The sequence below is a fragment of the Arenibacter algicola genome, assembly GCF_018860365.1.
GTDB classification, from domain to species: Bacteria; Bacteroidota; Bacteroidia; order Flavobacteriales; family Flavobacteriaceae; genus Arenibacter; species Arenibacter algicola_B.
The window spans coordinates 1-230,686 of record NZ_JAHKPO010000014.1 but is presented as its reverse complement, the minus strand read 5'-3'; the positions used below and the strand labels follow the sequence as shown (position 1 = coordinate 230,686).

The 230,686-nt window shown below is 39.3% G+C and carries 199 protein-coding genes and 1 pseudogene (1 of these 200 cut by a window edge); 78 read left to right on the top strand and 122 right to left on the bottom strand.

Annotated elements, in window-relative coordinates; all coding sequences use genetic code 11:
* The 6 genes from KO529_RS12280 to KO529_RS12255 all read right to left on the bottom strand — a co-directional run.
* On the bottom strand, positions 1–330 hold the 5' portion of the coding sequence (locus tag KO529_RS12280) for a nicotinate phosphoribosyltransferase (RefSeq protein ID WP_215948174.1). The gene continues 1,125 nt to the left of window position 1, outside the view; only the first 330 of its 1,455 coding nucleotides appear in the window; it begins with the start codon at positions 328–330; its stop codon lies beyond the left edge, outside the window.
* 88 nt (positions 331–418) lie between these two features.
* Entirely contained in the window at positions 419–1,096 is a 678-nt protein-coding gene (locus tag KO529_RS12275) for an NUDIX hydrolase (protein ID WP_215948173.1), read from the bottom strand.
* A 464-nt stretch (positions 1,097–1,560) separates the two neighbouring features.
* Positions 1,561–7,122 carry a hypothetical protein gene (locus tag KO529_RS12270; RefSeq protein WP_215948172.1) on the bottom strand — a complete coding sequence of 1,854 codons (5,562 nt, stop codon included), beginning with the start codon at positions 7,120–7,122 and terminating at the stop codon, positions 1,561–1,563.
* A 496-nt stretch (positions 7,123–7,618) separates the two neighbouring features.
* The gene (locus KO529_RS12265; RefSeq protein WP_215948171.1) at positions 7,619–8,890 is read right to left on the bottom strand and encodes an aryl-sulfate sulfotransferase; all 1,272 of its coding nucleotides are present in this window, start codon (positions 8,888–8,890) and stop codon (positions 7,619–7,621) included.
* Between the two features lie 358 nt (positions 8,891–9,248).
* Positions 9,249–11,453 (bottom strand): hypothetical protein, encoded by a 2,205-nt coding sequence (locus tag KO529_RS12260; RefSeq protein WP_215948170.1) that lies wholly within the window; start codon positions 11,451–11,453, stop codon positions 9,249–9,251.
* A 419-nt stretch (positions 11,454–11,872) separates the two neighbouring features.
* Positions 11,873–12,460 (bottom strand): DUF6515 family protein, encoded by a 588-nt coding sequence (locus tag KO529_RS12255; RefSeq protein WP_215948169.1) that lies wholly within the window; start codon positions 12,458–12,460, stop codon positions 11,873–11,875.
* 238 nt (positions 12,461–12,698) lie between these two features.
* Here KO529_RS12255 and KO529_RS12250 point away from each other — a divergent pair, with 238 nt between their 5' ends.
* Positions 12,699–14,726: an NADPH-dependent 2,4-dienoyl-CoA reductase gene (locus KO529_RS12250; RefSeq protein ID WP_215948168.1), complete on the top strand. Its 2,028-nt coding sequence runs from the start codon at positions 12,699–12,701 to the stop codon at positions 14,724–14,726.
* 98 nt (positions 14,727–14,824) lie between these two features.
* Here KO529_RS12250 and KO529_RS12245 read toward each other — a convergent pair whose 3' ends face one another.
* The 7 genes from KO529_RS12245 to KO529_RS12215 all read right to left on the bottom strand — a co-directional run bounded on the left by KO529_RS12245 (position 14,825) and on the right by KO529_RS12215 (position 20,680).
* Positions 14,825–16,099 (bottom strand): phospholipase D-like domain-containing protein, encoded by a 1,275-nt coding sequence (locus KO529_RS12245; protein WP_215948167.1) that lies wholly within the window; start codon positions 16,097–16,099, stop codon positions 14,825–14,827.
* A gap of 11 nt (positions 16,100–16,110) precedes the next feature.
* Positions 16,111–16,620, bottom strand: a complete 510-nt coding sequence (locus KO529_RS12240; protein WP_215948166.1) for a phospholipase D family protein — start codon at positions 16,618–16,620, stop codon at positions 16,111–16,113.
* Complete coding sequence (locus KO529_RS12235) at positions 16,617–16,898, bottom strand: hypothetical protein (RefSeq protein ID WP_215948165.1); 282 nt, start codon at positions 16,896–16,898, stop codon at positions 16,617–16,619. The genes KO529_RS12240 and KO529_RS12235 overlap by 4 nt, the downstream gene beginning before the upstream one ends.
* 10 nt (positions 16,899–16,908) lie before the next feature.
* Complete coding sequence (locus tag KO529_RS12230) at positions 16,909–17,199, bottom strand: hypothetical protein (protein WP_215948164.1); 291 nt, start codon at positions 17,197–17,199, stop codon at positions 16,909–16,911.
* An 11-nt stretch (positions 17,200–17,210) separates the two neighbouring features.
* Positions 17,211–17,492 (bottom strand): hypothetical protein, encoded by a 282-nt coding sequence (locus KO529_RS12225; protein ID WP_215948163.1) that lies wholly within the window; start codon positions 17,490–17,492, stop codon positions 17,211–17,213.
* A 62-nt stretch (positions 17,493–17,554) separates the two neighbouring features.
* Positions 17,555–18,688, bottom strand: a complete 1,134-nt coding sequence (locus tag KO529_RS12220; protein ID WP_215948162.1) for a hypothetical protein — start codon at positions 18,686–18,688, stop codon at positions 17,555–17,557.
* 27 nt (positions 18,689–18,715) lie between these two features.
* On the bottom strand, positions 18,716–20,680 hold the full coding sequence (locus KO529_RS12215) for a zinc dependent phospholipase C family protein (protein WP_215948161.1): 1,965 nt from the start codon (positions 20,678–20,680) through the stop codon (positions 18,716–18,718).
* Between the two features lie 530 nt (positions 20,681–21,210).
* Between KO529_RS12215 and KO529_RS12210 the strand changes: the two genes are divergently transcribed.
* Positions 21,211–22,071 (top strand): sigma-70 family RNA polymerase sigma factor, encoded by an 861-nt coding sequence (locus KO529_RS12210; protein WP_215948160.1) that lies wholly within the window; start codon positions 21,211–21,213, stop codon positions 22,069–22,071.
* Positions 22,072–22,252: 181 nt separating this feature from the next.
* On the opposite strand, the gene KO529_RS12205 is transcribed toward KO529_RS12210, so the two are convergent.
* The 14 genes from KO529_RS12205 to KO529_RS12140 all read right to left on the bottom strand — a co-directional run bounded on the left by KO529_RS12205 (position 22,253) and on the right by KO529_RS12140 (position 38,388).
* A complete protein-coding gene (locus tag KO529_RS12205; RefSeq protein ID WP_215948159.1) occupies positions 22,253–23,308 on the bottom strand; it encodes an NAD(P)-dependent alcohol dehydrogenase in 1,056 nt (351 codons plus the stop codon).
* A gap of 126 nt (positions 23,309–23,434) precedes the next feature.
* Positions 23,435–25,462, bottom strand: coding sequence for a M13 family metallopeptidase (locus tag KO529_RS12200; protein ID WP_215948158.1), 2,028 nt, complete (start codon positions 25,460–25,462; stop codon positions 23,435–23,437).
* A 348-nt stretch (positions 25,463–25,810) separates the two neighbouring features.
* Entirely contained in the window at positions 25,811–26,407 is a 597-nt protein-coding gene (locus tag KO529_RS12195; RefSeq protein ID WP_215948157.1) for a DUF6515 family protein, read from the bottom strand.
* A gap of 415 nt (positions 26,408–26,822) precedes the next feature.
* Complete coding sequence (locus tag KO529_RS12190) at positions 26,823–27,521, bottom strand: hypothetical protein (protein ID WP_215948156.1); 699 nt, start codon at positions 27,519–27,521, stop codon at positions 26,823–26,825.
* Between the two features lie 2 nt (positions 27,522–27,523).
* Complete coding sequence (locus KO529_RS12185; protein ID WP_215948155.1) at positions 27,524–32,323, bottom strand: BspA family leucine-rich repeat surface protein; 4,800 nt, start codon at positions 32,321–32,323, stop codon at positions 27,524–27,526.
* 153 nt (positions 32,324–32,476) lie between these two features.
* Positions 32,477–32,929 (bottom strand): GNAT family N-acetyltransferase, encoded by a 453-nt coding sequence (locus tag KO529_RS12180; RefSeq protein ID WP_215948154.1) that lies wholly within the window; start codon positions 32,927–32,929, stop codon positions 32,477–32,479.
* Entirely contained in the window at positions 32,919–33,338 is a 420-nt protein-coding gene (locus tag KO529_RS12175) for a hypothetical protein (RefSeq protein WP_215948153.1), read from the bottom strand. The genes KO529_RS12180 and KO529_RS12175 overlap by 11 nt, the downstream gene beginning before the upstream one ends.
* 4 nt (positions 33,339–33,342) lie before the next feature.
* Complete coding sequence (locus KO529_RS12170; protein WP_215948152.1) at positions 33,343–33,636, bottom strand: hypothetical protein; 294 nt, start codon at positions 33,634–33,636, stop codon at positions 33,343–33,345.
* Entirely contained in the window at positions 33,629–33,985 is a 357-nt protein-coding gene (locus tag KO529_RS12165) for a 5-carboxymethyl-2-hydroxymuconate Delta-isomerase (RefSeq protein WP_215948151.1), read from the bottom strand. Before KO529_RS12165 ends, KO529_RS12170 begins: the two co-directional genes overlap by 8 nt.
* A gap of 4 nt (positions 33,986–33,989) precedes the next feature.
* Positions 33,990–34,871 carry an NmrA family NAD(P)-binding protein gene (locus KO529_RS12160; RefSeq protein WP_215948150.1) on the bottom strand — a complete coding sequence of 294 codons (882 nt, stop codon included), beginning with the start codon at positions 34,869–34,871 and terminating at the stop codon, positions 33,990–33,992.
* Positions 34,872–34,915: 44 nt separating this feature from the next.
* On the bottom strand, positions 34,916–35,422 hold the full coding sequence (locus KO529_RS12155; RefSeq protein ID WP_215948149.1) for an anthrone oxygenase family protein: 507 nt from the start codon (positions 35,420–35,422) through the stop codon (positions 34,916–34,918).
* Between the two features lie 4 nt (positions 35,423–35,426).
* Positions 35,427–35,828, bottom strand: a complete 402-nt coding sequence (locus KO529_RS12150) for a DUF5367 family protein (protein ID WP_215948148.1) — start codon at positions 35,826–35,828, stop codon at positions 35,427–35,429.
* A 92-nt stretch (positions 35,829–35,920) separates the two neighbouring features.
* The gene (locus tag KO529_RS12145) at positions 35,921–36,775 is read right to left on the bottom strand and encodes a helix-turn-helix transcriptional regulator (RefSeq protein ID WP_215948147.1); all 855 of its coding nucleotides are present in this window, start codon (positions 36,773–36,775) and stop codon (positions 35,921–35,923) included.
* A 167-nt stretch (positions 36,776–36,942) separates the two neighbouring features.
* A complete protein-coding gene (locus KO529_RS12140; protein ID WP_252734387.1) occupies positions 36,943–38,388 on the bottom strand; it encodes a CotH kinase family protein in 1,446 nt (481 codons plus the stop codon).
* Positions 38,389–38,723: 335 nt separating this feature from the next.
* Here KO529_RS12140 and KO529_RS12135 point away from each other — a divergent pair, with 335 nt between their 5' ends.
* Together KO529_RS12135 and KO529_RS12130 are read left to right on the top strand one after the other, a co-directional pair.
* Positions 38,724–38,927 (top strand): hypothetical protein, encoded by a 204-nt coding sequence (locus KO529_RS12135; RefSeq protein WP_215948146.1) that lies wholly within the window; start codon positions 38,724–38,726, stop codon positions 38,925–38,927.
* 158 nt (positions 38,928–39,085) lie between these two features.
* The gene (locus KO529_RS12130) at positions 39,086–39,652 is read left to right on the top strand and encodes a hypothetical protein (protein ID WP_181422831.1); all 567 of its coding nucleotides are present in this window, start codon (positions 39,086–39,088) and stop codon (positions 39,650–39,652) included.
* A 609-nt stretch (positions 39,653–40,261) separates the two neighbouring features.
* On the opposite strand, the gene KO529_RS12125 is transcribed toward KO529_RS12130, so the two are convergent.
* Positions 40,262–41,236, bottom strand: coding sequence for an LLM class oxidoreductase (locus KO529_RS12125; protein WP_215948145.1), 975 nt, complete (start codon positions 41,234–41,236; stop codon positions 40,262–40,264).
* A gap of 585 nt (positions 41,237–41,821) precedes the next feature.
* Between KO529_RS12125 and KO529_RS12120 the strand changes: the two genes are divergently transcribed.
* Positions 41,822–42,211 (top strand): DoxX family membrane protein, encoded by a 390-nt coding sequence (locus tag KO529_RS12120; RefSeq protein WP_215948144.1) that lies wholly within the window; start codon positions 41,822–41,824, stop codon positions 42,209–42,211.
* A gap of 12 nt (positions 42,212–42,223) precedes the next feature.
* Here KO529_RS12120 and KO529_RS12115 read toward each other — a convergent pair whose 3' ends face one another.
* Genes KO529_RS12115 through KO529_RS12095 form a run of 5 tightly spaced genes read right to left on the bottom strand, consistent with a single transcriptional unit; the run spans position 42,224 to position 46,318 of the window.
* A complete protein-coding gene (locus tag KO529_RS12115) occupies positions 42,224–43,045 on the bottom strand; it encodes an SDR family NAD(P)-dependent oxidoreductase (RefSeq protein WP_215948143.1) in 822 nt (273 codons plus the stop codon).
* Positions 43,042–44,019 (bottom strand): LLM class oxidoreductase, encoded by a 978-nt coding sequence (locus tag KO529_RS12110; protein ID WP_215948142.1) that lies wholly within the window; start codon positions 44,017–44,019, stop codon positions 43,042–43,044. The genes KO529_RS12115 and KO529_RS12110 overlap by 4 nt, the downstream gene beginning before the upstream one ends.
* 56 nt (positions 44,020–44,075) lie before the next feature.
* The gene (locus tag KO529_RS12105; RefSeq protein WP_215948141.1) at positions 44,076–44,549 is read right to left on the bottom strand and encodes a cupin domain-containing protein; all 474 of its coding nucleotides are present in this window, start codon (positions 44,547–44,549) and stop codon (positions 44,076–44,078) included.
* Positions 44,550–44,609: 60 nt separating this feature from the next.
* A complete protein-coding gene (locus tag KO529_RS12100; protein ID WP_215948140.1) occupies positions 44,610–45,617 on the bottom strand; it encodes a zinc-binding alcohol dehydrogenase family protein in 1,008 nt (335 codons plus the stop codon).
* 26 nt (positions 45,618–45,643) lie between these two features.
* Complete coding sequence (locus tag KO529_RS12095) at positions 45,644–46,318, bottom strand: NAD(P)H-dependent oxidoreductase (protein ID WP_215948139.1); 675 nt, start codon at positions 46,316–46,318, stop codon at positions 45,644–45,646.
* Between the two features lie 166 nt (positions 46,319–46,484).
* Here KO529_RS12095 and KO529_RS12090 point away from each other — a divergent pair, with 166 nt between their 5' ends.
* Positions 46,485–47,369 carry an AraC family transcriptional regulator gene (locus KO529_RS12090; RefSeq protein WP_215948138.1) on the top strand — a complete coding sequence of 295 codons (885 nt, stop codon included), beginning with the start codon at positions 46,485–46,487 and terminating at the stop codon, positions 47,367–47,369.
* A 45-nt stretch (positions 47,370–47,414) separates the two neighbouring features.
* Here KO529_RS12090 and KO529_RS12085 read toward each other — a convergent pair whose 3' ends face one another.
* Complete coding sequence (locus KO529_RS12085; RefSeq protein WP_215948137.1) at positions 47,415–48,716, bottom strand: MFS transporter; 1,302 nt, start codon at positions 48,714–48,716, stop codon at positions 47,415–47,417.
* A gap of 280 nt (positions 48,717–48,996) precedes the next feature.
* Between KO529_RS12085 and KO529_RS12080 the strand changes: the two genes are divergently transcribed.
* A complete protein-coding gene (locus KO529_RS12080; protein WP_215948136.1) occupies positions 48,997–50,103 on the top strand; it encodes a Gfo/Idh/MocA family protein in 1,107 nt (368 codons plus the stop codon).
* Positions 50,104–50,169: 66 nt separating this feature from the next.
* Here KO529_RS12080 and KO529_RS12075 read toward each other — a convergent pair whose 3' ends face one another.
* Together KO529_RS12075 and KO529_RS12070 are read right to left on the bottom strand one after the other, a co-directional pair.
* A complete protein-coding gene (locus tag KO529_RS12075; protein WP_215948135.1) occupies positions 50,170–50,640 on the bottom strand; it encodes a RidA family protein in 471 nt (156 codons plus the stop codon).
* Positions 50,641–50,706: 66 nt separating this feature from the next.
* Positions 50,707–51,720 (bottom strand): zinc-binding alcohol dehydrogenase family protein, encoded by a 1,014-nt coding sequence (locus tag KO529_RS12070; protein WP_215948134.1) that lies wholly within the window; start codon positions 51,718–51,720, stop codon positions 50,707–50,709.
* Positions 51,721–52,118: 398 nt separating this feature from the next.
* Here KO529_RS12070 and KO529_RS12065 point away from each other — a divergent pair, with 398 nt between their 5' ends.
* Together KO529_RS12065 and KO529_RS12060 are read left to right on the top strand one after the other, a co-directional pair.
* Positions 52,119–52,334: a hypothetical protein gene (locus tag KO529_RS12065; protein ID WP_215948133.1), complete on the top strand. Its 216-nt coding sequence runs from the start codon at positions 52,119–52,121 to the stop codon at positions 52,332–52,334.
* Between the two features lie 20 nt (positions 52,335–52,354).
* The gene (locus KO529_RS12060) at positions 52,355–52,720 is read left to right on the top strand and encodes an arsenate reductase family protein (protein WP_215948132.1); all 366 of its coding nucleotides are present in this window, start codon (positions 52,355–52,357) and stop codon (positions 52,718–52,720) included.
* A gap of 305 nt (positions 52,721–53,025) precedes the next feature.
* On the opposite strand, the gene KO529_RS12055 is transcribed toward KO529_RS12060, so the two are convergent.
* The 9 genes from KO529_RS12055 to KO529_RS12015 all read right to left on the bottom strand — a co-directional run bounded on the left by KO529_RS12055 (position 53,026) and on the right by KO529_RS12015 (position 60,590).
* The gene (locus KO529_RS12055; RefSeq protein WP_215948131.1) at positions 53,026–54,129 is read right to left on the bottom strand and encodes an acyltransferase family protein; all 1,104 of its coding nucleotides are present in this window, start codon (positions 54,127–54,129) and stop codon (positions 53,026–53,028) included.
* A 195-nt stretch (positions 54,130–54,324) separates the two neighbouring features.
* Positions 54,325–54,747 (bottom strand): OsmC family protein, encoded by a 423-nt coding sequence (locus tag KO529_RS12050; protein WP_215948130.1) that lies wholly within the window; start codon positions 54,745–54,747, stop codon positions 54,325–54,327.
* Positions 54,748–54,813: 66 nt separating this feature from the next.
* Positions 54,814–55,362: a carboxymuconolactone decarboxylase family protein gene (locus KO529_RS12045; RefSeq protein ID WP_215948129.1), complete on the bottom strand. Its 549-nt coding sequence runs from the start codon at positions 55,360–55,362 to the stop codon at positions 54,814–54,816.
* 68 nt (positions 55,363–55,430) lie between these two features.
* A complete protein-coding gene (locus tag KO529_RS12040; protein ID WP_215948128.1) occupies positions 55,431–56,291 on the bottom strand; it encodes a helix-turn-helix domain-containing protein in 861 nt (286 codons plus the stop codon).
* 288 nt (positions 56,292–56,579) lie between these two features.
* The gene (locus KO529_RS12035; protein WP_215948127.1) at positions 56,580–57,608 is read right to left on the bottom strand and encodes an agmatine deiminase family protein; all 1,029 of its coding nucleotides are present in this window, start codon (positions 57,606–57,608) and stop codon (positions 56,580–56,582) included.
* Entirely contained in the window at positions 57,609–58,490 is an 882-nt protein-coding gene (locus KO529_RS12030) for a carbon-nitrogen hydrolase (RefSeq protein WP_215948126.1), read from the bottom strand.
* Between the two features lie 103 nt (positions 58,491–58,593).
* Positions 58,594–58,800: a hypothetical protein gene (locus KO529_RS12025; RefSeq protein ID WP_215948125.1), complete on the bottom strand. Its 207-nt coding sequence runs from the start codon at positions 58,798–58,800 to the stop codon at positions 58,594–58,596.
* Between the two features lie 14 nt (positions 58,801–58,814).
* Complete coding sequence (locus tag KO529_RS12020; RefSeq protein ID WP_215948124.1) at positions 58,815–59,915, bottom strand: MBL fold metallo-hydrolase; 1,101 nt, start codon at positions 59,913–59,915, stop codon at positions 58,815–58,817.
* 102 nt (positions 59,916–60,017) lie between these two features.
* Positions 60,018–60,590, bottom strand: a complete 573-nt coding sequence (locus KO529_RS12015; protein WP_215948123.1) for a TetR/AcrR family transcriptional regulator — start codon at positions 60,588–60,590, stop codon at positions 60,018–60,020.
* Positions 60,591–60,786: 196 nt separating this feature from the next.
* Between KO529_RS12015 and KO529_RS12010 the strand changes: the two genes are divergently transcribed.
* Complete coding sequence (locus KO529_RS12010; RefSeq protein WP_252734386.1) at positions 60,787–61,176, top strand: DoxX family protein; 390 nt, start codon at positions 60,787–60,789, stop codon at positions 61,174–61,176.
* A gap of 230 nt (positions 61,177–61,406) precedes the next feature.
* Here the strand turns inward: KO529_RS12010 and KO529_RS12005 are convergent, their stop codons facing one another.
* From KO529_RS12005 to KO529_RS11965, 9 genes are all read right to left on the bottom strand, one after another.
* Positions 61,407–61,856: a KTSC domain-containing protein gene (locus KO529_RS12005; RefSeq protein ID WP_215948122.1), complete on the bottom strand. Its 450-nt coding sequence runs from the start codon at positions 61,854–61,856 to the stop codon at positions 61,407–61,409.
* 118 nt (positions 61,857–61,974) lie between these two features.
* On the bottom strand, positions 61,975–62,169 hold the full coding sequence (locus KO529_RS12000; RefSeq protein WP_031444295.1) for a cold-shock protein: 195 nt from the start codon (positions 62,167–62,169) through the stop codon (positions 61,975–61,977).
* Positions 62,170–62,496: 327 nt separating this feature from the next.
* Positions 62,497–62,880 (bottom strand): DUF3037 domain-containing protein, encoded by a 384-nt coding sequence (locus KO529_RS11995; protein ID WP_215948121.1) that lies wholly within the window; start codon positions 62,878–62,880, stop codon positions 62,497–62,499.
* Complete coding sequence (locus KO529_RS11990; RefSeq protein WP_215948120.1) at positions 62,870–63,649, bottom strand: HipA family kinase; 780 nt, start codon at positions 63,647–63,649, stop codon at positions 62,870–62,872. Before KO529_RS11990 ends, KO529_RS11995 begins: the two co-directional genes overlap by 11 nt.
* Before the next feature lie 111 nt (positions 63,650–63,760).
* Entirely contained in the window at positions 63,761–65,311 is a 1,551-nt protein-coding gene (locus KO529_RS11985; RefSeq protein ID WP_215948119.1) for an SDR family oxidoreductase, read from the bottom strand.
* Positions 65,312–65,358: 47 nt separating this feature from the next.
* Entirely contained in the window at positions 65,359–66,672 is a 1,314-nt protein-coding gene (locus KO529_RS11980) for a DEAD/DEAH box helicase (RefSeq protein WP_215948118.1), read from the bottom strand.
* A gap of 5 nt (positions 66,673–66,677) precedes the next feature.
* Positions 66,678–68,018 carry a DEAD/DEAH box helicase gene (locus KO529_RS11975; RefSeq protein WP_215948117.1) on the bottom strand — a complete coding sequence of 447 codons (1,341 nt, stop codon included), beginning with the start codon at positions 68,016–68,018 and terminating at the stop codon, positions 66,678–66,680.
* Between the two features lie 270 nt (positions 68,019–68,288).
* Complete coding sequence (locus tag KO529_RS11970; protein WP_215948116.1) at positions 68,289–70,799, bottom strand: outer membrane beta-barrel family protein; 2,511 nt, start codon at positions 70,797–70,799, stop codon at positions 68,289–68,291.
* Between the two features lie 89 nt (positions 70,800–70,888).
* Positions 70,889–71,698 (bottom strand): AraC family transcriptional regulator, encoded by an 810-nt coding sequence (locus tag KO529_RS11965; RefSeq protein WP_215948115.1) that lies wholly within the window; start codon positions 71,696–71,698, stop codon positions 70,889–70,891.
* Positions 71,699–72,119: 421 nt separating this feature from the next.
* On the opposite strand from KO529_RS11965, the gene KO529_RS11960 reads away from it, so the two are divergent.
* The 3 genes from KO529_RS11960 to KO529_RS11950 are packed head-to-tail and all read left to right on the top strand — an operon-like array spanning position 72,120 to position 74,445.
* Positions 72,120–72,698 (top strand): TetR/AcrR family transcriptional regulator, encoded by a 579-nt coding sequence (locus tag KO529_RS11960; protein WP_215948114.1) that lies wholly within the window; start codon positions 72,120–72,122, stop codon positions 72,696–72,698.
* A 25-nt stretch (positions 72,699–72,723) separates the two neighbouring features.
* The gene (locus KO529_RS11955; RefSeq protein WP_215948113.1) at positions 72,724–73,722 is read left to right on the top strand and encodes an NADP-dependent oxidoreductase; all 999 of its coding nucleotides are present in this window, start codon (positions 72,724–72,726) and stop codon (positions 73,720–73,722) included.
* A gap of 45 nt (positions 73,723–73,767) precedes the next feature.
* Complete coding sequence (locus KO529_RS11950) at positions 73,768–74,445, top strand: type 1 glutamine amidotransferase domain-containing protein (protein WP_215948112.1); 678 nt, start codon at positions 73,768–73,770, stop codon at positions 74,443–74,445.
* Positions 74,446–74,667: 222 nt separating this feature from the next.
* Here KO529_RS11950 and KO529_RS11945 read toward each other — a convergent pair whose 3' ends face one another.
* The 6 genes from KO529_RS11945 to KO529_RS11920 form a co-directional block, all read right to left on the bottom strand.
* Positions 74,668–75,561 (bottom strand): DUF4382 domain-containing protein, encoded by an 894-nt coding sequence (locus KO529_RS11945; RefSeq protein WP_215948111.1) that lies wholly within the window; start codon positions 75,559–75,561, stop codon positions 74,668–74,670.
* A 280-nt stretch (positions 75,562–75,841) separates the two neighbouring features.
* Entirely contained in the window at positions 75,842–77,965 is a 2,124-nt protein-coding gene (locus tag KO529_RS11940) for a M3 family metallopeptidase (protein ID WP_215948110.1), read from the bottom strand.
* Positions 77,966–78,331: 366 nt separating this feature from the next.
* A complete protein-coding gene (locus KO529_RS11935; protein WP_215948109.1) occupies positions 78,332–78,985 on the bottom strand; it encodes an SCO family protein in 654 nt (217 codons plus the stop codon).
* Entirely contained in the window at positions 78,972–80,642 is a 1,671-nt protein-coding gene (locus tag KO529_RS11930) for a tetratricopeptide repeat protein (RefSeq protein WP_354667777.1), read from the bottom strand. The genes KO529_RS11935 and KO529_RS11930 overlap by 14 nt, the downstream gene beginning before the upstream one ends.
* Before the next feature lie 386 nt (positions 80,643–81,028).
* Positions 81,029–81,541, bottom strand: coding sequence for a hypothetical protein (locus KO529_RS11925; RefSeq protein WP_215948108.1), 513 nt, complete (start codon positions 81,539–81,541; stop codon positions 81,029–81,031).
* A gap of 181 nt (positions 81,542–81,722) precedes the next feature.
* Positions 81,723–83,666: a helix-turn-helix domain-containing protein gene (locus KO529_RS11920; RefSeq protein ID WP_215948107.1), complete on the bottom strand. Its 1,944-nt coding sequence runs from the start codon at positions 83,664–83,666 to the stop codon at positions 81,723–81,725.
* Between the two features lie 185 nt (positions 83,667–83,851).
* Here KO529_RS11920 and KO529_RS11915 point away from each other — a divergent pair, with 185 nt between their 5' ends.
* Together KO529_RS11915 and KO529_RS11910 are read left to right on the top strand one after the other, a co-directional pair.
* Positions 83,852–84,244 carry a DUF2784 family protein gene (locus KO529_RS11915; protein WP_215948106.1) on the top strand — a complete coding sequence of 131 codons (393 nt, stop codon included), beginning with the start codon at positions 83,852–83,854 and terminating at the stop codon, positions 84,242–84,244.
* Positions 84,245–84,320: 76 nt separating this feature from the next.
* Positions 84,321–85,058, top strand: a complete 738-nt coding sequence (locus KO529_RS11910; protein ID WP_215948105.1) for a phytanoyl-CoA dioxygenase family protein — start codon at positions 84,321–84,323, stop codon at positions 85,056–85,058.
* A gap of 77 nt (positions 85,059–85,135) precedes the next feature.
* Here KO529_RS11910 and KO529_RS11905 read toward each other — a convergent pair whose 3' ends face one another.
* The 5 genes and pseudogenes from KO529_RS11905 to KO529_RS11885 all read right to left on the bottom strand — a co-directional run bounded on the left by KO529_RS11905 (position 85,136) and on the right by KO529_RS11885 (position 91,924).
* Complete coding sequence (locus KO529_RS11905) at positions 85,136–86,524, bottom strand: FAD-binding oxidoreductase (protein WP_252734385.1); 1,389 nt, start codon at positions 86,522–86,524, stop codon at positions 85,136–85,138.
* 55 nt (positions 86,525–86,579) lie between these two features.
* Positions 86,580–87,062, bottom strand: coding sequence for a cupin domain-containing protein (locus KO529_RS11900; RefSeq protein ID WP_215948104.1), 483 nt, complete (start codon positions 87,060–87,062; stop codon positions 86,580–86,582).
* A 371-nt stretch (positions 87,063–87,433) separates the two neighbouring features.
* Entirely contained in the window at positions 87,434–88,540 is a 1,107-nt protein-coding gene (locus KO529_RS11895; RefSeq protein WP_215948103.1) for a nickel-binding protein, read from the bottom strand.
* Positions 88,541–88,704: 164 nt separating this feature from the next.
* Positions 88,705–90,898: pseudogene (gene feoB / locus KO529_RS23700) on the bottom strand (ferrous iron transport protein B).
* A gap of 3 nt (positions 90,899–90,901) precedes the next feature.
* Positions 90,902–91,924: a metal-dependent transcriptional regulator gene (locus KO529_RS11885; RefSeq protein WP_215948102.1), complete on the bottom strand. Its 1,023-nt coding sequence runs from the start codon at positions 91,922–91,924 to the stop codon at positions 90,902–90,904.
* 296 nt (positions 91,925–92,220) lie between these two features.
* Between KO529_RS11885 and KO529_RS11880 the strand changes: the two genes are divergently transcribed.
* Positions 92,221–93,060, top strand: coding sequence for a sugar phosphate isomerase/epimerase family protein (locus KO529_RS11880; protein ID WP_215948101.1), 840 nt, complete (start codon positions 92,221–92,223; stop codon positions 93,058–93,060).
* Positions 93,061–93,195: 135 nt separating this feature from the next.
* Here the strand turns inward: KO529_RS11880 and KO529_RS11875 are convergent, their stop codons facing one another.
* Both KO529_RS11875 and KO529_RS11870 read right to left on the bottom strand, forming a co-directional pair.
* Positions 93,196–95,184, bottom strand: coding sequence for a heavy metal translocating P-type ATPase (locus KO529_RS11875; RefSeq protein ID WP_215948100.1), 1,989 nt, complete (start codon positions 95,182–95,184; stop codon positions 93,196–93,198).
* Between the two features lie 55 nt (positions 95,185–95,239).
* Entirely contained in the window at positions 95,240–95,653 is a 414-nt protein-coding gene (locus KO529_RS11870; protein ID WP_215948099.1) for a Fur family transcriptional regulator, read from the bottom strand.
* Between the two features lie 259 nt (positions 95,654–95,912).
* Between KO529_RS11870 and KO529_RS11865 the strand changes: the two genes are divergently transcribed.
* The 3 genes from KO529_RS11865 to KO529_RS11855 all read left to right on the top strand — a co-directional run bounded on the left by KO529_RS11865 (position 95,913) and on the right by KO529_RS11855 (position 98,333).
* Positions 95,913–97,220 (top strand): alpha/beta hydrolase family protein, encoded by a 1,308-nt coding sequence (locus tag KO529_RS11865; protein WP_215948098.1) that lies wholly within the window; start codon positions 95,913–95,915, stop codon positions 97,218–97,220.
* Positions 97,221–97,284: 64 nt separating this feature from the next.
* On the top strand, positions 97,285–97,662 hold the full coding sequence (locus KO529_RS11860; RefSeq protein ID WP_215948097.1) for a DoxX family protein: 378 nt from the start codon (positions 97,285–97,287) through the stop codon (positions 97,660–97,662).
* A gap of 83 nt (positions 97,663–97,745) precedes the next feature.
* Positions 97,746–98,333, top strand: coding sequence for a pseudouridine synthase (locus tag KO529_RS11855; protein ID WP_215948096.1), 588 nt, complete (start codon positions 97,746–97,748; stop codon positions 98,331–98,333).
* A 49-nt stretch (positions 98,334–98,382) separates the two neighbouring features.
* On the opposite strand, the gene KO529_RS11850 is transcribed toward KO529_RS11855, so the two are convergent.
* Both KO529_RS11850 and KO529_RS11845 read right to left on the bottom strand, forming a co-directional pair.
* Positions 98,383–99,081 carry a protein-L-isoaspartate(D-aspartate) O-methyltransferase gene (locus tag KO529_RS11850; RefSeq protein ID WP_215948095.1) on the bottom strand — a complete coding sequence of 233 codons (699 nt, stop codon included), beginning with the start codon at positions 99,079–99,081 and terminating at the stop codon, positions 98,383–98,385.
* Positions 99,082–99,250: 169 nt separating this feature from the next.
* Positions 99,251–99,946, bottom strand: coding sequence for a 3-keto-disaccharide hydrolase (locus KO529_RS11845; protein ID WP_215948094.1), 696 nt, complete (start codon positions 99,944–99,946; stop codon positions 99,251–99,253).
* A 244-nt stretch (positions 99,947–100,190) separates the two neighbouring features.
* Between KO529_RS11845 and KO529_RS11840 the strand changes: the two genes are divergently transcribed.
* Positions 100,191–102,479 carry a DNA topoisomerase 3 gene (locus KO529_RS11840; protein WP_215948562.1) on the top strand — a complete coding sequence of 763 codons (2,289 nt, stop codon included), beginning with the start codon at positions 100,191–100,193 and terminating at the stop codon, positions 102,477–102,479.
* A gap of 157 nt (positions 102,480–102,636) precedes the next feature.
* Here KO529_RS11840 and KO529_RS11835 read toward each other — a convergent pair whose 3' ends face one another.
* The 3 genes from KO529_RS11835 to KO529_RS11825 form a co-directional block, all read right to left on the bottom strand.
* Positions 102,637–103,065 (bottom strand): FKBP-type peptidyl-prolyl cis-trans isomerase, encoded by a 429-nt coding sequence (locus KO529_RS11835; RefSeq protein WP_072861489.1) that lies wholly within the window; start codon positions 103,063–103,065, stop codon positions 102,637–102,639.
* 160 nt (positions 103,066–103,225) lie between these two features.
* On the bottom strand, positions 103,226–104,509 hold the full coding sequence (locus tag KO529_RS11830) for a serine hydrolase domain-containing protein (RefSeq protein WP_215948093.1): 1,284 nt from the start codon (positions 104,507–104,509) through the stop codon (positions 103,226–103,228).
* A gap of 413 nt (positions 104,510–104,922) precedes the next feature.
* A complete protein-coding gene (locus tag KO529_RS11825; RefSeq protein ID WP_215948092.1) occupies positions 104,923–105,378 on the bottom strand; it encodes a cold-shock protein in 456 nt (151 codons plus the stop codon).
* Between the two features lie 490 nt (positions 105,379–105,868).
* Between KO529_RS11825 and KO529_RS11820 the strand changes: the two genes are divergently transcribed.
* Positions 105,869–108,823, top strand: coding sequence for a TonB-dependent receptor (locus KO529_RS11820; protein WP_215948091.1), 2,955 nt, complete (start codon positions 105,869–105,871; stop codon positions 108,821–108,823).
* A 92-nt stretch (positions 108,824–108,915) separates the two neighbouring features.
* Here KO529_RS11820 and KO529_RS11815 read toward each other — a convergent pair whose 3' ends face one another.
* Positions 108,916–109,335, bottom strand: coding sequence for an OsmC family protein (locus KO529_RS11815; RefSeq protein WP_215948090.1), 420 nt, complete (start codon positions 109,333–109,335; stop codon positions 108,916–108,918).
* 689 nt (positions 109,336–110,024) lie between these two features.
* On the opposite strand from KO529_RS11815, the gene KO529_RS23615 reads away from it, so the two are divergent.
* Positions 110,025–110,156: a hypothetical protein gene (locus KO529_RS23615; RefSeq protein ID WP_281502429.1), complete on the top strand. Its 132-nt coding sequence runs from the start codon at positions 110,025–110,027 to the stop codon at positions 110,154–110,156.
* Between the two features lie 133 nt (positions 110,157–110,289).
* Here the strand turns inward: KO529_RS23615 and KO529_RS11810 are convergent, their stop codons facing one another.
* The 3 genes from KO529_RS11810 to KO529_RS11800 form a co-directional block, all read right to left on the bottom strand.
* A complete protein-coding gene (locus KO529_RS11810; RefSeq protein ID WP_215948089.1) occupies positions 110,290–111,228 on the bottom strand; it encodes an EamA family transporter in 939 nt (312 codons plus the stop codon).
* A 206-nt stretch (positions 111,229–111,434) separates the two neighbouring features.
* Positions 111,435–113,129, bottom strand: coding sequence for a DUF2207 domain-containing protein (locus KO529_RS11805; protein ID WP_215948088.1), 1,695 nt, complete (start codon positions 113,127–113,129; stop codon positions 111,435–111,437).
* Positions 113,129–113,689, bottom strand: coding sequence for a LemA family protein (locus KO529_RS11800; protein ID WP_215948087.1), 561 nt, complete (start codon positions 113,687–113,689; stop codon positions 113,129–113,131). The genes KO529_RS11805 and KO529_RS11800 overlap by 1 nt, the downstream gene beginning before the upstream one ends.
* 236 nt (positions 113,690–113,925) lie before the next feature.
* Between KO529_RS11800 and KO529_RS11795 the strand changes: the two genes are divergently transcribed.
* Both KO529_RS11795 and KO529_RS11790 read left to right on the top strand, forming a co-directional pair.
* Positions 113,926–114,636, top strand: a complete 711-nt coding sequence (locus KO529_RS11795; RefSeq protein WP_215948086.1) for a pirin family protein — start codon at positions 113,926–113,928, stop codon at positions 114,634–114,636.
* A gap of 146 nt (positions 114,637–114,782) precedes the next feature.
* Positions 114,783–116,255, top strand: a complete 1,473-nt coding sequence (locus KO529_RS11790) for a c-type cytochrome (protein WP_215948085.1) — start codon at positions 114,783–114,785, stop codon at positions 116,253–116,255.
* 117 nt (positions 116,256–116,372) lie between these two features.
* On the opposite strand, the gene KO529_RS11785 is transcribed toward KO529_RS11790, so the two are convergent.
* The 4 genes from KO529_RS11785 to KO529_RS11770 form a co-directional block, all read right to left on the bottom strand.
* Positions 116,373–117,932, bottom strand: a complete 1,560-nt coding sequence (locus KO529_RS11785) for a DEAD/DEAH box helicase (RefSeq protein WP_215948084.1) — start codon at positions 117,930–117,932, stop codon at positions 116,373–116,375.
* A 186-nt stretch (positions 117,933–118,118) separates the two neighbouring features.
* A complete protein-coding gene (lpxD, locus tag KO529_RS11780) occupies positions 118,119–119,111 on the bottom strand; it encodes a UDP-3-O-(3-hydroxymyristoyl)glucosamine N-acyltransferase (RefSeq protein WP_215948083.1) in 993 nt (330 codons plus the stop codon).
* A gap of 197 nt (positions 119,112–119,308) precedes the next feature.
* Positions 119,309–119,524 (bottom strand): VF530 family DNA-binding protein, encoded by a 216-nt coding sequence (locus KO529_RS11775; protein WP_215948082.1) that lies wholly within the window; start codon positions 119,522–119,524, stop codon positions 119,309–119,311.
* Between the two features lie 53 nt (positions 119,525–119,577).
* Positions 119,578–120,936 (bottom strand): DEAD/DEAH box helicase, encoded by a 1,359-nt coding sequence (locus KO529_RS11770; protein WP_215948081.1) that lies wholly within the window; start codon positions 120,934–120,936, stop codon positions 119,578–119,580.
* A gap of 170 nt (positions 120,937–121,106) precedes the next feature.
* Here KO529_RS11770 and KO529_RS11765 point away from each other — a divergent pair, with 170 nt between their 5' ends.
* Together KO529_RS11765 and KO529_RS11760 are read left to right on the top strand one after the other, a co-directional pair.
* The gene (locus tag KO529_RS11765) at positions 121,107–122,657 is read left to right on the top strand and encodes a M20/M25/M40 family metallo-hydrolase (protein WP_215948080.1); all 1,551 of its coding nucleotides are present in this window, start codon (positions 121,107–121,109) and stop codon (positions 122,655–122,657) included.
* Positions 122,658–122,764: 107 nt separating this feature from the next.
* Entirely contained in the window at positions 122,765–123,067 is a 303-nt protein-coding gene (locus KO529_RS11760; protein ID WP_215948079.1) for an HPF/RaiA family ribosome-associated protein, read from the top strand.
* Between the two features lie 102 nt (positions 123,068–123,169).
* Here the strand turns inward: KO529_RS11760 and KO529_RS11755 are convergent, their stop codons facing one another.
* Entirely contained in the window at positions 123,170–123,517 is a 348-nt protein-coding gene (locus tag KO529_RS11755; RefSeq protein WP_215948078.1) for a hypothetical protein, read from the bottom strand.
* Positions 123,518–123,763: 246 nt separating this feature from the next.
* Here KO529_RS11755 and KO529_RS11750 point away from each other — a divergent pair, with 246 nt between their 5' ends.
* Positions 123,764–124,717: a TerC family protein gene (locus KO529_RS11750; RefSeq protein WP_215948077.1), complete on the top strand. Its 954-nt coding sequence runs from the start codon at positions 123,764–123,766 to the stop codon at positions 124,715–124,717.
* On the opposite strand, the gene KO529_RS11745 is transcribed toward KO529_RS11750, so the two are convergent.
* From KO529_RS11745 to KO529_RS11680, 14 genes are all read right to left on the bottom strand, one after another.
* Positions 124,714–124,971, bottom strand: a complete 258-nt coding sequence (locus KO529_RS11745) for a phosphopantetheine-binding protein (RefSeq protein ID WP_215948076.1) — start codon at positions 124,969–124,971, stop codon at positions 124,714–124,716. The genes KO529_RS11750 and KO529_RS11745 overlap by 4 nt on opposite strands.
* 2 nt (positions 124,972–124,973) lie before the next feature.
* Positions 124,974–126,251 (bottom strand): beta-ketoacyl-[acyl-carrier-protein] synthase family protein, encoded by a 1,278-nt coding sequence (locus tag KO529_RS11740; RefSeq protein WP_215948075.1) that lies wholly within the window; start codon positions 126,249–126,251, stop codon positions 124,974–124,976.
* Positions 126,248–126,697: a 3-hydroxyacyl-ACP dehydratase FabZ family protein gene (locus KO529_RS11735; RefSeq protein WP_215948074.1), complete on the bottom strand. Its 450-nt coding sequence runs from the start codon at positions 126,695–126,697 to the stop codon at positions 126,248–126,250. Before KO529_RS11735 ends, KO529_RS11740 begins: the two co-directional genes overlap by 4 nt.
* Positions 126,698–126,776: 79 nt before the next feature.
* Positions 126,777–127,832, bottom strand: coding sequence for a type III polyketide synthase (locus tag KO529_RS11730; RefSeq protein ID WP_215948073.1), 1,056 nt, complete (start codon positions 127,830–127,832; stop codon positions 126,777–126,779).
* Positions 127,833–127,836: 4 nt separating this feature from the next.
* Positions 127,837–128,550 carry a methyltransferase domain-containing protein gene (locus KO529_RS11725; protein WP_215948072.1) on the bottom strand — a complete coding sequence of 238 codons (714 nt, stop codon included), beginning with the start codon at positions 128,548–128,550 and terminating at the stop codon, positions 127,837–127,839.
* Positions 128,550–129,671 (bottom strand): NAD(P)/FAD-dependent oxidoreductase, encoded by a 1,122-nt coding sequence (locus tag KO529_RS11720; RefSeq protein WP_215948071.1) that lies wholly within the window; start codon positions 129,669–129,671, stop codon positions 128,550–128,552. Before KO529_RS11720 ends, KO529_RS11725 begins: the two co-directional genes overlap by 1 nt.
* Before the next feature lie 71 nt (positions 129,672–129,742).
* The gene (locus tag KO529_RS11715) at positions 129,743–130,438 is read right to left on the bottom strand and encodes an OmpA family protein (protein WP_215948070.1); all 696 of its coding nucleotides are present in this window, start codon (positions 130,436–130,438) and stop codon (positions 129,743–129,745) included.
* A 124-nt stretch (positions 130,439–130,562) separates the two neighbouring features.
* Positions 130,563–131,057, bottom strand: coding sequence for a lipocalin family protein (locus KO529_RS11710; RefSeq protein WP_215948069.1), 495 nt, complete (start codon positions 131,055–131,057; stop codon positions 130,563–130,565).
* A gap of 342 nt (positions 131,058–131,399) precedes the next feature.
* Positions 131,400–131,780, bottom strand: coding sequence for a hypothetical protein (locus KO529_RS11705; RefSeq protein WP_215948068.1), 381 nt, complete (start codon positions 131,778–131,780; stop codon positions 131,400–131,402).
* A complete protein-coding gene (locus KO529_RS11700; RefSeq protein ID WP_215948067.1) occupies positions 131,780–132,199 on the bottom strand; it encodes a GreA/GreB family elongation factor in 420 nt (139 codons plus the stop codon). The genes KO529_RS11705 and KO529_RS11700 overlap by 1 nt, the downstream gene beginning before the upstream one ends.
* A gap of 23 nt (positions 132,200–132,222) precedes the next feature.
* Positions 132,223–133,506, bottom strand: a complete 1,284-nt coding sequence (locus KO529_RS11695) for a Glu/Leu/Phe/Val family dehydrogenase (RefSeq protein WP_215948066.1) — start codon at positions 133,504–133,506, stop codon at positions 132,223–132,225.
* Positions 133,507–133,866: 360 nt separating this feature from the next.
* Positions 133,867–135,201 (bottom strand): sigma-54-dependent transcriptional regulator, encoded by a 1,335-nt coding sequence (locus tag KO529_RS11690; protein ID WP_215948065.1) that lies wholly within the window; start codon positions 135,199–135,201, stop codon positions 133,867–133,869.
* Between the two features lie 4 nt (positions 135,202–135,205).
* Positions 135,206–136,303, bottom strand: a complete 1,098-nt coding sequence (locus tag KO529_RS11685) for a sensor histidine kinase (RefSeq protein ID WP_354667776.1) — start codon at positions 136,301–136,303, stop codon at positions 135,206–135,208.
* A 29-nt stretch (positions 136,304–136,332) separates the two neighbouring features.
* On the bottom strand, positions 136,333–138,309 hold the full coding sequence (locus KO529_RS11680) for an alpha-ketoacid dehydrogenase subunit alpha/beta (protein ID WP_215948064.1): 1,977 nt from the start codon (positions 138,307–138,309) through the stop codon (positions 136,333–136,335).
* Positions 138,310–138,435: 126 nt separating this feature from the next.
* Here KO529_RS11680 and KO529_RS11675 point away from each other — a divergent pair, with 126 nt between their 5' ends.
* The 6 genes from KO529_RS11675 to KO529_RS11650 all read left to right on the top strand — a co-directional run bounded on the left by KO529_RS11675 (position 138,436) and on the right by KO529_RS11650 (position 143,357).
* Entirely contained in the window at positions 138,436–139,386 is a 951-nt protein-coding gene (locus KO529_RS11675; RefSeq protein ID WP_215948560.1) for an isopenicillin N synthase family dioxygenase, read from the top strand.
* Positions 139,387–139,463: 77 nt separating this feature from the next.
* Complete coding sequence (locus KO529_RS11670; RefSeq protein ID WP_215948063.1) at positions 139,464–140,069, top strand: DinB family protein; 606 nt, start codon at positions 139,464–139,466, stop codon at positions 140,067–140,069.
* Between the two features lie 108 nt (positions 140,070–140,177).
* Positions 140,178–140,507, top strand: a complete 330-nt coding sequence (locus KO529_RS11665) for a translation initiation factor (RefSeq protein WP_215948062.1) — start codon at positions 140,178–140,180, stop codon at positions 140,505–140,507.
* A 73-nt stretch (positions 140,508–140,580) separates the two neighbouring features.
* Positions 140,581–141,513, top strand: a complete 933-nt coding sequence (locus KO529_RS11660) for a DUF1835 domain-containing protein (RefSeq protein ID WP_215948061.1) — start codon at positions 140,581–140,583, stop codon at positions 141,511–141,513.
* Position 141,514: 1 nt separating this feature from the next.
* Complete coding sequence (locus KO529_RS11655) at positions 141,515–142,381, top strand: nucleoside phosphorylase (RefSeq protein WP_215948060.1); 867 nt, start codon at positions 141,515–141,517, stop codon at positions 142,379–142,381.
* Between the two features lie 130 nt (positions 142,382–142,511).
* Positions 142,512–143,357: a substrate-binding domain-containing protein gene (locus KO529_RS11650; RefSeq protein WP_215948059.1), complete on the top strand. Its 846-nt coding sequence runs from the start codon at positions 142,512–142,514 to the stop codon at positions 143,355–143,357.
* 49 nt (positions 143,358–143,406) lie between these two features.
* Here KO529_RS11650 and KO529_RS11645 read toward each other — a convergent pair whose 3' ends face one another.
* Together KO529_RS11645 and KO529_RS11640 are read right to left on the bottom strand one after the other, a co-directional pair.
* Positions 143,407–143,823, bottom strand: coding sequence for a response regulator (locus KO529_RS11645; RefSeq protein WP_215948058.1), 417 nt, complete (start codon positions 143,821–143,823; stop codon positions 143,407–143,409).
* A 223-nt stretch (positions 143,824–144,046) separates the two neighbouring features.
* Positions 144,047–144,712 (bottom strand): uracil-DNA glycosylase, encoded by a 666-nt coding sequence (locus tag KO529_RS11640; RefSeq protein WP_215948057.1) that lies wholly within the window; start codon positions 144,710–144,712, stop codon positions 144,047–144,049.
* 231 nt (positions 144,713–144,943) lie between these two features.
* Between KO529_RS11640 and KO529_RS11635 the strand changes: the two genes are divergently transcribed.
* From KO529_RS11635 to KO529_RS11625, 3 genes are read left to right on the top strand one after another with little or no spacing between them, the layout of a single operon-like run.
* Positions 144,944–145,486, top strand: coding sequence for an RNA polymerase sigma factor (locus KO529_RS11635; RefSeq protein WP_436835203.1), 543 nt, complete (start codon positions 144,944–144,946; stop codon positions 145,484–145,486).
* A 33-nt stretch (positions 145,487–145,519) separates the two neighbouring features.
* Positions 145,520–146,038 (top strand): hypothetical protein, encoded by a 519-nt coding sequence (locus tag KO529_RS11630; RefSeq protein WP_215948055.1) that lies wholly within the window; start codon positions 145,520–145,522, stop codon positions 146,036–146,038.
* Positions 146,028–146,480 (top strand): hypothetical protein, encoded by a 453-nt coding sequence (locus KO529_RS11625; protein WP_215948054.1) that lies wholly within the window; start codon positions 146,028–146,030, stop codon positions 146,478–146,480. The genes KO529_RS11630 and KO529_RS11625 overlap by 11 nt, the downstream gene beginning before the upstream one ends.
* A 65-nt stretch (positions 146,481–146,545) precedes the next feature.
* Here KO529_RS11625 and KO529_RS11620 read toward each other — a convergent pair whose 3' ends face one another.
* Complete coding sequence (locus KO529_RS11620) at positions 146,546–147,577, bottom strand: WD40/YVTN/BNR-like repeat-containing protein (protein WP_215948053.1); 1,032 nt, start codon at positions 147,575–147,577, stop codon at positions 146,546–146,548.
* A 71-nt stretch (positions 147,578–147,648) separates the two neighbouring features.
* On the opposite strand from KO529_RS11620, the gene KO529_RS11615 reads away from it, so the two are divergent.
* Complete coding sequence (locus KO529_RS11615; protein WP_215948052.1) at positions 147,649–148,884, top strand: RsmB/NOP family class I SAM-dependent RNA methyltransferase; 1,236 nt, start codon at positions 147,649–147,651, stop codon at positions 148,882–148,884.
* Positions 148,885–148,937: 53 nt separating this feature from the next.
* Here the strand turns inward: KO529_RS11615 and KO529_RS11610 are convergent, their stop codons facing one another.
* Complete coding sequence (locus KO529_RS11610; protein WP_215948051.1) at positions 148,938–149,378, bottom strand: hypothetical protein; 441 nt, start codon at positions 149,376–149,378, stop codon at positions 148,938–148,940.
* A 99-nt stretch (positions 149,379–149,477) separates the two neighbouring features.
* On the bottom strand, positions 149,478–151,289 hold the full coding sequence (locus tag KO529_RS11605) for an acyl-CoA dehydrogenase (protein ID WP_215948050.1): 1,812 nt from the start codon (positions 151,287–151,289) through the stop codon (positions 149,478–149,480).
* A 199-nt stretch (positions 151,290–151,488) separates the two neighbouring features.
* On the opposite strand from KO529_RS11605, the gene KO529_RS11600 reads away from it, so the two are divergent.
* The 3 genes from KO529_RS11600 to KO529_RS11590 all read left to right on the top strand — a co-directional run bounded on the left by KO529_RS11600 (position 151,489) and on the right by KO529_RS11590 (position 156,639).
* Entirely contained in the window at positions 151,489–152,355 is an 867-nt protein-coding gene (locus tag KO529_RS11600) for a cation diffusion facilitator family transporter (protein WP_215948049.1), read from the top strand.
* A gap of 142 nt (positions 152,356–152,497) precedes the next feature.
* Positions 152,498–156,190 (top strand): phosphoribosylformylglycinamidine synthase, encoded by a 3,693-nt coding sequence (gene purL, locus KO529_RS11595; RefSeq protein WP_215948048.1) that lies wholly within the window; start codon positions 152,498–152,500, stop codon positions 156,188–156,190.
* Positions 156,187–156,639 (top strand): GNAT family N-acetyltransferase, encoded by a 453-nt coding sequence (locus tag KO529_RS11590; protein WP_215948047.1) that lies wholly within the window; start codon positions 156,187–156,189, stop codon positions 156,637–156,639. Before purL ends, KO529_RS11590 begins: the two co-directional genes overlap by 4 nt.
* A gap of 135 nt (positions 156,640–156,774) precedes the next feature.
* Here KO529_RS11590 and KO529_RS11585 read toward each other — a convergent pair whose 3' ends face one another.
* On the bottom strand, positions 156,775–157,884 hold the full coding sequence (locus tag KO529_RS11585; protein WP_215948046.1) for a hypothetical protein: 1,110 nt from the start codon (positions 157,882–157,884) through the stop codon (positions 156,775–156,777).
* 486 nt (positions 157,885–158,370) lie between these two features.
* Between KO529_RS11585 and KO529_RS11580 the strand changes: the two genes are divergently transcribed.
* From KO529_RS11580 to KO529_RS11550, 7 genes are all read left to right on the top strand, one after another.
* Positions 158,371–160,143, top strand: a complete 1,773-nt coding sequence (locus KO529_RS11580) for an AMP-dependent synthetase/ligase (RefSeq protein ID WP_215948045.1) — start codon at positions 158,371–158,373, stop codon at positions 160,141–160,143.
* 136 nt (positions 160,144–160,279) lie between these two features.
* Positions 160,280–160,711 carry a MarR family winged helix-turn-helix transcriptional regulator gene (locus KO529_RS11575; RefSeq protein ID WP_215948559.1) on the top strand — a complete coding sequence of 144 codons (432 nt, stop codon included), beginning with the start codon at positions 160,280–160,282 and terminating at the stop codon, positions 160,709–160,711.
* Positions 160,712–160,745: 34 nt separating this feature from the next.
* On the top strand, positions 160,746–163,136 hold the full coding sequence (locus KO529_RS11570) for a 3-hydroxyacyl-CoA dehydrogenase/enoyl-CoA hydratase family protein (RefSeq protein WP_215948044.1): 2,391 nt from the start codon (positions 160,746–160,748) through the stop codon (positions 163,134–163,136).
* Positions 163,137–163,171: 35 nt separating this feature from the next.
* Complete coding sequence (locus tag KO529_RS11565) at positions 163,172–163,552, top strand: four helix bundle protein (protein ID WP_215948043.1); 381 nt, start codon at positions 163,172–163,174, stop codon at positions 163,550–163,552.
* Between the two features lie 37 nt (positions 163,553–163,589).
* Positions 163,590–164,783: an acetyl-CoA C-acyltransferase gene (locus KO529_RS11560; protein ID WP_215948042.1), complete on the top strand. Its 1,194-nt coding sequence runs from the start codon at positions 163,590–163,592 to the stop codon at positions 164,781–164,783.
* An 80-nt stretch (positions 164,784–164,863) separates the two neighbouring features.
* A complete protein-coding gene (locus KO529_RS11555; RefSeq protein WP_215948041.1) occupies positions 164,864–166,672 on the top strand; it encodes an acyl-CoA dehydrogenase family protein in 1,809 nt (602 codons plus the stop codon).
* Positions 166,673–167,177: 505 nt separating this feature from the next.
* Positions 167,178–167,615, top strand: a complete 438-nt coding sequence (locus KO529_RS11550) for a response regulator (RefSeq protein ID WP_215948040.1) — start codon at positions 167,178–167,180, stop codon at positions 167,613–167,615.
* A 154-nt stretch (positions 167,616–167,769) separates the two neighbouring features.
* On the opposite strand, the gene KO529_RS11545 is transcribed toward KO529_RS11550, so the two are convergent.
* Positions 167,770–170,256: a PAS domain S-box protein gene (locus KO529_RS11545; RefSeq protein WP_215948039.1), complete on the bottom strand. Its 2,487-nt coding sequence runs from the start codon at positions 170,254–170,256 to the stop codon at positions 167,770–167,772.
* Between the two features lie 5 nt (positions 170,257–170,261).
* On the bottom strand, positions 170,262–170,708 hold the full coding sequence (locus KO529_RS11540) for a response regulator (RefSeq protein WP_215948038.1): 447 nt from the start codon (positions 170,706–170,708) through the stop codon (positions 170,262–170,264).
* 290 nt (positions 170,709–170,998) lie between these two features.
* Between KO529_RS11540 and KO529_RS11535 the strand changes: the two genes are divergently transcribed.
* The 9 genes from KO529_RS11535 to KO529_RS11495 all read left to right on the top strand — a co-directional run bounded on the left by KO529_RS11535 (position 170,999) and on the right by KO529_RS11495 (position 179,873).
* On the top strand, positions 170,999–171,487 hold the full coding sequence (locus KO529_RS11535) for a hypothetical protein (RefSeq protein ID WP_215948037.1): 489 nt from the start codon (positions 170,999–171,001) through the stop codon (positions 171,485–171,487).
* Between the two features lie 48 nt (positions 171,488–171,535).
* Complete coding sequence (locus KO529_RS11530; RefSeq protein ID WP_215948036.1) at positions 171,536–173,239, top strand: phytoene desaturase family protein; 1,704 nt, start codon at positions 171,536–171,538, stop codon at positions 173,237–173,239.
* Positions 173,240–173,284: 45 nt separating this feature from the next.
* Positions 173,285–173,968, top strand: coding sequence for an SGNH/GDSL hydrolase family protein (locus tag KO529_RS11525; RefSeq protein WP_252734381.1), 684 nt, complete (start codon positions 173,285–173,287; stop codon positions 173,966–173,968).
* Positions 173,969–174,149: 181 nt separating this feature from the next.
* Entirely contained in the window at positions 174,150–175,157 is a 1,008-nt protein-coding gene (locus KO529_RS11520; protein WP_215948034.1) for a glycosyltransferase family 2 protein, read from the top strand.
* A 130-nt stretch (positions 175,158–175,287) separates the two neighbouring features.
* On the top strand, positions 175,288–177,210 hold the full coding sequence (locus KO529_RS11515) for a BatA domain-containing protein (RefSeq protein WP_215948033.1): 1,923 nt from the start codon (positions 175,288–175,290) through the stop codon (positions 177,208–177,210).
* Positions 177,207–178,460 (top strand): dihydroorotase, encoded by a 1,254-nt coding sequence (locus KO529_RS11510; RefSeq protein ID WP_215948032.1) that lies wholly within the window; start codon positions 177,207–177,209, stop codon positions 178,458–178,460. The genes KO529_RS11515 and KO529_RS11510 overlap by 4 nt, the downstream gene beginning before the upstream one ends.
* Before the next feature lie 25 nt (positions 178,461–178,485).
* Complete coding sequence (locus KO529_RS11505; protein WP_215948031.1) at positions 178,486–178,803, top strand: DUF4870 domain-containing protein; 318 nt, start codon at positions 178,486–178,488, stop codon at positions 178,801–178,803.
* 82 nt (positions 178,804–178,885) lie between these two features.
* Positions 178,886–179,212, top strand: a complete 327-nt coding sequence (locus tag KO529_RS11500) for a hypothetical protein (protein ID WP_085498161.1) — start codon at positions 178,886–178,888, stop codon at positions 179,210–179,212.
* A gap of 1 nt (position 179,213) precedes the next feature.
* Complete coding sequence (locus tag KO529_RS11495) at positions 179,214–179,873, top strand: alpha/beta hydrolase (RefSeq protein WP_215948030.1); 660 nt, start codon at positions 179,214–179,216, stop codon at positions 179,871–179,873.
* Here the strand turns inward: KO529_RS11495 and KO529_RS11490 are convergent.
* Together KO529_RS11490 and KO529_RS11485 are read right to left on the bottom strand one after the other, a co-directional pair.
* Positions 179,870–180,364: a hydrolase gene (locus KO529_RS11490; RefSeq protein WP_215948029.1), complete on the bottom strand. Its 495-nt coding sequence runs from the start codon at positions 180,362–180,364 to the stop codon at positions 179,870–179,872. The genes KO529_RS11495 and KO529_RS11490 overlap by 4 nt on opposite strands.
* 80 nt (positions 180,365–180,444) lie before the next feature.
* On the bottom strand, positions 180,445–181,209 hold the full coding sequence (locus tag KO529_RS11485) for an MBL fold metallo-hydrolase (RefSeq protein ID WP_215948028.1): 765 nt from the start codon (positions 181,207–181,209) through the stop codon (positions 180,445–180,447).
* 88 nt (positions 181,210–181,297) lie between these two features.
* Here KO529_RS11485 and KO529_RS11480 point away from each other — a divergent pair, with 88 nt between their 5' ends.
* Positions 181,298–182,758: a TonB-dependent receptor gene (locus tag KO529_RS11480; RefSeq protein WP_215948027.1), complete on the top strand. Its 1,461-nt coding sequence runs from the start codon at positions 181,298–181,300 to the stop codon at positions 182,756–182,758.
* 74 nt (positions 182,759–182,832) lie between these two features.
* Here the strand turns inward: KO529_RS11480 and bcp are convergent, their stop codons facing one another.
* Positions 182,833–183,282 carry a thioredoxin-dependent thiol peroxidase gene (gene bcp / locus KO529_RS11475; protein ID WP_215948026.1) on the bottom strand — a complete coding sequence of 150 codons (450 nt, stop codon included), beginning with the start codon at positions 183,280–183,282 and terminating at the stop codon, positions 182,833–182,835.
* 88 nt (positions 183,283–183,370) lie between these two features.
* Between bcp and KO529_RS11470 the strand changes: the two genes are divergently transcribed.
* Entirely contained in the window at positions 183,371–184,033 is a 663-nt protein-coding gene (locus KO529_RS11470) for an endonuclease III domain-containing protein (protein WP_215948025.1), read from the top strand.
* 234 nt (positions 184,034–184,267) lie between these two features.
* On the opposite strand, the gene KO529_RS11465 is transcribed toward KO529_RS11470, so the two are convergent.
* Positions 184,268–184,849, bottom strand: a complete 582-nt coding sequence (locus KO529_RS11465; RefSeq protein ID WP_031444405.1) for an RNA polymerase sigma factor — start codon at positions 184,847–184,849, stop codon at positions 184,268–184,270.
* A 745-nt stretch (positions 184,850–185,594) separates the two neighbouring features.
* Entirely contained in the window at positions 185,595–186,176 is a 582-nt protein-coding gene (locus KO529_RS11460) for an RNA polymerase sigma factor (protein WP_215948024.1), read from the bottom strand.
* Positions 186,177–186,418: 242 nt separating this feature from the next.
* On the opposite strand from KO529_RS11460, the gene uvrA reads away from it, so the two are divergent.
* Together uvrA and KO529_RS11450 are read left to right on the top strand one after the other, a co-directional pair.
* Positions 186,419–189,202, top strand: a complete 2,784-nt coding sequence (gene uvrA / locus KO529_RS11455) for an excinuclease ABC subunit UvrA (protein ID WP_215948023.1) — start codon at positions 186,419–186,421, stop codon at positions 189,200–189,202.
* 237 nt (positions 189,203–189,439) lie between these two features.
* Positions 189,440–190,756: a hypothetical protein gene (locus KO529_RS11450; RefSeq protein WP_215948022.1), complete on the top strand. Its 1,317-nt coding sequence runs from the start codon at positions 189,440–189,442 to the stop codon at positions 190,754–190,756.
* A 165-nt stretch (positions 190,757–190,921) separates the two neighbouring features.
* Here KO529_RS11450 and KO529_RS11445 read toward each other — a convergent pair whose 3' ends face one another.
* The 4 genes from KO529_RS11445 to KO529_RS11430 are packed head-to-tail and all read right to left on the bottom strand — an operon-like array spanning position 190,922 to position 196,380.
* Positions 190,922–192,391 carry an oligosaccharide flippase family protein gene (locus KO529_RS11445; RefSeq protein WP_215948021.1) on the bottom strand — a complete coding sequence of 490 codons (1,470 nt, stop codon included), beginning with the start codon at positions 192,389–192,391 and terminating at the stop codon, positions 190,922–190,924.
* Entirely contained in the window at positions 192,382–193,662 is a 1,281-nt protein-coding gene (locus KO529_RS11440; RefSeq protein WP_215948020.1) for a glycosyltransferase family 4 protein, read from the bottom strand. Before KO529_RS11440 ends, KO529_RS11445 begins: the two co-directional genes overlap by 10 nt.
* Entirely contained in the window at positions 193,662–196,097 is a 2,436-nt protein-coding gene (locus KO529_RS11435) for a YfhO family protein (protein ID WP_215948019.1), read from the bottom strand. Before KO529_RS11435 ends, KO529_RS11440 begins: the two co-directional genes overlap by 1 nt.
* A 19-nt stretch (positions 196,098–196,116) precedes the next feature.
* Positions 196,117–196,380, bottom strand: a complete 264-nt coding sequence (locus tag KO529_RS11430; protein WP_215948018.1) for a DUF4834 family protein — start codon at positions 196,378–196,380, stop codon at positions 196,117–196,119.
* Between the two features lie 118 nt (positions 196,381–196,498).
* Between KO529_RS11430 and KO529_RS11425 the strand changes: the two genes are divergently transcribed.
* Positions 196,499–197,545, top strand: coding sequence for a transporter (locus KO529_RS11425; protein WP_215948017.1), 1,047 nt, complete (start codon positions 196,499–196,501; stop codon positions 197,543–197,545).
* 68 nt (positions 197,546–197,613) lie between these two features.
* Complete coding sequence (locus KO529_RS11420; protein ID WP_215948016.1) at positions 197,614–198,732, top strand: GTP cyclohydrolase; 1,119 nt, start codon at positions 197,614–197,616, stop codon at positions 198,730–198,732.
* A gap of 92 nt (positions 198,733–198,824) precedes the next feature.
* On the opposite strand, the gene KO529_RS11415 is transcribed toward KO529_RS11420, so the two are convergent.
* The 3 genes from KO529_RS11415 to KO529_RS11405 form a co-directional block, all read right to left on the bottom strand.
* Positions 198,825–200,084: an aminotransferase class I/II-fold pyridoxal phosphate-dependent enzyme gene (locus KO529_RS11415; RefSeq protein WP_215948015.1), complete on the bottom strand. Its 1,260-nt coding sequence runs from the start codon at positions 200,082–200,084 to the stop codon at positions 198,825–198,827.
* A 124-nt stretch (positions 200,085–200,208) separates the two neighbouring features.
* Positions 200,209–201,249, bottom strand: coding sequence for a PLP-dependent cysteine synthase family protein (locus KO529_RS11410; protein ID WP_215948014.1), 1,041 nt, complete (start codon positions 201,247–201,249; stop codon positions 200,209–200,211).
* Between the two features lie 82 nt (positions 201,250–201,331).
* Positions 201,332–203,392 (bottom strand): S9 family peptidase, encoded by a 2,061-nt coding sequence (locus KO529_RS11405; RefSeq protein ID WP_215948013.1) that lies wholly within the window; start codon positions 203,390–203,392, stop codon positions 201,332–201,334.
* A 190-nt stretch (positions 203,393–203,582) separates the two neighbouring features.
* Between KO529_RS11405 and KO529_RS11400 the strand changes: the two genes are divergently transcribed.
* The 4 genes from KO529_RS11400 (at position 203,583) to KO529_RS11385 (ending at position 206,499) form a co-directional block, all read left to right on the top strand.
* Positions 203,583–203,909, top strand: a complete 327-nt coding sequence (locus KO529_RS11400) for a YbaB/EbfC family nucleoid-associated protein (RefSeq protein ID WP_215948012.1) — start codon at positions 203,583–203,585, stop codon at positions 203,907–203,909.
* 45 nt (positions 203,910–203,954) lie between these two features.
* The gene (locus KO529_RS11395) at positions 203,955–204,413 is read left to right on the top strand and encodes a thioredoxin family protein (protein ID WP_215948011.1); all 459 of its coding nucleotides are present in this window, start codon (positions 203,955–203,957) and stop codon (positions 204,411–204,413) included.
* A 243-nt stretch (positions 204,414–204,656) separates the two neighbouring features.
* The gene (gene trpB / locus KO529_RS11390) at positions 204,657–205,871 is read left to right on the top strand and encodes a tryptophan synthase subunit beta (RefSeq protein ID WP_252734380.1); all 1,215 of its coding nucleotides are present in this window, start codon (positions 204,657–204,659) and stop codon (positions 205,869–205,871) included.
* A 304-nt stretch (positions 205,872–206,175) separates the two neighbouring features.
* Positions 206,176–206,499, top strand: a complete 324-nt coding sequence (locus KO529_RS11385; RefSeq protein WP_215948010.1) for a YegP family protein — start codon at positions 206,176–206,178, stop codon at positions 206,497–206,499.
* Here the strand turns inward: KO529_RS11385 and KO529_RS11380 are convergent.
* Entirely contained in the window at positions 206,494–207,516 is a 1,023-nt protein-coding gene (locus tag KO529_RS11380) for a threonine aldolase family protein (RefSeq protein ID WP_215948009.1), read from the bottom strand. The genes KO529_RS11385 and KO529_RS11380 overlap by 6 nt on opposite strands.
* Before the next feature lie 236 nt (positions 207,517–207,752).
* Here KO529_RS11380 and KO529_RS11375 point away from each other — a divergent pair, with 236 nt between their 5' ends.
* The 7 genes from KO529_RS11375 (at position 207,753) to KO529_RS11345 (ending at position 215,911) form a co-directional block, all read left to right on the top strand.
* Positions 207,753–209,219 (top strand): circularly permuted type 2 ATP-grasp protein, encoded by a 1,467-nt coding sequence (locus tag KO529_RS11375; protein WP_215948557.1) that lies wholly within the window; start codon positions 207,753–207,755, stop codon positions 209,217–209,219.
* Positions 209,220–209,228: 9 nt separating this feature from the next.
* Positions 209,229–210,176 carry an alpha-E domain-containing protein gene (locus tag KO529_RS11370; protein WP_215948008.1) on the top strand — a complete coding sequence of 316 codons (948 nt, stop codon included), beginning with the start codon at positions 209,229–209,231 and terminating at the stop codon, positions 210,174–210,176.
* A 43-nt stretch (positions 210,177–210,219) separates the two neighbouring features.
* On the top strand, positions 210,220–211,071 hold the full coding sequence (locus KO529_RS11365) for a transglutaminase-like domain-containing protein (protein ID WP_215948007.1): 852 nt from the start codon (positions 210,220–210,222) through the stop codon (positions 211,069–211,071).
* A gap of 67 nt (positions 211,072–211,138) precedes the next feature.
* Positions 211,139–212,237, top strand: a protein-coding gene (gene prfB / locus KO529_RS11360) for a peptide chain release factor 2 (RefSeq protein WP_215948006.1) whose coding sequence is annotated in 2 segments (ribosomal slippage) — positions 211,139–211,201 and positions 211,203–212,237 — 1,098 coding nt in all. Because the reading frame shifts where the segments join, the coding sequence is not laid out codon by codon here.
* 144 nt (positions 212,238–212,381) lie between these two features.
* Positions 212,382–212,726, top strand: coding sequence for an arsenate reductase (glutaredoxin) (arsC, locus tag KO529_RS11355; RefSeq protein WP_215948005.1), 345 nt, complete (start codon positions 212,382–212,384; stop codon positions 212,724–212,726).
* A gap of 182 nt (positions 212,727–212,908) precedes the next feature.
* Complete coding sequence (locus tag KO529_RS11350) at positions 212,909–213,397, top strand: hypothetical protein (protein ID WP_215948004.1); 489 nt, start codon at positions 212,909–212,911, stop codon at positions 213,395–213,397.
* 3 nt (positions 213,398–213,400) lie between these two features.
* Positions 213,401–215,911: an outer membrane beta-barrel family protein gene (locus tag KO529_RS11345; protein ID WP_215948003.1), complete on the top strand. Its 2,511-nt coding sequence runs from the start codon at positions 213,401–213,403 to the stop codon at positions 215,909–215,911.
* 71 nt (positions 215,912–215,982) lie between these two features.
* On the opposite strand, the gene KO529_RS11340 is transcribed toward KO529_RS11345, so the two are convergent.
* The 4 genes from KO529_RS11340 to aroC form a co-directional block, all read right to left on the bottom strand.
* Positions 215,983–216,156 carry a hypothetical protein gene (locus tag KO529_RS11340; RefSeq protein ID WP_215948002.1) on the bottom strand — a complete coding sequence of 58 codons (174 nt, stop codon included), beginning with the start codon at positions 216,154–216,156 and terminating at the stop codon, positions 215,983–215,985.
* Positions 216,157–216,323: 167 nt separating this feature from the next.
* Positions 216,324–217,496, bottom strand: a complete 1,173-nt coding sequence (locus KO529_RS11335; protein ID WP_215948001.1) for a flavohemoglobin expression-modulating QEGLA motif protein — start codon at positions 217,494–217,496, stop codon at positions 216,324–216,326.
* 110 nt (positions 217,497–217,606) lie between these two features.
* Positions 217,607–218,914 carry a dicarboxylate/amino acid:cation symporter gene (locus KO529_RS11330; RefSeq protein ID WP_215948000.1) on the bottom strand — a complete coding sequence of 436 codons (1,308 nt, stop codon included), beginning with the start codon at positions 218,912–218,914 and terminating at the stop codon, positions 217,607–217,609.
* Between the two features lie 63 nt (positions 218,915–218,977).
* Positions 218,978–220,042, bottom strand: a complete 1,065-nt coding sequence (gene aroC / locus KO529_RS11325) for a chorismate synthase (RefSeq protein ID WP_215947999.1) — start codon at positions 220,040–220,042, stop codon at positions 218,978–218,980.
* Between the two features lie 229 nt (positions 220,043–220,271).
* Between aroC and KO529_RS11320 the strand changes: the two genes are divergently transcribed.
* Positions 220,272–221,120: a UDP-2,3-diacylglucosamine diphosphatase gene (locus tag KO529_RS11320; protein WP_215947998.1), complete on the top strand. Its 849-nt coding sequence runs from the start codon at positions 220,272–220,274 to the stop codon at positions 221,118–221,120.
* A gap of 169 nt (positions 221,121–221,289) precedes the next feature.
* On the opposite strand, the gene KO529_RS11315 is transcribed toward KO529_RS11320, so the two are convergent.
* Entirely contained in the window at positions 221,290–224,190 is a 2,901-nt protein-coding gene (locus KO529_RS11315) for an FAD-binding and (Fe-S)-binding domain-containing protein (RefSeq protein WP_252734379.1), read from the bottom strand.
* 103 nt (positions 224,191–224,293) lie between these two features.
* Here KO529_RS11315 and KO529_RS11310 point away from each other — a divergent pair, with 103 nt between their 5' ends.
* The gene (locus tag KO529_RS11310; RefSeq protein WP_215947996.1) at positions 224,294–224,803 is read left to right on the top strand and encodes a hypothetical protein; all 510 of its coding nucleotides are present in this window, start codon (positions 224,294–224,296) and stop codon (positions 224,801–224,803) included.
* Between the two features lie 110 nt (positions 224,804–224,913).
* Positions 224,914–226,044, top strand: coding sequence for a TlpA disulfide reductase family protein (locus KO529_RS11305; protein WP_215947995.1), 1,131 nt, complete (start codon positions 224,914–224,916; stop codon positions 226,042–226,044).
* A gap of 160 nt (positions 226,045–226,204) precedes the next feature.
* On the opposite strand, the gene KO529_RS11300 is transcribed toward KO529_RS11305, so the two are convergent.
* Positions 226,205–226,855, bottom strand: coding sequence for a rhomboid family intramembrane serine protease (locus KO529_RS11300; RefSeq protein ID WP_215947994.1), 651 nt, complete (start codon positions 226,853–226,855; stop codon positions 226,205–226,207).
* A 58-nt stretch (positions 226,856–226,913) separates the two neighbouring features.
* Here KO529_RS11300 and KO529_RS11295 point away from each other — a divergent pair, with 58 nt between their 5' ends.
* Together KO529_RS11295 and KO529_RS11290 are read left to right on the top strand one after the other, a co-directional pair.
* Entirely contained in the window at positions 226,914–227,801 is an 888-nt protein-coding gene (locus KO529_RS11295; protein WP_215947993.1) for a lysophospholipid acyltransferase family protein, read from the top strand.
* Positions 227,802–228,039: 238 nt separating this feature from the next.
* The coding region (locus KO529_RS11290) for an Ig-like domain-containing protein (RefSeq protein ID WP_215947992.1) at positions 228,040–230,686 on the top strand (2,647 nt) is incomplete at its 3' end.

Genomic DNA, 230,686 nt, shown 5'->3' with positions numbered 1-230,686 from the left:
CGGTAATGATTTTACTTTTATAGGCAAATACTGTAAATCGTGCAATTTCTCATAGTGTGTAACATCATAATCGGTACCCAGATACATGGATAGTTCCTCTTTGATTTCCTTACAAACCTGCTCCTTGGGTCTGGAGAAAAAATTATCATTAAAATAATCGTGCAACCATTGAAAAACATACTGTTGACCAAAAGAAACAATTTTATCACAACCTTTTGAGGCATATTTATTACTTCTAGGTGTCCAATTGGAATATACTTCTTCGGTTCCTTTTGGATATTGTTGGTGATGTCCAGTTTTATATCCGTCTGTTAATAGTAGTCCGTTCATAATATATTTTTTTGCGTAATTATAACGCAAATATAGAGTAGTTTTTCAATACACAAAACTAATTTGCGTTTTTTTTACGCAAATTGGCTTATATTTCGAAAACAATACCCTTTTTCTTAAGGTGATTATAGCGTTTTTGATTGAATTTAAACAGGTTGGCAGGTCTTCCAGATCCTTTGGATATTTTTTCATCCAATTCATCAAGAATATCAAGACTAAGTATTTTCTTTCTAAAATTACGTCTATCTACAGGCCTTCCTAAAAGTGTAGTATATAAATTTTCTAAATCGGAAAAGGGAAATTTTTCATCCAATAATTCAAAACCAATGGGCTCATAAGTTATTTTGGCCCTTAAGCGTGTTATGGCAAATTGAAGTATTTTGTCATGGTCAAATGAAAGTTGGGGAAGGTCATCTATTTTGAACCATTGTACTTCCTCAGCATCTGTCGCTGCAAAAATATCAAAGGTACTGGGGTGAACCAAACCAAAATATGCAATAGACACTACCCTACTCCTTGGGTCCCTCTTGGGATTTCCAAAAGTATAAAGTTGCTCCAAATAGTCTATTTCTATTCCTGTCTCTTCTTTTAGCTCCCTTTCAACAGCTTCTTCCAAAGACTCGTCCTGTAATACAAATCCTCCTGGAATAGCCCACTTGCCTTTAAAAGGTTCGTATTTTCTTTTTATAAGCAATACCGATATTGTTCCTGCGTCGTAACCAAAAACAACGGCATCTACAGATAATCTTATATTTTGTCCACTCATATGTGTAATATACACACAAATATAAAATTATAAAACTAAGAATGTAAAAAACTTAGGAAGCCATGTGGATTAAATTAGGGAAATTAAGAAAACAAAGGTGTAACTCCCCTCCCTACCATAGGGTCTTAAATAAGCCCCCCGAACCTGCCCTTCTTGCCAGAATGATCTATAGGACCGGTGCGATACGGGAAGATGTTTATTCATTGCTGTTTATTTGTTTAGATAGGTATTCATTAACTCAAATGAAGTTTGGTTATTTCCTAACCCCATTCTTTGGTTTCATTAACTTATGCGAATAAATTTTTTCAAGAAATTGTAGTAACAACTTTGCCTGCGTACATCTAACTCAAAAATAAGAAGGTCTGAGAGACCTTCTTATTTCATGACGTGACCAAAGCTCAAGTTACATAACCATGCTAATTATTTTATTTTAAATATCCCTGGTCCTTACGAGTGTGAAATAATTACTTGAACGCGCTTACCCGGGCTCCCGGTACCGGGAAATTGGCATCTATCCTCGTAAGGTTCAAGGCTTGTAACCTGTTAATCGCCCCTATGCCATTATCCGAGAAATTCACTGGGTCCACCGGACTTTGATGCGCGTTGTCCACGAACCCTGTACGCTGGGTAAAAGTACGTTGGCTTCCACTATTCATAATATCATTATTAATTTTAGGGTCATTATGTCCATCTTTAACTACAATATCCCATAATAGCGCATGTACTATTTCGTGAGCCAAGGTCTCTCCTATCAAGCGTCCATATACGTCTACTGCAAACGATTCCAATGCTGGGTCTCCTCCCACTCCTTGTGTTTTCAGCTGGATCATAAGTGCTTGGGTCTCCGTATCAAGTTCCGTATCACTAAATCCGCCACCGCCCATAGGTTCGTCATAAGCCCCTGGAAAAACGTCAATCGTTCTGTTCGGTACTATATTCCCAACTTCCCCCGGTGCCGGATTGGTTTGTCCAAAAGTTCTATTGCCAGCTGCTATTCTATTTTTAATCGTCGCTAACGTAATCATATTCGCAGGTAAATGTGCCGGAGTAACTTCAGCAAAACTTCCTAATTGCCAAATGGTTCTTACGTTTGCATCGACCAATAGAGCGTCACATACCTCTTTGGCTTTACTAATGAGATCGTTTTTTAAAGCGGTCAGCGACAAATCGGCCAAGACCTGGTCAAAAGCGGCAGCGTCTTCATTGATAGTTACAAATTGAGGTATGCTCAGTGGTAATTTCATACTTTGAACAACCGTATCGTTTACATCCCTTACTTCGACATCAATATTGCTCAATCCAGGTTTTATGCCTTGAATAGTTACATTATCCCCCGTCGTTGCTGCAGGACCATTTTTTATATTAAAATCACTCGAATTGCTCGGTGGCACACTCCAACGTATAGATCCACCAGCAGGCATATTACTCACACGTACCGAAAATTTGGTCTCCCCGGTTTTACTGCCCGAGCCTGGAGCAGCTGCGGTTGCAGGATTAAAACTCCTGGAGGCGGCATTTAGATCTGGATTTTCAATAATTCTGGGGGTTCCTTCATTATCACCCTTGGAAACTGAAACCGATTCGTTACCCAAAGGTGTACTTCGGGATACGTTAATTTTTCCATTTTCAGACTGACTGGCATCGGATATGGCCTTTTTGATTTCTGGTGAACTGGTCAACGGCTGTGAATTACTCGAATCTTTTTTACCGACAACACTATCTGCAGCATCCGTATAGGAATCCAAAACTTTCTTGATTTGATTACTCGCTTCGGTATCGTTTAAAAAGCCTTCTTTGTTCAGCTTCTTGATTTGCTCAATCTGTTTGGCCCCATCCTCCTTTTGATTGGCCATTACTGCCAAACTTGCAAAATCTTTCGAAATACTAGCCAAATCCGTCACACTTTTAGAGGTTGTTTGCAACGCGCCCAATGCATTGGCTTGGGTACCTGCCAGACCTGTAAAGTCTTTAAAGGCATCGCCCTTGCCAAGTAGTCCATAAGCCGCAGCCAAACCAGTAGGATCTGGAGCTGTAGGGGCATTCTGCATATTGATAATGCTACCTGGAAAGTCCTTGGCCTGCAAGTCGCCCGGATCACTACGTCTACTGGCCGTGGACACCGGTTCAATGGCCGTTGGCGAAGAACCACATGGCTCATCGGAAAAGCGCCAGTGCCTAGTTTCATCAATCTCTTCACAGCTGTTGCACTGACCCATCACAGATTCTGCATACACACCCTTGGTGGGTACACTAATGCGATATGGATCGGGTTTGGTGGTCGGCTGGTAATATTCCATTAAATTCTCAACGTTTTTGAACACCGGATCCAATCGTTCACCAGGAATTACCTTTAGGACCAAATTATTGCCTACGATACCCATTACCCTGTTTTCAACAACACTGGCCACACTCCTACCCCCACTGTGTGGTGCGATATAGCCATCAAGGAGTCCGAAAAGCCGACTTGAATCTATGCTTGACCAAATGATTTTATGTGACATTTCCAGATACTCGTTTAAAAATGAAACTAGGGCTCTGGCTGCATCCCTATCTTCCTTTCTTGGATTCCGTTCTTCCCTACTGTTCATGGGGGTGAATATAAGCGCGGCGTCTGTAACCACCCCAAGTCCGCCCAAATTTATGGTCAAAGTGTTGATGATGTCGTTACTTATTCTATTGTTCTGAACAATATATTCGCTCAAATGATTGGTGCGATATTGTAAATAGGCAGAGCGCAAAATAATCTTAGAGGTGGGTTTCACCAAGGTATTGGCCCTGAAGCGCAAATACTTAATTTGCCTTCTAGTGATGCTCGGCACACTGGCTGTATTAATGCTAACGCGTAAGGGTACCCCTTTTCTATAGTTCGATAGCAGGGTAACATCAAGTTGGAGCTCCAGCTCCGTTCCATTGTCCGCTATGGCATAAAAAAGCATAGTATCTATAAAACCCCTTACGATATCTGGGGCGTATTGTTGTTCAAAAATGGCATCCTTTTCTACCTCGGTCAAAGGCACTTCCCTTTCCAGATGAAATTTCATTCTACCAAAAAACCATGGGAAGGGAATATTTAAATCGTATTCCTCTGTCTTGGTGGCCTCGTCGATTTCTTTAATAAAAGGTCGCTCCAATTCAAACGAGATGGTGAAATGCCCTGTAAATTCTTGAATCATTTCATCTGCATAGCTTCCAATGGGCAAATCCGAGTCGGCATAATTTGATTCTATACGTTCAATAGCTTCAAACCCGAGTCGCAATTTTCTGCCATATACTGCCCTACTCAGGGTATTTTTCCACCGAAGGACTTTTTTGAAATCGAAATGACCTAAGGGCATAGGTACAAAAAGACATTCTTGCACATCTACCAATTCCTGCTCTATCGCATAGTGCTTTAATACTTCAAAATACTCAACAGTGACGGCATGGCAGTGATTATTATTTTTGATTACCTCTGTCTGAACATTTACGGATTCATTTTGGCCCACCGTCTGTATCACAGTGCTACGCTGGCTTCTAAGACTTGATGCTGACTGGGAAGTGTTGTCCTGAAGGCTATTTAGGGTATTGGCCGAAAGGTTTCGTGACGAATTTTGGTTTGCGGTCGATTTTGAGGAGGCTCCTGAGTGTGAAATGCCACCGGCAACCCCGAAGACCACACCGCTGACAAAACCGCCCACTCCGCCGCCAATCCCTGCACTTGTTGATTTAGTTTTATTTGTTGAAGATGCGGTAATGGATTCTCCAAACGATGAGCTCATTATCTCTGTAATATCCCTATCCCTTGATATTTGCGCCTCTAGCTCTTCTGAGACAATTTGTGCCTCAGTTCTAGATCCCACTTCCGTTCTATCCCAATCAACAATCGCTATCTGCTTTTCTTGACAGGGGGCCAAAGGAAGACTGTACAATAAATCTCCTAGGGAGTAACCCGCTGCTTTCCATTTTTGTTTAAAATGTAGGATATGGCCATGGGCAATGGTTGTATTTTCATATATGGTTGGGGTCTCATCCCAATCTATACTATTCTCCACGGTCAAATCTACCCTACCGGGATGATTCTGTATATAGGCCCTTTCAAGCTCTTCAACCCTCCTAATGGCACTATAGATTTGTCGTCGTAAAGTGGTAAGGGTGCTTTTTATTTCATCATAATTTTCAAAGAAATAGTCATCGTCAAGTTCGGTGGCAAAACTTAAATTAGAGGTATAAAAAGTATGAAACTCATCCAATAAATCAAGGAAGGTAGAAATACTGTGCAAAAATATGGTATAGTACGCACGTATTTCCAATATCTCTGCCAAGGTAAAAATGGACTTGTTTTTTAAGGTCTCCTTAAGGTCATTGAACTTTTGAATAAGGCATAAAATACCCATAGTATCGGGTTTGCTGGCAGGTGTACAAGGTTCAAATCCAAGATTTGATCCGTCTTCGGCCCTAGCAAGTTCAACGATTATCCGACGCAAATAGCCCAACATATTTTCCTTAAGTTGCCCGTTCAAATCAGCACTATCAATGCCCTGAATAAGGGCTTCGACCTTTTTCATGGCTGAGGTCAGTAATTTTTTATCCACGGAATTACCCTCAATAAGTTTGTCGAGCTCAAGAATAGCACTGATATACAGCTTGTTCACATTGGCCGCCAAATTCAATTGCGATTTTATTTGCTCTACATGTCCGAGTGTAGTTCTAAGTTCCTCCCTATCAAGACTGCCTTTTGCGGCTAGTTCCTCACAATAGCTTTTAGCTGCTTGTACCCCTGTTTTACCACAGTATGCCGCAGCCAATTTTTGATGTAAGTCAGATAATTTTTTCTTTTTCTTTAGCTGTTCAGAAGCCAGTTTAACAATATCAAATGGTCTTAACTTATTAGTAGCGGCAATTAGATCATTGGTCTTTATTGAAAATTTTGATTTAATCCCAGTGTCAATTTTTAATAGATAATTGGGAAATGCTGTGACGGTTTCCTTGGTGTTACCGTCCTCAAAACTGATGTCGGACCCCTGGCGTTTTTCCACCGCAGTATCCTCTTCAATGGTATATGGTACCATTGAGAGTGAGATAAAAGAGTTATTGAGTCGACCAATAAGCTTAAAGGCATGGTCGGAGATGTCTAGTAACTCATTTTTGATGTTTCTCGATTGTTTCGAATTTATGGTAAGTCCTCGAATTTCAGGTTCGGTGGTACGCACTGTATGATAGAAGCTGAACTCTTCAAGGGTTCTATTTGGAATGGTAAAGTCTACACATTTGCCTCCAATATCCTGTGAGAACGCATTCGAGTTTACCAAATCATCTCCATCGGGAAGCACTGGAACTTTCTCGCCACAACCGCAGCCATCTTCATCCGATAAACTGGACAGATCTGCAACTAGTATAATATTCTTGGGTAACTTATTGTTATCTAATGGAATACTAATAGGATGACCCTCGTTACCAGCGATTACACCAAATGCCTGTTGAACACTTTTGTTAATTACTTGTCCATAAAAATAGCCTTTGGTATCCGTAGTTGCCGTAAAGATGGCCTCAAACTTGGCCACATCGAACGTGGCGGCAGCTTCATTGCTGACCATAACCAATACTTGTAGCCCAGAAGTTTTAGAATCTCCTGAAATATCAATGACACGACCACTCAATTTTTTCGAAGCCTGTTCCGCAGGGGATGACTGATTAAAAGTGATTTCTTTGGGGTTTACCTTGATATCCAATGTCTGACTATCGTCATCTGCACCAATGGGTATTTCTGCAGTTTTTAGGGCACCATGGGTATACCCCTGCCTTCCTAAAAGTTCCCCATCTGGGGCGTACACCTCTATGGTTATCAGATCGTTTGCCAGCAATTCTTTCTTTGGCACATATAATCTGAAACGTCCATCGGGTTCTACATCTGCACGGTCCTTGCTAAAAATAGCATGACCGGAAATCTGTTGGGTATAGCTCACTTTTAAGAAGTGGCCTGTGTACTGATCGGTTACGGCGGAGCCATCTAATGGCACAAGTTTTCCATTGGCACTTACTCTTTCCATGTTGTAGTAGATTAACTTTATTTTATGATATCTTGACTTGGAGGGAGCTGCCAAAGGGTTTTTGATGAAATAAGGTGCATTACATCTCAATTACCCTTATTATAAATCGCTCTTAATATACCTAACAAATTACATTCTTGTAAGATAATTTGTACAAATGGTAGGGAATTTTGTATTATTTACAAAAATGAAGAGTTGAATCATTTATAAATTTTGCTAAAAAATAATGCAAGCAACAATAAGGTTTAGACATTGGCTGTCATTAGCTTTTAGCTGCTAATGCCACTCTGCACCCCTACCCTTAACCAATTACTTTACAAAAAACAGGTTCAGCAGGTTCCAATGCCATTTATAAATAGCCTTTTAATTTATTTTTTAATGGGAATTAAACTTCTCCTTGGGAGATATTTTTTGTTAACTTTAAAAAATAAAAGCTCCAACCTTGCAGCCAGAGCATTTACAAACATCAACCAAATCAAAAACTATTTGTTCATATTTAAAGGCCCAATGCCTTTATTGCCGGGTCATCCACAGAGAAAGCATAAGCTCTCCACGGCCTGTTATAATCGTTGTTTTGCCAAAGCACCTCACCGCTATCACTCACCTCCCAGAGAGTTCCTGTTCCTTCAGAAATCAGGGTATTACCGTTGCTCATACGGACACCACTGCCTAAACCATTGCTGTACAAAGCGGAATCTGTAAATTCCCAGCTTACCGTTGGCTCATTATTTTGACCCGCAACCAATTGGTAAGGTGGATTTAATTCATACTCGACTACCGCAGATTGCCCATCGTACTTATTATTGGCAAATACCAACATCTTATTTCCATCAAAAAGATTGGGGTAATGTACCCTGTTCAATGTTACTTCCCCCACGTTATCATAGGCCAATGGGTTTCCAAAGCGATAGACCAAATCGCCGCCCAGGCCGTAATTGCCACCCGAGCTTGTCGCCGCTTCCTGGATAGTGGTGCTGTGATCTATAACCCATACTTCACTATAGAAATTTACCGTAATATAAATTAGATCATTAGTTTCATCCAAGGTAATACCATTTACATGGGTGATATCCCCATCGGTCTGGTCGTTGTTGTAATTGATATCTATTTTATTGGGATTATCGGCCACTACGCCATAGTTTGCTTTGCTGCTATCGTAATCCTGTACGATATGATCCGTGGTATGCCATTCCCATACAACCTCTTGGGTAAGGGGATTCATTTCTATTATAGCATCGGGATAGATATCAAAATTGCCGGAAAATCCCATTTCAATAGCTTCATTTGAACTTATTTCTTCCCAGACCGGAAAAATTATGTTTCCATTAGATAGGTAGTTAACGTCATGGTGCGCAATATAGCTGGCACCGGAATAGCTTACCTCCCACTCTGTAGTCTGGTCTGCATTGATCTTTCTAAATTGACCGCCATAGCCACCAAAATTAATAGAGGGATTATTGACCTTTATGGTAGTCACCAAACTACCGTCGCTATATAATTTTGCATCGTTGCCCAAATTATCTCCATCCATATCCCATTCGAACAGGGTATCCCCATCGTGGTCTATTAAAAATACACCTTCATCCGGAGCCACAGCCAAAATGTATGAATCCAAATCAATACCACTGCTGTCGTCTTCTGTGGTCTCGGTACCACTAGTTTCCTCTGTCAGATTTATAGCTTCCGTATCATCACTGCTGCAAGCGGTTAGGGTAAATGCTACAATACAAAGTGGGACAAACCCCATTTTAAATCTTGATGTTCTCATTTCTTACTGATTTTTAGGTATTATCATTGTTTTTGAAAGCACAACTAGTTCTTAGTTGTTGTTGAACATTAGATACCACACTATACTTAAAGTTTAAATGAGAATTGGGATTTTCTGTGAATGCTACCGAATCTTCATTAAGTGGATTGTTTTTATCAGCGAAATATTACCACCTTTATGGTGGAATAGATCAGAGGTATTTGTTTTAAAAGGTATAACCAAGCTCGCAAAGACCCTCGATTGCGTTGACCAAAGAGTATTTGGAACCAATTAAACACCCGTAGGTCTTTATAACCATCATCTTATACAAAAAAAGGGAAGCCCAACGGACTTCCCTTTTTTATATCGCAATATAACCTTATTCCGCCTGCGGGGCACTAATGGCATCCACATATCTACCGGCCCAATAGGGCAACAAATAGATATAGGGGGCATATTCCCGTTTACCATCACTTCCGCCATTGTTCCTATACGCTCCATTGTGCAAATGGAGGGTCCTCTCGTCACCGGGCAACACCTCGGTATAGGTCTGGCTTCGGAAATTAGGGGCTATTTTCGTCAGGTCCTTTCTGTGGTCATTGTCTATTTTCCAATCGATCAAGTCCATTGGAAACTCGCGTAACCACCAGGCAGATTCTTCACTATCTATATTTTTTCCACCAGAAAGTGCAAAAAGATAATTCCATAGGGGATTTTTTTCGGAGCGCTCTACTTCCCAATGGCTTTTTACCGTATTAAAATGGGCTTCTTTTTGTTCTTCGGAAAAGGAATAATTAACAAATCCGGGAATGGTCAAGAAATACATCTCATCATCGGAATGGTTCCATTTATCACTTAAATCCTCTCCTTCGACAAAACCGATGACCGTAGCCGGTCTGTTGGCATTCACATCATAACCATATTTTTTTATCAACTTCTCGGCCCCTTTTTTATATTTTTTGTCTTGTGTAAAATGATAGGCCGTTTGCAGGAAAGATAGAATAAGTGTGGAATTCAGCCTGCGATCACCTACATTGGTGGGGAAGCTATTTACATATTTTGGATTCCATTTTCCCCAAGCGGTCGGCTTTCCGTTCCAATCCATTAAGTACCAATCGTTATCCATAATATGGTCCATCTCAATTTTTATTTGATGTATGGCCCTATCCCGCCATTCCTTATCCGGTGCCAGTTCAGCAAAAAGTGCGTACACGAAAAAATGTCCGCAAGATTCATCGCTACTTGTGGTGGACTTCCACCTCCAAAGTTCATCGTCTGACAATTGCCAGATCCTTCCATTTTCTTTCTCCCATTGCTTTCTCCACTCTTCGGAAAATCCATTGGCGTGTAGCCCAACTTCATAGCCGTCCCTTTCAAAAGACCTTGCCGGAAAGCCTTTTAGATTGGGAAGTGCCGTTAACCGCTCCATGGCCTCAAAGGCTTCGTAGGCGTTTTGCTTGGCATCTTCTGACTTGGTTACTGCATATCTAAACAACTCCCCTGCCAAGTACATAGAGGTCCAAAGTCCATCATTATCGGTATCGTGAAAGTAGCCAGTAGAAAGGTCTCCAGGTGTTCTCATGGCCAAATCGGAAGTAAAACCGTAACGTATATGCCGTAACCGCTGAATTTCTTGAAAATACTCCGCTTTTTGCGCCAGTGTCATGGGTACGAAGTTAATTTTACTCATCCCTTTTTGAGTGAGGACCAACACACTTCCGTCAGGACCTTCTGACAAGTCTACTACCTCATCGTCTACCAACCATCGCTTTGAAGCGTAATAATCGTATTTACCATCTTCACGTAGTTTAAAAGCCCCTTTGGTTGAACCGAACCATAGACTTCCGCGAATATTTTTTACAGTTGTAATTTCTGTCCAAGGCAGTTTTTGGTCCAGTTTATTTGGGGCAAATGTTTTGCGATCCAAAATTTGTACCCCATTGGTAGTCCCCAAAACAATGCTGTCTTCATGGAAAGTGAAGGCCGTTAAATTAGTGGCGTCAAACACTTTTTTTGCTGTTTTTGAACTACTATCCACTTGGTACAGTCCTTCTGCCGTTAAAAGAAAAAATTGATCGGAATTAGAGTCGTAGTGCGCGGATATCGGCTTTAGGTTATCGATGGAAGACCTCCAAATTTCTTGGTTGTCCTTAAAAATAACAAAATCGTTTTCCCCCGCTATAAGGGTCAAAAAATCAGGGCCCATGCCCATAGCCTTAGGAGCCTTTATGTTATGGTTGATGTATAACTTTCCGGCCCAAGCATTGCTTAAAACTGCCTTGTCCGTTAAATAAACAAATTGACCTTGGTACTCGCTCATTGCTACAATGTTCATATCTAGCAATGGTCTATATTGTAAATCTTGCCGGATTTGTTTTTCATGTGGGAGCATCAGGCCTTGGCTGCTATGAACTTTAATGGCCTTATTGCGGTCACTGGCAATTAGAAGCAAGTCTATATTCCCTTCCCCCTCTTCCAAAGTGAACTTTTCAGCACTATCCTGAAGAAACGACTGATCTGTGACCGTTTGTGCCTTGGTGGCGAATCCTACTAGTAAACAAAAACCTAAGAATAATTTTTTCATATTTTATATATATTGTAGAATCGATAAAAATAAACGTATGTGAACTAAGTCGTACCACTATTCTTGATGAATACCTATGGTATTTTAACCTATTCGGTTTTTAACATTTAAAGAATTAAAATAAAATTTTATAGGCATTTCCGTTACATCCCAAAAAGGCCAACAAAGTTGCTACATCAAAATGTATAGGTATACGGTTGATTACATATGTTTATTCGGTCAATCCGTCTTTAGGAATTATACTTTTTAAGACCTGGGAATTTTGTCTTCAGGATCAAAGACCTATCGAAAAGCAGGCTAATATTCTATGCATTTAATTGGATTAGTAAGTATGTCTTCTCCCCTTTTACAAACCAAAAAAAGCGCTTACCCTTGGAGGGTAAACGCTTTTTAAATATAAAGGGACCGTTACTTAATACCTAGTCCAAATCTATAATACCAACAACTTCATAGGCTCTGGTGCCATTTACCTGTACTTTCTCATATAGAATATTGCCGTACTCGTAATAGCTCTGCCCGTCTATGGTTACTTTTTCATAATCGTCCGGGAGTTCATATACAATTGTCCCTATTTCCGGTTCTACAACTTCATATTCATTTCCGATCTGGGTATAGAAAGTACCGCTTACCGTAAAGTAGATATGGTTATTAAAACGAACTCTTCGATAATTGGCAGGTAAGGTATTTATTCTAAAACCTATTTTGGGAGCAATTACAATATAGCGGCCTCTGGAATAGGTATAAAATCTGTTGTTGGAATAGTAGTAATTTTGCCCTTGGTACTTCACTACTTTTCTGTTGGGTACTGTTCTAACAGAAACAACCTTCTTTGTAGGGGTCCTATAAACCACTCTTTTACTGGACACCCTATTTGGTGTCTTTTTGGTTACCGTTCTAGTTGTTTTGGTTGTGGTAGTTGTACGTGTCCGCGATTGGGCAGTACCCATGTACATAAACCCTATAAGTAATATGGACAGGACGAAATATGTTTTGCTATTTGTTTTCATAGGTCATAAATTTTAAAATGTTAAACTTTAAAGTATACTTATACTCCTTTGACCTAAGTTTTCAATTTTGGTTTAATCCCAATAATTATATTTTATGGGATTTTGGACAAAATGTTGTTTTCTCTCGATAAGGGCAAGAATGGCCCCCTACCTCTGCCCTACCGTTAAATTTGAGTTCAATCCAAAAAAACCGTACCTTGTTAGTTATTATGCGTGCATAGTAAAAATAACGATAAAAATGACCAAATACACACATATTTTTGAACCCTTGGATTTAGGATTTACAACCTTAAAAAACCGTATTCTAATGGGTTCCATGCATACAGGACTGGAAGAGCAAAAAAATGGCCTTGAAAAAATAGCAGCCTATTATGCCGAGCGGGCAAAAGGTGGTGTTGGCTTGATTGTTTCAGGTGGAATTGCCCCGAACGTACAAGGTTGGACGGCTCCCTTTTCTGCACGTATGAGCAACAAAAAGCACGCAACGCACCACAAAATAATTACAGAGGCAGTACATAGGGAAGGCGGTAAAATATGTATGCAAATTTTACACTCCGGACGTTACGGCTATCATCCTTTAGCGGTGGCCCCTTCGGCCATAAAGTCGCCCATTACTCCCTTTAAGCCATTTAAACTAAAACCATCTGGCATAAAACGTACGATCCGCGATTTTGTGAATTCGGCCAAACTAGCAAAATTGGCGGGCTATGATGGTGTGGAAATTATGGGGTCTGAAGGTTATTTGATCAACCAATTTATTGCAGAAAAAACAAACAAGCGTACGGACGATTATGGGGGAACCTATAAAAATAGAATTCGCTTACCCATAGAGATAGTAAAACAGACACGTGAAGCTGTGGGAAAGGAATTTATCATAATCTATCGTTTATCCATGTTGGATTTGGTGGAAAAAGGTAGCAACTGGGAAGAAATAGTAGCCTTGGGAAAAGAGATTGAAAAAGCCGGTGCCACTATTATAAACACAGGAATTGGCTGGCATGAAGCACGAATACCCACCATTGCAACATCGGTACCGAGAGCTGCCTTTACTTGGGTGACCAAAAAAATGAAGGAAGAACTTTCCATTCCGTTGATTACTTCCAATAGAATAAATATGCCGGAAACCGCCGAAAAAGTATTGGCGGAAGGTCATGCGGATATGATTTCGATGGCTCGGCCATTTTTAGCGGATCCCGAATGGGTAAACAAAGCACAAGCAAATAAATCAGACGAAATAAACACCTGTATTGGTTGTAATCAAGCCTGTTTGGACCATGTTTTTGCCCAGAAAGTAGCCAGTTGTTTGGTAAATCCGAGAGCATGCCATGAAACCGAACTAAATTATCTACCAGCTGAAAAAAAGAAAAAAATTGCCGTTATAGGTGCCGGCCCTGCCGGTTTGGCCGCAGCAACCATTACAGCACAAAGGGGACATGAGGTGACCCTATTTGATGCCGACAAGGAAACTGGTGGACAATTCAACATGGCAAAACAAATTCCAGGGAAGGAAGAATTCTATGAAACCATTCGATATTTTAATACCCAATTGGCATTACATAATGTAACCGTTAAATTAAATACCCGGGTAAACGCCGAAGATTTAAAAAATGAATATTTTGATGAGGTTATATTAGCTACTGGAATTGTACCAAGAACTCCAAAAATTGAAGGGATAGATCATCCCAAAGTATTGAGTTATATTGATGTTTTAAAATTAAAAAAGCCAGTTGGTAGCCGGGTTGCGGTTATAGGTGCAGGAGGAATTGGTTTTGATGTGTCCGAATATTTGGCACATGAAGGTGAGAGCACCGCTTTGAATATTGACGCTTGGTTAAAGGAATGGGGCATAGACAAGACCATGAAGGCCCGCAGCGGAATTGAAGGTGTACAGGCCGAAGTCCACCCCTCGCCAAGGGAAATTTTTATGTTGAAGCGCAGCAAGGGAAAATTTGGTGGTGGCCTTGGCAAAACCACTGGTTGGATACATAGAACCAGCTTGAAAAATAAAAACGTACAGTTCATCAACCAGGTGCAGTACACCAAAATTGATGATGAAGGCTTGCATTATATTCAAAATGGAGCGCAAAAAGTGTTGGCAGTAGATAACGTTATCATTTGTGCAGGTCAATTGCCATTTAAGGAATTATTGGAACCTTTGGAAGCAAAAGGCATAAAAGTACATGTAGTTGGTGGGGCAGATGTGGCTGCCGAATTGGATGCCAAACGCGCCATAGATCAGGCCAGTAGGCTGGCAGCAAAGATTTAAAAGTACTTTATTAGTTTTGGAAATTCATGGTAACGGTATTATAATGGAGGGCTGCACCCGAGACCATACAACAGATTCCCAATACTTGTAAATTCCATCTACAAAGATGGAAGCGAATTCCACAACTCAAGAAAACGTTTACTATAGCCCACTGCAGTTTCGTTTTGCTCGAAGTAGACACTAATTTCATTGGTATTGTAAAAACTGTTAAAGGTCCAATTATGACTTCCGATTACAACTTTACTTTTATCAATTATCAAAACTTTGGAATGCAATAAGGTGTCCTTCTTATCGAATTTTACTTTTACCGATGTTGTTAATAGCCGCTGTACTAGCGGACTATTAATGAGCAAGCTCTTATAAGGCTGTCCAACATCGTCTTGATCTAGGATTACCCGTACATCAATCCCATTGGCGGCAGCAAGTTCCATGGCCTTTATCAACTCTAGAGGTCCTAATTGTTGAGGATTCCCCGTAGATAGAGTACCTAGGAACATCATAAGATAAATCGACGTATTGGAAGCTTCAATCTGACTTTTTACAAAAGGCAGGTAAGCTTCCCGTAATAAAACCGAACCCTGACCTGGTTTAAATTGGGCTTTGGTCTGTGCACAGACATTCCTACGGTTTGCCCATTCGGTTATAGCACTGGCCTTTACTCCTTGGACTTTTGAATATCGTCTTGTTGACTGTTCCTGAACCATCTCCAACAAGACATTGAAGCGTTCAAAACCAGTAGTATCGTTTTGGTTTTGATTTAGAAATTTACTTCTATCCCCATAGAAATAATCCAATTCTGAAACATCCATTAATTTTAGTAGCGAATCTATCCCTGGATTGGAAACAAACTCTGAAAGTAAAGGCGATAAGAAATATACTCCGCTGGAATCTATATAGGTTAATTCCTTTAACTGCGCTACTTTGGAAGGTCCAATGCCATTTATTTGGATAAGATCATCCACCGAGGTCAATTTTGGCCTTTGACTTACAAATTTACCAATCTCCCAGGCCAGCTCATTACCGATACCGGGCAATGCCTCTAACTGTGCTATCCTAGCACTTCGAATTTCCAATTTTGTAACATTGAACTCTTTGCCATAATGCATTCTTTTTTTTAGTCTCAATTTCCTATAGTTATCCGAAATACGCATCAACCAATAGTGAACTTCCTGCGTTGCATTATATAACAAAAAAGACTGTTCATTCTCATCGGAAACAACATCATCCTTGACCACGTATTGGGTAACTGCCCTTGAAATTCCTATAATTCGATTTATCAGGACTTCTTTCTGGGACATTGTCCATGGATCCTTGGTCATCAAGGCACTCCAAGTTTCTACCAATGGTTTTACAGTTGTTTTCTTTAGTTCCATTTAATTTCATTTTAAGGTTTAGGCAACCCTTTACCCAGTTCCCATTGGCGTAAAAATTCGGACTCCAATAGAAATACTGCATCCCCTTTCAACACTATGGCGTCCTCTATATTTAACCGGAAGCCGTCATCGGTCCAGTTCTGGCTTCCCACAATAGCCATCTCGTCGCAAATGACATATTTGGCGTGGGAACCCAATTGTGTGTTATCGTGAACACTTCTGCGATGGGGAACTCCAAATTCCTTAAGATATAATCCAGAAGCCAAATTTGCCGCTGCAATATCGGCCGTATTTAAATGCCCAGCCAGCAGGACCCTTACATCCAGTCCATGTAGTTTTTTATCTATAAGTGCCGTGGTTAATGCCAACACCTTTCCTCCGATATCGCGCGAAGGTCTTATATCATAGATAAATAAAGAGACCCAAATATGATGGGTTGCCCTTTCTATGGACCCCAGCACAAAGTCAAAATATGCGCGATCGGCTAAGGGAGCTATTTCAGTTTGTGTAAAAGGTATCATATGAAATCTAAACTTTTGAGTTCTTTAATACGTTTTTCAAGCTGAGATATCCGCTTTTTAAAAACCAGATCCGTTTCCATGGACAAGGCTTCCTTTTGCTGCAATTGTATGAAAGCATCAGTTTTCTTGTCCCCTTCCATAAAGGTGTTGTGGATAACGTTATGCCTTATATTGCGCATTATCCAAATATTAGCCTTGCTTGTTGCCCTGTAGGCATTATACAATCGTCTCAACTCCTGCGCAGCAATGTAGGTCGTTACAGCTTCTTTTTTATCCATTTTACTATTTTTAAAATTCTCCGCTCCAGTTCAATCCTGGACCGTTATCCCAAGAGGGCGAAAGTTCTGTATCCCCAATCGGAATACCGGTAGGAAAGTCATCGAATAGTCCCCCATCATCGTAGTCGCCAGGGTCATCCGAATCCCAAAATCCTGGATCGTCCCAGGGCTCTCCTGGTTCAAATAAGTCACCGAAATCAAAAGGATCAAAATCTGAATCATCATCATCAGATGAAAATTGATTATCGCAAAGTTCACATTCCAAGCATTCCGCAAAGCAACCAAGATCTGGATACGACATAATACATTTAATTAAATTTGTTGAATTCCATAAAAATCAAAAGACCGATCAATAAAGGATCTTAATTCTTCCATGGTGTATACCTCCTTATAAAGGAGTCTAAGCCTGCCCAGTTCACTGGGCTTTTCAGTTGTACTAACATTAAGAATGGCCTCCAGAGCTGCAGTTTTTGCCTGTTGAAGACCACCTATTTGCTGCGATCTACGAAATATATTTAGCGCTTGTCTAGCAGTCTTTGCAGGCGCACTCGGAATGCGCGGGATTTCTATAAAATTTTCAAATGTTAAAGCCATTTTTTGGTATAATTAAAAACGTGTTTCTTCTAGATAGTCTAATCTGTTGTTACTTCATTGATTTATTTCCCAATGGCAATCAAAGTAATTCCTCCTTTTATCGAACCATCAATCTTATTTCTATTGACAATTTCTAAGCCTACTGCATAGCCCTTACGGGTACCAAAATCCGGAATGGTCATTTGGAAGGCGGTGACCGCTACAAGCCGATTCATGTCAGTAAACGGTTTTAAATCCCTTTTAAAATGCTGATGACTTCCTTTGCCGGAGTGGATGGCCTTAAGTATTGCATTGGTCTTTTTAAAGATTTCACCCTGTTTATCTAGGCTAAGTCCTTTACCGCTTGTCGTAATCTGCATAATTCCTTTCTCACTTTTCATTCCTATTTCATGGGAAGTTTTTGCTGCTACTTCCACTTTAATACGGGCTAACGTCTGTTTATCCTTCAATTGAGTAATCTTCAATTCCTGTAAAGCCGGATGCTGAAGGACCATAACCTGTCTTACAGACAAAGGACGGAATTCAATGGTTTCCAGTGTATTGGGCTGATGCACAAGATTGAATGTATAAGTGCTACCCTGTGGAACAATGTTCAGGTTCTGCTGACCAATATGCCGGTCCAACCTTGGATCCAGGGCATTTAGATCGAAAGGTTTGTCCAAAGGACTAAATGAATAGGTCCGTGCGAACAGGCATTTATGGCCCGACTCTGAAGCTGGTACAGTATATCTCATTATTGCTTCGTCATTACTTGCAGGTAACAAAAGGCCTTGTAATTGGGTCAGACCAAGTAATTTTGCAACCGTCGTGTTAAAGCCTAGGCTTGGATCTGTTAGAAAAAATTCCACTTTGGGATAAGGAATCATGAGATCGCCCCTATTATTTAGGCGACAACGGATATTATAAGTATTACCTGCATATAATTCCGTGGTGTTTATACCGGAATTAGATATCGGATTAATTGTAATATCTGGTGAATTCCAGAAATTAATCCCGGAGAAAGGCCTTATCCCTATATCCCCGTTATAGGAGCGAATATAAAGAAAGGAACTTTCCTTGAAATGGTCCGGTTTCGGCCGCTTATCCTTACCTCTATAGATCTTTGCAAGTTGATCAGGTACTTTTTTGAGGTACTCTTCCCTGGATTTTCTGAGACCACTGATATAACCAGCAGCTTTTTTAACATTTACTGACATCTTTAGGTGTTTTAGTGTTAGTTGTACTTAATGCCCGATAAAATCAAGTTTCACGGGAGTAATCGCCTGTCCGTTCTGCTGTTGATCGTTCTGCAACAACTCTTTGGGGGCTTCAGGGGCGTTTGGACCAGATTCATCCTTCTGTGTCCAGCATGTATAGGCGTAACCACGATCTGCATCCAAGTTGAATTCTGGGATTTCCTTATTTTTAATAAGGCGGTCATAGAGTTCCTCTGTAAGGTCCATTGCATTTCCCAGAGTAGGCAAACCCCGCTTTTCTTTTATCGCTGTAGCCAAATAATCCTTAAGCTTTTGCTCATCCCCTTCCAGTTGAGTTAGAAAGTCAATGAATTTTCTATCCAAGGGGATATTTCCAAAAGCATAGTGCAGAGGATCTTGCTGGAAATAGGAATCTGGCCCTGGAATTGCCGCATTGGGTTCTGAGGCAGTTTCGGAGGTTGGAGGGTACACCAAATGCTTTTCTTTGTGAAACAGTTGATCTAGAAATCCTCCGCCATCAAGTAGAACCTTTAATTTAGGCAAGCTGCCTTTAAGATCTCTTGAATCAAAACCAAAGGGATCGTCAAAAGATGTATTCTTAAACTGGTCAAAACGAACTTCGTTCATATGCTCGGTCATCGGGTAAGCCAGACCATTAAAGGATACCCCCAGCCTGAAAGTCTGGAAGGCATTATATAAATGCTCATAAATTAAGCAAGCCGCATATCGAATACCAGCAACAGTAAGGGTCGTCAGCGCCCCTAAAACCGCATCGATCAAGGCCAGTGCTGCCGCCACAGCTGCAATTATCAGAGCAGCCAGTATTATAAAAATAGCTAGGATATTGAAACTTCCGGCCAAATCTGCCGCGTCTTCCAAAAAATCTCCTATATCGCCAAGATTATCCATGGCCGTTTCCCAAACTTCTTCCAACTCCTCGGTGAGGGAATAAGGTATGGGTTCGGGCAAGGTTCCGGTTTCGGTAGCCGACCTCATCCATTTATACCATAGGCGGTAAGCAGCATCCACATCTCCTTTGGAAATCGTCCGACCATATTCGTTATCGTCCATGTTTCCCGTATTGTAGATTTCGTTCATGGTATCCGCAATTAGGTCTGCAAGATCGTCCGGCAGTTGTGTATTTCTATCGGGTTCAGGATTTGCTGCATCAATAGGAGCTATATTTCCTGTAAAATTAAAATTGTAAAATGCATGGAGTTGTGAGCGATTCCAATCGGTACCTGAGGTATGTTGAAACATATGAAAGACATCCTGAAAATTCTCTCCTGTCTTATGTCTTTGCGATTGTGTTCTGTAAGCACCCCCGCTATTAATATTCACAAACGGATGACCAACGGTATCTCCTGTCACGTGGGTCAGGTACCCCAGCGCATAGAGATGTAAGGGAGAATCTGGACTCGTCTTATCTACCAAGGCCTGGGCAAACCTACCGGTTTTACGATAATGCATGGCATCAAACCACCACCACTCCCCTTTGGTCTGTCCATCACGATAAGGATGTTCCAGCAGGTCGTAAAGATTAAAATCTGTGATAAATTTCTTAATCATTTCGGTAAGGTTGGCCAGTAATCCATCAACCACCTGTTGCATATCACCAAAAAGTTGTTCCAATTCTGTAAGGGTGGACGAATTTTCTACGACCGCATCTGCAGCAGCGTCCAATGCCTCCAACGCATCTATCACTGGTTGGGGAACCAAACCTTTCAAGGTTTCTTTTATATCGTCTATGGCATCATAAACTTCATAGTAGATTTTAACGGCATCACCCAAAGGCAGACCGGTCCAATCTTTGGTGTTGAAAAAGAGAAAATCCGGTCCCTGACACCCTAAAAAGAGGTAGGGGAAATTCTCACTTTTGGTTAACAATTCTTGAAGCTTTTCGTAATCTGCATCATCGCCCAGTCCATTACCAGACTGAATGCGTTGTTTAAGCTCCTTTGCGATAAGATGATGTATAGCAGGTCCCGGCATAACTATATGTTTAGAGTTGAACAAAGTTTCATCGGGGAGCAAAATAAAAGTACGAATTATATTACAAGAAAAAAGTTTAAGATGTGTAGTTTGTAGTGTTTTATGTACAAATGAAACGAACCCATGTATAATTAAGTAGTTGACGAGTAAGCATTTATTAACTAGAACCAATATTTTAACATAAACAAAAAAAGAAAGTAAGTCTACTTTGACATTCTCGCCATTGTCAAAGAAATTATGTAGATGATAAATTAAATTATATTGTTAATTATCTAATTACGGATACTATAGGCCCTATAAGGTATCTGGAATTCAAATATATCAAGATATAAAAATATAGTTTGGAGATATGGTGCTTTTTCCAATTGTGCTTCTGCACTATTAAGGCAAGTCTCATTCGAAATGAAATTTAATTAAATCTTATGATTTATTTATTTTAATGAAAAAAATTTAAAATATATTCAATAAAATTAGGAATTACGTAAAAAATTGTTAAATTATAAGATGTATCTAATAATTAAAACAAATATATGAGGCAACTTAAGATCACTAAACAAATTACGAACAGAGACACCAGATCCTTAGAAAAGTATTTTCAAGAAATATCAAAAATTGAATTGATTACCCCAGATGAGGAGGCGGAACTGGCCAAAAGAATTCGTGAAGGAGATCAAATTGCCCTTAATAAATTAGTAAATGCCAATTTACGTTTTGTGGTTTCTGCCGCAAAACAATATCAAGGTAAAGGATTACGCCTTTCCGATCTAATCAACGAAGGTAATATTGGCTTGGTCAAGGCGGCCAAACGTTTTGACGAAACCAGAGGTTTTAAATTTATCTCCTATGCCGTTTGGTGGATCAGGCAATCTATATTGCAAGCGATGTCCGAACATTCCCGTATGATACGATTGCCACTAAATAAAATTGGTGAAATTAGTAAAATAAACAAGGTATACTCTTCCTTGGAACAAACCTTTCAGCGTCCCCCAAGCGCCGTAGAGATTGCCAGGGAGCTAGATATGAGTCCCGCACAGGTGAAATTGGCGATTAAAAATTCCGGAAAGCATTTGTCCATGGACGCACCTTTTGAGGAAGGGGAATCCTCCAATTTATACAACGTAATAAAATCGAAAGAATCGAACAGTCCCGATACCAAAATGATGAAGGACTCACTAAGAACAGATATTGATATGGTGTTAAAAACACTTCCCAGTAGGGAAAGTGAAATTATTCGTCTGTACTATGGTATTGGGGAACAAAACCCTATGAGCCTTAGCCAAATTGGCGAACTCTTTGATATCACCAGGGAACGTGTACGGCAAATTAGCGCAAAAGCACTGCGGATCCTTCAAAACAAATCCCGTTCCGAAATTTTAAGGGCTTATTTATAATAGTACATAATCCACATTATTGGAATTAAAGCCGACTTTTAGAGTCGGCTTTACTATTTTATTCCCTCTTCCTAATTCATACTTCTAAAAACCTTCCCTTCTTTTATTTAGTTATAGGAATTGTGCTCCTTGTTGGCCAAAATAAAATACCACATTCTAGGCAGAAGTCCTTTTTTTGGAATTATTTCTTGAGCGATTTCATATCTATAACAAATCGATAATGTACATCGCTCTTCAGCATACGCTCATAGGCAACATTGATATCTTGCATTTTAATGATCTCAATGTCCGAAGTAATATTATGTTTTCCACAGAAGTCCAACAATTCCTGTGTTTCTGCTATCCCACCTATTAAAGATCCTGCCACTGCCCTTCTCCCCATAATCATAGGCACGGTTACCAGCATGGGATCCAGAGGCCCTAAATAGCCAACGACCACCAAGGTGCCATTGGTTGACAAAGTTCCAATGTACGGATTCAAATCATGTGCATAGGGAACTGTGTCTATAATAAGATCAAAATGGTTCATAACACTTTCCATCTGTGCTTCGTCGGTTGATATAATTACCTGGTGAGCACCCAGATCCAGACCATCCTGAACCTTATTTGGACTTCTGGAAAACAAGGTGACATCTGCCCCTAGGGCATTTGCAAGTTTAAGGGCCATATGCCCCAATCCTCCAAGACCTACCACTGCCACTTTACTCCCTTTGCCAACATTCCAATGTCTTAAAGGTGACCAAGTCGTGATTCCGGCACACAATACCGGTGCAATACCTGCCTGATCCAGATTTTTTGGCACACTCAGTACAAAGTCTTCATCTACAACTATAGTTTCGGAATAACCACCATGGGTAGGCGAATCCAAATGTTTATCGTACCCCCCATAGGTGCCGACCCATTGTGGACAATATTGCTCCAAATCATCCTTACAATTGTTACAGGTCCTACAGGAATCTACCAAACATCCTACAGCAACCAGGTCGCCTACTTTATACTTTGCGGCTCCAGACCCAACTTGGGTTACTCTTCCCACAATTTCATGACCCGGTACTACAGGGTATTGGGTCATGCCCCAATCATTTCGCGCAAAATGTAAATCGGAATGACAAACACCACAAAAAAGAATATCGATCTCTACGTCTTTTGCAGTAACCGATCGTCTATTGATCTTTAATTGTTCCAAATCGGATTCGGCGGACTTTGTTCCGTAGGCCTTAATAGTTTTCGTGCACATGATGTTTTTGATTTAGAAGGATAAATTGGTGAGTATTGAATATAGAAAACATAACCACTCGGATCTGAAAATTAGCGGCTTACATTTATTTTGATTAACAATGGTTTTTCCATCACTTTTAGGTACCTACCATATCTTAATTCTCTCAGCTTCGGGTTTGTAATTACGATCCCCTGGTTCAACATTGAAAGCATCGTAAAATGGCGTAAAGTTCATTAAGGGTCCATTTACCCGCCAAATAGGTGGCGAATGCGGATCGGTAATTACATAGTTGCGCAAGAATTCCTCGCGCATTTTTACCCGCCAAATATTGGCTAAGGAGAGAAAAAAACGCTGATCTGGGGTATAACCCCCAATTTTGGTGGAATTCTGCCCCTGTTCGGTTAGCTTAAACGCATCATAGGCAATGGCAATCCCCGCGTTATCGGCCGTGTTTTCCCCAACCGTCAACGCCCCCTTTAAATGGATACTATCCAAAACAGTGAAGGTTGAATAAAGGTCTATGATCTTTTGCGTTTTGGCCTTGAACTGCGTGTAATCGTGCTCTGTCCACCAATTGGCAACATTTCCATTTTTGTCATATTGCGCCCCTTGATCATCAAAGGCATGTGTAAACTCATGACCTATTACCATTCCAATGCCACCGTAATTCACGGCATCGTCCGCATACAGATCAAAATATGGAGCTTGTAATATTCCTGCGGGAAACACAATTTCGTTCAACGCTGGATTGTAATAGGCCGTAACCGTAGACGGGGTAGTGTGCCACTCGTCCCGGTTGGGCGCCTTATTAAGTTGCTTAAGTTCGTATTGATATTCATCTTCTTGCAAGGCCACCACATTTTCAAAGAACTTATCCCGATCTATAACCGCATCATAGGTTCTCCACACATCCGGATAGCCTATTTTTTTGTTGATGGCATATAACTTGTCCTTGGCCTTAAGCTTGGTACTATCACCCATCCAATCTAGGTCAGCTATACGTTTCTCCAATACTTTCTGAAAATTATTTACCAGATCCAGGGCCCGCTTTTTGGCATCTTCCTTAAAGTAACGCTTTACATATAATTGCCCCAAGGCAAAACCTATTTGATCATCTACGCGGCGTACCATCTGCTTTGCCCTTGATTGCTGTTGTGCCTGTCCTGACAATACTTTGCTATATTCAAAAGCAGCATCCCTAAAGGGTGTGCTTAAAAAATTGGCATGTGAATCCATGGAGTGTGCTTTAAGATACCATTTCCAATGGGCCAATGGCACCTTGGTCAGCAACTTGTTCAAGGTATCGTAATAATCGGGTTGTGAGACATCCAAAGAATCAATCTCCGCACCTAAATTTGACAATAGCCTCTTCCAACCCAGGTTGGGATGTTTTTGGTCCAGTTCGGAAACGGCTATTTTGTGATAGTTCTCCTTAATGATCCTTTGTTCTATGCGGGTCTTGTGGGATTGTGCCAATTGTTTTTCTATATCGTAAACGATAGCGGCCAAGGCTTTGGGATCCTTTTCCCCTACCAATTTAAACAGCGAGGCCAGATATGTTTTGTAAGCCTCCTGAATACCTTTTACCGAAGCATCTTCCTGAAAATAATAATCCCGATCGGGCATGCCCAATCCAGTCTGGGCAACATGTAAAATATTAAGGGAGCTATTCTCCTGATCGGGAGAAACATAGGGTGCAACCATGGAATAATCCCCGGACTTGATCTGGGCAGCTACAAAATCCATCACAGCTGAAATATCCGTAATTGCCTCTATTCTATCCAAGATGGGTTGTATAGGTGTAATTCCTCTTGCATCAATACTCAGGGTATCCATCCCTGAGGCATAAAAATCGCCCACCTTTTGTTCTATACTCCCTTTAGGGTGCTCTTGCTGGGACACTTCCTGCAAAATATTTCTGAGTAATTCCTGCTGTGGAATATTTAAAAATCGATAGGACCCTACTCCAACCTGGTCCTCTGCAATTACAGCTTTATCGAACCATTTTTTATTAACATGATTAAAGAAATCATCCCCGGGTCTTATGGAATCTGTAATACCATCGAAGACAACAGTTTTATTATCGGTTTGAAGATCGGTTTTATTGGAAGACTCATTTTTACAGGAAAGACATAACCAGAAAATCAAAGAGACATAACATAGCGTTTTCATAACAGAATTGTTTTGTTTGCTCTAAGATATGTTTTTCTTATTATTTGACTATGGGATTAAGGTCATAGATGGCAATAAATGTTGTTATGATAAACAACAGGTTATGCTTAGATGGATGAAGGTCTTTTCTTGGATTATGTATTGTATACCATTTAAGGGCAAGGTGATTCAGCAACCTTTACAGGCGAAACACTCCCTTTCCATACACATGCAGTATCTGCCTTTGGGATTGTTAAGTAGAAGACGGATGCAATCCCTGCAATTGAACTAGTATACTACGCAAAAAAAAAGAGGATAATTAAACAAGTAATTACCCTCCTTCTCACTAATCAACCAATCTAACCATCTTTATTCCATATCTATAAAGCCTACTACTTCGTAGGCCCTGGTGCCATTTATTTGTACCTTTTCGTAAAGGATACTGGCATATTCATAATATTCCATTCCATCTATAGCTACTTTTTCGTAATCTTCCGGAAGCTCATACACTATGGTACCTAATTCAGGTTCTACAACTTCATATTCATTATTTATTTGAACATAAAAGACCCCTTGGGCATTATAATAATTGTAATTATTATAATTGACCCGCTTATAACCTGAGGGTAAGCTATTTAATCTGAATCCTATTTTAGGAGCAATTTCAATATACCTTCCACTGGATTGTGTATAATACTTGTTGTTGGCATAATAGTAGTCCTGCCCTTTATACTTAATAACTTTTTTATTGGGTACTGAACGCACCGAAACTACTTTTCGCATTGGAGTTTTATAAGTAACCTTTGTGCTGGGAACTTTATTATACACCGTTTTCCTTACAGTGGTTGTCTTGGTATCCCTATTGGTTTTGGAATTTGAGTTACCTACGGATTGCCCGGAAGCTTGTGTTACAAACGCAAGGGCAAGTAAAACTGATAAACTGTATATTCTAATAAATGCTTTCATAATCTCTAAGATTTTGGGTTCCAATTGTTGGATATACGTAGTCATTGCAACGTATTGATAAACCAAAGGTATACGTACGCTATAGAAATATGAAAGCAAATAGACAATGGCTGGATTTCTATCTATGAATATTGGAATTTAACAGATTAAAAGGAAAGGGCTACTAGTAAATGTTGGGTATTACCAGTTGTAAACCAAGAATGTTTGGTTGGTAGTGTTCACTTACCGCTACCGGTTAATGAACTAAAAGATCATTGGTTTTAACGACCATGACCTCCCCTTCCCAACTGAAATAGTTTGGAAATCCTTGTAATGAGAACTTTTTAATATTTTTTTAAGGGAGATACCATTTATTGGATAAGAACCTCAAGACGAAATTACCCCTAGGAAATCCAAATTAGATATACTTTCCCGTCTATTCTGGAGATATGGCACTGAATTCAGATATAGAATAATTCCCAGAAACGTCCTTACTTATAACTTCTACGGTATATAGCATATTTGGAGAAGTTGCTATGGGATCCAGCGTGTCAACAGTTAAATCATTAAATTCCGCAATGGTCTCTCCCTCTTCCTTCACCACAACATCATATGTCAAAACATCACCATCCTCATCTTTGCCAATCCATGAGGTATTAAGATCGGCGGTGGTAACATCAAATATAATGGCAATTTCGGCCGCATAGGGCACATAATTACCTACAGGAGTACCTGGAGCGGCAAAAGACATGGTATCACTATTGGTTTGTCCGTCGCTGTTTTTTGAGATTATGTTCCATGTATATACCTTGCCTCTATTCAGTGTCACTTTAGCTACCAATGCATTAAATATATTTCTAAAAACCTCATTACCACCTTCGTTCACCACCAATTCATAATTCTGGGCATATTCTGCTTCCTGCCAGCTAAAGGAAATACTTACTTGAGCGTCGTTGCCTGAAACCGCTTCATAGTCGGAACAAGGCTCGCCGTTTACTGGTAAAATTCCAATTGCCTTAGTAGGAGGATTAACTTCTTTGACTATTGGTTCTTTTGCACTATCACTGCCACCACTACAGGAAAATAGTAGAGAGGATAAAACTAAAATCGCATTGATTATAATTGATTTTGTCATTTTCATTTCTTAATGATCTTTATTGATTCCTCTGTATTATCAGTTCTTATTTTAAGTATATACAAACCTGATTCCAAAGAAGAGATATCCAAAATATTTGTCTGTTGTTGGTAATCTATTACTTTGATCAATTTCCCTTCTAAATTGAAAATCATTACATTCAAGAAATTTCCTTTACTTAAAAGGTGAATGTAATCCGAGGAAATCGTAGGGAAGACCTGTATTGAGTCACCTATATAGAAACTGTCGGTAATGTGACCTTGGCAATCGCTCTCTCCAAAAATCGAAACATCTGTTTTACCAGATAGACCGTCTATAAAGATGGTTTGATCTCCAAGATCGTCAAAAGTAAAATTCATTAGCTGTCCGTTCACCAGTACCTCATATTTTTTACTACCCGAAACGTTGTAGGAAACAGTTCTTGCTGTAAGGTCCAACGCTTCTCTTTTTCCACTTACAGAAGTCAGCCCATTAATGGCAACGCCATAAGTTTGTTGAAAGAGAATCTCAGGAATAGCAATAGTAACAGTATAGGAACCGACAGGCAATTGATCAATTTTAAAGGGTTCATGGGATGCAACGCTTTTAAATTGATTGGAAATTCCTTCGCCCGAAATGGATATATCCAGCAAATATTCTGTTTCATTCATGGATATTTCAATACTCCCATCGTTACTGCCCGTACAACTTGGCGTTATGGCATAAACCTTAACACCGTCTGAAGGTACAATATCACAACCATTACTATCGACTTCCATGCCTGGTCGGGTACTCAAACAAAGATCATACTGGTCCAAAACTCCATCCAAGTCATTGTCTTCGTTACAATAAGGAACTTTACCGCCATCCGTTATGATCCAACCATAATTATCAATAAGGCTTTGCCTTGCTAATTCTCCATCGCAATACTGGCTGTTATTCATAAATAATAAAACATTGCTTTGTAACACCGGTATATTGCTCCAACCAATAAGGGTTTTGTCATAGTTTTCTAATGATAGTCCTCCACCAGAGAAAAGATGATCCATCGTTGTAACCATACTTACATCCCATTTTCCTAGGTTCTGGTCAAAGGAAGATGCCCCATTGAACATTCCTCCAATAGAAGTCACTTTGCCCATATTCCAATCTGAAATATCTTGATTAAAAGAAGTAGCTTTTCCAAACATACCGCTCATATCAGTAACATTTGACACATCCCATTGGCTCAAGGGCTTGTTGTACGAAGTGGCCTCGACGAACATTATAGCCATTTGAGTTACACTGGAAACATCCCAAATGTTTAAAGGCTGATTAAAACTAGTTGCTCTTTCAAACATTCCACTCATATCAGTAACAGCACTCACATCCCAACTCGATATATCCTGATTAAACGTCTCTGCCCCTGCGAACATTACGTTCATTGATGTCACGCTTGAAACATCCCAATTTCCGATATCCTGATTAAAGGACGCTGCACCCGAAAACATAGCGCCCATATGTTGCACATTACCAACGTTCCAAGAAGAAATATCCTGGTTAAAGGAACTGGCCCCTCCAAACAAGGCATGCATTGATGTTAGGTGATCAACTTCCCATTTTCCGACTGGCTGATCAAAGGCTTTGGCACCAACAAACATACCGTCTATGAATTCAACATTACCTATATCCCAATTGGAGATATCACTATTAAAATTAATTGCATCGGAAAACATGAATGATAAATAAGTTGCATTGGAAACATCCCAATCACCTATATCCTGATTAAACAGGCTTGCCCCATCGAACATATTGCCGAAATTCGTAATAGAGCCTACCTTCCAATCGGAGAAGGAATCATTTCCTACCAAGGCTTCACAAAACCTGAACATCCCAATTGCAGAACTAACCTTTTCCAAATTTGGAATATCGGTAGCCAATACATCTAGATTAGAGCAGTGTGTGAAAGCATTATCCATGGAAGTCCATTCCCCTAAACCCCACTGGTCTATGGAAACAATTTTGTCCGAATCTTGGGTCGTTCCATAAAAATCATTAAAGTATATTCTAGGAAATTGCCCGTATACGGATACTGTATACGTTCCAGGTACTGCATATTGGTGAGTTATATTTCCTGTAATCCCTGTATCACTGTTACCATCGCCCCAATCTACAGAGTAATTGTAGATTTCACCTGGAGCTGTAGGAATACGTATTCTATCATCACTGGTAGCACCAGGGTTATCTGTCTTCCAAGTAGTTACAAAATGACAATCGGTGTTGGCACCTGCATCGGAAATAGTCCATCCATAGGTATCGATAATTGCTTGTCGGGCCCAATCTGAGCTGCAATATTGGCTATTTCCAGCATCAAAAACCAGATTATTTTGAAGATTGGTTAAGCCGCTCCAACCTTTTAATAGACTATCATAGTTTTTTGTTGATAAAGTAACACCGGATAAAATAGATGTCATATCTACAACATTACTTACATCCCAATTTCCCAGATCTTGATCAAAAGAAAAAGCTCTTCCAAACATCCTGGCCATATCGGTGACACTTGAGACATCCCATTCCCCTATGTCTTGATTGAAAAGGGGAGCATCATAAAACATGACGGCCATACTAGTGACATTTGAAACATCCCATCCATCTAGCCTTTGGTTAAATGCTTGGTTACCCAAGAACATTCCTTCAGTTCTTTTAACATTGGAAACATCCCAATTTGAAATATCTTGATTAAAACTATTGGCAGAATTGAACATGTAACCCATATCATTGACTTTAGATACATTCCAATCTCCTATGTCTTGGTTAAATGAACTGGCACGGTTAAATAAGCCCGACATACGAATAACATTGGATACATTCCATGAAGAAATATCTTGATTAAAAGAATAAGCTCCTGCAAACATGGATCCCATGTCCGTTACATTATCAACATACCAATTGCTTATATCCTGGTTAAATAATGGGCAGTCAATAAAAACACCAAACATCCCTGTTATATTGCTTACATCCCATTCGGAAAAACTAGCATTGCCAATTAATTTGGTACACCCTCTAAACATGTAACCCATATTCCTGACATTGGATAAATTTGGGGTATCGGTAGCTAGGATATCTAAATTTGAGCATTTTGTAAACGCATCTTCCATTGAAGTCCAGTTTATATCTCCCCATTGATCAATAGATATAAGCTTCTCATAGTCCTTTATTTCATCAACGGGGAAATAGTTGAAATACATTCGTGGAAAGTTACCTGTAATGGATATTTCATAAGTACCAACTGCGGCATAGGAATGTGTTATGTCCCCTGTTACATTGGTATTAGAGGACCCATCCCCCCAATCAATGGTATAATTATAGGTTTCACCCGGAAAAGTTGGAATAGTGACTTGGTAACTATCAGAAATACCGGGGTTGTTGGTCTTCCAGGTACTAATAAATGGGCAGTCTTCCCCAGCATCGGTAATTATCCAACCCTTGGTATCTATTAAGGCTTGCCTTTCTGCAAAAGACTTGCAAAAACTACTATTACCTCCATCAAATACCAAATTTGGTTTTAATGATGGTATACTGCTCCATCCCTGAATTAAACTATCGTAATTTTTTGAAGATAATTTTGCCCCAGTGAATATATTATTAACATTTTCTACATTTTCAATATTCCAACTTCCCAAATCCCGGTCAAAATTACTTGCCCCATCAAACATAGAGGCCATGTTGGTTACCTTACCAACATCCCAAATCCCGATTGGCTGATCAAAAACTACGGCATCCATGAATAGTTCCGACATGTTCGTTACATTGCCAACTTCCCAATTTGAAATATTTTGATTAAAGGATGATGCGCCCCGGAACATAGAATTCATTAATGTTACGCTCTGTACATTCCAATTACTGATATTTTGATTAAAATTGGTAGCCCATCTAAACATGGCATCCATTCGTTCTACCTTGCCAACATCCCATGAGGACATATTTTGGTTATATGATGTACTCTGCTGGAACATACTGCGCATATCAGTTACTTTGGACACGTCCCAATTATCAATTTCTTGATCAAAAGAACTTGCTCCACTGAACATATACCCCATATTTGTTACAGAACTCACATCCCAATTTCCTATATCTTGATTGAATGAAGATGCCCTTGAAAACATGCCACCTATAAATGTTGCCGAACTTAGAATCCAATTGTTTAAAGGCTGATTAAACTTGGTGGCACCATTGAACATGGAGTTAAAAGATTGTACATTAGAGACATTCCAATTATTCAATGGGCTATTGAATTCTTTGGCATCGAAGAACATGGTACCCATGTCCGTAACATTACTCACATCCCAGTCATTAAAAGAAGAATTGCCTACCAGATTACTACATTCACGGAACATAGCTTGGACACTGGTGACATTCGACAAATTCGGCACATCGGTTGCATTGACATCCATGTTTGCACACCCATAAAATGCTCCTGACATGGAGGACCATACTATGTTACCCCATTGCTCAATGGCAAGTAACTTCTTCTCATCGGCAGCAATTGGGTTTCCCGTCTCGTAGTTAAAATAAATTCTTGGAAAAACCCCAGTAATCGAAACTTGATAGGTTCCCGCACTGGCATAGGTGTGGGTAATATTCCCCACAACATTTAAATCCGAGGTGCCATCTCCCCAGTCCACTGAATAATCATAGTTTTCTCCGGGATAGGTTGGAATTGTAATCTGGTTATCCTCTGAAATTCCTGGATTATTCGTTTTCCAGGTCGTGATGAATTCCGATTGTGCCGAAACGGCAAAATGGAAAAAGCTCAAAAGAGCTAAAAAGTAGATTTTTTTCATGCAAGGGTATTACGGTACCAACTTACATTTTGTTTCTGACATTTCAATGACCTCTCGTTATTCTGTCTGCTTTTTCCTGTTAAATGTTCTTAAGAACAACTATATAAATCAACATCATAAGGGTGTTGTCGTTTCGCTTTAGTAATGATACAATCAGAAATGCATCTTCATCCCCTCATGGCTGTCCTTAAAACCAAGTTTTGTATAAAAGGCTATTGCCGATGGCCTTTTCTTGTCCGTGGTTAACTGCAATATATGGGCATTTCTTTCTATTGCCCTATTTATGGCCCATTTAAACATTTTGGTTCCAATGCCCGTTCCCCTTTGATCCTTCCTAATTCTCACAGCTTCGATCTGGGCTCTTACACCACCACGATAGGTGAGGTATTGGATAAAGGATAATTGTAAGGTGCCTACCACCTCCCCCACTTCATTTTCCACAACTATAAGTTCCTGGTTGTTATCGCTATTTATGTTCGCAAAAGCTCTATAATACTCCTCTGGCAGGGGTGTTTTGAAATTCTCCCTTGTTTTTCCCAACTCATCATCGGCAATCATTTCTACAATTGCTATAACATCGTTCTCTGTTGCTTTTCTAAATTTCATTTTTATTTCTGTTAACTGTTCCTTTAAACTTTTCAACCATTAATAGGTACAAAACCAATATAAAGGCCATTCCAAATCCTAAAACACCAATATTGATTCCCAATAATGTTTTTTCACTTCCATCCAAATATTTCATGGAACCACCATAAGCATTCTTTAAGCCATAAGCCAATAAGAAGCCCCCTGTTACCAATAAACTTAAAATACCACTGATCTTGGTTTCCTTTTTAACCCATACCAACCACAGACATAGCAACCCTATTCCGGAATTTGTAATTAATTGCCATACCTCATGAATTCTAACATGGGGAGTCCAATTGGGATTGAAAACATGGGTTTCATTAATTTCCAAAAAAGGAACCACAATGGCATAAAGAAGGATACTGAAGGTAATTATTGATTTTCTCATGTAATTATAAATTATCATACAATTTTTCAGTGGCCTTTTTTAGATCAGCACTTGGTAGAAACTGATCTGCTATAGTAAGTATGGCATTCATATTATCACGCAATCTATCTAATTCAATATCACCTGGTTTGATAGCTGTCTGCAATAAATGTAGTGCCATATCCGCCAGAAGTATACGCTGTTTTTCCAACCACTCCGTATCACCTTTATTCGCGGGATTATTCAAATAACTAGTTTCAACTTGACTATGCAACTCCCAACTAATATCCAATATTTTTATTTTTTCTTCTTTAGTCATCTTTTTTAATCATCGATTTATTAAAATAAGTTGCCTCTTCAAAATCTCGGATGTTCATGGATAGAATCGGAACTTCCGGAAACATTTGCTTTAATTTGGTTACCAATGTTTTAGATAACATAGCCTTTTGATGTACCGTTCGCCCTTCCATAATATTGGCAAAAATGTGAACAAAATCATTGGTAGAGTTCCCTACATTGTAATATTTAAATGGATTGATCCTCACCTTTATATCCCCATGATCAAATAATTCGGTAGACTCGGCGGCATCATATACATTTTGCATAATCTCCTGAGGTGATTTTAATGAAACAATGTTTTCCGAACAATCTATTATAAAATGTGGCATACGTTTAAGGTTTTAATAATTCTTTCCCGTTATCACTTACTGTATTTTGTAAAGAAGGTGAATTCCAAATCCCTGTATCTGTAGTTTCCTTTACATATTCCGTGAAATCTTTTGGTTTTCTTCCCAACACTTTTTCTATATCATGGGTAATCTCCGCATTGTCCGGATTACCCAGAACCTCTGTAAACAAGTACTCTATCAGCCAAATATAATCGGCAGGGACTCCCTGTTGTTTCATTACTTGGGTATAGGCCGACAGGGCTATTGGCGTAAATGCAATGTCCCTTCCAGTGGCTTCCGAAATTTCCTGGATCACTTCTTTAAAGGTAAGTTGTCTTGGACCGGTAAGTTGGTAAATCTCTCCATTGTGCTTTTCGTTCAGCAAGGCAGCTACAGCCACATCGGCAATGTCATCCGTATCCACGTAGGGAACTTTAACATCTGCCTGTGGCAAGGCTACAAAGCCCTCCAAAATAGGCTCCAGGAAAAAACTTTCACTAAAATTTTGATTAAACCAACTAGCCCTAACAATAGTATAATCCAGACCAGAATGGATCACCACTTGTTCACAGAGTTCAGCTTCGCGCTCCCCTTTTCCAGATAAGAGCACTACCTTTTTCACGCCCGATTGTTTGGCTTTTCTGATCAGTTCCTCTATTGCCTCCAAAGCTCCCGGAACTGCTAGGTCTGGTTGAAAGGTGATATAAACCTTGTCTATCCCTTTCAAGCTCTCTGACCATGTTTCTGGTTGTTCCCAATCAAAGGCCGGGAAAGCCGATCTGGAACCTATCCTGACCTTATGACCCGCCTTAATTAATCTATTTACTACTTTGCGGCCCGTTTTTCCGGTACCGCCGATGACTAAAATATTACTCCTGTTTTTCATTTTTATTTGTTTTAAAATTATTGTTTAGAATTTGGGGACATCTATTAAATACTGTTCTTAGCGGCCTGTATTAATGCCAATAGAAGAAAGAGAAAGGAAATAACCGAGGTGATGGTCCTTATAAGGTGCAAACGATTCCATTTTAGTTCGAAGCTTTCCCTCAATCGTCCCAATTCATTTTTGCTTGCCGTATTCAAATCGACTTTATCCAACATCTCGTTTAAAGGAACATTCCCGAAAATAGTGACCAGCACTACTCCAAAGAAGTAAGTAGCCGCGGCCAAAACCAATAGCCACATAAGTGTAGCCGGACTTCCTTTGAACCAATACAAACAGATAAACCCGAGTATGGAAGGACCAAAGAACACCACAAAGAACAGGGGATTTATTATGGTTCTGTTCATTTGTTGAAAGGACATCAAATAGCCCTGGTCATCCAACCTTCCAATTCCGGGGGTAATGGCATTGGTCCAAGTGAAGCACAGTCCCGCCGATAGACCGGTCAATATTATCAATACACTGATTAATATAGTTTCAAGTGTGATATCCATGGCCTTAATTCTTTAGAAGTTTAGTTTTTGGGTATACACGGGCATACCAGTACAACACGGATACCAATAAAAACTCGGCCGCTATGATCCAGAATCCCAAGGAGGTAAAAAAGCTAAAATGACTACCTCCTTTTGGGATTACGAAGAAGGGGACCGTGATTAAGGCATCCAATATAACAGCAGTCAATAACATGGTTTGCCCCACCAGATATCCATGGGTTTGAAGGTCCTTTTTATAGTAGAAAGTACAGCCCAACCAGACCAGTGGAATAACCACAACAAACAACACAAGATTTGCCTGTGCATCTTTATTTTCCAAGATGGGTACATAGTAAGAAACCGAATAAAAAAGGATGGCAATAATCCAAATGACTATACCAATAAGTAGTGCACGTTTAATTTTCATGACTTTTATTTTTTAAAGTTACATGCCAAAATTATTGGAGTGCGCTCAGGACGGGTTGTCCCAAATGGAGTAAGATTTGTTCGAAAGGGAATTTACTTGATCTGACTAGGTCTATAGCCAAACTTTTTTGCGAAGGCGTTGGAAAATGAGCTTAGACTATCATAGCCTACATGCCAGGCAGCTTCCTGTACCGTAGCATCCTGATTGCGGATCAACTTATGAGCCAAGGTCAATCGTTCGTTTTGAAGGTATTTGAACACGGGAACGCCAAAATATGCCTTAAAGTCCTTTTTTAATTTAAAGGTGTTTAACCCTATTTGTTTGGAAAGTTCAGTTAGGGAAGGAGGGTTATCAATATTTTCCAATAAGATATCTTTGGCCCAATTGAGTTTACTGCGTTCCTGGGGATTTATTTTTTCTGTTTTTAAGCTGGCCAATTGACCAAAAAAATGGGAAATCAAAGTTGTTATCTGACTTCGGAAAAACATCATTTTGGTTTTTCCTTCATATTTAATATTGAATAAGCCATCTACAATGGCTTGCATTTCCGGGGTCATAATGAAATGGGGACCTTCCACATAATGATCGGAGGGGTTGACCAGCTCTGCCAACATATCTCCGAATAACTCCCCCTCTTGGTTGGGAAGTTTATCCAATGCTTTTATGGAGGTGGCTATAACCAAGCATTCCAATGGCTTGGCGGAGGAGACAGTATGTATGAATTCTACTTTATCATCTGCGAAAAAAGATAGGGCCAAACCCTTGGTATGATTGAAGTCTTTTTGTTTGTTCCCATATTTTACCTTCAAATCAACATTACCAGAACCATAAAAAGCAACGGCGATCAAAGGCTCTTCAAAGGAGCATGAATCTATGGTAGCCTCATTTACTTTGGCTTCTTCTACCAAAATAATAAAGTCGTTTATATCTATAATATCCCTTGTCATACAGTTATTAGCGAATTTACAAAATTTTAGATTTTAAATTTTTCACTGCTGTAAGATTCCAATAATTTAAAAAAACAAAAAATCCAGCCACTTTTGCAAGTAGCCGGATTTCGGTCGGGGGAACAATAAAAATTAATAAACCTGTAGGTTCATCAACTCAAAAAAAACTAATCGTTCAAATAATTATTTACTGCTGTTGCTCGTGCGCTAACGTGACTATTTAATTGACTTATGGCAGCCTGAAAATCGGCACTTGAACTTAGAAATGAATACCCGGAAACTTCAAGGTTGGCATACGGTTCTACCAATGCCGAATAGACCGCATATTTGGATTGCATAGTACTCACATTAAAGGCATTATCCACCACTTCCTGTATATAGGCATCATACTGTGCCCTATAGGTGGCATCTTCATATAGATAACCTATCAATGGCCATTCAGTGTCATTTAGATCGGAGAAATCCAAAGCTAATGACCCTTCCCTATTACCATTTTGCAAAGCCTCGTTATTATCCCATGGAATCCATGATAATTTCTCCGTATCGGGATTATTGTACAGATAATAATTATGCGACATTCTACCATAAGTATCCCAATTTTGAATTACGGTATTTACAGCCAAATATTTCAAAAAGGTATCAGTATCAAAAACACTTTCCAAATTGGCACGCCAGGTTTCGGGATCCGTTGTTCTATCCGCTGCATGCAAAGCCGTAAAGACACTTTGTATATCGCTAAAATCGGCTTCATCTTCATTGGTCTTCTTTACAAATACATCTTCGGTGAAGGTACCCTGTGCAAAACTGGCACCGGTGCCATCAGGTTTGTATAAATTACCATCATTATCCGAAAACTGGGTATCTATTACCGTGTCATCCACTTCTTCTACCAAAGTATATACTCCAAAATATTGGGGACCATCGCCATGATCCACGTAAACGGCATAAAATGCGGCGTGTGAACTGGCTATACCGGCATCCCTGAAAACATCGGTAGCCACCTTTTCCCTTAGCATGGATTTGTCATTGTAGTTATTTTTCAAACTCAATTTCTTAAATCCATAAAAACGTTGATTGTCTATTTGGGGATATTGATCTTCAAATTCATCAAAATCAAGCTTAAATGACAATTTTAGGATACCACTGCTCCAGCTAGACTGTAAACTGGAGTTGCCTTTAAAGCGCACTCCAACCCTGTACCATTCCTTGCCGTTGTACAACACCTCTCCGGGTACAAAAATAGGATCCTCATCAACCTCTACCAATCCTCCTCCACCAGGACCTCCACTACCACCAAACGCCCCATATAGTGAGGTCATATCATCCAACATACTCTGCCAACGCTCTTCTGTGATGACTATATCCATACGCTTTACAGCCTCATCCTCAAAAACTTCATCAAAATTTGGATCGGCCGATTTGCTATGCGTATCATCGGTCCAGTCCAGGGCTTCAAAATCGGCGTCGGAATAGGTTTCTACATAAGTTTCACTTTCTGTTACCACTTCCCCCTCTTCCTCTACTGCCGTATTTTCTACCGCATCGTTGGAGCAGGAAAACACCAACAATAATTGCATCATTAATAAAAACAATAAGTTTACTTTTCTCATCATTATATACTTTATTAGGACTATTATTACCTTACAAAGATGTAGATTGGAACAACATGAATTTTAAGGAATCAGTGAATGGCCTATTCTTTTAAGTGAATAGGGATATATAATTGGTGGGTAAATTATGGGATCTCCGTAAAAGTGATAAGCCTTGGACAAGATTATTATATATTTTACCCATAGGTCTACATCATCGGTACAATATATGCCTTGGGCCCGGAACCTTATCAGGTAATAAATCTTAACGAACCCAAATAGCACCTTTCCCCTACCAAGGTGCAAAGATTGCCCCTTGTCTAATCTTAAAAAAAGTATCAAACACAATCGTTTGGTGTATGGTCCTGCTATTTTTCATAGTCCACAAGACCCATGCGCACACAACTGTAAATGAAGAAATGAACCCCCATACGATCAAGAATTGGATAGAGTTACAAGCGATAACAGGCCAAAAATATCAAGATGCAGTTAACAGATATCACCAAAAAGGGTTTAGGCTGACCGCCGTAGACGGCTATTATGTAAACGGAAAGATATATTAATTATAAGGATGGTACATGTTACTTCTCTTATATATTTTGTTACATATGTGACATCCCTTCCTGAATGGCATCTTTAATTTAGCCCTTTAAAATAATTACCCTCTCGCACTGATTTCGAGATGTAATTTAAATGCTATTAGCCATAAAATAAAGGTATTATGAAAATGAATTCCACAACGCGATTATTTGCCATTCTTTTAATGGGCACTTTAACCATGGCCTGTTCGAAAGATGGTGATATTGGTCCACAAGGAGAACAAGGAATACAGGGCCAACAAGGGCCTGCCGGACCACAAGGCGAAGTAGGACCTGCTGGTACAGCCAATGTGATTTATTCCGAATGGATAACATCCCCTTTCACTTTTGATCCTAATACCTACTTAAATTGGAATTCTTTTATAATTGCTCCGGGACTGACTGAGGATATCAAAGAAAATGGCGCAGTTCTCGTGTATGGCAAATCAGCCGGCGATGTAGTATATCAACTCCCTGCAGTAATTTTCGGTCGTAACCAAAGTTATTCCGCACGGCCAGGTAGTTTATATAATTTAAGACTTATCGTTGAATCGATAGATTCTGATGTAATCGGTCAGCCTTTGCTGCTCATAGAATTCCGATACATTTTGATTCCTGGGGGCATTCCTGAAAGCGGAAAATCAGCTCCCGTAGATTATACCAAATTCAGTTATGAAGAAATAGCCGAGCGGTTCAATATTCCCGATTAGACCACAAAGCACCTTATCAGGTGATAAATCTTGACGAACCCAAATAGCACCTTTCCCGGATCAATCCCAAAAGTTGTGTGTGAATAACAAAAAAATATAATTTACTATTTCAAGTTTGTGTCCTGTTCATTTTTTGCATCGCCCAAATGCGTAGCATTCATGAATACCTTTAAAAATCAATAGACCAGCCGATGAATAAAAAACGACCAGGGCCGAATAACCAAGGTACGGTGTGCCTTGGTTAGGAGGAGCCAGCTGTAGCCATGGCCAAGCTGATTTTAAATTTCTTTAAATCTACGCACTTTCCACGGCCCCGGCGTCCAGGCCGCTTTCACTTGGGTGAAATGCTCTATGGACGCCTTCCGCCTTCCAATGTGAAAACCACTTGATTTAATACGAAATCGAAGATTCACGAAAATCTATAAAAAACCTGTCTGCCGAAGGCAGGCAATAATAACCACTTAAGTAAATTGAAAATAGGCCGGTCCTTACGTGCCGTCAACCTTCATGTGGGGATAAGTCATTTTCCGTTATTAAAAACCTTTGGGCATTGCCCTCAAGGTCTATCGTTTGGTGTCCGCCTTCCTCTAACAACTTGTGCTTTGCCCATTATATTTTTGCTGACTTTTTATTCTTTTGAAATTCTGGCAATACTTTTTCTGCCAGTCGCTCCAAGGTGCGTTCCATACTATTGGAATTGAACCTTAGATTTATACTAACATGGTTTACGCCAATAGTTTTTAAATGATGTAAATAGGTGTTCAAATAATTAGCACCCGTCCTAAAGCCTAAATGAATGGGTTCTGGCCTAAAATCATCGTCTTCTTGAAGATCTACATACATAGGCTGCATAAAAGGCTTGTCAAAAATACATGTTTCAGCAACCAATGCCCGCCATTCTTCAATTCTGTATTTCTGTTGTCTTGGGTCTCTGGGGTAATACATCCACCCATTGGCGTTTTTGGCGTTCCACTCCAAAGACTGCTGACTAAAGCCGGTCATCAATAAGGGAATTTTATGGCTTTTGGCTTTTGGAAGGATATCTATATCCCCTTTTAAAACGCCAAAATTTTTGGTTTCCAATTTAGGGTAACTCTGCTGTGACTTACGAATGTATTCAAAGGCCTCCCGAAACAATTCCCCACGGTTCTCATATTCGATTCCCATTGCGGGATATTCTTCAGATCTATCGCCTGAAGCCACTCCTAAAAGCAACCTCCCACCTGATAATTGGTCTATGGTGGCAGCGGATTTCACCACATGTACCGGATGGTGTAGTGGCAAAGCTATACTGGAAACACCCAATGCTATTTTTTTGGTTTTAGCTGCCAAAAATCCTAAATAAGTAAAGGGATCGTACATCTGGCCCGAATCGCCAAAAGAAGGTACATTAAAGGGTACGTCACGAATCCAAAGGGCCTTGAAGCCCAATTCTTCCAATAATTCCACACGTTCCAAGTGATGCTCCATGGTAGGCATTAATCCTTGATCGTAGTTCTCTATAGGCATTGCAATTCCAATGCTCAGTTCATCGGGTTGAAATACACTGTTATATGCTTTGTTAATAGGTTCAAAATCCTTCATACTCTTTTCTTCGGGGGTTTAACTATTTTATTCTATGAATCTGTCCTACAGCTTCATTAATACTCTGGCACCTGCTACCCTACTTTTTAATATAAACGTTATATCTCAATATACGTGGAAGCTGTCCAAAGTAGCACTTACCAAAAATAAGTTAGCGAACTATTATCCGGGTTTTAGGCATTTCCAAGTTGCTGTGCAATTTTCATACCGTTCCTGGATATTGATAGAACGCCTATCGTATACCCCAAACCATTAATGACCTATAGAACACATAACTACCTAAGTCACAGCCTTGAACGGTATAATTACTTGATTGAACTTGAGTATAAGGTTTTTGTCCTTTATGGATATAAAGCATTAAAAGGTTCCAATTTTAATTGGAAATCACAGCGTATTGCGTAAAACAATCCTGCCGTACTTTTTACAAAGATACTAAAAACCAATTTTAAAGTATTTTTAAAGGTAGTAAGAATAAAAATTGACCGATAAATTGCACATCATCTAAAAGAGGGGGTAAAAACGTTCTTGACACTGTCAATATAAATGCACCCTCCCACATTTTTATATATTTGCTACAAAAAAGTAATGAACAATATTAGTTATTTAATGTTGCGCCTGGCGATAGGGTTAAGCATGTTTGGGCACGGATTGGTACGCTTGCCCAAACTTTCGGGTTTTAGTAAATGGATGGTCAAAAGTTTTGAGGGCTCCATGTTGCCAGAGATCATTATTGTGCCCTTTAGTTATGCACTTCCCGTACTTGAACTTTGTATAGGGCTTCTTTTGCTTATAGGCCTTTTTACCAAGCAAGCGATTCTTTTGGGGGCGCTGATCATGCTCATGTTGATCTTTGGAACCACTTTAATAGAGAACTGGCCTATATTACCGTCACAACTTTTCCATGTAGCCTTTTTTGCAGTACTGATGAATTATATTGACGATAATAGCTGGGCATTGGACCTCAAATTAAAATGAGCGGACAATCATTTAGGAGACTAGATTTCCCAAAATTTCATTGGTGATCCCTATAAGTTGTCTTATTTTATCTTGGTCATAAGCATCGGTATGGGCTGGGGCAAATACTCCTCTATCCTGTCCCATATCATTATTAAAATATTTTCCGGAATCGTTTTTATACGTTTCTGAGATCGCCAGATTCACTAATAGATTTGACCCTTTTTCAGCTGGGGCCCAATGCTGTCCGTAGGCTTCATTAGCCATTTTAGTGTTTAATAGGGAACCGGGGTTCACAGCAATTACTGTAATTGCTGGTTCTTTTTTGGCCAAATTGAAACTCCACATGGTCAAGGCCAATTTGCTCTGTGCATAGGATTCGTTTTCGGATAGCCGCGTTTTTCCAAACACAACGTCATCTGATACAGGGGATTGAGCAGCGGAGCTTAAATTAACAATTCGTGCTTCTTTCGATTTTTTTATATTGGGAAGAATGGCATTCGTTAACATATAAGGTGCCAGATAATTAACCACTATTCTAGTATCCAATCCATTTTTGTTGGTAGCGGTCTTGCTTTTAAAAATACCCGCATTATTAATGAGAACATCAATTTTGGGGATTTCGTTTTTAATTTGTTCGCCCATTAAAGAAACCTCATCCAAATCTGTAAAATCGGCCACAAACCCTTTTACATTTTCATTTTTTGAAAGTTCTTTAATTTCTGAAATCACCGCAGTGAGTTTTTCTTTATTTCTACCGTGTAGGTAAACTTCGTGGCCTTTTTTAGCCAATTGTATAGCCGCCAATTTTCCTATGCCGTCCGTGCTTCCTGTAATTACTATTGTTTTGCTCATATTATCGCTTTCTCTTTTTTAGTGGTATGAAATTCAGGCAATACTTTTTCTGCCAGTCGCTCCAAAGTTTCTTCCATGCGATTGGAATTGAACCTTAAATTTATACTTACATGATTTACGCCAATAGTTTTTAAATGATGCAAATAAGTATTTAAATAATTTGCACCCGTTCTTAATCCCAAATGTATGGGTTGGGGCATAAAATTATCGTCTTCCTGAAGATCCACATATAAAGGTTGCATAAAAGGTTTGTCGAATTCGCCCGATTCGGCCACCAGTGCCCGCCATTCTTCAATTCTGTATTTCTGTTGTCGGGGATCCCTGGGGTAGTACATCCATCCATTTGCGTTTTTGGCATTCCACTTCAAGGACTGCTGACTAAAACCGGTCATCAACAAAGGAATTTTATGGTTTTTAGCTTTTGGAAGTATATCTATATTCCCTTTTAAATCACCAAAGTTTTTAGTTTCCAATACAGGAAAACTCTCCTGCGACCTACGAATGTATTGGAAGGCTTCCCGAAATAACTCCCCGCGATTATCATAATCGATGCCCATGGCGGGATATTCGTCAAATCGATCACCAGAAGCCACCCCTAAAAGCAACCTCCCGCCCGATAATTGATCTATGGTGGCAGCGGATTTCGCCACATGCACCGGATGGTGCACGGGCAAAGCGATACTGGAAACACCCAATGCTATTTTCGACGTCTTGCCCGCCAAAAATCCCAAATAGGTAAATGGATCATACATTTGACCCGCATCGCCAAAGGAAGGCACATTAAAAGGTACATCCCTAATCCATAAGGATTTAAAGCCTAGATCTTCAATAAGTTCTACACGTTCCAAGTGATGCTCCATGGTAGGCATTAGCCCTTGGTCGTAGTTTTCTATAGGCACTACTATTCCAATGCTCAATTCATCAACTTGAAATACACTGTTGTAGGCTTTATTTATGGGTTCGAATTCTCTCATATTAAATTGTCTTAGCTAAAGCAAAGAATACCAATGTTCTAGACAAATTCTTCATCTCATTGGCTGTTTTGTAAATAATCTGGTAATTCTTTAGACAACCAATCCTCTCTAACAGGAACGTGCACGTCTAAATCCACCGTTTTTTCCAACGCCCAAAATTCATGGGGTACATTTTCGGGAAACACAATCACTTCTCCACCAGAAACAATAACAAACTCTTCTTTACCGTCTATAACGGTCTTAATTTTCACTTTACCGGAGATGATATAGGTAATCTGCTCATTTGGATGTTTGTGCCATGGAATATGAGCTCCTTTTTCAAGGTTAAAAATGGTCATCTGCCCTTTTTCTCCATGAAACCATTTACGTTGAATACCTTTACCAATAGATTCCGATTCCATTTCATTAAAATTGAAATGCTGCACTTTAGAAGTAGCTACGGAATCAATCGTATTTACCTGTGCTCTTACAGTATTATTGGCAAATAATGCTGTTATTGTCAATGCAGTTATTGCTTTTCTTATGTTCATTCTATTCCAATTAAAACACTCGCAGTGTCATTGATTTTTTAATTATCTAACCCATCAGGTTTAAAACCCTTCTAAAACAATCTTACCTTTTGCTTTTCCTGTTTCTAAAAAGGCATGGGCCTTACGTAGATTTTCCGCATTAATAACACCGAAGTTTTCACCCAGAGTAGTTTTAACAACCCCTTTATCTATTAAAGTGGATACTTCGTTTAAAATATGGTGTTGTTCCATAATATCTTCGGTTTGAAACATAGATCTAGTAAACATGAACTCGATGTGGGTAGATACCGATTTTACTTTAAACGGCATCACATCGAACGATTTTGGATCGTCTATAAAGCTGAATCTACCTTGTGGTTTTATTACTTTTACAATCTCCTCTGCATGTTGTTCGGTGCCATTTAAACTCACAACATAATCTGGTGCAGAAATCCCATATTTGGCATATTCATCACTTAATTTGTTCCTGTGATTAATTACCGCATCCGCACCCAACTCTTTTAACCATGATGTAGTTTCTTCTCTGGAAGCCGTACCTATAATTTTTAGCCTAGTGAGTTTTTTAGCCAATTGCACTAGAATTGACCCTACTCCACCTGCTGCTCCAATAACCAATATGCTTTTGTTGGGGTTGTCTTTCTCTACCTGAAGTCTGTCGAACAACATTTCCCAAGCCGTTAGGGTCGTTAATGGCAAGGCCGCTGCTTCGGCATACGATAAGCTGGAAGGTTTTCTGCCTACTATTTGCTCATCCACCAATTGAAATTGTGCATAACTACCAGGACGTGTAAAATCTCCGGCATACCAAACTTCGTCACCTACCTTAAACAAACTGACATCCTCTCCAACTTCTTTTACTATTCCAGTAGCATCCCAACCAATTACTTTCCATTGATCATCTTCTGCCGGCATTCCTGCACGTACTTTATAATCGGCCGGATTAACAGAAATGGCTTTAATTTCAACCAAAATATCCCTACCCTTTACTTGGGGCACATTCAGTTCTATATCCTGTAAGGATTTTATATTTTCAATTGGAAGGTTCTTTTTATATCCTATTGCTTTCATAATTTTTTCTTTTATTTGTTTAAGTACTACAACCAGGTAACTATATCTTCTTTATTCCTTCTCGATTTGGCAAAAGCTGGTTCTTCCTTTCTGTAACCAAATGCCGCCATATAGGATAAACCGTATTTATCCGTATCCACACCGAATTTTTCCCGCAATAGGGCTTCTGCTTTTTCTTGATGGAATCCTTCAATAGGACAACTGTCTATACCTATCAATGCCGCGGAAGTCATCATGTTTCCTAAAGCGATATAGGTTTGTTTTGAGGCCCAATCGAACAACTTTTTATCGTTATCCAGATTAAAATCGCGCTCCTGGAATTCCCTATAAAATTTGGAATACATTTCTATTACCTCTTCAGGTAATTGTTTTACATCCTTCATCATGGACATGATGTAATCGGAATCCCATTTGGTCATGGGCGCCTTCATACTCAACCCCAATACAAAGTGGCTTGCAGTATCTAATTTTACAGGTGCTCCCCAAGCTACAGGTTTTAGTGCTTCCCTTAATTCCTTATCCTGGACCACTATAAAATGCCAAGGTTCAAAACCAAAAGAGCTGGGGGATAAATGTGCCGTTTCCAAAATGAAATTCATATCGGCATCCGATACTTTCTTGGTAGCGTCAAATTCTTTGGTAGCGTGTCTAAATTGAAAAGCGTTTATAATGTCCTTTTTTGAAATGTTTGGTGTATTCATTTTTTATTTTTTTGATTCCGTTTAAATTCAGGGACAAAGTTACCTGCACTGGCCATGATCTTTTTGGTAAAAAACTTGGGTATTTATGTATTTCTAAAGGTTAATAGACTAAATAATTGATGCTGTATATGTATTTTACTTAATTTTACTTAAAAATTAGCCAAAAATGCAAGTATTAGAGACTCACAAACCTTTTGAAATACAAGAACTGGAATTATCGGAATGGAAACAGCGCCCGGTCAAAAACAACTTCTTTGAACTGGTTTTAATAAAAGAAGGAGAAGGTACGCAGTGTATCAACTATAATGAGGTTGCCTATTCTAGAGGCAGTATCTTTCTACTGCCTCCTCTAAAATGTCACTCTTTTACTATTGAACAACCCACAAGGTTCGTCTTTTTGAAGTTTACAGATTCATTTTTCAAAAATACCAAGGGCATGTCCATTATTAGAAATGAATGGTTCAAAGAAGCTTCCTATATACTTTCCAACTACAATCAGTTACCCGGAGATATCATTAAGAACGACTTGGACAAACGTCATATGGAAAGTTTAATTTCCATGATTTTGCAAGAATCCAGAGACTACGGCCAAGAGTCCATAAACCTGATAACAAGTCTAATGACCAGTATTTTGGAGATATTGATCAGGAACATCAAAAAAACCAATTATTTTGACGGACCAAAGAATAATACCGATGATAAAATCTCAAAGATGCTCACCTATATCAACGAGAATATTGATAAGACCGAGCTTTTAAAAGTGGAAAACCTGGCAGATGTATTTATGATGTCTACCACCTATGTAAGTGAGTATTTTAAAAAGCAAGTGAATATGCCCTTGCGGGAATACATTATAAAGGCAAAATTAAAATTGGTGGAAATTCGCTTATTGAATTCCGATTTTACACTGACCGAAATTGCACAGGAATTGGGCTTTACTGATGTTAGCCATCTCTCAAAAACCTTTAAAAAGTATGTAGGCATCTCCATTCGAGAGTTTAAGAACAACGGAGAATATAGGCTTTTAACCCGAAATGCCTGTACCGGATAAACCCGATGGCTATTCCATAACCAAGAATAAAAAATACACTGTTTCTTATTGTGGATTCTTCACCTTAAAAGACCCAATGATCAAAAACAATAAAAAAGCTAAGGTGATGTAACTTATATATCTATAAGATCCCAAGGTTGTATAGCAATAGCTAAAAAGACTAGGCGCAACGGCGCTGGCTATAACCAAAAAGCTCATTACTTTTCCTGAGATGGAACCTAAATACCTTCTACCGAAAAAACTGGGCCATGTAACTGCATTGATTACTGCAAATAAACCACCCATAGTCCCTAGCCCCCCGACCAACAAATATACCCCTATAGGATAAGCGAGAAACAATAGTCCCAACGAGGCCACTACCCCACTTGCCAACATAATGAACAAATAGATTTTATGCTGAATGTAATCACTTAAAATGTTGCAGGTAGTTGATACGAATATTGCTATTATGGACATGGGCAAAAAAATTGCGATGGCTTCGGCCTTTGTGTAATCCTGACTTCCAAAAATAGAGACGATATGAAATGTAAATCCCGTTACATAAAAACTATTGAAAGCCAAAACCAGTCCAAACATCCAAAAGGCCCGAGTTTTTTTAGCTTCTTTTAAGGTAAAGTCGGTCTCGATTTCCTCAGCCTCTTGGTCCACTTCCTTCTTATCATGTCCATCGGGAAGCAAATCGAAATCCTCCGGCCTATTTCTATACAACAGTAAAATACAGAGGCAAAAAATAAAAAGGGACAGGGCCATTATTTGCCAACTGCTGGCCCAGCCATGGTCGTCTATAAGCCTATTCAACAGAATCGGGGCACTGGAAAAGCCTAGGGATACTGTAATACTGCTTATGGAATTAATTTTTCCCCTATTTTTCTTAAACCACATCATGATCATATTCCTAGAGGCCATGGTCAATACCCCCTGACCACTAAACCTAATTAAAAAAAATAAAAATGTGATCAATAAAAACGGAATCAACCAGGAATCAAAATTAAAAAGCGCCTTAATGGCCCCACTAATTTCAACGGAAACAGAAAATATTAATAGAGACACTCCCAAGAGCAGGGTGGCAAAGAATGCCACATATCTAGCACCATAGGCATCGAACCATCGCCCGGCCCGCGCCACCAAGGCAGAACTCAACAAGGTACCGATCATATACGCGTTACTAAACTCATTTCTTGATAATCCCAAAGCATCTTTTACGGGATCCGTAAAAACAGATACGCCTATGGTCTGCCCCGGAATACTCGCTAAAATGCCAATACTACCAATAAAAAGAACCACATAACCATAGAAAAAAGGAAACTCTTGAGGCTTTATTAAGGAAATTCTATTTTGATTTTGCATGTGCCGATAAAAGCCTGCAAAGGTAACCTTTTATCAGGATCTACTGTCCACTGCACTTTAAAACGCTACCATGGGCTCCTTAATAGTCCATGTAAACATGGATATTTTTCAACGCCGATATAGGTTTAGGCTTTGTATTGGCCAAGGACAGAACGCCTAATTTTTCGTTGTTATTGAATATGGATTTCAGAAGGTCTCCAAATTTTGACAAAACATTTCTTTATCTATTGCCGGTATAACTTCATTTTAGTTATTTTTAGGACACACAAATACGATCATTATGGGTTCTAGAAGAGATTTTTTGGGAAAATTAACCGTTTCCGCAATCAGTTTACCAATTTTATACAGTCCAGCAAAGCTGTTTGCTGCCTCCAGCAAGCCCTATGATGGGCCCATTTTAAGGGTTGCCATAATGGGACTTGGAAGTTATGGTACTCGAGTTGCCAAAGCCATGGAATCTTGCCAGAGAGCCAAGCTGGTGGGACTTATAAGTGGTACTCCATCAAAAGTGGTGGACTGGCGTGCCAAGTATGGCATACCCGAAAAAAATTGTTATAACTACGACAACTTTGATCAAATTAAAAACAACCCGGATATAGATGCCGTTTATGTTATTACCCCTAACGGACTGCATAAGGACCAAGTAATTAGGGTAGCCAAAGCAGGAAAACATGTAATCTGTGAAAAACCCATGGGCATCAATGCCAAAGAAGGGCAGGAAATGGTAGATGCCTGTAAAGCGGCAAATGTAAAATTATTGGTAGGCTATCGCATGCATTATGAACCCAAGACCGTAGAAGTAATACGCATGCGAAAGGCTGGAGAATTTGGAAAGCTCAAGTTCTTTCAAGGGCTATCTGGATTTACCATTGGAGACCCTACACAATGGCGATTGAATAAAAAACTGGCCGGTGGTGGCGCAATGATGGATATTGGTATTTATTCCATTAACGGAGCCCGGTACATGCTGGGCGAGGAACCAATTTGGGTTACGGCCCAAGAAACCAAGACAGATCCCGTAAAATTTAAGGAAGGTGTGGATGAAACCATACAATTTCAGATGGGGTTTCCCAGTGGTGCAACAGCTTCGTGTCTATCTACCTATGCCATGAGACATTTGGACCGTTTTTTTCTAAATGGAGAAAAGGGATTTGTAGAAATGCAACCCTCCACAGGCTATGGCCCAATTAAGGGCAGAACACACCAGGGAGAACTAACCCAGCCACATATAACCCACCAGACCCTTCAGATGGATGGTATGGCCCAACTTATTTTTGAAGGGGTACAACCTATTGTACCCGTCGACGGGGAGGAAGGTCTTAAAGATTTGAAAATTATCGATGCCATTTACAAGGCGGTGAAAACTGGAAAAAGGGTTGATTTATAATGTTTTACCCTATTGTATTGACTCCTATAGTTTAAAACTTAAGATCAACATTATTCGAAACTGCAGTTAATCGATCTCGGCAATTAAATAGACTATTACCGGAACGTCCAATGGCGATTGATAAATGCCTATTGCCGATCGGGTGTGGATTCCCCTATCCCCAAACACTTCATTCATTACATCCGAAGCTCCGTCCAAGACATCTGAATGATCCTTGAACCCCTCAGCGGCCTGTATATGGCAGTCCAAGCGGATAATTTTTTTGACCCTTTCCAAGTCTTTTACTGCATCCTTTAGTTGGGCAATGGCATTAATGGCACAAATACGCGCACAGTTATACCCCTCCTCTATATTTAGGTCGCTCCCTACCCTACCGGTATAAGCCAAAACTCCAAACTCCCCATCTTTCCATGGTAACTGACCAGAGGTGTAAAGGGTATTATTACTAATTGTCCAGGAAACATAATTCCCCACTCCCCTAGGTGCCACTTTGGGCAGCACAATGCCCATGCTTACCAATTTTTCTTCAATGGTCATACATCCAATATTTTATCAATACAATACAAAAGTAACCTTTGAAAAATAAAACAATTACCGGTGTCCTTAAAATAAAATTACCGTTTTACCAATAGTTTTACCGGACTCCTGCATTTCATGTGCAGTCTTTAAGTTATCTACCGTAAGCCCGTAAAGCGTGGTAGTCAATGTAGTTTTTAAAGTGCCCTCATCCAATAATTGGGACATATGGTTTAAAATATCTTGTTGGCGCTCTATGTCCTCTGTATTATACATGGAGCGGGTGTACATAAACTCCCAAGAAAAGGTAACGCTCTTATTTTTTAATAAATTTAGATTTAAGGGTTTACTGCTACCGGTAATGGAAACAATGTGTCCCTGGGGTTTAATTATATCGGTCGCCAATTCCCAATAGCCCTCCAAATCCACGAAATCCAAAATATAGTTGACCTGACTATGACCAATCTTCTCCAATTCCTCTTTTAAATTGTAGTGATTCACTACATGATCCGCTCCCAAATCTTTGCACCAGGTTATGGAATCCTCCCTGGAAGCCGTGGCGATAACCGTAAGGTTACACAATTTCTTGGCCAATTGAATGGCGATGGAGCCTACCCCGCCGGCACCCGCTATGACCAGAACCGCTTTACCCCTGTCTTTTTCTGGATCGATCCTAATACGATCGAACAGCGCTTCGTAGGCGGTTAAGCTTGTCAAGGGCATGGCCGCTGCCTCGGGTACACTCAAATTTTTAGGTTTGTGCCCAACAATCCGTTCATCTATTAGCTGATATTCGGCATTGCAACCACCTCTGGTAATGTCTCCGGCATAATATACCTCGTCCCCTACCTTGAACTTTGAAGTTTTATCACCTACGGCCTCCACGATTCCTACCGCATCCCATCCAATAATTTTAGGAGTGTCCAACACCATATCCTTTGCGGCATTTTGTCTAATTTTAAAGTCGACCGGGTTGACGGATATAGCCCATATTTTAACCAACAAATCATATCCCGTTGGGGTTGGTTTCTCAGTTTCAAAGGCTATAAAACTATTCTTTTCCGTAATGGGTAATGATTGTTTAAATCCTATTGCTTTCATTATTATTTTTCTTTTTATTGGCCCTTAAGTTTAGTAGTACCCTACCAACTGTACATAGCAGTGACATTTTTAAAAACCTATAAATGTGCTTTTGCACAAGTAAAGCTTCTAGATTCATAAATATAATTGAATTGTTCCAAATAGAGATGGTTTCAAAAAATTAACCCAATATGGAGGTACAATAAGCCTTTAATTACTTTAAAAATAAAAGAACAGGACTTTGGTTCGTCGAGAACAGGACATAGGTCGTAATCCATATCAGTTTTTTTTTATTATTGAGTCGGCTTCCTATTCCATGAAGTTTTTCTGAGGAGGAATTATGATTTACATGACCGTCATCAGGGTTTAAAACTAAAAACTTCTTTATATTTATAGTATCAATCAATACATTTTTCACCATGAATGATTTAAGAAAAGTATTAGGCGAAATTTCACAGCTCACTTCCGATATTGAAACCAATTATCCTGAGCTATATCGTTCTTTGGATGAAAATCCTTTGACTATTCCTGCAAAAAGTCACCCCCATGTAAACAAGGAAGATTTAAAAGAATATTTGGAGAGTTTAAAGCAATTGATAAAACATCATTTAGAGACCCATACAAAAAATGGGTAAGACAATTTTAAAATAAACCTATGGGAGAAATAGCTACCTCGGAAAGACAGATAACACTATATTACAGTTCCAAATCCACAAGAGCCAAGCAAACCTTGGCCTATGCCAAAGCTGAAGGATTGCCGATATTTGAAATTGACATCCTTAAAGTCCCTTTAACAGGGACCCAAATTGCTGAATTGGCGGATAGGTTAGGTATTGAGGTAAAGGGTTTGGTGAACCAAGAACATCCATCTTATAAAGCCCATTTTGATCCCCACGAATTTTCTACAGACGATTGGATAAAAATGATTAGGCACAACCCTGAGATTATGAAGCAACCCATTGCCATCCGCGGTAAAATGACCATTTTAGTGGAAACCCCTACGGATATTATTAAAATTTAATATTTCTCATTTATCTTTAGTTGACATAAATTAACTATATATTCATATCCAACTTTAAATCAATCAATTAAAATATTTATATCATATCCCCTAGAGAACAGTCGGGAGGTCCGTGTTTTTCAAAACGGTAATAAGAATAAGGTCTCGACTGCGCTCGACCTGACATACCTCCACTGCGCTAAACATGACAAACCTATACTACGCTAGACCGGTACTTTAAGGAAGCCTCTTAATTTTAATTTCTTTGATAAAGTTGATTTTGCAAGTTGCCATACAACTTCCCTTTTTCAAATACAAGGTAGGGATTAGACCTTAATGTAAATCTTCTTTTTGTCCAACCAAAGTCCTATCAACCAACATAACATCATAAAGACCAAGGCGAAGACGAAAGACCCGTAATAAGGTCCGAACCAACTGAATCCCTTTTCGTAGATATAATTGTACAAACTTTGATTTTCATTAACGCGGACAAAAAGCAAAGTAATGGCCAAATATTCCGAGAGTAGGTAAATGAAGAGCGAGTTCTTTCCAAAGACTTCGAAGAAATTAAAGTTTATCGGCTTTTTAAGAAATTCTATAGCATAAATAAGAATGGACAACACAACTATGTCGAGGCCAATGGTAAGAATCACAAACGAACTTGTCCATAACTTCTTGTTGACAGGAAAGCTTAAATTCCAAAAATACGCAACGGCCAATAACCCTGCAGCTATCATGAACATTTTGGCCAATTTTTCATAAGAAATACCCCCTTGAATAACAAACTTTCCAACTAGATACCCTGCTATTACATTACAGATAGCCGGCAACGTACTTAACAGCCCTTCTGGATCGAACGGAAGTCCATCACCCCCATAAAGGTGACTGTCACCAAGAATTAACCTGTCAAGGGTTCTCACCAGGTTGCCTTCTAAGGTATAGTCGCCAAAGGCACTGAGCAACCCCCAATAGCCAAGGAGGATAATTGCAGAGGCGATAATAAGCTGGCGGTTGGTAAGGAAATAAATCATGGTTGCTCCAATAAAATAACAAATTGCTATTCGCTGTAACACTCCCAATATCCGCGTTTCACTAAATGGAACCAAGGCCAGGTCCCCGGAGTCTGTCCATGACACAAAAGGAAACCAATACATTAGATATCCCAATAAAAAGATAATTAAGGTCCTTTTTATAATTTTCTGAAAAACTTCCGAAAGGGGTTTGTCGGCCCATCTGGTCTTAACGAATGCAAAAGCATTTCCTACCGCAAAAAGAAAAGAAGGAAAAACCAAGTCGGTCGGAGTAAAACCATTCCATTTGGCATGTAATAACGGAGCGAAGGTAAGGTCCCAATCCCCTGGAGTATTAACGATTATCATTAAACAAATAGTCAATCCGCGGAAGACGTCGAGAGCCTTGAATCTTTTCATGATAAATTACATATTATTTAAGCTCTAAGTTAATCAGTACAATTGTTCTACCAAATTAATTACTCTTTTTCATTGATTCTTAATAAAATCTCGATATACGACCTTTAAGACTGGAATGTATTGTGGGATATTAAAAAAGTAACCCCGATGTAAACACCGGGGCTAATTTAATTGAAAATATAATGGATTATTAATCTATACCTCCGCAGGCTCCAATTGTGCTGATTCCTGAAATTCCCATTCTCCCCTGACCAGTCTGGTAACATAACAATTGTCCGCCTCACGGACCAATAGCTCCCTTTGCTCCTCGGTGAGATTTCCCTGAATTTGGATGTCGGATTCCACTATGGTTTTAAAGCTGCCATTGGGCTGGCGCACTGCCGTTTGTTCCAATTGGGCATCCACCTCCCCTATTTCCCAGCCTTTTCGTCTGGCAACATTTCTTATTGTGGCCACTTTACACATGGAGATTCCTGCCAATACCAATTCCACTGGGGAAAACCCTAAATCGGTACCTTTGGAAGGGATGGGCTCGTCCCCAAGTATAGCGTGTTTTCCATTGCTTATGACTGACTGGTAGCCTACCGGTAAATTCTTGATGTTTATTTTTGTACTCATTTTGTTTCTTATTTTTGACCCATTGGATTTATTGACACCCAAGGGTGTTTATTTACTAATACTGATTTATATATCTGCTGTCTGGAGTTCTTCCGCTAAAGGGAAATCTATTTTAAAATTCGCCAAATTGTGAATTAGATTACTAATCGTCTTGTCTCCAATAACTATAACCACATCGATCATATTGGCCTCGGTATAACCGGCACCAAAAAGTTCTTCCTTCACTTTTTCAGAGGCCTTTCCGTTATTCTGAACTGTAGACAATACAAACTTCGCCAAAGCATCCAGTTTCGTGTCAAAACTGGCAGCACCCGTCCTAATCTCTAAAATTTGATCTTCGGTAAACCCGTTCATTTTACCAATTTGTGTATGGGCAGATAAACAGTAGTTACATCCATTGAACTGACTCACCACTAGATTAATAACTTCTTTTTCCTTTGCCTTTAAGGTAGTTTTACGATTCTGCAATGCTAGGTAATCTCCCAATGCTGTCTCATTCTTTGCATAATAGGCATACAAATTAGGGACGAATCCTACTGCCTTTTTCAGATTGTCGAAAATTGCTTGATTGTTCGTTGATACTTCTTCTCTACTTGGTACTTGAAATCTTTCCATTGTATTGTATTTTAATTGTTGTACTTAATTTTAACAATGCAAAGATGCGACCTGGAAGATGGGTTTTGTTAGGTAGTAATTCCCGAAGAATTGGCAATTGTTCCCAAATCCCCTTTTTCTTTATATTCCGAAGGGGAAATACCCTCTTGTTTCTTAAAAAATCGACTAAAAGCCTGTATGTCATCAAATCCAAGTTCGTAGGCGATTTCCTTGACGGGCCTATCTGTATAGTACAGCATCCGCCTGGCTTCTAAAGCTATCCGGTCATGGATATATTTCAAGGGCGATTTCGAATCCATTTTTGAAAAAACATTGGATATGGTTTTTGGAGACTTATGCAGCAATTCGGCATATTCCGCAACACTATGTTTGTATCTAAAATGCTGCTCAACTAGAAAATTAAATTCCCTAACAAGGTCGGTTTCATTACGCTCTGCGGGATAGTTTTCCTGATTTTTATATCGTCTGGCGCACAATATCAAGTAACGCTTAAGCATCATTTGCAACATATCTATCTGCAAATTATCATTGGATTCCATTTCTATGGTGAACATTTTCCAAAGCGTATCAAATTTTTCATGATCCTCCTGGGCAAGGGTTATCACCGGGAGTTGGGAAGCGCCAAAGAACAGGATGCCCTTACATCCTACCTCGCTGTCATGATCAAGAATACAGTAAAAAGGTCTATTAAACCTTAAAAATCTAATTTCTCCAATTTTCTTGGGAACAATTTGATGGAACTCCGTTAAAAAAATGATTTGGTTTTTAGAAAACACTTCTTCCTTACCATCTATAACAAGAATATTGGTATCGGATTGAAACCACAAAATAGTGAGGCTACTTTCAATTTGCTCTTTTAATATATCACAACTATGGTTATCAATAGTTTTTAAAAAAAGATACTCATCCGTATGCCCTATAAATTTCATAAACCGCTCCTTGTTTTTCAAATACTTTTTATACGTACATAGATTGCTCCACAATACCCGTAATTAGCATTTTCTTCTCTTTGTTGGTCGTAAGAATATACTATTGCTTTCATGTCAAAAGCAATGCACACCAATATGTAAAAAAGAATACAAAAACTTTTTGCTAGGGCAACTTGTAGCCATCCGAAATATAGAGCGCAGATTGAACCTACCTATTGGAAGATAGGCATGGTCTAGTAATGAAATGTCTGGAGGAACAAAGTAGGAACCTATTAATAGCCAATAAAACTAGACCGGGATTTGCTGGCTCAAACAATGCAGCGTCCCAAAACCCCATATTAGATCAATGGCACTAATACCTATGACTTCCCTATCCGGAAAGCAGGTGGCCAAAGTATTTAACGCAATTCTATCTGCAGCATCATTGAATGTAGGAACCAACACACAGTTGTTAAGAATCAAAAAATTGGCATAACTGGCGGGTAGGGTCAAACCCTCAAAAACTATATCCTTTGGCATAGGAAGGGCTACGATTTTTGGCGATTGACCATTTTCCAACTTAGCCTCTTTTAGGCGCTGTAAATTATCTTGAAGGGCCTTATAATTTTTGTGCTTCGGGTTGGACTCCACTACCGTTACTATAGTTTCAGCATCCACAAATCTGCACAAATCGTCAATATGACCATGGGTGTCGTCTCCTGTAATGCCATCTCCCACCCAAATGGTATTGGTTATACCCAGGTATTCCTTAAAGATAGCTTCATAATCCGTTTTGGTAAAGTTGGCATTTCTTATCTGTATTGTTGGATGTAAAAGACACTCCTCTGAAGTAATCAAGGTTCCCTTACCATTCACTTCCAACGCCCCACCTTCCAAAACAACGGGTTTTCCATTGTAAACCACTTGTGTCAAAGGTACTTCCAAGATTTCCGAAATGGCCATGGGCACCTTTCTATCCAGTTTATAATTGGAATATTTGGCCCAACCATTAAAATTAAAGTTTAAGGCTTCCCGGTTCTTGCCATTTTTAACAATAATGGGCCCGGAATCCCGCATCCAACTACGGTTGGTTTTCTGAACTATAAAAGTTATCCTTTTAAGATTCACGGTGGCCATTTCCAACATTTCCGTAACCTTTTCCCGGTGTTGGGCACTGTCCACTACCAAAAAAACCTGTTCATAGAATGTTACCTTCTTAATAAATTCTACAAAGGCCCATTGTATGGCCCCGTACTTACCTGGCCAATCGTTACCGTTATGGGGAAAACAGAGCAAAATGCCCTCCTGTTTTTCCCATTCTGCAGGAAACCTTCTCATTTAGTCCAAAGCTCTTTTGGTGATATCGGCAAAGGCATCTATACGACGATCCCTAAAAAACGGCCAATTCTGACGTACATTTTCCTGTAGATCCAGATCCACTTCTGCTATCAGGATCTCTTCCTTATCATGGGAGGCCTCGGCCAAAATTTCACCTTGCGGGCCTGCAATAAATGACTTTCCCCAAAACTCAATACCGGCAGTATTGGGGAGGTATTGCTCCAAGCCAATTCTATTGGCAGCAGCCACAAATATCCCGTTGGCCACGGCGTGACCTTTCATTACATTCATCCAAGCATTATATTGCTTTTCCCCATATTCTTCCTTTTCTTGGGGATGCCAGCCAATGGCAGTTGGGTAAAATAAGACTTCAGCACCTTTAAGCGCAGTAAGTCTAGCCGCTTCAGGATACCATTGGTCCCAACATATTAGGGTGCCTATATTACCTTTTTTGGTGGGATTGTTCTTAAAGCCCAGATCCCCAGGGGTAAAATAGAATTTTTCATAAAAATGTGGATCGTCCGGAATGTGCATTTTTCTATATAGTCCGGCTTCCGTACCGTCGGTATCAATGATATACGCGCTGTTGTGATAAATACCGGCCATTCGCTTTTCAAAGAATGGTACAATAATTACCACCCCCAGCTCCTTGGCCAAAGCACTAAAGGCTTTAAAGGAGGTACCGTACAATGGCTCTGCCAAAGCAAAATTGTCCGTATCCTCACTTTGGCAAAAATAATGGCTACTGTATAGTTCAGGGAGACAAATAACCTCTGCCCCTTGCTCAGCTGCTTTTTTAACCCAGGTGATGCACTTTTTTAAATTGTTTTCGGCAACATCATTGAGGTTTAACTGTACTACTGCAATCTTATATTTCTTCATATTGTTATAATAAAAGATGCTGCAAAAGTAATATTTATTATATAATATATGGCCCATTTATAGGCTGGGCACAAAAAGAACTTATCAATGGTAAACCACGCCCCTAAATCAGCTCTTTGCAGAAATAACCGTTGGAATTTAATACTACTTCCACATGCGTTGCAATATCTCCAACAGTTTCAATACGTAGTATATTATCGGAATCCTCAAAATCAAAATCTACTTTTAATATCTCCTTGAACAGATTTAAAAACTGTCTGACCCTTGACTCTTGTTCTTCATTTACATTAGTCTTAAAAATTGTTATCATAAGCTATTTCAGGGTTATTTCCACCACTCGGAGGTTGATTCTTCCAATCGATCAAGGTTGATAGGTTCGCCAATTCTTGGAGTCAACACATTCAAATTTAGTTCCTTTGCCCTGTTGGTAACCCGTTCTACAGGTTCTGTCCAAGGATGCATTGCCAACTTAAAGGCCCCCCAGTGAATTGGCATTATTTGTTTTGCCCTCACATCCAATCCTGCCTGGGCCGTCTCCTCTGGAAACATATGAATATCGGGCCACATCTCATTGTACTGTCCGCATTCTATCATCGCAAAATCGAAAGGTCCGTATTTGTTTCCTATTTCCTTAAAATGCGGGCCATAGCCACTGTCTCCGCTAAAGAAAATATTATCGGTTTCCGATTGTACTATCCAAGAACTCCATAAAGTGTTTGCCCTATCGGTAAATCCCCTTCCTGAAAAATGCTGGGCCGGGGTACATCTGAAAACCAATCCCTCGTGGGTTACTTCCTGCCACCAATCCAACTCCACAATACGCTCTTTTTCCACTCCCCATTTTTGCAGGTGTGCCCCTACCCCTAAAGGAGTATAAAACATATTCACCTTCTCTTTTAATTTCTGTATGGAACCATAGTCCAAATGATCATAATGATCATGGGAAATAATCACGGCATCTATTACCGGAAGTTTTTCTACAGCAATCGGTAGTTCCCTACTAAATCTATTACTACCCAACATGGGATGTGGTGCAGGTACCTTACCGAACATGGGATCGATCAAAATTGTTTTGTTGTTCATTTGCAACAGAAAAGCCGAATGACCAAACCAGATAAGACGTGTACTGTCTTTGTAATTAACTATATCTATGGAATCCAACTTCTCCACGGGAATATTCCGACCGGGCTTGGTATGGGTTGAGGCTCCAAAGTAGCCTGCCAGACTTTTTCCCATATCGCGCATACTCATATCAAGTTTTACGTGTTCCTTATTGATGAACTTACCATCCTTATAGTTGGGCGATTTAATATAGATCCTTTTCTGCTCCATGGTAGGAGCACCTCCAAACTCGGGGCTTAAATACAAAAATAGAACCCCTATTACTACCACTAATAGAAATCCGCTTCCAATTACTATACTCATTTTCTTTATTATTTTTTTCAATGGACAATTACTTTTCGCCGCGAATGCCGCATTTAATATATTTATTATCGAATATTTATTCTGTTTTGACTCAAAAAAAAACTAGCTTTTAATGGCATCCCAAACCATAGAGAACATAAAGTCGATATTTTTCTGGTTCAATTCCATTTTTCCATCCATAATTAATTTTACGGTTTCCCCCATTAAGGCTCCAATTATGCCCATTAGTATGTTATTGTCTACATTCTTGAGCAGGCCTTCCTTTTTCCCCAGTTCAATAAGGTTCATTGCCATTTTACTTTTAGTCTCCTTTACGGATATGGGTACTTTTTCGTAATAAGGCGATTTTTTCAACTGCTCTAAAAAGCTCATTTCCCTTTTATGGTTAATACTGAAATTGATCCAAAATAACCATAACATTTTTAGTTTTAGTTTATAGGGCAAATCCTCCGTTATTTCCTGTTCGCTTCTCTGGGTTTCCCTTTCTATAAGCTCTATGGCAATAGATACAATTAAATCTTCTTTATTCTTGTAATATACATAGAGTGTAGATACCGAAAGACCAACTCGATTGGCCAGGTCCGCCATCTTTATTCCGGCAAATCCCCTTTCAAAAACAACATCCAATGTGTTTTCTACAATCGCCAATTGTTTTGTTTCATCTTTTACCCTCACGCCGCAAATATATAATTTAAAATCGAATAAATATTCGTTTATACAAAATTTTGTTATTTAACGTATCACTGCTAAAACAATTGATAAGGCAACTTAAAAATAGAATCAATAATTTAATACTTAGTGGAAATTCAATGGGATAATTCCTATATTAGGAATGAAAAACCTTGACCAATTTTAAATTAACCAAAGACCTATGCTTATTTCTTACTTCATGATTGCGGCCAAGATCATTATTTTTATAAGCATTATAAATGTATGGTTTATCCGCTTCAACAAACCCACTCCATGGCGAGGAGGTGATTCCAAATCCATGAAGGAAGAATTTGAAACTTATCGCCTTTCGCCTGCAATTATGTATATAGTAGGCACCATTAAGGTTACTCTTGCGGTATTATTATTGGTATCTATTTGGATAAAGGATCTGAGTACCCCTGCCGCAGGTGCCATGGGAATATTCATGTTAGGTGCTATTGCCATGCATTTTAAGGCCGATGATCCAAATATTAAGTCCTTGCCCGCCTTGATCTTATTTCTGTTATCAATCGGAATTGTTGTTGCCGAAGTACTCTTGGAGGGCATATAAATACTGAATTGTATTAGATTTTTTATTAGCCCATACTGTTTTAAGCAAGGAATAGTCCTTTGGAATTAAATTTCCAAAGTAGGTTTGTTTTGATTACTATAATAGTTAAAGCGCAAACCAACGTTTCAACACCGCCTTAAAAAAGAAAAAGCCCAATGGGCCTTTACTTTTTACGTCCTACAGCAAAACAATTCAAATGGCTCAACTGGCCAAATAATTATCTTAACGCACTATGCTTCTTGCAGCTGTTTTTTGGATTGTCTATACGTATATTTAGGGTAGATCATGCGCTTTGCAAAACGATTCACCGTATTGGAATTGACCATCTTTATATAAACCTGTTTGGTAACGCCAAAGTACTCATAAGTAGACCCATCCATAAAGGTAATTTCCAATAAAAGGCCTTTGTGATGATAATCGGCTATACCGGAATTGGTTATTGTTTCCGTATAGGCCTCCAAGTTTGCAGCTTTGGTTTCAGGAGCTATACTCACCAAAAAATGGTAACCGTCTATAATCTTTCTACTGTTCACCTCTGCCTCTTCACGCTTACTATCCCCTTCTTGAAATTTATCCGGATGCCATTCCTTTACCAAGTCGCGGTAACTTTTCTTAAGTACCTTTAGATCGATCTCCCTTTCTATTCCAAATAATTTCTTGTATTCGTTTATGCGCTTCATAATAATAATTTTACAGGGCGCGAAACTACGTCTAATTTCTTACAACCCGATGTATTTAACAAACAAAAAAAAGCCCATCAGATTTGATGGGCTTTTTCATTAAACATGGAAGTATATATTATATAACTTGTACGTTTACTGCGTTTAATCCTTTGTTACCTTCTTTTAGGTCAAAAGATACTTCATCGCCTTCGCGAATTTCATCAATTAAACCTGAAATGTGTACAAAATGATCCTTTTCAACACCTTCTTCAGTGATAAAACCAAAACCTTTTGTGTCGTTGAAAAATTTTACTGTTCCTTTACTACTCATCGTAATGTAATTAAATTTATTATAATATTATCCTGCAAAGATGGCGCTAATAATTTAAAAAACAGCTATTTACTTCATTTATATTTACTAACAATAATTTTAGAAACATAAAACTGGGTGTTTTCACTTAAACAATTGCCCATTTAAAAACACTGTATCCTGCTATAAGCCTGACCTTTATACCTTTTCTACGGATTAACCCCTAAGGTCATATATAAGCTCGTGGTGGAATAAATAAACTTCAATTCTCGAATATGAACTCCCTGTTTTAAGATCAACAATTAATCATTAAATTCATGTATACCCTACTCTACGCCATCGTTCCTACTATAAAACGTAGCTTTCGAATAAATTTTCCAATTCTTTTTTTGGATCTTGGCATAGGCCCGAATGAGTTTCCGAACTCTGAATCATAGTACTCCTGGAGGCAGTTAACCAACGGAACCTATCAGGTAAATCCAGTTTGCCGATAGCTCCTCCAGAAGGTGCTCCCTTACATACCAATGTCCAAGCCTTTAAATATTCATCTATAGCATTAATATCAATTTCGTTTGAGAAACATTTCAATTTTTGGGGGTCTACTAAATATTTTACTTCCAAAAATTTCTTCCGTCTTGAAAAAAGTATTACCCCAATATTAAAGAACTCGGCACGCTCCACTTTAGGAACAAGTCTAATAATTGCGTATTCGTATTTGTCCTTATCTTGCATTTTCAGACTCTTTAACTAATGTATCGATCATGGCAAGTTTGGCATTTATATATTCAATATAGGCCGCTCTAATTTCATCAGGATTTAAATCATCGGCCTCGTCCAACAACCATTCCTCAGGTATTAACGCTATGATTTCAGCAATTTTATCAGTATTAAGTGAACTTTTAATTACCAATGCGGCCTCATCCAACTCAGTGGCAAACTCTAAAAGCACATGGTCTTTTATTAGCGGAAAGGTTCTTGTAAGATGATTTTTCCAAGTTTCCCAGTTATGGTGAAAATAAAAACTTGCACCATTATCAATTACCCACAATTCATTGTTCCATTGCAATAAGTTGGTGTTTTTTGCCGTCCTGTCAATATTACTCATAATGCTATCCAGCAGTACAACTTTTGATGCGATCAAAGCATCTACCTTGGAAACCAATGGATCATAAGTTATGGCACTGGACAAAAAATGCAAGCCTAGGTTGAGACCTACACTAAATTTAAGTAAATCTTGAACTTCCTCATCCGGTTCTGTCTTGCTAAATGAATCATCTAGATTCATAAACACTAATTCAGGTACCTTAAGTCCTATGGCCCGGGCCAACTCGCCTCCAATTAGTTCCGCTATTAATGCCTTTTTTCCTTGACCTGCCCCTCTGAATTTTAAAACATATAAAAATCCATCGTCGGCTTTTACAATCGCCGGCAAGGAACCACCTTCACGTAAAGGTTTTATATATTGAACAACATCAACTGTTCTTATATCAATTGAATTCATAAGCACGAAGATAAAAAAAGTTAGTTGTGCAAAATAGAATTTGTATTCCCGTGAATTGGTCTGTTTTTTTCAGATCGAAGTAAATTCAAGTTATAATTTGACCGGATACAATTACCAATCAATTGGAAAGTAATCCTTCAGGAATTTACCAGACCAATGTTTCCCGGTATTTATTCCGTCAATTAACGGATCCATAACCCTGGCAGCACCATCCACAATATCCAAAGGCGGTTGAAAATCATAGACTTCCTTTTTCATTTTAGAGAGTTCAGCGGGGTCTTCATCAGTAACCCATCCAGTATCCACGGCATTCATAAATATTCCTGCTTTGGCCAATTCCCCTGAAGCGGTATGGGTAAGCATATTTAAAGCGGCCTTGGCCATATTGGTATGTGGGTGGCGTGATTCCTTAAAAGAACGATGAAATTTCCCTTCCATTGCCGAAACATTAATGATATGTTTTTGTCCTGTATTCTCCTTCTTCATTAATTCTGCCAAACGGTTGCACAATACAAAAGGGGCAACGGCATTTACCAATTGTACTTCCAACATTTCAGTAGTTTCAATTTCTCCCAGTTTAAGTCGCCAACTATTTGTTTTACGTAAATCTACCTGTTGAAGATCGGCATCCAATTCCCCCGTGGGAAATACCTCTTTTACCACCAAGACATTGTCAAAACTATAGGGAATTTGCGATAATTTGGCCGAAGCCCTTATTCCGATTCCCGCTTCCGGTCCATGCCAGCTAACCGGCATATTCTGATTGGGAGATGCTCCTGAGGTTAATTCTTTTAATTCCTGTAAACAACCTGTATGATCGCTCAAAACTTTTTGTGCATCTGGAGGAAGTAATGTTATGGGGCTTTCTTCTTTGGACATCAGATGATGGTAAAAGCCAGCGGGCCGTCTAACGGTCTGCGCTGCATTATTTATAAGAATATCCAATCGGTCATATTGCCGCTCTATATAATTACAAAATATTTCCACACTTGGGATATGACGTAAATCCAGACCGTGTATTTTTAATCGATGCCCCCATTCCATAAAATCATCCTCTTTGGAAAAGCGCAATGCCGAATCAACAGGGAACCGGGTCGTAGCGATCACAGTAGCCCCACCGCGTAATAACATTAAAGTAATATGATATCCAATTTTTAATCTGGAGCCAGTTACAACGGCAACTTGCCCTTTTACATCGGCTGTTTGAAAACGCTTGGCATAGTTAAAATCACCACATTTTATACACATGGTATCATAAAAATGATGTAATTCGCTAAACTCCGTTTTACAAACATAACAGTTTCTTGACACCTCCAGTTCCTGTTTTTTATGATTGACCAATTCTGCAGAAGGCAAAAGTTTAGGGGCAACAAATATGTGGGCCTCGCGTGCATTTCTAATACCTGTTTCCTTCCGAGCCTTTTTATCCCTTGCTTCTTTTTTACGAAGGGCACTTTTCTTACCGTCCTTTTTTCTTCTGGAAAATTCTTCCCTATTGGGTCTGGAAAATTGGCCCGATACTTTTATTAAAGCGGTTCTTTTTTCTTTTGGAATATCAAATATCTGATCTGTGTGGTCCACTAATTGCTGCAAGAGTGCAATACAATTATCAATCTCCTCTGGAGTGATCGCAGCTTTATTCCCTTTTAGATCTTCTTTCATTTTTAATATATTCCAACGGATAAATATTTAGTTTTTACTCCAAAAAATTAGAGAATCGTAATGCGAACTTTTTTCTTTTTTAAACGTGAATTGTTCAATTTATCCACCAATTGATCGGCAATCGACAAAGGAACCGCAACAAAGGCGCAGTCCTGTTTTAATTCTATCTCACCCAATTGGTCCTTGTTGACATTTCCCTGTTTAAAAAACAGCCCAGCAATATCACCCTTGGAAATTTTGTCCTTTCTTCCTCCTGAAATAAACAAGGTTTCCCAAAACTGTTTCATAGGTGCCGCTTTTTTGGAGATATCCATATCGCCAGTATCCTTTATAAACTCAGGCAATTGCTCCTTTTCCCATTTTAATACATAGGCGGTGCCTTTGGCATTTACCCTTGCCGTTCTCCCATTTCTATGGGTAAACTCCTCCGAAGAATGTGGAAGCTCGTAATGAATTATATATTTTAACTCCGGGATATCTATTCCCCTAGCCGCCAAATCCGTGGCAATTAAAATTTGACTGGTTCCGTTTCTGAATTTGATAAGGGAACGCTCCCTATCCTTCTGCTCCATTCCTCCGGAAAAGCAAGTGTGCCCTATTTTATTTTTCTCCAATAAAGAACTCACTTCCTCTATACTATCCCTGAAATTACAGAAAATGATTCCCGGCTGATTTCCCAAGTGTTGCAACAGCTCCAATAGCCTTGGTAATTTATCCTTGGCAGGCGATAACACGATCTTAATTGCTAATTTTGAACCAACTTCTTCCTCTAAATAATCGATAAGTACTGGCTGGTCCAATTTTACAAAACTTGGAATCTCAACTCCCTGGGTAGCGGAAGTCAAGATCCTTTTATTAATATTGGGCAATTCACTGAGAATTCCTGCCATTTCCTCCTCAAAACCTATTTCCAGAGACTTGTCGAACTCATCCAGCACCAAGGTTTTAATACTTTCCTTTGAGAACCGGTCACTATCAAAATGATCCAAAATACGCCCTGGCGTCCCTATTAAAATAGAAGGATTATGTTTAATTTCAATCTTATCCTTGGACATAGGGCGTCCGCCATAAACGGCATTTACCTTATAACCAGTCCCCATATTTCTAACCACTTGTTCAATTTGTATAGCCAATTCACGCGTAGGTACCAATATCAGTGCCTGTACTTCATCAATATTGGGATCTAGAGTTTCGATCAATGGTAATAGGAACGCCAAAGTTTTACCCGTACCCGTTGGTGACAGAATAATAGTGTTGGTGGATTTTCCAATTACAGCAATAGCTTCCTCCTGCATGGGATTCAACTGCTGGATATTTAGTTTTGCTAAAACATCCTCCTGGTCTTTAATATTATTTGCCATGGCTATTATTTATTTTTTTTCTTTTTGGGCGCTTCTACTTTTGGACCGTGACCCGTAGATTGCGCCAAGTAATTCGCCAATATCTTATCTATAAGTTCCTCTTTTGTCAAATGATGGAAAACTGTTCTTATTTCTTCCCTAAACTCTTGGGAAATATTTCGGTTGGGCTTGGTCTTGAATATTTTGTTAGCCCATATCAAGGCATTGTTTTCTTCAATACTTTGGGCATCCGCCTTTTTAAATTCCTTAAAATCTATACCCAACTCCTTTTCAAAATCGGCAATATCCTCCACTTCCTCTTTTTGGATAACACTTAATGAAAATCCTGCTGCCCCTGCCCTAGCGGTACGTCCACTTCTATGGACATAGGTATCATAGGTGTCCGGTAAATGATAGTTTACCACATAGGATATCTCCTTAACATCGATACCACGGGCAGCCAAATCGGTTGCTACCATGACATCTATATTACCTTCTCTAAATTGTCCCATCACCCGATCTCTAATTCCTTGGGTTAAACTGCCGTGGATGGCTCCTGATCGGAATTTATTGATGGCCAAATTTTTCCCCAATTTATTGACCGCCGCTTTCGTCTTGCAAAAAATAATTCCCCTTTCGCCTTCCCTGGACTTTAAAAAGTGTAGCAGAACTTCCAATTTCTCTATGGGTTCCACTACAACATACCTATGCTCTATGCCCTGATGCCCTACGGTAACCATGTCCGCTTCTATCTGAACCACATGTTTGGACATATAATTCTGGATCAATTGTTTTAAGGCTCCCGGCATGGTGGCGGTAAACAATAATGTTCTTCTGGTTTTAGGAATTTCTGAAATAATATTATCCAGGTCCGCCTTTAAAGCAGTTACCATTTCATCGGCCTCATCCAAAACCAAATACTTGATATCTTTAATATTGATGGCCTTCCTATTCACCAAATCCACCAGGCGGCCTGGTGTGGCCACTACGATATGGGTGATACTCTTTAAACGTTCAATTTGAGGTTTAATAGGGATTCCTCCACATATGGAAGCAATGGAAATAGACGGACTATGGGTGGAAAAGGAAACCAGATTTGCATAAATCTGTTGCCCCAGTTCCCGTGTAGGCGCCAATATTACCAATTGTATATTGCTATTATTTGTATCTATCAATTGTAATAAAGGCAACCCAAAAGCAGCTGTTTTACCGGTTCCTGTTTTTGCCAGAGCAACTACATCTTTGTTTTGCTCCAAAATCACAGGAATTACCTTCTTCTGAATATCAGTGGGCACTGATATTTGCTGGTCTATTAAACTTTGAAGTAGGTGTTCGTTAATTCCTAAATCAGAAAACTGCTTTGACATATAATAATTTTTGACAAAGATAGACACAGTTTTTGCGGCAATAACACTAATTGCTCAATATTCCTGTTTAATAAAGTCACGGACTTTTAAAGTAGCAAATAAACACTACCCTTTTTGTCTTATAATCTGAAATGGACCTAGTAGAAATTCAATTTGCCTACTATTCGTCCTATTTCTTTCCTTATGACCAAATTTAATGGAACAAAAAAAGGTCTAGCAAATATTATTTACTAAACCTTTTTCTGGCGTAAAACTACTACGTCTGCCTATTTAGAATTCTTTTTTTCCAAACTCACTTTCTATAAACTTCGCCTTATTTTTTATGGCATTAAACGTATAGGACAAATTAATGGATATCATATCTACCTCATACCTATAATTGGTAGTAGTGTAAAATTCATTGGCTTTATAGGTAGTAATTCGCTGTTCATTGGTATCCAACAACCCCATATCCATATTCTGCCATTGAAGGGTTGCCGTTAATTTATCGTCAAAAAAGGACTTTCGGAAGCTAAGATTTGGGGAATAGAACCTGGAATCCTCTCCTTGGGCAGTATTTGTTTCGGACAAATAATTAAAAGTAAATTGTAACGAGGCATTTTCCCAGAAAGAATAGGTGGAATTTACGTTGAAAGAATAAATGGTAGCACTACTATTTACATCGTAATTTCTAGTAATACCATCCCTATGCCGAAATACAAAGTCGCCCTTAATATCATAAGAATAAATATTTGCTCCTATATAATTGCTCCAATTTTGGCTTGGTTTCAACTGAGCCCCTAATTCAAGTCCAACGGCATTACTTTTGCCCACATTGGAATAAACTCTATTAATAATACTGTCCAATACAGCACCATTGGTTTCATAGGCCAAGGTGTTTACACGGTTTATTACATTGTCTACATGTCTGTAATAGGCAGTAGCGCTGACCGAATTACCTCCTTTAAAATTTTTGATGACCCCCAATTCTACCAAATCTATGAATTCTGGTCTCAATTGATTATCACCTTGTTCAAAAACCTCTGAGTGTTCCCTTTCTGCAAAACTGTTCATTTTTAGGGTGGTTGTACGTTCTACCCTTTTGCTATAGGCCACCTTCAATTTGGTAGCATCGTTAACAGTATATTGCAAGGAGGCCGATGGAAATAACTTAACAAAATCATATGTATAGGTTTGCTCGGGATCGGCAGTCCTTAAATCCTCTGAATAAGTTCTATCCATGGATTCCAATCGTAGACCTCCGGCATAGTCCCATTTATTACTTGCGCCTGTAAGTTGGGTATATCCAGAGTGAATGGTTCGCTTCAGACTTATATTACTGGAAAATTCAGGTACCAGAACGCCATCGCGCTCATAAACAAACTCACCTGTATGATCAATATCCCTAAATTGGTAGCCTGTTTCCAAGGTACCAAAAGAAAATGGCTTAAATTGGTAATCCACATTTACCCGATACCCATTAAGTGGGTTGTCATTGGTATTGTACTCCTGCTGATAAACAATATTACGATCAGTAAGTCCCAAATTATCATTATAGGTAGGACCGCCCAAAAAAGTATATTCATACAATAGGGAAGTAGACAACTTGGAATCATTGTTGAATTTATGGGCATAATCAAAACTGCCCAGGGCAAAATCGCCTTTTCTAGTTCTTAAATTATGATTATAATACTGAAAAGTATAGTCCCTATTGCCACTGCCAATAGGAGAAATGGCGTGATTGTCATAATAATCGATATCGGCCAAACGATCTACGGTATGCTTTCCCGCATAGAAACCCAAGGAATAGGTATCAGCATCATTAGATGTAAAATCTACTCCAAAACGCCCATTGTAGCTAATATCATCAAAACTCCTCTCCCCATCGGAAGGCAAAAAAGTTTGCTTGTCCTCGGCTTGATTGATAACAAAAACCTCACCTTCCCTCCTACCTGTTTTATCATTACGCTGGTAGCTTGTTCCGAAGGACAGGTTCCATTTATCGGTTCGCTTGTTCAAAGTTGCATCAATACCATAACGCTGAGCTGCCACCTTGGTATCATAGGGTTCTATAGAAGGTAATCCACCACGAACATTAATTTGGGCATAAACTCCATTGGTGGCTCCTTTTTTTGTTATAATATTTAAAATACCTCCTTTACCCTCCGGATCATATTTGGCCGAAGGCGCAGTAATCAACTCCACTGTTTCCAATGCATTTGCCGGTAATTGGGACAATATGGCACTGGCATCACCTTGGGTAGGTTTTCCGTTGATTAGGACGGCAAATCCAGAACTGCCCCTTACACTGATACCGCCTTGTGCATCAACAGTGACCGACGGCAAGTTTCTAACGACATCAATGGCATTACCACCCTGACTGCTTTGGAATTTTTTGGTATCGAATACCTGGCGATCTATTTTATGAAGAACTGTGGCCCGTTCACCCTGAATGACAACTTCGTCCAATTGGTTTCCTATGGATAGGCCAATTATGGGTAGCTCTTTGGCGGGTTGCTTTTTATCTATGGTGATGTCGGATATCGTTTTGGTATCGTACCCCATAAAGGAGGCTTCCATATAATAGGTTCCAGGTTTTACCCCAGCTATTATGAAAGAACCATCTTGAGAGGTAACAACTCCCGTAATCAGGGAACCATCTGCCTGATTATAGAGGGCTGCGGTGGCATATTCCAATGGTGAATTATCGGTAGCATCTATAATTTTTCCCGAAATTTGGGCTGTTGACACTTGTATGCCCACCAATAGGACAACAAACATTAAAAAGTTCTTACAATTCATAAATATCAATCTTAACTTAAAATTTTGACAAAAATAGAGGAGCCTTCCAATTTAAAATGGTGTATTTGAAAAAGGAATGGTACTAATACTTAAAGTATGTTTTTTCTATATTGTAATGGGGTAAGTAGTGTATATCGTTTAAAATATTTGGTAAAATGCGAAGTATCCTTAAATTCCAAGTCATAGGCAATATCACTGATTGATTTGTTTGTATATGCCAATTGTCTTTTAACCTCCATAATTATATGTTCTGCAATAACATCCGATGCCGTTTTGTTGAACGCCTTATGACATATAGCATTGAGGTTCTGCGAAGTAGTATTTAAAGTCTCTGCATAGAACGAGACATTATTTTTTAAATTCTCGGACAATAAATTTACAAATTGAATAGTCTTATCCGTATTTTCCCCACCTTGCAAAGAAGCGTATTTAACCATTTTTGACAATATGGCCTTTAATCCCCCCTCTACGGCTTCCTGATTTAAATTAGCTTGTTTCATCTCCCAACACAAAGACTTAAACAAAGCCTTTAAGGATTTATCCTCGTCTTCAACCGCTATTTTTTGGCAGTTGTTCAGTTTGATCAACTGTGTATTAATGTATTTGTCCAGTGTTCTTTCCAAAAACGATTCCTTGATAATGATAACATACCCCTTGGGTTTTGTGGTAATCTCCCAATGATGAACTTCATCCTTTTTAACCAAAAATAACAAGGGAGGCTCTATACTGTGGCTTTCCATATCCATATGATGAAAACCACTACCTTTCACAAAATAAATTATTTCAAGATACTTGTTGTGTTTGTGAGGCTTGGTATACCTTTTAGTAACATCAAAAGGTTCTATTTTTATACCAACTTCAGAGTTAATTTTGTTGTATGTGCTAATAGTATCGTTCAAAATGGCCTGTAGTTATCAAAGTATAATATCAGTAAATGTAAATATTACGTTTTAAAATCGATTTTAGCAAACTTAACTTTATGATAAATTTATAATAAGTTTTAAATAACCTTCCTTTCCCAAGTACTCATGTCATAACATACCTAGAGTGTAAAATTAGTTGAATACTGCGATTTTGGCAGATTACATCAACGTTGCATTTTACGTTGATCATAGACCTCCCAAATAAACCACTATCCCCTATCACGTGCAAATAATCAACTTATAATAACATTATCCTATTTTATTTGATTTTTTTATACCTGTAAACTTTTGTTAAAGTACCAGCAAAAAGAATGAACATTCATTTTTAGCGTTACCTTTGTACCCATGCTGCTATCAACCTTGAACAGCACCCTTATAAATTCGCATTTAGAATATTATGGCAAAACTCCAAAAAAGTATAGAAAAGCGAAATGCCTTGGTAAAAGCTACCATTAACCTGGTCAATAACAATGGGTTCCATGCTACTCCCATGTCCAAGATTGCAAAAATGGCGAACGTCTCACCCGCCACTATATACCTGTATTTTGACAATAAACAGGACTTGATAAACAAAGTGTACATAGAAGTAAAGGCGGCATATACCGCTTATGTATTTAAAAACTTCACTAGTGACATACCTGTATCCAAAGGTTTTGAAATAATTTGGAAGCGCATTGCCGATTTTAAACTGAAGGAAGTGGAAGAAGCTTTGTTTCTGGCCCAGTGCGACAATACCCCAATGATCGATGAAAGCAGTAGACAGGAAGGCCTAAAACACCTTCAGCCATTACTGGACTTATGGGAAAGGGGAAAAAAGGAAGGAATTATAAAGCCTTTGTCGCCCTACCTATTATATGCGTACTCCATAAATCCCCTCTCCTTTTTAATGGTAATGCAACAACGGGGTGTTTTTCAATTAAACCAGGATCACCTGGAGGACGCCTATCAAGCGGCCTGGAACAGTATTAAAAAATAAAACTCAAAACACTTAAAACAACATTATGATTCAGACAATTTTATTAAAAAATCGACCTAAAGGGAAACCTGCATTATCGGATTTCCAATTTCTAAAGGAGGATAAAGAACTAAACATCCAAGAAGGAGAAATACTTTTGGAGGCGAACTATATTTCCGTTGACCCCTATTTAAGGGGAAGGATGAGTGATGCCAAATCGTACGTTCCACCTTTTGAGGTAGGAAAACCCATAACTTCTGGGGTAGTTGCCAAAGTTATAGCTTCCAAAAACGCTAATTTTAAGGAGGGCGATTTTGTTTCTGGTATGTTGGACTGGAAAACCCTACAAATTTCAAAAGGTGAAGGACTATTAAAAGTAGACAAGGACAGAGCTCCACTCAGTGCATATTTAGGTATCTTGGGTATGACAGGACTAACCGCCTATTGTGGGCTCACCCAAATTGGTAAACCCAAGGCCAAGGAAACCTTAGTGGTCTCTGGTGCTGCAGGTGCCGTGGGCAGCGTAGTAGGACAGATTGGAAAAATACTAGGGCTCTATGTTGTTGGTATTGCTGGGACGGATGAAAAAGTAGAAATGCTTACCTCCGAATTCGGCTTTGATCATGCCATTAACTATAACACTACAGAGGATATGGGAACTGCCCTTAAAACTGCTTGTCCTGATGGCGTAGATATTTATTTTGACAATGTAGGCGGCCCTATTTCCGATGCTGTGTTATTTAATATCAACAAATATGCAAGAATGATTATTTGTGGTGCTATTTCGGTGTACAATAACACAGAAATCCCAAAAAGTATTAGCGTTCAGCCCTTTTTGGTAAAAAATAGCGCTCTAATGCAAGGTTTTATAGTTTCCAATTATTCGGAAAAGTTTCCCGAGGCTATGAAACATTTATCCACTTGGTTGGCCGAAGGCAAATTAAACTATACCGAAACCGTAGTAAACGGTTTTGAAAATACCCCGCAAGCATTCTTGGATTTGTTTGAGGGTAAAAACAAAGGGAAAATGATCGTGAAAGTCTAGGCTTTGATTACTTCCCAAATTTCATAAACAGTAAATTAAAAATAAATGAAAATACTATTTGTACTAACATCACACGATAAATTAGGAGATACCGGAAAGAAAACAGGATTTTGGATCCAAGAATTTGCGAATCCATATTATACTTTATTGGACAAAGGAGCCGATATTACCTTGGCTACACCAAAAGGTGGTGCTGCACCCATAGACCCAAGTAGTGACACTCCTGATGCCAGTACCAAGGACACGGAGCGCTTTAAAAATGATGCCGTGGCAAAGGAAAAAATAAAACATACGCTAGTATTGGGGGAAATTGACCCCAATGATTACGACGCGGTATTTTATCCTGGAGGTCACGGACCCTTATGGGATTTAGCGAATGACAACACATCTATATCGCTCATTGAAACCTTTAATAAGCAGAGAAAACCTATTGGCTTTGTATGTCATGCCCCGGCAGCACTAAAGGGTGTTAAAAACGAAGATGGAACTCCTCTTGTAAAGGGTAAAAAAGTAACAGGGTTTACAAATTCGGAAGAAGAGGCTGTGCAACTAACGAATGTAGTTCCATTTTTAGTGGAAGACATGCTCAAAACAAATGGCGGTATCTTCTCCAAAAAAGCGGATTGGGCGGCATATGCAGTGCAGGATGGCAATTTGATTACAGGACAAAATCCGGCATCTTCAGAATTGGTAGCGGAAAAACTATTGGCGTTTCTTAATTAGAGAATCATCTTTAGGCTATAAAAGCCGAACAACTTGCAATAGTTGTTCGGCTTTTTTTTGTTAAAGGCCTAAGTCTGGTATTTATTTAAATTGAGTACCAATGATCTCTAATTATTTCATAAACTAGATCCCCTCTAGTCTTGAAAATCTAGCCAATCTTAAAGCTTTTACAAAAAAAGGTGGGCTATTACACCCACCTTATTAACTTCATATAAAATATTCTTATTCCCCTGCCACCAAAATAAAATCTTGGGAGGTCTTATTACCGGCAACTATATCTATGCCAGTAACTGTTTCTTTTAAGTAGGTTGATAATTCTACCTCAACATCATATTCTCCGGCCATTAGCCCCATAACCATATATTTTCCGTCAGCATCCGTAAAAGTAGTCGTATTCAAAGTGTCGGCTGCAAAAACGGCTACTTGTGCCCCTTCCAATCCTACAGCAACTTCTTCCTGAAGAGTTGTAACCATACCGGACAAAGTGCCAGCGGTGGACATATTGCAAGCTTTAATGACTGGTTTAAAATTAAAGCCGGTTATATTTTCAAAGTTACTTCCTCCGCCTTTGGCTACAAAGGATTTGCTTACATCGAAGTCCAACAATAGATCAGCACTTAGTCCACCATTAACTACAAGTCCGGGCTTAATGAAAATTTTAATACCACTTTGCTCTCCGCTAGGTACTTTTAAATCAAATGTGGAGCCATCCGTTAGTACTACAATAACTCCTTTTACGTAGACCCTTATAAGGTCGTAAGTACCAACCGGTACTTCAAGGTCGACCAAATTTTTGGTAACTCCGTTGGTAAGATCCAAAAGGTTTACCTCCATTTCATCTTCCATTAATACCATAAAAGAGGATTTTTCTTCTGTTTCCATCGAAGAATCAGAATTGTCACCAACCTCAGAATTAATATCCATATCCCCTTTGTAACGGGCTTCTATCTTAAAAATAGTCACGTTTGCCTCCGCTACCAGGTCATGGGGAAAAGGTGCGTCCGTTAGATTAACGGAAAGCCGTCCATAATCACTGTTCTTATCATCATTGTCCGTACAAGAGATGAAAACGGTAAATACAACAAACAATGCAATTGTAAATAATTTAAATTTCATAGTTATAAATTTTAATAATTAGTAATTATTAATACACCCCCACATTTAAAGGCTATATATAACAACAACCAAAGATGGGCCATACCCTACCACAATCTCAATATTTTTGATTCTTTTCGATGAAATGCACACGATTAATGAAACTTCACGGAGTATTAATGCCTCTTAGGTCCTAAATTTAGGTGTACAAGGATTACTCAATTTTCCAATTCAGATCAAAGAAAAGGGCCCTCTCCGGGCCCTTTACTATTTGCGATTGCAACGTATTAAGTTTCATGTTTTATTGTAGACCCCTGGCTTTTAGCATGGGTTCAATTTTTGGATTCCCGCCGCGCCAATCCTTGTACATTTCTTCCAATGGCATGGTATTGCCACGGGAAAGAATCATATCCCGTAAACGCTGACCGTTTTCCCTAGTAAGTCCGCCATGTGTTTCAAACCAATTGTATGCATCATGGTGCAGCATTTCTGTCCACAAGTAGGAATAATAGCCTGCGGCATAGCCACTGCCAAAGATATGAGCAAAATAAGTAGATCTATAACGTGGTGGGACGGCCGAAACAACATCCAATTTCGTTTTATGCAAGGCCTCTTTTTCAAAGGCATTAGCATCCTCTATTTTGGTGTCCGATCCAATAGTATGCCATTGCATGTCCAAGTTGGAGGCCGCCAAATTTTCGGTTAGGCTATACCCCTGGTTAAAAGTGCCCGATTTCTTTATCTTATCTATAAGCTCTTGCGGAATTTGTTCCCCTGTTTTGTAATGCAGGGCATAGTTTTTTAGGATTTCAGGGTAAAGTGCCCAGTTTTCATTGAACTGGGAAGGAAACTCAACAAAATCCCTGGCCACCGAAGTGCCCGACAAGGAAGGATACTGCTGGTCGGCAAAAAAGCCGTGGAGCGCATGTCCAAATTCATGGAACATGGTCTCTACCTCATCATAAGTAAGCAATGCCGGTTCACCTGCTACAGGTTTCGGATAATTACAAACATTGTAGATCACAGGTTTCTTATTGTAGAGTTTGGATTGATCTACAAAATTGCTCATCCAAGCCCCTCCCCGCTTACTTGGGCGGGAAAAGAAATCGCCATAGAACAATCCCAATGGATCTCCGTTCTCCTCAAAAAGCTCATATACCAGTACATCTTCGTGATAGGTTGGGATATCTGTTCTGGCCTTACAGGTAATTCCATATAATTTTTCGGCGGCATAGAAAACCCCTTTTTCCAATACGGTCTTCAGCTCAAAATAAGGTTTAATCTGGTTTTCATCCAAATCGTATTTGGCCTTTCGTACCATTTCGGCGTAGTGGTTCCAATCCCAAGGGGCTAGTGTAAAATCCCCTCCCGTTTTCTGGATCATTTCTTGGATTTCCTTGGCTTCTTGCCCCGCCTTGGCCGTAGCTGAAGGAACAAGTCCCTTAAAAAGTTTAAATACGTTTTCCGGCACTTTGGCCATGGTATTCTGCAAGCTCCATTCTGCATAATTTGAAAATCCCAACAAGGCCCCTTTTTTGGCTCTTAATTCGGCAATTTCCGTAATAACGGCCTTGGTATCCTGAGCAGTACCATCGGCACGCAACCAAGCAGCCTTGAACAATTTCTCCCTTGTCTCCCTTTTTTTCAAGGATTGCAATAGAGGTTGTTGTGTGGTATTTTGAAGTGCAATTTTCCAGCCTTCCCCATGTTTGATCTCCAATGATTTCAAATCGGCATCCGAGAGTCCTTCTAGGTCGGACCTATCGGTAAAAATAACTGCCCCGGCATTATTGGCCTCCAACAAGGTTTTATTGAAAGTATTGCTCAAAGTAGCCAATCTGGAATTGTACGACTTTAGGATTTCCTTGTTTTCAGGAGAAAGGTTGGCACCGGCGATTTCAAAATCCTCAAAATAATTCTCCAACAATCTTAAGGATTCCACATCCAAATTAAGACTTTCCATTTTTTTATACAGCGCTTTTACCCGCTGAAATAAGGTATCATTGAGATAAATTGCATCCTGAAGTTCAGAAAATTTAGGTGCCATTTCTTCTTGGACGGCTTGTAGGGTATCATTGGTGTGGGCACCGGTAAGTGCAGAAAATACATTTCTCACCCGATCTAAAAGTACACCGCTCTTTTCAAGCGCCAATATGGTATTTTCAAAAGTCGCCGCTTCAGTACTATTTGCAATTTTTTCAATGATTTCTCTTTTTTCGTCCATTCCCTGCAATAATGCTTCCCTAAAATGATCGTTATTAATTTTGGTGAAATCGGGAGCGCCATATGGCAAGGTACTTTCAGCGATTAATGGATTATGATTGGTGTTCATGGAATTTTGGGAGGTTATATTATTCTTTTTATTTGAGTCCTTACAGGCAAACATTAAGACCGATATAAGAAACAGACAAAATACTTTGTTCATAGTACATTTATTTTTTTGGCAAAATTACGGAAATCGGTGTTATTTGGAAAGTTGATCTTAATTAGCGAAAATGTCCTAACAGGTAGTGATTTAGGAAGATTGAAAAATTGGGGGATTTATTCAGCTAAAAGAAGTAACACCTTCTTAAAAAGTAATTGCATAATAATATCGATAACTTTATTTTCTGTAAAAAATAACTAGCTGACATTGTTGCGATTGTACAAGAATATAACCTATCCTAAAAGTGCTACCATCTAAAACTACCAAGGTTATGTCCCCAGGGAAATAAACTGGACCACCTGAACGGCCCATGGATAACCTAAGAAATCTTCAAAAGGAAGCCATTTGATTTTATGCACTTTTTTGTTATTCCAAAGTTTTTATATCCAAAATTAATTGCTTTATATCCGCGTCCTTGGTACCGTCGTAAAAACCACGTATCTGTTTTTTCTTATCCACTAAAATAAATCTTTCGGTATGGATGAAATCCTGAAGGCCACCATCTCCCTCATCTACTACCGCAAAGAAACTTTTTCGAGCTAGGTCATAAATTTGCCTTTTACTTCCTGTAACAATATTCCACTTGTTATCCATCACTCCATTATTTAAGGCATACTCTTTTAAAACAGGGACACTGTCTATTTCAGGAGTTACGGATAACGATAAAAATTTAACGTCACCATCGCCTTTGAATGCTTCCTGCAATTTTTCCATATTATTGGTCATTAAAGGGCATATACTCGGGCATCGGGTAAAAATAAAATCAGTTACATAAATTTTATCTTTATAGTCATCCTGTGTAACCAATTCCCTATTTTGATTAATCAAACTAAAATTGGCAATGGTATGGTTTTGCCTTCTATCTCGTACGGCTGAATCTACCAAAAGCGGATTTATATCTGCCGGATTATAAATGGGCAGTTCCCTTTTTGGGGATTGGCAAGAATGAAGTAACATAAAACCTAATAAGAACCAAATCAAATTTTCTGGACCGCTCTTAGGATATTTAAATAATTGCATTAACGAACGATTTCGCCTCTTGGATTTCCGGTCTTTCACTATTGACTGATTTAGCAATATCTATAAGTTTTTTAAAATACATTAAGGCTTTTTCCTTATCGCCGAGTACTAATGCAGCTTTGGCAGCACCATAAATTCCATTAAATCGATTTGGGTGTGTTCTTAAATTGTTCTCATAGGCTTGAAGCGCTTCTTTCCATTTATTACATTTTAGTAGTATATCGCCCAACAATTCACCAGCTGGCAATACTTCCCCAGGGGTAACCGGATGCTTGGCCGTGTTATTTTCCATAGTAGTGGCCTCGGTCATTAGGTCAATGGCCTTATTCTTATTGCCTATGGACCATTCCATCCAAGCTTCGATCATCTTGATCTGAATTTGTACCTGATTGGCTTCGTAACCTTTTTGCATATCCAGCAATTGTTGATATAAGGATTTCATGATGTATAGCTCATTCCGAGCAGATTCCTTGTCATTCAAATGCAAGGCCCCCAAGGCCCTTGCAAAATGGTATATGGATTTTTGCCATGGAAACTTATTCCAATCCAACTGGAGACCAGGTAGTTCCAGATGGGCTGCTTGCTTCCAATCCCTGTTCTCCAAGGCAATTCTAGCGGGAATAGCAGCTGTCGTATAGGCAATTTTAAAATCTGCCGGAAATACCTCTTTAAAAGTCTTTAGATACTCATATTGTTCATTGGCCTTTTTATTATCTCCAATCTGGAGATAGGCATAAACCAAATAATCCATCCCATGCAGTTCTTCATCCCAATGGGCGTTTGGATTTAAACTTTCTGAATAACAGAGCGCCGCAGCCGTCGAATTCAAATTGGATTGAATGGACTCTTCCCATAACCCAAGACGAGTAAAAATATGTGAGGGCATATGCTGGGCATGGGCCGAGGCAGGGGCAATTTTAGCATAGTTTCTTGCCATTGGCAGTGCCAAATGCGCCAATTCGGGACAGTCATAGTTATGAATAATATAATGGGCAATTCCTGGATGATCGGGTTCCAACTCCAATAAGGATTCCAATATTTTACCAGATTTTAATTGATTCCTGTAGGTTTTATCAGCTGGATCGGCAGTGGCACATAGGGATAGGGCATAAAATATAGCCGCTTCCCTGTCTGTGGGATACTTCTTGTAAATTGCTTCCATTTTTTGTTCGAACAAGGCAATTCTGGTTGGTCGATTTACAGTTTCCCAGCCGTGATAAAACGCACCTATAGCCTCTAAATAATCGCGCTCCCTTTCACTTTGCGGCAAGGCCTCTGCTGCCTTCAATATTTTGGAACCCTTCTCCAAATATTCCGTGCCAGTCTGTATCCAGAGGGAATGAAAATTGCTCATGGCCACACCCCAATAGGCCATGGCACAATCTGGATCGGCATCAATGACCTTTACAAAGGCCTTTTCTGCTTCGTCATACTCAAAGGAATGTAATAATGAAATTCCCAAATCAAAGGTCTCCCTGATACTGGGGTTACATGAAAATGGAAAATCAACCTTTCCAAATTCCCCATTACCACATAATTTTATGTCTCCCCGCAATAAATTTATTGCGGTTACATCTACTGAAGACTTTTTATCCTTACAGGAATAAAGGCACAAAACGAGCACCATTAACAATCCCAATATGCTTGAGCGGATCACAATTTCGAGGTTTAAGTTTGTTCCATTGCTATATGAATTCGTTATAAAACCAGTCACCATAAGAATTCACTATTGATGCTGATTCAAGGGCGTCCAATCCACGAAGTTTGGAAAGATCTTCATTGCGCATCATATATATGGTGTTTTAAAAAATAGACCATTTTTTCAGCTTAGACAATGAGTGGAAGCACTTTTAGATAAAGCCAATATTTCATTTCCTATTTAGTGCTTAACTCTACTAAAGGTACGGAATTTTACTTAGCTGATTGCGCAATTTAGTAGGTAAATTCAATGACCTTTATTAATGGATTTAATACTCGGATATCACCCTAAAAAAAGCCTTACCGGAGGAGTAAGGCTACAAAATTATCGAAGCATAAATATCCCTATTCATCAAAGTCGAAAGTCATTTTCTTCTTCTGATTTCCGTCGGTCAAAGTAACTTTGTACTGTTTTTTTGTCAAGTTATCCTCGGAAAATACACATATGTAGCGGTTCTTCTCCATTTTCCATCCGTCATTTCCATCAAATACCATTTTTCGGACGGTCATTGGAAGTACAATATCCTCAAAATTCTCAAAGGCTGTTACTATTGAACCATCTGCGGTATAAGAAGCAATTATATCCCCGTTACTTGCTTTAAAGACAACATCGAAAGTATGGATGTCCTTTTTATCGTATTCATTCAAAGAGGTTACATCAAAGTTGGCAGCTTTGTATTGTAATTCCTGGACCACTTCCGGAGTATTACCATCATTTACTTTCTGCAAATAATCTACATTAACTGGTGAAACCGTTATGGCATCCAAGGTTACAGCGGTTATTCCGTCATGCTCTTCCTGTGCAAAGACGAAGCATGTAAGACCTAAAAAAATCAATAATGTTACAAATTGTTTCATGATAAGGTGGTTTAAATTGTTATTAATTCATTGCAACCCGAAGATATAATTAGTTGTTAATCAATACATAACAATTATATACACTTTACTTATAACTTATTTTTGAAGTAATTAACTAATGAGTTAAAGCCTTACAGTTATGTTGAATTTAAAGAAAAAAAGACCTGTAGTCGCAATAGCCTCAATCCGGAATAGTAAGTGGAGGTACGGGAAACTTCATTTTCTTATACAAGTCCAAATACATGGGGTCCTGCCGATAGGGTGCCAGTAAAGGTTCGGCGCGTAACCAAGTCATTTCTACCTCGTGGCTTTTATAGGATTTTTGAAGCCAATTGAAAACTTCCTTCCTATTTTGGATATGACAGTAATAAAGTGCCATAAACCAGGCCGGACTGCCGGAAGAACCTTCTTTGAATTGTTTCTGCAAGGTGGTGAGACTTTCTTGAACACCATCTCTATTATTGGCCATTTCATAATGTAATGCATTAAGCCAAACTACAATAGGCGGACGGTCTGTAAAATTATTCATCAATTGCTCCAGTTTTTCTTTAGAGGCATCGTATGCTCCAAAATAATAATACCACTTGGCCGCTTCCCTTAGATAGAACATATCATCCATAAACAGCGGATCATATTGCTCTAAATCTTCTTTTGCCTCCTCACTGGAAGAAACGAAAAATATCACTGAGGCCCTAATAGCAAATAACCACCCATAGGATGGATCTTCCAAAATAAGCTTATTTAATTCCGATAGGGCATATGAATATTTGCCGGTCTTAAGGTAATAATCAACAAAGAGATATTCGTTCCAATTATCAGCCCCTAAACGGGCAGAGGTTTCTGCTACATATTGCTCCACGGCCTCAAAATTCCAATCAAAATAAAATTTACCAATATGCAATTGATCGGACAACTGTATATTATCGCCATCAATTAACGAAGCCTTTTCCAAATAATATTTGGCATTTCTCCATGCTTCCTGCTCACCATACATACCCCAAACAGCTCCACCTGTAACATAAATATCGGCCAGGCCAAGATAGGGTTCAATAAAAGTTGAATCCAAGTCCAAGGCCTTTTCATATAAGGGTATTGCATTTTTGAATGATGACTGATTAAATTTATTGTTTTGATATTTGGCCAAGAGATAATAATTATAGGCTTCTTCATTTTTTGTTGGTATGCCTTTAAAGGCATCATAGTCCTTTTCAGTAAGTTTCACATTCATTATAGTGGCAACCTTTTCCGCAACCTTCGATTGAATTTCGAATATTTCATTCGCCTTCCATTCTCCAGAATAAGAGCCGGACCATAGTAGTTTATTCAAAGGACCATCATTTAATCGGAGATTTATTTTAAACAGATTACCCTGTTTTTGAAAGTTTCCTTCAAGAATGTAAAACACTTTAAGTGCCTTTGCCAATTCGGGCAAACTTTTTTCGCTGTTCTTAAATTGGAGACTGGACGTAAAAGGAACTACCTTATCCATTTCCTTAATTTCAGAAATTCTGCTGATTACGGCATCGGTCATCCCATCACTTATGTATTCCAATTTGGGGTCCCCACTCCAATTCTTTAGGGGCAATACCACAATGGACTTGGTACTGTGGCTGGAAGGCATTGAAGAAGTTGTGGGAGTATCAATTGGAGGTTTTGTCCAAAGACTATTATACTGAAAATAGCCATATAGAAGTATTAGAAAGAGAATTACCGAAGCTAAGGTAAACTTCATCTTTTGATTACCGGATTTTTCAAACTTCGGGCGTTCTTGCTGCAGGTGTTCACGAATCTTGGCTTCCCCAGGAGTAAAACCAAAATACTCCTTAAAGCAAGTATTAAAATAGGTGGGGCTGTGAAAACCTACGGAATAAGCAATTTCAGAAACCGTAGCCATATCTTTTTGGAGCAGCTCCATAGACTTTTCAAGCCTCAATTCGCGAATAAACTGACTAACGGATTTGCCTGTTAGCTTCTTTAAACGCCTGTGCATATGCGAGCGACTCACCCCATAGATACGGGCTGCTTCCTTAACTCCAAATTGTTCGTTATCGAAATTATTACGAATAATTTCAGTCAATTTTTGAAGAAAACGATCGTCTTGACTCTTTGAATCTGAATTACCCATAAAATATTAGGTTAATAATTCAGGGGGGAAATGGCACTCTTTTAAAGTTACGAAATATTAATTATAATAAACTGATTAATAATATTTTAAGCACACCCTGGCATACTACTTTTCCTCGAATTCCACAAAATCGTTAGGGCAGGATAAAATTGCTATCTTTTCAGAAAAACCAATCCTTCTACATAATGGACGATGCATTTTTAAGAATAGCCAATATTTTTTTCTATGTTTTTCATACGGTTCTCATTATTTTTAATTTGTTTGGATGGATATTAAAACGTACACAAAAACTTAATCTTATCACCTTGCTTTTAACCTTTGGGTCTTGGGGTTTGTTGGGGATTTGGAAAGGTTGGGGCTATTGCTTTTTAACCGATTGGCATTATGAGGTCCTTGGACGATTGGGCGAACACAATCTACCAAATAGCTATATTGGTTTTTTGATTAAAAAAATAACTGGCTGGTTGCCCAATACAGAATTGATAGATTTTTACACCCTTAGCTTGGCTATCTTGGCATTATTATGTTCGGTTTGGGTCAACCTTGTATTACCAAGGACAAGGAGAAAACCCCGTTAAATGTGGCAAAAAATATATTTAAGACAATTATATCGTATCTTTTTTAGCTTGAAATCATTTATTAATATACTTAAGCATGCTCACAAAGGAGGAAATTGAAATTTTGGAAAATAAGGGTTATTTATCCCTGGGCAAACTATTGACGGATGCACAGGTAAAAGCCATAAACGACAGGATTGATGCCATAATGCTGAATGAAGGTCAGGCTGCCGGATCGGAATTGGCCGAATCCAAATATATAAGGCATCCCAAGGAAGAGGGTGCCGATCGCTTGGCCGATCTGGTTAACAAAGGGGACGTTTTTGATATTTTTTACACACATCCCAGGGTACTGGCCGGCATTGCCGCCGTACTAGGCCCATCCTTTAAATTATCCTCCCTAAACTACAGGGCTGCAAAACCCGGTCTTGGACATCAGAATTTACATGTAGATTGGGGCAATAAAATGGTGGAAGGGGTCTACAAAGTCTGCAATTCCATTTGGTTATTGGATGACTTTACAGAAAACAATGGGGCTACACGTATCGTGCCCGGCACCCACAAACTTGGAATATCTCCCCAAGAAAAAATTAAGGATCCCAGCCTTCCCCATCCTGATGAAATAATCATCACAGCACCGGCAGGATCTGTTTTTATTTTTAACTCACACGCCTGGCATGGAGGAACTACCAACCTTACTGACAAGCCAAGAAGAAGTATACACAGTTATTTTTGTACCTCCGACCAACCTCAACAGATAGATCAAAAAAAATATATTACCGAGGAAACCAAACAACGTGTAGGTAAAGAAGCCCTAAAAATTTTGGATGTTTAGTGGACTTTAAGACCTCGATAGGATATATCATTGTTGGCAAGCTATCTAATTGGCTTGCCAACAATGTTCCCTGACCCCTAGCTACTAGGAAGGATATTCTGATTTACCCTAAACAAGTTATTAGGGTCATGATGTTTTTTTATATGGGCCAATCGCTGGTAGTTATGCTTATAGCTTGCTTTTACCCGTTCCTGACCTTCATTCATCATAAAATTGGAATAAGCTCCCCCAGAGGAGTGTGGGTGCAATTCATTGTAATAATCTTTACACCAATTGGTTATTTTTCCTGCATTGGCGGCATCTGGATCTACGCCTACAATAACCCCTGCATATTTTGCATCCCTATAGGCCCATGGAGTATCAGTATTCCCTACCCTGCCTGCAGCTCCACTAATGGGATATAAATGCATTTGCGAAAGCGGTGTCGGGATTTTTGAACCATATTTTAAATGGGCCGACCTAATTTCTGTTCCTAACTTATTGAAAAAGTCGGCCCTCCAATACCATTGCAATCCAGGAGGCAATAATCCATCGAACATTGTTTGAATTGAAGGATAGGGCATTTCACCAACATGTTGGAACAAGGGTTTTTTATCCAATACAGGTTTAAAGATTTCTTCAAATTTATCTGAATGACCAGTATAGCACCATACAATTCCACAGAATTGCTTATTGTGCAAATGTTCGGGAAATGGTGGGCCGGGAATAACCATAGTTGCAATAAAACCATTTAAGTCTTCCGGGGCTTTATGTATAAATTCATCATACCAAGCCATAATTTCTTCAGTTTGTTCAATGGGCCATAAAGTAGGTCCACCAATAACCGTTTTTAAAGGATGGGCCTGAAACTTAAATGAAGTTACAATTCCAAAATTTCCACCACCCCCGCGAATGGCCCAAAAAAGATCAGGATGCTGCTTGGCGTTCACGGTAACAAAAGAACCATCGGCCAAGACCATATCGGCCTCCAGCAAATTGTCTATGGTAAGTCCGTATTTCCTGGTAAGGTAACCCACGCCACCTCCCAATGTTAAACCGCCTACACCTGTTGTAGATATCATTCCACTCGGAATTGCCAGTCCAAAGGCATGTGTGGCATGATCTACTTCCCCCCAAATGTTACCCCCTCCAACACGTACAGTATTATTGGAAGTGTCCACTTGAACAAATTTAATTCCGGATAGATCAATGACCATACCGTCATCGCACAAGCCCAAACCCCCGCCATTATGTCCACCTCCTCTAACAGCGATCAACAAATCGTTTTCCCTGCCAAAGTTTACCGAAGCTATTACATCGGCCACATCCACACACTTTACGATCATGCCAGGATGTTTATCGATCATACCATTATACACCTTGCGGATACTATTGTAGCTGCCATCGGAAGGCATTACTACCTCTCCCCTTATTTCTTTTTTAAAGGATGCTATGAGGTCAGCATCCATACCGATAACCATTTCCATAATCTTGATTTTAAATTAATTTTTTATTTTATTTTCTGTTAATGTGTACTTACCATTATTCTTTAAGTACCATTGGAAAAGCATCCAAAGGTTCCTCAAAGGCAATAAAAAGTATACATGGATCTTTGTCCCCACATTTAGCGGTATGAGGTTTAGTAGATGGGCCAAAGGCATAGGAGCCAACTTTCATTATCTGTTCCTTTTCGCCTTCATAGGTAACACGCAATTCTCCAGAAACAAGAATCATGCGCTCGGCTGAATTATGCCAATGTTCAGGTATTTCATAGCCGGCAGGTACTTTAAAGAATACATCCAAGTTTCTTTTGGCAGGGTCACCGTGCAATACCGATATTGTACAGCCTTCAGGCATAAAAGATGGGCAAGGGCCCCATTGTAAATCTTTATCCTCATGTGTCCTTACTAAGGATGCTTCCTTTGCTTCTTTTATGTCACCTTGGCCAAATAAGGAAAAACTTGCAAAAAATGTCAAAACCAAAATGACAACTTTTAATTGGGAATACTTTAGAGTATTGTTCATGACTAAAATGTTTTAAAATTAATAATTGTTAATATCAAATAAGAGGCACTGCTCCTAAAAATGAAACATTGGAAGTTTAACCAATTCACCTTCCAGTTTAACATGCATCCACAACAAGTGGCTGACAAGCTGGAATTGAGAAAAAGTGCGCGATCGGTTATCTAATTCTTAAACAAGGGGGATACGGGTAAAAAACTAAGTAGCAATGATTATTGACTTGTTTCAGGTTCCTGAATGGGAAACAAACACTATTTGTTTCAGGACACTTCCATTTATCTAAAGTAAAATTAAAGCAAGTAAAACCTAATGACCTCTACATTTAATTCAAATAATTACAAAATTTGAGCATGTACAGGTTTGCACTATAACGTTTAAACCGTATAGCTTTGGATATATTTGGACGGAAGGATTCCAAAATTATCCATAAAACATTTTGAGAAATAGGCCGGACTGTTAAATCCTGTTCCAAAAGCAATTTCAGAAATATTATTGGCTTTTTTATCCAATAATTGCATGGCTTTTTCCAATCGGTAATCTTTTATAAAGTTGTTGGGGGACTTCCCTGTAAGGGCAATCATTTTTCTATATAATTGGGATTTACTGAATCCCATATTTTTACTAAAATCATTGGAGTTAAATGCGGAATTGGTCCATTCTTTCTCGGTAAAATCCATTAATAGGTTTATAAATTTTTCCTCTCCAACATTTAGGGTTTTAAAACTCTTATGGTTCAATTTAACATTCAAATTTTCACTTTCATACAATTCCCTAACTTCAGGGGAAATAACAATTTTCCCGTGGACCATTTCACAAAACCGTTCCGCAAGTTTAATGGTATCTTCAAAAATACCATCCTTTTCGGTCACTGGAACGCCAGCATTCAATCCTATGCTCAATTGAAAACCATTATTAAGGTTCTTTGATGAGGAATTAAGATGGGAATGTATCTCTACAGCACAAAGTACAGCATTGGTAACCGAATTAAAGGACAACAAAAAATAAGCTGTTTTTTGCCTTACAATCCTCCCCAAAAATTTTTCTACAGATCCGATAATAAATTTACTATGTTCACTGAGTTCCCTATTCATAAGCCTGGGGTCAACACCCTTAAGGGATGCTTTTCTTAAACCAATGACCATTATGGTTCTAAAAGCCGGGTCGTTGATTATATTTAACTCTGTCTTTTGTGATTTTTCGGGATCCTCTATTCTACCCAAGAACGATTCCACAATGGAACTCTCCACTTCAATAATTCTGTGGGGAACTTCTCCGTGCGCATGATTATGCATATCCTGAATGGCCTTTTTATTGGGGGCTTGGATTAAACAAAAGGCAGTTCTCCTTTTCTCATCGCACCAATACGTCATACCCTTACATCCGTAAAGATGCTCAATTTTTAGATCTTCCCGATGCATCTGTGCAACATGCACCGCGGTAATTTCCTTAGGAATTTCATGACGATCCATGTAAATAGGCATAACAGTAGATTTTTATACAAGTTAGTGATTTTAATCCAGTTACATGCGTGTTTTCCTGGCTCGTTTTTGCCTAATTTAGGGAACCTCCAAGAATAGAAATATTCCCATAAAACCTTTAATTCAAGCTGGAATGTTTTATTAAGACCAATAATGACCTGGAGTTTTTACGCAAGTAATCTCCAGATCTGTGCTACCAAAAATGTCACCACAAATCCCATAATTACAGGTAATATTGAAGCTACAAGAGTCCATTTAACACTTTTAGTTTCCTTATAAATAGTATAAATGGTGGTACTACAGGGATTGTGCAACAAACTGAACAACATTAGGTTAATAGCAGTCAACAACGTCCATCCCCCTGCTCTTAGAATATCCCCTGTAGCCGTTACGGAATCCAATTCGAACATTACACCGGCGCCGGCGCCGGCGGAAATTCCTGTAACCAGAACAGTCAACATCAGTATAGTGGGGATCACAATTTCATTGGCCGGAATAGCTACAATATAAGCCACCAAAATAACGCCGTTAAGGCCCAAAAGGAAGCCAAAGCCATCCAAGGAATCTATCAACCATGAGGCAACGCTGGCATCACCCAAATAAATATTTGAGATAAGCCAAATTACGGCTCCTGCAGGGGCAGCAAAAACAATTGCACGCCATAGCACGATCAAGGTCCTATCTATTATGGAAGTATAGATAGTTTTCCAAAATCGTGGAGGACGATAGGGTGGTAATTCCAAATTAAAGGTAGATACTTCTCCTTTCAAAACCGTTTTGGACAAGCCCCATGATACCAAAAACATAAATATCATACCCAACACAGCTATTCCTATTACCGCCGCCAATGACATAATTCCCGAATAACTAGCTGGCACCAGGGCTCCCACAAATATGGTAGCAATCAGAATCTGTGTGGGCCAGCGCCCATTACAAAGGGAAAAGTTATTGGTGATGATGGCAATCAATCTTTCCCGGGGGCTGTCTATGATCCGTGTAGCCACGATACCTGCGGCGTTGCAACCAAAACCCATACTCATGGTCAGCGCCTGTTTACCATGGGCGCCACTTAGTTTAAATAAATGATCCAAATTAAAGGCTACCCTTGGCAAGTACCCGAAATCTTCCAATAATGTAAACAATGGAAAGAAAATAGCCATTGGTGGCAACATCACTGCTATGACCCAAGCCACTGCCAAATATACCCCGTCTATTAAAAACCCGTCCAACCACCATGGCATTCCAATAGTGGAGGCGAATCCCTTTAAGGCCGGATGGATCGTATCCAGGAGAATGCCGGACAGCATGGCTGAAGGATAATTGGCCCCAACGATCGTTAGCCAAAGGACTACTGCCAAAATCAAAAACATAAGTGGAAAACCCCATATCTTGCTGGTAATGATCTTATCTATCTTGGCGTCTATCCTGAATGCCCCAGTTTCATCCTTCTTATGCACCGAGTCCTTTACTATTTCCGCGGCATCTGCATAGATTCCTTCCGCCAGATTATCATGGAACTCATCGCCAATTTGCCAACGAAGGTCATTGGAAAGGGAAATAATATGATCTATTTTTTTAGTGTCCATCAAAGTTAAGTTATACGAATTCACCCGTTTTAAGGGTCTCAATAATATTTCTGTCCCCTTCCAGCAAGCGCAACGCGATCCATCTACTGTTGGGAATGTCGGGATATACTTCTTTTATTTCCGTGCTTAATTTTTCCAAGGCCTGCTCTATATTTTTTGGTATATTCTTTATACGATGGGGCTTGCAAAGAATTTTACCGTTGGCCAGTTCACTAACGGTCTGGATCAATTCCGGAATTCCCCTATTATACCTTGCGCTGGTGGGTACCACAGGAATACCCAGATCCCTTGCCAAAGTACGGGTATCTATTTCCAGATTATTTCTTTCGGCCTCATCCATTAAGTTTAAACACAGGACCGCATTATTCGTAATTTCCAAAATCTGTAATACCAGATTTAGATTTCTTTCCAGCCTACTGGCATCTACCACGATGACGGTTACCGAGGGCTTCCCAAAAAGAATGAAATTTCGGGCAACTTCCTCATCTTCAGAGGTGGAGAGCAAAGAGTAGGTCCCTGGCAAGTCTACCAGCTTAAATTTCTGCCGATTGTACTCAAAAGCGCCTTCTGCCCTGGTTACCGTTTTGCCAGGCCAATTTCCTGTATGTTGGCGCAAACCCGTCATGGCGTTAAAAACAGTACTTTTTCCCGTATTCGGATTACCTGCTAAGGCAACTACAAAATCAAAATCGGAGGTATTTACCCCTAATTTTTTCAATCCCTCCGCATTGAACTGGGCACAGGTCTCACATGCACTTTTAGGTTTAACTTCCATGATTTAATCTTTTTGTATTAAAATTTTCGATGCTTGATTTTGGCGAAGGGCAATACTTGTGCCCTTGATTAAAAAGGCTTTGGGGTCGCCCAAAGGATTCAGAAGATCTATCTTGACCTCAGCTCCTTTCACAAAACCCAAATCGAGCAACCTTCTTCGGCTATCTCCCCTAATTTCCTTTGATATCCCTATAATCTTGGCAGTTTCATTTTCTTTTAAAATGGACAACCTCGCTAAATTTTCTTCAAATACCACGTCCTTTTCCAAAACTGATACTGTAATATTCCCCGCCATTATGGGCGCCAATACAAAGGCCTCCCCCTCGGAATGAAATTCAATGCGGGCAGGTGTCTTTTCCATAATCCGTATCACAGATCCAATATGGATATTTTCTGCCAAGATCTGTTTGTAAATTATTTCGGGCTTATCCTTGATGTTGACAATTCTTCCAATTGTTCCAATGGGCAGCTCCGATACAGGAATCCCCTTAACTTTGGCAATCTTACCAGTATTGGTCGGTATGGGATCTCCGTGCGGGTCAAATTGGGGATTGCCTAACTGGGAAGCCAGCATATCTGTATCCATCTTGGAAAGTTCATGTTCCATTCTTTCTGCCCTCTCATGCCATTCCGCCTCCTTGAACCCTGTTTTTTCGGCCAAAAATTTCTCCCAAAGCCTATGGGCCCTAACAATTCGCAGGGCATAATCACTGCCCGATTTTGTAAGTTTCACACTATCTCCCTGTATACTTATCAGCTCATGGTCCGACATTTTATTGATGCTTTCAAGAATGAGTCTGTCATTGTATTTTAATGTCCTAATAATATCATTGATGTTGAGATGCTTGTCCGCATTTTCATTGTGATATAATAACTTTAAAACATCCTCAACAACTATTTTATCATTCGAAACAGAACTGTTTTTTATCAGCCAAAACCATCCCTTATTAGGTCTGAAAAGCAGATAAGCCAAAATTGAAAGTGCAAAAAACACCGCTAGGGCTGTTATAGGATTGTAGGTATTCATTAGCTAGATATACATATATTTTTGGCCCGATTTTTAACAACCGCACATTTACATTGTAGGTCAAGGCCCATATCAATCTTGATTTTATAATTGATATAAAGATAAATATTAATTTTTAGATTCACCTAAAAATATATTTCACATGACCTATATTTATATTGACTACTAATGGAAGCTTCTCTAAAGAACCAACGACCAACATGGGCCTTTGTTTATGTAAAAGTTTTTATTGTTTTAATTGTAGCATATTTATAAAAACATATGTTACTTTTAAAAAAATATTATTTACAATTATTATGAAAAAGTTATTGACTTCTACTGCCTTGAAAAAATTAATTCTACCGTTGTTAATAGTCGGTATGTTTACAGCCAATGCCCAGCAAAAGGTTGGTGGTCTGGCACTCTATACGGTCCGGGATAATATGGGAGCCGATGCCAAAGCTACTCTTAAGGCTGTTGCTGACGCTGGGTATAAAAATATTGAAGCTGCAGGATACAGGGATGGAAAATTTTACAATATGGCCCCAGAGGAATTTAGCAAACTGCTTAAAGAAGTGGGATTAAAGCCAATTAGCACACATCAGGGCGGGGTTACACTAGAGAATGCGGATACCATGATTGCCGATGTTAAAGCGGCCGGATTTAAGTACTTTGTAATTCCGGTACCACCCATGGGACTAAGGGACGACTATAAACAACTTGCTACTGTTTTGAGCACCCTTGGTGAAAAATGTCACAAGGCAGGATTGAAATTACTATACCACAATCACGCTTTTGAATTCGAAAAAGGGGATGATGGGGTAGTTACCTATGATTACTTGCTAGAAAACACAAATCCGAAATATGTTAATTTTCAGATGGACCTTTATTGGGTAACCAAGGCGGACAAAGATCCAATAGCCTATTTCAATAAATATCCAGGAAGGTTCATAATGTGGCACGTGAAGGATATGGACGATCAAGGTAGGTTTGCCCCAGTAGGTAACGGCCAAATTAATTTCTCCGAAATCCTGGCCCAAAAAAAACTATCCGGGATGAAATATTACATGGTTGAGCAGGATAAAACTTTTGATATGACCCCGTTGGAAGCCATAAAAATTAGTCATAAGGGCATTATGAAAATAGGATTTAAATAAGGATATCACCAATTTCAACTGCCTATAACTATGGTGTTGACAATGAATTGGTTTCAGTATAACTAAACGGCTGCCAGGGTCTATCCTTGACAGCCGTTTGTTTTTCAAAACTCCACATTTATTAACGTACTAGAGTTAATCTAGATCAAACCTTAAAAGTCGTAAGGCATTGATTACCACCAACAAGGTAGACCCTTCGTGAATGGCAACCGCTATACCTATATTGGCAAATCCACAAAGGGTGGCCGGAATTAAAAATGCTACTACGCCCATACTGATCCAAAGGTTTTGTTTGATAATTGATTTGGATTTTCTACTCAACCCGATGACAAAGGGAAGGCTCTCTATCTTGTCCGACATTAAGGCTACGTCTGCGGTTTCCAGAGCTACATCGCTCCCTGCAGCCCCCATGGCAATACCTACGGTACTGCTGGCCATTGCAGGCGCATCGTTTACGCCATCACCTACCATGGCTATTTTAACTCCCTTTTTCTGAAACGCCTGAATAGCCTTTACCTTGTCTTCCGGAAGCAAATTTCCTTTTGCCTCGGTAAGTCCAATTTGTCTGGCAATGGAGTCGCCCACGTTTTGATGGTCCCCTGTCAGCATAATCATTTGTTTTATCCCTATTTCTTTGAGTCGCTCCAAGGTAGGAGCAGCACTTTTTCTGGGAACGTCCATGACACTCAACAGCCCGATTATAGTTTGCTTATAACCCACTAGCATAACAGTTTGTCCGTCCTTCTGCCATTGGCTAATTTGGTCTAGGGTTTCAGATGAAATTTGGATTCCCTCCTCCTCCATCAATTGCACATTGCCTATAAAAATATAATCACCGTTATATTGCGCCTTTACCCCCTTTCCCTGAACGGCCTGCATATTGGAGGCCCGGTGTTTGCTTTCAATGTCATATTCGTCTATAAGATCTTTTGTAATAGCTTTTGCCAAGGGATGATTACTTAAACTCTCTACGGCTACCACCAACTCCAGAAACTCATTTTTATCAAATCCATTTATGGGAAGGACATTTGTCAATCTCGGTTTGCCTTTGGTGAGTGTCCCTGTTTTATCAAAAGCTATAGTGGTAAGGCTGCCTAAATCTTCCAGGGCACGTCCACCCTTTATGAGCACTCCTTTTTTGGCTGCTCTGGCAATGGCACTCAATACGGCACTTGGTGTTGAAATAGCCAAGGCACAAGGACTGGAAGCTACCAATACGCTAATGGCCCTATAAAGACTTTCTTTCACCGTCTCGTCTATAACCAAATGGGCAAAGCACAAAACAACGACCAAAACAATGACCGCCGGCACAAACCATTTCTCAAATTTTTTGGTCAGTAATTGGGTGGGCGATTTTTTGGTTTCCACCTCGCTTACCATTTTTACCAATCTGGAAATGGTGGCATCCTCATTCAATTTTAAAACTTGAATCTCTAGCATGGCATCCCCGTTAATAGTACCCGTAAAGACAGTGTGGGACTGTTCTATTTCACTAAATTCGGGAAGATTATTAACATTGGAAACTGCAGTTTTGTCTACAGGGATACTTTCTCCTGTTATAGGTGACTGATCTATACTACTACTCCCCTTTACAATAACTCCATCTGCAGATATCTTAGTGTTTGGTTTTACCACTATTATATCGTTCAACTTCAAATCTTCTACGGGAACTTCCCTTATATCCTTACCATTTTTCAAGAATGCCGTCTTGGGGGAAAGCTCCCCTAAAGCCTTAATGGATTTTGTGGCCTTGTTCATGGCATAGTGCTCCAACGCATGTCCCAAACTAAACAAAAACAACAGTAGGGCACCCTCGGCCCAACTATCTATATAGGCAGCTCCCAAGGCGGCAACGAGCATTAAAAAATCAATTTCAAATTCCCCTTTCCTAATCTTGGCAATTGCCTCGAGCAGGGTGAAATATCCTCCAAAAAAATAGGCCGTTATATAACTCACCAATGGTGCCCATGCCGGGGCATTAAATATGGTGGACAAAATCAATCCAATTAAAAAGAATACCCCACTTAAAATGGCAAAATAGAGTTCTGTCTTTTCACCAAAAACCCCACCGTGGTCGTGTTCATGATTGTGGTCCTTACTCTTGTGATCATGCCGATGCTTCATACATAATTTATTTAAAAGCAAAATTAACCGTTATGCCCTTGCAATGTATGTGCATTTATTGGTTGCAGTGCTCGCAAACACCCTTTACCAGCATATTTACATCTTCTGGGATAAATTTTTCCGGAAGATTTATTTGAGGTATCCGATGCTCGGTTAAGCAAGTGGTTTTATTACATTTTGTACAATGAAAATGCAAATGAAGATCCGAGTGCCGTGCCATACCTTCATCATGATCGCAGAGTGCATATTTGGGGATTCCTGTTCCATCGTCTATTTGATGGACTATGCACTTCTCCTCAAAAGTCTTTAAAGTCCTATATAGGGTAGTCCTATCCGATTTTTCAAAATTCTCCTCCACGGTGGTAAGGCTAACCGCCGACTGCTGCAAGGCCATAAACTGATGCACCAAAATGCGCATAGCTGTTGGCCTAACACCAAATTTCTTAAGTTGTTTCTCGGTTTCCTTCATAATATCGTTGTCCTCGTGATTGCTTTTTTTTATTTCTTCACTGTCGATTAGCGTTCCCGATCACCAAGGTATTATTTTCTAATGTATCCTTAAAATCCAAACCTTTGAAGTTTTCATAATTATAATGGAAACCTTACGCCAACCAATGGTCATTGAGCAAAGTGGTATGCTACAAATAGTCCAATTCACTTTTGTCAAAGCATTTTCAGATTGAATAGTTGATATAATATTTTGTACTTTTAAGCTAAACCAAAAACTCATGATCAAACCAACTTATTTCCGTTTTGCCCATCTGCAAATATTACTTTGTTTTCTGGTTTTCAATTCTGTTTTATACGCCCAAACCGAATCTTTCCTATACGGTGATGCCTTGCCGGATGCTCCAGAACTATCGGCACGTGGTACCTATAAAATTGGAGTACGAACTTTGGATTTTGTCAATAAGGGACAGGCGGATGTTTTAAATTCGAAAAACGGTATAGACCCTATATATGATCGACCATTAAGGGTAGAAGTCTGGTATCCTGCACTATTAACCAATGGAGCTACAGAGTCTGTTACATATAACGAAGTCATGGGAACCGCCCATGATTCCCTTCGACCTTTGACTCCCATTACTTTTAAAGGTAGGGCATCCCGTGATGCCGCACCACTGACCACAGATGGTCCTTTTCCCCTTTTAGTAGTAGCCCACGGGTATGTTGGCTCCAGATACCTTATGACCTATCTAACGGAGAATTTGGCTTCCAAAGGATACGTTGTAGTAGCCATAGACCATACGGATTCGACTTTTAAAGATGCCTCGCCCTTTCCAAGTACTTTGGTGAACCGCGCCAAGGATATTTCCTTTGTGCTAAACCAAACGGTGAACTTGGGCAAAGCTAGGGACAAAAACTTTTTATCGGGATTGGTAGATTCTGAAAATATTGGCATCATAGGGTATTCCATGGGAGGTTACGGTGTTTTAAATGTAGTAGGAGCTGGATATAGCGATGGAATGGTAGGTTTCTTTTCCGGCATGACCGGTGGTAGCAAAGCAATAGCAGAGTTGGCCATGAGCAACCCTAAATTTCCAAAGGTTGACCCTAGAATAAAAGCGGTCGTAGCCTTTGCTCCCTGGGGAATGGAGCGTGGGGCTTGGGATGCCGAAGGTTTAAAAGGGCTAAAAGTTCCTACCTTTTTTGTTGCAGGAAGCCAAGATGACATTTCAGGATACGAAAAAGGAATTAAGGCCATCTTCACAGGGGCCGTTAATGCGGATCGATATTTACTTACCTATAAAAATGCAAGGCACAATGTAGCCCCAAATCCTCCACCAGTAGAATCTTTGGAGCCGGGCCTCCATATTGATGAATACTATAGATATGCCGAACCTAGTTGGGACGAGAGAAAAATTAATAATGTAAACCAACATTTTTTAACTGCCTTTTTAGGGATACACCTAAAACAAAAGGATTATTCAAAATTTTTAGAGTTACAGGAGGATTCCAATGAAAAGGATTGGAACGGATTTAAGCCCCGATCATCAACAGGCATGGAACTGATACATGAAAAACCTACTCCTTAAAGGAGTCTTATTCGGGTATTCCTTAACTCAATATTTATTTAACATTTTTCAAAACAATTAGGCCATGAAGCTATTTTGGACCATTCTTAAAATACTATTGGCCCTTTTTATGATATACGCAGGGGTACAACATTTTTTAAAACCATCCTTCTACCTGCCTTTCGTATCCCCATTTTTACCTTTTAAAATGTTCGTCATTTATTCATCGGGAGTATTGGAGATTGTTCTAGGAGTAATGCTCCTCCTTCCCAAATACGCTAAATCGGGAGCTACGGGGATATTATGGCTTATGATTATTTTTCTACCCATACATATTTGGGATATTTTTTCTGACCAACCCGCCATTGGAAACCATGAGGCTGCTATGATTCGTTTGCCAATACAATTTGTCTTTATAAGCCTTGCCTGGGGTGTTAGAAAATATGCGACAGGAAAAAGCTAAGATCAATATTTCAAATGGTATAAATCAAAAAAAAATAAACCTTTGGGGTTCCAACCCTTTACAAAACAAAGTACCTTCGGCCCATGCTGGAACCCGCTCATATTCACTTTAAAATTCACAAACCTTTCGGAATGCTGAGTCAAATGCACTCCAATGATGACAAGGAGTCGCGCAACAAACGTTTCTTAAGCGAACTATATAACTTTCCTGAAGGCATAATGCCCATCGGTCGTTTGGATGAAAAATCGGAGGGATTGCTTCTGCTCACAACGGATGGAAAATTGAGCGATCAGATCAACCGTTCGGGCGTGGAAAAGGAATATTATGTACAGTTGGATGGAGAAATAACCAATGAAGCTATCAAATTATTACAGCATGGAGTGGAAATAGGATTCCATGGCAAGAAATATACCACAAAAAAAACCTCTGTTCATGGATTGTCCATCCCCCCTATCCTGCCCGACCCGGATAAAAAATTGAGAATAGGACGGCATAGGCCCACTTCCTGGATCAGTATCACCATCACTGAAGGCAAGTTCCGTCAGGTCCGTAAAATGACGGCAGCCGTAGGTTTTCCTACATTACGGTTGATCCGTATCCGCATTGGTAATATTAATTTGAAGGAATTAAGCCCGGGAAAAGTAATCCCGGTCAAGGAACTATCTTTTTAAATGCCAATCCATGGCCTATGTAACAGGGCCCTTACCATTCCAAAAAACATTACTGCTTTCTAGTGAAGGGTACAAAGCGAACAGGAAACAAATTTTTGGTTATTATTCTATCCTTCTTTTTAAACACACTAACCAAATAGGTAACATTATCACTTGGCCCAACAGGGATTACCATATGTCCACCATTTTTTAGTTGGTCCACCAATGGCTGGGGAATCGACTCTGCTCCTGCAGTGACCATAATGGCATCAAAAGGGGCTTTTTCTGGCCATCCATGGTACCCATCGCCCCATTTAACTATGACATTATCAAATCCTAAATTCTTCAATCTACTTTTAGCGGACACGGCCAAGTCTTTAATTATTTCAACCGTAAACACAGAATCCACAATTTTGCCAAGTACCGCCGCCTGGTATCCCGAACCTGTTCCTATTTCCAAAACTTTATCAGTAGATTTTAATTTTAGTGTTTGGGTCATAAAAGCTACTATGTAAGGTTGGGAAATAGTCTGACCACTACCTATAGGCAGTGCCCCATCTTTATAAGCATGTTCCACCAAGTTTTTTGGCACGAATTCATGCCTTGGTACATTCAGCATGGAATATAAGGTTAAAGGGTCTTTTATTCCCCGGGCTTCTAGTTGTGTCTTTACCATCTGCTCCCGATTTATGACTTGATCGTTTTGGGCAATAAGTACACTTGTGAAACAAAGCGTAAGCCCATAAATGAAGAGGGATCTATAATTCATTGCTCCTGATTTTTAAACATAACTTATTAATAATTAATAAGATACAAAATAAAAACTAAGCATTCTGCGCCCCTATGTTAAAAGAATATGCCTTTTAGACCATCAATTCTAGAATAGGACCAAACCAAATTTAAAAGTAACCATGGTGGGACGTGCAGGGCAATGTTAATCACGGTGCTGTTTCACTGAGCTTGTTTATAGGTGTCAGCATTACTTTTCGAAATTCTACTTCCGCACCTTCTGCCTGCAAGGCTATATTTCCACTACTTACTGTAGCATTGTAACCATGATTTACCAAATCGCCATTTACCCATACCTTTATGGAGTTTTTAAGGCACTCAATGGTCATGGAATTCCATTCACCCAAAGGTTTTTCCGAACCATCGGTCAAATTTTTTATTCTTCGCAGTTTACCTTCGGTTATCCCCCATTCTTCTTTAGGCCCTCGCCTTTCCAACATATTGTCTGTCTCGATATCCTGTACAATACACCAAAAATCGCCGGCATTTTCATGCATCATTTGAACCTCAATAGATTTAGGGAACATTTCATATAGGGATCTAGGAGTGGAGGTAAATACCAACACACCACAATTACCAGGTTTTCCAGCAAAACGATATTCCACTTCCAATCTAAAATCCTGATAAATGGCATCCGTAATAAGATGGCCCTGTGGTTCTCCCAAACTCACCAACATACCCTCCCTTACTATAAAAGGATTTATGGCATTGGGATCGTTATCCATTTTGGGCACATCTACATGCCAACCCTCCAAATCCCTCCCATTAAAAAGACTTTTGGAAGACTGGGAAGTACAACTAATTAGTGTCAAGAAAGCGGTAATTACCAACACTATAATTTTCATTTGTTCATTTTTATTGATTATGGTATTCCACATAAAATAACTTCAAATCCAATATCCCTTAAATGTATTATTTTCCATTGACATATTATCTATCAAGATTGTCTTAATAGAATTTTCCCTTTATCACCAAAAACCCAATTAGTTATAATTCACAGCACGAATGTTGAAGAAAATACCTTACAATGCAAATGTGGGGGTTCAGTATAAATTAAGTAATTTGCACCCATTCAAAACAATAATAAAAGTGAAGGTCTGTATTGCGGAAAAACCCAGCGTGGCTAGAGAAATTGCTCAAGTATTAGGAGCAAACACTAAGCATGATGGGTACTTTGAAGGAAATGGTTACGCAGTTACCTTTACCTTTGGCCATCTCTGTACTTTATTTGAGCCCAGTGACTATAAACCCTATTGGAAAAGTTGGGATTTGAACAATTTACCCATGCTCCCGGAGAAATTTAAAACAAAAGTGGTGGACAATGCGGGAATCCAAAAACAGTTCAATATTGTAAAAAGTCTGTTCGATAAAGCGGAAGTGGTAATCAACTGCGGGGATGCAGGCCAGGAAGGAGAGCTTATTCAACGTTGGGTAATGCATCAGGCCAACTACAAAGGAGAAGTAAAGCGTTTATGGATTTCTTCCTTAACAACCGAGGCCATAAAAGAAGGGTTTACCAAATTAAAGTCCTCACAAGATTATGACAATCTCTATTATGCGGGCTTTTCCCGTGCCATAGGGGATTGGCTTTTAGGAATGAATGCCACTCGCCTTTATACGGTAAAACACGGTGGCTATAAACAGATGTTGTCTGTCGGTCGGGTACAGACCCCCACCTTGGCCATGGTGGTAAATAGGTATTTGGAAATAGAAAACTTTAAGCCCCAACCCTATTGGGAATTACAAACCCTTTATAGGGATACAGTTTTTAATTATGAAGAGGGCCGTTTCTTAAAGATGGAGGATGGGGAAGTTCTTGCCAATGAAGTAAAGGAGCACGAATTCGAAATAGTCAACATTACCAAAAAGAAAGGCAAGGAATACGCTCCCAAGTTGTTCGATCTAACAGGCCTACAGGTGTATTGCAACACAAAGTTTGGATTTACGGCAGATGAAACACTTAAGATTGTCCAAAAATTATATGAACAAAAAGTGGTTACCTATCCTAGGGTGGATACCACCTTTTTACCTAATGATGTTTATCCTAAAGTAGCGGGAATACTTCGCAATCTAACCCAATACGAGCAGTTGACCTCTACCCTATTGGTAAAAAAGATCAGGAAATCCACAAAGGTTTTCAATGACAAAAAAGTAACGGACCATCATGCAATCATTCCTACTGGGGTTGAAATAAAGTTAGGTGTAGCCCAGCAGCAGGTGTACGATAGCATTGTTAGAAGATTTATCGCCGTATTTTACGATGACTGTGATGTCTCAAACACAACGGTAATAGGCAAGGCTGCCAATATCTCTTTTAAAACGACCGGGAAGGAAATCCTCAAAAAAGGGTGGCGAATTGTTTTTGAGACTGCCAAAACAAAAGAAAAAAAGGAAACAGGGGTATTACCCAATTTTGTGAAGGGAGAAAAAGGTCCCCATGAGCCTTCATTTTTGGAAAAGCAGACCAAACCACCAAAACAATTTACGGAAGCTACCTTGCTAAGAGCCATGGAGACAGCAGGAAAACAAGTGGATGATGACGAAATGCGGGAACTTATGAAAGAGAACGGAATAGGTAGGCCATCAACCCGCGCCAATATTATAGAAACTTTATTTAGGCGCAAGTATATTGAAAGAAAAAAGAAGCAGGTATTGCCAACTCCAACTGGCATTCAACTAATTGATACGATACAAAACGAATTGCTGAAATCTGCGGAATTGACCGGGTTATGGGAAAAGCAGTTGAAAGATATAGAAAAGGGCAATTTTAGCGCTGCATTGTTCATCAAGAATATGAAAAAAATGGTAGACGAATTGGTTTACGAAGTTAGGAGTGAAACAAAACGTGCCAATATCTCCCATACCCAGGAAACCAAAAAAAAAGAAACCAAAAAAAACAAAATTAGTACTGGAGGTATTACCGAGGAAACCTGCCCAAAATGCAAGAACGGGAATCTTATAAAAGGGAAGTCGGCCTATGGATGCAGTGGTTACAAGAATGGTTGCGATTTTTTACTCCCCTTTGTCTTTCACAATAAAAAAATCTCGGAAAATCAGTTCACGAGATTACTTCAAAAAGGTTGTACGGTTAATTTAAAGGGGTTTAGCTACAATGGTGTTGAAGATGTTGAAGGCCTCGTACGCTTTGATGAGCAATATGGGTTGATTCTAGAGCCAAAGAAAAAACCAAATACCGATACTCCAAGTTGTCCCAAATGCAAAAATGGAATGATTATAAAAGGAAAAACCTCCTATGGTTGCAGTAATTACAGCAACGGTTGCGATTTCAGGTTCACTTTTGAGGAAGTAAAAGCCAAAGCTGCCGATAGACCCTTGACCAAAGCCCTTGTCCTTTCTATTTTAAACGGCAATTCTTAGCATAACTTTTAAAGTGGGTATGCTCTGATGGCACAGCCTATTAAAACTCTTAGAGGAGAATGGGATATAATAAGTAAAAGGCCGTCTAAAAACAGACGGCCATTTTAATTCAATAGCATTATCTACTAGTAGTGAAAATGCCTTTTTTTTCTAAGCTTTATAAAATAGCTACCAATTCCAACTCAAAAGTAAGGTCCTGTCCTGCCAAAACGTGATTGGCATCAATAACAATACTTTCTTCCTTCACATCTGTAATTCGCAATTGGTTTTCTGTACCGTCCGGATTTTTTGCAACCAACATCATTCCTATTTCAGGTTTAATGTCTTCAGGAAGCTCCGCCTTCTTAATTTCATGAAACAATTCTTCCATAATATCTCCGTAAGCTTCTTCCTTGGGCACGGTTATCGTTTTCTTTTCATTGACCTCCATATTCACCAATTCCTTTTCAAAACCTGGAATAAGCTGGCCTTGTCCCAAAGTAACTTCGATGGGCTCTCTTTCCAAAGAACTGTCGAATATTTGTCCGGTTTTTAATTTTCCAGTGTAATGTACTTTTACCTTGTCATTTTCCTTAACTCTACTCATAAAATTCAGTATCTCTAATTTTTAATCTGACTATTAAGGTGCAAACCTATGGGATATAGATTTTTTAGAAGAATAGATTGTCCTAAAACCGTCAAAATTTACAATATCTTAACACTTTTTCTTAAAAATCATGAGTTTTCAACAAAATACAATTGGTGTTTTACTCCAAAATAGCCTGATATACCAAACTTCTAAGCTTAGTATGATCGTCAATTCCGTTGGTAGGTATTAGTTGTTTAAAATATACTACAACCAGGTCCTCTACGGGGTCTGCCCAATAAGTGGATCCATAAGCTCCTCCCCACTCAAAAGTACCAACAGAACCAGGTTCTCCCCTTTCTCCCACGTTTTTGGTAATGGAGAATCCAAGTCCAAAACCTGAACCCTTTCTGCTGCCATAGGGAATGCCCCGAACATCAACATGATCTGCAATCATTAATTCTACTGTTTTTGGGGATAATATCCTGTGCCCGTTAAACTCACCTCCATTCAACATCATTTGTAAGAATTTAGCATAGTCCATGGATGAAGAAAGTAGACCGGCGCCACCGGAAAAGCTTTTCCTGGGTCCCTTTACGTAATGGCCCTGGCCAATTCCCAAACCAGGATCGGGAGATCTTTCCAAAGGCTTGCCCTCATAGGCCATATAGGAAGTAGCCAGTCTTTCAGTTTTATTTTTAGGCAAATAAAAATACGTATCCACCATTCCTACAGGATCTAAGATTCTTTCCTTAATAAACGCATCCAAAGTTTTACCTGAGGCTTTTTCAACAATTACCCCTAAGATATCCGTATTATAACCATATACAAACTTTTCTCCAGGCTGGGCATCCATTGGCAATTTAGCCATACGCGCAACGGTTTGGGCAATCGGTTCGTTTCGGTCTGCAAAATACCAGTTCTGTATCCCGGCTTCTTCCCATTCTTTTTTTGCCGGACCATGACCATACCCAATACCAGCAGTATGGGTCAATAAATCCCGAATAGTAATGGAACGGTTTGCCTTAACCACATCGTATCCCCCATCATCACGTACTCTGGCTACCGTTGTTTCTTTCCATTCCGGCAAATATTTTCCAATAGGATCTGCAATCAGTAGTTTTCCTTCTTCCTGCAAGATCATGGCCGCAACACTAACAATGGCCTTCGTTTGTGATGCAATTCTAAATATGGCGTCTGTGGTCATCTTTTTCCCTGCCTCCATATCGCTTTCCCCAAAAGCCTTATGATAGATTACCTTACCCTTTCTGGCAACCAGCGCAACATTTCCAGCCATTTTTCCGTCTTTAACAAATTGGTCCAACGTAGTCGATAGTCTTTCCAACCTATCAGAAGACATCCCCACCTCCTCGGGCAAGGCTGTTGCTAAATTTTGAGCCTGGGAATAGGATATTAATAATAGACATCCCAACAATAGAATGTGACCTTTGAATAATTTTACCATGGTTTTTGAATATTTGATTAGTTACTGATTTAAAGAAGTCCAAAAGTTATTCTTTTTTTTGATTTTAAAAAACGGTAAACAGTTTTCGCTTATTTTTTATCTAGAAAAGTAAGATCTAAGTGCATAAAAGGAAATATAAGTATGAACTTATATTTATGCAATGACATAAACTTTAAAAAAAGAGTTGTTGTATTGACCACTATAGAATTTAATGGAATTTGTATCCATCAACAATAGAAGCGTTAAGAACTAAATAGGAAGTTTGAATCGGGGAACATATAAACGGGGCCTCATTTACCCAAATTATGGCAAAAAACAAGGGTAGTACATAAATCCATACAAAGTTGAATTTATCTGCACTACCCTAAATATTATATATGTGCGCAATTCCATTATTGGAATTGACTTAGAAACTAGATTTTCTTTACTCGTACTGCATTCATACCTTTCAGCCCCTTTTCAAGTTCAAAGGAAACCTTGTCATTTTCAGCAATCTCATCTATGAGCCCACTAACATGGGTAAAATACTTCTCTTGGTTTTCACTATCGATTATGAACCCAAATCCCTTGGAAGTATCAAAGAAGGAAACTTTTCCATTTCTAACAGGGTCGAATTCCTCAACATCACTATCATCCCTTTTAGGCACCCCTATTTCTATGGTAGAGGCATCTATTTTTACTTTTTTAGAGGGATCTGGCGGCGTATCCGTTAAATTTCCGTCGTGATCAACATAGGCAAATTGGATACCAGGTCCATTTTCCTTCGACTCCAATTTACGAGCCTCCTTTTTCTTTTGTTTCTCCTCGCGCTTTTTTAGACGCTTCTTTTCTTTTTCACTTTTACTATAAGTTTGTTGCGATTTTGCCATTGTTTTTTTTAAAGTTATAAATTGTAAATCTCGTCTGAGCAGCGGTTGAAATACTAAACGAGTGTTTGAAAAAGAAAAATGAATCTAATTTTATCTACCCAAGAATTTAGTAGCAGCAATGGTGATTACAGGTCAATGCGCAACTCTTTAAACTTCAACAAATATAAGGCTAGTATTTCAAATAATTTAATTTAGTCCCCCAATTTTTTATCCCTATTAAAAAAAACAGGACATGATTTTCAGGATTTTGGGATAAAAAACAAGAAATTACAACTTCTGTATTAATTGATCCTTATAAACACCTCGCCCATTACCAATATTAATGATGCCCTAGTACTTCCAATCCCTAAGCAATACCCGTGCTTCTAATAATAATCCCATTCATATAGTCCTCTTTATTAGATGATTGCCTTATTATTTTAGAAGTTTTTCTTACAATTCACCCCAAAAATGCTTAACTTCTAGGCATATTAACTCAAAAAACTCATATATGAAAAAGTATTACTTTATTGCTATGATTTTCATTTTTGGGATGGTTGGTTTTTCCAACGCTCAAATAACGGGATCAGTTTTGGATGAAGAGGGAACACCATTGCCCGGTGCATCCATAGTTATTAAAGGAACCACCACAGGTACAACCACAGATTTCGATGGCAACTTTACCATTGAGGCTTCCATGGGCGATATTTTAGTGGTTTCCTATATTGGATTCGAGACCTTACAGGTCACGGTCAATAATACCGTGATGGATATACGTCTTACTTCTGGTGTGGCATTGTCGGAAGTAATTATCGTTGGTTCGCGTAATCCAAACAGAACAGCCACCGAAAGTACCGTTCCCGTAGATGTCATAGACATGACGGAACTAAACAATGTGGCACCACAGGTAAATCTAAACCAGATATTGAATTATGTGGCTCCTTCCTTTACCTCCAATACCCAGACCATTTCGGATGGTACAGATCATATTGACCCAGCCTCGCTAAGAGGATTGGGACCCGATCAGGTTTTAGTATTGATTAATGGCAAAAGAAGGCACACCTCTTCCTTGATCAATGTAAACGGAACCTTTGGTAGAGGAAGTGTGGGAACGGATTTAAATGCCATCCCTGCCGCTGCCATACAGCGTATAGAAGTCTTACGGGACGGTGCGGCTGCTCAATATGGTTCAGATGCCATTGCCGGGGTTATCAATATTATCTTGAACAAAAATGTAAATGAACTTACCACAACGGTCACCACAGGGGCCAATTTCACCAAAAATGCCAATGATCAAACAGGTGGCGTAGACGGAGCAACCACTAACATATCCGCTAGTTATGGCATTCCATTGGGTGATAATGGTGGATTTATAAACCTCTCCGGAGATTTTGACGTTCGGGAAGAGTATAGTCGAATGAAGGAATGGGAAGGTTCCATATTTAATGCCTATAATTCTGTGGAAAGATTGGCCGTGGGCCAAGGCCTGGATTTGGCCAATCTAGGGGATTCCGATGTTGTTTCGTTGGCTCAGAATCTTCAATTTTTAACTCAGGATGATAAAGATTTGATAAGTGGCTTTACCCCAGAGGAATTACATAGTCCAACTAAAGTTTATAGTGATGGCACAGTCGTTTTTTACAACCCATTATCCAATAATACAACGACCGAGGAATTGGCGGCCCGAGGGCAACAAAGAAGTGACTACAATATGCGGGTAGGACAGTCTGCCTTGCGTGGGGGTAGATTATTTGCCAATTTCTCCTTGCCCTTGGATGATATCGGCACTACTCTATACTCTTTTGCAGGGATCAGCTCGAGAACTGGTAATTCAGCAGGATTTTATAGGTTACCTAACCAAAACAGGACCTATACCCCAGCTTATTTCAATGGTTTTCTACCCGAAATCAACTCTAGTATTAAAGACCAATCCATATCTCTTGGAATAAAGGGGATGGTTGGAGATTGGAGCATTGACTTAAGCAATACCTATGGAAAGAATTCTTTTTTATATACCATTGGAAACACGCATAATGCCTCTATGCAAAATGCCTCTCCTACCTTTTTCGATGCAGGGGGATTTTCTTTTCTTCAAAACACCTCCAATTTGGACATCACTCAATTCTTTGAGGATGTTATGTCCGGGTTAAACATTGCCTTTGGTGCAGAATATAGAGTTGAGAACTATGATATTGTGGCTGGAGAGCCAGCTTCTTATGGTCAATATACCAGTGCGGGACAATTAATTACTGTGGCTAGCCAGTCACCCTCAAGGGATTTTTTCGGAAGTGCTAGACCTGGGGGTTCTCAAGTGTTTCCAGGTTTTGCGCCAGGTAATGAACTTTCTAGGGGAAGAAGTAGTGTAGCTGGATATTTTGATGTAGAAGCTGATTTCTCAGAAGCGTTTTTGGCAAGTTTCGCCACCCGTTATGAAAATTACAGCGATTTCGGAGGTACCATCAATTTTAAATTGGCAGGAAGATTCAAGGCTACGGATAATCTGAATATTCGTGGAGCTTTGAATACAGGCTTTAGGGCACCTTCTTTACATCAAATCAACTTTAATTCCACCTCGACCATATTTGACAATCAGGGCAATCCACAGGAGGTAGGGACTTTTGCTAATAATAGTAGGGCGGCCAACCTTTTGGGCATTCCACAGTTGAAGGAGGAAACTTCCCAAAGTGTTAGTTTGGGGCTTACCGCCAAAATACCGGATGCCAATTTAACTATAACTGTAGATGGTTATTTCGTTAAAATAAATGACCGAGTTGTCTATACAGGGCAGTTTAGCCCTTCAGCTGATGCAGGTACAGGAGTGGACGACATACCAGCTGTATATTCTGGATCACAATTGGAATTATTGAATATATTACGACAAGCAAATGCTACGGCAGCTTCCTTCTTTGCCAATGCGATTGATACCGAATCCAAAGGCTTGGATTTAGTGGTAACCCATAAAACCGACTTAGGTGCTAATTGGAGACTCAAGTCAGACCTAGCTGGTACCTTCTCCAAAACAAAAAAGGTCGGAGACATAAATGCATCGGATGTTCTTAGAAACGCTGGTAAGGTCGACACCTACTTTCCTGAGGATAGTAGGGTTTATTTGGAAGAGGCCGTACCCAGAACTAAAATAAACCTTTCCAACAGCCTTACCTCGGATAAATTTATCATTTTCTTAAGAAATGTATACTTTGGTGAGGTAACCGAAGCAACAACAACAGTGGCCAATCAGCAGGTATTCGGCACAAAATTGGTTACGGACCTATCCGTGGGTTTTAAAGCAACGGATGCCCTAACGTTTACCCTTGGAGCAAATAATTTGTTCGATATTTATCCGGACAGGGCCAAGGATGAATTTGGCAATCGTAGTGACGGACGCTTTGATTGGTCGCGTAGAGCACAACAATTTGGCATAGGAGGTAGATTCCTTTTTGCCAGAGTAAATTTTACACTTAAATAGGAATTGCAAATAGCATTCAAATAAATGGGAAAAGCCACTTAACAGTGGCTTTTTTTTATTGATATCAATATGGATGTAAACAGCATTGGTTTCTATGCCTTTAAGCTTACCTCCAACACTATATCTGTCTTTAATAATTTGGAAATAGGGCAAATTTCCTTGGCTTTTTTGGCAATTTCCTTAAACTGCTCCAACTTGATTCCCGGCACCTGACCGTTAAGAATTAAGCTTATTTGTGTTATACTCCCATCCTCAAAGTTTACCTTAGCGCTAGTATCCAAGTTGGTTGGTGTAAACCCGGCCTCTCCCAACAAAAAACTGAGCTGCATGGTAAAACATCCTGCATGGGCCGCTCCAATCAATTCCTCAGGGTTGGTACCCTTACCATCTTCGAATCGTGACTTAAAGGAATATTGGGTATCCTTCAAAATGGTACTTTCTGTACTCAAGGTACCCTTGCCATCCTTTCCGCTACCTTTCCAGTTTGCACTTGCTTTTCTTGTGAATTTCATACCTATTAATTTTAAGTTATTACATTCTATTTTTTACCCACTTTGATCCATGTTGCGCTTCCTTGGCCAACATAATTCCTTTTCATCAGGGAATTGGGAAACCTTACTTAACATATGAATGGTGAATAATTAAGAACACTAACCTCTAAGATATTAAATAGGTAATAATAATCCTTTAAATTTTACACAATTCCTTCAACTCGTCTTTTATTGCACCCAACCTAAAGTATTTTTTTAAGATCGATAAAAATTTTTATCAATATAATCATTTGATTATCAGATAAATAATTCTTCACCCCCCCCCCCCGAAAGTCCGGGCATTAATGTTAAATATTGCTTAAAACGGTACTATTTTATACATAGTACTGTAACAATTATATCCATCTATCGTCTTCTAGTAGTAAATCAATTAATCACAATAAAAATAAATATCATGGAAACTCTAAACAAACATTTGGTAAAGCAAACATTGGAATCTTCAAAAAGTAGAATTTGGAACAGTAAAAGAAGGTACAATTAACAGACTACAATCAAAAATTTAAAAAAAAACAATTTAAACATCAATTAAAAATCAAGATAATGGAAACAGTCAACAAACACTTCGTAAAGCAAACAATGGAAAACTCTAAAAGCAACATCTGGAACACCAAAAGGCGTTTCAGGTAATTAAAAAAATTAAAACAACTATCATGAAACTATTCATTCATAAATCACAATCAGAATCAACAAATTTTCAGTTGACCGGGGAAAGTATTCTAATGGTAAATTTTAGAAGTATAAAGAAGAACCGTTGGGCCGAGCGCAGAATCTATTTAAATTAATTCCCATTATTCAATGGTAATAAGGTTCTATATTTAAAGCAGTTGATGTGGTAGTCACCTGCTTTTTTTATATCAGTATGCACTAACCTTTAACCTATTCCTTTATGAAGGATTGTATTATTAAAACACCCCCTTAATCCTCTTTTGGCGAATACCGGCTTGAAAACCTAGAAAACAAAACCAATTTTTTTCGGGTATTGATGAAATAGACCCCCGTTAAAAGCACTATAGCCGCAATTGTGGACTGAGTGGTGATCTGTTCATCCAAGAAAAACCAGCCCAGTAAAAGTGCTATAATTGGATTTACATAGGTGGAAGTAGCTACCTTTTCTGGAGAAACCACTTTTAATAAATAATTAAATGCCGTAAAGGCAACAATACTGCCCAGAAGAATCAGGAACAACATAGAATATTGTACCGGACTGCTCCAAGTGGTAGGAAGGGTCCAGGTCTCCCCGATAAGCAAACTTCCTACCATTAGTATGATTCCCGCGCTAAACATTTGGAATCCAGTATTAACAAAATAATTCTTGGGCAGATCCGCCTTGGCTACAAACAAACTACCATAGGCCCAACTAACCATACAGAAAAAGATCATGACCATCCCTAAGACCGAGTTCTCCTGACTTATAACCTGATTTTGACTTACCAATAAATAGATGCCCAATATGCCGATTATAACGCCTACTACGGACATGGTCTGAATCTTTTTCCCTTCAAGAATCCGCATTAACAATAGAATTACCAAAGGCTGTGCCGCTATTTCCAAAGCTGCAAAACCACTGTCTACGTACTTAAGTGCCCATACTACAAATCCGTTTCCAAAAGCAAGGAATAGAAATCCTGCAACAATAGAATTCAGTAGTTGTTTTTTTGTGATGGTCAGTGGAATTCCCATGATTTTACAGAGCACAAAAATTAAAATTCCAGCGACCGAAAAGCGTACAGAAGCCAACATAAATGGAGGTAGTTCATGCACAGCAATCTTGTTCATAAGATAAGTGGATCCCCAAATCACATATATGGCAAAAAAAGCAAGTACTATAAGAAGTGTATTCTGGGATTTGGACATAAAAATAACTTTTCCAGTGAACCACAAAAGTAAGTATAACTTTTATTAATTGTGCCCATCTAGGAAGCCATGTCATTTTTAACAATCAACTAATCACTACAAGTTAGGAACTCAAAATTTAATCCCCTATGTGGTTAGCTATAAATATAGGCAACGGCAAGGCCTTCCACTATAAATTCCATACAATCTCCAGAACAACCATCAGCTTACCAGCTACCGCCACCGCCACCGCCAAAACCACCGCCGGAGGAACCTCCGCCAGAACTTCCGCTACTGGATGGGGAACTCACCATATTCGATTTAGTGCTTGCCATGGCATTGGAAAAAGATTTGGAAAACTGATTCATTGTAAGGCTGCTACTTGAAGTGGACGTATACCAGTCCGGGGGCGGTATATTCAGATCTCGAAACTTTTTGGCCCATTGATCAAACAAACCAAAGGCCAGTGCATACCCTAGGGTATTTTCAAAATAATGCGGGTCATCCTTCAAAAGCATTTTTAATCTGTTTTCCTCAGCTACCTTAATAAATCTTTTAAATCCCTTTAATTCCGAAAGCAATTCATTGCCTTTGGCATTCTTTTTTACCATAAATCGATTAACAAAAATCAGAATCACACAAAAGACTACTATTGCCACTGCTGCCAAAGGTCCCCAAAAGAATAAACCCACCAAGGTAAGTCCAATCGCCAAAGCAATTAAGGCCACATACATAATACCCTGCATTTTTTTTGACTCTGCCTCGTAATAGGGTTGCGCACTTTCCTTTAATTGGCTGCGCGCCTTTATCATCTTGGTATAAAAGGTATCCTTTAAACTACTCACCAGCACTTCCGTACCAACCACATTGTTATTATCACCAAACAACCCCTTGAATATTTCCAATTCATAGGAGGGTGAATCCAATGGTAAAGATTGCAGCCGTATAATTTTAGTATCCTTTGACCCAAAAAGGCCTTTTTTGGGAATTTCTTCCAATCTTATCAATCCTTTTGAGCCCCAATAAGGTATTAAAGCTATTAGGTCGGAATTGTCATCCTTATCGTTGATCAAAAAACCTAGCATGGCCGGATCCAAACTATCCGGTGGATAATAACTGGTAGCAGCAATGACACGTTGGTCCTTACCAAATTTCCACCATACCCTAAAGAAAGTAAAAAGCATTATCCCGATTAAGAATACCCAACCATAATTATCCCAAAATGGCCAGAAAGGCTTTTCTTCCTTAACCGATCCTAGGGGAAGATTGATCAATACGGTAACACTTTGTCCGGGATGGGATACAAATCCCGCCTTGCTCGTTCCCGAGAATTCATTATTTGTATAATATAATTGCATGTCCGTAGTGGTGGTGGAAGTACCCCTATCCCCTGCGTACACAAAGCTATTTTCTTTGCTGGGAAATACATTGTCCGGAAGCCTAATGGTAAAACTGACCTGATGAAATTCGGCCAGCCAATCTTCTGGTTTTATGTTCCAATAAAAACGGATTTGCGAATCCTCAAAAAGAAAGGCATTGTGGACCCTATATTTTATCTCGTAATGTTGAGGACCAACCAGGGTAATATCCTTATCCCCAATTTTGATCTCCATGTTTTCCTGCATCTTTTGCACAAAATCGAACGGAGCATCAAATTTGTAATTGGGAACCTTTATCTTACTGATCCTTATCTTTCGGGTAGTTTCGTTGCCTTTGGAATCTACAAGGTCATATTTTGTTTGGATGGTCCTATAAATACCGTGTTTGGGGATTTCGAAGTTAAGATTGTAGTTTTCAACTACATCAAAATAACCTTCTTTATGGACCGTAATGTCTACAGTGTAATTTTTAACCGTAAAATCCTGGGCCAATCCCGTATTTATGGCTAGAAGAAATAAAAGTAAGTAATAGCTATTTTTCATTAAGAGAAATCTACTTTTACATTCGCCCTACTAGCCTCCTCTGCTTCAAAATAATCGAAATGTTGATATTTAAATAAACTGGCTACAAGCACCCCTGGTACGCTTTCCCCATAAGTATTGTTTTCCCTTACAGAACCATTGTAGTACCTTCTGGCACGCTCCAGATTTTCTTCAATTTCATTTAACTTTTGCTGAAGATCCAAATAATTAGCGTTGGCCTTAAGATCTGGATAGGCTTCTCCCAAAGCAAAGATACTTCTCAAACTTTGTTGAAGTTGGTTTTCTGCCTTTATCTGGGCATTGATATCTCCAGATGGGACCGCCATAGCCACATTACGGGCATTTATTACAGCCTCTAAGGTAGATTTTTCATGTTTGGCATATCCTTTTACGGTCTCCACCAAATTTGGTATAAGATCGTACCTTCTTTTTAAAGCTACATCTATATTGCTCCAAGCATCCTTTACAAGGTTTCTAAGTGTGGCAAAGCGATTGAAAACATTTACAAGGAACAAAGCCACCAAAGCAAGGATTCCCAAAAAAATAATTAACGTAATCATGGTTTTGTTTTTTAGTTGTTATAATTATGGCTTCACTAAGTTACTTTATTTTTTTGTTCATACAGCAGGCCATTTATCAAATTAAAGTACAGAATAAAAAACTTAATTAGAAACCTTATCTGTCTTTATAAAGCATTTCACGCCAAATAACATAAAGGCGCTTATGAATTACTTAACATAGGTCAATGTACATATGCCATATGAATCCTAATTTTGAAGAAACAAAAAAAGATATCATGAAAACTATACTACATACAGCAGAGAGCAGAGGACATGCCGATCACGGTTGGCTAAATTCATACCACAGCTTTAGTTTTGCCAACTATCACAACCCGGAGCGAATGAACTTTGGGGTTCTTAGGGTGCTAAACGACGATACCGTCTCTGGCGGGCAGGGCTTTGGGCAACATCCCCACAAGAACATGGAAATCATTTCCATTCCCTTAAAAGGAGATTTGGAACATAAGGACAGTATGGGCAATACCACTGTTATTAAAGAAGGTGATGTTCAGGTAATGAGCGCAGGAACCGGTGTTTTTCATAGTGAATATAACAAAAACAAAAATGAAGAGGTTAAATTTCTGCAGATTTGGGTATTTCCAAAAACCCAAAATGTAACTCCCAGATACGATCAAATTTCTACCCGTGATCTAGCCACTAAAAATTCCTTTTACCAAATCCTATCTCCTCAAAAAACGGAGCAAGGAGTTTGGATACATCAGGATGCCTGGTTTTCCTTAGGTGATTTTGAAACCGAAAACACTTCAACTTATACTTTAAATAATTCTAATAATGGATTGTATGTGTTTGTACTGGAAGGCGAAGTTGTGATTGGGGAACAAACTCTAAAAAGACGTGACGGATTAGGCATATGGGATACGGACCAAATTACACTTACCGCAACAGCACCCAGCAAGGTACTATTAATGGAAGTTCCAATGGCATAACCCCAAAAACCCAATTAACCCACCCATTGCTACCTACCTTTGAGTGAAGTGGTGGGTGGTTTATCGAATTTAGTATGACCACAGGACTTTATATTCTAAATTATCCCTAAATTAAGGGTACTAGTTTTATCCATAAGACCTGAGTTTTGAAAAAAATTAAACTCCTTCTTTCAGCTATCATTCTATTTCTCCTTGCTTTATCATGCTCCAAAGAAGGCAAAGAGGAACTTATAGAAATCGTGGTCAATGAAAAACCTACCGATCAACCAGACGAAGAGCCCGAAACGGAAGAACCATTGGTAGAAAGCAGTCCCCTCCCTGACAACCCCCAACGAACGGGGGATGCCTTAGCTGGGTATGAATATTTAATTTCAGGGAATTATATGAGCTCAGGAGTTCCCTATGATGCGTTTTTGTTGGGAACCAGCGTAAATCCTGACAACCGCCTAAACAGAACCGGGGATAACGCAAACCTGCCATATGACTACACCGCCATAACTGCCGCCAATGGAGCAAGAGTGGTTGCCCCCAATTGCATGGCGTGCCATGCCGCCACTATAAACAATGAATTCATAATAGGCCTTGGGAGCCATGACGCCAATTTTACGGTTAACCGGGCAAGCAATATAGCTTTATTGAATTCTGGCATCAGAGCCCTGTACGGAGGCGAAGAGAGTGCGGAATGGCAGGCATACGACCAATTTAGAAAAAGTATAGTTGCCATTGGCCCCCGGACAATTACACAAACCAGAGGCTCCAATCCCGCAGATAAAATCACCCAAGTGTTAATAGCGCACCGGGATAAAAGTACTTTGGTATGGCAGGACACACCATTGGTAGACATACCGGAAGAGGTGATTCCGTCCGATGTTCCAGCATGGTGGCTATTAAAGAAAAAGAATGCCATGTTTTACCACGCTATTGGTCGACTTGATTTTTGCAAATCCTTTATCGGTTCCAGCCTGTTGACTCTAGGTGACGCAGCAAAGGCTGCTGAAATAGATACTAAAATGGCAGATGTACTGGCCTACATACAGAGTTTGGAAGCCCCTGAATATCCTTTTCCGATAGATTCCGACTTATCGGAACAAGGCAAACAATTATTTGAAAATAACTGCGCAACCTGTCACGGCACCTATGGGGACAGCCCAACCTACCCAAATTTACTAGTGACATTAAAGTCCGTTGGTACGGACCCGGAATTATCCAACCATTACACAGAATCTTCCCCTATGAACGATTATTTTATGGATTGGTTCAATTCAGGATGGTTCGGCACATACCGGAATAATTTACAGATAAAGGCAGAAGGCGGCTATATTGCCCCGCCCTTGGATGGCATATGGGCCACGGCACCCTACTTCCACAATGGATCGGTTCCTACCTTGGAGGACGTTTTGAACAGCACGGAGAGACCTACAAGATGGAGCAGGTCTTTTGATAATACCGATTACGATCAATTAAAAGTGGGCTGGATCTATTCTGTTGAACAGACCAAAGCTGACATAAACACCTATGACACTACTTTAAAAGGATATGGAAATTCAGGCCACATCTTTGGCGACCAGTTGACAAATTTAGAAAGATCCGCTTTAATAGAATATTTAAAAACACTATAGATCAATAGGTTACATATGCTCACTTAACCTAAAGAAATAACCTGCTGTATCTTTCGTCAGGAAAATTTACCGAGCACAAGTTGATGCTTTCAGGAATCAAATAAACTTAAGAAACTTTTATTCTTCTGGTGGCCTACCATGAATATCTTCGTAAATAGTATCGAAATTTTGACGTAAATGCGTGCTTAATTTTTTATGATAGTCATCGGTTAACCACTTCAGAAAGTTATAGGTGCTTTTACTAATGCACTTGGCATAACGCTGGATTCTATCGTCAATATCCGGACCCAACATTTTGGAGAGCGCAAGGGCATCATATACATCCTCACTGTTTTCCACACAGATTCTAGCATGTTGGGCTATGGAGCGCTCCAATACCACCTTTGATGTTTCCCCATTTTTAATGGAATCCACATAGGTTTCCTTGATATCGAAATACACTTCCTCTGATTTGGCAAATTCTGCCCGCAATTCTTCAGGCATCTCCCATTTAAAATTGCTTTCCAGCTCTTCATCACTCAAAAGTCTATCTGCATAAAAATTTGGTGATTTAAAAATGGTCTGCCAATCCAAATCTGCCCCCCATGGACCAAAGCGATGGAAATTGTTCCCCAGGTCAATTACCGAAAAAGTAGATTTATTGTTCAAAATCCTGGAACCACGACCTATCATCTGGTAATACAAGGTCAAGGATTTGGTGGCCCGGTTCAAAATAATGGTATCTATTGTAGGTTCGTCAAATCCTGTGGTCAAAATACTTACGGATGTTAAAATAGCGTTAGGCGTCATGTTAAACCACTTTAGAATGGTTTTACGCTGCTTTTTAGTGGCCGTATTATCCAAATGGGCTATAGGATAGCCTGCTGCCCTAAAAGTCTCGTAAACATGAAGGGAGGTATTAATACCGTTATTGAAAATCAAAGTCTTCTTACCCTTGGAATGTTTTTCATAAGCCTCCAAAAGCTTACTGAGCATCTGGCTGTTATTATAAAGATCCTCTGAAGATTTTACGGTGTAATCCCCGTTGGAACCTACCTCCAAAGAAGTTAAACCCATATTGTAGGAGTAAAAATCAGCTCTAGCCAAAAACTCGTTTTCAATTAGCGCTTCAATAGTTTCCCCAACGATCAATTCATCGTAATTGTCTTTCATGGGCAAATCCTTGTTGGAGCTCAAAGGTGTTGCTGTAACCCCCAATACAAAGGAATTCTCAAAAAACTTGAACAATTTTGTAAAGGAATTATAATGAGCCTCATCAATAATTACCAATCCAACGTCGGAAATATCCAGTTTATCGTCCTGAAGCCTGTTGTTCAATGTCTCCACCATGGCCACAAAACAGCTATACTCTTCCTGGTCATCCAGATTGGCCTTACTATCTACCACTTTATTGGTTACCCCAAAACTGGTCAGCATAGTAGAAGTTTGTTTACAAAGCTCTATACGGTGGGTCATAATGAGCACCTTCTTATTGTGGTGCTTGAGATATTGCCTTACGATTTCAGAAAAAATAACGGTTTTACCGCCACCAGTAGGCAATTGATACAAAAGATGATAATCATCTGGAGCAGTTTCAAATTTATCAAAAATCTGGTCTATAGCTCCTTTTTGATAGCTGTACAGCTCCTTATCCGTTTTTCTTTCTACAATAGCATTGGCAATCAAAGTCTCCGACATAATCTCTTTTTTGGACTGCAAAACTAAGCCCTTTGTTGGGTGTTTAACGAATATTTTTAGAAAATTTAAGGATTATTTTTTTTTGAATATCATTGTCAGGACCAATTAGGACCTCTATTGAGATACATTATAGGATAATTTAAATCTAAAATCGGGCCATTCCATAACTTGAGGACCCGGGCATTTCTAGTTCTTGGCCAGGTTTCTTAGCGCCACCCATTGTTTGAGCATTTCCCTTGAATCCGTAGCCGGATAGCCCAATACGGTTTTCCCAGGAAGTACGTCGCTCATAACCCCGGAACCTGCCCCCACTACAGCACCCGAATTAATGGTGGTATGATCTTTAATGGAAGCACTCCCGCCTATTATTACACCATCGCCCAAGGTTACGGAACCAGCCAAACCACTGTGCCCGGCCATAATACAAGACCTTCCCAACACACAATTATGGGCTATTTGGACCAAATTGTCTATTTTACACCCATCACCCACTATTGTGGAACTAAATTTTCCACGGTCAACACAGGAATTGGCCCCAATTTCAACATAATTGCCGATCACTACATTTCCTATTTGTGGTATTTTCACCAAACCCCTACCATCCTCTGATGGCCGATAGCCAAATCCATCCCCACCAATACTCACATTGGTATGAAAAATACAATTATTCCCTATTATGCTACGCTCCCTGATTACGGTACCCGACCAAACTACGGTATGATGACCAATAGTACTCTCATCAAAAATAGTAACGTTGGGATAAAGGATGACCCCATCTCCCAAAACTACATTTTTACCTACATAACTACCTGCTCCAATTTTACAACCCTTACCCAAAACTGCAGTTTCGTGCACTACGGCCCTAGGGTGTATTTCCTCCAATAATTCAGGTGGTTCCGGTTGAAAAGCCTCCAGCAATTTGGCCATGGCCAAGTCCGCATTTGCCACCTTGATAAAAGCCCTGTCCGCACCGGGCTGTATTTTTACTGCATTGGAAACTATTGCGGCGCTGGCACCGCAAGAATCCCATTGTCGCGCATACTTATTATTGGAGATAAATGTAATTTGCTGGTCTTTGGCCCTATCTATTTGTTCGGCACCAATGATTGGCTTGTTATACCCCCCTATAAGCTCCCCATCCAAGAGCTCACTTATTTCTGCTACGGTGAATGATTTCATTTAATATTTTCGTTTTTGTTCTATTGCTAAAACGTTGATTATTTTCCTGCTAGATATTTAAATATAGCGTTAAATATCAAACTATATTATTAATTTCCAAATGTAGCGGGCTTAAAAATTAAATTTAAAGATAAATATTTTTGGGTGGTATTGATTTCCCATCACCTTTCGAGATTACAATTTAGATCCCTTCCCAACTATTTTCTTTGAGACCTTATGTACAGTTGTTCCACCTTTTCCCGTGCCCAAGGAGTCCTCCTTAAAAATTTTAAACTGGACTTGATGGAGGGATCATGATTAAAGCAGCGAATATTGATTCTTGCACCCATTTCCTCCCAACCATATTGGGCCACCAAGGAGTCCAAAATGTCGGCCAAGGTTATACCATGTAAAGGATCCTTATCGTTATTCATTTATAGTAACACGTTAAATAAAAGTAATTATATATTTAATATTCAATTAAATACTATTTTCTTTTTTTATTTTTTTGAGAAAATCTTTTATCTCCCCTTGTAATCGGTTTTTTATATTTCTTTGCAATTGTCCTTTTATAGGATCCTCCCTGGTTTACCTTTTTATTTTTTTCCGCTTTCTCATGGAAAGCAGCCCCACGGGCCTCCAGTTCGGCGGCACTCACAGGATTGTTGTGTTCCAGATTTTTGGGGCGCTCCTCCGGTGCCAATTCCTCTGATATTTCTACCTCCTGCGGAAACTCCAACAACGGAATTTCATAATCCATTAATTTCTCTATCGCGTCTTTAAACTCCTCCTCTTTCTCGGTGTACAATAATATGGAGTTTCCTTTTTTCTCCGCTCTTCCCGTCCTACCTATGCGGTGCATATAGTTCTCCGGATAATTGGGGGTGTCGAAATTGATTACATGGGTAATTTGTTCCAAGTCCAAACCTCTGGACATAACATCAGTAGAAACCAGAATCCTATTTTTACCTTCATCGAATTGCTTGATGGACCTAATTCTGTAATTCTGTGTTTTATTGGAATGAATTATCGCAGCCTCATCTCCAAAATCTCCCTTAAGCGCCTCAAACAACCTATCGGCGCTTCTTTTATTGGAAACAAAAATCAAAACCTTTTTATAAATGGTTTTATCTTTCAACAAGAAGGCCAAAAGATTTACTTTGGTGTAATAGTTTTGAACGGCATAGGCTACCTGTTCTATATTCTCCAGTGGAGTTCCGCTAACAGCAATGGATATTTTTACCGGTGCAACAAAAAAGTCCTCTATCAATTTGGAAACCTCCTCTGTCATGGTAGCCGAAAACATGATGTTCTGTCTCCTCTGTGGCATTAACTCAAAAATATTGGTAATCTGAAAACGAAAACCAAGATCCAACATAACATCCACCTCATCGATTACCAACTTCTTAATATCCCTGAGCTTAACGGTCCTATCCAGTGTTAGGTCGTATAATCTGCCAGGAGTAGCCACCAAAATATCACATCCCTGGGCTACTGCCTGCCGCTGGGTATTTATATTTGCTCCACCGTAAATGCCACAAACCCTAACGCTCATATATTTGGAATAAGCTTCAATATTGGCAACCACCTGCAACACCAGTTCCCGCGTAGGCACCAATATCAATATTCTGGGATTGATTTGTTTCGAAAATTTCAACTCCTGTAAAAGAGGCAACATATAGGCGAAAGTTTTCCCCGTTCCTGTTTGTGCAATACCTACTATATCCGTGCCGGACATGATTACGGAAAAGGCCTCTTGCTGAATGGGAGTCGGGACCAAAAAACCCAAATCCTCTATGGCATATTGTAATTGTTTAGATATATTAAAATCCGAAAAAGTGCTCATCACCAATATTTTTGGACAAAGGTAGAGTTTATAATCCTGATAATTACCCTTTTCACAAATGTTGACAGGCATCAAAGACATAAGGAGATTCTTAATTAAAACTTAATTCCAGAGTTTAACTATTCGATTATTATTATTTTGATGCCGCTTACTAATTTAAAATCCAAAAAATGAAAAAAACCTTCCTTCTATTTACTTTATCCCTCTTTTGCTTTATCCGGACCGGATTTGCCCAGACTACAGATAAAATTGTGTCCCAAATAGTGTCCGAGGTCCATGGAAATTCTCAACTGGAAACCCTGGCGCACGAATTACTGGATGTTATTGGCCCTAGACTGGTTGGCACACCACAGATGCAACATGCCCATGACTGGGCTTTGGCCCAATACACCAATTGGGGAATTGCCGCCAAAAACGAACAATGGGGCCAATGGAAGGGTTGGGAACGGGGAATTACACATATAGACATGGTATCACCAAGAATACAAACCTTAAAGGGAACCCAATTGGCATGGAGCCCGAGCACTGGACGTAAAGGCATTACAGCAGAATTAATGGTCTTGCCTACCGTTACCGATTCTGCTGAATTTAACAAATGGCTGCCAAGCGTTAAAGGTAAGCTGGTAATGATCTCGATGAAGGAAGCTACAGGAAGACCGGATTACAACTGGGAAGAATTTGCTACTCCGGAGTCCTTCTACAAAATGAAAAAAGATAGAGAGACCCAAGAAAATGAATGGACCCAAAATATGCAACGCATAGGGCATAACCGACAAACCCTTCCATTGGCCTTGGAAAAAGCCGGAGCATTGGGCATAGTAAGTTCCTATTGGTCCAAGGGTTTTGGCGCCAATAAAATTTTTGGTGCCAATACGGACAAAATTCCCATTATTGATTTGGAATTGGAGGACTATACCATGCTTTACAGATTGGTTGAGCATGGGAACCGCCCCAAAATTAAAATTTTGGCAGAGTCCAAGGAGCTCGGTGCAGTACCCACATTTAATACTATAGCAGAGATAAAAGGTTCAGAAAAACCCGATGAATATGTTATACTGTCAGCACATTTCGATTCCTGGGATGGAGGGACTGGGGCCACGGACAACGGAACTGGAACTTTGGTTATGATGGAAACCATGCGCGTACTTAAAAAATTATATCCCAATCCCAAAAGAACCATCTTAGTTGGCCATTGGGGAAGCGAAGAACAGGGATTGAACGGCTCCCGGGCCTATGTGGAGGACCACCCGGAAATAGTTGGCAAGGTGCAAGCTGTTTTTAATCAGGACAATGGCACAGGGAGAGTTGTTCAAATATCCGGAGGCGGCTTTCTAAATTCCTATGATTACATTCCAAGATGGCTATCCGCCGTACCGGATGACATAACCCAACATATAGAGACCACATTTCCCGGGATGCCTGCCGGTGGAGGATCGGACAACGCCTCCTTCATAGCTGCCGGAGCCCCGGCTTTTGGGCTTAGCTCCTTAAACTGGTCCTATTGGAACTACACTTGGCACACCAATAGGGACACCTATGACAAGATTGTTTTTGATGATTTAAAGAACAATGTAATTCTTACTGCAATATTGACCTATATGGCGAGTGAAGATCCGGAAATGGCCTCTAGGGAAAAAAGGATATTGCCGATTAATCCGAAAACCGGGGAACAATCCATTTGGCCAACACAACGTTCCCCGGAACGGAAAGGTGGATTGTAAGAATTTACCATAAATTTCCCTTGGGTTTATTAAAAATAAAGACTAACTTAAATTCCAGAATTTATACCAGATCTTGCATAGGTCTGTTAACTTAAAAACAATTAAATATGAATATCAATTTTGTATATGATGATGTAAAAGCCAGTGCCCGCCTAGAGGAGTTGGCTACCAAGAAGTTAGAAAAACTAGAAGATAAATATGATTTTATAGTGCGTGCCGATGTTTTCTTTAAAAAGGAGAACACTTCCACGCCCGATACCGGTTTAATTTGCAATATAAGGCTGAGTGCACCGGGCCCTAGATTGTTTGCAGAGTCCAACAACGCTAAATTTGAAGTGGCCATTGCGGCTTCCGTAGACGAACTGGAACGACAATTGGAAAAAAGAAAAGGCAAAATGAAAACCCATTAGCCTAATTTTCAGCAATGATAAATACTAAGAATGCCCCGAAAAAGAATTCAATCTTCACGGGGCATTTTTATTTGCCATCAATAAAACATAATTTACTATTGTTCAATTGTCTTCATCCTCAAATTTAGTATCTGCCAATGTTTTCATCAATCGGTCCGAAAACGGGTTTTTATATAAATCCTTAAGCAGTTTCTTTCTTTTGCGATCCGAAATATCCATAGTATCCAAAATACCACGTCTTCTCTTGGCCTCAACGATGCGTTTTTTCTTCAAAGCTATCCGGTCCTCGGCAGATAATATCATGTCCGGTTCATATTCCTCCAGTACCGTCCATTTTTCCACTTTCAGCTTTTTCGACAAAGTGTCACTCTCTTTGGATTGAGCATGGCCATCCACCGAGAAAAAAACCATAACAAGCACAATTACAGCGCTGTAAATATATTTAATCATATTTCATAAAAAGTGTCTGCTTAAAGTTATAACATTATCTTCACCTTATTGCACCTATAATCCGGTTTAGACCTACCATACATCGTGTTTTAAAGTGATTCTGTCGATTTTCACATAATCATTCTTTTTAAACCCCCTCAAAAAGCGGTAAAACACCCTTCTATATTCCACAAAAAAGAATGTCACCTGTTCCCTCTCCTGATTTAAAAATGATACTTACATTTGTGCCTTTAAATACGATAGTATATGTTAGTTTGGGGCTCATTTATTGGTCTTATCATTATTTTTTTGGCACTGGATCTAGGTGTTTTTCATAAACATGAACATGTTATAAAATCTAAGGAAGCAGGTATATGGACCGCCATTTGGGTTACCGTGGCCCTGAGCTTTAGTGGGGTTATTTATTGGCTGTTCTCCAATGATATTATTGACAACCCTACGGCGTTGACCCCAAACGATGCTGTTCTTAAATACATAACAGGCTATCTTATTGAACTTTCGCTCAGCGTAGATAATGTCTTTGTAATTGCCGTAATATTTAGCGCCTTTAAGATTCCTGCCATTTACCAACACAGGGTATTGTTCTGGGGCATATTGGGTGCTATCGTTTTCAGGGCCCTAATGATCGTATTTGGGGTTGCCCTTATTACAAAATTCGATTGGATAATCTATGTCTTTGGGGTTTTCCTACTGTACACTGCCTTTAAAATGTTAAGATCGGACGATAATAAATTTGACCCTAAAAATTCTTTCGTTTTCAAGAGGTTGAAAAAGTTTTACCCTATAACCTCAACCATTAAAGACCATGATTTCTTTGTAAAGCGTATGGGAGTCACCGCAGCTACCCCTCTTTTTGTGGCCTTGGTAGTCATTGAACTTACGGATATACTTTTCGCACTGGACAGCATCCCTGCAATCTTAGCCATTACAGCAGACCCTTTTATTGTTTTTAGCTCCAATATTTTGGCTATTTTGGGCTTGCGATCCATGTATTTTTTAATTTCCAGGATGCTGGAGAAATTCAGGTATATTAACTATAGCTTGGTGGTGATTCTAGCTTTTGTAGGTTTAAAAATGTTGTTTTCCCATCATATTGAAATCCCAGAGTGGGTATCCCTTACGGTGATATCCGTATCCTTGGTAGGAGGAATAATTTCCTCACTGCTCATTACTGAAGAAAAAGACAGGGAAAAGAGCTAGTTTTTATCCTGTAATTTTTGTGCTATAATATTCAGGGCATCCCTTACGGTTTGCATTTTGTCCATATCCTCATTTTCCAAACGTATCCCAAATGCATCCTCAACATCCAGGACAATATCAACTAAATTGGCCGAATTGATATTCAGTTCCTTGACAAAATTACTATCTTCTACAATAGCTCCAACCGAAACATCTTCGGGAAGATACAACTTAACGATATCCTTCAGTTGTGCAAAATGCTGATCATCCACCATTGTTATATTTCTTTATAATCATTAAAGATAACACAGGCATTTACATCTCCAAAACCAAAACTTGCTTTTGCCAATATTCCAGGTTTATGGGAAATCGTTTTTAAGGGTATTCTGGAAGCATCTACCAATTCCAGTATCTCCGGATGAAGGTCATGACAATTTCGATTGCCAAAAAACAATCCCTCGCGGTATTGCAGCAGGGAAGCCACGCATTCCACGCTGCCCGAAGCAGCCAAACAATGACCTAATAGCCCCTTTGTTGCGTTTATAAACGGAAAATCCTTACCGCTGCGCTCCAAGGCCTCGCTCCAATTTCTAATTTCTTCGGCATCTTTCGATGTCGCCGTTAAATGTCCATTAATTATATCCACTTCAGATTTTTCTACCCTTGCATCCTTCAATGCCTCCAGAATACATCTTTGAACCGCCTCGCTGTTAGGAGCCGTCATACTGCCTATTCCACGCTGTCCGCCACTATTGATTGCACCTCCCAAGACCTCCGCATAGATTTTAGCCCCTCTTCCCAATGCGCTGGCCAACGACTCCAACACCATGGCTCCTGCCCCACTTCCCGGAACAAACCCTGACGCGCTGGCACTCATAGGCCTGCTGGCCTCTTGGGGATTATCATTGTATTTGGAAGGCAGTATGCGCATTGCATCAAAACCGCCCCAAATATACGGTCCGCTGTCATTACAACTCCCTACCAACATCCTTTCTGCCTTTCCTGCCCTTATCCTCTCCATCCCCATAATTACTCCTTCAGTGCCAGTAGCACATGCCGAGGAATTGGTGGTCACTTGATTACCACATCCCAAAATGCCACCGAGATAAGCACTAATGCCACTGGCCATGGTCTGCATTACAGAATTACTGCCCAAACGGCGAGCGTTATTATCATCTATTAAATAAATGGATTCCCTTAGCTTGTCTATTCCTAAAATTCCAGTTCCAAAAATAATTCCGCTGTCCCAGTCGGGTTGATCCTTATTAGCCTTATCGAGACCTGCATCCATCCACGCATCCGTTCCGGCCATTACACCATAAACTATACCACTAGAGTTTAAGCCCCTTAGCTGTAATGCTGTAAAATAAGATTCCTTTAAACTTTCCTGTATTTCCGGTTTCCCAGCTATTTGACATCCAAACCCCAAATCGGCCAACTCCTGATGAAACATAATTCCACTTTTACCATTGAGCATTGAATCATAAAAATTGGCTAGGCCCACCCCGTTAGGTGCGCATATACCAAGTCCGGTTACGACTACCCTCCTATTCATATGTTGTTATTTTTTATCATCCCGGACAAAACACCCTTACAAACCAACTGAGCCCGCTGATTGTACATTTTAACCTCACACTTCAACTTATTGAAGCGAAAGAATAGTTTGCTCGATTTTACGGTTACCGTCTCCTGAGGAAAGACAGGCAACAAAAATTGCATCTCGGAACTGCTTAAAGCCACCTGTAAATCCCCTGTATTTAGCTCTTCCAAATTTAGTAAGTGAATCCCCAAGCACACCAACCCGATCTGGGCACAACATTCTGTAAGAATTACCCCTGGTGTAACGGGTTGCTCCTTAAAATGCCCTTTATAAAAAAATTCATCCTGTTTAAAAGTGTAACAACCTTCAAGGGCATTGGCACTCACCATATTAATCCTATCAACAAATAAAAATGGATTGGTATAAGGTAATTTTTTAATTATATCATTTATAATAAGCATATAACAATCATTTAATTAAACTATTACATTAAGCATATAGATTGAAGCAATATCCCAAACTATAAAAATTCCGGTTCTATTACCATTCCAGCAAAATCCGTTGGGCGGAGAATCCGGGCCCAAAACTCAATAATAAACCTTGGTCCCCTTTTGGAATATCCTTTTCCATAAATCGCTCCAGCACATAAAGCACTGTGGCGCTGCTCATATTACCATATAAACGCAGCGTTTCACGGGTATCCTCCAAATTTTTGCCCAATGCTCCAAACAAATCCTCCACCGTCTCCACAATTTTCTTTCCTCCTGGGTGAAAAACTAAATGGTCCACTTTTTCAATACTACTTCCATACCGCTTTAAAAATGGATGAACGATTTCTGGGAAATGTTCGGAAATCGTCTGCGGCACCAAGGGATCTAAAATCATTTTTAAGCCCGAATTGGTTAAATCGAAACCCATCATTTGTGTAGCATCAGGAAAATGATACATTTCCTCCCCAACGATTCTTGGTCCCTTGGCGTCTTCTTCCGATGACACCAACACACAGGCAGCGCCATCACCAAAAATAGCAGCACTGACCATATTGGCCATGGAGTAATCATTGAGCTGAAAAGTTGCAGTTGGACTTTCAACTGCCACTATGGCCGCCCTCTTCCCTGGGTTGGATCTTAAAAAATTACTGGCATATATTAAACCGGAAATACCTGCTGCGCAACCCATCTCCGTAACGGGCAATCTCACTATATCTTTCCTAAGATCTAGATCGTTAATTAAATAAGCATCCAAGGATGGAATCATAATTCCCGTACAACTAACGGTGATTATATAATCCAGACTGTCTGCCGTCCACCCACTTTTATCAAGGGCCCGCCTTAGGACAGTTCTCCCCAATTTCTTGACTTCACGCACATACACATTGTTCTTATCCTCAAAAGAGGTAGCTTCAAAAACTTCTTCGGGACTCATTATACTATAGCGTTTGTCTACGGCTGCCCCTTCAAAAATTTTAAGCACCTTACGCTGCAACCGCTCATCCTGACCGTACAGCCATTTCTCCACAAAAGGCAAAATATCCTTGGTATTCCTACTGTATTGTGGTAATGATTTGGTTACTGCAACTATCCTAGTCCCTTCCATACGGCTACTGTTTTCCCTTTATTCTTATTATCCATAGGTATCTAAATGCCCACCTCCAACAAATATCATGCTCTACATTAGGCAGATTAATGGAAAAAGCTACCAAATCCAATTTGGTAAATGCACTTTTTATAGAAACCAAACCATCATGTTTCGCAATCTTTGTTTTTATAAAAATAAGGCTAAAGAGTTGAAAAAGGTAATAGGACACTTTACTTCTTTGCAGATCATTTATAACAATACCCAAACTGCTCAGTTTTACAAATTGCTCCAGAAAAATGGGTATTTCTTTAGAATCAAAATGGTGCATTGTTAGGGTGCAGAGTAGAATATCGCATTGTAGCTCCTTTGCTTCCGGCGCCAGAATATCCAGCTCCAAGAATATTATATTGGAATATTCCTTATAATTTTCTTTGGCCAGTGCAATAGATTTGGAATTTAAATCTACCCCTATTAGATTTAGGTTTACAGGTTTATTCTTGTAAAACTCAGCAACTTTACCCAACATGGCCCCATCCCCACAACCCATATCCACAATAGTGTAGGAATTCTGAGGGTTTTCTTCAATTATTTTGTCAATAGCTTGCAGGGAAAGTGAAAAACCTTGTAAAACTGTATTGACCCTATTTATGTCCGCATAAACCTTCTGCAACAAAAGTGTATCCAAATAAGGGTCATCCATGAGCTCCCTATTACTACTACGTCTCTTAAAATTCATTAACACCGGATAATTTGTCCATGGGTATTCTTGATCAGCCCATTTACAATATAGGGAGAATTCGCTAATATCCCCATGGCTAAATTGGATAGCCTTGGGCTTAGCAAAACAGCTTGCAGCTGTCTGCCCATCCACAACCTCTTGGCAAACATATGCTTCCATTGGGTTTCATAATCCATCTCTAACTGGGACCGATTCTGAAATCCGTTTTTAAAATAAGCATGGATAGATTCCGAGGCAATTTTAGCGCTATGGATTGCCATGGCCATACCATTGCCGCACATAGGATGAATAAGACCCGCGGTATCCCCGCACATAATAATATGATTCTCTACTGGTTTTTTTTTATGAAAGGAAATCTGTCCTATAGTCAGTGGGTGCTCGAATAACATTTCGGCATCATTAAGAAATTTGCTGAGATATGGATTCCTAGCAATAATATTTTGATTAAAGCCGGCAATATCCTTCTCTTTTTTAAAGCTATCGTAAGAAACCAGATAACAAAAATTTACTGCCCCACTCTCCGTTTTGGAAAGCCCGCCGTAACCACCCCTGAAATTATGGATAGCCACTAAATTATCCGGGAATGAATCCAGTTTATAATGGGCCTTAACAGCTAACCATGGGGATTTTTTCTGAATAAAGTGACGCTCTAGATCTTTATCCAACACTCCTCTTTTTCCATAGGCCCCAATGACAAATTTACTAGTGTATTCCTTGCCCGATTCTACGCCGACCCTAAAATTGTCATTTTCATAGCTAATGGAGGTTACACTATTAGTAAAGACAATTGCCCCCAATTCTTTTGCCCTTTTATACAAAAGATTGTCAAAAGTATATCTACTAAGACCAAACCCTCCCATAGGCAATTTAGCCTTCAGGGCGTCCCCCTTTTCAATGCTCAGTAGCATTTCATTAAATTGAAATGTTTGTGGTAATGAAATTCCCAAAAACTCCAAATAGGGCTTCACTTCATTGGAAATATACTCTCCACAAACTTTATGATGGGGGTATTGTTTACTTTCAAAAACGGCCACATTGTAGTTTTCCTTTCGCAAGTGAATGGCGGCCGTTAAACCGGCAAGGCCTCCCCCTACAATAATGACATCAAAATTATCCATCAACAAAAGGTACAGAAAATAAACAAAAAAACCCGACGATATACGTCGGGTTTTATATAAGGAGGTTTTATTTATTGTTTCGCCTTTTGAAGAGCTTCCTGTTGTAAAGCCTCATTGGCCACAATAACCAATTCTACCCTACGGTTTTTAGCCTTACCTGCAGCCGTACTGTTGTCGGCCTTGGGTTGCGTCTCACCATACCAGGTTGTTGTTAACCTACCCCCTGAAATACCATTGGTAATTAGGTAATTGGTTACAGACTGCGCCCGTTGCTTGGATAGATTTAGATTATAATCATCAGGTCCGGCACTATCGGTATGGCCTTCCACCAATATATTGGTGTCCGGATATTCTTTTAAAATCCCTACCAATCTATCTAATGTTGTTGCCGAAGTACCCTTAACCTCGGATTTATTGGTATCAAAATAAACGCCGGCCTCCTCATTGAAGGTTACGTTTATTCCTTCACCTACCCTAGTGACCTCGGCACCTGGAATCTCTTCTTCTATTCGTTCTGCCTGGCGGTCCATTCTATCTCCGATATAACCACCGGCAACACCACCTACCACTGCTCCAATGATAGCCCCTAAAGCTGTATTACCACCTTTTCCAACATTGTTGCCCAGAACACCTCCAATTACCGCTCCACCGGCAGCACCAGTTGCTGCTCCCCTTTGCTTATGACTAGTATTCTTTACTGCTTGACAGCTACTGAACGTAGCTAAAATCATCATTACGGATAAACTACTTACTATTATTTTTTTCATTTGATTTCATTGTTTAATATTAATCCCAAAAGTTCTTAGGACTGTACATCCTTTAGAACAGAAATCATGCCAATCCTGGCTTGCCCGTATATCGGCATGAATACATCTTACAGCTTTTATCCAGTTATGGTAGATCGTTTTTTGTAAATTCATAAACCACGGTCAACGGTTGCCCCTCCACAGTTACTTTTGAGGTCATTCTTAACTGTTGATCGGTTAGTTGTTCAATGTCCAATCTATATCCCAATCCTCCGGAAATATCCTTATACTTTTCGTCTATAAACTTAAATTGCAACTGACTGGCCATCCCGGGTCTATCCACAACAGACCAACGGATGAAGCGCTCCGCTCCATCACAATTACTACCACCTCCCAGCATATAACTACCGGTACTGTTATTGTTTCTAAAAAACCAGGTACTGCCTTCAAAACAGGTAGCATCGGAATCATTAAAAAGAACCGATTTAAATTTCCCCTGTCCCCCTTGATAGGAAACATTGTTCAAAATCCAGTTACCGCTCAAAACACTTCTATCCTGTCTTGCCGCCTTGGATACCGAACAGGAGGTAACAAGACCAGCCGCAAATACCACTAAAAATATAAGCTTTCTTAAATGCATAATTTTCATATTTATTATTTGAACATATATACGTTGAAAGTGGAAAAAAAGTATGATGCTCCGTTATTAATTTTGAAGATTTAAACTAATAGCTTCAGGCACAGAATACTCCAAACAACTTATTTTTTTCAAAGCTATTGCAAACGGCAACAATCGCTTTGCTCTTATAAAAAAATAATTGACTTTACCCCAATTGGGGCCAGGTGGCAATCAGTGTATGCCAGCCCAACTATTTCAGATAATGTTCCCCAAAAAAACAAGGGAAAGCATTGCTTTCCCTTGTGCATTAACAGCCAAAACTCTAATATTAAAACCAACAAACAGACTGCTAACAAAACAACATCATAATTTTATCAATATTTGGGTATATAGTTCTTCCTTTAATTTGTGGGACGCCTGCAAAATGGCCGCATACAGATTACGATACTCTTCATGCTTGTTTACATAGTATATATCGCATTCCATATCTTCACACTCGTGTAAATTGACCATAGAACTCTTATACCTGTAGAAAACGCCGAGATGCAATTTGTTCTCCAAGGTCAATTCTTTCAGGTTAGCTATCATATCATCATCATTCGACAATTTCTTGGCAATGTTGATCAAGGTTTCCAACTCCCTGCCATTGTTCACCAGATGACCTATCCAATTGTTCAACTCCAGAGCATCTTTTTTGGCAATTAACCTATCGTCCGAGTCATGCTCATAAAACACCTCCATCATTACAATAAAATATCAGAATTAATAGTGTTATGCTCTTGTTTTACATCTGCAACCTTAAGAGTCTGTTCTCCATTCCTAAACTCCCAAACAATATCGTCCCCTTTGGCATAGCCTATAACTGCTGCCCCCATAGGTGTTAAAATGGATATTTTACTATTCTTGAAATCACCTTGCGATGGAATCACCAATTGGAATTGCTTGGACCACCCATTAACTGCTTGGATTGTAACGATGGAATTGAACCTAATGACATCTTTGGGCATTTCCTCTTCATTATAAACCACTGCAGACTTCAACTCTTCGGTCAACTTTTCAATAGAACTCTTATAAGTATTATCCGTATAAAACCCGGATACATTTACCAGACGCTTTAATAGGACGAACTCCTTCTCCTCCAACACTAAATTTCCGTACTTCATAATTCTGTATTTTTTAATTTTATTTATGGAAATATCCCTCTTTGAACATAGGCCTTTTCTATTCTCTCAATAGCTATGATATAGGCTGCAGTTCTCATATCCCCATCCCTATTTTCTGCCTTCTCATATACCTTTTCAAAGACTTCCTTCATCTTCTTTTCCAGCTTGGCCAATACTTCCTCCAATTGCCATAACTCTCCGTTTCTATTCTGTAGCCACTCAAAATAGCTGCCAATTACACCCCCTGAATTACATAGGATGTCCGGTATAATTCCCACTCCATTTTTCAACAATATCTCCTCGCCTTCCACATCGGTCGGTCCATTTGCACCTTCCGCTATTAAAAATGCCTTGATCTTAGCTGCGTTCTCAGCTGTGATTTGATTTCCTAAGGCAGCAGGTATACATATATCACAATCCAATTCAAAAAAATGTTCCTTATCTACAGCTTGCGCCAAAGTATAGCCTACAATACTGCCCTTGTTGTCCTGCATATACTGGTACAACTTGGAGACTTCAATACCATCGCTGTTGGTAATACTGCCATAAGCATCCTGCACTCCCACCAGCTTAGCACCTTCATTTTCCAAAAAATGGGCAGTCCAATAACCTACATTCCCAAAACCCTGAACAATAAATCTCTTGTTCTTCAGGTCCACCTTTTTCTTTTCGGCCCAATATTTTATGTTCAGAAAAACACCATAGCCGGTAGCCCTATCCCTACCTTCGGATCCTCCGGAACCCAAGGGTTTTCCAGTTACCACATGCTGATTTTTAGATCTTTCGGCAGGCGATTTTGTAGACATATATGTATCCACGATCCAAGCCATGGTTTGTGCATTTGTATTTACATCCGGGGCAGGTATATCGTGTTCCGGACCTATGTTATCTCCCAATGCATATGTAAATCTTCTGGTAATTCTTTCCAATTCCGCAGTGGAATATTTGGAGGGGTCAATTTGAATCCCTCCCTTTGCGCCACCATAGGGCAGACCTGCCAAAGAGGTTTTCCAGGTCATCCACATGGCAAGGGCTTTTGCCGCATCAATATCAACGGTCGGGTGATAACGAAGTCCACCCTTATACGGTCCTAAAGCGTTATTGTGCTGTACCCGGTATCCCGTAAAAACTTCAACATCCCCATTGTCCATTTTAACAGGGAAATGTATCAGTAATTCATTATTGGTAATACTTAGTATTTTTCTAATATTAGTATTTAGGTTAATAATATCGGCAGCATTATTGAATTGACGCATCACGTTCTCCAACATGCCCTGTTTCGATTCTGTTTTCGACTTTGTAATCATAAATTTTTGTTTAGAATAATCTCACTTCACTTTTAAAAACCAAATGATTTCCGCCAGGAACTACCCTTGAATCGGCTGATTCAAATTCATTGCAGTTCCAAATATGCTTTTTATTTTTTGTAAGTACACATGTTTTGAAATACTCACAACTTGGACATAAACTAGTGCTGTTTCCCATAACCGTGTATTTTAGTAACACATCAAGGGCAACTAGGGTGCCATAAAACCAGAGAGATACTTATATTGTATTCAAATAACTGAAAATCAATAGTTTAATTCGAATCAAATAATACTTTCCCGAATATTAAAATGGGGGATTTTCCTCATATGGGTAATTTTTACCCATCTAAAACAAGGGGTTTATTGGATTTTTTGACGCAGCGTTTTGCGATCGATCTGTAGAATTTCTGCCGCCTTGGATTTGTTATTGTCCGTAGCCTCCAAAACTTTTAAAATGTATTTTTTTTCAACTTCCCTTAATGGCAATAGGTGGTCTTCGGGAAAATCTATCTTGTATTTCAAATTGTCAGGCAAATTGTCGATTTCAATTCTTTTATCGCACATTATTACAGCCCTCTGAATTACGTTTTCCAATTCCCTAATATTACCTGGCCATGGATACCGCATCAAAAGCTCCAAGGCCTCCGGTGTAATAGTGACCAACCTATCTTTATATTCTACACCGTATTTTAAAAGAAATTTGTCCACCAACAAAGGAATATCTTCTTTGCGCTCCCGGAGGGAAGGAACATTGATTTCCACAACGGTCAACCTATAATAAAGGTCTTCCCGGAACAATTTTTTTTGAACTAAGGAGTACAAATTGCTATTGGTGGCCGCAATGACCCGGATGTCTATTTTTTCTATCTTTTGGGAACCCACCTTTACCACTTCCTTTTCCTGCAATGCCCTTAACAATTTGGATTGTACGGACAGTGATGCGTTGCCTATTTCATCTAAAAATAGGGTACCCTTGTCCGCAGCCTGAAAAAAACCGTTGCGGTTTTCATTGGCACCCGTAAAAGCACCCTTGGCATAACCAAAAAGCTCGGCCTCCAAAAGACTTTCCGGAATAGCCCCACAGTTCACCGCAACAAACGGTGCTCTGGAAAATTTTCCCATATAATGTACGGAACGGGCAACCAATTCCTTTCCGGTCCCACTTTCCCCATTTATCAGTACCGTTGCTTTGTTGTCTTTCACCCTATCAATAATATCGGTCACTTTTTTTATGGCCTCGGATCTACCAATAAGCTCGCCATAAGCATCAACATTATTGTTTTTGGAAACTGAATGTACATTGGACCCTGCCTTGCCTGCGGAATTGCCCGTGAATGATTTTAATACCGCCTGTTTTAATTCCTCTTTGGTAAAAGGTTTGACCAAATAATCCAAGGCCCCCGATTTTATAACGCTCATTGCGTCATCTACCGAGGGATAGCCGGTAACCACTAATTTTGGCAACTTGGGATAATGTTCGGAAACATATTTGACCAACTGCAGTCCGTCCACATCCGGCATTTTAAGGTCCGTAATCAAAAGGTCTATTTTGGAATCCTTTAGGATCACCAAAGCCTCCTTAACAGAAACAGCCTTATAGGTGTGGTAATTAAAGGATTGAAGGTGTCTATGGATCAATTCCAATATATTTACATCATCATCTACGATCAATACATTCTCTTTATTAAAACCCATAATCTTAATTTTTCGGAAAATCAACGGTAAATATAGCCCCTTTAGGTTTGTTGGATCTATACTTTATTGTTCCTTTATGACTTTTTACAATACCATGAACTACACTTAACCCCAATCCGGAACCCTCACCAACCGGTTTGGTACTATAAAATGGCTCAAAGATCCTATCACTAATTTTGGGATCTATACCCGGACCTTCATCCGTGATGCTTATTTCAATATTTCTGCCGGTTTCCTTTACGGCTATTTTTATCTTGCCCTTAACTGGGGAAAAATAAATGGCATTGAGCACCAAATTAAAAATTACCTGTGTCAACTGAATTGTATCTACCCGTAGAAAAATGGGTTGGTCACTTAAATTGAGTTCGTGAACAATTTTCTTTTTCTTTAAGCTGGGTTCCATTAAATTAACAGCGTTGGCAATTATAGGGCCTATGTTGACCAATGTCATTTGCTGGGGCATTTCACAGGCAAAGAACATAAGCTTTTTAACCACTTCCCTAGAAAATATAGCACTATTTATAATTTTATCAACATCCTTGGAGGCTTGGGTATCCTGAGTTATCCTAGTTTTCAATAATTCGGCAAATCCTAGGATATTCGCCAAGGGAGTATTTAGTTCATGGGCGATTCCGGCAGTAATCTCACCTAAAATACCTAGGCGGTCGGCCCTCTCCATTTTCCGTTTTATAATTATCTCGTTGTCCTTGATCTGTTTTCTTTCCAAAAGATTACCGACCTCCAAACACACATTTCGAAGCAATTTTTCTTCTTCCTTCAAAAAATCATCTTCGCTATATTTTGGCCTCGGATAGGCCACTTGTATCTCACCTACCTTTTTATTAAAAACCTTTACACTGGACTCCAGGGACACAGGATTATCCGGAAAGTCTGTCGTAACTATATTGTACTGGTCCGATGTGAGTTTCACTTGGGCAGCGTCACTAAAAAGCCAAGCTTTTTGTAAACAATGCATAATTCCCTTTAGGGCGTCTTCAACCTGGTCATAATCGCAATTAACGATTATTGAGGTTACTTCATACAAACAAGTAAGCTCTTTTATACGCTCCTTAAGTTTTTCTTCCGCTGTAATCATATGCATATTAATCCATTTTAATTTTCGCGAGATATTTAATAGGATATCAAATTTAAAAGCTCCTGTGCGAATCTTGCTTTGGGCAAATAATTGTTTTCCAAATTTTTCGCAAAGGGAATGGGGGTTTCCAAACTGGCAACCCGTTTTACGGGTGCATCCAAGTACTCAAAACAGTTCTCCACCACCAAGGCGGAAATGTCACTGCCCACTCCCCCAAACAAACTATCCTCCTGTAAGATAATAAGTTTCCCTGTTTTTTTTACAGAGGCATAAATTGCATCCATGTCCATGGGTTGCAACGTCCTTACATCAATCATATCGGCCTTTATATCCGGATTATCATTTAGTGCCTCCAAGGCCCAATGTACACCCAAACCATAGGAAACTACAGTAATATCCGTGCCCTCCCTCATTAGGGACGCCTTGCCGAATGGCAAAGTATAATAATCCTCGGGCACGTCTTGGTAAATATTCCTGTAAAGCCCTTTGTGTTCAAAAAACAATACCGGATTGGGATCATTTATGGCAGTGGCCAAAAGACCTTTCGCATCATATGGGAAGGCCGGATAAACCACTTTTAACCCCGGAGTTTTTGTAAACCAGGCCTCGTTGGTCTGTGAATGAAAAGGTCCTGCCCCCATCCCTGCCCCACAGGGCATCCTTATTACAACATCTGCATGCTCTCCCCAACGGTAATGCACCTTGGCCAAATAGTTTACAACGGGGTTAAATCCAGTACTTACAAAATCCGCAAACTGCATTTCCACTACCGATTTTATTCCGTTTATAGAAAGGCCCATTGCAGCAGAAACTACTGCCGACTCACATATAGGGGTATTTCTGACCCGGTCTTTCCCAAAGGCTTCCACAAAACCCTCGGTAATCTTGAATACTCCGCCATAATCTGCAATATCCTGCCCCATTACCACCAAGTTTTTATGCCTTTCCATAGACTGTTTTAAACCCTGGGAAACCGCATCGACCAACCTAATATTTTTGGTTATGGAATTATGGTTAATTTGCTGATAATCAAAATCTTTATAAACATCCTTTAATTCCTTTGTTTCATCTACTTCTACCTCATTCTCCGCAAAGGCCTTTTTAAGATCGTAGTCAATTTCAGCATATATTTCATTTTTAAAGGTCTCTATCAAATGGGGTGAAAGAATCTTTTCCTCCAAAAGAAAGTTTTCAAAATTCACAATGGGATCCTTTTCCTCCCAGGTGTCCAATAATTGTTGTGGGACATATTTGGTACCACTGGCCTCCTCATGGCCACGCATCCTGAAGGTTTTAAATTCCAACAATACAGGCCTAGGATTTTTCCGCATACTCTGACAAATAAAATCGACCTGGGAATACACTTCCAAAATATTGTTGCCCTCCAAAATATGCGATTCCATTCCATAACCTATTCCCTTATCCGCCAAATTTTCACATCTGTATTGCTCATTGGTTGGGGTAGACAAGCCATAACCGTTGTTCTCGATACAAAACAGAACAGGCAAATTCCATACCGCAGCGAGATTTAAGGCCTCATGGAAATCGCCCTCACTGGTACCCCCCTCTCCCGTAAAGACAGCAGTTACCTTATTATTCTGTTTCAGAAGGTCTGCAAGTGCTATTCCATCGGCCACCCCCAATTGGGGGCCTAAGTGGGAAATCATCCCTACAATTTTATATTCTTGGGTTCCAAAGTGAAAACTTCTGTCCCTACCATTGGTAAAGCCGCTGCCTTTACCCTGCCATTGGGAGAAAAGCCGGTGCAATGGTATATTTCTAGAGGTAAAAACACCTAGATTGCGGTGCATGGGCAAAATGTATTCATCTGGCCTTAAGGCACTGGTAACCCCTACCGCTATTGCCTCCTGTCCTATGCCGCTAAACCATTTGGTTATTTTTCCCTGACGTAGGAGAATCAACATTTTCTCCTCTATCAAACGTGGTTTTAGCATCCGTTGATAAAGTTTCAATTGCATGGCCTTATCAACACTATCTCCTTTATATTGCATGTTATGTTTTTATTCTTTTTGGCTTAAATAATTTATAAATGTAACAAAACGGAAAAACAAAGTCGAATAATATTTCAAGAAGATTGGCCATATTTATTAACTTTGATTTTATTAATAATTATGATGATGACTGCAATACCAAGTGTAAATCTTGAAGATTTTATATCCGACGATAACAAAAGAAAAGAAAAATTCATTAAAGAGATAGGAAGTGCCTTCGAGAATATTGGATTCGTAGCATTAAGTGGTCATTTTTTGTCCGAAAAATTAGTGGATGATCTCTATTCTGAAATCAAAAATTTTTTTAACCTACCACAAGAAGTCAAGGATAAATATGAAATTCCTGGGATAGGGGGACAAAGGGGATATACTTCTTTTGGAAAAGAACATGCCAAGGGCAAAAAGGAAGGCGATCTAAAGGAATTTTGGCATTTTGGACAGTATGTGGAAAATAATCCGAAATTGGAAAAGGAATATCCTGCCAATGTAGAGGTCCAAGAATTGGTCAATTTTAATGCTACCGGTAAGGAAACCTATAAAATGTTGGAAAAAACGGCAAAATTTGTTTTGCGAGCACTTGCCCTTCATTTGGACCTTGAGGAAACCTATTTTGACGATTATATTAAAAATGGAAATTCCATTTTAAGGCCAATACATTATCCCCCTATTCAACAAGAACCTAAAAATGCCGTTAGGGCTGCGGCCCATGGGGATATTAATTTAATTACCCTATTAATGGGAGCACATGGAAAGGGACTTCAGGTAATGAACCACGACGGGGAGTGGGTAGATGCAATTGCCCAGCCGGATCAATTGATGATCAACGTAGGGGATATGTTATCACGTTTAACCAACAATAAATTAAAATCCACCATACACCAAGTGGTTAATCCCCCCAAGGAACTATGGGGTACCTCCAGGTATTCCGTACCGTTTTTTATGCATCCCATTAGCGAAATGCCTTTAAATTGTTTAGAGAATTGTGTTGATAAGGACCATCCAAAACAATTTGAAGATATTACCGCTGGAGAGTTTTTGCATGAAAGACTGATCGACTTAGGCTTAATTGCGAAGTAGATCAGAATTGGTTCAAGCTTAATTATTGCCTATGGAATTGAACAATCTTTAGTATTAACAATTTAACCCTGGACACTATGAAAAAAGTAATTTCACCAATTGTATTATTGGCGGTTTTAGCATTTGGAGTAGTTAAATCTACACTTACAGATGCCGAAAGGGAATTTGCCGTAAAGGAAATGACAAAATCCCATGATCATTTTTTAAACACATTGGAGGGCTTAAATGAAGCGCAACTCAATTACAAGGTAACGGATGATTCTTGGTCCATTGCGGAATGTGCAGAGCATATAGCAATTTCTGAAAACATGATCTTTGGTATGCTTCAAGGTACTTTGGCCAAGGAGCCAGACCCTTCCAATCGCTCAGAAGTAAAAGTTTCTGATGAAGGACTAATAGCCATGATAGAAGACCGCAGCAACAGAGTAAAAACTAGTGAGGCTTTTGAACCATCTGGGAAATATGGCAGTTTTGAGGAAATGGTAGAGGAATTTAAATCCAAGAGAAAAGAACATATAGAATATGTTAAAAGCACACAGGATGACCTACGAAACCATAACCAACAACTTCCTTTTGGAACCGTTGATGCCTATCAAATACTTTTGTTTATGTCCGGCCATACGGAAAGGCATATAAAACAAATGGAGGAAGTAATGGACGACGAGGACTTTCCAATGGATTAATTAACACCCAAATCAAAATGACCCATTCCAACCAAAATCCCAATTTATGAAGGATGGGTTTTGATTTTGGCGCTGATATACTATTTTAGCATAATTTTAAAATTTACAATGGACTTAAAGGATCAATTGAAGAATCTATTTCCGGATCATAAACCAACGGAGGAAGAGCCGAAAAAAGATGTTGAAAATGAAATTTGGTTGCAGGAAGAACCTATTATATGCAAATATGAAAAAAGAAAGGGAAAACCAACAACCATTTTAGAAGGGTATACCGGAGCCGACGAAGATTTTAAAAAATTGGCCAAGGAGCTTAAGACCAAACTTAGCGTAGGCGGAAGTTTTAAGGACGATTCTATAATCATTCAAGGAGATTATAGAGATAAAATAATGAAAATATTACAGGAAAAAGGATTTAAAGTAAAACGCGTTGGAGGTTAGATTTTTGTTAATTATTTTTTGATATTAAGATAAAACACTACATTTATTAGCCACAACCTAAACCACCATTACAATGAGTTCCCAATTACACATAACAAACGGTGATATACTCACCAACAAATTAAGCACCCTTAAATTGGAAGGGGATATTATTACCTGGCGCGAAATGTTATGTGAAGGTAAGACCGAAACCAATGTTGGCAGCGAATCATTTTGGAAAACCAGGTTCGAATTTTTGAATAAAAACTACAAGGTTTCCAAATCGTGGTTTATTGATAAAACTTTAAAAGAATACCGCACCCTTTGTAATCACAAACAGGAAGATCGTATCGTACTTTGGTTCGATTTCGACCTTTTTGATCAGGTTAATATGTTAGCGGTGATAAGTTGGTTAAAGACCCATAGGCCTTATGCCGAAATTTCCTTGGTATCCAGTGAAGAAGAAGAGAATTCCATTAATATATTAGGGCTAGGAGAATTAACAGATGAACAACTACGCAAATTATACACTAATCGCACTCTTTTAACGCAGGACGATATAGAATACGCCGATTATGTTTGGCAGTTGTACTGTAGTGACAACCCTATTAGATTAGAGAACCTTAAGGATTTTGACAGTTTTCAATTCTCACACCTTTCCGGTGCTATTGAAGCCCATTTAATGCGTTTCCCAACCATTAGAAATGGTCTCAATGAAGTGGAAAATAATATTTTACGCTTGGCACGCAGCGCCAAACCAAAGACTAAGATAGAATTACTGAACACGGTTTTAAGAAATCAGGGGCGTTATGGTTTTGGTGATACCCAATACGAGCGGGTAATAACCAAGCTAAAACCTCTTTTTACCAATTTCAGCCCTGTTAAACTTTCAAAAAAAGGTATGGAAATCCTGGAAGGAAAAACCAGTTATTATTCCTGTATCCAAGAAAATGATGCCTATTTGGGCGGAGCATTAAAATATAATTTCCTTTATAACTCTGAAACGAACCGCATACTAAAATTGTAAAATGAAAATTGGTTCTTCAGAGCTAATCCTAAACGCAGACCATAGCGTATACCATCTTAATTTATTTCCTCAAGACCTAGCAGATACCGTAATCACCGTTGGAGACCCCGATAGGGTAAAGCGCGTTTCCCAGTATTTTGATAAGATCGACTTAAAAAAAGGAAAGCGGGAATTCCTAACCCATACCGGATGGCTGAACAATAAGCGCATTTCGGTAATTTCTACAGGTATCGGCACAGACAATATAGACATCGTCCTCAATGAGCTGGATGCCTTGGTCAATATTGATTTTGAAACTAGGACTATAAAAAAAGATAAAACCCGCTTGGATATTATTCGGATAGGCACTTCCGGAGCCATTCAGCCCAATATTCCCTTAGATTCTTTTTTGTTGAGCGAATACGCCATTGGCCTGGATAGTCTTTTGCACTTTTACAACAGTGCCCATATTCAACACCCGGAGATTCAGCAAGCATTTTTAAAACACACCAATTGGCTAAAAGATAAGTCCAACCCCTATGTTGTAGAATACGACAAAACTTTGGGAGCCCAGTTCATCTCGGACAAAATGCAACTTGGATTTACCGCTACCAATGTTGGGTTCTATGGTCCCCAGGGTAGAATTTTACGTTTAAAATTGGAAGATGAAAATATGAATGCCAAACTAGCCAGTTTTAATTATAATGATAAGCGTATCACCAATCTGGAAATGGAAACCTCCGGAATTTATGGCTTGGCAAAGTTATTGGGACACAGGGCTGTTTCCTTAAACTGTATTGTGGCAAACAGGCCCAATGGACAGTTTTCATCAAGACCGGATTTGGCGATAGACGAACTTATTAAATATGCCTTGGACAAGATAGCTTAAAGTTTTAACAGCCAAAAAGATAAACAACTGACTATAAGTGCTTTGATATGTGTTATTTAGAAGAAAAGTTAAAAACAATAATCCTACCCGCACTCTTAATTAGTTGGCAAACCAGATAAAAACAATTGATTTGAAAAATGTAAATATCATAGGTGTTCCCGAACACTTTAATTTTCCCTGGCAATTAGCTATAGAAGAAGGGGCTTTTGAAGCTAGGGGCATAAACTTGCAATGGAAAGATATTCCCGAAGGAACCGGTAAAATGGCACAATTATTAAAGGAAAATGAAACCGATCTGGCCATTATCCTTACCGAAGGGATTGCAAAAAGTATTAGCGAAGGGAATCCTTCAAAAATTGTTCAGGAATACATAGCTACTCCCCTCTTATGGGGTATTCACGTAGCTGCCAAAAGCAATTACAAGACCTTGGCCGATATAAAAAACAAAACCGCGGCCATAAGCCGATATGGCAGTGGCAGCCATTTGATGGCCTACGTAAATGCCCAAAAAGAGGGTTGGGACACTAAGGATCTAAAATTTGAGGTAATCAATAATCTAGATGGTGCGGTGGCCTCTTTAACAGAAGGTAGGTCGGATTATTTTATGTGGGAAAGATTCACCACAAAACCATTGGTGGACCAAGGCATATTTAGAAGAATTACAGATTGCCCCACCCCATGGCCTTGCTTTGTTATTGCCGCCACGGATAAATTTATAACTGAAAATCCCGGAACCTTGGGCCATATACTGGAAATCATCAACATATATACCTCCGATTTTAAACGGATTCCCAGCATAGATCGTACTTTGGCCAATACTTACAACCAGCAGTTGGAAGATATCAAGCATTGGCTATCCCTAACGGAATGGGGGCAAAATAATATCAGCAAAAAGAATTTGGAATTGGTACAAAATACCTTAAAGGACTTAAAGCTTATTGAGAGGATAATGCCTAGTACAGAGATAATTTACTAGAATAGTTTACGTAAACTCAGTATTTTTCGATTTACATCCTAGCTAACCTCTAGTCGTAAAAATAAGACTGAATTATGCTTCTAAAGTTTATATCGGACAAAGGTTTGTGTAGGCACTCTTTGACTTGGGGATTGGACAAGGCCTTATTGGTCACTTCTTCGCATCCATTTGCAGTTAATACGGCTATAACTATCTTTTCTTTTTCTTCTTGTCTAAAAAGGATATTAAAGGCCTCCAAAAATTGCCATCCATCCATTACTGGCATTTCAATATCCAGAATCAACAAAAAACTTCCCTTATCTATATCATTAATATTTTTCTCTATAAAATCCAGGGCTCTATGTCCGTCCGTAACTGTATCAATTTCCAGGTCAGGAATAAGTTTTTTTAAAAATAGTTTATTCAGCATATTGGTTGTTCCGTCGTCATCAACCAACAATACCCATTTCAATCTAGTAGAATTCATTAACCTATTAATATTTAATATCACAAATGCAAGTGTAAGTTTTATAATACAGATTCAAAAAAAGTACAAATATAGATTTAGTTAATAGTACATTTTCGCTTTTGGACAAAAAAGTAACATAAATGTTCTTTCATTAGCAGGAATTAAGCAAAAAAATGAATCGTATAAATACTTTATAGCCGAAGAACAGTTCTGTATTAAAACTGCCTCAACAAAATTCCTATTACCATTTAATTGCCTGCTTTCCATTTTCCAATAATATTTTATTCGTTTTACTAAAATGCTTGTTACCAAACCAATACCCCCTATTGGCACTTAAAGGGGACGGATGTCCGGAAGTTAAAATACAATGCTTTTTGGCATTGATCAACTTAGCCTTCTTCTTTGCAAAACCACCCCATAACAAAAATATCAAGCCCTCTTTTTCTTCTGATAGTTTTTGAATAACAGTATCCGTAAAGGTCTCCCATCCATTATTCTGGTGACTGCCAGCTTCACTTGCCCGTACCGTTAAGGTAGCGTTCAGCAAAAGAACCCCTTGGTCTGCCCAATGTTCCAAATTTCCATCTTCCGGATAGGCCGTCCCCAAATCTGATGCTATTTCCTTAAATATATTCACCAATGAGGGTGGGTGTGCTACGCCCGCGTTTACGGAAAAACAAAGGCCATTGGCCTGATTTGGTCCGTGATATGGATCCTGACCTATAATAACCACCTTCGTTTCCTCCCAGTGACAATGGTTGAAAGCGGCAAAAATATTACGCTCCTCAGGATAGCACGTCTGCTTGGCATATTCCTGTTGAACAAATGCCGTAAGAGCTTCAAAATAAGGTTTTTTAAACTCTTCAAGCAGAAGCCTGCGCCAACTGTCATGCACATTAAAGGTCACTTATAATTTCATTTTATAATTGTTAAACAAAGAATTGATACCTTTTTGCAAGGAATAACTTCAAAAATAGCTAAAAAATAAAAATAATTTTCATTAAATAGCTCCAAGCTAAAAAAATATAGCAGTAGTTAAACTTGCTTACCTTTGCAATTAGGCACAAAAAAATTATAACCCTGTAAATAAACCTTTTTCAGTTTTTATAGTCCTATAATAGAACTTAAGTCCAAAATGTTGATTGCGGAAGAAACTTTAGTAATACAATTAAAGCAAAAGGACCATCAGGCCAAGGCTTTTGAAATACTTGTAAACACTTACAAGGAGCGCCTGTATTGGCATATAAGAAGAATTGTATTAAACCACGATGATACAGATGATGTGTTGCAAAATACCTTTATAAAAGTTTTTAGAAATATCGATGGCTTTAAGGGTGATAGTAAATTATACTCCTGGATGTACAGGATAGCCACCAACGAGGCCTTGTCATTTTTAAAATCCAAATCGCAAAAACTTAAGATCAATAACGAGAATTTAATGACTAAGGCAGTAGAAGATTTGAGGGCCGATGTATATTTTGAAGGGGATGAAATTCAACTAAAATTACAAATGGCCATTGCAACGCTTCCTGAAAAACAAAAATTAATTTTTAATATGAAATATTTTCAGGAGATGAAGTATGAAGAGATTTCAGAAATTTTAGAGACCTCCGTAGGTGGATTAAAAGCCTCCTATCATTTGGCATCAAAAAAGATCGAAGCTTTTTTGAAAGAAAATTAAACCTTTTATATTGTTCAAGGTCAAACTATTGAAATGGATAAATTAAATAAAAATAACAGCTTCAAGGTTCCGGATGGGTATTTGGATACCCTTTCCAGCGATATCTTTAAAAAGATAGCAAAGGAAGATATTTCTATGCCTCCAAATGAAGGGTTCAAAGTTCCGGAAGGTTATTTTGATACTTTAAACGCTAAGCTTCTGGGGCAACTGGAAAACACCCCGGTTGAGCCTAAGGTAATCCCTTTAAAATCCTATAAAAAACACTATTATACTGCCGCTTCCGTAGCTGCCGTAGTATTGCTGTTCATTTTGGTTCAATTTAATAGGGATAAAACACCATCCTATTCGGATTTAGCCAATTCGGACATAGAACATTATTTTGAATTTAACGATTTGGAACTTTCTTCCTATGATTTGGCGGAAATACTTCCAATCCATGATTTGGACCTAAACGATATACTGGAAAGTAGACTGGATAATGATAATATCATAGATTATCTGGATTCCCATATTGAAGATTTTGAAGAATTAAATATGCACAATGATGATTAAAAAAATAAATATACTTGCTTCCCTGTTATTCCTTGCAGCTACCCTATCATTAAGCTCACAGGAAAAGCAGGATTGGGATAAAATAAAGTCCCTAAAAATAGCTTTCATTACAGAAAGATTGGACCTCACCCCAAAAGAGGCCCAAAGTTTTTGGCCTATTTACAACGAGCATCAATCCAAAAGAGAAGGTTTGTTAAGGGAGGAGCGCTTTGAAATAGGTTCCGAGATAAAAAATCTGGATACCCTATCGGATGCACGGGCCGGCGAACTTCTGGCCCGTATGCAAAAATTGGAGGAAGAAAAATATAATGTGGAAAAATCCTATATCGAAAAAATATCCAAGACAATTTCGGCCAAGAAGACCATTCTGTTGATGCGTTCGGAAGAGGATTTTAAACGTCAGCTAATCAAACAATATAGACAGAGAAAGGGTGGCCAGTAATTTTCAAGAATTAAAGCCATAGAGCATTAATTAAAGTACTCTAATTCTGCAGCTCCCTGGACATCTCAGTGAAAAATAAGTTTCGCAATCCTGCCCTTTCCTGCGGCATATGCAGTAGTGTCGTTCATAAACCTAAGGGTATAAAAGGATTCATCGGAAAGTTGTTTCCAATTTTCACCAGTGTCATGGGAATAAGCAATACCCTCAAAGCCGATGGCAATTAAGGACTTACCCATGGAATTTGGCACAAACTGCACACAGCTTCTAAAATTCGGAAGTTTACCATTGGCGATCAATTTCCATGTTTTGCCACCGTCCGTAGTTATTGCCTTGTTGCCTTTATTTATTGCCGGGTCGGTATAATCACCTCCAAAGACAACGCCCAGGTTTTCGTCATAAAAATCAATGGAAAAGATACCTTGGGTAGTTTCTTCACTAATTATTGGCGTTTTCACAACTTCCCAAGTAAACCCCTTATCGCCGGTATAATATACATTTCCATGTGTAGTTGCTATCCAAGCCATATTATCCAACACTTTTATGTTGGTATTACTGGCCGCAAAGGCACCTTCGCCGGCTTCAGACTTTGGCAAAGAAGAACATGGTAGCTTATTCCAGGTATTACCGCCATCCCTAGTAATGATTATGGACAGACAGCCATCCATACTGTCCCCCACCGCTATTCCCTCTTGATCGTTCCAAAAGGTCATGGCATCATAGAATACCTTCTCATCCTCTTCCTTGTATACCAATTCCATATTGCCCTTGTCGCCAGTCTTGTACAACAAGGCCGGATTAGCTATCGAAAGCATAAAGAAATCGGTGGAATTTTGTGCTACGGCCCTAAATTCCGGAAGTATACTGTCATATTTTTGAGTATTTACCCTCACTTTGTTGGTCCTAAGGTCTACCAAACCAAATGCGCCTTTGTTGGCAGCAAATGCCATATTGCCGCCGTCCATAATTTCGATTGCCCTAAAGCTCAACGAATCGGTATAAATGGTTTCTATTTTTACAGAGTTAAACGTTCTCTTTTCGTCCATTTCGGAACACGAGGCCAAAATAAAAAGAATGAGAAACACCAAATAATTGCGCATGCTTATAATTTTCCCCAAAAATAAGAGGAATAGGTTCTAATACAATACCTTTGCAATCTTAATTTTTAAAAATGCGATTACATAGAAATCTAGTGTTTGCGGTTGTTGATGCGTTGAATTATATATTTAATGAAGGTGAATATGCAGATAAGGTAGTAGAAAAAGTATTAAAATATGACAAGCGATGGGGTGCCCGGGACAGAGGTTTTATTGCAGAAACCACCTATGAAATGGTACGCTGGAAGCGATTGTACGCGGAAATAGCCGAAGTAAAGGCCCCATATAGCAGACAAAACCTATTTAGAATGTTCGCTGTTTGGGCCGTTCTTAAAGGCATAAAACTACCGGACTGGAAACAAATAGAACCTACTCCGGAAAGAAGGATCAAGGGAAAATTCGACGAACTCTCCAAAATAAGAAAATACAGGGAGTCTGTACCGGATTGGATGGACGAGTTATGCGCAAAAGCTTTGGGCGAGGCCCTGTGGACCAAAGAAATTAAGGCCCTAAATGAGCAGGCTGAAGTAATTTTAAGGGTGAACACCTTAAAAACAACCAAGGATAATTTAAGCAGTGTTCTCCACGAAGCCGGAGTTGAAACGGAATCCATAAAAGGGTATCCCGATGCTTTAAGGCTAAAGGAACGTTCCAATGTGTTTATTACCGAAGCCTTTAAGAATGGTTGGTTCGAGGTTCAGGATGCCTCTTCCCAATTGGTAGCTCCATTTTTGGACGTTAAACCTGGTCAACGCGTAGTTGATACCTGCGCAGGAGCTGGGGGAAAAACACTTCATTTGGCAGCACTAATGGAAAATAAAGGTCAACTGATCGCATTGGATATTTATGGCAACAAACTAAAAGAATTAAAAAGAAGGGCAAAGCGCGATGGAGCCCACAATGTGGAGACCAGAGCCATAGATACCACCAAGGTAATTAAAAAGCTATACGATACAGCAGATAGGGTACTAATAGATGCTCCCTGTACCGGATTGGGCGTCTTAAAAAGAAACCCCGATGCCAAGTGGAAATTACAACCCGATTTCTTGGAAAAAATAATGGTAACCCAACAACAAATCCTTCAGGATTACAGTAGAATAGTTAAACCCGGAGGGAAATTGGTCTATGCCACCTGTTCCATATTGCCACAAGAAAATATTCAGCAAGTAAAAAAATTCCTCGGCTCGGAGGCTGGTAAGGACTTTAGTCTTATCAAGGATAGTAATATTTACGCATGCAAAACTGGATTTGACGGATTCTACATGGCCCTTTTGGAAAAAAAACCTGCTTCGAAAATAAAAAATGATTAAAAAAAAAAGAGGCTGTCCATAAACATGGACAGCCTCTTTTTAAGTTCTGGTTCCTAAAGTCCTATTCTAACACTGGGTGCGCTTAGCCCAACTCCCGTGCGGATAGTTGTTCCACTGGAATAGCTTCTATAGCGATAGGGTTCGTTATGGTAATAGTAGAAACTGGCATGGGTTTGGTAATGATCACTATGGTGGCAATGATTATCACAATGACTGCGGTGTTCCGCATAGGCATCCCGCTTACCTTTCATATACGCTTTGTAAGCCTTTTTATCCCTCTTTTTCAATTGTCTTTCATAATCCTCCTGTGATTCCCAGAATTCCTCCTCCTCTTCTTCTGCCAATTCCTGTGATTGCTCAAATTGCGCATCCTCCCTGGCTCTTTGCTCATAATAAGTAAGCTTTTCCTGTTCGGTGGATTCCTTTTCCTGGGCCATAGATCCTACAAAAGAAAAAAGTAAGATCGATAAACTTAAAAATTGTAATCTTTTCATAATTTGATTGTTTTATTTAAACCGTGATTTTTAACCCTGTTTGTATATAAAACAATCAAACTTAAATTTACCCTACTTCACTTCGCAATAAATTAGTTTTTAAAAGACCTCTTTCTTGGATTTTATGGTCAGCACATCCGGATGCATCAACGATTCTGCCAAACTGCTAGTCTTTGTCAACTCATACTTGAAATAGAATTTCATGGTATGGATTTTACTGTCGTAGAATGCCTTGGAACGAGTTTGCTCCCCATCCTGTATATTTCGTTGTGCATGTAACGCAATATCGAGCCATAACCAGCCTATCACAACATGACTTAAAAATTCCATAAACAAATTGGCATCGGACAAATAGCGTTCGTAGTTCCCCTTTTTGGCAAAAGGCATTAAAAAATCCAAAACTTTCCTTGTCAACTTAATCTTATCGCCCAATATCTTGGCCGAAGAACGCAAGTCATCAAACTCCATTGCTGCGGTTATGGTATGCAATACTTCAGTTAACAATAATTCCAAAGCTTTGCCATGCTCCATAGGGACCTTACGCCCCAATAAATCTTGGGATTGTATACCCGTGGTACCCTCGTATATACTAAATATCCTAATATCTCGGTAGTATTGCTGAAGAATAAAATCGGAACAGAATCCATATCCGCCCAACACCTGCATACCATTGCTCACAGATATAGTACCCGCCTCTGTGGGATAGGTCTTTACAATAGGAATGATCATTTCCAATAATAGACCATACTTTTCCTTGGTTTCAGAATTTTTGGTGGATTGTATAATATCATAATACTTGGCAGCCAATAGCACCAAACTTAATGAACCCTCTGCAATCGCTTTTTGTAACAAAAGCATGCGCCTTACATCTGGATGCTCAATTATTAGGCAGGGTTTTTCATCGGGATCTTTTTTTCCGTCACTGGAAAGCTTTCGTCCCTGGGGTCGCTCATTGGCATACTCCAATGAGGCTTGGTAGGCCGCCATACTTATGGCGGCACCCCCACGCCCTACACTTATCCTAGCGCTGTTCATCATTAAGAACATATATTTAAGTCCCTTATGTGCCTCACCTACCAGCCAGCCATGGCAATCGTCCTTGTCACCAAATCCTAGATGGGTCGTAGCATATCCCCGTTGACCCATTTTCTGAAAATCGGCCACGGTCATCACATCGTTATTTGCTAAACTTCCACCCTTATCCATCCTAAGCTTAGGCACCACAAATAAGGATATACCCTTGGTTCCAGACGGGGCACCTTCTATTCTGGCCAACAATAGATGGACTACATTTTCAGCATATTGATGATCGCCGCCCGATATAAATATTTTTTGTCCGGATATCTTATAATGTCCTTCCTGTGTAGGGGTTGCCTTGGTGGTTATATCCGATAAGGAACTACCTGCCTGGGGTTCTGTAAGGCACATGGTACCTCCCCATGCACCGGATAACATTTTTGGAACATAGGTTTTTTTGAGATCTTCATTGGCAAAATGAACAATCAACTCCGCAGCCCCTTGGGTCAATCCAGCATACCCCGGCAAATGATTGTTGGCGGCCTCCTGAATATAGGCCGAAGCAGTATGGATTATAAATGGCAACTGCATTCCTCCGTCCCCATAATCAAAAGGACCGGAAATGATTCCCATTTCCCCACCCTTCTTCATCATTACATCAACCTGCTTATGCACCATAATGGTTCCATTTTTATACATGGCCGGCGTTTCATCCATCTCTTTGAAATAGGGAAATAATTCACGGTCGGAAAATTCCTTGATAGCATTTAAAAACATATCCAAGGAATCCTTGTCATAATCTTGAAACCGTTCTGCCGATAGCAAACTCTCTACCTCGTGTACCTGATATAACAAAAATTTTAATGTTGCGATATCTACATATTCCTTAGCCATGGTATTTATATATTTAGTGTTTATTGGTATTACCTTCCTAAGATACAATTTACTCTTCTAATAGAGGCCCCTATAAAAAAATGAAGTTATTCGAGAAATATGGGCGCTAAAAAAACTGGAATCTACTATTCTCCTTTCCCATCCCTAAAAGCAATCATAAGTTTCATACCTTTAATTTTTTATCGATTTTAAGAAAAAAATGAACAACGAGCAGTCGGCCATAAGGACCACTTATTTCAGTATAGCTGGAAATATTGTTTTGGCAGTAATTAAAGGTCTGGCAGGTTTTTTTGGCAATTCCTACGCTTTAATAGCCGATGCCATTGAATCCACAACCGACATTTTTTCCTCCCTCTTGGTACTATTTGGACTTAAATATGCAAAAAGACCGGCAGACGAAAATCACCCCTACGGTCATGGCAAGATTGAACCCTTAATTACTTTTTTGGTAGTAGGGTTTTTAATTACCTCGGCTACGATTATAGCCTATGAAAGCATTATGAACATTTTAACCCCTCACAAATCGCCCAAATCCTGGACACTATTGGTCCTTGGGGTCATTATTTTGTGGAAGGAAATTTCATATAGGGTGGTCTTAAAAAAAAGCATCCAAACCAACAGTTCTTCCCTTAAGGCAGATGCATGGCATCATAGAAGCGATGCCATCACCTCTATTATGGCATTCATAGGAATATCCATTGCCTTGATCCTTGGCAAAGGTTATGAAACGGCCGATGATTGGGCTGCCTTGGCGGCCTCATTTTTTATTTTCTATAATGGATATCTGATCTTTAGACCTGCCCTTGGGGAAATAATGGATGAACATTTATATGATGACCTCATAGATGAAATTCGTGAAGTTTCCTCAACCGTCGATGGTATATTGGGAACTGAAAAATGTTTTATCCGAAAGGCAGGTACAAAATATCATATCGACCTTCATGCCCAAGTAAACGGCAGTATTAGTGTAAAAGAAGGGCATGACCTGTCCCATAAGCTCAAGGACAGGCTCCGCAGGGATATTCCCAATATTGGGCATGTATTGATTCATATAGAACCAAAATAAATACCAGAGGAGGCTACGTTCTAAAATAGACCTCATACAGAAATTAACAATTGTTGTCCAAAACTGTTAACTATTCTAATGAAAAATTACACATTAAAACCGTAAATTTGCACCTTTCTCAACCTTACAATTTACATATTAGATGATTCATTTCTTCGGAGACCTTAGCACTAAGATATTTGCGGTACAAACCAAAAACGACCTGACCCAGGAAGATAGCGTAAAACTTACGTGGTTGTTTGGCAACCAACCTAAGTTAACCGCGGCGTCATTGGACGCCTTTTTTGTTGGCCCCAGGGCAGCCATGATTACCCCATGGAGCACTAATGCTACAGAGATAACCCAAAATATGGGGATCTCGGGTATTATTAGAATTGAGGAGTTTACTGCAGTAGACCAAGATGAAAAAGGGTTCGACCCTATGCTTTCCCAAAAATATAGTGGCCTTTCGCAAGATATTTTTAAGGTTGATGTAATGCCCGCCCCTATTCTGGAAATAGTAGATATTGCCCAATATAATGAACAGGAAGGATTGGCTCTTAGTGAGGAAGAAGTTGTCTATCTAGAGCAAGTCTCCGAAAAAATTGGCCGTAAACTCACAGATTCCGAGGTGTTTGGCTTTAGTCAAGTGAATTCTGAACATTGTAGGCATAAAATTTTTAATGGGACCTTTGTTATAGACGGAGTAGAAAAGCCGTCATCACTTTTTAAGCTTATCAAAAAAACATCGCAGGAACATCCTGGGGATATAGTCTCCGCTTATAAAGATAACGTGGCCTTTCTAAAAGGCCCCAAGGTGGTGCAATTTGCCCCCATAAGTGCTGACAAGCCAGATTTCTACCAAGAAAAACCTTTTGAATCGGTTATTTCCCTAAAGGCTGAAACCCATAACTTCCCAACCACTGTAGAACCTTTTAATGGGGCTGCCACAGGGGCTGGAGGTGAAATTAGGGACCGTTTGGCAGGAGGCAAAGGTTCTTTGCCTTTGGCAGGAACTGCGGTTTATATGACCGCCTATTCCCGCTTGGAAGAAAACAGACCTTGGGAAAAAGGAATGCCAGAAAGGAATTGGTTGTACCAGACCCCAATGGATATTTTAATAAAAGCATCCAATGGTGCTTCCGATTTTGGAAATAAATTTGGTCAACCTTTAATTGCTGGATCCGTACTTACTTTTGAACATGATGAGGCCACTGAACCATCAGCAACAGGACTGGACAGAAAATTAGGGTATGACAAAGTAATTATGCAGGCCGGGGGTATTGGTTATGGCAAGGCGGAACAGGCTTTAAAAGACATCCCTAAAACAGGTGATAAAATTGTAATCCTAGGAGGCGACAACTATCGCATTGGGATGGGTGGTGCGGCAGTATCCAGTGCAGATACGGGAGAATTTGGGGCTACTATAGAACTCAACGCCATCCAGCGTTCCAATCCCGAGATGCAAAAAAGGGCTGCGAATGCCATAAGAGGAATGGTAGAGAGCGACCATAACCCTATTGTTTCCATACACGATCACGGTGCAGGCGGACACTTAAATTGTCTCTCTGAACTGGTCGAGGAGACGGGAGGAAAAATAGATATGGACAAACTCCCCATCGGAGATCCTACCCTATCGGCAAAAGAAACTATCGGGAACGAATCCCAAGAGAGAATGGGACTGGTAATCGGGAAAAAGGATGTTGATATGTTGCACCGAATCGCGGATCGGGAACGTTCGCCCATGTATGAGGTTGGTGATGTTACAGGAGACAAGCGTTTTACCTTCAAATCGGCCACAACGGGAGAAAGTCCAATGGACTTGGAACTATCGGATATGTTTGGGAGCTCTCCCAAAACTGTAATGAACGATTCCACAATAACAAGAAAATATACGGCCCCGTCCTATTCCTTGGAACACTTCCACGATTATTTGGATCAAGTACTGCAATTGGAAGCTGTTGCCTCCAAAGACTGGCTTACTAACAAGGTAGACCGTTGTGTAGGTGGCAAGGTGGCCAAACAACAATGTGCAGGTCCTTTGCAGTTACCCTTGAACAATTGTGGTGTTATGGCATTGGACTATAAAGGAAAGGAAGGAATAGCCACTTCTATTGGCCACTCCCCTATTTCAGGATTGATCGACCCCTCAGCTGGAAGCAAAAACAGTATAGCAGAAGCATTGACCAATATTGTTTGGGCACCTTTAAAAGACGGTTTGGACTCGGTTTCACTTTCCGCCAACTGGATGTGGCCCTGCAAAAATCCCGGGGAGGACGCAAGGCTATATGAAGCTGTTCAGGCCATTTCGGATTTTGCCATCGGCCTGGGAATCAATGTCCCTACCGGTAAAGACTCCCTGTCCATGAAACAACGCTACAAGGACGCAGAAGTTATAGCCCCGGGAACTGTTATCATTTCCGCTGCTGGAAACTGTACCGATATTACCAAGGTAATAGAACCCGTGTTACAAAAAAATGGTGGGGATATATATTACATCAATTTATCCCAGGACTCTTATAAATTAGGCGGATCCTCCTTTGCCCAAATTTTGAATACCATTGGTGACGAAGCGCCTACTATAAACAATACCGATAATTTTAAGAACGTATTCAATACGCTACAAGGTTTAATACTAAACGGACAAATTCTTGCCGGACACGATGTAGCTTCGGGCGGATTGATTACCACACTTTTGGAACTTTGCTTTGCCGACCTGGATTTGGGCGCCACATTGGATTTGACAGCCATAGGTGAATCCGATACCATTAAATTATTGTTTTCAGAAAATGCGGGAATCGTTTTTCAAGCTAAGGACAACACGGTAGAAAAGGTATTGGCCAATGCAGGAATTGAGTATTTCAAAATTGGATCGGTAAACACAACAGCTACCCTGACCATAAAAAATCAGGGTATGGAAATGGGACTAAATATTAATTCGTTGCGTGATACCTGGTTTAAAACGTCCTATCTATTGGACCGTAGGCAAACCGCCAACAACTTGGCCAAAGACCGTTATACCAATTACAAAAATCAGCCCCTAACCTACTCTTTTCCAGCCTATTTTAATGGTAAGTTGCCACCTAAGGCCAATGCACGTCCAAAAGCAGCCATCCTGCGTGAAAAAGGCAGTAACTCGGAACGCGAAATGGCCAATGCCATGTACTTGGCCGGTTTTGATGTTAAGGACGTTCATATGACCGACCTAATATCCGGAAGGGAAACCTTGGAAAATATCCAATTTATAGGTGCAGTAGGCGGGTTCTCAAACTCAGATGTACTGGGAAGTGCCAAAGGTTGGGCAGGAGCCTTTAAATACAACGAAAAGGCCAATACTGCATTAAAGGATTTCTTTGCCAGACCCGATACCCTTTCCATAGGTATTTGTAACGGTTGTCAACTATTTATGGAATTGGAATTGATTAATCCGGAGCACGCCGAACACGGTAAAATGACCTTTAATGATTCCCATAAACACGAAAGCGGATTTACTTCCGTGACGGTTCAAAAGAACAATTCCATTATGCTTTCAAGTTTGGAAGGAGCCAATTTGGGGGTTTGGATATCCCATGGTGAAGGAAAATTTAAATTGCCGCTTACCAAGGATAATTACAATATAGTAGCCAATTATGGTTACGAAGGTTATCCGGCAAACCCTAATGGCAGTGATTTCAATACCGCAATGTTATGTGACACCTCTGGCCGACATCTAGTGACAATGCCCCATATAGAGCGTTCCATTTTCCAGTGGAACTGGGCACATTATCCTGCAGGCAGAAAAGATGAGGTTTCACCATGGTTGGAGGCATTTGTAAATGCCAGAAAATGGTTGGAAGTGCATAATGGACAGTCATGACCTTTAGAAGAGCTACCAAGGAAGACCTGCCGGCAATAATAGAAATGATCGCCAATGATGCCTTAGGCCAATTGCGGGAGAGGTATGAGGACCCGCTTCCCAAAGAGTACTATAGTGCGTTTGAAAGAATTGATAGGGACAATAATCAAGAACTGATTGTTATGGAGAATTCCGAAGGCGAAGTTGTGGCTTCTTTTCAATTGAGTTTTCTCCAATACCTAACCTATGTAGGCGGCATCCGTTGCCTTGTAGAAAATGTCCATGTAAGGGAAAATCAAACGGGTAAGGGAATTGGCAAACGAATGTTTCAATGGATTATAGTGAGGGCAAAAGAGAAAGGAGTTCATTTGATACAGCTAACCTCCAACAAATTACGGCCCAATGCTATTCGATTTTATGAAGGCATCGGGTTCAAAGCTACCCATGAAGGATTTAAACTACATCTGTAATTCCACAAACAAAAATCCCTTGGAAAGAAGTTGGATAAAATTGCCTTTTTTGCAATTTTGACCTTAACTACCTTGCAAGGGATCTACTATTAATAAGACATCCGTTACACCGCTAAGCGATGATCTTACATCTCTTTATTTTTTGGAATAATCCGCATGAATTGCCTTATCGAAAGCTTCCCAATGTTCGGGTTTCATTCTTTCTGGTGTAAAAAGACAGATTCCAGCAGCACCGTTTTCCATTGAAGTTCTAATTGCCGTCTCAATTTCAGATGGCAATAACCCGTGATTTTCAGGGTCATTTTCCTTTGTTTTGTTCTCCGGGTTTGGACATATGAAAAGTCCACTGAAAATAGGCTTTTCACCATTAACGGATGCCACTTCCTCCTTGGTTATTTCCCCAACCCATTCCGGACTCTTCAAATAAAAATCGTTATAATTCATAGGATAAAAGGCATCCAAGTCCCATTTGTTCCATTCCTGTCTAACCATTTTCATTGCGTTGCTAGGACCCGGAAAAACCGCAGCATTTATCTTTTTACCCTTTTCATGGACTACCTTGGCCAAACGATTTACGATACTGGTTATTAAATCATACCTAAATTGCTTCCATTCCTGCACTTGTGATGGATCTTCAACCTCCTTTATATCTATTCCGGATTTCTCTTTAAAATCGCCTACACATTTGTCACAATAGCAGTAATCGGCCACAGGATACTCCTCGTTCATCACAAGTCCATATTTATCCCAAAGGCCTTCCGCCAATATTACATCCGGAAAACGGATATAGTCCAAATGTATCCCATCTACTTCTTCTACCGCGGCAATATTTCCGTATAATTCCGACAAAAAGTTAAACGAACCCTCTTTATTGGGGCACAGAAATTTATAATATGAAACGTAGGCTGGTTTATCAAAAGCTGAATCTCCATTTCTATTTATTGCATATAGTTCCTTGGGTAATTTAGGATTATCACCTTGTACCATGGTAGGTACCCACGTATGGAATTCCATTCCTGCATCCTTTACCAATTTACCTACCCGCTTATAGGTTTCCGGATCATGTCCACCGTTGTACATTAGCCCATCTATCCCCTTTTCCTTATAATTCTTAAAGGTTGCCATTAATTCTTGATCTGTGGCCTCCCCAGGACCACCGGTCCACGCATATACAGGAATTTTGGATTTTTCGGCGCAGGAAATCATGGTAAAAATAACTACTGCCGTTACAAAAAGCTTTTTCATTGGTTTAGTTTATTTATTAATAATAATTACATAAAAGTCACATATACGCTTCAGATATCATCAAAAAAAATGTTGAACCGTTTATTTAGCAATATGATGCATTAAAGATTGAACTTAATCATTTTGTAGCTTCCCAGCTATAAATCTTAGCTAAGTAACCTCGGAATTAATACAAACAACATTATTATGCCTCAGAATTAATTCTACTTGGGGATACACTAATAAGGGCAAATCTTTACCAATATTCTTGAAATCTTATTCCAAAATGATCAAAAATCAGGTCTAATTCAAGACTCTTAAGGATGAAAAACACTAATTTAAAATATCCCGATTACAACTCCCCAGTCCATATAAACAAAGCCAAAGAGATACAAATTATAGGAGATAAAATGAAGACTCCATAATTTTTTTACATTTTTTATACGAATGTGATTTTAAAATACCGTTCCCTTTTCTTAATTTGCGATTACGAACAGCAAATTAAATATGCAAGAAATCACCCGCCTTTTTGATTTTCCTTACTATCAATTAGAGAAATTCAATTTAAAAAAATCACTGGTTACAAAGTATAATGGAGAATGGGTATCAACATCTACCCAAGAATATATAGACAAGGCAAATGCTATCAGCAGGGCTTTGTTGCGATTAGGGGTAAAACCCAATGATAAAATTGCCCTTATTTCCATGACCAACAGAACGGAATGGAATATAATGGATATTGGAATACTACAGTTAGGCGCCCAAAATGTGCCTATCTACCCTACTATATCGGAAGAAGATTACGAATATGTGCTAAACCATTCAGAAGCCAAATATGTTTTTGTTTCCTGTACGGAAGTTTATAACAAGGTTAATGCCGTAAAAGCGAATACACCACATTTAAAGGATGTATACTCTTTTGATGTACTTGATAACTGCAAAAATTGGAGCGAAATCTTGGAATTGGGTGCGGATACCTCCAACCAAAATGAAGTTGAAAAACTCAAAGATAAGGTTAAGCCAGATGATTTGGCCACCTTGATTTATACCTCAGGGACCACTGGCCGACCAAAAGGAGTGATGCTCACCCACAACAATGTGGTGTGCAATGCCATAGAAAGTTCTAAGCGCTTGCCGATAGATTATGGCAATACCACATGTTTAAGCTTTTTGCCCGTCTGCCATATCTACGAAAGAATGATGGTTTATCTGTATCAATACGCTGGGGTCACCATTTATTTTGCCGAGTCTATGGACAAAATAAGCGAAAATCTAAAGGAGTGCGCTCCCCATGTAATGACTGCGGTTCCACGATTATTGGAAAAAGTATACGATAAAATCATCGCCAAGGGAACGGCACTTACCGGTATTAAAAGAAAATTATTCTTCTGGGCCGTTGAAGTCGGATTAAAATATGAACCATACGGCCAAAACGGTTGGTGGTACGAACAAAAATTGGCACTTGCCAGAAAATTAATTTTCAGCAAGTGGAAGGAGGGCCTTGGAGGTAATCTTTCCTTAATATCTTCAGGTAGCGCTGCATTACAACCTAGGTTGGCACGTATTTTCAATGCTGCTGAATTTGGGGTCATGGAGGGTTATGGCCTTACGGAAACCTCCCCTGTAGTTTCCGTGAACGATATGAGGGATGGCGGATTTAAAATAGGGACCGTTGGAAAATTATTGGCTAATACAGAGGTGAAAATTGCAGAAGACGGTGAAATATGCGTTAAAGGGCCACAAGTAATGTTAGGTTATTACAAGGATGCTGAAAAAACAGCTGAGGTCATAAAGGATGGATATTTTCATACCGGGGATATAGGTGAAATTGATGCCGATGGATTTCTCAAGATCACAGATAGAAAGAAAGAGATGTTCAAAACATCCGGAGGTAAATATGTTGCTCCCCAATTATTGGAGAACAGGTTTAAGCAATCCAGATTTATAGAGCAAATAATGGTTATAGGTGAAGGTGAAAAGATGCCAGCGGCCTTGATACAACCAGATTTTGAATTTCTACGCGATTGGGCAAAAATGCACGATATGGAGGTTAGCGACAATAAAAAAATGGTCCTAAATGAAAAAGTAATTGCAAGGTTCCAAGAAGAAGTGGATGCTGCCAATGAAAGTTTTGCCAAATGGGAAAAAGTAAAACAATTTAGACTAACGCCAGATGTTTGGAGTATAGAGGAAGGGCACCTTACGCCTACCATGAAATTAAAACGAAAAATTGTCAAGGAAAAATATTTGGACCTATACAATGACATTTACGAGCATTAGTGGATTATCCAATACTAAATTTAAAACAGCTTCTGTAACAAGAAGCTGTTTTATTTTATAGGCCTCTTATTTTTTTTAAAATATATTATGCATGCATAATATATTTTTATATCTTTGGAAGAACCAACAAAACAACATGCAAGACATAACGATAGATTACGCGCTCCGAGCAACTTGGCAAGCGGTAACAAAGATGTATAATGAGGAGGCGCGGAAATTCAATAGTACAATGGCCGTAGGTTTTACATTATTGAGTATAGACCCCAAAACCGGCACTCCTTCGACAGCCCTTGGCCCAAAAATGGGTATGGAAGCCACGAGTCTATCGCGAATATTGAAAAGTATGGAGGAAAAGGGACTTATAGAACGTAGGCCCAACCCCAATGATGGTAGGGGTGTACTAATACACCTCACTGCTTTTGGTCTGGAAAAGAGGAAGGATTCAAAAGATGTTGTACTTCGTTTTAACGATGTGGTGAAGGCGCATGTACCCTCGGAGAAATTAAATACCTTTTTTGAGGTAACGGAGGTCATCAACAAATTAATTGCGGAAAAGAAAATTTATTAAAAAAGTTAAAAAACTAGTTAACACCTTTTTATTGATGAACAAACACATTAAAAAAGTAGCAGTTATTGGTTCAGGTATTATGGGAAGCGGCATAGCCTGCCATTTTGCCAATATAGGAGTGGAAGTATTGCTTTTGGATATTATACCACGTGAACTTAATGATAAAGAAAAAGCAAATGGCCTTACCCTAGAGGATAAGGTTGTTAGAAATAGATTGGTAAACGATTCTTTGGCCGCTGCATTAAAATCCAAGCCCTCCCCTATTTATCACCAAAATTTTGCCCAAAGAATCTCCACGGGGAATCTTGAGGACGACATTTCCAAGGTTGGACAGGTAGATTGGATCATTGAAGTGGTAGTAGAACGTCTGGACATCAAAAAAATAGTATTTGAAAAACTGGACAAGCATAGAAAACCAGGCACTTTAATTACTTCCAACACCTCGGGCATACCCATAAAATTTATGAGTGAGGGAAGAAGTGAAGATTTTCAAAAACATTTCTGCGGAACCCATTTTTTTAATCCGGCCAGATACTTAAAACTTTTTGAAATAATTCCTGGACCAAAAACTTCTACCGAAGTATTGGACTTCTTAAATGGCTATGGGGAGCAGTTTTTAGGCAAGACCTCAGTGATAGCCAAAGACACTCCGGCTTTTATAGGGAATAGAATAGGGACCTTTAGCATTATGAGTTTGTTCCATGCTGTAAAGGAAATGGACCTTACCGTTGAGGAAATAGACAAACTTTCAGGACCGGTAATAGGCAGGCCAAAATCGGCCACCTTCCGCACAGTAGACGTTGTTGGCTTGGACACTTTAGTGCATGTAGCCAATGGTATTGCCGAAAACTGTAAGGATGATGAAAGACGGGAGCAATTTACACTTCCGGATTTTATCGGAAAAATGATGGAAAACAAATGGTTCGGAAGTAAAACAGGGCAAGGTTTTTACAAAAAGGAAGGTCGGGAGATATTGGCCCTAGACCTTAACACCATGGAATACCGACCCAGCAAAAAGGCTAGTTTTGCCACTCTTGAACTCACCAAATCTATAGAAAATGTAATCGACCGATTTAAGGTCTTGGTAACCGGAAAGGACAAAGCAGGAGCCTTTTACAGAAAAAGTTTTTCTTCATTATTTGAATATGCGTCCAATAGGATTCCCGAAATAACAGGAGAATTATATAAGATAGATGACGCCATGAAAGCAGGTTTTGCCTGGGGACATGGTCCCTTTCAAATTTGGGATGCCATAGGTGTTGAAAAAGGAATTGAAATGATGAAGGCCGAAGGCTTTCAACCGGCAGCCTGGGTTACCGAAATGATATCCTCTGGAAATAAGTCGTTCTATACTATTAAAGACGGGGCTACTTATTATTACGACATCCCTAAAAAGTCGATGGAGAAAATACCTGGTCAGGATTCCTTTATCATTTTGGACAATATTAGAAAATCCAATGAGGTATGGAAAAACTCCGGTGTTGTTATTGAAGATTTGGGCGATGGCATATTGAATGTGGAATTCCAGTCCAAAATGAACACCATTGGTGGCGATGTTTTGGCCGGACTGAACAAGGCCATCGATTTGGCCGAAAAAGACTTTCAAGGTCTGGTGGTGGGCAACCAAGCCCCTAACTTCTCTGTTGGCGCCAATATTGGAATGATATTTATGATGGCCGTAGAACAGGAATACGATGAGCTTAATATAGCCATAAAGATGTTTCAGGATACCATGATGCGTATGCGTTACTCGGCCATTCCTACAGTTTCGGCACCACACGGGATGACCTTGGGCGGAGGTTGCGAGTTGTCTTTACATGCCGATAAGGTTGTTGCCGCAGCTGAAACCTACATGGGACTGGTAGAATTCGGAGTTGGGGTTATACCAGGAGGTGGCGGTTCCAAGGAAATGGCCTTAAGAGCGTCGGATACCTTTAAAAAAAATGATGTAGAGCTCAATGTACTTCAAGAGTATTTCCTCACCATTGGAATGGCAAAAGTTTCAACATCTGCTTACGAGGCCTTTGATATGGGAGTACTTGAAAAAGGGAAAGATATAGTCGTCGTAAACAAAGACCGACAAATTGCAACGGCAAAAGCCTACGCCAAACTTATGGCAGAACAGGGCTACACCCAACCTCCCAAGAGAAAAGACGTTAAGGTGCTTGGAAAACAAGCCCTTGGAATGTTTTTGGTAGGAACGGATGCCATGGAAGACAGCAATTATATAAGTGAACACGACCATAAGATTGCCAACAAATTAGCCTATGTAATGGCCGGGGGAGACTTGTCGGAGCCAACTATGGTTACAGAGCAATATCTTTTGGATCTGGAACGGGAAGCTTTCCTATCCCTATGTACGGAACGAAAAACCTTGGAACGCATACAACATATGTTAAAGACAGGGAAACCGTTGCGGAATTAAGGTAATAGACGACTAGACCCTAGAGACTAGACCAAATGGGACGACATAATTTTAAGAAATTGAAAATATGGCAAGAGGGAATGAATCTTGTAAGTGAAAACTATAAACTGACAAAAACATATCCAGATTTTGAAAGGTTTAATTTAATCAGTCAAATGAACAGATGTGCAGTCTCCATTCCATCAAATATATCTGAAGGTTCAAGTAAAAGTACAAATAGGCATTTTATAAAATATTTAGAGAATAGTCTGGGGTCAGCTTTTGAATGGGAAACTCAATTAATTGTTTCTCATAATGAAAATTATTTAGACAAAGAAAAGTTCGAAGAACTTGAAAATAAAATTTTACAAATTCAAAAAATGATTGCCTCCTTTACAGATAATCTAGGCAATCAAAGTCTAGACTCTAGTATCTAGCAGTCTAAACTCTCATTATCAAAACAAAAATAGAAATATGAACAAACAAGCCTTTATAGTAAAAGCATATAGGACTGCAGTAGGAAAAGCTCCAAAAGGTGTTTTCCGTTTTAAAAGAACGGATGAGTTGGCTGCCGAAACCATAGCGTATATGATGAATGAGTTGCCGCAATTGGATAAAAAACGCATTGATGACGTTATTGTTGGAAATGCAATGCCCGAAGGTTCCCAAGGTCTTAACATGGCTCGATTAATATCCTTAATGGGGCTTAATATTGTTGATGTACCAGGGGTTACTGTAAATAGATTTTGCTCCTCTGGAATAGAAACTATCGGTATTGCCACCGCAAAAATCCAAGCAGGTATGGCCGACTGTATCATTGCTGGTGGTGCAGAAAGCATGAGTGCGGTTCCCATGACCGGATATAAAACAGAACTCAACTACGACTTGGCAAAGGCAGGACACGAAGATTATTACTGGGGTATGGGAAATACTGCGGAAGCGGTGGCCAAACAATTCAATGTATCCCGTGAGGACCAGGACGAGTTTGCCTATAATTCACATATGAAAGCGCTTAAGGCGCAGGCAGAGGATCGTTTTCAAAGTCAGATCGTACCCATTGAAGTGGAACAGATCTACGTTGATGATAATGGAAAGAAAGCTACTAAAAAATACACGGTAACCAAAGATGAGGGACCACGAAAAGGAACCAGCAAGGAAGCCTTGGCAGGACTTCGACCTGTTTTTGCTGCAGGGGGAAGTGTTACTGCTGGGAATTCCTCACAGATGAGCGACGGAGCTGCTTTTGTATTGGTCATGAGCGAGGATATGGTAAAAGAGTTAAAATTGGAACCTATTGCCAGATTGGTCAACTATGCCGCTGCCGGAGTTGAACCAAGAATCATGGGAATTGGCCCTGTAAAAGCAATTCCAAAGGCGCTAAAACAAGCTGGTCTTAAACAGAACGATATTGAATTGATCGAATTGAACGAAGCTTTCGCCTCACAGTCGTTGGCTGTAATCCGGGAACTTGGATTAAACAATGATATAGTCAATGTAAATGGGGGTGCAATTGCTCTTGGCCACCCATTGGGCTGTACCGGAGCCAAGTTGTCCGTTCAACTTTTTGATGAGATGAGAAAGAGAGATATGAAAGGTAAATATGGCATGGTGACCATGTGCGTAGGTACTGGTCAGGGTGCAGCTGGGATTTATGAATTTTTAAATTAAAAATACAGGACATATATATGAAGGGATTACTATTTCAATATACCCTTCAATACATATAATAAAACTTAATAACACGAACAATGAGTACAGAAACAACAACTAAAGAAATATTGAGGGGTGGACAATTCCTTGTGAAGGAAACCAATTGTGAGGATATTTTTACGCCTGAGGATTTTTCCGAGGAGCAAAAAATGATGCGCGACTCCGTTATTGAGTTCAACGATCGGGAGATTGTGGCCAATAGAGATCGATTCGAAGCCAAGGATTATGCCCTAACACAGGAAGTAATGACCAAGGCGGGAGAAATGGGCTTTTTAGGTGTTGCCGTTCCTGAAGCGTATGGCGGATTGGGAATGGGCTTTATTTCTACCATGATCGTTTGCGAATATATTTCTAGCGGAAGTGGTTCTTTTAGTACAGCATTTGGTGCACATACCGGTATTGGGACCATGCCCATTACGTTATACGGTACTGAAGCCCAAAAGCAAAAATATGTCCCCAAATTGGCCACTGGTGAATGGTTCGGCGCTTATTGTTTAACGGAACCAGGCGCAGGTAGTGATGCCAATTCTGGCAAAACCACTGCTACCCTTTCGGCTGACGGCAAGAGCTATAAAATCAATGGCCAAAAAATGTGGATTTCCAATGCCGGGTTCTGCAAATTGTTTATTGTTTTTGCACGTATAGAAAATGACAAAAATATCACCGGATTTATAGTTGAAAATGATCCTAGTAATGGTATTACTTTAGGGGAGGAAGAACACAAATTAGGAATTCGCGCCTCCTCTACCAGACAGGTATTCTTTAGCGATACGGTAGTTCCCGTTGAAAATATGCTTTCCGAGAGGGGAAATGGTTTTAAAATTGCCATGAATGCATTAAACATTGGACGTATTAAGTTAGCGGCCGCATGTTTGGATTCACAAAGGCGAATTACAACCAATGCTTTAAAGTATGCTACGGAACGTAAGCAGTTTAAAACAGCGATAGTAGATTTCGGGGCAATAAAATCAAAGTTGGCAGAAATGGCCACCAGTTTGTATGCTGGGGAAGCTGCCTCATACAGAGCTGCTAAAAATATTGAAGATCGTATTGCCATGCGAATGGCGGCTGGTAATAGCCATCAAGAAGCGGAGCTTAAAGGTGTAGAGGAATATGCCATAGAATGTTCCATATTAAAAGTTGCTGTATCCGAAGACGTGCAGAACTGCTCGGACGAGGGTATTCAAATTTTTGGTGGAATGGGCTTTTCAGAGGAAACCCCTATGGAAGCCGCCTGGAGAGATGCACGCATAGCCAGGATATATGAAGGCACCAATGAAATCAACAGAATGTTGTCCGTTGGCCTGTTGGTCAAGAAAGCCATGAAAGGTCATGTAGACCTGTTGGGCCCGGCTACGGCCGTAGGGAATGAACTAATGGGCATCCCCTCTTTTGACACTCCGGACTATTCAGAATTGTTGTCCGAAGAAAAAGAAATGGTTGCAAAGCTTAAGAAAGTATTCTTAATGGTGGCAGGATCTGCGGTCCAAAAATATGGACCCGCCCTAGATGAACATCAAATGTTACTGTTGGCCGCATCCAATATTTTAATAGAAATTTATTTGGCAGAATCTGCCATCCTAAGAACTGAAAAAAATGCAAAACGATTCGGGGAAGGAACTCAAAAAGAACAAATCGCCATGTCCAAATTGTACTTGTACAATGCTGTGGACACTGTTATAAAAAATGGTAAAGAGGCTATAGTTTCAATGGCTGAGGGTGATGAGCAACGTATGATGCTTATGGGCCTAAAACGGTTTACAAAATATACAAACCAACCCAATGTAGTTGAACTGCGTAATACAATTGCCGAAAAACTTAAGGCTGAAAACAAATATTGTTTTTAGTAAAGAGTAGCTAACTCAAGCTCATGCTTCTAAATGAAGCGAAACAAAGAACCGCTCTTTACAGAGCGGTTCTTTTATTTTAGGACCGCCGTTTATCTCCCATTAATACTTTCCACCTGTATTTCAAATGTGCTGATAACCAACCCAACAACTTCCTTTCCGTTTTATATACCAACAGAGGAGTAAGGTTGCCGTACCTATATAATCGGCCTATTCTCCGAATCCATTGTATTTATCCTGATTGACTCAAATATTTTTCGAGTTAATATTCAATTCATTTGACACATCCAATAATTAAAATTTCCTTAAATTTATGATTATGTGGCAATTAAACAGCTTATAAGACATTTTAGAGCCTTCCAAAGATTGAGAATGCTAAAATGAAAAACTTGTAAGCCAGGTTGAAATGGTGACAAACTATATGGTGATAATCAGGATTTAAGTTCATAAATCAGTTTATAATAAATATTCTTAGCCGGCAGTTAATCAATTAAAATATACAGTTATGAATCCTATTAACATTTTTCTAGCAGACGATGACCAAGATGATCGAGAACTTTTTATGGACGCTTTGTCCGAATTACCTATTGAAACTTCGGTAAAACAATTTGAAAACGGCGTTGATCTAATGGCGGAATTGTACTCTGACCACCCCAAGCCAGACACCATTTTTTTAGACCTTCGAATGCCACTTATGGACGGATTTGAATGCCTAACGGATATCCGTAACATACCTGAATTATCAGAAATACAAATAATCATTTATTCCACATCCTATAATGAAAATGAAGTAGAACAACTGAAAGAGAGTGGGGCCAATCTTTACATTAAGAAACCCAACTCGTACAATCAATTAAAAACCGTCTTATATAAATCTCTGAAACCTATTCAAAATACAACCTCAAAAACCAATGACGATTTAAGTTTTATGGTTATTGTCTAGAATTACAGCAATTATACATAAGTTTTTACTTTTTTAATCCTATCGCCTATGTCAAATTTGGTGGACTGCGACCTTATTCCAATAAAGCGAACGGATATATTAATCACATTTTTGCCTTTTAGGTACAGCGTACAAAAGGCACAATTATCATCTTTTAGTCCTCTACGGGAAGATATATGTTAAAAGTAGCACCCTTGCCCAATTCACCCTGTGCCGTAATAACACCGTGATGATTCTCTACAATACGCTTTATTATAGCGAGTCCTATTCCTGTTCCTGGATATTCTGTCCTCCCATAAAGGCGCTGAAATAGTTCAAAGATCTTTTCACTGTATTCTTGTTCAAAGCCTATACCGTTGTCCGCAAATGTGATATGGCAATATTTAGTATCGTCATGAAAATTTTCGCCTTCCAATAAATTTCCGGGAACGTACTCGTTTTTTATAGTTACGTGGACAGGTTTTTCTGGTTTTGCAAACTTTAAAGAATTACTTAGCAAGTTATAGAAGAGCTGTTTAAATTGAAATGGAATTATGTTGACCATGCAAGTTTTATCTGTTTCGATAATGGCATTTTTCTGAAGAAGTTCTTCACTAAGGTCTTGTTTCACTTCCTCTATGATAAGATTAAGATTGGTTTTCTCAAAATCGCCCTCCATATTATGTGTTCGGGAATAGGCCAACAAATCGTCGATCAGCGTCTGCATCCTTTCTGCGGACAATTGCATCCTTTTAAATAGATATTTTCCATTTTCTGAAAGTGTATCGTGATCCTTTTCAATTATTCTGGAAGCAAACGTTTGAATTTTTCTTAATGGCTCCTGTAAATCATGGCTTGATATGTATGCAAAGGATTGGAGTTCCTTGTTCATTTTCTGCAGCTCAATGTTCTTTTGTTCCAGCTCGGCTTGCTTTTCCTTAAGTGCATCATCTGATTCTTTCTTGGCTGTAAGGTCATGGGTTACTTTTGAATATCCTATAACCTCATTTTTTTCATTATGCACTGCTGTAATTACCACGCTTGCCCAAAATAAAGTATTGTCCTTTCTTACGCGCCATCCTTCCTGTAATGCCTTGCCGTTTCTGGCAGCCAGGCCCAATAACCTTTTAGGAAGTCCACTTTTTCTATCTTCCTCCGTGTAAAAATTGGAAAAATTCTTACCTATTATCTCTTGAGCCTTATAGCCCTTAATTTTTTCTGCTCCTGTATTCCAGTTCTCCACAATTCCCTCGGGGTTCAAATAAAGTATTGCATAGTCCTGCACTTCCTCCACCATTAGGTGATAGCGCTGTTCGCTTTTTTTAAGCGACTCGTTTAATTCTACCAGCTCGGCAGTGCGTTCCTGAACTTGTTTTTCCAATTTATTAAGGAAAATTTTCTGTTCCTGAATATCCGTACTACTTCCTACCCACATTTGTATAATTCCGCCATCATTACGTTGTGGCTTTGCACGGCTCAACTGCCAACGGTATTCACCATCATGTCTTTGAAAGCGGTGCTCCAATAAAAAATCCTTACCGGTTGTAATGGCTTCTTCCCAAGTTTTAAAATTTCTTTTCCTATCGGCCGGATGCACCATCTGTAACCATCCTTTATTAATTAATTGATCCTGCGGCAATCCAGAAAATTCAAAAACTGATTGATTAAAATAATTCAAATTCCCTTTTGGATCTGCAGTCCAAACTAACTGGGGAAGCGAGTCTGCCAGTAATCTGAATTTTTTTTCACTTTCTTCTATTTTCTTGCGGGTAATTACTTGATCCGTAACTTCAATACCCAAAGCCATTATTCCTTCAATTTTCCCGGTAGTATCTAAAAGTGGTTCGAAGCTGAAGTTTAGATAAGCCATATTTAAATTCCCCTTTCTCATGATTTCCACAGGAAACTCTGAAGTAGAAAAAGAATTGCCAGTACTATAGACCTCGTCCAACAACTCTTTAATACCTTGTGACCTAAGTTCGGGCATTGCTTCCAAAATTGGTTGTCCCAATACTTCATCCTCCCTTCTCCCCCACATTTGCAGTGCAAGTGAATTGACCAATTCCGTAACATGGTCCTTACCTTGAAATATAGCTATCGATACAGGGGCTTGAGCAATCATTGTGCGAAGCCTACGTTCACTTTCTTGTAATTCCTTTTTGGTAATTACGGTTTCGGTAGTCTCTGTGCAGGTAACAACTACGCCATTTACCTTGCCATCATCATCAAAAGCGGCACTATAGCAGAATGTCCAATATATGTCCTCCATGCTCCCATTTCGGTGAAATGGCACCAATTGGTCACTATATGAAATAGGTTTGGCAGTAGTGACCACTTTACTGATCAAAGGGCCAATAAACTCCCATATCTCCGGCCAAACGTCCTTGCCCTTTTTTCCAATAGCCGGATGTTTTCCTTCTATCCCTAAACTTGGTCTGTACGCATCATTATAAAAGCAGATAAGCTCATCACCCCAAAAAAGAAACATGGGATAGGATGAGTGCAAAATTATAGCTAGGGTGGTACGCAAACTTACAGGCCAATTACTGATAGGGCCCAGAGAGGTGTTATTCCAGTCCATCTCCCTAATAAGCTCGCCCATGTGGCCACTATTCTCAAGGAACGAGAGATTATTTGCTTTATGGGTAGAATTCAATTTCATTTACTTTAAGGTTGTATCACAAATTCTTCTCTAGAGGCTTGTAATACTTCGTTTTGTTTGATCAAATCAATGGTCCTACCAATTACAGATTTGAGTGTAGAAAAATCGGCTGGTTTGCGAATGTAGTATTGCGCCCCTTTGCCGTATAATTGGTCCATGACATCAATATTGGAAGAAGTGGAATAAATTATTACAGGCAAATGTCTAAATTTTTCACTTTGTTTTATTTCCGATAAACACTCTGTTCCAGACTTTCGGGGCATGTTCAGATCCAGAAAGAGCACTTGTGGCAGATTGGGCAAATTATTTTCAAGAAAATCCATAAGCTCTACCCCATTGTTAACAGTTTTCAATGTTGCACACAATGAAAGCTCGTCCAAAGCTTCCTTAAAAAACATGCAATCGTCTTCATCATCGTCTGCAAGAAGTATTTGAAAGTCCCTATTGGCCACGTCCTATTGGTTTAGATATTGAAATTAACATTTGCCTCATTAATTCCTCATACGTAAAAATAAACAAAAATAAACGCCAATTGAATTTCCATTGAGATTGTTTATCACAGGTATATTCTTTAGATTCTTCTGGACTAAAAATATGGGACCTTTTATATATACTATTATTTTTGGCTTATCTTCCTTGCTTTTAAACGGAAAGGCTTATACCTTTAGGAACAAATGTGTGGTTTACACAAGTTTCATTTAGTTATGGCATTGCCAAGCACCACTGTACTTTAAAATGCCATATGACCAAATCCAAGACCCAAAGCCCCAAGGAATACCTCAATACCCTTATATTCATACATGCTGCATTGCTTATTGGAGTTTTGTTGTTTACCATTTTCATCTATGCAACGGGGGAAGGTTTTTTGATAGATTTCACAAAAGACAATAATGTTTTTGTATATCTTGTCCCAACCATTGCCATGTTGAGCTATTTTATAAGCAACTATGTGTTCGGTAAACAATTAAAGGACTTAACAAAACTTAACTCTTTAAAAGGTAAATTGGTACTATACCTACAGGCATCTGTGGTAAGATTTGCATTTATAGAGGGGGCAGCAATATTGAGTACTATTGCTTATAGGTTGAACAACCATATTTTTTATCTGGTTATTTCCTTACTTTTAATTCTTTATCTTTTTAAACTTAGACCCACCAAGAATAAGGTGATAAGCGATTTGGAATTAAAATTGGAGGACCAACAATTTTTCCAAAAAAAAACGAGGAAATAAAATAAAATTGGTCACTACTTATAGCTTGGCATATGCAACACCTATACAATGGACATCAAAAATAAAATATACAACGACATAGATACGATTATTATCGGCTCTGGGGCCGGCGGATTGTCTGCCGCCATTTGTCTATCAAAAGCAGGCCAGCGGGTATTGGTATTGGAACAACACGATGTTCCAGGTGGCTGGTGCCATAGCTTCTATTTAAATGGCCACCGTTTTTCTCCAGGAGTACATTATATTGGCCTGCTCGGGGAAGGAGAATCTACAAGAACCCTTTATGAAGGATTGGGGATAGCCAATGATCTGGTTTTCTTTAGAATGAACCCTAAGGGATATGAACACTGCTTTATTGGAAAGGAAAGAATTGACCTGCCCGGTAATTTTAATGATTTGAACACCTCGCTAGGGCAAAGGTTCCCTAAGGAAAAAAAGCGTATCTATAATTATTTGAAGTTGGTCAGGAATGTTTCCCGACAAATACAACTGATTCCCAAGATGAACGGTTTTTGGGACAATATCACTATTCCTTTTAGAACCAAGCATATGGGTAAGTATGCGCTTTTCAGCTTGAAGCGTGTTATCAACTGGCATATCAAGGACCCCCTACTTCAAAAAGTCCTAAATATACAATGGGGAGACCACGGATTGGCTCCTTCGCGGGCCAGTTTCCCTTTGCACTGCGCTGTTATGGACCATTATTTTAGCGGGGGATACTACCCCATGGGTGGCGGTGCTGCCATTGTAAAAGCCATGACCAGGTCACTGCAAAAAAATGGTGGAACCATCCGAACAAGCACAGCGGTAAAAAGCATTCTTTTGGAAGGGGATAAAAGGAAAAAAGCCATTGGGGTGGAATTGGAAAGTGGGGAGAAAATATTTGCGTCAAGAATCATTTCCAATGCTGACCCGGGAACAACCTATCTAAACTTGGTAAAAGAACAAAACCTAAGCACAAAACTTCGTAAAAAACTTAAAAAGACAAAGTATTCCTGTAGTTCCCTAATGCTTTTTCTAAGCGTTGATATAGACGTTCGAAAATTAGGAATGGATTCGGGAAATATATGGATGATGGATAACAGGGATATGGACAGCATTTACGAGGAGATGACCGCAGTTGATATTACTAGTGGCGACGTGTTTCCAGGTTTGTTCATAAGCTGTACAACGCTAAAAGACCCCACAAGTTTCGATGGAAAACACCACTCCCTGGAAGTTATTACTTATATTAATCCCGATTCGTTCTCCAAATTTAACGAAGAAGATAAACAACGGTCAAAGGAATATTTGGAATTCAAGGAAATATTGACCCATAAAATGATAAACACTTTGGAACGTGCCCTACCCGGTATTAGCGACCATATTGTTCATAAAGAATTGGGAACACCAATCACCAACAAGTACTATTTGAATAGTACCAATGGCAGCGTATATGGTACAGAAAAGAGTTTTGGGCAGATAGGTCCCTTTGCGTTTAGGGCTAAGAGCGAAATTGAAAATTTGTATATGTGCGGGGCAAGTATTCAATCCCATGGAGTGGCCGGTGCCAGTTATTCCGGGGTCCAAACGGCAGCTGTTATACTAAATTGCAGACAGGATGACCTGATAAAACCAGATAATTCCCAGAACATTAGGATCTTTGAAGCGGAGGACCATACTGACTATCCAACAGATATCCGACAAAAAATAAATTTGAGAAAAGCTCGATTGCTATCAAATGAAAAAAAATCAATGAAAATTCAAAACTAGTCCAAGTATTATTATTTTATAACCACTTTTACCAATATGAAAACCATGAAATTATCCATTGCCTTGTTTGTACTGACCATCTTTACCATGAATTCTAGTTTTTCCCAAGATTGGGCAAATCTAGAACGCTTTTCAGAAGACAATAAAAAAATAGGCCCACCTCTTGCCAATGAAAATCGTGTGGTATTTATGGGCAATTCCATTACCATAGGTTGGCTGAACAAAAGACCAGAATTTTTTGAGGGGAGACCTTACATCAACAGAGGTATTAGTGGGCAGACTACCCCACAAATGTTATTGCGTTTTAGACAGGACGTAATCGATTTAAATCCCAAAGTAGTGGTTATTTTGGCTGGAACCAATGATATTGCGGGAAACACAGGCCCTTCCACCCCCAAAATGATATTGGACAATATAAAGTCCATGGCAGAACTGGCAAAGGCCAACGGAATTAAAGTTATTATTTCATCCGTGCTCCCTGCCTATGACTACCCTTGGAGACCTGGATTAAATCCCAATGAAAAAATACCTGCATTGAACAAACTATTAAAAGAATATACAGAAGCAAATGGTCATATTTATTTGGACTATTTTACCGCTATGGCCGATGATAGAAACGGACTTCCCAAAAAATATGCGGACGATGAGGTTCATCCTACCCCAGCGGGTTATGCCGTAATGGAGCCCTTGGTGGAAGCAGCAATAAATAAGGCCTTACATCCCAATTAAACGTGGGATGACTCTCTATCCAATTGTTTCATTTCTCATTTCAAAACAACAAAAACTATACTTAAATACATCCGGCAGAAGTTTTATTGATTAATTGAAATACCGGGAAGTCCTCTAATTACAACTTCCATTGAGCAGCGAAGGATGCCCTCATAGCAAAATATATTTCTAATTTTGGCAAATGAACAAAAGTAGTACCAGCATCCTTATTCCTTTTAAGAATACCGCGGAATTTCTACCGGATTGCATGCAATCCATAATTGACCAAACATATGACGACTGGGAAATTTTGGCCGTAAATGACCATTCTACCGACAATAGCTTGGATATCATGCATTCGTATGCGCAAAAGGAAACCAGGATCAAAGTATTGAAAAATGAAGGCAAGGGAATAATTCAGGCCCTTAGAACAGCATATTCCCATTCCAAGGGCACTTATATAACCAGAATGGATTCTGATGACATTATGTCCCCAAACAAGTTGGAAATCATGGTCAATTCCCTTAAAGCCCATGGGCAGGGCCACCTAGCCCTAGGTAAGGTGAAATACTTTTCCAAAGATGGGGTTGGGGATGGTTACAAGAGTTATGAAAAATGGTTGAACCGCTTAACGGAAAAGGGATTAAATTATTCAGAAATATATAAGGAATGTGTAATACCCTCCCCTTGTTGGATGGTACATAGGAACGATCTGGAAAAGGCAGGGTCATTTTCTTCAAATCGTTATCCGGAAGATTACGACCTAGCATTCCGTTTTTATGAGCAGGGTCTGAAATGTGTACCAACCAATGAACTTCTTCACTATTGGCGCGATTATGGCCATAGGACTTCCAGAACTAGTGAACACTATGCCCAAAATTATTTCTTGGACATTAAACTTCATTATTTTTTACAACTAGACCATGATAACAAAAGCCCCTTAGTACTCTGGGGTGCAGGCAACAAAGGAAAAACTTTGGCCAAAAAACTTCTAAAAAAAAACATAGCGTTTACATGGGTTTGCAATAACTCCAACAAAATTGGATTGGATATTTATGGTAAAAGGATGGATCACTATTTGGAAATAAATAAACTTCAAAAAGCCCAGATCATAATTACCGTTGCCAACAAAGAAGCCCAGGAATTTATAAAAGACCATTTGTTGGCACAGGGAAAAAAAACTGTTCAAGACTTTTTCTTTTTTTGTTGAACTTGTAATTGCCCCACTTCTTTAAAGAATATCCTTGCTTTTACCGGTAACTTAATTAGTTCACAGATGGACAATAAATTTAAGACTGCCTCGAAATTCTTTTCTTATATTTGAAAAATTAAATTTAGGAATGCTGTTTAAACATCCGGAACTCCTTTGGGCCCTTTTACTTCTCCTTATTCCTATTTTCATTCATCTTTTCCAACTCCGTAGATTTAAGAAAACCCCATTTACCAATGTAAAAATCTTAAAAAAAGTAGTAGCGGAATCCAGAAAGAGCAACTCCTTAAAAAAGTGGCTACTTTTATTTACCCGCCTATTGCTCCTAACTGCACTAATTATTGCTTTTGCCCAACCCTTTATACCAGGAAAATCGGCGCTGAAAAGCAACGAAATAGTTATCTACCTTGATAATTCACTAAGTATGCAGGCCAAAATGGGAACTGCAACCTTATTGGAAAATATGGTGCAGGGGATACTAAAATCTGTTCCTGAAGAAAATATTTTCACTCTTTTTACCAATGATAAAATATTTCGGGAAGTTCGTATTGGCGACATCAAAAACGATTTGCTTGCCCTGCCCTATTCCAACAACCAATTACAGTTGAAAGAAATTAATTTAAAGGCCAAAACCTTATTCTCCGAAGCTGTAGGCGCACAAAAAGATCTAGTCCTGATTTCGGATTTTCAAAAGAGAATTGGTCCTTCCTCTACAGACTCGCTTCCAGACATAAACAGGCATTTGGTAAAAATGACACCGGAAAACCTTGTTAATATTTCAATCGATACTGTATTTATCAATAGTATTTCCTCAGAGAATTTAGATTTAAAAAGTATACTCTCTACCAACGCTGAATTGGACAACACTCCGGTTTCCCTGTATAATGGAGAAAAATTGATTGCAAAAACATCGGTTACCTTCAACAAGAATAAAAAGGGCGAGGTAATTTTTACCATTCCGGCGAACGAACTTATCAATGGCGAAATTTTGATTTCCGATTCAGGACTTAATTATGACAATCAACTTTACTTCAATTTGGCCAAGCAAGATAAAATCAAGGTATTATCCGTAGGGGATGCCGATAGTGATTTTTTAAGACGTATTTACGACAAGGAGGTGTTTCAGTATTCCAATTTAAGCCTAAAGTCTTTAAATTACAGCCTATTGGAGTCGCAAAATTTGATAATTCTCAACGAACTTAACGCTGTCCCCATAGCCTTGCAGAACGCCCTACAAGCCTTTAAAAATGCCGGAGGCAGTTTAGCGGTTATTCCAAGTGGCCAAGCTAATATGGAAAATTACAATTCCTTTTTAATGGGGCTTTCCAATACTATGCTAATTTCTTCGGTTATGGAAGAAAGAAAAATTAGTCAGATTGCTTTTGCCCACCCCTTGTATAAGAATGTATTCGAAAAAGAAGTAACCAACTTCCAATATCCCTCTGTCAATTCTTTTTACAGTATTAAATCGGCCAAGCCAAAAATCCTTTCTTACCAAAGTGGTGATCCATTTTTGGTAGGGGAAGACGGTACTTATTTATTTACGGCACCCATATCAAAGGAAAATTCAAATATTTTAAATTCTCCCTTAATTGTCCCAACCTTATACAACATGGGTATGGCAAGTCTTAAGATTCCCAGAATTTATGAAATGATAGGTAGTAAAACCTCTGTTGATATCCCAGTCAATCTTACAAAAGATCGGATTTTGAAAGTGTCTCAAAAAGATTTTGAATTTATTCCCTTTCAACAATCATTTACCAACAAAACCACCTTAACTTTTGATGATTATCCTGAGATTTCCGGGATATACAATATAACGGATGAAGGAAAGATAATTAAGAACATAAGTTTCAACTTTCCCAGGGAAGAAAGTCAGCTACATTATATGGACCTTGATGAACTTAATGCAAGTAGCAAAAACAACAATATTTCAGCCTTGTTCCAAAATATAGAAAAAGACAATAGCATCAACGAGCTTTGGAAATGGTTTGTTATTTTAGCATTAGCATTTATATTTATTGAAGTTCTTATACAAAAATTTCTGAAATGAACATACTTTTAAAATCTGCCAAGATAGTTGCTCCTAACAACAAGGAACTTCATTTAAAAAAACGTGATATTCTTATAAAAAAAGGGGTAATTGAAGATATTGCTACCAATTTGGATGTTCAAGGTAAGACAAAGCTTATCCAATTAAAGAATCTACATGTATCCCTCGGATGGTTCGATTCCAGCGTAAGTTTTGGTGAACCGGGATATGAGGAAAGGGAAACCATAGAAAATGGCCTATACACTGCGGCAAAGAGCGGTTTTACAGACATTGTCCTCAACCCCAATACCAATCCCCTCCCCGATAGCAGCTCCGATATTGTTTTTTTAAAGAATGCTTCCAAAAATGCAGCTACTACACTTCATGCTTTAGGAACATTGACCGTTAAGTCTGAAGGAGAAAGTTTGGCCGAACTATATGATATGAAAACTGCCGGTGCCGTAGGTTTTTATGATTATAAATTACCTTTAAGGAACTCTAACCTTCTAAAAATTGCCCTTCAATATGCCCATAATTTCAATGGCCTTGTACATTCTTTTCCTATGGATCTGCAGATTGCCGGAAAAGGAATTGTAAATGAAGGGGAAGTCTCCACAAAACTGGGTCTGAAAGGAATTCCCAATTTGGCCGAAGAGCTAAATATTGTGAGGGATCTGTTCATATTGGAATATACGGGAGGAAAACTGCACATCCCCACTATTTCAACTGCCAATTCCGTAAAACTCATTGCGGAGGCCAAAAAAAAGGGAATGGATGTTAGCTGCAGCGTAGCAGTACACAACCTATGCTTCACCGACGAGACCTTGGCAGAGTTCGATTCCCACTATAAATTGATGCCACCGCTCAGGATCCAATCGGACCGCAAGGCTTTGATAAAAGGATTAAAGGATGAGACCATAGATTTTGTTACCACAGACCATAGGCCTATGGATATTGAACACAAAAGAGTGGAATTCGATAATGCCTCGGACGGCACTATAGGTCTGGAAAGCGCTTTTGGAATGCTAAATCAGATTTTTGATCTTGATACCACCATTTCCCTCTTGACCAAAGGTCGCGAAAGATATGGCATTGAAACACCTAGTTTCAAAGTAGGTGAAAATGCAGCACTTACCCTTTTTGATCCCGATCAGGAATACACCTTTGAAGAGCAGGACATTTTATCCAATTCAAAGAATAGCTGCTTTTTGGGAAGTAAACTTAAAGGAAAGGTTTACGGAATTGTATCCAACAATCAAATAATTAACTAAATTTATAGGAACTAAAATCTTAAAGATGGACCAGAATACTATAAGTGAGGGAAAAACTATGGCAATAATTAGTTACATTACTGTAATTGGCCTGCTCATTGCCTTTATAGTGAACAGTGATAAAAAAAATGAATTTGTCAAATTCCATATTGGACAATCATTAAGGGTTTGGATATTAGCCATTGCACTTTCCATTGTCCTTGGACTTATAGCTGTTACTATGGGTATGGGTTTCCTTAGAATATTACAGTGGGCCCCATGGATTTTGGCTATAATGGGTATCATAAATGCCAACAATGGTAAATTGGAAAAATTACCTATTATTGGGTCTATTGGGGAGTAATTATAAGAATCAATAAATTCAGGGAGGTCTAATAAGGGCCTCTTTTTTTGTTCAAATTTTAAACTTGACTAACTTTGCCTCTATGGATAATGTTATTAAGGAAGGAAAGACTACGGCAATTGTGGCTTACCTCACAATGGTTGGGGCGTTGATTGCCATTTCGATGAATTCGGACCCCAAGAACGAGTTTGCCCGGTTTCATACCCGGCAGGCATTTGGATTGCATCTCGTTTTCCTTGGCTTTGCTATCTTTTTAAGCAATTGGTACAACGAATATGCCTGGTATGGCCTTTATGTTTTTTATATAGTACTTTGGTTCTACGGCTTTCTGGGAGCCTTGAACAACAAGAAACAAGAAGTTCCTGTACTTGGTCCCTATTTTCAAAAATGGTTCACTTTTATATCTTAAAATGACTACAGCTCCCCTTTCATTGGAACACCTTATTAGACCTTCAAATAGTAACGAGGGCAAGCCCCCAGTACTCTTTATGTTCCACGGCTATGGAAGCAATGAGGAAGATCTGTTTTCCTTTGCCTCCGAACTCCCTAAAGAACTTTGCATCATATCCGTTAGGGCCCCCTACCCTATGCAACCCTATGGCAATGCTTGGTATGCCATTAACTTTGAAGCAGAAAAAGGCAAATGGAACAATGAGGAAGAAGCGGTTCTCTCCAGGGATAAAATTAAAGTATTTATAGAGGAAGCTTGCAGAACCTATGGACTGGACGAAAAAAATGTAACCCTATTAGGGTTCAGCCAAGGCACCATCCTAAGTTATGCGGTAGCCCTGTCCTACCCAGAGTTGGTCAAAAATGTAATTGCCCTGAGCGGTTATATCAATGAAAACCTTATGTTGAAGAATTATAAGGAAAACGACTTCAAAAATCTAAAAATCTATGTCTCCCACGGAAGTGTAGATCAGGTAATTCCTGTTGCTTGGGCGCAGCAAGCCCCCGCTATTTTAAAAGATCTAAATATAGATTATGTATATGAGGAATTCCCTGTTGGCCATGGTGTGGCCCCTCAAAATTTCTACTCTTTCAAGTCGTGGCTACAGGGCAAAATTTAATTGCTGCGGGTATACAATAAATGGTCCATCAAAGAAAAATCCACACCCAGATCATCCTTAAGTTCATACTTGATCAATACTTCTCCCCAATATTTCCCATCTGAGAAATCGGCCAAAATCCATTTATGGTTTAAAATGTTGATTTTGTTTATTTTAAAATCATTTTCCATACCCTCATAAGGGATTAGCGGATTATCACCTTTACTTTCATTGGTCTCCAATAATTTATCCGAAATATAGAGGCTGGGATCCTTTAAATTTAAATGATCGTAATAGGCCAAGGCGTCATCATTATTTTCCAAAGAAAAATATTGATTGTCCAAAACCTTTATATGTAATTTCTGTATAGAATCCTCCAACTGGGAAAGCTTCTCCTCCTGGGCTTCTATTTTGGTGTTTTTTGTCTTCACCATGTTATTGGTACTTACAAATTGGTAAAGTGCTATTAGTGCAACGAATATGAACAAATACAAGTAAATCTTATGTTTCATTCCCTTATTTTCTATTTAATTGGTTTAATAAAATTGTTTTAAGTTGAAATATTTCCATTAACCCAGATATATAAGGCTGTTTAAACCTCTATAACCAGATTGTCATAGGCCAAATGCACATTATCCGGAAGCTGTTTCTCAACCTCATCATGAAAACCCAATAAGTGGCTTATATGGGTCAAATAAGCCGTTTTAGGCTTCACTATATCAATAAATTCCAAAGCTTCCTCCAAATTGAAATGTGAATGGTGGGGCTCTATTCGCAAGGCATTGATTACCAAGGTTTTTACCCCCTTTATTTTTTCCATTTCTTCTTTTTCCATACTTTTTACATCGGTTAGATATACAAAGTCCTGTATTCTAAACCCAAAAACCTGTAATCTATTGTGTTGCGCCTCTACAGGTATGGCCATTAAGTTTCCAATCCTAAACGGCTTATTATTTTTAATAGTATTGATCTCAACGGCAGGGGCCCCAGGATATCTATTTTCATCGGCGAATATATAATCGAACCGTTGTTTTATAGAAGTAACAACCCGTTCATGGGCGTAGATAGGAATATCCCCTTGTCTGAAAAAAAATGGTCTTATATCATCTATTCCTGCGGTATGATCGGAATGTTCATGGGTAAACAAAATTCCATCTATCTTTACCACATTGTTGGTAAGCATTTGCTGTCTAAAATCGGGGCCACAATCTATTACATAATTATACGAATCCCAAGAAACCATTACCGAAACCCGCAGCCTTTTATCCTTGGAATTATTGCTTAAACAAACAGGGTGTTTGCTCCCAATTACGGGGATTCCCTGTGATGTTCCAGTACCTAGAAAAGTTATTTTCAATCTTACATCTATTTAATCCAAATTTATAACTATTTTATTTAATAGATAGCCCAAACTTTTTAACTTTGCTACAAGTAAATAAGACACTATGTCCAATATTTTTAAGAAGGAAATCGCTTTTACCAATGTCCCGTCCATTAAGGCAAAAACTTTAAGGATAAATTTGAATCCTGATATTTACGGTACATTTTCTGAAATAGGTGCAGGGCAGGAAACTTCCGCGCACTTTTTTAGGTCGGGCGGTGCTTCGGGTACCATTGCTAAAGCAATGAGTGCGTACGACAAGGATTTTAGTGATGCTATTTACGGTATAGAGGAAGACGGTAGATACGTGACCCAGTCCAGGTTAAAAAAGATGTTGGCCCATGAAATGGAGAACATGGACAATAGGATAAGCCGGGAAAAACACCCCGACAGATTGTTTTTTTCCTATGCCAATACCGTTGCTACTATTGATTTCTCCAAGAGATATAAAGGCCATGGATGGATCGGAATCCGATATCAATTGGATCCCAAACAAAAAGAATTAAACGAAATTATCCTACATATTCGCTTTAAACAAAATGAAGCGAGGTTACAACAGGAAACCTTGGGTATAGTTGGGGTCAACCTTATTTACGGTGCATTTTACAAATACGATAAGCCTAGAAAATTACTTAAATACCTTTATGACCATATCGACAAGGATACGGTTGAAATAGATATGGTTAATTTTTCAGGACCAAATTTTACTGAAGTCGATAATAGGTTAATGAGTTTACAGCTCGTTAAAAATGATATGACCGATGCGGTAATGTTTGGACCCGATGGCAATAATCTTTTGCCGGCGACCATTCTTTACAAAAAAAATATTTTGGCCTTACGTGGTAGCTTTAGACCAGTGACCATGGTTAATATGGACATGTTTAAAAAATCCTATGAAATATTTATCAGGGAGCCCAGTGTTGAGGAGGAAAATACCGTTGTTATTTTTGAAATTACCCTTTCCAACCTTCGTGCTTCCGGGGAAATAGATGAACAGGATTTTATGGATCGGGCAGAACTATTATGTTCTTTGGGCCATACGGTAATGATTTCGAAATTTCAGGAGTACTTTAAACTTGTTGAATATTTTAGCAATTATACCAAATCCAAGATAGGTCTTACCATGGGGGTAAACAATTTGGTCGATATTTTTGATGAAAAATACTACCGTCATCTTAGTGGGGGTATCCTAGAGGCTTTTGGTAAATTATTCTTTAAAGATCTTAAAGTTTACTTGTACCCAATGCGCAACGAGGAAACCGGGCAAATTATGACCAGTAACACCATAAAAGTCCACCCTAGAATGAAAGAATTGTACAAATTCTTCAAATACAATGGAAAGGTGATGGACATTATAGATTACGATCCGGAAATACTACATGTTTTCTCCAGGGATGTACTCAAAAAAATAATCAACGGAGAAGAAGGTTGGGAATCCGTACTTCCTGAGGGCATAGCGGAAATAATAAAAAAGAAGAAACTTTTCATCCGTAAACCCATAGAGGAAGAACAGGAAAAAGCCTAATTTACCAGGGTTTTAATGTAAGGGGCTGTAATAATCTTTTGGATAATTACAGCCCCTTGTGCTTGTATCAGCATTTATAGAATTTGTGCAGCGTGGTCTTTGGTCTTGACCTTATCTATTACCTTTTCTACAACTCCGTCCCCATCAATAACAAAAGTCATTCTGTGAATACCATCATATTTTTTTCCCATAAACTGTTTTGGCCCCCAAACCCCAAAAATATTGAGGATGGTATGGTCTTCATCCGCTAACAACGGAAAGGGAAATTGATATTTATTTTTAAAATTTAATTGACGTTTTTGTGAGTCGGCACTAACACCTAGCAGCTCATAACCCTGTGCTTTTAGTTCGGTATAATTATCCCTCAAATTACAGGCCTCAGCGGTACACCCGGGAGTACTTGCCTTTGGATAGAAAAAGACAATTAGTTTTTTACCCTTATAGTCGGAAAGCTTAATATCATTGCCGTTTTCATCCTTAGCCGAAAATGCGGGTACCTTGTCCCCTACTTTTAAAGTATTCATAGTTATATTTTAAGTAAATTTATATTTAAAAACACACCCAAAAGAAAGGGCGTTTCCATAATTATATTTTTATAAAATTACGCAATAAATGACGAAAGCGGAAAAAGTAAACTTTACCATTGAAACTTTACAAACAATATATCCCACCATTCCAGTTCCTCTAGACCACAAAGACCCTTACACCCTGCTGATTGCAGTATTATTGTCCGCACAAAGTACCGATGTTAGGGTCAATCAGATAACTCCGATACTATTTGCCAAGGCAGACAATCCATACGATATGGTAAAAATGACGGCAGATGAAATAAGGGAAATTATTAAACCGGTTGGACTATCACCCATGAAATCCAAAGGAATTTATGGGCTTTCTAAAATCCTGATTGAAAAATATGACGGACAAGTTCCTCAAGATATCGAATTATTGGAACAATTCCCGGCAGTTGGACACAAAACTGCGAGCGTAGTGGTTTCCCAAGCATTTGGCATACCGGCTTTTCCCGTGGATACCCATATACATAGACTCATGTACAGATGGGGGTTTTCCAATGGTAAAAATGTGGTACAAACAGAAAGAGACGCGAAAAGATTATTCCCAAAAGAGTTATGGAACGATCTTCATTTACAGATAATTTGGTACGGAAGGGAATATTCCCCTGCGAGAGGGTGGAATTTGGAAAAAGACATAATAACCAAAACAATAGGAAGAAAAAAGGTTTTGGATGCCTACTACAAAACAAAAAATCCCAACTAGGAGTTGGGATTTTTTAGTCTAGTTTAAATTATTTTCGAATTGAATATTACTATATTCAACTATTTGCAAAGATTTGGAATAGCCAATCAAAAACTTTATAGTTTCAGGACTCGCTTTGGCAAGTTTACACTTGTGTTGATTCTCAGAGTAAATTTTTTCCATAAGATTATAGTATTGTTATGATAAGATAACGCTACTAAAATGGAAATATTGTCCGGTTCGTCCTATGACCTATTAATTCGTTAAAACGATATTATGTTTTTCAATAATTTTTCTAAGGTTTATAAGTGCGTATCTCATTCTTCCCAAGGCCGTATTGATACTAACCCCAGTGTTTTCAGAGATTTCCTTAAAGCTCATGTCTCTGTAAATACGCATTAAAAGAACTTCTTTTTGATCGTCCGGTAATTCTTCTATTAATAATGTAAGATCAGAATCTATTTGATCCTTGATAAGTTGTTTTTCTACATTAAGTTTATCATCACCAATTACGGAAAAGATATTGAAATCATCATTCCCTTCAAACATTGGCATTCTTTTGTTTCTTCTAAAGTGATCAATTACCAAGTTGTGGGCTATTCTCATTACCCAAGGCAAAAACTTACCTTCCTCGCTATAATTTCCCTTTTTTAAGGTTTTAATCACTTTAATAAAGGTATCCTGAAAAATGTCCTCTGAAACATCCCGGTCCAATACCTTAGAATAAATAAAGCTACTAATACGTTGGTTGTGCCTGTTGATCAAAACCTCTAAAGCTTTTTCATTACCGTTAATGTAATCCTTTACTAATACTGAGTCATCTATTTGCAGTTCCATACAAAATATTGTTTTTGGTTAAACTAGGGGGCCTCCCCTTTCGGTTCGGACTTTTTTTTTATTACTTCTTTTTTTTGAAGACTTTAAATCTTCATTATTAATTAGCAACAGGATAAAAGTATATAAATGGTAAGGTGTGCAAAAAACTATGTTGTAAAACCCCCGTTAATTGATGTCAAATGCCAATTTTCTTATTTTACGCATAATAATTGGTCAAAAATGAAGTTGAAAGGGCCTAAAGGAATTATTGGTAAGACTATTTATTATTATCAGCTGCTGGAAAGATAGAATAACCTATATATTAATGAATAAAGAAAACACGTACAGTTTATTCTAATGGTCCTACTATAAGGATACCCTGGTTATAAAATTAATGGGCAGGGTATTACATTGTGAAATGAAATCCTGGGAGTATACTTATTAAGGTATAGCTTTTTAAAACTAATTACCCATGTATTTAAGTAAACCATTACTTAAATACATGGGTAAGCACATACTATTGATAAAACTGTTGTAAGCCTCTAGTTTAAGCAATGCTCATCCAATTCATCCTTACACTTATCGCATTTAATGATATAAAGTGATTTAGAGTAATTCAACAAAAAATCTATTTTGGACCTACGTGTAGACATTAGTTTACAATTGTTCTTAGTAGTAACGTTGAATTTCCCCATAATAATATATTGTTATTGTCAAATAACGCAAGTGTTATGAAGAAATTAACCAAAAGCGGTTGTAAGGCCTATTAATTCGTTAAAATAATGTTGTTCTTTTCTACAATCTTCCGAAGGTTGATAAGTGCATAGCGCATTCTGCCCAAGGCTGTGTTAATACTAACCCCTGTATTTTCAGATATTTCCTTAAAGCTCATATCCTTATATAAGCGCATTTCCAGAACTTCCATCTGGTCTTTCGGTAATTCCTTGATAAGAAGTGTCAGATCCTGATCTATCTGGTCCTTAATAAGTCTCCTTTCAGCATTTAACTGATCATCGCTAATTATGGAGAAGATATTAAAATCATTGCTGCCTTCAAATCTGGGCATTCGTTTATTCTTCCTAAAATAATCGATTATTAGATTATGCGAAATACGCATTACCCAAGGCAGAAATTTTCCTTCTTCATTATAATTACCCTTCTTTAGGGTTCTTATAACCTTTATAAAGGTATCTTGAAAAATATCTTCTGTAATTTCCCGATCTTGTACTTTGGAATAAATAAAACTGCTAAGTCGCTGGTTGTGGCGGTCAATTAGTTTTTCCAGGGCTCTTTCGTCCCCGTTCATGTAGTCTTTTACTAGTACTGAATCTTCTATTAATAGTTCCATACAAATTACTTTTTTGAGGCTAAAATGCCAGACCTGTTTTGTGTTACAAGTGCATTTTGAGCAAAATTTTAAAAAAGTAATTTTGTTACGTATAGGCTATTTAGGGTTTATTATGCATCAAATATAAAAAAAATTAAATCGAATCTTACTACTTTCCTTCAATGAATATAATTTAGTTGTAAGACAAAGGCTACTAGCTAATAAAACTCACATATCGTATCTTTGCAAACTTAAATACGAGCATGACCACTATAACAGACGTTAATCCCAAGCATAATATTATAATTAAAGGGGCAAAGCTCCATAATTTAAAGAATATCGACGTTGTAATACCACGTAATAAACTAGTGGTCATTACGGGGCTGTCCGGTTCGGGAAAATCAAGTTTGGCCTTTGACACCCTTTATGCCGAAGGACAAAGAAGATATGTTGAAAGTCTCTCCTCCTATGCCAGGCAGTTTTTAGGAAAGTTGGACAAGCCCAAAGTGGATTATATTAAAGGTATAGCTCCGGCCATTGCCATTGAACAAAAGGTAAATTCTACCAATCCTAGATCTACCGTGGGAACCACTACTGAAATCTATGACTATTTAAAGTTAATGTTCGCGCGTATTGGGAAAACTTTTTCCCCAATTTCGGGCAATGAGGTTAAAAAACATACTGTTTCGGACGTAGTTGAGCATATTAAAACCTTTGAAGAAGGCACAAAATTACTTTTGCTTGCCCCTATTAAAATAAGTGCCGATAGAGACCCCTATAAATCGCTCCAATTATTTTCCAAGCAGGGATTTGCAAGAATATTGTACAATGGAGAGGTTACTAGGATAGATGAGGACCTAAAGGATATAGGCCGGGAATTTGAACTGGTGGTAGACCGAATTATATATAAAAACGACGAGGACTTCTTCAATAGATTGGGCAATGCCATAGATACGGCCTTTTTTGAAGGAAAGGGCGAATGTATTGTTCAGGACCTGGCAACTGGCCAAAATACCCATTTTAGCAATAAATTTGAATTGGACGGAATGCAATTCCTAGAACCCAATGTTCATTTGTTCAGTTTCAACAACCCTTATGGGGCATGTCCCAAATGTGAGGGCTATGGGGATGTTATAGGAATAGATGAAGACCTGGTTATTCCCAACACCTCACTCTCGGTTTATGAAAACGCAATTTTTCCTTGGCGAGGGGAAAGTATGGGATGGTACAGGGATGAATTGGTGAATGTAGCTTATAAATTCGATTTCCCTATCCATAAACCTTGGTATCAGCTATCCGATGAGCAAAAGCAACTAGTTTGGGAAGGAAACAGCTATTTTACCGGTATCCATAAATTCTTTGAAGGCCTAGAAGAAAAAAGCTATAAAATACAGAATCGGGTAATGCTATCCCGATATCGGGGCAAAACCAAATGCAGTACTTGTAAGGGAAGGCGTTTAAGGAAGGAAACCGACTATGTAAAAGTTTCGGGGAAATCTATTTCCGACCTTGTGGAATTCCCAATAGAAGATCTTATCGGCTTCTTTAACCACATTAAACTTAATTATAACGAAGAGAAAATTGCCAACAGATTACTTAGGGAAATAGAAAGTAGATTGGGGTTTCTTAATAATGTAGGACTTAGTTATTTAACGTTGAACAGAAAATCCAATTCCTTGTCCGGTGGGGAAAGTCAACGAATAAATTTGGCAACTTCATTGGGAAGCAGCTTGGTAGGCTCAATGTACATATTGGACGAACCCAGTATTGGCCTTCACCCAAAAGATACCGAGAATCTAATAACCGTACTAAAATCGTTGCGGGACTTGGGCAATACCGTAATTGTAGTGGAACATGATGAAGACATTATGAAGGCTGCAGATGAGGTTATCGATATTGGCCCGGAGGCGGGCACGCATGGCGGAGAGGTGGTTGCCCATGGCACCATGGATGAAATTCTTAAATCCAATTCCCTTACGGCGGCTTACCTTAACGGTAAAATGGAAATTGCAGTACCAAAAACAAGAAGACCTTTCAAAAATTACATAGAAATAAAGGGAGCTCGGGAAAATAACCTTAAAAATATTGATGTTACCTTTCCTTTAAACGTCTTAACAGTCATTACCGGAGTATCGGGAAGTGGAAAAAGTACTTTGGTAAAAAAGCTTCTATATCCTATAGTTCTAAAGGAACTTGGAGGCTACGGTGAGAAAGCCGGGCAATACAGTTCCATGGAAGGTAAATTTCAATCCTTAAAGCACGTAGAATACGTTGATCAAAACCCAATTGGTCGTTCTTCCAGATCCAACCCCGTAACCTACATTAAGGCTTATGACGATATCCGTAATCTTTTTGCCAACCAGAAATTAAGCAAATTAAGAGGGTATCAGCCCAAACATTTTTCTTTTAATGTTGACGGTGGCAGGTGTGAAAAATGTAAAGGCGAAGGAGAGATTACCGTAGAAATGCAATTCATGGCCGATGTGCATTTGGAATGCGAAACCTGCAACGGAAAAAGGTTCAAAAAAGAAGTTTTGGAAGTGAAATTTGAAGACGCCAATATAGATGATGTCCTTAATATGACCATTGATGATGCCGTAGATTTCTTTGACAAAAACAATCAATCCAAAATTGTAACCAAGCTAAAGCCACTTCAAGATGTTGGGCTGGGATATGTCACCTTGGGACAATCTTCCTCCACCCTTTCAGGAGGGGAAGCGCAGCGTATTAAGCTGGCCTCATTTCTAGTAAAAGGGAACACCAAGGACAAAGCCCTATTTATTTTTGACGAGCCCACAACAGGTCTCCATTTCCACGATATTAAAAAATTGCTTAAATCGTTTGATGCATTGATCGGCAAAGGACATTCCATAATTGTAATAGAGCACAACATAGACTTGATAAAATGTGCCGATTACATCATAGACCTAGGCCCGGACGGAGGAAATAAGGGAGGACAACTATTGGCGCAGGGAACCCCTGAAATTGTTGCAAAGAACAAAGCTTCCTACACGGCAAAGTATTTAAAAGAAAAACTGCCCAATTAGATATAGTCGTTGGTTTAAAACTTTTGGCTATAGGCTATTGGCTCTTGGCTATTTGCCAATGGCTTTTGCCCACCGGTTTATTTTTCCTTCAACCTATTTCCTTCACAAGGTTATAAACAAATAAATTATAAACATCTAAAAATCAATATATTAAATTATTAATTGATTTTTTGGCATGCTGTTTGGTATATACAAATTGAATGTAAATAGTTGCATTCAAAATTAAAACCTTATATCATGAGAAATTTAATACTCCTTTTTACAGCGCTTATATTAGGTACTTCGGGTTCCAAGGCAGCTTCAGTGGAAGATAAGGTTGCCACAAGCAATTCTTATAGAAACAACAACTCATTTATTTTTGTTGAAAATGGCATTACATTTTCAGTTTATCCTGATGGGGAGTTCGATTTCTATATTGACAATAGAGGTGGCGTGAATGCTAATGTAAATTTTGGACATACCAATATTACTTTCAATTCAGGTTACGATTACAACCCTTATGTACAGTATGACGATTACGGTGCAGTTATACAGGTTGAGAATGTTCCCATATACTATGATTACTACGGTAGGGTAACCCAAATTGGGGAGGTAGATATCAACTATAATAGTGGCAGGGTATCCAGAGTTGGTGGTCTTTATGTGTACTACAACAACCGTGGGCTTTACAGCCACCACAGGGGGTTCATTAATGTCTATAACAGGCATTATGTGTATAGCCCTTTCCACAGCTTTTTCGTAAGACCGGCCTTAGGCTTTAGTCTAGTATTTGGTAGCCCTTACAGAAGGTATTACCAACCTGTAAGATATACCTACTATAGGCCATATCATCACAACCACAGAAAAGCATATGCTAAAATAGGTCACCATTACAAATACGACAAAGGGCATCATAATAAGAGAAGTACCATTTATAGAAACGACAAACGAGTTGCCGTTAGGGATAATGGGTATAGAAATAACAGTAACCTAAGATCCAACAGGTCCGTTGCAAGTAGAAATGATGGGTTAAGAAAAAATAACACTGTTTCCAGAAGTACTACATCCAGAAGCAACAATGTTAGTGGCAGAAACAATAATGTTTCAAGATCTACCACTCAACGTAGCAATGGAAACGGTACGGTAAAGAGAAGTACTACTGTAAGAAGCAGTACACCAAGTTCTAGAAATGACAGATCAGTTTCCAGAAGTTCTTCGATCCGCCCAAATAATAAGGGCAATGTTCAAAGAACCGTAAGTAGAACAACCAATACAAGGAGTAGTAATGGCAATGGAAGTTCTGTAACAAGGAGCAAAGCAGTTGTATCCAGACCTTCCGGAAATACCAGAACAGTGGTAAAAAAGGAAGTTAACAGAAGCCCTAGAAATACTTCGATAAGTAGAAGTTCTTCAAGTAGAAGCAATAGCGGTTCATCTGTAAGGAATACTACTGTAAAACGACCAAATGTACAGTCGAAAAGTACTGTAAAAAGGTCGGTGACAAAGTCATCTTCCAGCAGTGCAAGAAAAGTTTCAACGGCTTCCACAAGAGGAAGAAGTTCTAGAAGTAATTAAAAATAGTTTTTAGGTTGGTTAGTTGTTTAGCCCCGCAGCGAATTCGTTCCTGCGGGGTTTTACTTTCTTAGTGAGATTGGTGTGCTCCAACCCGTTCTTCGAAATATTAAAAATGCTTTTCGCTTAATGAATGTAAGGCCTGTCCTAGAGATAATCCACCTTGTCCTATTTTTTCCTCCCCAACTTTCCCAAATAAAATGAAATGGCCCCAAATACGTCTTCGGAAATTCTGAAGCGATATAAAACAAAAACATAACCAAGCAGAATCAACATACCCCTTAGGGCAATGTTCACGAATGGATGGAATGGAAACGATACAAAGTAAAAAATGGCAGATAGTATAACGAGAAGAAAAACAACTTTAAAAGTCTCCTTTGTAATTGGTTGAATACCAAATTTTAATTTAACAAAACCCAATTTTATGGTATTGTAAATAAAAAAAGCCATAAAACTAGCTATGGCCGCACCGTCCAAGCCGTATTTTGGAATAAGCCATAGGTTCAACAAAATGGTTAGGATTGCCAAGGCAACCCCCATAAGGAGCAATGCCCTATAAAAATCCGAATTGTACATTATAGCATTATTGTTGCCCAAAAGGGCATCATATACTCTGGCAAATCCAATGATAAAAACAATTGCATATCCGCCACGATAGGATTCGGGCAATAAATTGTACAAATCATTTAGATTTAGAATAATCAAAATAAATATGAGCCCAGATACTATAAACAAGGTAAGCGAGCTCTTTTGATATAATGTTTTAAGAGCCTTCATATCCTTTTTATGAAGTATTTCCGCAGTTAAGGGATAAGTAATGTTGTGCATAGACCTGGACGGAACGGCAATGACGGTTGCTATATATCCTGCAACACTGTAATAGGCTACATTTTTAATTTCTATAAATTGATTGATCATCACCTTGTCTACCTCCAACAGAACTATTGCGGCAGATCCGCCCAATATAATTAGGGTACTATAATTTATAATTTCACGGCTGTTTGCAGGAAAATTAAAATCCAACTTTAATCGTAGCGACCTTAAAGCGTAGATCTGCATTATAAGCGTCCTAAGGATATACATCCCTACCATGGCATTGAGAAAGGTCAGTACCGAAATCAGGTCCCAATAAACCAACAGAAGTAGAAATGTAATCACTATTCTGCTGAATACCTCCTTCATAAAGTTCCCAAAAACCGATTTCATCTGAACCTTGGCCCATGCGTAAAACACTTCAAAATAGGCCATGGCCACACCAATAATGAAAATATGCCATACATACCCTTTCACTATTGGGTTCTCCTTGGACAAGAAATTACCAATGGTCTCATTGGCCAGGTAGGAAATGGCCCCAATAGGTACAATAAGTATTAGCGGTAAGAAAACCATAAGGGTCAAAAAACCATCCTTCCCATTAAGTTCCTGGAAACCCGAATAATATTTGACCAAGGTGTTTGGAATCCCAAATGCCAATAGCGGCATTAAAACGGACGATGCGGACAGTATTACATTGACCAAGCCAAAATATTCGTCCGATAAAAACCGTGTATATAGAAAAAGTAGGTTCAAGGCCCCTATGGCAAAGCCACCATAGGTAATCAAAGTATTGTTCAATGATTGTTTTAAGACTATTCCCATGCTAAATACCTGGACAACTTTGCCGTTAATTCCCTTCTGTGATATTGTTCAACCTCTGCCTGAGGCAAAACCAATTGATCTTTTTTATATTCTTGAAACCATTGCAACAGGGTACTTTTTAATTCACCCAACTGGGCATAGGTATAGGTCTCCCCCGTTTTGGATCCTGCAATTAGATCTCCAACCTCCCAGTTGGTTGGACCTACACCCAAGATAGGCCTTTTTGACGCCATATACTCAAATACTTTTCCCGGAATAATACCTTGGGTCTCTTCAGAATCGATCTCTATCAACAACAGCACTTGTGACTTTCTTTGATATTGGAGTGCCTCATCGTGCGAAATATAGCCCAATAATTTGGTATACGATTGAAGTCCATAGAAATAGATACTTTCCAATACATCCGAACTAATGACTCCCGCCAATTGCAATTTGAAACATTTTTTAAAATCCGGGTATTCCTGAATTAATTCTGATATGGCCTTCCAAAGATTCAAGGGGTTCCTCCCTGTAAGCAGTGACCCTATATGGGAAATGGTAAAATCGACATCCAAAGCCACGGAACCGCCCAGGGTTGTATCATACCCATTGGTGATAACAGTAATAGGTTGTTGGGTTATATTGGAAAACTCCCGTCTTGTTGTATCACTGGTCACAATTATCTTATCGGCTTTATTTAGCACCAAGTGCTCCAGCTGTTTATGCCTTGCTTGGGAAGCCTTGGTCAGTTTCAATTTTTTATGATAGCCGATCGAGGTCCACGGATCCCTAAAGTCCGTTATCCACCTAATTTTGGTACGGTTTTTTAGTTCAAGGCCAATAAGATGCAGACTATGTGGAGGGCCGGTTGTTATAACGGTTCCAATGTTTTCTTTTTCAAGGACATCCACCAAAAAATCAACGGAAGGTTTTATCCAAAATTTTCTGGCATCGGGAATAAACAGATTACCCCGTATCCATAACAACGCTTTTTCTACAACAGATTGATTTTTGGAATTGATTATTCCAGCGCTGATCTTTTTGGTCTTTTTTTTGGAAAATATTCGAGCAAAGCCATAAGGTTCATAAATGGGCTTTTTATATATTTTTACACCTGCCGGTACTTCATCCACTAAAGATTCGTCTATTATGGGATAATTGGGGTTTTCCGGAATATATACAATAGGTTCTATATCATAATCCCTAAGGTATTTCACAAACTTCAACCATCGCTGTACTCCAGGTCCACCTGCCGGAGGCCAATAATACGTGATGATGAGTACCTTCTGCATTAAGCCGCTGGTTTTTTCCTAGAACCCCAAAAAGCATGACCAATTCCAAAAAAGAACACCAAGATCAAGATTATTGAGCTTGCCATAGTTATGTTGCCTCCAACCTTAATAAGGCTAGGCTCAAACTTAAACTCAATTTTATGTGTTCCCGCAGGAATTTCCATTGCCCTGAGCACATAATTTACCTCAAAATGCTCTTTCAATTTCCCGTCGATATAGGCATTCCAGCCATGTGGATAGTACATTTCGGAAAATACGGCAACACCAGGATTGGCATTATTGGAACTATAGGTTAAATGGTTAGGCTTATATTGAGTAAGCCTTATACTCGCAGTAGAGTCCGTCTTATAATTGAGCTCCTTTATATCTGCAAATTTTGATTTGTCAAAAACAGCTTTGTGCTTTACATCCAGAGTATTCAAGGCCATTATTTCGTCATTGGCATTATAAACCGGCACCAATTCATCTATAAACCATGCGTTGCCATTGGCATCAGGATTTAATGCCGGATAGCTCCTGCCCTCTTCATCTTGCTGTACCACATATTTTACATTGAGCATACTTAAAACCCGAACGTTGTTCTTGGAAATGTGAAAGTCGAACAAATCTTGGATTCCCGCCGGTTTAGCAGCATGGTAGCCCCAAATGGATTGGTGAAAATAGGCAGTACGGCCTCCCCCGCCGATCTCGGAAGGGTCGTACACCCGAAAAATGGAAGTATCCTTGGCAATCTGCTTGTCCATTTCAGTTTCCTGAAAAGGTTCCAGCATTCTTCGTTGGGCTACAAAATCGTCCTCATTTACATAGCGCTTGGCAACCCCTACCAAATCGAACACTACCAGCACCCCCAACAGAACAATCACCAAATTCTGTTTCAATTTATTCTTTAAATAGAACCAAACAACAAGAGCAGCCAAAGCGACATAGATCAGTGACCTAAAAATGTCCGCATTGTAAACGGCCTTCCTATCTGCCACAATTAAGGAGACAATGTCATCGCCATAATACTGGCGATAGGTTTCATCGCTCTGTCCGGTAAAACTAAACATTCCCTTGACCAGAAAAAGAAGTACTCCGATACCCAAAGTAATGAAAAGCGTTAATTTTAAGTCCTTTAGTTTCTTGGAAGTATCCTCTTTGGGATCAAAAAGTTGTACCAAAGCAAGGATGGTCAAAACAGGAACGCAAAGTTCCAGAATGACCTGAATGGATGACACCGCTCTAAATTTATTGTACAACGGAAAATAATCGATCATTACATCCGTAAGAAGACCAAAATTTTTGCCCCATGAAAGAAGTAGTGCCATTATAGTACCTCCCAAAAGCCACCATTTTACTTTTCCCTTAACCAAAAATAGCCCCAGAACAAAGAGAAAGAACACAACGGCCCCAATATAGGCAGGGGCGGCAACAATAGGCTGGTCTCCCCAATAAAGTGGCAAAGCACTGGTAAAATCCAATGCCTTGGTCCTGGATATTCCGTTCTCCGTTAAAAAAGTATAGGTTTTGGAATCGGCTCCCAGATCCTCGCCTCCGGAACCGCCAAAAAGTCTTGGCACGAATAAATTCAAGGATTCTACAATGCCGTAACTATATTGCGTAATATATTCCCGGTCCAGGCCAGAACCGCTTTCTTTGGGCTCTCCATTGGCAGTTATGGTAAGGTCCGATTTTCCCCTTGTACTCCAATCCGCATATTCCTTTGTCGCCATTAGACCAGTAGCATTGGCGGCTATTCCCAACAACACCGCCAAAACCAGGATTCCGACCGAAATACCAAAATGTTTCAATTTCTTTTTCTTAATGGCATCCACTAGATATACACCCCCAAGAATAAGCACCAACAACATAAAGTAGTAGGTCATCTGGTAGTGGTTGGCACCGACTTCCAAGGCCATGGCAATGGCCGTTAGGAGAAACCCCCAGAGGTATTTCTTCCTAAACACCAAAATTATTCCCCCTAAGAGCATAGGCATATAGCCAATAGCATGCGCCTTTGCGTTGTGCCCTACCCCCAATATAATAATCATATAGGTAGAGAAACCAAAGGCCAGTGCTCCCAGCACCGCCAACTTGTAATCTACCTTGAGACAGCATAGCAAAATATAAAAACCGATAAGATATATAAAAAGATAATCTGCTGGTCTAGGTAAAAATCGGATAATCCGATCCAACTTTTTTACATAATCATGTGGATAATAGGCTCCCAATTGATAAGTGGGCATTCCGCCGAAGGCGCTATTGGTCCAATACGGTTCCTCTCCAGTTTTCTTTCGAAAATCGTTTTGTTCCTTGGCCATTCCCGTAAACTGGACAATATCGGATTGCTCTATCACCTTCCCCTGAAGTACTGGATGGAAATAGGCTAGCGCTACAATTATAAAAAATACGGTTACAAAAAAATGGATAAAAAAGGCTCTTAGACCGTTTCTCATGTTTGGTTATGGTAAAAGGTTATTCAATTTCCTCAAAATCTATGTATTCTCCAACATTTTTTGAGCTGTTCTTTTTCTTGGTCGTTTTCCTATCAATTATAACGTCACCTATTTGCTCTTCTTCCTGAGTTTGCTGACCGGCAAAACCTTCAAACTGTTCCTTGAAATGTTCCTCGGTCTTCTTTGCTGCGTACTTAAACAATTTAGGCGCAAACCATTTAGCCAGTATTTTAAGCAAATAGTATACTAAGAGTACAATTAGTATCGTTTTTAAAAAACCCATAATAAGTTGACAAATTTTATATCAAAAGTACAATTCTAACGTTGTATTAATAGTGCAAAAGTCTTAAAATAATAATAAAATAGTACCTATGGAGTATAATGTTTCCACGAAACGCCTTATGAAAATACTAATATTTGGAATTTTCACCATTCCATTGGTCGCTTTTTCGCAATACACCGATGTCATCAACTCCAATAGACCTGGACTATCTGTAAGTGCATATGCCATTGGCACCAATGTTTTACAGGCCGAGTTTGGCGTTGCTTATGAACAACAGGACCATACTAGGCTAGCTACCGAATCCAATATTTTTGGAGCCGATCTGTCATTGCGCTATGGCCTACTTTTCGAAACCTTGGAGTTGAATTATGAAGGTACTTTCGACAATCAAAATAAAACATATACCAACACAGGGGTAGAAATTACGAACACCGATTTTTCCAGAAACAGAATAGGTTTAAAATTTTTGGTTTACGATCCTTTCAAGAATCCCGAAAATAACAAGCCCAATCTTTATAGCTGGAAGGCCAACTACGGATTTAAGCTAAAAAATCTAATCCCGGCCGTATCGGTCTACGCAGGTGCCAATTTTGTATTGGGTGATAATCCGTTTTACCGAGGTGACCCAACAGTCTCCCCAAGGGTAATGGTTGCGACACAAAGCAGGCTCACCCCAAGATTTGTACTTATTTCCAATATTGCCTATGACAGATTGGGAACGGATTTTCCGGAATGGAACTACACGGTATCCTTATCCCACGCCTTCAGAGACCCAAAATGGAGTGTCTTTGTAGAAAACCAAGGGATAAAAAGTGATCGGTATTCGGACGTTCTTTTAAGAAGTGGGGTGGCCCATTTGTTGGGCGAGAATATGCAGGTAGATATGAACTTGGGTGCTAGTTTTAAAAATACGCCCAGCAGGATTTTTGCCACAATGGGATTCTCCTATAGGATAGACATGCACAGGGACAAGGTGAAGGCCATAGAGGATCAAAAAGCAGGAGAAAATGGCGGGCCCATCAACAAGAACGCCATGAAGAAAAAGAAAAAAAAGAAAAACAAAGGTTCCGGCGCTGAGGATGTTGATTTGGGGCCTACTAAAAAACAACTGCGAAAACTAAAGAAAAAGGAAAAGAATAGGGACGATTCTGAAATTGATTTCTAACAAAATAACTTTTGTACTTTTTCCTATAGATTAATATTGCTAATATTGAACCATACAAGATAAATGGTATGGTTACTCTAAAAGAAGCAAAAACAAAATCGGAACTTAAAGATTTCGTACAATTTCCTTTTTCACTTTACAAGGATTCCCCTTATTGGGTCCCTCCTATTATAAATGATGAGCTGGATTCTTTTGATAAAAGCAAAAATCCGATTTTTAAGGATGCCGATGCCTGGTTTTTTCTAGCTTATAAGAACAATAAAATTGTGGGCAGGGTCGCAGCCATTATCAACAGATTGGAAGTGAACCAACAGCAGGTAAATAAGATGCGTTTTGGTTGGTTCGATTTTGTGGACGACTTTGAAGTTACGGAGGCACTGTTCAATAAGGTGGCCGAAATAGGAAAAGAACATAAGTTATCATACATGGAAGGACCTGTAGGTTTTTCCAATCTGGACAAGGTAGGCGTACTAACCGAAGGTTTTGATGAGATAGGCACCATGATTACTTGGTATAACCATCCGTACTATGTAAATCATTTTGAACGCTTTGGGTTTGTAAAGGAAAAGGAATACATGGAAAACAAATTCCCCTTTAGCAATGCGGAGCCCAAATTCTTTCAAAAGGCAAACGAATTGGTCCGAAAAAGATATGGTGTAAAGGAATTAAACTTTACTAAAACCAAGGATGTAATGCCCTGGGCAGATAAGATGTTCGATCTTTTTAACGAGACCTACTCCTCTCTTTCTTCCTTTGTCCGCATCACCGATATCCAAAAAGAATACTTCAAGAAAAAATACATCAGTTTTATAAATCCCGAGTATATCAAATTCATATTGGATAAGGATGACAAATTAATAGCATTCGGAATAGTAATGCCTTCATTTTCCAAAGCCTTGCAGAAAGCGAAGGGAAAATTATTCCCTTTTGGCATATTTCATTTGCTCAGCGCAAAAAAAAATAGCAAAGAAGTTATATTTTATTTGATAGGGGTTCTTCCAGAATACCAGAACAAAGGAGTTACTGCCGTAATGTTCAATGAATATTACAAGACCTTTAAGGCCAAGGGAATTGAAAAATGTGTTAGGACTCCAGAATTGGAGGAAAATGTCGCCATTCGCCAGATATGGAAACATTTCGACCCAAAAATATATAAGAGACGAAGGACCTACAAAAAGGAACTGTAAGTGGTCTTATAAAAAAGGAATTAAAACCAATCCAAAATCAAAAAAGCCAACTTAATTAATAAGTTGGCTTTTTTATATAAGTCAAAATAAATTTATTCTCCCATCGCCGCCGCTACTGCCGCAGACAACCTTTTGTAGGTACCGTTCTGTAATCGCTCACGTATTACGGAGAAGGCCTCCAAAGTTTCTGATACATCCTGTAAGGTATGTGTGGCCGTCGGAATCATTCTCAAAAGAATCAACCCTTTGGGGATTACCGGATATACTACAATAGAACAGAAAATACCAAAATTCTCCCTTAAATCCTTAACCAATGCCATGGCTTCAGGAATACTACCGTTAAGATAAACCGGTGTTACACAGCTAGTGGTAGTACCAATATCAAAACCTCTTTCCTTTAGTCCGTTCTGCAATGCATTTACATTCTCCCAAAGTTTTGCCTTAAGCTCCGGTTGGGTACGTAGCATATCCAACCTTTTCAGCGCTCCTTTAACATAAATCATCGGTAATGATTTGGCAAACATTTGAGATCGCAAGTTGTATTTAAGATATTCTATAATCTCTTTATCTGCAGCCAAAAAGGCTCCGATTCCAGCCATAGATTTGGCAAAAGTTGCAAAATAAACATCAATATCATCCTGAATTCCCTGCTCCTCACCTGTTCCGGCCCCGGTTTTACCCAAGGTTCCAAAACCGTGTGCATCATCTACAAACAATCTGAAATTATATTTTTTCTTAAGAGCAACAATTTCCTTAAGCTTGCCCTGTTCTCCTCGCATACCAAATACCCCTTCGGATATTACCAATATACCTCCTCCGGTCTGTTCCGCCATTTTAACGGCCCGATCCAAGTTTTTCTCAAGACTCTCCATGTCATTGTGCTTAAAGGTAAATCGCTTACCCATATGCAAACGTACGCCATCTATAATACAGGCATGCGAATCAACATCGTACACAATAATATCATCCTTGGAAACCAAAGCATCAATGGCAGAAACCATCCCCTGGTATCCAAAGTTCAACAAATAGGCAGATTCTTTTTTAACAAAAGCTGCCAATTCCTGTTCCAATTGCTCGTGGAAATCCGTGTGCCCGCTCATCATTCTTGCCCCCATAGGAAAAGCCGCACCGTACTCCAATGCTGCCTCACCATCTACCTTCTTCACTTCCGGAAGATTGGCCAAACCCAAGTAATCATTAATACTCCAGGTAATTACTTCCTTTCCTTGGAACTTCATCCTATTGGATATCGGACCTTCTAATTTTGGAAATACAAAATATCCCTCTGCTTGGGAAGCCCATTTACCTAAAGGACCTTTATTCTCGATAATTCTGTCAAATAAATCTCTCATCTAGCCTACATTGATTATTACTGCAAAAGTATATATTTTTAATATGCATATGCAACTTATTTAATACATAAAAAGCAACGACTTATGAACCGTTGCTTTTTATATCATAAATTTTGCATAACCCTTACTTTACAAATTCTATTTTTTGTGGTTCTTCAACATTTTTACTATCAAAGAAGCCCTGGTCGGACATCCACTGGTCACTATATATCTTACTCATATACCTGGAACCATGATCTGGGAAAATAACTACTACATTGCTATTTTCATTAAACTCTCCCATTTCCTCCAGTTGCCTTACGGCTTGCATTACTGCACCACTGGTGTATCCAACAAAGAGTCCTTCCGTTCTGGATATCTCCCTTGCCGTATGGGCACTTTCTTCATCGGTAACCTTAATAAATTCATCTATTACCTTGAAATTGGTTGCCGTAGGTATTAAATTTTTACCCAGACCTTCAATACGGTATGGATAAATTTCCTTGGTATCCAATTCCCCGGTCTCGTGGTATTTCTTAAGAACGGAACCATATGCATCCACACCTATTACACGGATATTGGGATTTTGTTCCTTCAGATACTTAGCGGTACCGGAAATAGTACCTCCCGTACCACTACAGGCTACTAAATGCGTAATATGACCGTTGGTCTGATTCCAAATTTCCGGTCCCGTACTTTTATAATGGGCCTCGGCGTTTAAATCATTAAAATATTGATTGATATATATAGACCCCTCGGTTTCCTCGTGCAGTCTTTTAGCCACTTCGTAATAAGACCTTGGGTCATCTGCGCTTACGTGTGCAGGGCATACATATACTTTTGCCCCCATAGACCTCAGCATGTCTATTTTATCCTTGGAAGATTTTGAACTCACCGCCAAGATACAATCATAACCTTTTATGATACTGATCATGGCAATGCTAAAACCCGTATTTCCCGAAGTGGTTTCTATTATAGTACTCCCCTCCGTTAATATTCCCCTACGCTCCGCCTCTTCAATTATGTAAAGGGCAATACGGTCTTTGGAGGAATGTCCTGGATTAAAACCTTCCACCTTAGCGTAAAAATTACCTTCTAAGTTGGCAGCTATTTTATTTAGTTTGATTAATGGGGTGTTTCCTACAAGTTCTAGGAGGTTGTTATAAGCGTTTATCTTATGTTCCATAAACAGTTTCTAGGTTTAGAACTTATCGACATCTTTTAATTTATGTCAATATTGATAGGACAAAATTAGTCTTTTTTTTTGATTATCGAATTTTATGCTCTAAATCTAACAAAAATGCATACTCTTTTGCCACCTCCTTTAAGGATTCAAATCGGCCCGAAGCACCGCCATGACCTGCATCCATATTAATATTGAACAACAATAAATTATTGTCCATTTTATTCTCTCTAAGTTTCGCAACCCATTTGGCAGGTTCAAAATATTGCACTTGGGAATCGTGAAATCCTGTAATAACCAGCAAATTTGGCTGCAATTGACGCGATACATTGTCATATGGCGAATAAGATTTCATATAACTGTAGTATTCCTTTTCGTTTGGATTGCCCCATTCATCATATTCCCCAGTGGTCAGTGGAATAGTATCATCCAACATGGTCGTAAGCACATCTACAAACGGAACAGCTGCAATTACCCCGTGATATATTTCAGGGCATAGATTTACTATGGCGCCCATTAAAAGGCCTCCCGCGGAACCTCCCGAGGCATAAAGGTGTCCGGCACTTGTATATTTTCTTTCTATTAAATATTTGGAACAATCAATAAAATCGGTAAACGTATTGATCTTATTCAGCAACCTACCTTCCTCATACCATTTACGGCCCAGATATTCCCCACCACGTACATGGGCTATGGCATAAATAAACCCTCTGTCCAACAGGCTTAACCGTACTGTGGAAAAATATGGGTCTATGGTATGACCATAAGAGCCGTATGCGTATTGCAATAGCGGACTGGAACCGTCCAGTTTGGTGTTTTTATGATAGACCAGGGAGATTGGAACTTTTTTACCATCTCTGGCCGGGGCCCAAATTCGTTCTGAAATATAATTTTCCTTGTTAAATTTCCCTCCCAATACCTCTTGTTCCTTTTTTATTTCCTTTTCCTTGGTCCTCATATTAAAATCTATGATGGAACTGGGAGTCGTCATGGAGTTATATCCATATCTAAGAATTTCGGTGTCAAAATCCGGATTGGTACCCACATAGGCCGTATAGGTCTCATTATCAAAGGGTAAATAATAGCTTTCCCCGGTATCCCACCGCACAATCTTCAACTTATTCAAGCCATTCTCCCGCTCGGACAAAACATAGTATTCATTGAACATTTCAATATCCTCGAGCAATACTTCTTCCCTGTGCGGAATAAAGTCTACCCAATGTTCGGATTCGGTTTGGTCTTCAGGAGTCGTCATCAATTTAAAATTGGTTGCCCCTTCCATATTGGTCAGTATGTAAAAATTGTCCTCGTAATGGGTCAAGGAGTACTCCATCCCCCTAACTCTTTTGGAAAACACATGAAACTTTCCATTAGGGTCATCTGCCCTCAGAATTTGAAATTCGGTAGTCAATGTACTGGAAGAACCTATAACTATAAATTCTTTGGATTTAGTTTTGTAAACAAAGGTGGTAAAGGTTTCGTCATCCTCATGAAAAACCAGTTCATCTTCTTCCGGAGATGTTCCCAATATATGCCTATAGATGTTGTTGGACCTAAGGGTAACCGGATCTTTTTTGGTATAGAACAAGGTTTTATTGTCATTGGCCCATACCGCGCTGCCCGTGGTGTTCTCTATTTTATCCCCATAAATCTCTTGGGTTCGCAAATTTTTTATTTGCAGGGTGTATTGCCTTCGGGAAACAGTATCCACCCCATAGGCCGCCAGTTCGTTATTGGGACTTATGGACAAGCCTCCTAGGTTAAAATAATCCAACCCCTCTGCCATAAGGTTGCAATTGAACATTATTTCTTCCTCCGCATCCTCTTTTTCAAACCTTCTGGTAAAAATGGGATACTCCTTACCCACTTCATATCTGGTAGCATACCAATAGCCATTAAACTTGTAGGGAACGGAAGAATCATCTTCCTTTATCCTGGACTTCATCTCTAGGAACAAGCTATCCTTAAGCTCATTGGTATGGGCCGTCATTGCCTCATAGTACGCATTTTCCTGTTCCAAAAAAGCAATGACTTCCGGATTTTCCCTTTCGTTAAGCCAATAGTAATCATCAATCCGTACATCATTGTGCTTTATTAATTGCTTCTCAATTTTTTTTGCACTTGGTGCTTTTAATTCCCGCTGCATGAGTGTGGTATATTTTATAGAAACCGCAAAAATAGTATTTAAATGCAACCGACCTGATTAAATGTGTCCTTTCTCCATAATTATATTGACCAACCATTGAGGTATCCATATGAATAACTGTGACCTTAAATTCCAATATATCCCGATCATTTTAGTAATTTTGGCTTAAGAACTTTTTAAATCTATAATTATGTTTGGAGATATGATGGGCATGTTGGGAAAATTGAAGGAAACCCAAGAAAAAGTAAAGGCCACCAAAGAAAGAATGAATACTGTAATACTTGAAGAGCAATCTCCGGATAATTTGCTCAAGGTCAGTATAACGGCCAATAGAACTATAAAATCCATTGCTATAGATGATAGTCTTCTAAACGACAAGGAACAGCTGGAAGATTATTTGATCCTTACCCTGAACAAGGCTATAGAAAAGGCCACAACCATAAATGAAAACGAATTGGCCGCGGTTGCCAAGGAAGGAATGCCCAACATTCCCGGTATGGATTCGTTTTTAAAATAAATTTCAGTAAGTTTATCCAGACCTTTTTAACCATAACTTATAATTATGAAGAAGTTTTTCTTGCTACTACTGTTTCCGTTTCTTGTTAACGCACAAAATAAAAGTGCCGATACAAATGAAACTGAATGGCTGACCGATTACGTCAATGCCCAAGAAGTTGCAAAAAAAACCAATTCCAACATTCTTATGTATTTTACTGGCAGTGATTGGTGCTCGCCATGTAAGGCCTTAAAAAAAGACCTTTTCAACACCAGTCAATTTAAGGAAGTGGCCAAGGACTATGTCCTCCTATACGTGGATCTCCCCAGAAAGAAAGAACTTCTTAGCGCTAATGAAATGCAACATAACAAGGCCTTATTATCACAATGGAACAAAAAGGGCGTTTTTCCCCTGATAAGCTTGGTCAACACCGAAGAAAAAGAAGTAGCCTCACTGTCCGGTTACGGTTCCAAAGGGGATGTGGAAAAGTATTTGGACTTTCTTAGAAAGAACAGAAAAATGTAATTTTAATCCCAAGGCGCGCGCACTTTTTCAAATTAGTCGTTATTTCTTTTTTCAATAATTGGCCTCAGAATTTAATTCTGGTACTGCTATTCTTTTTTGCAGTAGCCAAATACCGTATTCTTACTAATACCCTCCCCTATTCTATGCTTCAAAAAAGAGGGTATTGCCCTAAAATTTATTATAATTGTAAGGGCATTTTTTTTTAGCCTAAAATCTATATTAACATTTACAAAATTCTCCTATATGTTGACGGACAATTATTTTAAGACCTATCCAGATGAAAATGGTTTTTTTAAAGAATACGGTGGTGCCTTTATCCCCCCAGTTCTGGAAGAAGAAATGAAAAAAATTACGGATGCTTATTATTCCATAAGCAAATCGCACAATTTTATTTCGGAATTGCGAAGCATACGCAAACACTATCAGGGTAGGCCCACGCCAGTTTATTATTGCAACAGGCTCTCCGAAAAATACGGAGGAAGAATATATCTTAAACGAGAAGATCTTAACCATACAGGTGCACATAAACTCAACCATTGCATGGGAGAGGCGCTTTTGGCTAAACATTTGGGCAAAAAGAAACTAATTGCCGAGACAGGGGCCGGGCAGCACGGAGTTGCCTTGGCAACTGCAGCAGCCTATTTTGGATTGGAATGTGAGATTCATATGGGAGAAGTGGATATTGCCAAAGAACATCCCAATGTAGTTCGAATGAAAATCCTTGGTGCAAAAGTAGTACCGGTTTCCCATGGTTTAAAAACATTAAAAGAAGCTGTGGATTCAGCTTTTGAGGCATATTTAAAGGATCCTATAAACACCATTTACTGTATAGGCTCTGTCGTTGGCCCACATCCATTTCCCATGATGGTACGGGATTTTCAGCGGGTGGTCGGCATAGAGGCCAAAGAGCAGTTTTTTGAAATGACTGGAGAATTACCGGATAAGGTAGTAGCCTGTGTTGGCGGGGGAAGTAATGCCATGGGTATATTCTCCTCATTTTTGGAAGAATCGGAATGTACCTTATACGGCGTAGAACCTGGTGGCCGCTCCATGGAATACGGTGAACATGCCGCTACAATGACCTTGGGCAGTCCAGGAATCATCCATGGATTTAAATGCTATATGCTGAAGGATGATAAAGGGGAACCGGGCGCAGTACATTCGGTGGCCAGTGGTTTGGATTATCCCGGAGTTGGACCTGAACACAGTATGCTTAAAGATCTTAAAAAAGTAACCTATGACGTTGTTTCGGACAAGGAAACAGTTGATGCTTTTTATGAATTGAGTCGCCTGGAAGGTATTATCCCTGCTTTGGAAAGTGCGCATGCAGTAGCATATGCCATAAAATTGGCGCAACAAGATCCGCGATCCTCCATTTTAGTCAATTTAAGTGGTAGGGGCGATAAGGATCTGGATTATGTGGTAGATACCTACGGGCTACCTGAAGATGGAAAATAATTTATAAAATCTTCACCGAGGGGCGTCCAAAGGCTGAAAATTCAAGGCTATTTGGACGCCTTTTTAATTAGGGAACTTTCCCGTTGGTCGACTTCTCATTATAGCTGGCCAAAACATACGCTTTTTGTATCATACTACTCCTAGCCCACCTATTTGCGAACTTCCCCGCAGAGGGACCGACACTAAAGGTCTCAAACCCTTAAACAAGTCCATATGTAGATAAACGCAAATTTATCTGGATAAGATTGTTAAACTTAAAGATTCACATTTTTTTGTGTAACTTTAAAAAAAGTTGCCGTAGGCTATGCTAAAAATAAAAAAGGAATCGGATACCACATATACCTTTAGTCTGCAGTCTGAAAGTGGACAGACACTTCTGAACAGTATCCCCTTCAGTAAAAGGGAGGAGATGAATAGGACCATTGCCAATCTCAAGGTTCTGATTGGGCAATCTTCGGTTTTTGAACGTAAGACCGACTATAATGGCAAATTTCTGTTTACCCTTAAGGATAGTGAAGGTAAAATTTTAGGTAACTCCATGCTTTATAGTTCCGAGGCCGGAATGGAAAATGGCATAAAAAATCTTAAAACCAGCATTTCCTTATTGCCTGATGCCATTGGCCTATAATTTTGGAAGCATATCCAAAAAAGCCTCGTGCATTTCATCGGTATAATCCATATGGGTTACAATACGCAGTTTATTTTGCCCCATCCCAATGATTTGAACATTCCTTTTGTTCAGTTTGTCCATGAAATCATCAGAGGACATATACTTTTCATCTATTTCAAAAATAACAATATTGGTTTCCGTAGGTTCTACCTTTTTAATGTAGGACAACCCGTTTAGCAATACACTTATTTCCTTGGCCTTCCTATGATCTTCCGCCAATCTTTCCCTGTTGTTTTCCAAGGCGTAAATTCCCGCTGCCGCAAGGTATCCCGCCTGTCGCATACCGCCGCCAAGTACCTTTCTCACCCTTAGCGCTTTGTCAATATGCTCCTTGTCCCCCAACAAAACGGAACCTACGGGACATCCCAACCCCTTGCTTAAACAAACACTAATAGTATGGAACAGTGCCCCATAATCCAAGGCAGATTCTTTTTTGGCAATCAGGGCATTCCAAAGTCGGGCTCCATCCAAATGATATTTTAGATTATGCCTTTCACAAACCTTTTTTATGGACTTCAACTCCTCCAGATCCCAACAGGCCCCACCTCCCTTATTGGTAGTGTTTTCTATACAGACCAACGAGGTTAACGGGCTATGATAAAAGTCTGGTGGGTTTATTACTTCCTCGACCTGACTTGCGGTCATCATTCCTCTATGACCATCTACCAATCTGCAGGAGACTCCACTATTAAAACTCACCCCTCCCCCTTCATAATTATAAACATGGGCATACTTATCACAGATTAATTGCTCCCCTGGTTGGGTGTGCAATTTTATAGCCGTTTGGTTGGCCATAGTACCACTTGGAAAAAACAAGGCCGCTTCCATACCGAACAAGTTCGCCATCATTTCTTCCAACTTGTTGACAGTAGGATCATTTTTAAAAACATCATCCCCTACCTCAGCGGTCATCATGGCCTGCAACATACCAGGCGTAGGTTTTGTGACGGTATCACTAATAAGATTTATAAACATAAAAATTGAAAATTATATATAACAAATGAATCAGGATGAACAAACTTATTGAACGTGGGTTCCTAAATTTATGTAAACGTATTAAACATTTTTCAAGTAGCTATTTTTTTCCTTTCATTTAATGTGAATTATCAATAATACCATTCCATTTTTTAAGTATGGATAATTCTCTTGCTTAAAAAAATTAAATCGCATGTATGTAACTAAAATAAAGTAACTTGAAGAAAAATATGCCTATGAAGCCAGAGGTAAAAAAACCGATATTTTCTTCTTACATCAACAATCCTGCACTTTTTGATGAAGTTTTCAACAATGATGGAGCGGCTAAAAATGTTTATCAAAAATTGTTAGATCTGTACGGGAATCATTCCATTCAAGACTATGTGCAATTGAACAATAAGGCTAAGTCCTCATTTTTTAACCAAGGAATCACTTTCCAGGTATACGACAATAAAGAAACGCAGGAGAAAATATTTCCATTCGATCTATTTCCAAGAATCATAGATGAGGATGAATGGGAAATCATTGAAAGGGGCGCTATACAGCGCAGTAGGGCATTAAACTTATTTTTATGGGATATTTACCACGATAAAAAAATCATCAAAGATGGCATAGTTCCACTGGACTTGATCAGTTCCTCTGCAAACTATTTGCATCAAATGATTGGAGTTGACCCTCCTGGGGGCATCTACAACCACATATCCGGCACTGACATTATTAAGCACTCGGATGGCAACTATTATGTCCTTGAGGACAACATTAGATGTCCTTCCGGGGTAAGTTATGTTATTTGTAATCGTACCGCCTTAAAAAGAGCGCTCTTCGGGGTTTTCAATCATTATAAAACGCATTCGGTGACCAACTACGCCGAAAACCTATTGGATATATTGGAAAGTGTAAAACCAAAAGGGGTCGATGTCCCAAATTGTGTGGTTATTACACCAGGTATGTACAATTCTGCCTTTTACGAACATTCATATCTGGCAAAAGCTATGGGTGTGGAATTGGTGGAAGGTAGAGATCTATTTGTTGAGAACGATTTTGTCTACATGAAGACCATTCGTGGACCCATTAAGGTTGATGTGATTTACCGAAGAGTGGATGACCAATATATAGATCCCCTGGAATTTAGGGCCGATTCGTCATTGGGGGTACCAGGTCTTTTCGCTGCCTATATAAAAGGCAATGTTTGTTTGGCAAATGCTCCGGGCACAGGAGTAGCAGATGATAAAGCCATCTACACCTACATGCCGAAAATCATTAAATATTATTTGGATGAGACTCCCATTCTCAACAATGTACACACCTACCATTGCAGCAGGCCCAATGAACTTAAATATGTATTGGAACACATACATGAACTAGTGGTGAAGCCTGTGGATGAAGCAGGCGGTTATGGTATATCAATTGGCAACAGACTCTCTAAGGCTGAAATTAAGGTAGTTCAGGAAGAAATAAAACAAAATCCTAGAAAATACATTGCCCAGCCTATTATGTCCTTATCGGTACATCCAACCTATATAGATGACAGTGAATCTTTTGAACAACGACATGTAGACCTTAGGACATTTACCCTATTGGGCAATAAAAAGGAGTTTGTACTCAAAGGTGGATTGTCTCGAGTAGCACTAAAAAAAGGAAACCTAATTGTAAATTCCTCTCAAGGAGGTGGTTCCAAAGATACCTGGGTATTAAAAAAATAAAAAAATCTTATGTTAGCTAGAGTTGCCAATAACCTTTTTTGGATGGGACGTTATATTGAACGTTCCGAACATGTTGCCAGATACTTAAATGTAAATTATTTCTCATCATTGGACGCACCGAACGAGCTGTCACAATCCAGACAATTTGTTCTTCAATCCATGATGTTCCTGGTAGGGGAGCCATTGGATGACGATAGCATAATTCTTAAAGAAGAAGATATTTTATTCAACATAGGACTAAATGCCAATTTACCTTATTCCATTATCAATAATGTAAAATATGCCCGAGAGAATGCCAATAGTGCCAGAGACCTTATTTCTACGGAACTGTACGAATCCATCAATAAATTTTATCATTTTGTAATCAGGTATTCGATAGAGGATTTCACAAAAAAGGGTCTATACGATTTTACCGTTAACATCACTGAAATGACCGCCATTTTAAGAGGAAAAATAAGAGGTACGCTTTTGCATGACGAGGTGTATGCAATTATTATGCTCGGTATAAATCTGGAGAGGGCCACGCAGGTAATCAGAATCATTAATGCCAAATACAATGATGCCGTAAAGGCCAAAGGGAGTTATGGCGATAAAATTAGCAATAGCTTTGAATGGACCACACTTCTTAAATGTGTGGAATCTTATGATATGATGCGCAGATATTATAAAAAGACACCTACCAGTATTTCCACTTTGGAATTCTTAATTTTAAATCCAGATTGTCCAAGATCTGTCATCAATAGTATAAACCAAGTATATAAGCATATTAAAGTTTTGGATGAATCCAAAACTCCGGATAAAAATTCTACCGCTTTTTTAATAAGTAAAGTTAAGGGAGAATATGAATTTAAATTTGCCGAAGAAATTGAGGAAGACATTCAGGGCTTTATTGAAAAAATACTCAATAGTCTGGTGCAGATTAGTCTTAAAATGGAAAATGAATTTTTTACCTATTGATTTATAATCCATTGGATTACCTTTGCTTTAACAACTACTTATAATGTCATTTGAATATTCAGTTACTTATTGTGCCGAAAATAACTACGAAAATCCTGTAGAAAATGCATATTGGCAATTTTTGATTGTTCCTGAGAATAACGACACGCAAGAATTGATCAGCGTGGAAATAAAAAATTCATTGGAAGCCAAAAGTGCTTTTTCCCAAAATGGTTTTGGATTTCAGACCATTAGAATAAATACTTCGGAACGATTCCAGAAAATTAACTTCAGTGCCACTTTTAAACTTAAAAAAATAAGCTTCAACCCTTTTGGACAAATTCCAATCTTTGATATCCCAAGCAACTATGAACTTGTTAAAAGTTTGAATTTCAAGGTAGATCATGAGCCTTATCTGCGTGAGACCAAATATACTGCCTTGCCAGCCGGTTCAGAAAACTTGTTTGTTTTTGATACCTCCATAAGTATATTCGAGAATCTTCAAAAACTAAATAAATGGATCTATCTTTTTATTCATTTCAATACTGGCGTTACCCATGTGAATACCTTATTGGAAGAAATCATTAATAATCCTGAGGGGGTATGCCAGGATTTCACACATTTGTTCTGTGCTTTGGCAAAAGCAAATAATATTCCCACCCGCTATGTCTCGGGTTACCTGCACCAGGGTAATGGTTACTTTGGCGACTCGCAAATGCATGCTTGGGCAGAAGCATATATCCCCCAAGTTGGCTGGATAGGCTTTGACCCTACCAACAATTTATTGGTCAATGACAACCATATTAAAGTAGCCCACGGCAAAGACTATAATGATTGCTCCCCTTTAAAAGGCGTAGTATATTCCCAAGGCGCTAATAAAACCTCCCATTCCGTGGAAGTACAGGCCGAACAATAAATATCATTTCATATTTGGTACATAATCAGAAAAAAGAATCCTATTTTTGGCTGAAAATAATTAGCATATGATAACTACGGACCATTATAAGAGTCTCATTGATCGCCTTGGTGCGTTAAGGAGGTATCTTTGACATAGATGCCAAGCTTGTAGAAATAGAAAACGAGGAGGAAAAAACCCTGGCTCCAGACTTTTGGAACCATCCCCAGGAAGCCCAGGAACAGATGAAATTAATTCAATCCAAGAAACAATGGGTTGATGATTATAATAGCGCTCAAAGCTTAGTAGCGGACCTTGAGATTTTCTTGGAATTTCAGAAAGAAGGTGAAATGTCCGAAGCTGATGTTGAAGGTCATTACGACAAGACCATTGAGGCCTTGGAGAAATTGGAATTCAAAAATATGCTCTCTGCAGAGGGAGATGAACTCACAGCCATAATTCAAATTACTGCGGGTGCCGGAGGCACGGAAAGTTGTGATTGGGCATCAATGTTGATGCGGATGTACATGATGTGGAGTGAAAAAAATGGTTACAAGGTAAAAGAGCTCAATTATCAGGAAGGTGATGTTGCAGGAATCAAAACCGTGACCTTGGAAATTGAAGGGGATTATAGCTTTGGATGGCTTAAGGGAGAGAACGGAGTACACAGGCTGGTACGTATTTCACCTTTCGACAGTAACGCAAAGCGCCATACTTCTTTTGCTTCCGTATATGTTTACCCACTGGTGGACGACAGTATAGAAATAGATATAAACCCTGCCGATGTGGAGATCACCACGGCTAGATCAAGTGGTGCCGGGGGACAGAATGTCAACAAAGTAGAAACCAAGGTACAGCTGACCCACAAACCTTCCGGAATACAGATTTCTTGTTCAGATTCAAGATCACAGCACGACAATAGGGCCACCGCATTAAAAATGCTTAAATCCCAATTGTACGAAATAGAATTGCGCAAGAAAATGGAAGCCCGACAGGAAATTGAGTCGTCCAAAATGAAAATTGAATGGGGTTCACAGATTAGGAATTATGTAATGCACCCATACAAATTGGTGAAGGACGTGCGTACGGGTGAAGAAACAGGAAACGTTGATGCGGTAATGGACGGCAATATAGATCAGTTCTTAAAGGCCTATCTTATGATGATGGGGCAAAAGGAAGAAAGCTGAACCATGACTCCATATTACAACCTGTAAAATTGTTAATGGATAAGGCTAGAAAGTTTCGGGTACCTGTTTTGAAGATTATTATCATGTATCATGACCATTAGGAGACCGGAGATTTTTGGCCACGAAACTTAAAATCCAATAAATATGATTAAAATATATCACAACCCCAGATGTGGAAAGTCCAGAGAAGGATTGGCCATTCTAGAAAATTCGGGAAAAGACTTCGAGATCATTAAATATCTTGAAAACGTACCTACCAAAAAAGAACTCGAAGCCATTCTAAAAATTTTAGGTATATCACCAATGGAGTTGGTGCGAACCAACGAAGCCATTTGGAAAGAAAAATTCAAGGGAAAATCCATGACGGACGATGAAGTAATAGCTGCCATGATAGCGTTTCCCAAACTCATAGAACGCCCCATAGTCATCAAGGACAGCAAAGGGGTGGTTGGACGACCTCCCGAAAAAATAAAGGACCTTTTAAATTAGGATCTGAGTTAAACTGATTTGAAAAAAGGAACATTTATTATTATATTATGTACTTCCCAAAGAATCAAAGCAATTGCCGCCGCAATACGGCACAGTTCTTGAAATATTCATTTTAACAAACATTTAACCCTTAAGGGTTAAACCATCTATTAATTTTGGAATCCCACTAAGCAGTTGACATTATGAAAACGAACAAGAAATTATTTTTAAGTTTTTTATTGATCGTATTATCATTCCCTTTTTTAAGTGCCCAATATGGGTATGGTAATGGATACGGAAATGGATATGGATACGGAGGATATGGTAGACAGCGCAATACTATTCCACAAGTACAGGAAACGCCTAAGGAACCGGAAAAATTAACGGCTGCTCAAATTGTGGATCAGGAAATGCCGAGCATTACAGAAAAATTAGGCTTAAACCCGTTTGAGGAAGCTGTTTTGAGCACCACCTTAAAAAAATACCTGCAGGAACGTATAGAATTGCAGATACTGGAGCTACCGGCCGATAAGATGAGGGAAAGTTATGAAAAAATCACTTTAAAGCAAGATGAAGAACTTAAGGCAGGATTACCAGCAGATAAGTATGAGGCCTTTGTAGAACTTCAGAAAAGCGGTTTTAAAAAGGTTAAAGAAAAAAAGAAGAAGAGAAAAAACAAATCCAAAACATAGCAAATGAAAAAACTACTCCCAGTTACACTATTATTCATCACTTTAATAGGTTATGCACAAGGGGGCCAAGGCCCGCAAGAACCGATAAAAATAACTGGGACCGTTTTGGACCAAGAAACAGATCAACCCTTGGAATATGCCACTTTGGTATTACAAAGTGTTAGAAATCCAGAAAAAGTTACAGGTGGGATTACGGATGTCAACGGGCAATTCGAAGTTGAGACAGCTCCTGGAAACTATAATATCAGTGTAGAATACATCTCGTATAAATCCTATAAATTAAATAATCAAAGTCTAAGATCTTCCACCAACCTTGGCGTAATCCGTCTTTCCTTAGACGTTGCCCAGTTGGCCGAAGTAGAAGTGGTCGGCGAGCGCACCACAGTAGAATTACGGCTGGATAAAAAAGTATATAACGTTGGTTCGGACCTAACCGTGAAAGGTGGTTCGGTAACCGATGTACTGAGCAACGTACCTTCGGTTTCCGTGGATGTGGAAGGTAACATTAGTCTCAGGGGAAACGAAAGTGTTAGAATCCTTATCAATGGCAAACCATCGGCCTTGTCGGGCCTGAGTCCCGAGGCCCTGCAACAGTTGCCTGCGGATGCCATAGAAAAGGTAGAGGTAATTACCAACCCCTCCGCAAGGTATGATGCCGAAGGAACAGCAGGTATTTTGAATATAATTCTAAAGCAGAGCAAGACCGCCGGGGTAAACGGATCCGTCAATGTTTATACAGGGCATCCAGAGACTTATGGAGGGTCCTTGAGCCTAAATTTAAGACGGGACAACTTCAATATCTTCACCAATACCACCTACCGTTATCGCAGCGGCCCAGGGAATGCATTGTTCGATCAGGAGAACTTTGACAGTAACGGCAACACCTTGAGTTATCAGAATGAAGTAAGGGATTACCAAAGAAAGGACAAAAGTTTTAACACCAATGTTGGTTTTGAACTGTTTTTGGATGAAAGCAGCAGCATTACCAATTCTTTTGTGTTTAGCAAATCTAATGGGGATAACACAGTGAATGTGGATTTTTCCAATTTTGATGCCAATAGAACCCCAACCATCCAAAGAAACCGATTTACCACTGAGGACGAGTTTGAGGAGGAGGTTCAATACTCATTGAATTACCAAAAGAAATTTGAAAGGGAAGGACATATCCTTACCTTCGACTACCAGTACTCAAAGGGAATTGACAATGAAAATTCGATTATCGAGGAGGTCATCCTAGGGGATAATATTGCTTTGGATACCGAAAGGACCATAGATGACCAAACACAGATATCCCAATTGGTGCAGATGGATTATGTACTTCCCTTTGGAAAGGATAATCAGTCCCAATTTGAAATTGGGTATCGCGGGACCTTCAACAATAACAATACCGATTTTGATTTTGGTATCGAACAACAAGATGGGGGATTCAATAGCGACCCTAACTTCAGCAATGAATTAAATTATAAGGAGTACGTAAATGCGGCCTATACCCAATTGGGGTCTAAATTTAACAAATTCAGTATTCTAGGCGGATTGAGAATGGAGGCTTCCGATATCGGGATCGAACTGGTCAACTCTAACGAACTTACCAATAAGGACTATGTAAATTGGTTCCCATCCATATTCCTGGGCTATGAATTCTCCGAGAAGGAACAAGTTACCTTAAGCTATAGCAAAAGACTTAGAAGACCGCGATCAAGGTTTATCAACCCATTCCCTTCCAGATCCAGCAACACCAATCTTTTTCAAGGAAATGCGGATTTGGACCCTACTTTTACAGATGCGTACGATTTGGGATATTTGAAAAGATGGGATAAGTTTACTTTTACTACCTCCGGATACTTTAACAGATCTACTGGAGTATTTCAATTTGTTTCCAGGGAGACGGGCGACTTCGTAACCATTGAAAATCCGGACGACCCACAGAACCCTATTGTAGTACCCGTACAGGTACGAAGCCCTATAAATCTAGCTACTGAAGATCGATATGGCATGGAGTTTACCACGACGTATACCCCAAAAAGAAATTGGAGATTAACATGGAATGTCAATGCTTTTCAAAGGGATCTTCAAGGAGATTTCACCTATATCAACAGTCAAAATGAAGAAATAGTTCAAAATTTTGATGCCAACAACTTCTCCTGGTTTACCCGCTTTAGCGCTAAAATACCATTGCCCGGAAAAATCGATTTTCAGACCAATTTCTTTTATATGGGTCCTTCCGAAGATGCTCAAAACACTAACAAGGGTATGTTAAGTTCAGACCTTGGCTTGAGTAAGGATATTCTAAAGGATAAAGGCTCACTGACTTTGAACGTAGGGGACATATTCAATTCTAGAAAACGTAGAAGCGATACCAGAACAGAGAATGTAGCTACCTATAGTGAATTTCAATTTAGGGAAAGGCAAATTACCTTGTCGTTTCAATACAGGTTCAACCAACCCCAAAACAAAAATGATAGAAGTAGGCAAGGCAGAAGTGGCGGTGGGGAAGATATGGACTTCGAAGGGTAAATATTAGAACCCCTAAACATAAAAAGGGAGCCATTGGGCTCCCTTTTTATTTACAGTATATCGTCGTATCCCTATTGGTTACGTTTTGCTTTTTTAGCTTCGCGCTTTTCTTTCAATATTTCCAGGATTGCACCTCCTATCCAGTAGGGAATAACAAAAGTCAACAAAAAAATCATCAACCAAAACCCGATGGTCAAGATGGTCAAAAATGCTAAAAACCCTAAATATTGGTCAAAATCGAACATGATTGCTATGTTTTTTTAATGGTGGTACAAAGATATCAAAATCTAAGTTATTATTCCAAGGGCTATTTAAAATAATTTAACCTTAATACATAAACTTCTTCAATTACCCCCATATACCACACCAGGTCTACGCATCCAAACAAAAGTAAATAGAAGTACCCTATCACTTATTTCAAGTTGTCCAATATAAAATCCAAGGTACTATTCTTATTGCAATTGCGCTCAAAAGCCATATTGGTATGTGTTAGATCATTTGCCAAGCCCAAGTCCTTAAAACGGTTTATAGTGGCCTCAGATTCCATAGTAACCTTACCTGTTAATAAAGTATCCATGGACATGCCATTTTTATGTCTTTTATAAATCTTTTTCAATCCACTTAGATACAGGCGGTCCTTGGTAAATCCGCCTCCCCTGTGGACCCGCATAGTTATGGTAAAGGCTTTGTTCCGGTCCAGCTTGTACTGCCCGTGCAGCATGTCGAAGGTGTCCGAAAAACTATATCCTTTTATTAAACTGTCAGAAGCCAAGACTCTGTAGGCCAACTCCTTTAATCTTTTTAAACTTAGGGCCCCACTCATATATTCACTAAATACCGCTAGGCCCTCTTGGGTTTCCACGTTTTTTGGAAAACCATTGGAAAAGACTTTTAAAGGTTGCAACATGCCATTATAGGTAGTTACCAAATGCACTCCAATTTCATGATTGGCCAAAGTAAGTAATTGGTTTCTGCTAAAGGTGGTATTTTTCTTGATTAGGAGAGATTGGGTATTATTGCTCACCATAGCATCAGCAGCAATACTATTGGAAAAGGAAATGTTTAGAGGGAAATTATATTGTTGTACAAACTCTTCAAAATAAACCTTTGCGTCTTCCGGGGTATATATTTTTTCCATGTCCTCGGTATCCCGCTCATCAGCCAAATGAAGAATAAACCTGGCATTCTGTACATCTTTCTCCGTGGGAGTACCGTAAACCCTAAGGGAATTGTAATAAAACTTTTTGTTTTGGCCAATGGTCTCGATACACTGTATCATATTGGCATAGTAATACACTACTTCCTGATAAAATTTCCTTATCTGTTCATCCTTTATGCGCTCCAAGCGCTGGGAGAAGAACAAACGGTTTAGTTTATAAGGGTCGAATTGTAGTTTTTTATACTTAAATATGGGTTCATCTACGAACTTGGATGAAAAAAACCGATGTTTTTCCTTTTCAATATTTAAAGGATTTAAATAGGTAAGTAATTCAATTTTTTTTACCAACCTGTCCAGGTTGGCATCAATTGCAAATACATTGGGAAATTGACTGATAATTTCCTGCTGACTTCGTTCTTTTATCATAAAACCCTAACTATAAATATAAGACCATGGAGCACCCTTGAAAAACTGAACCTTTAATAAGTAAGTGGGCCACCAATAAGTTGCACCGCCAAAAATTAAAAGGCAATGAATTATTTTGAGGGCTTATAATGATCGCTCCATTCCTTTACCTTAGGTTCCCCTAATTTATCCACAGACTTTGCCACCATCATGGATACCGCGGCATCCCCGGTAACATTAACTACCGTTCTGCACATATCCAAAGGCCTATCTACAGCAAAGATCAATGCCAGTCCCGCTTCTGGAATTCCAGCTTGAGCCAAAACAATAACGAGCATCACCATCCCTGCTCCCGGTACAGCGGCACTACCTATAGAGGCCAGGGTGGCGGTAACTATAATTCCCAATTGCGCACCAAAACTAAGATCCATTCCAAAGGCCTGCGCAATGAACACCGCTGCAACAGCTTGATAAAGACTGGTACCGTCCATGTTTATAGTAGCCCCAATGGGCAATACAAAACTGGCAACCTCTTCTTCAACCCCTAAATGCTCCTCTACCCTTTCCATGGTCACAGGTAGTGTGGCGGCACTGGAACTGGTAGAAAATGCCAATAATTGTGCCGGGGAAATTCCATTTATAAAAAATGATGGTTTGCGTTTTGTAAAAATCCAAACAAACAAAACATAAACGCCTATCATTAAAATCAAGCCCAATAGTACACTTATCGAATACCATCCAAGTGCCTTAAATAGATCTAAACTGGGAGACTCCACCACTAAAGCGGCCAATAAGGCAAAAACGCCGTAGGGAGCGGCCAGCATAATCAAATCTATCAACTTTAGAATTACCTCATTGAAGCCATCAAAAAATTTCTTTACCGGATCGGCCTGCTCTGCCGGTATCAGGATTAACCCTATCCCGAAAAAGATTGCAAAAAAGATAACCTGCAACATATTTCCGTTATCGCTGGCGGCACTAAAAATATTACTGGGGACCAAGTCTTCCAAGGCCTGTAGCGGCCCTGACTCTTTTTGTTGGTTGGCCTGGGATATTTTGGAATCGGCATCACCCTTGTAGTTTTCCACCAATTCGTTCCTAGTCTCCTCTGAAATGGAGGATCCAGGTTTTATGATATTCACTATGGTAAGTCCGATGGAAACGGCAATAATAGTAGTTATAAGGTAAATTCCGATAGTCCTCCCTCCCATTTTTGAAAGTTTGGAAATATCCTTTAGATCGGAAACTCCCTTGATGAGGGAAGCCAATATTAATGGAACTGCAATAAGCTTTAGAGAATTGATAAAAATATTCCCAAAGGGTTTAATCCAATCCGAGACAATTTTGGGGCCCCAATCGAATTGTACCATGGCCAAAGCAAAAAGAACTCCGCCCACCATTCCCAAAATAATTTGCCAGTGCAATTCCAACTTCCTCATAAAAACAATGATTTAGATTGGAAAGATAGTATTTTGTGGTGCAAAGCACCAAAAAATATAACGCTATAATTTAATGGTCCTATTCAACAATGCATAATCTGCCATAACCAAGGCGGCCATTGCCTCCACAATTGGTACCGCCCTGGGCACTACACATGGGTCGTGCCTACCTTTACCTTGGGTGGTTACTTTATTCCCTTCCTTATCTATGGTATCATAGGCCTGAATAACAGTAGCAACGGGCTTAAAGGCAATATTGAAGTAAATATCCATACCGTTGCTGATACCACCTTGAATACCGCCACTATGATTGGTCTTGGTAGTACCGTCGGTATTAAACTGATCGTTATGTGCACTCCCCTTCATCTTTACTCCTTCAAATCCGCTACCGTACTCAAAGCCTTTTACAGCATTGATGGAAAGCATAGCTTTACCCAATTCGGCATGCAGCTTATCAAAAACAGGTTCTCCCAAGCCTATTGGAACATTTTGGATAACGCAGGTAATAACCCCACCTATGGTATCGCCTTCTTTTTTTATTTTTTTGATGTAATCTTCCATTTTAGCTGCAGTGGCGGTATCCGGACATCGTACCGGGTTGGATTCGATCAAAGAAAAATCGAGTTCCTGGTAACTTTTGTTCAAGCTTAACTCGCCCACCTGGGAAACATAGGCGTTTATTTTCATATCGCCCAAGAATTGTTTGGCAATAGCGCCAGCAACTACCCTACTGGCAGTTTCCCTGGCCGAACTTCTTCCTCCTCCGCGATAATCCCTGAAACCATATTTTTGGTCGTATACATAATCGGCATGCGAAGGTCTGTAAGAGTCCTTTATATGTGAATAATCATGTGATTTCTGATTGGTATTGTGTATGGCAAACCCTATAGGTGTCCCTGTGGTCTTCCCTTCAAAAATCCCGGAGTAAAACTCCACGGTATCAGGCTCCTTACGTTGGGTAACGATGGCCGACTGACCTGGTTTACGTCTGTTCAGATCTTCCTGAATGGCCTCCAGATTCAATTCAATTCCTGCCGGACATCCATCCAGTACGCCGCCTATGGCCACACCGTGCGATTCTCCAAACGTAGATAGTTTAAAAAGGGTTCCAAAAGTATTTCCTGCCATGTTTGTAATTAAAAATTGTGGTTATGAAATGGTTTAAAGAATCATTTCAACTCAAAGATCCAAAGGTAAATCTTAAAAAAGAGATACGAAAATAGAAAACTTGCTTATTGCAAATTAAAACAGAATTGGACCTACTTAATGTAAACTTAACTATTTCCTTATCCTAAATTGATTTTACCTTCACCATAAATTTAAATCCAAAGGTTTAATTTGAGAAAATTCCACCTCCGTGAAAAAGCGACAAATAGAATTGGCAGTTATTTCCGACGTACATTTAGGAACGTTCGCTTGCCATGCGGATGAACTACTGGCCTATTTGAACAGTATAAACCCTAAAACACTAATATTAAACGGAGATATAGTTGATGTCTGGCAATTTAGCAAGAAATATTTCCCTGCCATACACCTAAAAGTACTGAGAAAAATTATGGGAATGGCCGCTAACGGAACCGAAGTGTATTACGTTGTAGGGAACCACGATGAAAGGCTTCGAAGGTTCTGTGGCACCTCTTTGGGTAATATCCATTTCGTAGATCAATTGAGTCTAGAATTAAATGGCAAAAGGGCATGGTTCTTTCACGGTGATGTCTTTGATATATCCATTCAGAATGCAAAATGGGTGGCCAAACTGGGAAGGCATGGTTACAGTCTATTAATTCTCCTTAACAGAACCATTAACTGGATCTTGGGCAAATTGGGGCGCGAAAAATATTCCTTGTCAAAAAGAATTAAAAACAGCGTAAAGGGTGCTGTTAGATTTATCCAGAATTTTGAACATACCGCAAAGGAATTGGCCATCGACAAGAACTATGATTATGTTATCTGCGGCCATATCCATCAACCCAAAAAAGAGATTTATGAAAGTGAACAAGGCAAATGTACCTATTTAAATTCCGGGGATTGGGTAGAAAACCTAACAGCTCTTGAATACACCTTTAAACGTTGGAAAATATATAGATATAGTGCGGACAAACTCTCCCCTTTCTTTGCGGATGAAGAACTTAAGGGCATGGAAATACACGAATTATTCGCTGCCACATCCATAAATATAAAGTCACCCAAAAAAACTAAAATTTAGGAGTACCCCTGAAATATCTTTAATTAAGACAAACCTTTTTCCCTTAGAAGGAAATGGCTGCTTATAAAAAAAGCCCCGTCCCATATTGCATAACAAATATCGTGACGGGGCCAAAATTTTCTATTCTTAATTAAAAAAGCACAAGCTCATACCAATAGGAAGAACCCTGTTACACAATAAGAGCCTCTTTCAAAATAGAAATAGGGTGCAAGGCCTTTCTTTGGGTACCATCATATATCTGATGCCTACAACTGGTGCCGTTGGCAGCAATAATCACATCCTCTGCAGACTTCCTAACGGCTGGAAACAACTTTAACTCCCCTACCTGCATACTTACCTCGTAATGTTCCTTTTCGTACCCAAAGGACCCTGCCATACCACAACATCCGGAACTAATGATAGAAACAGTATAGTTCTTTGGAAGATTCAATATGTCAAAAGTTACCTTTTGGTTGGATATTGACTTTTGATGGCAATGTGTGTGGATCTTTACAGTCTTGGCTTCCTTTGTAAACAGATCGGCGGTTAAAGCGCCGGACTGAATTTCTTTGGCCAAAAATTCTTCTATCAAAAAAGAATTGGCAGCAACGGCATCCATCTTCTTTTTATCAAAACCAAATCGTTTATATTCATCCCTAAACGTAAGTATAGCGGAAGGTTCCAGTCCAATTATTGGAAGTCCTTTATCTGTTAGCTGCGAAAGTCTATCTACATTCTTAATGGCCAATTTTTTGGCCTGTTTTAAAAACCCTTTGGAAATATAGGTCCTTCCACTCTCTGCATAAAAAAGTTCCACCTCATACCCCAGTCGTGTCAATACTTCAATAGCATCCCTACCCAGTTCAACATCCAAATAGTTGGTGAATTCATCTATGTACAACACAACTTTGGACCTGGTGACAATTACCTGACCTTTAGCCTTTTCAAGCTCCTTATCAAAATTGAACTTATAGACTTTCGGTAAACTTCTTTGCTCTGCTACTCCGACCGATTTTTTAAGCAATCCGCCAACAAATTTGGAATCGTACATGGCATTGGTAATACCTGCCATACTACTTCCCAATTTATTCAGCTGGGTGTTATAGGCAAAAAGCTTCGCTCTGAGCGGGTAGCCATTCTCTTCCTGATATTGATATAAAAACTCTGCTTTAAGCGTAGCCACATCAACGTTGCTGGGGCATTCACTGGAGCAGGCCTTACAGCTTAAACAAAGATCAAAAACTTCTTTTAGCTCCTTATTGTTAAACTTATTCGTCTTTTCCGAAGAAGTTAAAAATTCGCGCAGGGTGTTGGCACGGCCCCGTGTGGTATCTTTTTCATTCTTTGTAGCATGGTAACTGGGGCACATGGCTCCAGATACCACATGGGTCTTTCTACAATCCCCGCTACCATTACATTTTTCTGCCGCTTTTAGAATGCCCTCACTATCGGAGAAATCCATCAAGGTTTCTATTTCCGGTTCCTGGCGGTCAATTTCATACCTCAGGGATTCATCCATGGGATAGGCATCCACAATTTTCCCTGGGTTAAAAATATTGTATGGATCAAAATAGGTCTTTACCCGCTTAAGGAGCTCGTAATTCTTCTGTCCGATCATTAAGGGAATGAACTCCGCCCTTACAATTCCATCACCGTGTTCCCCGCTAAAGGATCCGTGGTATTTTTTGGTAAGCTTGGCCACGTCCGTGGTAATGGACCTGAACAAGGCCACATCTGTAGATTTCTTTAAATTTAGTATTGGCCTTAAATGCAACTCCCCTGCCCCTGCATGGGCATAGTAGACCGCATCTTGCTTATAGTCCTTCATTATTTGGGAGAACTCGCCTATAAAATCCTTAAGGTCTTCCAGCGCTACCGCCGTATCCTCTATACAGGCAACCGCCTTGCGGTCCCCGACTATATTTCCAAGAAGACCCAATCCGGCCTTTCTAAGTTCAATGGCCTTATTTACGTCGGCCCTCCTCAATATAGGGCTGGCATAGCTCAATCCAGACTTTTTAACGGTCTCCAATAATTGCTGAAGTTGTTTGTCCAAGTCCTCTTCGGTATCCGCTTTAACCTCCAACATTAACAATGCCGCGGGGTCGCCTTCCACAAAAAACCTGTTCTCCAATTGGGTACGGTTATTTTTGGTACAATCCAAAATTACCTTATCCATCATTTCACAGGTATGCAGATTGTGGGTCATTAGGGGAGCAACGTCCAACAAACAATCTTCCAAGGTTTTGTAATGGGTAACTACCATGGCGGAAAGTTTGGGAGGCAACTCGGTCAATTGCAGTACTATTTCTGTAGTGAAAGCCAAGGTGCCTTCACTACCGCTCAATAATTTACATAAGTTTATGCCTTCGGCGCTATCACCAAAAATATTGTTCCTGAGCAACTCGTCCACAGCATATCCTGTATTGCGCCTATGGATCTGGGGTTTTGGAAATTCCTTAACAATTTCCGCCTGTATTTCCTTGTTGCTTAATTCTTTATGTATGTTGTTGTAAATTTTTCCTTCAAAATTATCCAAGGACATTTTACCCAGAAATTCGTTCAAGGACAAATCCCTGAATTCTACCTTGCTTCCATCGGATAAAAAAGTCTGTAAGGATACCACTTGATCACGGGTAACCCCGTATTGTATGGAGGTAGTTCCCGAGGAGTTGTTACCTACCATTCCCCCGATCATACAGCGATTGGAAGTAGAAGTGTTTGGTCCAAAAAATAGGCCATAAGGTTCCAAGTAGAGATTTAACTCGTCACGGATCACCCCTGGTTGTACGGTTACTTGTTTTTTATCTACATCAACGGAGAGAATCTTGGTGAAATTTTTGGAGACATCCACTACTATACCATCCCCAACACATTGTCCGGCAAGGGAGGTTCCTGCAGTTCTGGGTATTAAACCAATTTTGTGTTCACCTGCAAATAGAATTAGTTTTCTAATATCCTCTTCAGTCTTCGGATAGGCCACTGCCATTGGCATTTTTCTATATACAGAAGCATCAGTGGCATATAGGGTGGTCATTAATTTGTCTACAAACAAATCGCCCTCTAAATCGTCCTTTAATTTATTTAGCATATTTTTATCCAACTCAAAACAATTTTGGGCACTAAATTAAGTTTTATTGTTTCAGATTAATAATGAATTTTTAATTTTTACATTAATTAACTTTAGAACACTTATGAAAATTTTAAAATTATTTACCCTATTTATGTTCTGTTCCTGGTTCTCTATGAGTGCCCAGGAAATATCCGATCACGCCATTGGTCTGCGCTTGGGGGACAGTGATGGTTTTGGTGCAGAAATTTCCTATCAAAAATCTTTGGATCGTGACAACAGATTGGAAGCCAACCTTGGATGGCGGGACAGTCGTTATTTTGATGCTTTTAAATTAACGGCCCTTTACCAATGGGTTAGACCCTTGGACGGAAATTTCAATTGGTACTACGGAGCCGGTGGCGGACTGGGAAGTGTGGACTTCGCTTCCAAACCTAATGGCAATGGTGGATACTACACACCAGATGGTGGCCTATTTGTTTTGGCTGCCGGAGATATTGGTATTGAATACAACTTTGACATTCCTTTACTGATTTCATTGGATTTTAGACCTGAAATTGGCATTGTGGGCTATAAAGATTTCTCAGATAATTTTGATTTTGATATTGCCTTGGGAATTCGCTATCAGTTTTGATATAAATAACGAAATACTATTTTATTCAGCCATGAATGTTCTTGTAGCATTTATGGCTTTTTTTATTACTTATATATAAGTACATTTGCGGCAATTAAAAGAAAACAGAAATGAAAAAAATATTATTATCGCTTACCGTAATTGTAGGAGTTGTAGCGTGCAACAGTAAACCTGAAGGTTTTGTATTGACCGGAACTTTAACCGGTGATGTGGAAAACGGTACCCAAATATTTATAAGAAAGATTGATGAAAACAATCAGCCATATGATATTGACACCACCACTGTGGAAAACGGTAAGTTTACTATTAGTGGTCCTGCTGATTCACCCGATCTAATATATGTTTTTGTTGATAAAGTACAAGGCTACACTCCGGTTGTTGCCGAGAAAGGTGAAATAGAACTTAGTGCCCAGAAGGATAGTTTAAATTTTGCCAAGGTTAAAGGCACTGAGCAAAATAATATATTCTTTAACTATCTAAATGAATCAAGGGCCTTGTCCGATCAGGCAATGTCTATTCAAAGAGATATGCAAAACGCCAATATGGGCGGAAACGAAGCTACTGTAAACTCCTTGCGTGACGAGTTTGCCGAACTTCAGGAAGAATATAAGAATTTTGAATTGAACTTCATTAAAAACAATCCTAATGGTCTTATTTCTGCTTTATTGATAGAAAAAGGACTTAATACAAGAATAGTGGAGAGCGAAGAAGCACAAAAAATGTATGATGCCTTAACTCCAGAGATAAAGGAAACCCTGCCCGCCAAAAACATCCTAAAAAGTTTGGAAGCAGCCAAAGCTAGGGAAGAAAAAGGGAAGAGTACAGCTATTGGCGCCACTGCCCCCGACTTTTCAGGACCTACCCCAGAGGGTAAGGAATTGTCCCTAAAAGAAGCCATGGGAAAAGTGACCATCATCGATTTTTGGGCTGCCTGGTGCAAACCTTGTAGGGTTGAAAATCCAAATGTGGTCAATATCTACAACAAGTACCATTCCAAAGGACTTAATATAATTGGCGTATCCTTGGATAGAAAGGAAGAAGATTGGAAAAAGGCCATTGCGGATGACAAACTTAGCTGGAACCATATTTCCAGTTTGGATTACTTCAATGATGCCGTAGCCAAACTTTACAATGTAGAAGCCATACCTGCTACTTTTATCCTTGATAAAAACGGAGTTATTGTAGCAAAAAACCTTAGAGGCCCTGAATTGGAGTCGAAAATTGCAGAACTTTTACAGTAAAATATACTACATAAAATAATAAAGGCTCGTAAAATCTACGGGCCTTTATTATTTTATACATCTCCCGTTCCTACATTGCCTTTTGATCCGTGTTCAATTTTGAACAATCCTTAACCCAGCAGCACAATTGAACCCTCATTCGGTAGTTCTGGAAACAGAACTAAATCTTGCCCATTTTCCCTAGAATAAAAAGAAGTACAATAGGCAAAGCCAATAATAGTACCATTAAGGTATCTGTAACAAGTAGATCTGGTTTAAAGAACAAGGTTACAACATACCCGCCAATAGCACCACCAAAGTGGGCAGTATGCCCAATGTTCCCCAATCTTGTTTTCATTCCATAGATAGAATAAAATAAATAAAGAATTCCTAAAACGTAAGCTGGTAAAGGAATAGGAATGAACATAATTCCCAATCGCATTTGCGGTTCCAATAGGATGGCAGAATACAATATACCTGTAACGGCTCCACTGGCTCCCACAGCGCTGTAATAAGGTTCGTTTTTATGAAAGTACAATGCCAATAAACTACCGGCAACCAGACTAATAAAATAAAGGATAAGGAATTTACTGGGACCAAACCAATCAATGACCACATCTGCAAAGAAATAAAGTGTAAACATATTAAAAAATAGATGGGAAAGGTCTACATGTAAAAAACCCGAGGTAACCATCCTATCTTTCTGTCCTGCCTGAATAGCACCAACGCCAAACTTGTAACGTTCAAAGAAAGTCTGGTTATTAAAACCCTTTAGGGAGGCAATGACATTGGCGGCCATAATGGCAATGGTAGCAAGATGAATGTTATTCATGAAGAAAACTATTATTTTTGGGTTCAAATATAGCTATATTTGCCCTAATTATATCTGCATGCAGTTTCTAGTATATATTCTGGTTTACCCCCTACTATGGCTTATTTCCATATTACCTTTTAGACTTTTTTACTTTTTTTCAGATTTTGTTTTTATTATTCTTTACCATGTTGTTGGTTACCGCAAAAAAGTGGTGAAAGAAAACCTTAGGCGCGCTTTTCCCAATAAGACCAAGGAAGAAATACAAAAAATCCGGAAAGATTTCTACCGCCATATGTGCGATATGTTCCTAGAAATGGTGAAGACCTTGAACCTGTCCAAAGAGGAACTCAAAGAACGTTATAAGATCGTCAATATTGAGGTGCTACAGGAAATCGTAAAAGATAAAAGTGTTCTTATTGTATGTTCACATTACGCCAATTGGGAGTGGAACGTGAGCATTAATAACTATGTGAATGCAAAAGGTTATGCCGTTTACCAAAGAATTGGGAATTCCTATTTTGATGATTTGATAAAGAAAATAAGGGCCAAATGGAATACCACCCTCATAACCCAGCAGGAAACTGTAAAAACGGTATATAGGAATGTCCAAAATGGGGTAATATCTGCCTATGGTATGGTGAGCGATCAATCTCCTCAAGTAAAAAGAGCTCAATATTGGAGTGAATTCATGGGTGTTAAGGTGCCTATATTTAACGGCCCCGAAAGCATGGCCAGAAAATTGGATCTGGCAGTGGTTTTCCTAAAAGTATCAAAAGTAAAAAGAGGATATTATAAGGCAGAATTTATTCCCATTACAACAGCTGGTAAGCAAACCAAAAAGAACGAGATTACGGACCGATTCTTAAGGTTGACCGAAGATCAGATACGGGAAAAACCTGAGTACTACCTTTGGACCCATAAGCGATGGAAACACCGAAATAAAGTCCCCGTAGAATTCCAATAAAAGGGTGGCACCAATTCCTAATACATACCTCGTTTTAAAAGCACCTTATGGTATAATTTAAATTGAAACCACTAATTATCTCCATCTCACCGTCTTAGAACTCAATAAAGTAAGGCTTGATGCGTTATAAAAAGGTGTTATACACAAAAAAAATATTGAAATGTGATTATTTCTGCCTATGGGATTTAATTATACCAAATTAATTAATTTTTATTGGTGCCTACTTGTATGCCTATTGATGTCCATATCCGGATTTGGCCAAACTAGGGTTTTTGCCAATAGCATAATAAGCCAAAGCAACACTGATGATTCAGCAAATGCTATTGATTCAGACTTAAGTACCAAGGCTGATATTGAGGCTAAAGATGGTATAGGTAGTTATTCCGGGCATCTAGAATTGGAATTTCCTTCATTAATACCAGCAGAAACTACCGTATATGTAAAGATTGATGCAGAGGAGCCTATCCTGGCACCTTTATTGGCTGGGGGCTTAGGTAATTTTTTAGGGGCTACGTTGGTCAGCAAGCAAGAATTCACTGTACAAGTAAAGAACGTGAATACCGTAGTTCTCCAAGGAGATTCAAATGACGCAGGAGAATTTGGAACATCAAGAATGAGGCTCGTAATGAATGAAGCTGGGGAATTTTTCATTGTCATTACACCTGATCAAGATTTTAATAGGATTCGACTAGTAAACAGTATAGATCAGGGAGTAACTTCCATTGGCCGCAAAAAATTAGGGGTATATGGCGCATTTTACAACACCTCCGAAATAATAGGTGATTGCGGATCCCCTTCATTTACATCTTACGATGGAAGTCCGTCTGGACTTTTAGGTGTTGGTGGTGTAGGTGTTAATGCTCCAGAGGATGCCATTGACGATGATGACAACACTTTTTCCGAACTAAATTTAGGCCTTATAGGTGTTGGTTCTTCTATAGAACAAATTCTTTACTTTGAAGAACTTTCACATTCCAATGAGGTATTTAATTTTAATTTAAAACTGAATTCGGGTCTATTGGCTCTGGGTGTTTTGGACAATATTGAAATATTGGGGTACAATGGAGCTAATTTAGTAGCCTCAGAAAGTTTGACCGACTTGTTGAATTTAGATTTATTGGGATTGTTTCAAAATGACGAAAATGCAGTAGTACCTTTCGCTCCAGGAGCGCCAATAGACAGGATTGTCATAAGATTCAGCTCTTTAGTAACTCTTAGCCTACCACAGAAATTAGAGGTTCATGAGGTTAAAAAGGTACCCGGACCTCCCACATTCGATGCTAGCACTCAAGATGTAGATATATGCAAGGGGGAATCAGCCAGTCTCATTGCGGTAGCAGATCCCAACGACCTGGAGCTTAGATGGTATGACAGTGCGGTTGACGGCACACTTTTGGGAACAGTGGCGTCTGGAACGCCCTTTGTTACTTCTGCAATTTTGGCGGATACCACTTTTTATGTAGCGGCAGCGGAAGTTGGTTGTCCTGAGGAATCTGAGCGTACCCCAGTGGAAGTAACAGTTGTTCCTTCTCCGGAAGCAACGGATATCACGGTAACTGGCAATGAAAGTACCATTTGCTCATCAAATACAGTAACATTAGTGCCGGGAAGTGCTTTAACGGGAGCCTTTTCTTGGTATTTGGATGCCAATAAAACCAATCCAATTACAGATGGAATGGTCGATAGCGGTATCACTTATAATATTGATGCCAACGATGAATTGAGCATTTTGGGACTTTCAGGTCTAAACAGTCCATATACTTATTATGTCAGTATTACCGATTCCGGTAGTGGGTGTGAAAATATGGCCGGTGAATTAAAACCAGTTGTTGTAACAATTCAGGATAACACTTTGGCACCGACAATTACATTGGACTCGAATATTACAACTGATGATATTGTGAATTCTGACGAAGCAATGGGATTAGTAAATGTCACCGGTGTTGTTGGTGGCGATGCTCAAGTGAACGATGTAGTTACCCTAACAATTAACAATGTATCCTATCAAGGTAATGTTGCTGCAGATCTTAGTTTTAGTATTCCGGTCAATGGAAGTGATTTGGTTGCCGATGCAGATACAACAATTGATGCATCCGTTGAAACCACGAATGGAATTTGCACGAATACTGGTACCGATACCGAATCGTATACGGTAGACACCACTGTCCCCACCGCCCCCACCGTCAATACCCTATTGACCAACGATACCACCCCGACCATTACCGGGACTGCGGATTCGGCCGATGTGCTTACCGTGACCCTGAACGGGACCACCTATACCGAGGGCGATGGCAACCTTACCGATAACGGGAACGATACCTGGACCCTGACCGTACCCGCAGGGAGCGAACTGGCCGAAGGCACCTACGATGTAGCGGCGACCACCACAGACCTGGCCGGCAATACCGCCGATGATACCACTACGGACGAACTATCCATTGACCTTACGGATCCTACGGCACCTACCGTAAATACCCTGTTGACCAACGATACTACCCCCACCATTACCGGGACTGCGGATTCGGCCGATGTGCTTACCGTGACCCTGAACGGGACCACCTATACCGAGGGCGATGGCAACCTTACCGATAACGGGAACGATACCTGGACCCTTACCGTGCCCACAGGGAGCGAACTGGCCGAAGGCACCTACGATGTAGCGGCGACCACCACAGACCTGGCCGGCAATACTGCAAACGATACCACTACGGACGAACTATCCATTGACCTTACGGATCCTACGGCACCCACCGTAAATACCCTGTTGACAAACGATACTACTCCCACCATTACCGGGACTGCGGATTCGGCCGACGTGCTTACCGTGACCCTGAACGGGACCACCTATACCGAGGGCGATGGCAACCTTACCGATAACGGGAACG

Bases quoted from the DNA above. Each gene is read 5' to 3' on its own strand.
- KO529_RS11675 (WP_215948560.1), top strand. From the start codon at position 138,436: ATGACTGCAATACCAAGTGTAAATCTTGAAGATTTTATATCCGACGAT.
- KO529_RS12045 (WP_215948129.1), bottom strand. From the start codon at position 55,362: ATGGAAAGATTTCAAGTACCAAGTAGAGAAGAAGTATCAACGAACAAT.
- KO529_RS11590 (WP_215948047.1), top strand. From the start codon at position 156,187: ATGACCTTTAGAAGAGCTACCAAGGAAGACCTGCCGGCAATAATAGAA.
- KO529_RS12120 (WP_215948144.1), top strand. From the start codon at position 41,822: ATGAACAATATTAGTTATTTAATGTTGCGCCTGGCGATAGGGTTAAGC.
- KO529_RS12165 (WP_215948151.1), bottom strand. From the start codon at position 33,985: ATGCCACATTTTATAATAGATTGTTCGGAAAACATTGTTTCATTAAAA.
- KO529_RS11340 (WP_215948002.1), bottom strand. From the start codon at position 216,156: ATGTTCGATTTTGACCAATATTTAGGGTTTTTAGCATTTTTGACCATC.
- KO529_RS11695 (WP_215948066.1), bottom strand. From the start codon at position 133,506: ATGATTACAAAGTCGAAAACAGAATCGAAACAGGGCATGTTGGAGAAC.
- KO529_RS11770 (WP_215948081.1), bottom strand. From the start codon at position 120,936: ATGAGCACTTTTTCGGATTTTAATATATCTAAACAATTACAATATGCC.
- KO529_RS11345 (WP_215948003.1), top strand. From the start codon at position 213,401: ATGAAAAAACTACTCCCAGTTACACTATTATTCATCACTTTAATAGGT.
- KO529_RS12210 (WP_215948160.1), top strand. From the start codon at position 21,211: ATGAGGCAACTTAAGATCACTAAACAAATTACGAACAGAGACACCAGA.
- KO529_RS11850 (WP_215948095.1), bottom strand. From the start codon at position 99,081: ATGAATTATAGATCCCTCTTCATTTATGGGCTTACGCTTTGTTTCACA.
- KO529_RS11400 (WP_215948012.1), top strand. From the start codon at position 203,583: ATGTTTGGAGATATGATGGGCATGTTGGGAAAATTGAAGGAAACCCAA.
- KO529_RS11545 (WP_215948039.1), bottom strand. From the start codon at position 170,256: ATGAAATTGAATTCTACCCATAAAGCAAATAATCTCTCGTTCCTTGAG.
- KO529_RS12020 (WP_215948124.1), bottom strand. From the start codon at position 59,915: ATGAGTATAGTAATTGGAAGCGGATTTCTATTAGTGGTAGTAATAGGG.
- KO529_RS11860 (WP_215948097.1), top strand. From the start codon at position 97,285: ATGAAGCTATTTTGGACCATTCTTAAAATACTATTGGCCCTTTTTATG.
- KO529_RS11525 (WP_252734381.1), top strand. From the start codon at position 173,285: ATGAAATTATCCATTGCCTTGTTTGTACTGACCATCTTTACCATGAAT.
- KO529_RS12170 (WP_215948152.1), bottom strand. From the start codon at position 33,636: ATGACTAAAGAAGAAAAAATAAAAATATTGGATATTAGTTGGGAGTTG.
- KO529_RS11520 (WP_215948034.1), top strand. From the start codon at position 174,150: ATGAACAAAAGTAGTACCAGCATCCTTATTCCTTTTAAGAATACCGCG.
- KO529_RS12000 (WP_031444295.1), bottom strand. From the start codon at position 62,169: ATGAGTAGTAAAGGAACAGTAAAATTTTTCAACGACACAAAAGGTTTT.
- KO529_RS11335 (WP_215948001.1), bottom strand. From the start codon at position 217,496: ATGATAAAAGAACGAAGTCAGCAGGAAATTATCAGTCAATTTCCCAAT.
- KO529_RS12205 (WP_215948159.1), bottom strand. From the start codon at position 23,308: ATGTGCACGAAAACTATTAAGGCCTACGGAACAAAGTCCGCCGAATCC.
- KO529_RS11975 (WP_215948117.1), bottom strand. From the start codon at position 68,018: ATGTCAAAGCAGTTTTCTGATTTAGGAATTAACGAACACCTACTTCAA.
- KO529_RS12255 (WP_215948169.1), bottom strand. From the start codon at position 12,460: ATGAAAACAAATAGCAAAACATATTTCGTCCTGTCCATATTACTTATA.
- KO529_RS11615 (WP_215948052.1), top strand. From the start codon at position 147,649: ATGCGATTACATAGAAATCTAGTGTTTGCGGTTGTTGATGCGTTGAAT.
- KO529_RS11410 (WP_215948014.1), bottom strand. From the start codon at position 201,249: ATGGAACATAAGATAAACGCTTATAACAACCTCCTAGAACTTGTAGGA.
- KO529_RS11810 (WP_215948089.1), bottom strand. From the start codon at position 111,228: ATGTCCAAATCCCAGAATACACTTCTTATAGTACTTGCTTTTTTTGCC.
- KO529_RS11835 (WP_072861489.1), bottom strand. From the start codon at position 103,065: ATGAGTAGAGTTAAGGAAAATGACAAGGTAAAAGTACATTACACTGGA.
- purL (WP_215948048.1), top strand. From the start codon at position 152,498: ATGATTCATTTCTTCGGAGACCTTAGCACTAAGATATTTGCGGTACAA.
- KO529_RS11945 (WP_215948111.1), bottom strand. From the start codon at position 75,561: ATGAAATTTAAATTATTTACAATTGCATTGTTTGTTGTATTTACCGTT.
- KO529_RS11910 (WP_215948105.1), top strand. From the start codon at position 84,321: ATGCTCACAAAGGAGGAAATTGAAATTTTGGAAAATAAGGGTTATTTA.
- KO529_RS11870 (WP_215948099.1), bottom strand. From the start codon at position 95,653: ATGAAGGAAACCGAGAAACAACTTAAGAAATTTGGTGTTAGGCCAACA.
- KO529_RS11385 (WP_215948010.1), top strand. From the start codon at position 206,176: ATGCTAAAAATAAAAAAGGAATCGGATACCACATATACCTTTAGTCTG.
- KO529_RS12180 (WP_215948154.1), bottom strand. From the start codon at position 32,929: ATGAAATTTAGAAAAGCAACAGAGAACGATGTTATAGCAATTGTAGAA.
- KO529_RS11760 (WP_215948079.1), top strand. From the start codon at position 122,765: ATGAATATCAATTTTGTATATGATGATGTAAAAGCCAGTGCCCGCCTA.
- KO529_RS11415 (WP_215948015.1), bottom strand. From the start codon at position 200,084: ATGAGAGATTTATTTGACAGAATTATCGAGAATAAAGGTCCTTTAGGT.
- KO529_RS11730 (WP_215948073.1), bottom strand. From the start codon at position 127,832: ATGGAAGGGACTAGGATAGTTGCAGTAACCAAATCATTACCACAATAC.
- KO529_RS11550 (WP_215948040.1), top strand. From the start codon at position 167,178: ATGAATCCTATTAACATTTTTCTAGCAGACGATGACCAAGATGATCGA.
- KO529_RS12130 (WP_181422831.1), top strand. From the start codon at position 39,086: ATGAAAATGAATTCCACAACGCGATTATTTGCCATTCTTTTAATGGGC.
- KO529_RS11960 (WP_215948114.1), top strand. From the start codon at position 72,120: ATGGCAAAACTCCAAAAAAGTATAGAAAAGCGAAATGCCTTGGTAAAA.
- KO529_RS11745 (WP_215948076.1), bottom strand. From the start codon at position 124,971: ATGGTGGATGATCAGCATTTTGCACAACTGAAGGATATCGTTAAGTTG.
- KO529_RS11905 (WP_252734385.1), bottom strand. From the start codon at position 86,524: ATGGAAATGGTTATCGGTATGGATGCTGACCTCATAGCATCCTTTAAA.
- aroC (WP_215947999.1), bottom strand. From the start codon at position 220,042: ATGGCAGGAAATACTTTTGGAACCCTTTTTAAACTATCTACGTTTGGA.
- KO529_RS11805 (WP_215948088.1), bottom strand. From the start codon at position 113,129: ATGAAAAATAGCTATTACTTACTTTTATTTCTTCTAGCCATAAATACG.
- KO529_RS12125 (WP_215948145.1), bottom strand. From the start codon at position 41,236: ATGAAGGATTTTGAACCTATTAACAAAGCATATAACAGTGTATTTCAA.
- KO529_RS11925 (WP_215948108.1), bottom strand. From the start codon at position 81,541: ATGAAACAATTTGTAACATTATTGATTTTTTTAGGTCTTACATGCTTC.
- bcp (WP_215948026.1), bottom strand. From the start codon at position 183,282: ATGAATACTTTAAAAGTAGGGGACAAGGTACCCGCATTTTCGGCTAAG.
- KO529_RS12250 (WP_215948168.1), top strand. From the start codon at position 12,699: ATGACCAAATACACACATATTTTTGAACCCTTGGATTTAGGATTTACA.
- KO529_RS11395 (WP_215948011.1), top strand. From the start codon at position 203,955: ATGAAGAAGTTTTTCTTGCTACTACTGTTTCCGTTTCTTGTTAACGCA.
- trpB (WP_252734380.1), top strand. From the start codon at position 204,657: ATGTTGACGGACAATTATTTTAAGACCTATCCAGATGAAAATGGTTTT.
- KO529_RS12175 (WP_215948153.1), bottom strand. From the start codon at position 33,338: ATGAGAAAATCAATAATTACCTTCAGTATCCTTCTTTATGCCATTGTG.
- KO529_RS11330 (WP_215948000.1), bottom strand. From the start codon at position 218,914: ATGAGGAAGTTGGAATTGCACTGGCAAATTATTTTGGGAATGGTGGGC.
- KO529_RS11655 (WP_215948060.1), top strand. From the start codon at position 141,515: ATGAAAATTGGTTCTTCAGAGCTAATCCTAAACGCAGACCATAGCGTA.
- KO529_RS11480 (WP_215948027.1), top strand. From the start codon at position 181,298: ATGTCCAATATTTTTAAGAAGGAAATCGCTTTTACCAATGTCCCGTCC.
- KO529_RS11800 (WP_215948087.1), bottom strand. From the start codon at position 113,689: ATGATTACGTTAATTATTTTTTTGGGAATCCTTGCTTTGGTGGCTTTG.
- KO529_RS11440 (WP_215948020.1), bottom strand. From the start codon at position 193,662: ATGCAGAAGGTACTCATCATCACGTATTATTGGCCTCCGGCAGGTGGA.
- KO529_RS12090 (WP_215948138.1), top strand. From the start codon at position 46,485: ATGCAAGTATTAGAGACTCACAAACCTTTTGAAATACAAGAACTGGAA.
- KO529_RS11955 (WP_215948113.1), top strand. From the start codon at position 72,724: ATGATTCAGACAATTTTATTAAAAAATCGACCTAAAGGGAAACCTGCA.
- KO529_RS12080 (WP_215948136.1), top strand. From the start codon at position 48,997: ATGGGTTCTAGAAGAGATTTTTTGGGAAAATTAACCGTTTCCGCAATC.
- KO529_RS11775 (WP_215948082.1), bottom strand. From the start codon at position 119,524: ATGAATAACGATAAGGATCCTTTACATGGTATAACCTTGGCCGACATT.
- KO529_RS11350 (WP_215948004.1), top strand. From the start codon at position 212,909: ATGAAAACGAACAAGAAATTATTTTTAAGTTTTTTATTGATCGTATTA.
- KO529_RS11620 (WP_215948053.1), bottom strand. From the start codon at position 147,577: ATGCGCAATTATTTGGTGTTTCTCATTCTTTTTATTTTGGCCTCGTGT.
- KO529_RS11380 (WP_215948009.1), bottom strand. From the start codon at position 207,516: ATGTTTATAAATCTTATTAGTGATACCGTCACAAAACCTACGCCTGGT.
- KO529_RS11370 (WP_215948008.1), top strand. From the start codon at position 209,229: ATGTTAGCTAGAGTTGCCAATAACCTTTTTTGGATGGGACGTTATATT.
- KO529_RS11405 (WP_215948013.1), bottom strand. From the start codon at position 203,392: ATGCAGCGGGAATTAAAAGCACCAAGTGCAAAAAAAATTGAGAAGCAA.
- KO529_RS11660 (WP_215948061.1), top strand. From the start codon at position 140,581: ATGAGTTCCCAATTACACATAACAAACGGTGATATACTCACCAACAAA.
- KO529_RS11825 (WP_215948092.1), bottom strand. From the start codon at position 105,378: ATGGCAAAATCGCAACAAACTTATAGTAAAAGTGAAAAAGAAAAGAAG.
- KO529_RS12215 (WP_215948161.1), bottom strand. From the start codon at position 20,680: ATGCCGGGACCTGCTATACATCATCTTATCGCAAAGGAGCTTAAACAA.
- KO529_RS12110 (WP_215948142.1), bottom strand. From the start codon at position 44,019: ATGAGAGAATTCGAACCCATAAATAAAGCCTACAACAGTGTATTTCAA.
- KO529_RS11500 (WP_085498161.1), top strand. From the start codon at position 178,886: ATGGATAATGTTATTAAGGAAGGAAAGACTACGGCAATTGTGGCTTAC.
- KO529_RS23615 (WP_281502429.1), top strand. From the start codon at position 110,025: ATGAAACTATTCATTCATAAATCACAATCAGAATCAACAAATTTTCAG.
- KO529_RS11605 (WP_215948050.1), bottom strand. From the start codon at position 151,289: ATGGCTAAGGAATATGTAGATATCGCAACATTAAAATTTTTGTTATAT.
- KO529_RS12160 (WP_215948150.1), bottom strand. From the start codon at position 34,871: ATGAAAAACAGGAGTAATATTTTAGTCATCGGCGGTACCGGAAAAACG.
- KO529_RS11670 (WP_215948063.1), top strand. From the start codon at position 139,464: ATGAAAAAAGTAATTTCACCAATTGTATTATTGGCGGTTTTAGCATTT.
- KO529_RS12140 (WP_252734387.1), bottom strand. From the start codon at position 38,388: ATGATGAGAAAAGTAAACTTATTGTTTTTATTAATGATGCAATTATTG.
- KO529_RS12245 (WP_215948167.1), bottom strand. From the start codon at position 16,099: ATGGAACTAAAGAAAACAACTGTAAAACCATTGGTAGAAACTTGGAGT.
- KO529_RS12265 (WP_215948171.1), bottom strand. From the start codon at position 8,890: ATGAGAACATCAAGATTTAAAATGGGGTTTGTCCCACTTTGTATTGTA.
- KO529_RS12075 (WP_215948135.1), bottom strand. From the start codon at position 50,640: ATGACCATTGAAGAAAAATTGGTAAGCATGGGCATTGTGCTGCCCAAA.
- KO529_RS11465 (WP_031444405.1), bottom strand. From the start codon at position 184,849: ATGGAACTGCAAATAGATGACTCAGTATTAGTAAAGGATTACATTAAC.
- KO529_RS11815 (WP_215948090.1), bottom strand. From the start codon at position 109,335: ATGAAATTCACAAGAAAAGCAAGTGCAAACTGGAAAGGTAGCGGAAAG.
- KO529_RS11985 (WP_215948119.1), bottom strand. From the start codon at position 65,311: ATGAAAGAAGATCTAAAAGGGAATAAAGCTGCGATCACTCCAGAGGAG.
- KO529_RS12050 (WP_215948130.1), bottom strand. From the start codon at position 54,747: ATGAGTACAAAAATAAACATCAAGAATTTACCGGTAGGCTACCAGTCA.
- KO529_RS11445 (WP_215948021.1), bottom strand. From the start codon at position 192,391: ATGGGAATAGTCTTAAAACAATCATTGAACAATACTTTGATTACCTAT.
- KO529_RS11375 (WP_215948557.1), top strand. From the start codon at position 207,753: ATGAAGCCAGAGGTAAAAAAACCGATATTTTCTTCTTACATCAACAAT.
- KO529_RS11305 (WP_215947995.1), top strand. From the start codon at position 224,914: ATGAAAAAAATATTATTATCGCTTACCGTAATTGTAGGAGTTGTAGCG.
- KO529_RS11460 (WP_215948024.1), bottom strand. From the start codon at position 186,176: ATGGAACTATTAATAGAAGATTCAGTACTAGTAAAAGACTACATGAAC.
- KO529_RS12230 (WP_215948164.1), bottom strand. From the start codon at position 17,199: ATGTCGTATCCAGATCTTGGTTGCTTTGCGGAATGCTTGGAATGTGAA.
- KO529_RS11580 (WP_215948045.1), top strand. From the start codon at position 158,371: ATGCAAGAAATCACCCGCCTTTTTGATTTTCCTTACTATCAATTAGAG.
- KO529_RS11935 (WP_215948109.1), bottom strand. From the start codon at position 78,985: ATGCAATTATTTAAATATCCTAAGAGCGGTCCAGAAAATTTGATTTGG.
- KO529_RS11765 (WP_215948080.1), top strand. From the start codon at position 121,107: ATGAAAAAAACCTTCCTTCTATTTACTTTATCCCTCTTTTGCTTTATC.
- KO529_RS12155 (WP_215948149.1), bottom strand. From the start codon at position 35,422: ATGGATATCACACTTGAAACTATATTAATCAGTGTATTGATAATATTG.
- KO529_RS12010 (WP_252734386.1), top strand. From the start codon at position 60,787: ATGCTTATTTCTTACTTCATGATTGCGGCCAAGATCATTATTTTTATA.
- KO529_RS11715 (WP_215948070.1), bottom strand. From the start codon at position 130,438: ATGAAAAAAATAATAGTAAGTAGTTTATCCGTAATGATGATTTTAGCT.
- KO529_RS12030 (WP_215948126.1), bottom strand. From the start codon at position 58,490: ATGAAGAAATATAAGATTGCAGTAGTACAGTTAAACCTCAATGATGTT.
- KO529_RS11895 (WP_215948103.1), bottom strand. From the start codon at position 88,540: ATGCCTATTTACATGGATCGTCATGAAATTCCTAAGGAAATTACCGCG.
- KO529_RS11710 (WP_215948069.1), bottom strand. From the start codon at position 131,057: ATGCATTTAAGAAAGCTTATATTTTTAGTGGTATTTGCGGCTGGTCTT.
- KO529_RS11875 (WP_215948100.1), bottom strand. From the start codon at position 95,184: ATGAAGCATCGGCATGATCACAAGAGTAAGGACCACAATCATGAACAC.
- KO529_RS11705 (WP_215948068.1), bottom strand. From the start codon at position 131,780: ATGATGGAGGTGTTTTATGAGCATGACTCGGACGATAGGTTAATTGCC.
- KO529_RS11950 (WP_215948112.1), top strand. From the start codon at position 73,768: ATGAAAATACTATTTGTACTAACATCACACGATAAATTAGGAGATACC.
- KO529_RS11970 (WP_215948116.1), bottom strand. From the start codon at position 70,799: ATGAATTGTAAGAACTTTTTAATGTTTGTTGTCCTATTGGTGGGCATA.
- KO529_RS11555 (WP_215948041.1), top strand. From the start codon at position 164,864: ATGAGTACAGAAACAACAACTAAAGAAATATTGAGGGGTGGACAATTC.
- KO529_RS12040 (WP_215948128.1), bottom strand. From the start codon at position 56,291: ATGAAATTTATAGGGCATACGGATGAGTATCTTTTTTTAAAAACTATT.
- KO529_RS11980 (WP_215948118.1), bottom strand. From the start codon at position 66,672: ATGGCAAATAATATTAAAGACCAGGAGGATGTTTTAGCAAAACTAAAT.
- KO529_RS12150 (WP_215948148.1), bottom strand. From the start codon at position 35,828: ATGAAAATTAAACGTGCACTACTTATTGGTATAGTCATTTGGATTATT.
- KO529_RS12220 (WP_215948162.1), bottom strand. From the start codon at position 18,688: ATGTCAGTAAATGTTAAAAAAGCTGCTGGTTATATCAGTGGTCTCAGA.
- KO529_RS12185 (WP_215948155.1), bottom strand. From the start codon at position 32,323: ATGAAAAAAATCTACTTTTTAGCTCTTTTGAGCTTTTTCCATTTTGCC.
- KO529_RS11295 (WP_215947993.1), top strand. From the start codon at position 226,914: ATGCAGTTTCTAGTATATATTCTGGTTTACCCCCTACTATGGCTTATT.
- KO529_RS11755 (WP_215948078.1), bottom strand. From the start codon at position 123,517: ATGATTAAATATATTTACAGCGCTGTAATTGTGCTTGTTATGGTTTTT.
- KO529_RS12095 (WP_215948139.1), bottom strand. From the start codon at position 46,318: ATGAATACACCAAACATTTCAAAAAAGGACATTATAAACGCTTTTCAA.
- KO529_RS11750 (WP_215948077.1), top strand. From the start codon at position 123,764: ATGTTAGTTTGGGGCTCATTTATTGGTCTTATCATTATTTTTTTGGCA.
- KO529_RS11450 (WP_215948022.1), top strand. From the start codon at position 189,440: ATGAGAAATTTAATACTCCTTTTTACAGCGCTTATATTAGGTACTTCG.
- KO529_RS11585 (WP_215948046.1), bottom strand. From the start codon at position 157,884: ATGAAAAAGCTTTTTGTAACGGCAGTAGTTATTTTTACCATGATTTCC.
- KO529_RS11795 (WP_215948086.1), top strand. From the start codon at position 113,926: ATGAAAACTATACTACATACAGCAGAGAGCAGAGGACATGCCGATCAC.
- KO529_RS11530 (WP_215948036.1), top strand. From the start codon at position 171,536: ATGGACATCAAAAATAAAATATACAACGACATAGATACGATTATTATC.
- KO529_RS12190 (WP_215948156.1), bottom strand. From the start codon at position 27,521: ATGACAAAATCAATTATAATCAATGCGATTTTAGTTTTATCCTCTCTA.
- KO529_RS11740 (WP_215948075.1), bottom strand. From the start codon at position 126,251: ATGAATAGGAGGGTAGTCGTAACCGGACTTGGTATATGCGCACCTAAC.
- KO529_RS11885 (WP_215948102.1), bottom strand. From the start codon at position 91,924: ATGAATACCTACAATCCTATAACAGCCCTAGCGGTGTTTTTTGCACTT.
- KO529_RS11785 (WP_215948084.1), bottom strand. From the start codon at position 117,932: ATGTCGGAGACTTTGATTGCCAATGCTATTGTAGAAAGAAAAACGGAT.
- KO529_RS11725 (WP_215948072.1), bottom strand. From the start codon at position 128,550: ATGAATTTTAAGAGACGTAGTAGTAATAGGGAGCTCATGGATGACCCT.
- uvrA (WP_215948023.1), top strand. From the start codon at position 186,419: ATGACCACTATAACAGACGTTAATCCCAAGCATAATATTATAATTAAA.
- KO529_RS11900 (WP_215948104.1), bottom strand. From the start codon at position 87,062: ATGAACAATACTCTAAAGTATTCCCAATTAAAAGTTGTCATTTTGGTT.
- KO529_RS12105 (WP_215948141.1), bottom strand. From the start codon at position 44,549: ATGAACATAAGAAAAGCAATAACTGCATTGACAATAACAGCATTATTT.
- KO529_RS11665 (WP_215948062.1), top strand. From the start codon at position 140,178: ATGGACTTAAAGGATCAATTGAAGAATCTATTTCCGGATCATAAACCA.
- KO529_RS11310 (WP_215947996.1), top strand. From the start codon at position 224,294: ATGAAAATTTTAAAATTATTTACCCTATTTATGTTCTGTTCCTGGTTC.
- KO529_RS12275 (WP_215948173.1), bottom strand. From the start codon at position 1,096: ATGAGTGGACAAAATATAAGATTATCTGTAGATGCCGTTGTTTTTGGT.
- KO529_RS11505 (WP_215948031.1), top strand. From the start codon at position 178,486: ATGGACCAGAATACTATAAGTGAGGGAAAAACTATGGCAATAATTAGT.
- KO529_RS11565 (WP_215948043.1), top strand. From the start codon at position 163,172: ATGGGACGACATAATTTTAAGAAATTGAAAATATGGCAAGAGGGAATG.
- KO529_RS11690 (WP_215948065.1), bottom strand. From the start codon at position 135,201: ATGGGTTTTAATAAAGAGAATGTATTGATCGTAGATGATGATGTAAAT.
- KO529_RS11625 (WP_215948054.1), top strand. From the start codon at position 146,028: ATGATGATTAAAAAAATAAATATACTTGCTTCCCTGTTATTCCTTGCA.
- lpxD (WP_215948083.1), bottom strand. From the start codon at position 119,111: ATGAAATCATTCACCGTAGCAGAAATAAGTGAGCTCTTGGATGGGGAG.
- KO529_RS11865 (WP_215948098.1), top strand. From the start codon at position 95,913: ATGATCAAACCAACTTATTTCCGTTTTGCCCATCTGCAAATATTACTT.
- KO529_RS11490 (WP_215948029.1), bottom strand. From the start codon at position 180,364: ATGAAACATAAGATTTACTTGTATTTGTTCATATTCGTTGCACTAATA.
- KO529_RS11820 (WP_215948091.1), top strand. From the start codon at position 105,869: ATGAAAAAGTATTACTTTATTGCTATGATTTTCATTTTTGGGATGGTT.
- KO529_RS12145 (WP_215948147.1), bottom strand. From the start codon at position 36,775: ATGACAAGGGATATTATAGATATAAACGACTTTATTATTTTGGTAGAA.
- KO529_RS11425 (WP_215948017.1), top strand. From the start codon at position 196,499: ATGAAAATACTAATATTTGGAATTTTCACCATTCCATTGGTCGCTTTT.
- KO529_RS12055 (WP_215948131.1), bottom strand. From the start codon at position 54,129: ATGAAAAGATTCAAGGCTCTCGACGTCTTCCGCGGATTGACTATTTGT.
- KO529_RS11300 (WP_215947994.1), bottom strand. From the start codon at position 226,855: ATGAATAACATTCATCTTGCTACCATTGCCATTATGGCCGCCAATGTC.
- KO529_RS11420 (WP_215948016.1), top strand. From the start codon at position 197,614: ATGGTTACTCTAAAAGAAGCAAAAACAAAATCGGAACTTAAAGATTTC.
- KO529_RS11610 (WP_215948051.1), bottom strand. From the start codon at position 149,378: ATGAAAAGATTACAATTTTTAAGTTTATCGATCTTACTTTTTTCTTTT.
- KO529_RS11700 (WP_215948067.1), bottom strand. From the start codon at position 132,199: ATGAAGTACGGAAATTTAGTGTTGGAGGAGAAGGAGTTCGTCCTATTA.
- KO529_RS12035 (WP_215948127.1), bottom strand. From the start codon at position 57,608: ATGAGAAGGTTTCCTGCAGAATGGGAAAAACAGGAGGGCATTTTGCTC.
- KO529_RS12025 (WP_215948125.1), bottom strand. From the start codon at position 58,800: ATGATAACAATTTTTAAGACTAATGTAAATGAAGAACAAGAGTCAAGG.
- KO529_RS11570 (WP_215948044.1), top strand. From the start codon at position 160,746: ATGAACAAACACATTAAAAAAGTAGCAGTTATTGGTTCAGGTATTATG.
- KO529_RS11645 (WP_215948058.1), bottom strand. From the start codon at position 143,823: ATGAATTCTACTAGATTGAAATGGGTATTGTTGGTTGATGACGACGGA.
- KO529_RS12085 (WP_215948137.1), bottom strand. From the start codon at position 48,716: ATGCAAAATCAAAATAGAATTTCCTTAATAAAGCCTCAAGAGTTTCCT.
- KO529_RS11915 (WP_215948106.1), top strand. From the start codon at position 83,852: ATGGACGATGCATTTTTAAGAATAGCCAATATTTTTTTCTATGTTTTT.
- KO529_RS11510 (WP_215948032.1), top strand. From the start codon at position 177,207: ATGAACATACTTTTAAAATCTGCCAAGATAGTTGCTCCTAACAACAAG.
- KO529_RS11560 (WP_215948042.1), top strand. From the start codon at position 163,590: ATGAACAAACAAGCCTTTATAGTAAAAGCATATAGGACTGCAGTAGGA.
- KO529_RS11600 (WP_215948049.1), top strand. From the start codon at position 151,489: ATGAACAACGAGCAGTCGGCCATAAGGACCACTTATTTCAGTATAGCT.
- KO529_RS11990 (WP_215948120.1), bottom strand. From the start codon at position 63,649: ATGAATTCAATTGATATAAGAACAGTTGATGTTGTTCAATATATAAAA.
- KO529_RS11430 (WP_215948018.1), bottom strand. From the start codon at position 196,380: ATGGGTTTTTTAAAAACGATACTAATTGTACTCTTAGTATACTATTTG.
- KO529_RS11880 (WP_215948101.1), top strand. From the start codon at position 92,221: ATGAAAAAGTTATTGACTTCTACTGCCTTGAAAAAATTAATTCTACCG.
- KO529_RS11535 (WP_215948037.1), top strand. From the start codon at position 170,999: ATGACCAAATCCAAGACCCAAAGCCCCAAGGAATACCTCAATACCCTT.
- KO529_RS11920 (WP_215948107.1), bottom strand. From the start codon at position 83,666: ATGGGTAATTCAGATTCAAAGAGTCAAGACGATCGTTTTCTTCAAAAA.
- KO529_RS11365 (WP_215948007.1), top strand. From the start codon at position 210,220: ATGTCATTTGAATATTCAGTTACTTATTGTGCCGAAAATAACTACGAA.
- KO529_RS11435 (WP_215948019.1), bottom strand. From the start codon at position 196,097: ATGAGAAACGGTCTAAGAGCCTTTTTTATCCATTTTTTTGTAACCGTA.
- KO529_RS12100 (WP_215948140.1), bottom strand. From the start codon at position 45,617: ATGAAAGCAATAGGATATAAAAAGAACCTTCCAATTGAAAATATAAAA.
- KO529_RS11845 (WP_215948094.1), bottom strand. From the start codon at position 99,946: ATGAAAATTATAGTGTTGGTAATTACCGCTTTCTTGACACTAATTAGT.
- KO529_RS11995 (WP_215948121.1), bottom strand. From the start codon at position 62,880: ATGCAAGATAAGGACAAATACGAATACGCAATTATTAGACTTGTTCCT.
- KO529_RS12270 (WP_215948172.1), bottom strand. From the start codon at position 7,122: ATGGAAAGAGTAAGTGCCAATGGAAAACTTGTGCCATTAGATGGCTCC.
- KO529_RS12060 (WP_215948132.1), top strand. From the start codon at position 52,355: ATGGGAGAAATAGCTACCTCGGAAAGACAGATAACACTATATTACAGT.
- KO529_RS11680 (WP_215948064.1), bottom strand. From the start codon at position 138,309: ATGCAATATAAAGGAGATAGTGTTGATAAGGCCATGCAATTGAAACTT.
- KO529_RS12260 (WP_215948170.1), bottom strand. From the start codon at position 11,453: ATGAAAAAATTATTCTTAGGTTTTTGTTTACTAGTAGGATTCGCCACC.
- KO529_RS11470 (WP_215948025.1), top strand. From the start codon at position 183,371: ATGACGAAAGCGGAAAAAGTAAACTTTACCATTGAAACTTTACAAACA.
- KO529_RS12065 (WP_215948133.1), top strand. From the start codon at position 52,119: ATGAATGATTTAAGAAAAGTATTAGGCGAAATTTCACAGCTCACTTCC.
- KO529_RS11940 (WP_215948110.1), bottom strand. From the start codon at position 77,965: ATGAACAAAGTATTTTGTCTGTTTCTTATATCGGTCTTAATGTTTGCC.
- KO529_RS11830 (WP_215948093.1), bottom strand. From the start codon at position 104,509: ATGGTAAAATTATTCAAAGGTCACATTCTATTGTTGGGATGTCTATTA.
- KO529_RS11855 (WP_215948096.1), top strand. From the start codon at position 97,746: ATGCTGGAACCCGCTCATATTCACTTTAAAATTCACAAACCTTTCGGA.
- arsC (WP_215948005.1), top strand. From the start codon at position 212,382: ATGATTAAAATATATCACAACCCCAGATGTGGAAAGTCCAGAGAAGGA.
- KO529_RS12200 (WP_215948158.1), bottom strand. From the start codon at position 25,462: ATGAAAACGCTATGTTATGTCTCTTTGATTTTCTGGTTATGTCTTTCC.
- KO529_RS11495 (WP_215948030.1), top strand. From the start codon at position 179,214: ATGACTACAGCTCCCCTTTCATTGGAACACCTTATTAGACCTTCAAAT.
- KO529_RS12115 (WP_215948143.1), bottom strand. From the start codon at position 43,045: ATGAGCAAAACAATAGTAATTACAGGAAGCACGGACGGCATAGGAAAA.
- KO529_RS11630 (WP_215948055.1), top strand. From the start codon at position 145,520: ATGGATAAATTAAATAAAAATAACAGCTTCAAGGTTCCGGATGGGTAT.
- KO529_RS12135 (WP_215948146.1), top strand. From the start codon at position 38,724: ATGGTCCTGCTATTTTTCATAGTCCACAAGACCCATGCGCACACAACT.
- KO529_RS12070 (WP_215948134.1), bottom strand. From the start codon at position 51,720: ATGAAAGCAATAGGATTTAAACAATCATTACCCATTACGGAAAAGAAT.
- KO529_RS11685 (WP_354667776.1), bottom strand. From the start codon at position 136,303: ATGCATATGATTACAGCGGAAGAAAAACTTAAGGAGCGTATAAAAGAG.
- KO529_RS11735 (WP_215948074.1), bottom strand. From the start codon at position 126,697: ATGCTTATTATAAATGATATAATTAAAAAATTACCTTATACCAATCCA.
- KO529_RS11315 (WP_252734379.1), bottom strand. From the start codon at position 224,190: ATGCTAAATAAATTAAAGGACGATTTAGAGGGCGATTTGTTTGTAGAC.
- KO529_RS12195 (WP_215948157.1), bottom strand. From the start codon at position 26,407: ATGAAAGCATTTATTAGAATATACAGTTTATCAGTTTTACTTGCCCTT.
- KO529_RS11515 (WP_215948033.1), top strand. From the start codon at position 175,288: ATGCTGTTTAAACATCCGGAACTCCTTTGGGCCCTTTTACTTCTCCTT.
- KO529_RS11575 (WP_215948559.1), top strand. From the start codon at position 160,280: ATGCAAGACATAACGATAGATTACGCGCTCCGAGCAACTTGGCAAGCG.
- KO529_RS12240 (WP_215948166.1), bottom strand. From the start codon at position 16,620: ATGATACCTTTTACACAAACTGAAATAGCTCCCTTAGCCGATCGCGCA.
- KO529_RS12235 (WP_215948165.1), bottom strand. From the start codon at position 16,898: ATGGATAAAAAAGAAGCTGTAACGACCTACATTGCTGCGCAGGAGTTG.
- KO529_RS11720 (WP_215948071.1), bottom strand. From the start codon at position 129,671: ATGGATAATTTTGATGTCATTATTGTAGGGGGAGGCCTTGCCGGTTTA.
- KO529_RS12005 (WP_215948122.1), bottom strand. From the start codon at position 61,856: ATGAAGCGCATAAACGAATACAAGAAATTATTTGGAATAGAAAGGGAG.
- KO529_RS12225 (WP_215948163.1), bottom strand. From the start codon at position 17,492: ATGGCTTTAACATTTGAAAATTTTATAGAAATCCCGCGCATTCCGAGT.